The 226,212-nt window shown below is 64.7% G+C and carries 211 protein-coding genes and 2 tRNA genes (2 of these 213 cut by a window edge); 81 read left to right on the top strand and 132 right to left on the bottom strand.

Annotated features, from left to right (window positions below; genetic code table 11):
* From gltX to BUB39_RS15555, 3 genes are all read left to right on the top strand, one after another.
* Nucleotides 1-1,187, top strand: the 3' portion of a protein-coding gene (gltX, locus tag BUB39_RS15545; protein ID WP_073055019.1) for a glutamate--tRNA ligase. 232 nt of this gene lie to the left of the window's left edge; 1,187 of the gene's 1,419 nt are visible here — the last part of the coding sequence; its start codon lies off the left edge, out of view; the stop codon is at nt 1,185-1,187.
* A 249-nt stretch (nt 1,188-1,436) separates the two neighbouring features.
* On the top strand, nt 1,437-2,729 hold the full coding sequence (gene gltA / locus BUB39_RS15550) for a citrate synthase (RefSeq protein WP_073055021.1): 1,293 nt from the start codon (nt 1,437-1,439) through the stop codon (nt 2,727-2,729).
* A 211-nt stretch (nt 2,730-2,940) separates the two neighbouring features.
* A complete protein-coding gene (locus BUB39_RS15555; protein WP_073055023.1) occupies nt 2,941-3,708 on the top strand; it encodes a hypothetical protein in 768 nt (255 codons plus the stop codon).
* Between the two features lie 4 nt (nt 3,709-3,712).
* Here BUB39_RS15555 and BUB39_RS15560 read toward each other — a convergent pair whose 3' ends face one another.
* From BUB39_RS15560 to BUB39_RS15575, 4 genes are all read right to left on the bottom strand, one after another.
* The gene (locus BUB39_RS15560) at nt 3,713-6,541 is read right to left on the bottom strand and encodes a valine--tRNA ligase (RefSeq protein ID WP_073055025.1); all 2,829 of its coding nucleotides are present in this window, start codon (nt 6,539-6,541) and stop codon (nt 3,713-3,715) included.
* 125 nt (nt 6,542-6,666) lie between these two features.
* A complete protein-coding gene (gene popZ / locus BUB39_RS15565) occupies nt 6,667-7,452 on the bottom strand; it encodes a PopZ family protein (protein WP_280174663.1) in 786 nt (261 codons plus the stop codon).
* Nucleotides 7,453-7,542: 90 nt separating this feature from the next.
* Nucleotides 7,543-8,841 carry a TolC family outer membrane protein gene (locus BUB39_RS15570; protein WP_244540266.1) on the bottom strand — a complete coding sequence of 433 codons (1,299 nt, stop codon included), beginning with the start codon at nt 8,839-8,841 and terminating at the stop codon, nt 7,543-7,545.
* Nucleotides 8,842-9,111: 270 nt separating this feature from the next.
* Nucleotides 9,112-9,780, bottom strand: a complete 669-nt coding sequence (locus tag BUB39_RS15575; RefSeq protein WP_073055029.1) for a protein-L-isoaspartate O-methyltransferase family protein — start codon at nt 9,778-9,780, stop codon at nt 9,112-9,114.
* A 173-nt stretch (nt 9,781-9,953) separates the two neighbouring features.
* Between BUB39_RS15575 and BUB39_RS15580 the strand changes: the two genes are divergently transcribed.
* Nucleotides 9,954-10,027: transfer RNA gene (locus BUB39_RS15580), tRNA-Cys, on the top strand.
* 92 nt (nt 10,028-10,119) lie between these two features.
* Here BUB39_RS15580 and BUB39_RS25505 read toward each other — a convergent pair.
* Nucleotides 10,120-10,290, bottom strand: a complete 171-nt coding sequence (locus tag BUB39_RS25505; protein WP_175561882.1) for a hypothetical protein — start codon at nt 10,288-10,290, stop codon at nt 10,120-10,122.
* Nucleotides 10,291-10,820: 530 nt separating this feature from the next.
* Between BUB39_RS25505 and BUB39_RS15585 the strand changes: the two genes are divergently transcribed.
* Nucleotides 10,821-11,084 carry a hypothetical protein gene (locus tag BUB39_RS15585; protein ID WP_073055031.1) on the top strand — a complete coding sequence of 88 codons (264 nt, stop codon included), beginning with the start codon at nt 10,821-10,823 and terminating at the stop codon, nt 11,082-11,084.
* Between the two features lie 172 nt (nt 11,085-11,256).
* Nucleotides 11,257-12,273, top strand: coding sequence for a threonine-phosphate decarboxylase CobD (gene cobD, locus BUB39_RS15590; RefSeq protein WP_073055033.1), 1,017 nt, complete (start codon nt 11,257-11,259; stop codon nt 12,271-12,273).
* Here the strand turns inward: cobD and BUB39_RS15595 are convergent.
* Entirely contained in the window at nt 12,251-12,487 is a 237-nt protein-coding gene (locus BUB39_RS15595) for an Lrp/AsnC ligand binding domain-containing protein (protein WP_073055035.1), read from the bottom strand. The two genes, cobD and BUB39_RS15595, sit on opposite strands and share 23 nt — an antisense overlap.
* A gap of 166 nt (nt 12,488-12,653) precedes the next feature.
* On the opposite strand from BUB39_RS15595, the gene BUB39_RS15600 reads away from it, so the two are divergent.
* Nucleotides 12,654-13,076 (top strand): DUF4864 domain-containing protein, encoded by a 423-nt coding sequence (locus tag BUB39_RS15600; RefSeq protein WP_073055037.1) that lies wholly within the window; start codon nt 12,654-12,656, stop codon nt 13,074-13,076.
* Here the strand turns inward: BUB39_RS15600 and tgt are convergent, their stop codons facing one another.
* From tgt to coaD, 5 genes are all read right to left on the bottom strand, one after another.
* Complete coding sequence (gene tgt / locus BUB39_RS15605; RefSeq protein ID WP_073055039.1) at nt 13,077-14,207, bottom strand: tRNA guanosine(34) transglycosylase Tgt; 1,131 nt, start codon at nt 14,205-14,207, stop codon at nt 13,077-13,079.
* Nucleotides 14,204-15,286, bottom strand: coding sequence for a tRNA preQ1(34) S-adenosylmethionine ribosyltransferase-isomerase QueA (gene queA / locus BUB39_RS15610; protein ID WP_073055042.1), 1,083 nt, complete (start codon nt 15,284-15,286; stop codon nt 14,204-14,206). The genes tgt and queA overlap by 4 nt, the downstream gene beginning before the upstream one ends.
* A 174-nt stretch (nt 15,287-15,460) precedes the next feature.
* Nucleotides 15,461-15,925, bottom strand: coding sequence for a peptidylprolyl isomerase (locus BUB39_RS15615; RefSeq protein WP_073055611.1), 465 nt, complete (start codon nt 15,923-15,925; stop codon nt 15,461-15,463).
* Nucleotides 15,926-16,043: 118 nt separating this feature from the next.
* Entirely contained in the window at nt 16,044-16,526 is a 483-nt protein-coding gene (locus BUB39_RS15620; protein WP_244540279.1) for a peptidylprolyl isomerase, read from the bottom strand.
* A gap of 113 nt (nt 16,527-16,639) precedes the next feature.
* Entirely contained in the window at nt 16,640-17,134 is a 495-nt protein-coding gene (gene coaD / locus BUB39_RS15625) for a pantetheine-phosphate adenylyltransferase (protein WP_073055046.1), read from the bottom strand.
* Between the two features lie 198 nt (nt 17,135-17,332).
* Between coaD and BUB39_RS15630 the strand changes: the two genes are divergently transcribed.
* A complete protein-coding gene (locus BUB39_RS15630; RefSeq protein WP_073055049.1) occupies nt 17,333-17,560 on the top strand; it encodes a hypothetical protein in 228 nt (75 codons plus the stop codon).
* A gap of 127 nt (nt 17,561-17,687) precedes the next feature.
* On the opposite strand, the gene gyrA is transcribed toward BUB39_RS15630, so the two are convergent.
* Nucleotides 17,688-20,357, bottom strand: coding sequence for a DNA gyrase subunit A (gyrA, locus tag BUB39_RS15635; RefSeq protein ID WP_139251519.1), 2,670 nt, complete (start codon nt 20,355-20,357; stop codon nt 17,688-17,690).
* Nucleotides 20,358-20,720: 363 nt separating this feature from the next.
* Between gyrA and BUB39_RS15640 the strand changes: the two genes are divergently transcribed.
* The 3 genes from BUB39_RS15640 to BUB39_RS15650 are packed head-to-tail and all read left to right on the top strand — an operon-like array spanning nt 20,721 to nt 24,350.
* On the top strand, nt 20,721-22,145 hold the full coding sequence (locus tag BUB39_RS15640; RefSeq protein WP_073055053.1) for an MBOAT family O-acyltransferase: 1,425 nt from the start codon (nt 20,721-20,723) through the stop codon (nt 22,143-22,145).
* A complete protein-coding gene (locus BUB39_RS15645) occupies nt 22,120-23,637 on the top strand; it encodes a hypothetical protein (RefSeq protein WP_139251495.1) in 1,518 nt (505 codons plus the stop codon). Before BUB39_RS15640 ends, BUB39_RS15645 begins: the two co-directional genes overlap by 26 nt.
* A gap of 56 nt (nt 23,638-23,693) precedes the next feature.
* The gene (locus BUB39_RS15650; RefSeq protein ID WP_073055057.1) at nt 23,694-24,350 is read left to right on the top strand and encodes a MarC family protein; all 657 of its coding nucleotides are present in this window, start codon (nt 23,694-23,696) and stop codon (nt 24,348-24,350) included.
* On the opposite strand, the gene BUB39_RS15655 is transcribed toward BUB39_RS15650, so the two are convergent.
* Genes BUB39_RS15655 through BUB39_RS15675 form a run of 5 tightly spaced genes read right to left on the bottom strand, consistent with a single transcriptional unit; the run spans nt 24,347 to nt 28,616 of the window.
* Nucleotides 24,347-24,757, bottom strand: coding sequence for a DUF2306 domain-containing protein (locus BUB39_RS15655; protein WP_073055059.1), 411 nt, complete (start codon nt 24,755-24,757; stop codon nt 24,347-24,349). The genes BUB39_RS15650 and BUB39_RS15655 overlap by 4 nt on opposite strands.
* 8 nt (nt 24,758-24,765) lie before the next feature.
* Nucleotides 24,766-25,521, bottom strand: a complete 756-nt coding sequence (locus tag BUB39_RS15660) for an MOSC domain-containing protein (protein ID WP_244540267.1) — start codon at nt 25,519-25,521, stop codon at nt 24,766-24,768.
* A gap of 15 nt (nt 25,522-25,536) precedes the next feature.
* Entirely contained in the window at nt 25,537-27,525 is a 1,989-nt protein-coding gene (locus tag BUB39_RS15665) for a tetratricopeptide repeat protein (protein WP_073055061.1), read from the bottom strand.
* A complete protein-coding gene (locus BUB39_RS15670; protein ID WP_073055063.1) occupies nt 27,522-28,073 on the bottom strand; it encodes a mismatch-specific DNA-glycosylase in 552 nt (183 codons plus the stop codon). The genes BUB39_RS15665 and BUB39_RS15670 overlap by 4 nt, the downstream gene beginning before the upstream one ends.
* 30 nt (nt 28,074-28,103) lie before the next feature.
* A complete protein-coding gene (locus BUB39_RS15675; RefSeq protein ID WP_073055066.1) occupies nt 28,104-28,616 on the bottom strand; it encodes a single-stranded DNA-binding protein in 513 nt (170 codons plus the stop codon).
* 328 nt (nt 28,617-28,944) lie between these two features.
* On the opposite strand from BUB39_RS15675, the gene uvrA reads away from it, so the two are divergent.
* Complete coding sequence (gene uvrA / locus BUB39_RS15680) at nt 28,945-31,872, top strand: excinuclease ABC subunit UvrA (RefSeq protein WP_073055067.1); 2,928 nt, start codon at nt 28,945-28,947, stop codon at nt 31,870-31,872.
* An 18-nt stretch (nt 31,873-31,890) separates the two neighbouring features.
* On the opposite strand, the gene BUB39_RS15685 is transcribed toward uvrA, so the two are convergent.
* The 6 genes from BUB39_RS15685 to BUB39_RS15710 all read right to left on the bottom strand — a co-directional run bounded on the left by BUB39_RS15685 (nt 31,891) and on the right by BUB39_RS15710 (nt 37,526).
* Nucleotides 31,891-32,952: a GGDEF domain-containing protein gene (locus BUB39_RS15685; protein ID WP_073055069.1), complete on the bottom strand. Its 1,062-nt coding sequence runs from the start codon at nt 32,950-32,952 to the stop codon at nt 31,891-31,893.
* A gap of 265 nt (nt 32,953-33,217) precedes the next feature.
* Nucleotides 33,218-33,547: a YajG family lipoprotein gene (locus BUB39_RS15690; RefSeq protein ID WP_073055071.1), complete on the bottom strand. Its 330-nt coding sequence runs from the start codon at nt 33,545-33,547 to the stop codon at nt 33,218-33,220.
* 119 nt (nt 33,548-33,666) lie between these two features.
* A complete protein-coding gene (locus tag BUB39_RS15695; protein WP_073055073.1) occupies nt 33,667-34,440 on the bottom strand; it encodes an ATP-binding cassette domain-containing protein in 774 nt (257 codons plus the stop codon).
* Nucleotides 34,441-34,442: 2 nt separating this feature from the next.
* Entirely contained in the window at nt 34,443-35,429 is a 987-nt protein-coding gene (locus tag BUB39_RS15700) for an ABC transporter permease (RefSeq protein WP_073055075.1), read from the bottom strand.
* Nucleotides 35,430-35,545: 116 nt separating this feature from the next.
* Nucleotides 35,546-36,445 carry a substrate-binding domain-containing protein gene (locus BUB39_RS15705; protein WP_073055615.1) on the bottom strand — a complete coding sequence of 300 codons (900 nt, stop codon included), beginning with the start codon at nt 36,443-36,445 and terminating at the stop codon, nt 35,546-35,548.
* A gap of 289 nt (nt 36,446-36,734) precedes the next feature.
* Complete coding sequence (locus BUB39_RS15710) at nt 36,735-37,526, bottom strand: SHOCT domain-containing protein (protein ID WP_073055077.1); 792 nt, start codon at nt 37,524-37,526, stop codon at nt 36,735-36,737.
* Nucleotides 37,527-37,702: 176 nt separating this feature from the next.
* On the opposite strand from BUB39_RS15710, the gene BUB39_RS15715 reads away from it, so the two are divergent.
* The 3 genes from BUB39_RS15715 (at nt 37,703) to trmFO (ending at nt 40,546) form a co-directional block, all read left to right on the top strand.
* On the top strand, nt 37,703-38,494 hold the full coding sequence (locus BUB39_RS15715; protein ID WP_084527459.1) for a DUF2189 domain-containing protein: 792 nt from the start codon (nt 37,703-37,705) through the stop codon (nt 38,492-38,494).
* A 261-nt stretch (nt 38,495-38,755) separates the two neighbouring features.
* Nucleotides 38,756-38,905, top strand: coding sequence for a DUF1127 domain-containing protein (locus tag BUB39_RS15720; protein ID WP_073055079.1), 150 nt, complete (start codon nt 38,756-38,758; stop codon nt 38,903-38,905).
* A 207-nt stretch (nt 38,906-39,112) separates the two neighbouring features.
* The gene (trmFO, locus tag BUB39_RS15725) at nt 39,113-40,546 is read left to right on the top strand and encodes a methylenetetrahydrofolate--tRNA-(uracil(54)-C(5))-methyltransferase (FADH(2)-oxidizing) TrmFO (protein WP_073055081.1); all 1,434 of its coding nucleotides are present in this window, start codon (nt 39,113-39,115) and stop codon (nt 40,544-40,546) included.
* 125 nt (nt 40,547-40,671) lie between these two features.
* Here trmFO and BUB39_RS15730 read toward each other — a convergent pair whose 3' ends face one another.
* Together BUB39_RS15730 and BUB39_RS15735 are read right to left on the bottom strand one after the other, a co-directional pair.
* On the bottom strand, nt 40,672-41,022 hold the full coding sequence (locus tag BUB39_RS15730; protein ID WP_073055083.1) for a YciI family protein: 351 nt from the start codon (nt 41,020-41,022) through the stop codon (nt 40,672-40,674).
* A 75-nt stretch (nt 41,023-41,097) separates the two neighbouring features.
* Entirely contained in the window at nt 41,098-41,982 is an 885-nt protein-coding gene (locus tag BUB39_RS15735; RefSeq protein ID WP_073055086.1) for an ATP-binding protein, read from the bottom strand.
* 210 nt (nt 41,983-42,192) lie between these two features.
* Between BUB39_RS15735 and yajC the strand changes: the two genes are divergently transcribed.
* From yajC to BUB39_RS15760, 5 genes are read left to right on the top strand one after another with little or no spacing between them, the layout of a single operon-like run.
* Nucleotides 42,193-42,534 carry a preprotein translocase subunit YajC gene (yajC, locus tag BUB39_RS15740; RefSeq protein ID WP_073055088.1) on the top strand — a complete coding sequence of 114 codons (342 nt, stop codon included), beginning with the start codon at nt 42,193-42,195 and terminating at the stop codon, nt 42,532-42,534.
* A 57-nt stretch (nt 42,535-42,591) separates the two neighbouring features.
* Nucleotides 42,592-44,199, top strand: a complete 1,608-nt coding sequence (secD, locus tag BUB39_RS25245; protein ID WP_073055090.1) for a protein translocase subunit SecD — start codon at nt 42,592-42,594, stop codon at nt 44,197-44,199.
* A 20-nt stretch (nt 44,200-44,219) separates the two neighbouring features.
* Nucleotides 44,220-45,164: a protein translocase subunit SecF gene (secF, locus tag BUB39_RS25250; protein WP_073055092.1), complete on the top strand. Its 945-nt coding sequence runs from the start codon at nt 44,220-44,222 to the stop codon at nt 45,162-45,164.
* A 6-nt stretch (nt 45,165-45,170) separates the two neighbouring features.
* Nucleotides 45,171-45,575 carry an Mth938-like domain-containing protein gene (locus tag BUB39_RS15755; protein WP_073055094.1) on the top strand — a complete coding sequence of 135 codons (405 nt, stop codon included), beginning with the start codon at nt 45,171-45,173 and terminating at the stop codon, nt 45,573-45,575.
* A gap of 9 nt (nt 45,576-45,584) precedes the next feature.
* Nucleotides 45,585-46,427: a phytoene/squalene synthase family protein gene (locus BUB39_RS15760; RefSeq protein ID WP_073055097.1), complete on the top strand. Its 843-nt coding sequence runs from the start codon at nt 45,585-45,587 to the stop codon at nt 46,425-46,427.
* 54 nt (nt 46,428-46,481) lie between these two features.
* Here the strand turns inward: BUB39_RS15760 and BUB39_RS15765 are convergent, their stop codons facing one another.
* The 14 genes from BUB39_RS15765 to BUB39_RS15830 form a co-directional block, all read right to left on the bottom strand.
* Nucleotides 46,482-47,888 (bottom strand): peptidoglycan DD-metalloendopeptidase family protein, encoded by a 1,407-nt coding sequence (locus BUB39_RS15765; RefSeq protein WP_073055099.1) that lies wholly within the window; start codon nt 47,886-47,888, stop codon nt 46,482-46,484.
* 209 nt (nt 47,889-48,097) lie between these two features.
* A complete protein-coding gene (locus BUB39_RS15770; RefSeq protein ID WP_084527463.1) occupies nt 48,098-48,787 on the bottom strand; it encodes a protein-L-isoaspartate(D-aspartate) O-methyltransferase in 690 nt (229 codons plus the stop codon).
* A gap of 70 nt (nt 48,788-48,857) precedes the next feature.
* Nucleotides 48,858-49,622, bottom strand: coding sequence for a 5'/3'-nucleotidase SurE (gene surE, locus BUB39_RS15775; protein ID WP_073055630.1), 765 nt, complete (start codon nt 49,620-49,622; stop codon nt 48,858-48,860).
* A 30-nt stretch (nt 49,623-49,652) separates the two neighbouring features.
* Nucleotides 49,653-50,933 (bottom strand): serine--tRNA ligase, encoded by a 1,281-nt coding sequence (gene serS, locus BUB39_RS15780; protein ID WP_073055101.1) that lies wholly within the window; start codon nt 50,931-50,933, stop codon nt 49,653-49,655.
* A 355-nt stretch (nt 50,934-51,288) separates the two neighbouring features.
* A complete protein-coding gene (gene tatC / locus BUB39_RS15785; RefSeq protein ID WP_073055103.1) occupies nt 51,289-52,107 on the bottom strand; it encodes a twin-arginine translocase subunit TatC in 819 nt (272 codons plus the stop codon).
* A complete protein-coding gene (gene tatB, locus BUB39_RS15790) occupies nt 52,107-52,847 on the bottom strand; it encodes a Sec-independent protein translocase protein TatB (RefSeq protein ID WP_073055105.1) in 741 nt (246 codons plus the stop codon). The genes tatC and tatB overlap by 1 nt, the downstream gene beginning before the upstream one ends.
* Nucleotides 52,848-52,925: 78 nt before the next feature.
* Nucleotides 52,926-53,156 (bottom strand): twin-arginine translocase TatA/TatE family subunit, encoded by a 231-nt coding sequence (locus BUB39_RS15795; RefSeq protein WP_073055107.1) that lies wholly within the window; start codon nt 53,154-53,156, stop codon nt 52,926-52,928.
* A 99-nt stretch (nt 53,157-53,255) separates the two neighbouring features.
* Nucleotides 53,256-54,395, bottom strand: coding sequence for an ABC transporter ATP-binding protein (locus tag BUB39_RS15800; RefSeq protein ID WP_084527465.1), 1,140 nt, complete (start codon nt 54,393-54,395; stop codon nt 53,256-53,258).
* A gap of 49 nt (nt 54,396-54,444) precedes the next feature.
* Entirely contained in the window at nt 54,445-55,116 is a 672-nt protein-coding gene (scpB, locus tag BUB39_RS15805; RefSeq protein ID WP_244540268.1) for an SMC-Scp complex subunit ScpB, read from the bottom strand.
* A complete protein-coding gene (locus tag BUB39_RS15810) occupies nt 55,109-55,927 on the bottom strand; it encodes a segregation and condensation protein A (RefSeq protein ID WP_073055119.1) in 819 nt (272 codons plus the stop codon). Before BUB39_RS15810 ends, scpB begins: the two co-directional genes overlap by 8 nt.
* Before the next feature lie 7 nt (nt 55,928-55,934).
* Nucleotides 55,935-56,969: a beta-N-acetylhexosaminidase gene (nagZ, locus tag BUB39_RS15815; RefSeq protein ID WP_073055121.1), complete on the bottom strand. Its 1,035-nt coding sequence runs from the start codon at nt 56,967-56,969 to the stop codon at nt 55,935-55,937.
* 145 nt (nt 56,970-57,114) lie between these two features.
* Nucleotides 57,115-58,800: an SPOR domain-containing protein gene (locus BUB39_RS15820; protein ID WP_073055123.1), complete on the bottom strand. Its 1,686-nt coding sequence runs from the start codon at nt 58,798-58,800 to the stop codon at nt 57,115-57,117.
* A gap of 63 nt (nt 58,801-58,863) precedes the next feature.
* Entirely contained in the window at nt 58,864-60,618 is a 1,755-nt protein-coding gene (gene argS, locus BUB39_RS15825) for an arginine--tRNA ligase (protein ID WP_073055125.1), read from the bottom strand.
* Nucleotides 60,619-60,663: 45 nt separating this feature from the next.
* Nucleotides 60,664-61,875, bottom strand: coding sequence for a deoxyguanosinetriphosphate triphosphohydrolase (locus BUB39_RS15830; protein WP_073055127.1), 1,212 nt, complete (start codon nt 61,873-61,875; stop codon nt 60,664-60,666).
* Between the two features lie 99 nt (nt 61,876-61,974).
* On the opposite strand from BUB39_RS15830, the gene erpA reads away from it, so the two are divergent.
* The gene (erpA, locus tag BUB39_RS15835; protein ID WP_073055129.1) at nt 61,975-62,313 is read left to right on the top strand and encodes an iron-sulfur cluster insertion protein ErpA; all 339 of its coding nucleotides are present in this window, start codon (nt 61,975-61,977) and stop codon (nt 62,311-62,313) included.
* A gap of 12 nt (nt 62,314-62,325) precedes the next feature.
* Here erpA and BUB39_RS15840 read toward each other — a convergent pair whose 3' ends face one another.
* A complete protein-coding gene (locus tag BUB39_RS15840; RefSeq protein ID WP_244540269.1) occupies nt 62,326-63,099 on the bottom strand; it encodes a DeoR/GlpR family DNA-binding transcription regulator in 774 nt (257 codons plus the stop codon).
* 101 nt (nt 63,100-63,200) lie between these two features.
* Here BUB39_RS15840 and BUB39_RS15845 point away from each other — a divergent pair, with 101 nt between their 5' ends.
* Nucleotides 63,201-64,415: an MFS transporter gene (locus BUB39_RS15845; RefSeq protein WP_073055131.1), complete on the top strand. Its 1,215-nt coding sequence runs from the start codon at nt 63,201-63,203 to the stop codon at nt 64,413-64,415.
* A gap of 56 nt (nt 64,416-64,471) precedes the next feature.
* On the opposite strand, the gene BUB39_RS15850 is transcribed toward BUB39_RS15845, so the two are convergent.
* The 4 genes from BUB39_RS15850 to BUB39_RS15865 form a co-directional block, all read right to left on the bottom strand.
* A complete protein-coding gene (locus BUB39_RS15850; protein WP_073055133.1) occupies nt 64,472-64,882 on the bottom strand; it encodes a hypothetical protein in 411 nt (136 codons plus the stop codon).
* Between the two features lie 11 nt (nt 64,883-64,893).
* Nucleotides 64,894-66,396, bottom strand: coding sequence for an AMP nucleosidase (locus tag BUB39_RS15855; RefSeq protein ID WP_139251497.1), 1,503 nt, complete (start codon nt 66,394-66,396; stop codon nt 64,894-64,896).
* 78 nt (nt 66,397-66,474) lie between these two features.
* Nucleotides 66,475-66,900: an OsmC family protein gene (locus tag BUB39_RS15860; protein WP_073055135.1), complete on the bottom strand. Its 426-nt coding sequence runs from the start codon at nt 66,898-66,900 to the stop codon at nt 66,475-66,477.
* 135 nt (nt 66,901-67,035) lie between these two features.
* Nucleotides 67,036-68,508, bottom strand: a complete 1,473-nt coding sequence (locus BUB39_RS15865) for an MFS transporter (RefSeq protein WP_210187087.1) — start codon at nt 68,506-68,508, stop codon at nt 67,036-67,038.
* 210 nt (nt 68,509-68,718) lie between these two features.
* On the opposite strand from BUB39_RS15865, the gene xth reads away from it, so the two are divergent.
* From xth to BUB39_RS15880, 3 genes are all read left to right on the top strand, one after another.
* Nucleotides 68,719-69,501 (top strand): exodeoxyribonuclease III, encoded by a 783-nt coding sequence (gene xth, locus BUB39_RS15870; protein ID WP_073055138.1) that lies wholly within the window; start codon nt 68,719-68,721, stop codon nt 69,499-69,501.
* Nucleotides 69,498-69,905: a GFA family protein gene (locus BUB39_RS15875; protein WP_073055140.1), complete on the top strand. Its 408-nt coding sequence runs from the start codon at nt 69,498-69,500 to the stop codon at nt 69,903-69,905. The genes xth and BUB39_RS15875 overlap by 4 nt, the downstream gene beginning before the upstream one ends.
* A 561-nt stretch (nt 69,906-70,466) precedes the next feature.
* Entirely contained in the window at nt 70,467-71,363 is an 897-nt protein-coding gene (locus BUB39_RS15880) for a hypothetical protein (RefSeq protein WP_139251498.1), read from the top strand.
* A gap of 19 nt (nt 71,364-71,382) precedes the next feature.
* Here the strand turns inward: BUB39_RS15880 and era are convergent, their stop codons facing one another.
* The 9 genes from era to rpoZ all read right to left on the bottom strand — a co-directional run bounded on the left by era (nt 71,383) and on the right by rpoZ (nt 79,007).
* A complete protein-coding gene (gene era, locus BUB39_RS15885; protein ID WP_073055642.1) occupies nt 71,383-72,306 on the bottom strand; it encodes a GTPase Era in 924 nt (307 codons plus the stop codon).
* A 16-nt stretch (nt 72,307-72,322) separates the two neighbouring features.
* Nucleotides 72,323-73,036: a ribonuclease III gene (rnc, locus tag BUB39_RS15890; RefSeq protein ID WP_073055145.1), complete on the bottom strand. Its 714-nt coding sequence runs from the start codon at nt 73,034-73,036 to the stop codon at nt 72,323-72,325.
* Nucleotides 73,036-73,791: a signal peptidase I gene (lepB, locus tag BUB39_RS15895; protein WP_073055147.1), complete on the bottom strand. Its 756-nt coding sequence runs from the start codon at nt 73,789-73,791 to the stop codon at nt 73,036-73,038. The genes rnc and lepB overlap by 1 nt, the downstream gene beginning before the upstream one ends.
* Nucleotides 73,792-73,885: 94 nt before the next feature.
* Nucleotides 73,886-74,290, bottom strand: coding sequence for a holo-ACP synthase (acpS, locus tag BUB39_RS15900; RefSeq protein ID WP_073055149.1), 405 nt, complete (start codon nt 74,288-74,290; stop codon nt 73,886-73,888).
* Nucleotides 74,287-75,057, bottom strand: a complete 771-nt coding sequence (locus tag BUB39_RS15905) for a pyridoxine 5'-phosphate synthase (protein WP_073055151.1) — start codon at nt 75,055-75,057, stop codon at nt 74,287-74,289. Before BUB39_RS15905 ends, acpS begins: the two co-directional genes overlap by 4 nt.
* A gap of 29 nt (nt 75,058-75,086) precedes the next feature.
* Nucleotides 75,087-75,659, bottom strand: coding sequence for a DUF2062 domain-containing protein (locus tag BUB39_RS15910; protein WP_073055153.1), 573 nt, complete (start codon nt 75,657-75,659; stop codon nt 75,087-75,089).
* Between the two features lie 24 nt (nt 75,660-75,683).
* Complete coding sequence (pyrE, locus tag BUB39_RS15915; protein ID WP_073055155.1) at nt 75,684-76,262, bottom strand: orotate phosphoribosyltransferase; 579 nt, start codon at nt 76,260-76,262, stop codon at nt 75,684-75,686.
* 26 nt (nt 76,263-76,288) lie between these two features.
* Nucleotides 76,289-78,496: a RelA/SpoT family protein gene (locus tag BUB39_RS15920; protein ID WP_073055157.1), complete on the bottom strand. Its 2,208-nt coding sequence runs from the start codon at nt 78,494-78,496 to the stop codon at nt 76,289-76,291.
* Nucleotides 78,497-78,626: 130 nt separating this feature from the next.
* Nucleotides 78,627-79,007, bottom strand: coding sequence for a DNA-directed RNA polymerase subunit omega (rpoZ, locus tag BUB39_RS15925; RefSeq protein WP_073055159.1), 381 nt, complete (start codon nt 79,005-79,007; stop codon nt 78,627-78,629).
* 274 nt (nt 79,008-79,281) lie between these two features.
* Between rpoZ and BUB39_RS15930 the strand changes: the two genes are divergently transcribed.
* The 3 genes from BUB39_RS15930 (at nt 79,282) to BUB39_RS15940 (ending at nt 82,031) form a co-directional block, all read left to right on the top strand.
* Nucleotides 79,282-79,884, top strand: a complete 603-nt coding sequence (locus BUB39_RS15930; RefSeq protein ID WP_073055161.1) for a LabA-like NYN domain-containing protein — start codon at nt 79,282-79,284, stop codon at nt 79,882-79,884.
* A 14-nt stretch (nt 79,885-79,898) separates the two neighbouring features.
* A complete protein-coding gene (locus BUB39_RS15935; protein WP_084527469.1) occupies nt 79,899-80,540 on the top strand; it encodes a uracil-DNA glycosylase in 642 nt (213 codons plus the stop codon).
* Nucleotides 80,541-80,777: 237 nt separating this feature from the next.
* Nucleotides 80,778-82,031 carry a porin gene (locus tag BUB39_RS15940; protein ID WP_073055165.1) on the top strand — a complete coding sequence of 418 codons (1,254 nt, stop codon included), beginning with the start codon at nt 80,778-80,780 and terminating at the stop codon, nt 82,029-82,031.
* A 153-nt stretch (nt 82,032-82,184) separates the two neighbouring features.
* Here the strand turns inward: BUB39_RS15940 and smpB are convergent, their stop codons facing one another.
* Complete coding sequence (gene smpB / locus BUB39_RS15945) at nt 82,185-82,661, bottom strand: SsrA-binding protein SmpB (RefSeq protein ID WP_073055168.1); 477 nt, start codon at nt 82,659-82,661, stop codon at nt 82,185-82,187.
* A 10-nt stretch (nt 82,662-82,671) separates the two neighbouring features.
* Nucleotides 82,672-83,547 (bottom strand): 4-hydroxy-tetrahydrodipicolinate synthase, encoded by an 876-nt coding sequence (gene dapA / locus BUB39_RS15950; protein WP_073055170.1) that lies wholly within the window; start codon nt 83,545-83,547, stop codon nt 82,672-82,674.
* A 264-nt stretch (nt 83,548-83,811) separates the two neighbouring features.
* Between dapA and BUB39_RS15955 the strand changes: the two genes are divergently transcribed.
* Both BUB39_RS15955 and BUB39_RS15960 read left to right on the top strand, forming a co-directional pair.
* A complete protein-coding gene (locus tag BUB39_RS15955; RefSeq protein ID WP_073055172.1) occupies nt 83,812-85,962 on the top strand; it encodes a lytic transglycosylase domain-containing protein in 2,151 nt (716 codons plus the stop codon).
* A gap of 9 nt (nt 85,963-85,971) precedes the next feature.
* The gene (locus tag BUB39_RS15960) at nt 85,972-86,826 is read left to right on the top strand and encodes an alpha/beta fold hydrolase (protein WP_073055174.1); all 855 of its coding nucleotides are present in this window, start codon (nt 85,972-85,974) and stop codon (nt 86,824-86,826) included.
* A gap of 7 nt (nt 86,827-86,833) precedes the next feature.
* Here BUB39_RS15960 and BUB39_RS15965 read toward each other — a convergent pair whose 3' ends face one another.
* The 4 genes from BUB39_RS15965 to BUB39_RS15975 all read right to left on the bottom strand — a co-directional run bounded on the left by BUB39_RS15965 (nt 86,834) and on the right by BUB39_RS15975 (nt 90,796).
* Nucleotides 86,834-87,430, bottom strand: coding sequence for a hypothetical protein (locus tag BUB39_RS15965; RefSeq protein ID WP_073055176.1), 597 nt, complete (start codon nt 87,428-87,430; stop codon nt 86,834-86,836).
* Entirely contained in the window at nt 87,427-87,576 is a 150-nt protein-coding gene (locus BUB39_RS25510) for a hypothetical protein (protein WP_175561883.1), read from the bottom strand. The genes BUB39_RS15965 and BUB39_RS25510 overlap by 4 nt, the downstream gene beginning before the upstream one ends.
* A gap of 10 nt (nt 87,577-87,586) precedes the next feature.
* Nucleotides 87,587-89,722 carry an OmpA family protein gene (locus BUB39_RS15970; protein WP_073055179.1) on the bottom strand — a complete coding sequence of 712 codons (2,136 nt, stop codon included), beginning with the start codon at nt 89,720-89,722 and terminating at the stop codon, nt 87,587-87,589.
* Nucleotides 89,723-89,980: 258 nt separating this feature from the next.
* Nucleotides 89,981-90,796: a tetratricopeptide repeat protein gene (locus tag BUB39_RS15975; RefSeq protein WP_073055181.1), complete on the bottom strand. Its 816-nt coding sequence runs from the start codon at nt 90,794-90,796 to the stop codon at nt 89,981-89,983.
* A gap of 540 nt (nt 90,797-91,336) precedes the next feature.
* On the opposite strand from BUB39_RS15975, the gene parE reads away from it, so the two are divergent.
* Nucleotides 91,337-93,388 (top strand): DNA topoisomerase IV subunit B, encoded by a 2,052-nt coding sequence (parE, locus tag BUB39_RS15980; protein ID WP_073055183.1) that lies wholly within the window; start codon nt 91,337-91,339, stop codon nt 93,386-93,388.
* A 55-nt stretch (nt 93,389-93,443) separates the two neighbouring features.
* Here the strand turns inward: parE and BUB39_RS15985 are convergent, their stop codons facing one another.
* On the bottom strand, nt 93,444-94,718 hold the full coding sequence (locus tag BUB39_RS15985) for a DUF2254 domain-containing protein (RefSeq protein ID WP_073055185.1): 1,275 nt from the start codon (nt 94,716-94,718) through the stop codon (nt 93,444-93,446).
* An 86-nt stretch (nt 94,719-94,804) separates the two neighbouring features.
* Between BUB39_RS15985 and BUB39_RS15990 the strand changes: the two genes are divergently transcribed.
* The 4 genes from BUB39_RS15990 to BUB39_RS16005 all read left to right on the top strand — a co-directional run bounded on the left by BUB39_RS15990 (nt 94,805) and on the right by BUB39_RS16005 (nt 98,657).
* A complete protein-coding gene (locus BUB39_RS15990) occupies nt 94,805-95,245 on the top strand; it encodes a YqaA family protein (protein ID WP_073055187.1) in 441 nt (146 codons plus the stop codon).
* 80 nt (nt 95,246-95,325) lie between these two features.
* Nucleotides 95,326-95,799 carry a hypothetical protein gene (locus BUB39_RS15995; protein WP_139251499.1) on the top strand — a complete coding sequence of 158 codons (474 nt, stop codon included), beginning with the start codon at nt 95,326-95,328 and terminating at the stop codon, nt 95,797-95,799.
* Nucleotides 95,800-95,943: 144 nt separating this feature from the next.
* Entirely contained in the window at nt 95,944-97,428 is a 1,485-nt protein-coding gene (locus BUB39_RS16000; protein WP_073055192.1) for a DEAD/DEAH box helicase, read from the top strand.
* A gap of 191 nt (nt 97,429-97,619) precedes the next feature.
* Nucleotides 97,620-98,657 carry a GGDEF domain-containing protein gene (locus BUB39_RS16005; RefSeq protein WP_073055194.1) on the top strand — a complete coding sequence of 346 codons (1,038 nt, stop codon included), beginning with the start codon at nt 97,620-97,622 and terminating at the stop codon, nt 98,655-98,657.
* Between the two features lie 8 nt (nt 98,658-98,665).
* Here BUB39_RS16005 and BUB39_RS16010 read toward each other — a convergent pair whose 3' ends face one another.
* Genes BUB39_RS16010 through BUB39_RS16025 form a run of 4 tightly spaced genes read right to left on the bottom strand, consistent with a single transcriptional unit; the run spans nt 98,666 to nt 102,638 of the window.
* Nucleotides 98,666-99,280, bottom strand: a complete 615-nt coding sequence (locus tag BUB39_RS16010) for an ABC-type transport auxiliary lipoprotein family protein (RefSeq protein ID WP_073055195.1) — start codon at nt 99,278-99,280, stop codon at nt 98,666-98,668.
* 41 nt (nt 99,281-99,321) lie between these two features.
* A complete protein-coding gene (locus BUB39_RS16015; RefSeq protein WP_073055197.1) occupies nt 99,322-100,692 on the bottom strand; it encodes an MCE family protein in 1,371 nt (456 codons plus the stop codon).
* A 9-nt stretch (nt 100,693-100,701) separates the two neighbouring features.
* Entirely contained in the window at nt 100,702-101,490 is a 789-nt protein-coding gene (locus BUB39_RS16020; protein ID WP_073055200.1) for an ABC transporter ATP-binding protein, read from the bottom strand.
* Nucleotides 101,491-101,492: 2 nt separating this feature from the next.
* Entirely contained in the window at nt 101,493-102,638 is a 1,146-nt protein-coding gene (locus tag BUB39_RS16025) for an MlaE family lipid ABC transporter permease subunit (protein WP_073055203.1), read from the bottom strand.
* Between the two features lie 143 nt (nt 102,639-102,781).
* On the opposite strand from BUB39_RS16025, the gene dgcN reads away from it, so the two are divergent.
* Both dgcN and dgcA read left to right on the top strand, forming a co-directional pair.
* Complete coding sequence (gene dgcN, locus BUB39_RS16030; protein WP_073055205.1) at nt 102,782-103,807, top strand: N-acetyltransferase DgcN; 1,026 nt, start codon at nt 102,782-102,784, stop codon at nt 103,805-103,807.
* Between the two features lie 2 nt (nt 103,808-103,809).
* Nucleotides 103,810-104,790: an N-acetyl-D-Glu racemase DgcA gene (gene dgcA, locus BUB39_RS16035; protein ID WP_073055644.1), complete on the top strand. Its 981-nt coding sequence runs from the start codon at nt 103,810-103,812 to the stop codon at nt 104,788-104,790.
* Here the strand turns inward: dgcA and BUB39_RS16040 are convergent.
* Together BUB39_RS16040 and BUB39_RS16045 are read right to left on the bottom strand one after the other, a co-directional pair.
* The gene (locus BUB39_RS16040) at nt 104,742-105,941 is read right to left on the bottom strand and encodes an MFS transporter (protein ID WP_073055207.1); all 1,200 of its coding nucleotides are present in this window, start codon (nt 105,939-105,941) and stop codon (nt 104,742-104,744) included. The two genes, dgcA and BUB39_RS16040, sit on opposite strands and share 49 nt — an antisense overlap.
* 127 nt (nt 105,942-106,068) lie before the next feature.
* Nucleotides 106,069-107,043: a threonine ammonia-lyase gene (locus BUB39_RS16045; RefSeq protein ID WP_073055209.1), complete on the bottom strand. Its 975-nt coding sequence runs from the start codon at nt 107,041-107,043 to the stop codon at nt 106,069-106,071.
* Nucleotides 107,044-107,139: 96 nt separating this feature from the next.
* On the opposite strand from BUB39_RS16045, the gene BUB39_RS16050 reads away from it, so the two are divergent.
* Entirely contained in the window at nt 107,140-107,988 is an 849-nt protein-coding gene (locus tag BUB39_RS16050) for an AraC family transcriptional regulator (RefSeq protein ID WP_342169249.1), read from the top strand.
* Nucleotides 107,989-107,996: 8 nt separating this feature from the next.
* Here the strand turns inward: BUB39_RS16050 and BUB39_RS16055 are convergent, their stop codons facing one another.
* From BUB39_RS16055 to BUB39_RS16065, 3 genes are all read right to left on the bottom strand, one after another.
* Nucleotides 107,997-109,028, bottom strand: coding sequence for a glycosyltransferase family 4 protein (locus BUB39_RS16055; protein ID WP_073055211.1), 1,032 nt, complete (start codon nt 109,026-109,028; stop codon nt 107,997-107,999).
* A complete protein-coding gene (locus BUB39_RS16060) occupies nt 109,025-109,834 on the bottom strand; it encodes a UDP-2,3-diacylglucosamine diphosphatase (protein ID WP_073055213.1) in 810 nt (269 codons plus the stop codon). The genes BUB39_RS16055 and BUB39_RS16060 overlap by 4 nt, the downstream gene beginning before the upstream one ends.
* Nucleotides 109,835-109,926: 92 nt before the next feature.
* Complete coding sequence (locus tag BUB39_RS16065) at nt 109,927-110,520, bottom strand: LysE family translocator (RefSeq protein ID WP_073055215.1); 594 nt, start codon at nt 110,518-110,520, stop codon at nt 109,927-109,929.
* A gap of 195 nt (nt 110,521-110,715) precedes the next feature.
* On the opposite strand from BUB39_RS16065, the gene BUB39_RS16075 reads away from it, so the two are divergent.
* Nucleotides 110,716-111,564, top strand: coding sequence for a fumarylacetoacetate hydrolase family protein (locus BUB39_RS16075; RefSeq protein ID WP_073055220.1), 849 nt, complete (start codon nt 110,716-110,718; stop codon nt 111,562-111,564).
* Between the two features lie 84 nt (nt 111,565-111,648).
* Here the strand turns inward: BUB39_RS16075 and thiD are convergent, their stop codons facing one another.
* Complete coding sequence (thiD, locus tag BUB39_RS16080; RefSeq protein ID WP_073055222.1) at nt 111,649-112,446, bottom strand: bifunctional hydroxymethylpyrimidine kinase/phosphomethylpyrimidine kinase; 798 nt, start codon at nt 112,444-112,446, stop codon at nt 111,649-111,651.
* A 16-nt stretch (nt 112,447-112,462) separates the two neighbouring features.
* Nucleotides 112,463-113,401: a DMT family transporter gene (locus BUB39_RS16085; protein ID WP_073055224.1), complete on the bottom strand. Its 939-nt coding sequence runs from the start codon at nt 113,399-113,401 to the stop codon at nt 112,463-112,465.
* Between the two features lie 299 nt (nt 113,402-113,700).
* Here BUB39_RS16085 and BUB39_RS16090 point away from each other — a divergent pair, with 299 nt between their 5' ends.
* Nucleotides 113,701-114,123 (top strand): DUF2155 domain-containing protein, encoded by a 423-nt coding sequence (locus BUB39_RS16090; protein WP_073055226.1) that lies wholly within the window; start codon nt 113,701-113,703, stop codon nt 114,121-114,123.
* Here the strand turns inward: BUB39_RS16090 and aat are convergent.
* The 6 genes from aat to BUB39_RS16120 form a co-directional block, all read right to left on the bottom strand.
* Complete coding sequence (aat, locus tag BUB39_RS16095) at nt 114,060-114,737, bottom strand: leucyl/phenylalanyl-tRNA--protein transferase (RefSeq protein WP_073055228.1); 678 nt, start codon at nt 114,735-114,737, stop codon at nt 114,060-114,062. The two genes, BUB39_RS16090 and aat, sit on opposite strands and share 64 nt — an antisense overlap.
* A gap of 193 nt (nt 114,738-114,930) precedes the next feature.
* Complete coding sequence (accC, locus tag BUB39_RS16100; RefSeq protein ID WP_073055647.1) at nt 114,931-116,274, bottom strand: acetyl-CoA carboxylase biotin carboxylase subunit; 1,344 nt, start codon at nt 116,272-116,274, stop codon at nt 114,931-114,933.
* Nucleotides 116,275-116,288: 14 nt separating this feature from the next.
* On the bottom strand, nt 116,289-116,750 hold the full coding sequence (accB, locus tag BUB39_RS16105; protein ID WP_073055229.1) for an acetyl-CoA carboxylase biotin carboxyl carrier protein: 462 nt from the start codon (nt 116,748-116,750) through the stop codon (nt 116,289-116,291).
* Between the two features lie 40 nt (nt 116,751-116,790).
* Nucleotides 116,791-117,228 (bottom strand): type II 3-dehydroquinate dehydratase, encoded by a 438-nt coding sequence (gene aroQ / locus BUB39_RS16110; RefSeq protein ID WP_073055231.1) that lies wholly within the window; start codon nt 117,226-117,228, stop codon nt 116,791-116,793.
* Nucleotides 117,229-117,377: 149 nt separating this feature from the next.
* The gene (locus BUB39_RS16115) at nt 117,378-118,205 is read right to left on the bottom strand and encodes a DsbA family protein (protein WP_084527473.1); all 828 of its coding nucleotides are present in this window, start codon (nt 118,203-118,205) and stop codon (nt 117,378-117,380) included.
* 68 nt (nt 118,206-118,273) lie between these two features.
* Entirely contained in the window at nt 118,274-119,644 is a 1,371-nt protein-coding gene (locus BUB39_RS16120) for a M48 family metalloprotease (protein WP_244540270.1), read from the bottom strand.
* A 161-nt stretch (nt 119,645-119,805) separates the two neighbouring features.
* Between BUB39_RS16120 and BUB39_RS16125 the strand changes: the two genes are divergently transcribed.
* Nucleotides 119,806-120,996 (top strand): pyridoxal phosphate-dependent aminotransferase, encoded by a 1,191-nt coding sequence (locus tag BUB39_RS16125; RefSeq protein ID WP_073055235.1) that lies wholly within the window; start codon nt 119,806-119,808, stop codon nt 120,994-120,996.
* 10 nt (nt 120,997-121,006) lie between these two features.
* Here the strand turns inward: BUB39_RS16125 and BUB39_RS16130 are convergent, their stop codons facing one another.
* Nucleotides 121,007-122,290: an ROK family protein gene (locus BUB39_RS16130; RefSeq protein ID WP_073055237.1), complete on the bottom strand. Its 1,284-nt coding sequence runs from the start codon at nt 122,288-122,290 to the stop codon at nt 121,007-121,009.
* Nucleotides 122,291-122,458: 168 nt separating this feature from the next.
* Between BUB39_RS16130 and pgi the strand changes: the two genes are divergently transcribed.
* Nucleotides 122,459-124,111 carry a glucose-6-phosphate isomerase gene (gene pgi / locus BUB39_RS16135; RefSeq protein WP_073055240.1) on the top strand — a complete coding sequence of 551 codons (1,653 nt, stop codon included), beginning with the start codon at nt 122,459-122,461 and terminating at the stop codon, nt 124,109-124,111.
* Nucleotides 124,112-124,220: 109 nt separating this feature from the next.
* Here the strand turns inward: pgi and BUB39_RS16140 are convergent, their stop codons facing one another.
* Complete coding sequence (locus BUB39_RS16140) at nt 124,221-124,898, bottom strand: Crp/Fnr family transcriptional regulator (protein WP_073055242.1); 678 nt, start codon at nt 124,896-124,898, stop codon at nt 124,221-124,223.
* Nucleotides 124,899-124,945: 47 nt separating this feature from the next.
* Complete coding sequence (locus BUB39_RS16145; RefSeq protein ID WP_073055245.1) at nt 124,946-125,524, bottom strand: TetR/AcrR family transcriptional regulator; 579 nt, start codon at nt 125,522-125,524, stop codon at nt 124,946-124,948.
* Between the two features lie 194 nt (nt 125,525-125,718).
* Between BUB39_RS16145 and BUB39_RS16150 the strand changes: the two genes are divergently transcribed.
* Nucleotides 125,719-129,210 (top strand): acyl-[ACP]--phospholipid O-acyltransferase, encoded by a 3,492-nt coding sequence (locus BUB39_RS16150; RefSeq protein ID WP_073055248.1) that lies wholly within the window; start codon nt 125,719-125,721, stop codon nt 129,208-129,210.
* 319 nt (nt 129,211-129,529) lie between these two features.
* Here the strand turns inward: BUB39_RS16150 and BUB39_RS16155 are convergent, their stop codons facing one another.
* The 11 genes from BUB39_RS16155 to BUB39_RS16205 form a co-directional block, all read right to left on the bottom strand.
* On the bottom strand, nt 129,530-130,393 hold the full coding sequence (locus tag BUB39_RS16155) for a DUF3313 domain-containing protein (RefSeq protein ID WP_244540271.1): 864 nt from the start codon (nt 130,391-130,393) through the stop codon (nt 129,530-129,532).
* Between the two features lie 70 nt (nt 130,394-130,463).
* Nucleotides 130,464-130,811, bottom strand: a complete 348-nt coding sequence (locus tag BUB39_RS16160; protein ID WP_244540272.1) for a TfoX/Sxy family protein — start codon at nt 130,809-130,811, stop codon at nt 130,464-130,466.
* A 38-nt stretch (nt 130,812-130,849) separates the two neighbouring features.
* A complete protein-coding gene (locus tag BUB39_RS16165) occupies nt 130,850-131,521 on the bottom strand; it encodes a TenA family protein (protein ID WP_073055263.1) in 672 nt (223 codons plus the stop codon).
* 10 nt (nt 131,522-131,531) lie between these two features.
* Nucleotides 131,532-131,915, bottom strand: coding sequence for a Fe-S cluster assembly scaffold SufA (gene sufA / locus BUB39_RS16170; protein ID WP_073055266.1), 384 nt, complete (start codon nt 131,913-131,915; stop codon nt 131,532-131,534).
* 102 nt (nt 131,916-132,017) lie between these two features.
* Nucleotides 132,018-132,467 carry a VOC family protein gene (locus BUB39_RS16175; RefSeq protein ID WP_073055268.1) on the bottom strand — a complete coding sequence of 150 codons (450 nt, stop codon included), beginning with the start codon at nt 132,465-132,467 and terminating at the stop codon, nt 132,018-132,020.
* 2 nt (nt 132,468-132,469) lie between these two features.
* On the bottom strand, nt 132,470-132,880 hold the full coding sequence (locus BUB39_RS16180) for an SUF system Fe-S cluster assembly protein (RefSeq protein WP_073055271.1): 411 nt from the start codon (nt 132,878-132,880) through the stop codon (nt 132,470-132,472).
* A 9-nt stretch (nt 132,881-132,889) separates the two neighbouring features.
* Entirely contained in the window at nt 132,890-134,134 is a 1,245-nt protein-coding gene (locus BUB39_RS16185) for a cysteine desulfurase (protein ID WP_073055273.1), read from the bottom strand.
* On the bottom strand, nt 134,131-135,438 hold the full coding sequence (gene sufD, locus BUB39_RS16190) for a Fe-S cluster assembly protein SufD (protein ID WP_073055275.1): 1,308 nt from the start codon (nt 135,436-135,438) through the stop codon (nt 134,131-134,133). Before sufD ends, BUB39_RS16185 begins: the two co-directional genes overlap by 4 nt.
* An 8-nt stretch (nt 135,439-135,446) precedes the next feature.
* Nucleotides 135,447-136,199, bottom strand: a complete 753-nt coding sequence (sufC, locus tag BUB39_RS16195) for a Fe-S cluster assembly ATPase SufC (RefSeq protein WP_073055652.1) — start codon at nt 136,197-136,199, stop codon at nt 135,447-135,449.
* Between the two features lie 141 nt (nt 136,200-136,340).
* Nucleotides 136,341-137,819: a Fe-S cluster assembly protein SufB gene (gene sufB / locus BUB39_RS16200; RefSeq protein ID WP_073055277.1), complete on the bottom strand. Its 1,479-nt coding sequence runs from the start codon at nt 137,817-137,819 to the stop codon at nt 136,341-136,343.
* Nucleotides 137,820-137,868: 49 nt separating this feature from the next.
* A complete protein-coding gene (locus BUB39_RS16205) occupies nt 137,869-139,023 on the bottom strand; it encodes a cysteine desulfurase family protein (protein WP_073055279.1) in 1,155 nt (384 codons plus the stop codon).
* A 252-nt stretch (nt 139,024-139,275) separates the two neighbouring features.
* Here BUB39_RS16205 and BUB39_RS16210 point away from each other — a divergent pair, with 252 nt between their 5' ends.
* Together BUB39_RS16210 and BUB39_RS16215 are read left to right on the top strand one after the other, a co-directional pair.
* Nucleotides 139,276-139,932 (top strand): alpha/beta hydrolase, encoded by a 657-nt coding sequence (locus BUB39_RS16210; protein ID WP_073055282.1) that lies wholly within the window; start codon nt 139,276-139,278, stop codon nt 139,930-139,932.
* Nucleotides 139,933-140,002: 70 nt separating this feature from the next.
* The gene (locus BUB39_RS16215) at nt 140,003-140,638 is read left to right on the top strand and encodes a hypothetical protein (RefSeq protein WP_139251500.1); all 636 of its coding nucleotides are present in this window, start codon (nt 140,003-140,005) and stop codon (nt 140,636-140,638) included.
* On the opposite strand, the gene BUB39_RS16220 is transcribed toward BUB39_RS16215, so the two are convergent.
* Both BUB39_RS16220 and BUB39_RS16225 read right to left on the bottom strand, forming a co-directional pair.
* Nucleotides 140,601-142,460: a potassium/proton antiporter gene (locus BUB39_RS16220; protein WP_175561884.1), complete on the bottom strand. Its 1,860-nt coding sequence runs from the start codon at nt 142,458-142,460 to the stop codon at nt 140,601-140,603. The genes BUB39_RS16215 and BUB39_RS16220 overlap by 38 nt on opposite strands.
* Nucleotides 142,461-142,623: 163 nt before the next feature.
* Complete coding sequence (locus BUB39_RS16225; protein WP_073055286.1) at nt 142,624-143,724, bottom strand: anhydro-N-acetylmuramic acid kinase; 1,101 nt, start codon at nt 143,722-143,724, stop codon at nt 142,624-142,626.
* Between the two features lie 279 nt (nt 143,725-144,003).
* Here BUB39_RS16225 and BUB39_RS16230 point away from each other — a divergent pair, with 279 nt between their 5' ends.
* Both BUB39_RS16230 and tyrS read left to right on the top strand, forming a co-directional pair.
* Nucleotides 144,004-145,092 (top strand): 3-deoxy-7-phosphoheptulonate synthase, encoded by a 1,089-nt coding sequence (locus BUB39_RS16230; protein ID WP_073055288.1) that lies wholly within the window; start codon nt 144,004-144,006, stop codon nt 145,090-145,092.
* Nucleotides 145,093-145,199: 107 nt separating this feature from the next.
* Nucleotides 145,200-146,453, top strand: coding sequence for a tyrosine--tRNA ligase (tyrS, locus tag BUB39_RS16235; RefSeq protein ID WP_073055290.1), 1,254 nt, complete (start codon nt 145,200-145,202; stop codon nt 146,451-146,453).
* A gap of 12 nt (nt 146,454-146,465) precedes the next feature.
* Here tyrS and BUB39_RS16240 read toward each other — a convergent pair whose 3' ends face one another.
* Both BUB39_RS16240 and BUB39_RS16245 read right to left on the bottom strand, forming a co-directional pair.
* Nucleotides 146,466-147,278 (bottom strand): class I SAM-dependent methyltransferase, encoded by an 813-nt coding sequence (locus BUB39_RS16240; protein ID WP_073055292.1) that lies wholly within the window; start codon nt 147,276-147,278, stop codon nt 146,466-146,468.
* Between the two features lie 79 nt (nt 147,279-147,357).
* Complete coding sequence (locus BUB39_RS16245; protein WP_073055294.1) at nt 147,358-150,801, bottom strand: YhdP family protein; 3,444 nt, start codon at nt 150,799-150,801, stop codon at nt 147,358-147,360.
* A gap of 193 nt (nt 150,802-150,994) precedes the next feature.
* Between BUB39_RS16245 and BUB39_RS16250 the strand changes: the two genes are divergently transcribed.
* The 5 genes from BUB39_RS16250 to BUB39_RS16270 all read left to right on the top strand — a co-directional run bounded on the left by BUB39_RS16250 (nt 150,995) and on the right by BUB39_RS16270 (nt 156,077).
* Entirely contained in the window at nt 150,995-151,462 is a 468-nt protein-coding gene (locus BUB39_RS16250) for a peroxiredoxin (protein WP_073055296.1), read from the top strand.
* 5 nt (nt 151,463-151,467) lie between these two features.
* Complete coding sequence (locus BUB39_RS16255; RefSeq protein ID WP_073055656.1) at nt 151,468-152,289, top strand: ferritin-like domain-containing protein; 822 nt, start codon at nt 151,468-151,470, stop codon at nt 152,287-152,289.
* Nucleotides 152,290-152,398: 109 nt separating this feature from the next.
* On the top strand, nt 152,399-153,697 hold the full coding sequence (locus BUB39_RS16260) for a M23 family metallopeptidase (RefSeq protein ID WP_084527478.1): 1,299 nt from the start codon (nt 152,399-152,401) through the stop codon (nt 153,695-153,697).
* Between the two features lie 253 nt (nt 153,698-153,950).
* Entirely contained in the window at nt 153,951-155,324 is a 1,374-nt protein-coding gene (locus tag BUB39_RS16265) for a M23 family metallopeptidase (protein ID WP_084527480.1), read from the top strand.
* Between the two features lie 51 nt (nt 155,325-155,375).
* The gene (locus BUB39_RS16270) at nt 155,376-156,077 is read left to right on the top strand and encodes an alpha/beta fold hydrolase (RefSeq protein WP_084527482.1); all 702 of its coding nucleotides are present in this window, start codon (nt 155,376-155,378) and stop codon (nt 156,075-156,077) included.
* A 58-nt stretch (nt 156,078-156,135) separates the two neighbouring features.
* On the opposite strand, the gene prfB is transcribed toward BUB39_RS16270, so the two are convergent.
* Nucleotides 156,136-157,264 (bottom strand): peptide chain release factor 2 gene (gene prfB, locus BUB39_RS16275; protein ID WP_139251501.1). Its coding sequence is split into 2 segments (ribosomal slippage): nt 156,136-157,194 and nt 157,196-157,264, totalling 1,128 coding nucleotides; the frame shifts between segments, so codons are not numbered across the junction.
* 102 nt (nt 157,265-157,366) lie between these two features.
* Between prfB and BUB39_RS16285 the strand changes: the two genes are divergently transcribed.
* Nucleotides 157,367-157,987, top strand: coding sequence for a DUF4893 domain-containing protein (locus BUB39_RS16285; RefSeq protein ID WP_084527484.1), 621 nt, complete (start codon nt 157,367-157,369; stop codon nt 157,985-157,987).
* A 3-nt stretch (nt 157,988-157,990) separates the two neighbouring features.
* Here the strand turns inward: BUB39_RS16285 and BUB39_RS16290 are convergent, their stop codons facing one another.
* From BUB39_RS16290 to BUB39_RS16310, 5 genes are all read right to left on the bottom strand, one after another.
* Nucleotides 157,991-158,737, bottom strand: a complete 747-nt coding sequence (locus tag BUB39_RS16290) for a nucleotidyltransferase domain-containing protein (RefSeq protein WP_073055307.1) — start codon at nt 158,735-158,737, stop codon at nt 157,991-157,993.
* Between the two features lie 40 nt (nt 158,738-158,777).
* A complete protein-coding gene (gene mgtE / locus BUB39_RS16295; RefSeq protein ID WP_073055309.1) occupies nt 158,778-160,145 on the bottom strand; it encodes a magnesium transporter in 1,368 nt (455 codons plus the stop codon).
* A gap of 230 nt (nt 160,146-160,375) precedes the next feature.
* On the bottom strand, nt 160,376-160,810 hold the full coding sequence (locus tag BUB39_RS16300; RefSeq protein ID WP_073055311.1) for an EamA family transporter: 435 nt from the start codon (nt 160,808-160,810) through the stop codon (nt 160,376-160,378).
* Between the two features lie 34 nt (nt 160,811-160,844).
* The gene (locus BUB39_RS16305; protein WP_073055313.1) at nt 160,845-163,268 is read right to left on the bottom strand and encodes a penicillin-binding protein 1A; all 2,424 of its coding nucleotides are present in this window, start codon (nt 163,266-163,268) and stop codon (nt 160,845-160,847) included.
* Nucleotides 163,269-163,579: 311 nt separating this feature from the next.
* Entirely contained in the window at nt 163,580-164,872 is a 1,293-nt protein-coding gene (locus BUB39_RS16310) for an N-acetylmuramoyl-L-alanine amidase (RefSeq protein ID WP_073055315.1), read from the bottom strand.
* A 717-nt stretch (nt 164,873-165,589) separates the two neighbouring features.
* Between BUB39_RS16310 and BUB39_RS16315 the strand changes: the two genes are divergently transcribed.
* Nucleotides 165,590-168,430, top strand: coding sequence for an Rne/Rng family ribonuclease (locus BUB39_RS16315; protein WP_073055323.1), 2,841 nt, complete (start codon nt 165,590-165,592; stop codon nt 168,428-168,430).
* A gap of 65 nt (nt 168,431-168,495) precedes the next feature.
* Here BUB39_RS16315 and BUB39_RS16320 read toward each other — a convergent pair whose 3' ends face one another.
* Nucleotides 168,496-168,927: an organic hydroperoxide resistance protein gene (locus tag BUB39_RS16320; protein WP_073055325.1), complete on the bottom strand. Its 432-nt coding sequence runs from the start codon at nt 168,925-168,927 to the stop codon at nt 168,496-168,498.
* 231 nt (nt 168,928-169,158) lie between these two features.
* On the opposite strand from BUB39_RS16320, the gene BUB39_RS16325 reads away from it, so the two are divergent.
* The 3 genes from BUB39_RS16325 to BUB39_RS16340 all read left to right on the top strand — a co-directional run bounded on the left by BUB39_RS16325 (nt 169,159) and on the right by BUB39_RS16340 (nt 174,625).
* The gene (locus tag BUB39_RS16325; protein WP_073055662.1) at nt 169,159-169,563 is read left to right on the top strand and encodes an NADH:ubiquinone oxidoreductase subunit NDUFA12; all 405 of its coding nucleotides are present in this window, start codon (nt 169,159-169,161) and stop codon (nt 169,561-169,563) included.
* A 189-nt stretch (nt 169,564-169,752) separates the two neighbouring features.
* Nucleotides 169,753-170,193 (top strand): VOC family protein, encoded by a 441-nt coding sequence (locus BUB39_RS16330; RefSeq protein WP_073055327.1) that lies wholly within the window; start codon nt 169,753-169,755, stop codon nt 170,191-170,193.
* Between the two features lie 718 nt (nt 170,194-170,911).
* Nucleotides 170,912-174,625 (top strand): vitamin B12-dependent ribonucleotide reductase, encoded by a 3,714-nt coding sequence (locus BUB39_RS16340; RefSeq protein ID WP_073055331.1) that lies wholly within the window; start codon nt 170,912-170,914, stop codon nt 174,623-174,625.
* A 218-nt stretch (nt 174,626-174,843) separates the two neighbouring features.
* Here the strand turns inward: BUB39_RS16340 and BUB39_RS16345 are convergent, their stop codons facing one another.
* Nucleotides 174,844-175,347 carry a GNAT family N-acetyltransferase gene (locus BUB39_RS16345; protein ID WP_073055334.1) on the bottom strand — a complete coding sequence of 168 codons (504 nt, stop codon included), beginning with the start codon at nt 175,345-175,347 and terminating at the stop codon, nt 174,844-174,846.
* A 133-nt stretch (nt 175,348-175,480) separates the two neighbouring features.
* On the opposite strand from BUB39_RS16345, the gene BUB39_RS25515 reads away from it, so the two are divergent.
* Nucleotides 175,481-175,657 (top strand): hypothetical protein, encoded by a 177-nt coding sequence (locus BUB39_RS25515; RefSeq protein WP_175561885.1) that lies wholly within the window; start codon nt 175,481-175,483, stop codon nt 175,655-175,657.
* Between the two features lie 88 nt (nt 175,658-175,745).
* On the top strand, nt 175,746-175,925 hold the full coding sequence (locus BUB39_RS16350) for a hypothetical protein (RefSeq protein WP_073055337.1): 180 nt from the start codon (nt 175,746-175,748) through the stop codon (nt 175,923-175,925).
* Nucleotides 175,926-175,985: 60 nt separating this feature from the next.
* On the opposite strand, the gene BUB39_RS16355 is transcribed toward BUB39_RS16350, so the two are convergent.
* On the bottom strand, nt 175,986-176,318 hold the full coding sequence (locus BUB39_RS16355) for a phasin family protein (RefSeq protein WP_073055340.1): 333 nt from the start codon (nt 176,316-176,318) through the stop codon (nt 175,986-175,988).
* A gap of 403 nt (nt 176,319-176,721) precedes the next feature.
* Here BUB39_RS16355 and BUB39_RS16360 point away from each other — a divergent pair, with 403 nt between their 5' ends.
* The gene (locus tag BUB39_RS16360; RefSeq protein ID WP_073055664.1) at nt 176,722-178,317 is read left to right on the top strand and encodes a D-alanyl-D-alanine carboxypeptidase; all 1,596 of its coding nucleotides are present in this window, start codon (nt 176,722-176,724) and stop codon (nt 178,315-178,317) included.
* Nucleotides 178,318-178,371: 54 nt separating this feature from the next.
* Here BUB39_RS16360 and BUB39_RS16365 read toward each other — a convergent pair whose 3' ends face one another.
* Complete coding sequence (locus tag BUB39_RS16365) at nt 178,372-179,001, bottom strand: DnaJ domain-containing protein (protein ID WP_084527486.1); 630 nt, start codon at nt 178,999-179,001, stop codon at nt 178,372-178,374.
* 165 nt (nt 179,002-179,166) lie between these two features.
* Between BUB39_RS16365 and panC the strand changes: the two genes are divergently transcribed.
* Nucleotides 179,167-180,015: a pantoate--beta-alanine ligase gene (gene panC / locus BUB39_RS16370; protein WP_073055344.1), complete on the top strand. Its 849-nt coding sequence runs from the start codon at nt 179,167-179,169 to the stop codon at nt 180,013-180,015.
* On the opposite strand, the gene BUB39_RS16375 is transcribed toward panC, so the two are convergent.
* Nucleotides 180,016-180,456: a DUF1489 family protein gene (locus tag BUB39_RS16375; RefSeq protein ID WP_073055666.1), complete on the bottom strand. Its 441-nt coding sequence runs from the start codon at nt 180,454-180,456 to the stop codon at nt 180,016-180,018.
* A 101-nt stretch (nt 180,457-180,557) separates the two neighbouring features.
* Between BUB39_RS16375 and BUB39_RS16380 the strand changes: the two genes are divergently transcribed.
* Genes BUB39_RS16380 through BUB39_RS16395 form a run of 4 tightly spaced genes read left to right on the top strand, consistent with a single transcriptional unit; the run spans nt 180,558 to nt 182,200 of the window.
* Complete coding sequence (locus BUB39_RS16380; protein WP_073055346.1) at nt 180,558-180,773, top strand: hypothetical protein; 216 nt, start codon at nt 180,558-180,560, stop codon at nt 180,771-180,773.
* A gap of 37 nt (nt 180,774-180,810) precedes the next feature.
* Nucleotides 180,811-181,515: a DUF599 domain-containing protein gene (locus tag BUB39_RS16385; RefSeq protein WP_073055348.1), complete on the top strand. Its 705-nt coding sequence runs from the start codon at nt 180,811-180,813 to the stop codon at nt 181,513-181,515.
* Nucleotides 181,512-181,781 (top strand): DUF3253 domain-containing protein, encoded by a 270-nt coding sequence (locus BUB39_RS16390; RefSeq protein WP_073055351.1) that lies wholly within the window; start codon nt 181,512-181,514, stop codon nt 181,779-181,781. The genes BUB39_RS16385 and BUB39_RS16390 overlap by 4 nt, the downstream gene beginning before the upstream one ends.
* Nucleotides 181,778-182,200, top strand: coding sequence for a GFA family protein (locus tag BUB39_RS16395; RefSeq protein ID WP_073055353.1), 423 nt, complete (start codon nt 181,778-181,780; stop codon nt 182,198-182,200). The genes BUB39_RS16390 and BUB39_RS16395 overlap by 4 nt, the downstream gene beginning before the upstream one ends.
* 9 nt (nt 182,201-182,209) lie before the next feature.
* Here the strand turns inward: BUB39_RS16395 and BUB39_RS16400 are convergent, their stop codons facing one another.
* The 7 genes from BUB39_RS16400 to BUB39_RS16430 all read right to left on the bottom strand — a co-directional run bounded on the left by BUB39_RS16400 (nt 182,210) and on the right by BUB39_RS16430 (nt 189,192).
* A complete protein-coding gene (locus BUB39_RS16400) occupies nt 182,210-183,001 on the bottom strand; it encodes a YdcF family protein (RefSeq protein WP_073055355.1) in 792 nt (263 codons plus the stop codon).
* Nucleotides 183,002-183,026: 25 nt separating this feature from the next.
* Nucleotides 183,027-183,866, bottom strand: a complete 840-nt coding sequence (locus BUB39_RS16405) for an aldo/keto reductase (RefSeq protein WP_244540273.1) — start codon at nt 183,864-183,866, stop codon at nt 183,027-183,029.
* 83 nt (nt 183,867-183,949) lie between these two features.
* Nucleotides 183,950-185,101 carry a GGDEF domain-containing protein gene (locus tag BUB39_RS16410; protein ID WP_073055357.1) on the bottom strand — a complete coding sequence of 384 codons (1,152 nt, stop codon included), beginning with the start codon at nt 185,099-185,101 and terminating at the stop codon, nt 183,950-183,952.
* A 75-nt stretch (nt 185,102-185,176) separates the two neighbouring features.
* A complete protein-coding gene (locus BUB39_RS16415; RefSeq protein ID WP_084527487.1) occupies nt 185,177-186,337 on the bottom strand; it encodes a DegT/DnrJ/EryC1/StrS family aminotransferase in 1,161 nt (386 codons plus the stop codon).
* The gene (locus BUB39_RS16420; protein WP_175561886.1) at nt 186,337-187,293 is read right to left on the bottom strand and encodes a Gfo/Idh/MocA family protein; all 957 of its coding nucleotides are present in this window, start codon (nt 187,291-187,293) and stop codon (nt 186,337-186,339) included. Before BUB39_RS16420 ends, BUB39_RS16415 begins: the two co-directional genes overlap by 1 nt.
* Before the next feature lie 153 nt (nt 187,294-187,446).
* Nucleotides 187,447-188,880, bottom strand: a complete 1,434-nt coding sequence (gene mgtE / locus BUB39_RS16425) for a magnesium transporter (RefSeq protein ID WP_073055362.1) — start codon at nt 188,878-188,880, stop codon at nt 187,447-187,449.
* 227 nt (nt 188,881-189,107) lie between these two features.
* Nucleotides 189,108-189,192, bottom strand: a tRNA-Leu gene (locus BUB39_RS16430).
* 159 nt (nt 189,193-189,351) lie between these two features.
* Between BUB39_RS16430 and lipB the strand changes: the two genes are divergently transcribed.
* The gene (lipB, locus tag BUB39_RS16435; RefSeq protein WP_073055365.1) at nt 189,352-190,077 is read left to right on the top strand and encodes a lipoyl(octanoyl) transferase LipB; all 726 of its coding nucleotides are present in this window, start codon (nt 189,352-189,354) and stop codon (nt 190,075-190,077) included.
* 210 nt (nt 190,078-190,287) lie between these two features.
* Nucleotides 190,288-191,325 carry a glycosyltransferase family 2 protein gene (locus BUB39_RS16440; protein ID WP_073055367.1) on the top strand — a complete coding sequence of 346 codons (1,038 nt, stop codon included), beginning with the start codon at nt 190,288-190,290 and terminating at the stop codon, nt 191,323-191,325.
* 98 nt (nt 191,326-191,423) lie between these two features.
* On the opposite strand, the gene BUB39_RS16445 is transcribed toward BUB39_RS16440, so the two are convergent.
* The gene (locus tag BUB39_RS16445; RefSeq protein ID WP_073055369.1) at nt 191,424-191,705 is read right to left on the bottom strand and encodes an acylphosphatase; all 282 of its coding nucleotides are present in this window, start codon (nt 191,703-191,705) and stop codon (nt 191,424-191,426) included.
* Between the two features lie 2 nt (nt 191,706-191,707).
* A complete protein-coding gene (locus BUB39_RS16450) occupies nt 191,708-192,373 on the bottom strand; it encodes an HAD family hydrolase (RefSeq protein ID WP_073055372.1) in 666 nt (221 codons plus the stop codon).
* Between the two features lie 253 nt (nt 192,374-192,626).
* On the opposite strand from BUB39_RS16450, the gene BUB39_RS16455 reads away from it, so the two are divergent.
* Nucleotides 192,627-193,781 carry a ceramide glucosyltransferase gene (locus tag BUB39_RS16455; RefSeq protein WP_073055672.1) on the top strand — a complete coding sequence of 385 codons (1,155 nt, stop codon included), beginning with the start codon at nt 192,627-192,629 and terminating at the stop codon, nt 193,779-193,781.
* Between the two features lie 31 nt (nt 193,782-193,812).
* Here BUB39_RS16455 and BUB39_RS16460 read toward each other — a convergent pair whose 3' ends face one another.
* Entirely contained in the window at nt 193,813-195,816 is a 2,004-nt protein-coding gene (locus BUB39_RS16460; protein ID WP_073055674.1) for an acetyl-CoA carboxylase biotin carboxylase subunit, read from the bottom strand.
* A gap of 227 nt (nt 195,817-196,043) precedes the next feature.
* On the opposite strand from BUB39_RS16460, the gene BUB39_RS16465 reads away from it, so the two are divergent.
* The 5 genes from BUB39_RS16465 to folK are packed head-to-tail and all read left to right on the top strand — an operon-like array spanning nt 196,044 to nt 199,299.
* Nucleotides 196,044-196,982 (top strand): alpha/beta fold hydrolase, encoded by a 939-nt coding sequence (locus BUB39_RS16465; RefSeq protein WP_073055374.1) that lies wholly within the window; start codon nt 196,044-196,046, stop codon nt 196,980-196,982.
* Nucleotides 196,979-197,575 (top strand): short chain dehydrogenase, encoded by a 597-nt coding sequence (locus tag BUB39_RS16470; protein ID WP_073055376.1) that lies wholly within the window; start codon nt 196,979-196,981, stop codon nt 197,573-197,575. Before BUB39_RS16465 ends, BUB39_RS16470 begins: the two co-directional genes overlap by 4 nt.
* Before the next feature lie 8 nt (nt 197,576-197,583).
* Nucleotides 197,584-198,456, top strand: coding sequence for a dihydropteroate synthase (folP, locus tag BUB39_RS16475; protein WP_073055379.1), 873 nt, complete (start codon nt 197,584-197,586; stop codon nt 198,454-198,456).
* Nucleotides 198,438-198,809 (top strand): dihydroneopterin aldolase, encoded by a 372-nt coding sequence (folB, locus tag BUB39_RS16480; RefSeq protein WP_073055381.1) that lies wholly within the window; start codon nt 198,438-198,440, stop codon nt 198,807-198,809. Before folP ends, folB begins: the two co-directional genes overlap by 19 nt.
* Nucleotides 198,802-199,299 (top strand): 2-amino-4-hydroxy-6-hydroxymethyldihydropteridine diphosphokinase, encoded by a 498-nt coding sequence (gene folK, locus BUB39_RS16485; protein WP_073055383.1) that lies wholly within the window; start codon nt 198,802-198,804, stop codon nt 199,297-199,299. The genes folB and folK overlap by 8 nt, the downstream gene beginning before the upstream one ends.
* Nucleotides 199,300-199,341: 42 nt before the next feature.
* On the opposite strand, the gene BUB39_RS16490 is transcribed toward folK, so the two are convergent.
* Nucleotides 199,342-200,874: an acyl-CoA carboxylase subunit beta gene (locus BUB39_RS16490; RefSeq protein WP_073055676.1), complete on the bottom strand. Its 1,533-nt coding sequence runs from the start codon at nt 200,872-200,874 to the stop codon at nt 199,342-199,344.
* A 178-nt stretch (nt 200,875-201,052) separates the two neighbouring features.
* Here BUB39_RS16490 and BUB39_RS16495 point away from each other — a divergent pair, with 178 nt between their 5' ends.
* Nucleotides 201,053-201,460, top strand: a complete 408-nt coding sequence (locus tag BUB39_RS16495; RefSeq protein WP_139251503.1) for a hypothetical protein — start codon at nt 201,053-201,055, stop codon at nt 201,458-201,460.
* Nucleotides 201,461-201,487: 27 nt separating this feature from the next.
* Here the strand turns inward: BUB39_RS16495 and BUB39_RS16500 are convergent, their stop codons facing one another.
* The 3 genes from BUB39_RS16500 to crcB are packed head-to-tail and all read right to left on the bottom strand — an operon-like array spanning nt 201,488 to nt 203,681.
* Entirely contained in the window at nt 201,488-202,261 is a 774-nt protein-coding gene (locus BUB39_RS16500) for an ATP12 family chaperone protein (protein ID WP_073055387.1), read from the bottom strand.
* Complete coding sequence (locus tag BUB39_RS16505) at nt 202,258-203,259, bottom strand: RluA family pseudouridine synthase (protein WP_073055390.1); 1,002 nt, start codon at nt 203,257-203,259, stop codon at nt 202,258-202,260. The genes BUB39_RS16500 and BUB39_RS16505 overlap by 4 nt, the downstream gene beginning before the upstream one ends.
* Before the next feature lie 35 nt (nt 203,260-203,294).
* Complete coding sequence (crcB, locus tag BUB39_RS16510; RefSeq protein WP_073055392.1) at nt 203,295-203,681, bottom strand: fluoride efflux transporter CrcB; 387 nt, start codon at nt 203,679-203,681, stop codon at nt 203,295-203,297.
* A gap of 221 nt (nt 203,682-203,902) precedes the next feature.
* On the opposite strand from crcB, the gene BUB39_RS16515 reads away from it, so the two are divergent.
* Nucleotides 203,903-205,057 (top strand): hypothetical protein, encoded by a 1,155-nt coding sequence (locus BUB39_RS16515; RefSeq protein WP_073055395.1) that lies wholly within the window; start codon nt 203,903-203,905, stop codon nt 205,055-205,057.
* A 71-nt stretch (nt 205,058-205,128) separates the two neighbouring features.
* Nucleotides 205,129-207,096 (top strand): hypothetical protein, encoded by a 1,968-nt coding sequence (locus BUB39_RS16520; protein WP_073055397.1) that lies wholly within the window; start codon nt 205,129-205,131, stop codon nt 207,094-207,096.
* A gap of 27 nt (nt 207,097-207,123) precedes the next feature.
* Here BUB39_RS16520 and BUB39_RS16525 read toward each other — a convergent pair whose 3' ends face one another.
* On the bottom strand, nt 207,124-207,759 hold the full coding sequence (locus tag BUB39_RS16525) for an FMN-dependent NADH-azoreductase (RefSeq protein WP_073055399.1): 636 nt from the start codon (nt 207,757-207,759) through the stop codon (nt 207,124-207,126).
* Nucleotides 207,760-207,866: 107 nt separating this feature from the next.
* On the opposite strand from BUB39_RS16525, the gene BUB39_RS16530 reads away from it, so the two are divergent.
* Nucleotides 207,867-208,496 carry a TetR/AcrR family transcriptional regulator gene (locus BUB39_RS16530; RefSeq protein WP_084527489.1) on the top strand — a complete coding sequence of 210 codons (630 nt, stop codon included), beginning with the start codon at nt 207,867-207,869 and terminating at the stop codon, nt 208,494-208,496.
* A 3-nt stretch (nt 208,497-208,499) separates the two neighbouring features.
* On the opposite strand, the gene cydC is transcribed toward BUB39_RS16530, so the two are convergent.
* Entirely contained in the window at nt 208,500-210,158 is a 1,659-nt protein-coding gene (gene cydC, locus BUB39_RS16535; RefSeq protein ID WP_073055401.1) for a thiol reductant ABC exporter subunit CydC, read from the bottom strand.
* Nucleotides 210,155-211,930, bottom strand: coding sequence for a thiol reductant ABC exporter subunit CydD (gene cydD, locus BUB39_RS16540; RefSeq protein WP_073055403.1), 1,776 nt, complete (start codon nt 211,928-211,930; stop codon nt 210,155-210,157). The genes cydC and cydD overlap by 4 nt, the downstream gene beginning before the upstream one ends.
* A gap of 228 nt (nt 211,931-212,158) precedes the next feature.
* On the opposite strand from cydD, the gene BUB39_RS16545 reads away from it, so the two are divergent.
* Entirely contained in the window at nt 212,159-213,493 is a 1,335-nt protein-coding gene (locus BUB39_RS16545; RefSeq protein WP_073055680.1) for a DUF1576 domain-containing protein, read from the top strand.
* Here the strand turns inward: BUB39_RS16545 and BUB39_RS16550 are convergent.
* Nucleotides 213,450-214,424, bottom strand: coding sequence for an urea transporter (locus BUB39_RS16550; RefSeq protein ID WP_084527540.1), 975 nt, complete (start codon nt 214,422-214,424; stop codon nt 213,450-213,452). The two genes, BUB39_RS16545 and BUB39_RS16550, sit on opposite strands and share 44 nt — an antisense overlap.
* Nucleotides 214,425-214,643: 219 nt before the next feature.
* On the opposite strand from BUB39_RS16550, the gene BUB39_RS16555 reads away from it, so the two are divergent.
* From BUB39_RS16555 to cydX, 3 genes are read left to right on the top strand one after another with little or no spacing between them, the layout of a single operon-like run.
* Complete coding sequence (locus BUB39_RS16555; protein WP_073055408.1) at nt 214,644-216,230, top strand: cytochrome ubiquinol oxidase subunit I; 1,587 nt, start codon at nt 214,644-214,646, stop codon at nt 216,228-216,230.
* Between the two features lie 13 nt (nt 216,231-216,243).
* Nucleotides 216,244-217,395: a cytochrome d ubiquinol oxidase subunit II gene (cydB, locus tag BUB39_RS16560; protein ID WP_210187088.1), complete on the top strand. Its 1,152-nt coding sequence runs from the start codon at nt 216,244-216,246 to the stop codon at nt 217,393-217,395.
* An 18-nt stretch (nt 217,396-217,413) separates the two neighbouring features.
* Nucleotides 217,414-217,551 carry a cytochrome bd-I oxidase subunit CydX gene (cydX, locus tag BUB39_RS16565; protein WP_073055410.1) on the top strand — a complete coding sequence of 46 codons (138 nt, stop codon included), beginning with the start codon at nt 217,414-217,416 and terminating at the stop codon, nt 217,549-217,551.
* Nucleotides 217,552-217,650: 99 nt separating this feature from the next.
* Here the strand turns inward: cydX and BUB39_RS16570 are convergent, their stop codons facing one another.
* The 8 genes from BUB39_RS16570 to rseP form a co-directional block, all read right to left on the bottom strand.
* Nucleotides 217,651-218,670 carry a CorA family divalent cation transporter gene (locus BUB39_RS16570; RefSeq protein WP_073055413.1) on the bottom strand — a complete coding sequence of 340 codons (1,020 nt, stop codon included), beginning with the start codon at nt 218,668-218,670 and terminating at the stop codon, nt 217,651-217,653.
* A 141-nt stretch (nt 218,671-218,811) separates the two neighbouring features.
* The gene (gene lpxB, locus BUB39_RS16575; protein WP_073055415.1) at nt 218,812-219,996 is read right to left on the bottom strand and encodes a lipid-A-disaccharide synthase; all 1,185 of its coding nucleotides are present in this window, start codon (nt 219,994-219,996) and stop codon (nt 218,812-218,814) included.
* Nucleotides 219,993-220,865 (bottom strand): LpxI family protein, encoded by an 873-nt coding sequence (locus BUB39_RS16580; RefSeq protein ID WP_073055417.1) that lies wholly within the window; start codon nt 220,863-220,865, stop codon nt 219,993-219,995. The genes lpxB and BUB39_RS16580 overlap by 4 nt, the downstream gene beginning before the upstream one ends.
* A gap of 10 nt (nt 220,866-220,875) precedes the next feature.
* Nucleotides 220,876-221,688 (bottom strand): acyl-ACP--UDP-N-acetylglucosamine O-acyltransferase, encoded by an 813-nt coding sequence (gene lpxA / locus BUB39_RS16585; RefSeq protein ID WP_073055419.1) that lies wholly within the window; start codon nt 221,686-221,688, stop codon nt 220,876-220,878.
* 9 nt (nt 221,689-221,697) lie between these two features.
* Nucleotides 221,698-222,153 carry a 3-hydroxyacyl-ACP dehydratase FabZ gene (fabZ, locus tag BUB39_RS16590; protein ID WP_073055421.1) on the bottom strand — a complete coding sequence of 152 codons (456 nt, stop codon included), beginning with the start codon at nt 222,151-222,153 and terminating at the stop codon, nt 221,698-221,700.
* On the bottom strand, nt 222,153-223,220 hold the full coding sequence (gene lpxD / locus BUB39_RS16595; RefSeq protein ID WP_073055423.1) for a UDP-3-O-(3-hydroxymyristoyl)glucosamine N-acyltransferase: 1,068 nt from the start codon (nt 223,218-223,220) through the stop codon (nt 222,153-222,155). Before lpxD ends, fabZ begins: the two co-directional genes overlap by 1 nt.
* Nucleotides 223,221-223,303: 83 nt before the next feature.
* On the bottom strand, nt 223,304-225,649 hold the full coding sequence (gene bamA / locus BUB39_RS16600) for an outer membrane protein assembly factor BamA (protein ID WP_073055425.1): 2,346 nt from the start codon (nt 225,647-225,649) through the stop codon (nt 223,304-223,306).
* A 204-nt stretch (nt 225,650-225,853) separates the two neighbouring features.
* On the bottom strand, nt 225,854-226,212 hold the 3' end of the coding sequence (rseP, locus tag BUB39_RS16605; RefSeq protein WP_073055428.1) for an RIP metalloprotease RseP. It continues 787 nt past the right edge of the window; only the last 359 of its 1,146 coding nucleotides appear in the window; its start codon lies off the right edge, out of view; the stop codon is at nt 225,854-225,856.

The raw sequence follows: 226,212 nt of genomic DNA on the forward strand, positions 1-226,212 counted from the left end.
TCGCCCGCGCCCCGCGCCATCGCGAGGTGGTCGAGGAAATGCTGGCGGCCGGCAAAGCCTATCGCTGCTACTGCACGCCGGCCGAGCTCGACGCCATGCGCGAGAAGGCGCGGGCCGAGGGTCGCTCGCCCCGCTATGACGGCACGTGGCGCGACCGCGACCCGTCCGAGGCGCCTCCCGGCGTCAAGCCGGCGATCCGCATCAAAGCTCCGCTCGAGGGCGAGACCGTAATCGAGGATCAGGTCCAGGGCCGCGTCGTCATCCCCAACAAGGATCTCGACGATCTCGTGCTGCTGCGCTCCGACGGCAACCCGACCTATATGCTGTCGGTGGTCGTCGACGATCACGACATGGGCGTCACCCACATCATACGCGGCGATGATCACCTGACCAACGCCGCCCGTCAGATGATCATCTATGCGGCGATGGGCTGGGACGTGCCCATCATGGCGCATATTCCGCTGATCCACGGCCCTGATGGCGCCAAGCTCTCGAAGCGTCATGGCGCGCTCGGCGTCGATGCCTACCGTGCCATGGGCTATCTGCCGGAAGCGATGCGCAACTATCTCGTCCGCCTCGGCTGGGGCCATGGCGACGAGGAGATCATGTCGACGGAGCAGATGGTCGAATGGTTCGACATCATTGATGTCGGCCGCTCCGCCTCGCGCTTCGATTTCGCGAAGCTCGAGAGCCTGAACGGCCACTATATCCGGACCATGGACGACGCGCGGCTGCTGGCACTCTTCATCGAGACGCTGCCGCATCTTCCGGGTGGCTCTGTGATGGCCGAGCTGCTCGACCAGGCCAAGATCGCCCAGCTCGCCATGGCGCTTCCCGGCCTCAAGGAGCGCGCCAAGACTCTGGTCGAGCTCAAGGACGGCGCCGCATTCATCTTCGCCATTCGCCCGCTCGTCCCCGACGAGAAGGCCGCGGCCATTCTCGATGCCGACGCCCGCGCGCTGCTCGGGCGGCTGCATGAATTGCTGTCGGAAACCGCGTGGACCATCGAGGCGACGGAGGCAGCGGTGAAGGCGTTTGCAGAAGCGGAGGGGCTGAAGCTCGGCAAGGTGGCACAGCCGCTGCGCGCCGCGCTCACGGGTCGCTCGACCTCGCCCGGCATCTTCGACGTGTTGATGACGCTCGGCCGCGAGGAGAGCCTCGGACGCATCGCCGACCAGGCCGTTTAAGACGTCAGAGGCCCCGGCGGGCGGGCGTCCACCGGGGCTTCTGATGGCCCTGCATCTGCGTATGGCGGCCTTAGCTTTTGTCCACTCGCCAGCGCTGTTTTGTCTACCGGAGGGCTGCCTTGCCGCGCTGCGGTAAATGGGCTACGCAATTGCACACTCGTTTCCCTGCGGCACCGTGCCGGCCTTGCTGACCGTCGACGCCCCGGGTTCCCGCCAGAAGAATTTCGCTTTCTCCAAGGGGTTGGCTGCATGACCGAAACCAAAGCGACACTTACGATCGGCGATCAGTCCTGGGACTTCGGCGTCAAGGAGGGGACGATCGGCCCCGACGTGATCGACATCGGGTCGCTCTACGCCAAGACCGGGCGTTTTACCTATGATCCCGGCTTCACCTCGACCGGCGCCTGCGACTCGAAGATCACCTTCATCGACGGCGACGAAGGCGTCCTGCTCTATCGCGGATATCCGATCGACCAGCTCGCCGAGCATGGCGATTTTCTCGAAACCTGCTACCTGCTGCTCTATGGCGAACTGCCGACCGCAGCGCAGAAGGCCGACTTCGACCAGCGCGTCACCTATCACACGATGGTGCACGAGCAGATGTCGCGCTTCTACACCGGCTTCCGCCGCGACGCCCATCCAATGGCGATCATGGTCGGCGTCGTCGGCGCGCTCTCGGCCTTCTACCACGACTCGACCGACATCTCCGACCCGCACCAGCGCATGGTCGCCAGCCTTCGCTTGATCGCCAAGATGCCGACGATCGCTGCGATGGCCTTCAAGTACCATGTCGGCCAGCCCTTCGTTTATCCGCTGAATTCGCTCGATTATGCGTCGAACTTCCTGCGCATGTGCTTCGCGGTGCCGGCCGAGGAATACAAGGTCAACCCGATCCTCGCCCGCGCGATGGACCGCATCTTCATTCTGCACGCCGACCACGAGCAGAACGCCTCGACCTCGACGGTACGTCTCGCCGGATCGTCGGGCGCCAATCCCTTCGCCTGCATCGCGGCTGGCATAGCCTGCCTCTGGGGACCCGCTCATGGCGGCGCCAACGAGGCGGCGCTCAACATGCTGCAGGAGATCGGCTCGGTCGACCGGATCCCGGAATATATCGCCCGAGCCAAGGACAAGAACGATCCGTTCCGCCTGATGGGCTTCGGCCACCGGGTCTACAAGAACTACGACCCGCGCGCCAAAATCATGCAGCGCACCTGCCATGAGGTGCTCGGTGAGCTCGGGATCACTGACGACCCGGTGCTCGAAGTGGCGCTGGAACTGGAGCGCATCGCGCTTAGCGACGACTATTTCATCGAGAAGAAGCTCTATCCGAATATCGACTTCTATTCGGGCATCACGCTGAAGGCGCTCGGCTTCCCGACTACGATGTTCACGGTGCTGTTCGCGGTCGCCCGCACGGTCGGCTGGATCGCGCAGTGGAAGGAAATGGTCGAGGATCCGGGCCAGCGCATCGGCCGCCCACGCCAGCTCTACACGGGCGCCGACCGCCGCGACTACGTCCCGGTTTCGAAGCGGCGCTGAGCGTCTCGACAATTACGAATGAAAGGGCGCCTTCGGGCGCCCTTTTTGTTCGACGCGAAGGTCTATGGGCGAAGTGCGGCCGTGCCGCAACAACCGCCGGAACTTCTTGACTTCGCAAACACAACTATTGCGATACTTTTTCCCATGGAGCAACCATAGAGAGACGTGCGATCACGTGATCGGCACGCATCCTTTGGGGAAGGGAAAGCGCATGCACAGGATTGCCGCGATATCGCTCGTTGCCGGGTTGCTCGCCGGTTGCCAAACTCCACCGCTCTACACGGCCGATATGAGCTTCGCGAAGGCGACAGGCCTTGGCTACTGGAACACAGGGCTGCTGCCCGTCGGACGCCTCTATCTGTGGGACACGAAGAACAACCGGCTGACGCTGATCGCAGACGACATCCCATTGGCAAAGCGACCGACGGCCGAGCCAAAGACTGAGCTGAGCTCGACGAATGTGCAGGGGATCGCCGTAGAGGGATCATTCGGCAGCGACGCGATCAAGACCGCCGTCACCGCAGAGGTCGGACGGCAAGTGGCATTCACGGCCAAAGGCGCCGTGCGCGAACAATACGCCTCGATCTATACCGGGCTGGCGAGGGCCTATAGCGATGCGGTGGCGGCGGGTGAGGATGTCGACACGCATTGGTCGGTGACCGACGCTACGCGCCCGAACTCAGGCCTCTACTATCTGATCATCAGCGGGGTCGTTCGGGCCGACCAGACATCGTTGACGCAGAAGGGGCTGAAGGACGAGAATATTGCCAACATCTCCGTTTCCGTGCCGGGGCTCGGCAAGCCAGTCGCTCTCAAGGTCGTCAACGGCAACGCGGTCGGCTGCAACGGCCCCTCGGCGGCCTGCTTCTTCGAAGCAACCGTGCTCAAGCCCTACATCAACGCCAATCGCCGTCTCGACTTCGCTCCAGCCCGCGACGTCGACGTGAAGCTGCTTCCCGGCGCGTTCAGGGGCGTGTAAGGACCTACCCCTTCAGTCGCTCAAGCGCCGCATCGACCTTGGCGACGAGCGCCTCGGCTTCGGCCAGGCGCTCGCGCTGTTCTTCGATCACCTCTTCAGGTGCGCGGCTCACGAACTGCTCGTTGCCGAGCTTCGCCTGGATCTTGCCGATCTCCTTCGAAGCCTTGTCGCGCTCCTTGCCGAGGCGGGCGCGCTCGGCATCGAGATCGATGACGCCGGCGAGCGGCAGCGCGATCGTCGCTTCGCCCACCACGGTCTGCACAGCGCCCTTCGGCGCAGCGTCGGCGATCGTCACTTCCGCGGCGCGCGCGAGGCGCCGGATCAGCGCGTCATGCGTGCCGAGCCGTGCCTTCGTCGCAGCGCTGGCGCCGACAATGATCAGCGGCACCATGGCGCCCGGCGGAACATTGATCTCCGAACGCACGGAGCGGACCTGCGAAATCAGATCGACGAGCCAGTTGATTTCGTCCGCAGCGGCCGCGTCCTCGAAGGTGAGCGCCGGCCAAGCTGTGAGGATCAGCTGCCGATCACGCGCCTGGCCCTCGGGCGCCGTGCGGCCCCAGAGTTCCTCGGTGATGAACGGCATGAACGGGTGCAGCAGCGTAACGATCCGGTCGAGCGTCCAGCCGATCGCCGCGCGCGTTTCTGCCTTGGCCGCCTCGTCGGCATCCTCGTTCATCAGGACCGGCTTCACCAGTTCCAGATACCAGTCGCAGAACGTGTTCCAGACGAAGCGATACAGAGCGTTGGCCGCATCGTTGAACCGATAGGCTTCCAGCGCCTCGGTCACAGCGCGCGCGGTGCGCGTCGTCTCGGTGACGATCCAGCGGTTAAGCTTTCCGGTCGCCGCGTCTGGATCGAACGCCGCACCATGCACGGCACCGTTCATCTCGGCAAAGCGAGCGGCATTCCAGAGCTTCGTCGCGAAATTGCGATAGCCCTCGACGCGATTGGTCGCCAGCTTGATGTCGCGCCCCTGCGCCGCCATCGCCGTCAGCGTAAAGCGGAGCGCGTCGGCGCCGTACTGATCGATCAGGCTAAGCGGATCGATGACGTTGCCCTTCGACTTCGACATCTTGGCGCCCTTCTCGTCACGGACGAGGGCATGCATGTAGATGTCGCGGAAGGGCTCGGTCTTCATGAAATGGAGGCCCATCATCATCATCCTGGCCACCCAGAAGAAGATGATGTCGAAGCCGGTCACCAACGTATTGGTCGGGAAATAGCGGTCGAGCTCCGCCGTCTCATCAGGCCACCCGAGCGTCGAGAACGGCCACAGCGCCGACGAGAACCAGGTGTCGAGCACGTCTTCGTCGCGTTGAAGGCTGATTTCCAGCACATGGTTCGCATCATCGAGCGCGTCAGCTTCGAACGCGCCGATCACGACCCGTTCAAGGTTGGGCGCGATCGGGGCGCCGCCCTCGGGACCGAACTTGTAATGCCGGTAAGCCTTGTCCCGCGCCTCTTCCTCGCTCGCCGCAACGAAGAAGGCACCGTCAGGACCATACCAGGCCGGAATCTGATGGCCCCACCAGAGCTGGCGCGAGATGCACCAGGGCTGGATGTTCTCCATCCATTCGTAATAGGTCTTTTCCCACGACTTCGGATAGAAGACGCTCCGCCCCTCGCGCACCGAAGCGATGGCCGGCTGGGCCAGCGTATGTGCATCGACATACCACTGGTCGGTCAGATAGGGCTCGATTGGCACGCCGCCGCGATCCCCATGCGGCACGACATGGGCGTGGTCCTCGATGCCTGCGAGATAGCCGCCCTCCTCCATCATCGCGACGATCGACGCCCGCGCCGTGAAACGGTCCAAGCCCTCCAGCGCGTCGACGAGCGCGAGCAGCGCCTCGCCCTTCGGCAGGCCGGCGAGAAATTCGAGATTGCCGGCCAGCGTGACGTTCGCCTCGCGGTCGAGCACCGAGATCATCGGCAGGTTGTGCCGCTTGCCGACTTCGAAATCGTTGAAATCGTGCGCCGGCGTGATCTTGACGGCGCCGGAACCCTTTTCGGGATCGGAATACTCGTCGGCGATGATCGGAATCCGGCGTCCGACCAGCGGCAGGATGGCGAACTTGCCGACCAGATGCTGCCAGCGCTCGTCATCCGGATGAACAGCGACCGCCGTGTCGCCCAGCATCGTTTCCGGCCGCGTGGTGGCGACAGTGATGAACGTTGACGGATCCTCGGGATCGAAGCGGCGGCTTTCGATCGGATAGCGCAGGTGCCAGAGATGACCCTTTGTCTCGACCTGGACGACCTCGAGATCGGAGATCGCCGTAATCAGCGCCGGATCCCAGTTGACGAGACGCTTGTCCTTGTAGATCAGACCTTGTTCGTAGAGCGCGACGAAAACTTTGACGACGGCGCGCGAGAGGCCGTCGTCCATAGTGAAGCGCTCGCGCGACCAATCGGCGGAAGCGCCGAGGCGCTTCAATTGCCCAATGATTGTCCCGCCCGACTCCGCCTTCCAGTTCCAGATCTTCTCGACAAACTTGTCGCGGCCGATCGCGCGGCGGCCCGGCTCCTGCCGTTCCATCATCTGCCGCTCGACGACCATTTGCGTCGCAATGCCGGCATGATCGAGACCGACCTGCCAGAGCACATCGCGGCCGCGCATGCGCTCGAAACGGACCAGGATGTCCTGCAGCGTGTTGTTAAGCGCGTGCCCCATATGGAGCGAGCCGGTGACGTTGGGCGGCGGGATCACTATCGAGAACGGCTTCGCCCCCGGCGCGGCGCCGGCACCGGCCTTGAAGGCGCCAGCCTTGTCCCACGCGTCATAGATGCGCGGCTCGACCGCGGCCGCGTCGTAATTCTTGTCAAGCATGACCGTTTCCGGTTGATCGTCGTTGAGGTGCTGTAAACCGGATGGACGGAGCCAAGTCAACAAAAGGCTCGGTCACACGGCCGGTCGGAAGCCGAAGTTCAATCTCGCAGCGAAGGATGGCGCGCTCAGCGCCCGCGCGACACTCGCTCGATCTCGTCGCGTACGAGCCGCTCGACGAGTGGCGGCAGGTTGGTATCAAGCCAGGCCTTCAGCATCGGCCGCAGCATGTCCTTGACCAGATCCTCGATCGTGCGCGCATTGCCAGAAAGCAATGTCGTGGCGAGATCGCCAAAGGACGCGGTCACGGCGGCATCGGCCGCCGGTGAGAGCAACTGACGGCCGGTGTTGACCTCCTCTACGGGAAGTGCGGCGGCGGCCGGTCGTTTGACCTCGGGGGTCGGACGCAACGGTGCCGGCTCGGGCTTGGCAGTTGTAGCCGGCGTAAACAGCGGCGGACGCTGGAAGACAGGCTCGACGCGCGGCTGCTCGGCCCGCGGCCGCGGCTCCGCCTGCAAGCGGGGCTCGGGCGCCGGCCGAGGCTCAGCCTTGCGCACCGGCTCGGCGGCGATGGGTGTCGGTGCGTCCTGCCGCAAGAATGATGGGACAGGCTGGACTTCCTCGCCCGTCGTCCGGGCACCGAACAAGGCATCGATGGCTTCGGTCGAGATCGAAGAGGCGCCCGTGGCAGCGGTCGGCGCATCCTCACCATCGTCGGAGATGATCCGCCGGATGGAGGCCAGGATTTCCTCCATGGACGGTTCCTGCGCCTGACTGACCTTGGCCATCATCACCCCGTGCCCTGAACCGCCAATGCTACGAATCGCTTGATTCTCATGCGGTTCCGGGTCGAACGCTAGCGAAATCACCGAAGCCGCGAAACTGCGCCCCGGCGTGGTGGCGGCGTTGTGCACGCCTCAATCGGGCATCGGGGCCATGGCAGCCACAAATGAAAGACGCCGGCACGATGGCCGGCGTCGAAGTCTTCTAAAGGATATCGCCAACTAGCGTCCGTCGGGCGTCCTCAGACCGAACCACTTGTCGCGAACGGCGTTGTAATGCTGTTGCGGCTTGTAGGTCGCGACCTTGAGGCCCAGACGATCAGCCGAAAGCGCACCGATCGACGACAGCACCGAATAGCCCGCGACAATGGCGCTTCGCTGGGCGATGACCAGCGTCTCACGGGCCTGGATCAGCGTCTGCTGCTGGTTGAGCACGTCGAGCGTCGTGCGCTGTCCGACCTTCTGTTCCTCGATGACGCCGGCAAGGGCCAGCTCGGAGGCCTTGACCTGCGCATTCGCCGAAACGATCGCCGCGCGCGCCGCGGCAAGCTGGCCCCAGGTCGTATCGACCGAGGCGCGAACCTGATCGCGGGCGCTGTCGAGAAGGATGCGGCGCTGCCCGAGCGTTTCCTTAGCCTGGCGGGCCTGCGAATAGACCACGCCGCCCTCATAGAGCGGAACCGTCAGATTCGCGGTGAGTGAAGCCGAATTGCTCCAGGCACCGACGGAAGACTGCTCGTCCAAATGGGAAACAGAACCCTGCAGCGAGACGGTCGGCAGCAACTGGCCTTCGATCGACTTCACGTTGAAGGCGGCCGTGTCGACATTGAACGAGGCAGTCAGGATCGCCGGGTGGTTCTTGAGGCCGGTCGCAATCGCCGAATCGAGCGATTTCGGCAGCAAGCGATCATTGAAGACCGGGATGACAAGCGACTTCGGCTGCATGCCGATGACCTGCAGATAGGTCGCCTTGGCCGCATTCAGGTTCGAGACCGCGACGTCGTAGTCGGTCTGGCCCTGGCTGAGGCTGGCCTCAGTCTGGGCCAGATCGGTGCGCGTACCCTCGCCAACCTTCAGCCGATCCGTAGCGGCGCGGACCTGCTCCTGCAGGAAGACGATATTCTGCTCGCGCAGCGTCAGGATCGCCTGGGTCTGCAGAACATTGGTGTAGGCGCTCACCGCATCGAGAAACACGTCCTGTTCGGTAGACCGAAGGGACTCGCGTCCGGCAAGCACGGACGATTCGGCCTGTTTGACGTTGTTCTGCGTTTGGAAGCCGCGAAACAGCGGCTGCTCGATGGTGATCCCAGCCGAACGCGGCGTCAGCGTTGCGCTGCCGGCGGAGGAATTCCCGGTCGTGCGCCCGATCGATGCCGTTCCGGTCACGACCGGACGGTAGCCGGACAGCGCCTGCGGAACGCCTTCATCAGTGGCGCGCAGTCCCGCGCGCTGAGCATTCAGCGTCGGATTCGTATTGTAGGTGGAAGCAAGAGCGGCAGCCAGCGTATCCGCGTGCGCCAAAGGAGCAGTCGCCAAAAGCGCGACCAAAGCCACGGACGTCAAAGAGACCCGGGAAAACGACACTATCGAACCTCGGCGTTGCGAGGCGACGTCCCCCTACCGGACGTCCACCAGCGGACAAGACGCCGCTAAGATACGCCGGGGCCGATGACGGTCAAATGGCGTGACCGATGCAACCGTTGATAAAGTGTGTGCTGCGGCGCGAAAGCCACAGCTGACGATCGGTAAAATTTGATGCGTTCGTTACCAAACCGTTGATTTCAGGCCATTTCAGAATACGAACGCCTTCGGGCGCTGGAATTCCGGCAACAGCTTAACATGCGTATTAAACACCGGCCGACCGCTGATCGTTCCGCCCGTCCGCGTGAAAATTGTCGCTTTCGCCGCCAGACCGTTCACGCCGACCACGGCAACGATTCGCCCGTTCTCGGCGAGTTGCTTCTCAAGCGCTTCTGGAACGAACTCGATCGCACCCTCGATGATGATCACGTCATAGGGTGCCTCCGCCGCATGGCCCTCGACAAGCGCACCTGAAACGACGGAGACATTGGCGATGCCGAGACGCGCGAGATTGGCGCGTGTCGCTTCGGCAAGGGCAGGATTCGGTTCGACCGCTACGACCCGGGCAGCGATGCGCGCCAGGATCGCTGACGAGTAGCCGCCGGCCGGACCAAGATCGAGCACGATGTCAGTCGGCTTGATTTCCGCGAGCTGAACGAGGCGTGCAAGCGGCCCCGCCTCCATCACATAACGTGCCGGCTCGCCCGGTGCCGAGACCAGGAGGTCATCGTCGAGATAGGCGAGCGGCTTCAGCGCGTCGGGCAGAAACTCCTCGCGCGGCACGGCGGAGAAAGCATCGAGCACGTCGTAGTCCGTCACATCGACGGTCCGGACCTGGCAATCCACCATCGTCACGCGTGCCTTGGTGAAATCGACCATGATTCCGGGATCCCATATCGATGTTGTGAGTGTTCATTGTTCAATACCGAGCCGCGGCAGGGGTGACAAGCCGCCGCGCCGCGCCGCGGCGCCGCAGGGGGGCCAAGACAGGGGATGACGGCGAGAAAGTGCTTGCCTACCAGCGCACCTTGCCTCTACATCCGCAACCCGAGGGCCTCGTGGCGGAATGGTTACGCAGAGGACTGCAAATCCTTGCATCCCGGTTCGATTCCGGGCGAGGCCTCCATCGCTCTAACCAAGCGAAGTCAAGCATCTGGCAGCGACTTCTCCTGCCGATTGCTTGCACCCGGTGCGTTGAGCCTACGCCGCGCATCCACTCTATTGCTTCAATTGTCGCGCCAGCCAGCCCATAGCAGCGAGCGACACACCGCCACCGATCAACCCCGCGACCCCGCCCCAGATGGCGCCCGAGCTGCCGTCGAGCCAGTTGCCGACCAGCACGCCGATGACGCCGAGGATGATCGGCGAAATGCATCCGATTGCAATCAATTCAGCCTCACCCTTCTGCCCTATCCTATCCAATCCGACGTGTCCCTGACCCAGCATTTTCGCTGCGATGGTCGCCCTCGATCAAAGGGACAGCGCGGAATGAAGGGAGATCATGATCCGTGGAAGCACGATACAGCCATACTCTATTCGCTTGGGAAGACGCCTCCTCTTCCCGCGCTTCTGAGATCGAGGAATGCGGAAGGGGCTGCAAGCTGATCTCAAGGGCGCAGACACTCATTCGCATCGCTTCGGAGGCGCTGTCTCCATCGAAACGTCAAACGTGACCTGGACCCGCTCGTATGTGCCAAAAGATACACAGTTTTGATGGTCGGTTCGCCACTATTTCCCCATTGACTCGCGAGGCCGTGATGCGCGTCTCGCAATGATGGAGCAAGCCATACCGCTTTCGGTTATTTATTGGCCTCCCAACTCTTCTTTAGAATTATGACAGTTACCTATTTTGACTGGCCTCACCTCCTTTGTCGTGCTTTTCTGTTGCGTCTCACACGATCATCTGAGGAGGAATTGAAATGTCAGAAACCAAATCGCGGCGTGAACTTGCAAATCTGGCGCTTGGCGGCGTCGCGGCGATGGGTTTGGTCGCCGCGTCGACTGCGACCGCCGAGGCCTATCAGGGGAATATGGAGCGCGCGCTGTCGTCACTCTATGACGCGCTCGGCTCGCTGCGCGAGGCAACGAGCAACAAAGGCGGTCATCGTGTCCAGGCCATGAACCTGATCCAGCAGGCCATCTCCGAGGTCCAGCAAGGCATCGAGTTCGCCGACGATCATTAATCCGCCGAACCTGCATGGGGGAGCGGCCGCTGGAGATCGCCGACCATCTCTACCGCTGCGCTGGATACGCGGCGGTGGAGGTCAGCATGGCGACCTTGCCGGCATGGATCCTTGCGCGGCGTGTTGAATCCGGGCAAAGGCGTTCCGTCCGAAAAGCGCACAGGCTCGCCCCATGCAGAGGAATGACGACGCGCCGCGCCACGGCGGCGGCCTCGCGGCCGCTTCGGCGCGTTACGGCATTGCCGTCGCGGACTGGCTCGACCTCTCGACCGGCATCAACCCCCTGCCCTATCCTGCTGCACCGCTTGAACTTTCCGCCGACACACGGCTGCCCGATCCGGCTGCGCTCGCGAAACTGATCGAGACGGCGCGAACCGCCTATGATGTCAGCGCGGCCGCCAGCATCGTGCCGGTGCCGGGCAGCGACCTTGGACTTCGCCTGCTGCCGCTGCTTGTTCCGGCCGCCCGCGTCTCGATCCTCGCACCCACCTATTCCGGGCATGGCGAAGCCTGGTCGGCAGCCGGCCACCACGTGACCGCGATCGACCGCCTCGAGGCAGCGGCCGGGGCCGACGTCGTCGTGCTCGCCAACCCGAACAATCCCGACGGCAGGCGCCATGCGCCGGCCACCATTGGTGCCGCCGCAGCGGCGCTACCCCCGCATGGGCTCATGGTAGTCGACGAAGCCTTCTGCGATCTTGAGCCGGCGCTCAGCGTTGCGCGCGTTCTCGACGACCCGCGGATCGTCGTGCTCCGCTCATTCGGCAAATTCTATGGGTTGGCCGGCCTCAGGCTCGGCTTCGTGCTCGGCAGGGGCGCAGCGGTGCAGCGCCTCCGGGGACTCGTGGGTGACTGGCCGCTCTCCGGGGCGGCGATCACGATCGGCACGGCCGCGCTGGCGGATCTTGGCTGGCAGGAGAGGACGCGCCGTCGCCTCGCCGCGAGCCGAGCGCAACTCGACGACCTCCTTGCCCAGCACGGGCTGTCGGTTGCGGGCGGCACGGACCTGTTCCGCCTGGTGCGCGTCGGCGACAATCAGGGCCTTCACCGGCACCTGGCCGAGATGGGCATCTGGACTCGCGTTTTCGCCGATATCCCCGGCGCGATCCGCTTCGGCCTGCCGCCCGGCGACGGATTTGGCCGTCTCGACGCGGCGCTCGGCAGGATCAGAACGCGCGGAAGGTCATGATGGTGCGGGTATCGCGGATGCCCTCAAAGCGCTGGATCGATTCGGTGACGAAATGGCCGGGATCAACAGCGTCGTCGAGATAGCACTTTACCAGAAGGTCGAAATCACCCGCGGTCGAGTAGATTTCCGAGGCGATCTCGGCATCGGCGATGGCGGCCGCCACCTCATAGGCCCGGCCGAGCTCGCATTTGATCTGGACGAATACCGCTTTCATCAAACCCTCCACGACGGCCGGCCTCCGGGATAGCAGGCGTCGCGCCGGCCCCGCAATGGCCCGCGGCGAAAACGGCCGTATTCGCGGAGCACGGCCTTGTCCAAGCGGCCGCCCCAGCTATCTCCCCAGATGACGCCGTCGTCGTCGCTGAGCGAGGAAACCAGCCATGAAGCCTGCCGCATTGCTCGTCGCCCTTTTGATCGCAGCCACGCCCGCGATGGGGTGGGCCGAACCCTCCAACGCCGACAAGGACGCCTTCAAGGCGCTGGTTCAGGGCCAGTTACAGGCCTTTCGCCAGGATGACGCCATGGCTGCCTATGGGCGCGCCGCGCCGGGAATCCAGCGGATGTTTCCCAGTCCGGACGTGTTCATGAACATGGTGCGGCAGGCTTATCCACCCGTCTACCGATCCGGCAGCGTCGCCTTCGGCGAGGTGGTTGAGGGGCCGGCGGGTCCGATGGAGAAGGTTTATCTCACTGCCGCCGACGGCTCGAACTGGATCGCGCTCTACAGCTTTGAGAAACAGGCTGATGGAAGCTGGAAAATCTCCGGCTGCCAGTTGCTCAAGGATACCGCGCCGACGATCTGATCAGAGCGCCGCGATATCGCCGCGCGCCCAGCCTTCCTTGGTCGAAATGCGGAACGCTTCGAAGCGCGCTTCGTCGATCGCCGCACGGATGCCTGCCATCAGGCTTTGATAATAAGCGAGATTGTTCCAGGTCAGCAGCATCGCGCCCAGCGTCTCGTTGGCCTTGAAGAGATGGTGCAGATAGGCGCGCGAATAATCGCGGCTGGCGGGGCAATCCGATGCTTCGTCCAATGGCCGGTGATCCTCGGCGTGGCGGGCGTTCTTGATGTTAACCTTGCCGAAGCGCGTGAAGGCGAGGCCATGGCGGCCGGCTCTCGTGGGCATCACGCAATCGAACATGTCGACGCCGCGCGCAACCGATTCAAGAATGTCGTCCGGCGTGCCGACACCCATCAGATAGCGCGGCTTCTCGGTCGGCAGGATCGGCGTGGTCATCGCGAGGATGCGAAGCATCACGTCCTGTGGCTCGCCGACGGCAAGCCCGCCGATCGAATAGCCCTTGAAGTCCATCTCTCGCAGCGCCGTAGCCGATTGGGCGCGCAGCCGCTCATTGTCGCCACCCTGCACGATACCGAAGATCGCCTTGCCCGGCTGGTCGCCGAAGGCCGCCTTGGAGCGCTCTGCCCAGCGCAGCGAGAGCTGCATAGCGCGCTCGATCTCGCTTTCCGAAGCCGGGAGCGCGACGCATTCGTCGAGCTGCATCTGGATGTCGCTGTCGAGCAGGCCCTGGATCTCCACTGAGCGCTCGGGTGTCAGCTCGTAACGGCGGCCGTCGATATGGCTCTGGAAGGTCACACCGCGCTCGTCCATCTTGCGCAGCTGCGACAGCGACATGACCTGGAAGCCGCCTGAATCAGTGAGGATCGGATGCGGCCAGTTGGCGAATGTGTGCAGGCCGCCGAGCTTCGCGACCCGCTCGGCGCCGGGCCGCAGCATCAGGTGATAGGTGTTGCCGAGGATGATGTCGGCGCCAAGCTCGCGCACCTGGCCCGGATACATCGCCTTGACCGTGCCCGCCGTGCCGACCGGCATGAAGGCGGGCGTGCGGATGGTGCCGCGCGGCATGGTGATCTCGCCGCGCCGCGCCATGCCGTCGGACTTCAGAAGCGTGAAGGTGAAGCGCTCGCTCATGCGATCTCCGCGGGGAAAAGCAGCGACGCATCGCCATAGGAATAGAAGCGATAGCCGGTGGCGATCGCGTGCTCATAGGCCGCGCGCATGGTCTCGAGGCCGGAAAAGGCCGAGACGAGCATGAACAGCGTCGAGCGCGGCAGGTGGAAATTCGTCATCAGGAGGTCGACGGCGCGGAAGCGATAGCCGGGCGTGATGAAGATGCTGGTCGGCGCGTTGAACGGGCGGATGATTCGATCCTCGCCGGCGGCGCTTTCGAGCAGGCGCAGCGAGGTGGTGCCGACCGCGACGACGCGTCCGCCCCGCGCACGGACTTCATTCAGCGCATTCGCGGTCTCGGCCGACACCTCGCCGCGCTCGGCATGCATCCGGTGATCGGAGGTATCATCAGCCTTCACAGGCAGGAATGTGCCAGCGCCGACATGCAGCGTCACGAAGTGGCGGGCTATGCCGCGCGCGTCCAGCCGCTCGAACAATTCGGGCGTGAAATGCAGACCGGCCGTTGGAGCCGCGACGGCACCCTCCTCGCGGGCATAGATCGTCTGGTAATCCGTGCGGTCGCGTTCGTCCTCGCCGCGCTTCGAAGCGATATAGGGCGGCAGCGGGATATGGCCGACGCGCGCGATCGCCTCGTCGAGGGCAGGACCCGCGAGATCGAAAGCGAGCACGACCTCGCCCGCCTCGCCCTTCTCGGCAACCGTCGCTGCCAGGCCGGCGATCAGGCACGCGCGATCGGCCGTCTCTCCGAACAGGATGCGGTCGCCGGCCAGAATCTTCTTTGCGGGCCGCACGAAGGCGCGCCAGCGATCCCCCGCCTCGCGCATATGCAGCGTCACGCCGATGCCTGCGGCGACGCCGTCGCGCACGCGCTCGCCGAAAAGCTGGGCGGGAATGACGCGCGTGTCGTTGAAGACCAGCGCGTCGCCGGGCTGGAGCAGATCAGGCAGTTCGCGCGCGATCCGGTCTTCCAATGCCGCGCCCGGCCGCACAACCAGCATGCGCGCTGCATCGCGCGGCTGCGCGGGGCGCAGCGCGATCCGTTCATCCGGCAGTTCGAAATCGAAAAGGTCGACGCGCATGGGATCCAAAGCAAAAGGCGCCTCGCGGCGCCCGGGGTTCTAGTCGGATGAATAGGCCGTCGCAACCGGCCCTGCCCGTTGCGACTTCGAAGGAACTCCTGGGATGCCCGCAATCGCCAGCAGGAGAACGCCCGGGCATCGCCTTTTGGGCGGCCCGGGCGGAATGTCAGAATCTTAGGCGACGTCGGCAGCGACGCGCAGGGTGACGATCTTGTCGGGATCCTTGACCGGCTCGCCGCGCTTGATCTTGTCGATGTTTTCCATGCCCTCGATGACCTTACCCCAGACGGTGTACTGGCCGTTCAGGAAGCTGGCATCGCCGAAGCAGATGAAGAACTGGCTATCGCCAGAATCCGGGCTCTGGGCACGGGCCATCGACAGCGTCCCGCGCAGATGCGGCTCGCGGTTGAATTCAGCCTTCAGCTTCTTGCCCGATCCACCCATGCCGGTGCCGGTAGGATCGCCGGTCTGCGCCATGAAGCCTTCGATGACGCGATGGAACACCACGCCGTCATAGAACTTCTCGCGCGCCAGTTCCTTGATGCGGGCGACGTGGTTCGGGGCGAGGTCGGGGCGCAGCGCGATGACCGCCGTGCCCTTGGTCGTCTCGAGGATGAGCGTGTTTTCCGGGTCCTTGATCTCGGCCACCTGGTCTCTCCATTGCGTGTTGTGCGGCGTCGGGAAGGCTTCTGCCATCATTTGGCGCCCGCCTCCACCGATTTGGCGTCTGCCGCGACGTTATCTAGGGCGGACGACCTTATTTGGCGTCGGCCGCAACCTGCATCTTGATGATCTTGTCGGGATTTGCCGGCGGCTCGCCCTTCTTGATCTTGTCGACAAATTCCATGCCGCTCACGACTTCGCCGAACACCGTATACTGGCCATCGAGGAAGCCGCCATCGGCGAACATGATGAAGAACTGCGAATTGGCGCTATCAGGATCCTGCGCGCGGGCCATGCCGAGCGTGCCCCGCTTGAAATGCTCCTTAGAAAACTCGGCCTTGAGGTCGGGCTCGTTGGAGCCGCCGGTGCCGGTTCCCGTCGGATCGCCGGTCTGGGCCATGAAGCCATCGATGACGCGGTGGAAGACGATGCCGTTGTAGAAGCCTTCGCGGGTGAGCTTCTTGATCTGAGCCACATGCGCCGGCGCAAGGTCGGGACGCAGTTGGATGACGACGCGGCCGTCCTTGAGGTCGAGATAGATCGTGTTCTCGGGATCGAGCTTCTCGCCTGCGGCCATGGCCGGGGCGACGAAAAGGAAGGCCGCGACAAGCGCCGCAATCATGCCAAGGGTACGGTTCAAGGATCTCTCCGATTGTTGGATCTTCTGCGGCGCCCGAAAGGCGGGCGCGCTCAGGAAGCGAATTTTTGTGTCAGCTTTCGGGCGACGAAGGGCGGGACGAAGGCAGAAACATCGCCGCCGAGCTTCGCGATCTGGCGGACCAGCGTCGCCGTGATCGGCCGCGTCTCCGGCGAGGCAGGCAGGAAGATGGTTCGGATCGCCGGGTGCATCATGCCGTTCATGCCGGCGAGCTGCATTTCATAGTCGAAGTCGGTGGCGTCCCGAAGGCCGCGCAAGATCACCGTTGCGCCAGCAGCACCAGCAGCGGTTACCGTCAGTCCATCGAACGCCGTGACCTCGACCCGCCCCGCCGCGTCCGCCAGCGTCGATGCCAGTTCCCCGATCATCGCGACGCGCTCGTCGAAGGAGAACAATGGCGCCTTGCCGGGATGGGTACCGATCCCAACCACGACCCGATCGACCAGTGCCAGGGCACCGGCCAGGATATCGGCGTGGCCATTGGTGATCGGATCGAAAGAGCCTGGGAAGAAACCGATGCGGATCACGCGGCGAAAACTCCGGGTTTGACGGACACGATCGCGAAGCTGTGACCATGCTGCCTTGGAAACTCCAAGGAACCGCCTCGAAATTGCGACGTTGAATGTCCAAATGAAGGGCAGACGAACGGCTTTCAGTGAAGCGGTTCATAGCTCTGATGGCGTGATGTGTCCAAGATCAAATCGGCCGCGACACGGAGAAGAGACATGACCACGTGGTTCCACATGATGATCCTGGCAACCTGTGCGGTTGCGACGATCGCAGTCGGCATGGCCGGCGCCGCAGTGCTGAGCGACACGCGCGTCCATATCGCGAAGAAGCAGGATCGCCTCATGACCGTGGCCGATGCCAGCGCACGCCCCGAAATTACGATCGAGCAGCGGACGGACGGAATGTCGATCCTGACCCGCGTCCCTGCCCCGGTCGCAAACTGAGCTTCTATCGGTTAGCCCCCACCCCATAAGGTTACCCGACCTCCAGAAGAGAAGACCTCCCCCAAAACTGAAACGCCGGCCGCAAGGCTGGCGTTTTTTCTTGTGTGGCTGGCGACCAGGAGCGTTGTTACGCCTCCTTGGAGACTTCACCCTCGATCTCGGCCTCGCTTTCCGAGAGACGATCGACCGAAACGACCTTCTCGCCGGCAGCGGTGTCGAAGACGATCACGCCCTGCGAGCCGCGCGAAACGATGCGGATCGGCTTGTCGCCGCCGACCGGCATGCGGATCGTCTGGCCGCCATCGGTGACCAGCATGATCTGGTCGCTGTCCTCGACGGGGAAGGACGCCACGAGCTTGCCGTTGCGCTCGTTCACGGCCATGGCGACGATACCTTTGCCGCCGCGCCCGGTGATGCGGTATTCGAAGGACGAGGTCCGCTTGCCATATCCGTTTTCGGAAATGGTCAGCACCAGTTGCTCGGCCGCGCTCATCGCGATGTAGCGATCCTGCGGCAGTTCGCCATTGGCGCCCGCTTCAGCATCCACATCGACGACGACTTCCTCGCTCTCGGCCTCCCCGCGCACTGCACGGCTCATCTTGAGATAGGCCGAGCGCTCGTCGCCCGTCGCGTCGAAATGATGGAGGATCGCCATCGAGATGACGCTGTCGCCATCGGCAAGCGCGATGCCGCGCACGCCCGTCGAATCGCGGCCCTTGAAGACGCGCACATCGGTGGTGGCGAAGCGGATGCACTGGCCGGCGGCCGTGGTCAGCAGGACGTCGTCGTGCTCGGAACAGAGCTGAACGTCGACAATCGCGTCGCCGTCCTCGTCGAACTTCATAGCGATCTTGCCGTTGCGGTTGACCTGGACGAAGTCCGACAGCTTGTTGCGGCGGACAGTGCCGCGCGTCGTCGCGAACATGACGTCGAGCGTTTCCCAGCTCGCCTCGTCCTCCGGCAGCAGAAGGATCGAGGTGATGCGCTCGCCATCCTGCAGCGGCAGCAGGTTATTGAGGAATTTGCCGCGCGCCTGCGGCGCCGCCAGCGGCAGCCGCCAGACCTTCATCTTGTAGGCGATGCCGCGCGACGAGAAGAAGACGACAGGCGTGTGCGTGTTGGTCACGAACAGGCGCGTAACGAAATCCTCGTCCTTGGTCGCCATGCCGGAGCGGCCCTTGCCGCCACGGTTCTGGGCCCGATAGGTCGCGAGCGGCACACGCTTGATGTAGCCCTCGTGGCTGACCGTGACGACCATGTCCTCGCGCTGGATCAGGTCCTCGTCGTCGAAATCGGCGCCGCCATCGAGGATCTCGGTGCGGCGCGGCGTCGCGAACTCGTCGCGGACCGCGACAAGCTCCTCGCGGATGATTGCGACGATGCGGGCGCGAGAGCGAAGGATCTCGAGGTAGTCAGCGATTTCGAGACCGAGCTTGTTCAGTTCCTCGTCGATCTCGTCCCGGCCGAGCGCGGTGAGGCGCTGCAGGCGAAGGTCGAGGATCGCGCGGGCCTGCGTATCCGACAGCCGGTAGGTGTCATCGTCGGCGAGGCGATGGCGCGGATCGGCGATCAGCGCAATCAGCGGGGCGATATCGACCGCAGGCCAATGACGTTCCATCAACCTCTCGCGCGCCGTCGCCGGATCGGGCGCCGTGCGGATCAGATGGATCACCTCGTCGATATTGGCGACCGCGATCGCCAGGCCGACCAACACATGCGCGCGGTCGCGCGCCTTGTTGAGCAGGAAGCGCGTGCGACGCGCCACGACCTCTTCGCGGAAATTGACGAAGGCCTGGATCAGGTCCTTCAAATTCATCAGCTGCGGCCGCCCGCCGGTCAGCGCCACCATGTTGACGCCGAACGACGTCTGCAGCGGCGAGAAGCGGTAGACCTGGTTCAGCACGACATCCGCCACGGCGTCGCGCTTCAGTTCGATCACGACGCGCATGCCCTGGCGGTCGCTCTCGTCGCGGATGTCGGAAATTCCTTCGACGCGCTTGTCGCGCACCAGTTCGGCGATCTTCTCGATCATCGTGGCCTTGTTCACCTGATACGGGATCTCGGTGATGACAAGCGCCTCACGCTCCTTGCGGATCGTCTCGACGGTGACGCGGCCGCGCATCAGGATCGAGCCGCGACCCTCCTGATAGGCGGCGCGGATGCCGCCACGGCCAATGATGATGCCGGCTGTCGGGAAGTCCGGGCCGGGGACGATGTCGATGAGATCCTCGATCGAGATCGCCGGATCGTTCAGATAAGCGATGCAGGCGTCGACGACCTCGCCGAGATTATGCGGCGGGATATTGGTCGCCATGCCGACGGCGATGCCGCCGGCGCCATTGACGAGCAGGTTCGGAAAGCGTGCCGGCAGGACAACCGGTTCGCGCTCCGAACCGTCATAGTTGTCCTGGTAGTCGACCGTGTCCTTGTCGATATCCTCGAGCAGCGAATGGGCGGGCTTGGCGAGGCGGACTTCGGTGTATCGCATGGCCGCCGGGCTATCACCGTCGACCGAGCCGAAATTGCCCTGGCCGTCGACCAGCATGACGCGCATGGAGAATTCCTGCGCCATGCGGACAAGCGCGAAATAGACCGACTGGTCGCCATGCGGATGGTATTTACCGATCACGTCGCCGACGACGCGCGCCGATTTCCTGTAGGCCTTGTTCCAGTCGTAGCCCTGCTCGTTCATCGAATGCAGGATACGGCGATGAACCGGCTTGAGGCCGTCACGGGCGTCGGGAAGCGCGCGGCTCACGATCACGCTCATGGCGTAATCGAGATAGCTGCGCTTCATCTCGTCGGAGATCGAGATGGTTTCGAATTCTGAGGGGCGGCCGTCACCCGGCTCTTCGGAGCGAGGCGGCTCGTTTGTATCGGACAAGGGGGGTTCCGGAATCAGTTTCGTTGCGCGCGATCATAGAGACCCCATTGTGGCGGTTCAAGGAAACCCGCAAAAATCGCTGTTTTTCAACGGATTTGCCGGTGCTCGCGGACGTGCCGAAAACTTTTGCCGTCTGTCTTTCCAGGAGCCTTAGCCGAGCTGCTTGCGCATTGCCGTCGTTGCATGCGAGATAGCGCCCCTCGGTGGGGGGCCGGCGTCTTCGATCGTCATGCCTTCGAATGAAACAGTGTTTCGTCTTTCTGCGGCACGGCGTCGATGCTCTTCTCCACACCCGAGTTCATCTTCCTTTTTCTGCCGGTCGTCGCCCTTCTCACCTTCGCCATCGGTCGCTACTCCGACCTCTATGCCAAGCTCTTCCTGATCCTCGCTTCCGTGTATTTCTACACGGTCTCCGGCGTTCTCGACGTCGTGGTACTCGGCCTCTCGCTCTTCGCCAATTTCGCGCTGGCCCGCGCGATCGAGCGGGGCCGCTTTGCCGCTGCATTTCTCGCCTTTGGAATCACGCTCGACGTCGTGATCCTCGGCTATTTCAAATATTTCAACTTCCTGACCGACACGGTGAACAGCGCCTTCGGGTATCAGGTCGCGCATGGCGAGTTTCGCCATCTGCCGCTGGCGATCAGCTTCTTCACGTTCCAGCAGATCGCGTTTCTGATCGACGTTCACCGCGGCAATATCCGGCGGCCGAACCTTCTCAACTACATCTTCTTCCTGTTCTTTTTCCCGCACCTCATCGCCGGCCCGATCACCAGCTATCTGCCGATCAGCCGGCAGGTCGACCTGAAGCGCGTGTTTACGCCACGCGTGCGCAATATCTGCTTCGGGCTCGCCCTCTTCGCGGTCGGCCTTGCCAAGAAGGTGCTCATCGCCGATCCGCTCGCCGGCTATATCCGACCGTTCTTCGACAATCAGGATGCGCTCGGCTTCGGCACGGCGTGGCTCGCGGCGCTCGGCTATTCGTTCCAGATCTATTTCGATTTCTCCGGCTACAGCGACATGGCCATTGGCCTCGGCATGCTGTTCAACATTCGCCTGCCGCTCAATTTCGCCTCGCCCTACAAATCGCGCTCGATCCAGGAATTCTGGCGCCGCTGGCACATCACGCTGTCCAACTGGCTGCGCGACTATGTCTACATCTCGCTCGGCGGCAACCGCCGCGGGCAAATCCGGACCTACACCAATCTGATCGCAACCATGCTCATCGGCGGCATCTGGCATGGCGCCGGCTGGGGCTTCGTTCTCTGGGGTCTCGCACATGGCCTCGCGCTGGCGGCCAACCGCTGGTACACGCGATCCGGCCTGCCGCGGCTGCCGGCCTTCGCCGGTTGGCTGCTGACCTTCGTGTTCGTGACCTTTGCCTGGATCCTGTTCCGCTCGGCGACGCTGGCCGGGGCCGGCGTGCATCTCCTTGCCATGATCGACATCTCGGCGATCGCATCCGATAACTGGCGTCCGTTCCTTTCGGTGGCGGAACTCAACCGGATGATCGCGCTCGTCGCCTTCGCCGCGGCCATCGCCTTCTTCGCGCCACCCGCGATCCAGATCGCCGGCACGACCATCCTGCCCGATCGGCGCCTCGCGCTCCGCGTCGCCTGCTTCTGCGGCCTCCTGTTCGGCCTTGCCATGATCACGTTCACCGGACACAGCTCGACGAATGAGTTCATCTATTTCCGCTTCTGAGGAAAAGGCGCGCATTCGCTTCGGCCTCACATCGGGGGCTCGGCGTTCGATCATCGCGATGTCCGTGGCCGCCGTTATGGCACCCCTCGTCTATGCGCTGCTGGTCCTGTTCCAACTTGGCAGCTGGAATGGCGCGCAGTGGTGGCTGAACGACATCCTGACGCTTCGACGGGCTTTCTACGCCGAGCTGCTGCACAATCTACCGGCCGAACAACGCAAGACGATCATCGTAGGCGGATCTGCGACGCTGTTCGGCGTCGATAGTGGCGCGATCGAGCGGACAACCGGGGAGCCGACGCTGAATTTCGGGCTGCACGCGGGGCTGGATATCGACTTACTGCTGGCGCAGGCCAGCGATTTCATCGATGCGAACGACCGAGTGGTCCTGCCGCTCGAATTTGATCACTATAGCCGGCCTTCGGTCACGGATCTTTCCGCCGAGAGCTTCCTCGCCTTTCTCTATCCTTTCGCCGGCGCCATTCCCGTTTCTCGGCTGGTGCCGATCGCACTGGCAACACAGCCGGCCAGCGCCATGCAGGGCGTCGCGGATCACCTCGGCGCACTCGTAACCGGTCATCCGGCGGGCAAATGGCGCTCCGCAGCCGCACTCCTCGAAGATTGGCGACAGATCCAGGCCGCAGGCGGGGCGGCAGGCCCGGAGCACAATCCCTACGACTATTCAACGATGAACGCCCATGGCGACAAGGCGCTGATCCTGGAGACCCCGGCCTCTGACCAGCATTCCGTCGGCACGCTGATCACGCCTTCGTCGGCGGCACTTACGCCTTATGCAGCCGAAGCGCTGACAAGCTGGAAGCAGACTTTGGCCAACCGAGGCGCCGGGATGCTGCTGACCTGGCCGGTCATCATAGAGGACGACTCCGGCACGATCTTCCAGGCGGGTTACTGGGCGAGCCTGATCGCTCTGGCGCGCGCGGCTGATGCCATCGGCATGCCGCTCCACTGCGATCCGATCAACGCCATCGTCCCGGTGCAGTATCGCTATGACACCGTCTACCACACCAATGCCAAGGGCCAAGCGATCTACTCAGCCGGTCTCGCAGCCTGTCTGCCGGGGATCGAGACCAACGTCTTCGATTGGAAGAACGCCAATCCGAACGAGATGGCCGCCCGAGCAAAGGCACGGATCGCCGCGTTGAAGCAGCCGCCGGACCCGCTGGTCTTCGGCTATGAACGCAATATTCGCCAGTTGGGGGCGTTGCACGACGCGATCGAAGCGGAGCATGCGATATCGGGTCGCTATCCGGCAGCGCTGCCGCCATTCGATCCGGACGTCAGTGTTGTCGAAGTCGACACCGCGCCGTTCCAACCCGTCTATCGCTCGGATGGCCAGAACTACAAGCTGGTGTCGCCGGGATCGGACGAGTGCTTCGCGGTCTCCGAGGGCTGGCCGGAGCTGATCGACCCGATACAGACAAAGGGCGAAGCCTGCGCCTACGGTTATTGGACCGCTGGCGCCGCCAACTGGTAGCCGCCGCCGCGTGGCCATGCGAAGCTCTGCGGTGAGGGCGGATGCGGGGATGAGGCGTGGGCGACTATCTCTTGAACGCTTTGGTGACGCTGGCCGTCACGATCGACCCGATTGGCCTCGCGCCGATCTTCGTCGCGCTGACCCGCGGCATGACCGACTTGCAGCGCCGGCAGACCGCGATCCGCGCCACGCTGACCGCGACGCTGATACTCTTCGCCTTCGCGCTTGGCGGCGAGAAGCTGATCACGTTTCTCGGGATTTCGATCCCCGCCTTCCGGATCGCCGGCGGATTGCTGCTGTTCTGGATCGCCTTCGAAATGGTGTTCGAGCGGCGCGACAAGCGCAAGCAAGTCAGCGCTGACCGCGCGCTCGAAGAGAGCGCCTTCGACGCCGAGGATGTCCGCCATCTCGCGATCTTCCCGCTCGCGATCCCTCTCATTTCCGGGCCGGGTGCAATCTCGGCGACGATCCTGATCGCCTCCGGCGCGCCCGACACCCTCGGCCTCATCGGCCTGCTTGTGATCGTCGCGCTGCTGGTTCTTTCTTGCCTGCTCGTCTTCATGCTGGCTGGCCCGCTCGATCGCGTGCTCGGCGATACCGGCCGCATCGTGTTGACGCGGTTGCTCGGCGTGCTGCTCTCGGCGCTCTCGGTTCAATTCGTCGCCGACGGTATCGTGGCGATCGTCAGGGCATCGGGCTTGCCGGCTGCCTAGCGACTGTCGGTTTGCCCGAACACAACCTCATGCATGATCCGGCCCGGCAGGAACGTGAAGAGACCGGCGATCACCAGTGCGCCAATGAACAGCTTCTTCATGCCACGCGCATGTTGCGAGACCTGATGACGGTGCGCGGCGAGAACCGTGCCGGGCAAGACCACCAACACCAGGATCGACAGGAGGTGGATCACGCTGAAATCGCCAAATGTCCTGATGGTGTGGATCCAGAACGACGACACGGCAACCATCGTCATCAGGACCACCCATAGCCACCCGGTGACCCGATGCGGCAACGTTCCCTTGGGTGCCGCGAATTGGACGAGCCCGAGCGCAAAGGCGGCCATTGCCGAGAAAGCATGGACCTGGATGACCGGTGAAGCAGCAAGGAGGGGCGCGAGCGACATTGGCAGACCTACAAAAGCTTCAGCTGGTCGCCGGGTGCGACGCGGCCACCCACCGTAACCTCGGCATAGACGCCGCAATCCATGTGATCGAATTCCTGCTGCAGCGTCGCCGGAATGGCCATGTCGCGCTCCGCGGTCGCCGGATCAACATTGGTCGCGACGCATCGGCGCGTGCGCTTGACGATCGTGACCCTCGCCTCTCCGAGTTGCGCTTCTCGTCCGACCAGGTCCAACTCGGCGAAGGGTGGCCATCCCGTGAGATTGACATTGGCACGGAAGCGCAGCGGATCGACCGTCCTGCCAATGATCAGGGAAAGCGCCGCGACTGAGGCCAGGTTGATCAGCGATATGAAGGGCTTGCCGACATCGGAGAAACTATGCCCGGGCGCCGAGAGCACCCTTAGCGGCCCGCGCAGCTCATCGTCCATGAAATCCGAGAGCCAAGCCTCGGCGGCTGCCCGCCCCTCGGGTGCGGCAAGGCCGGCTGTCATGCCGCCAACAGCGCTTTCGATGCGCCATTCATGCGTTTCGGGGTCGAGCGTCGTCGAGAGCCGCGCAAGACGCGCATTCTTCATCAGGCAGAGGAACTTCATTTTCGGCTGAAAGGCCGGTGCCGTGGGATCAAAGCCCGAGGGGCCGTTTTCGACGGCATAGATGCGGTCGCCGGCCACGGGTCGACCCGGCTCCAGCACGACATGATCGAGCCTTTCGGGCGAGAAGCCCTTCACCGGAAAGCGATAGAGCGTCTCGACCGTCGGCATCATCCTGCCCTCGCCTCTTCAACGCCCAGCGGCGTTCTTGAAAGCCGCGACCGCGCTGGCGATCCGCTCAAACAATTCCTGCCAATCCCCCCGTCGCGACTGCCTGAACAGCCGCGCCGATGGATACCAGTCCGACATCTCGCCGTCCGGACCCCAGCGCCACTCGGGCACCTGCTTCAAAGCGACGAAGAGCGGCCGCCCCAGCGCGCCGGCAAGGTGGGAGACGGCCGAATCGATCGAGACTATAAGATCGAGATTGGCCATGACGGCCGCCGTATCCATGAAGCTGTCGGGTCCCGTCGCGAAATCATCCGGCAGCACGGTGACCTCCATGCCGTCCGGCAGCCGGTCCAACTGGTCGAGACCGTCGCCCTTTTGAAGGCTGACGAGTTCGATACCGGGCACCGCCGCGAGCGGCGCGAACGCGTCAAGGGGAACCGAGCGCAGGCGATCGACGGCGGCGCGCGGATTGCCCTGCCAGGCGATGCCGATCCGGAACGGTCCTTCCGGCAGCCGCGCCCGCCAGGATTGCACCCGCGTGGCATCAGGCGTGAAATAAGGCACCTGGCCTCGGCCAAGCCGATCCCCGACACCAAGCAGGAAGGGCAGGCTCATCAGCGAAGCGTGCACATCGTGCATTGGCGGTGGCTCGGCCTGCGCGCGCACGTCGATGCCCGGCATGGTGCCGACGAGTGCGCGCAGGCTCTGTGGCACCTCGACGATGATCTTGGCGCCATCCGCCGCGACATCAGCCGCGAAGCGAACGAACTGGATCGTATCGCCGAGGCCCTGTTCGGCATGCAGCAGCAATGTCCGTCCTGCCAGCGGGCCGCCATCCCATTCGGGCGTGCCGGCGCCGCGCGCTCGCCAGACCGCAGTGATGCGCCGATGCTCGAAGCCGGGCCAGCCCTCGGCATGGCGGCCAAGAAACAGCAGCAGCGTGCCGCGGCCGTAAAGTGCCGGCCGGTGCTGGGGCTCCATCGCCAGCGCGCGATCATAGCTTGCCAAAGCCTCATCGAAGCGGCCGCATTCGCGCAGGGCGTTGCCGCGATCGGTCCAAAGGCCGGCATGGTCGTCATGAGCCGCGAGCGTGCGCCCGCAGGTCGCGGCCGCGTCCTCATAGCGTTGCAGTTCGAAGAGCGCCGCTGCTTCGATCACGGCGAATTCGGGTTTGGTCCTCAGCGCGGCCTGCGCCGCTTCCAGCGTCGCGAGCGCGTCGCCGGCGCGGCCAAGATCCAGCAAGGCTTTGGCTTTGTTGAGGCGGAGTGCGCCGTCGGCCGGCGCGAAGGCGAGGCCGCGGTCAAAGCTTGCCAACGCCTGATCGGCGCGGCCGGCGGCGAGCAGAGTGAGACCACGGCTGTTGAAAAGGTCAGCGCGTCCCGGCGCGGCAGCGATCGCCCGATCGAGGCTCATCAGCGCCTCATCAAAGCGTCCGAGATCCCGCAGCAGCCGGCCGCGATTGTGCAGCATCGGCACATGATCAGACCGCACCGCGAGGCCGCGATCATAGTCCGCCAGCGCCGCGTCCAGCCGCCCACCTGCCTGCAACAGCACACCGCGATTGTTGAGCGCCTCGACGAAATCCGGCCGCGCCGTGATCGCGGCGTCGTAGCCGGCAATGGCCGCATCCGTGCGGCCGAGCGATTCCAGCGCCGTCGCACGATTATAGGCGAGTTCTGCATTGACGGGCGCCGCCGCGAGCGCCGCGTCATAGCAGGCGACAGCTTCGGCCGGCTTGTTCAGCGCCTGCAGCGAGGCCGCCTTCGCCGCCAAGACGTCCGGCACTTTCGGACGCAGCGCCAGCGCGCGATCGAAGCTCTCGACCGCCTGCTTGTGGGCGCTGAGGCCGGCCTGAACAAGGCCCATCAGGAATCGGGCGTCGAAGAGCTTCGGAAGCGCGGCGATGACAAGACGGCACTGCTGCTCGGCCTCGCGCAACCGCCCTGCCTGGTAGGCCGCGACCGCCTTGCCGAATGTCAGCTGGAGCTGCGGTTGCGCCTTGTTCATGCTGTCCCCGATGCGCGGTCCGCGAGAGGCTTAGCGAGGGCAGCCGGCGAGATCAACCGGCGCGCCAACGCCAGCTCGCGCCAAGGCTCGATCGACCAATAGGAACCCGCGGCACCGGATGGCGAGGTCATCACATGCACAGCCGTGGCGCCGATCCGATCCGGCAGCAGGCCATAGGCAATCCGGCCAGTCGGTCGGCCGAGCGCGAGGCTCGCCGCGCGCTTGCTGGTGAATGCGATGCGCCGCGGCGCAAAGCGGAGGATCTTCTTGTGCAGGGCTGCCGCATCGACAAGCGCGAGGTCGATCGCATCGTCCTGGCCGACATGCTCCTTGGCGACATCGGTCAATCCGATGCCAAAGCCCAGCACATCAGGATATTCGGCCGGACGCAGCAAGCGCGGCGTCAAGCCGACCGCATGAAGGGTCGGCCAGAACTTGTTGCCGGGCTTGCCATAATAGGCGCCGACCCGCGCCGACCAGGCTCCCGCGCCCGTGCCGCAGAACACGATGTCGAGGCCGTCAGCCAGCACATCGGGAAGGACGGGCATAGGGCGGTCGGCCCCGAGCTACGCTTCGTGCTAGAACGGGATGTCGTCGTCGAGATCGGCCGCGTAGGACGAGCTTGCCGCAGCCGGCTGGCGCGCTCCGCCGGCGCCAGCACGCGGGCTCTGCATCGGGCTCGAGCGACCGAAATCGCTGCTGCCGCCGCTGTCATAGTCGCCGCCCTCGGAACTGCCGGCCCGGCCGCCGAGCAGCGTCAGCTCGCCGCGGAAACGTTGCAGCACGACCTCGGTGGTGAATTTCTCCTGGCCGGACTGGTCCTGCCATTTGCGCGTCTGGAGCTGGCCCTCGATGTACACCGTCGAGCCCTTCTTCAGATATTGCTCGGCGATCTTAGCGAGGTTCTCGTTGAAGATCACCACGCGGTGCCACTCGGTGCGCTCCTTGCGCTCGCCGCTGGCCTTGTCGCGCCAGCTTTCCGAAGTCGCGATGTTCAGATTGACGATCGGATCGCCCGACTGCGAGCGGCGCACCTCGGGGTCGCGTCCGAGATTACCGACCAGGATCACCTTGTTGACGCTACCGGCCATGCTGCTTTTCCTTCTGTCCGCTGTCGCCAAACCAGACGTCTCGGCGCCAAAGCGCCGTCAGACTAGCCCCAAACGCCGACGCATGCGCCCGGCATCGCGGCTTGTCCACAAAGCTTCGCCTGCCATCGGCCCTGGACGGCTGCTTGTTCTCTTTTCGTTCTAGACAATCGCGGCAAGGCTGGCAAGATCATGGGGACGATTCGACGGGAGTTTCGGCAAAAGGCGGCGGGGCGGACCGAGTTGCTCGGCTGCGCCTTGTCTCGCGGCTGCGAAAGCTTAGATTTGCGGTTGGCTCCGGCCGCTCCCCACCCGATGGACCAGAAGACCCATGGCTCATGATATCGAGACCCGTTTGTCGGGCGCGACGACCGGCAAGTTCATCTCGGTGCGCGGTGCGCGCGAGCATAATCTGAAGAATGTCGATGTCGACATCCCGCGCGACAAGCTCGTGGTGCTGACGGGGCTTTCCGGCTCCGGCAAGTCGTCGCTCGCCTTCGACACCATCTATGCCGAGGGCCAGCGGCGTTATGTCGAGAGCCTCTCGGCCTATGCGCGCCAGTTCCTCGAGATGATGCAGAAGCCCGATGTCGACCAGATCGACGGGCTTTCGCCGGCGATTTCTATCGAGCAGAAGACGACCTCTAAGAATCCGCGCTCGACGGTCGGCACCGTCACCGAGATCTACGATTACATGCGGCTCCTTTTTGCACGCGTCGGCATTCCCTATTCGCCGACGACCGGACTGCCGATCGAGAGCCAGACGGTCAGCCAGATGGTCGACCGCGTCATGGCGCTGCCTGAGGGCACGCGGCTCTATCTGCTGGCGCCGATGATCCGCGGCCGTAAGGGCGAGTATCGGAAGGAGCTGGCGGAGCTGCAGAAGAAGGGCTTCCAGCGCATCAAGCTGGACGGCGTGTTCTTCGAGATTTCCGAAGCACCGGTGCTCGACAAGAAGCTGAAGCACGATATCGATGTAGTGGTCGATCGCATCGTCGTCCGCCAAGATATCGCCGCGCGGCTGGCCGACAGCTTCCAGACGGCGCTTGAGCTTGCCGATGGCATCGCGCTGGCAGAGTTCGCCGACGAGACGGATGACCGCGACGATCCGCGGCGGATCACCTTCTCGGAGAAGTTTGCCTGCCCGGTGTCGGGCTTCACCATCGCCGAGATCGAGCCACGCCTGTTTTCGTTCAACAATCCGTTCGGTGCCTGCCCCGAATGTGACGGCCTCGGCTCCGAAAAGAAGATCGATCCCGACCTTGTGGTGCCCGACGGCTCGGTGTCGCTGAAGCAGGGGGCGATCGCGCCCTGGGCAAAGTCGTCGTCGCCCTATTATGCGCAGACGCTGGAGGCGATCGCCCGCCATTACGGCTTCGAGATGACCGACCCGTGGGACGACATCCCGGAGGTCGCGAAGAATGCGATCCTGCACGGCACCGGCAAGACCGAGATCGAGTTCGTTTATAACGACGGCGCCCGCGCCTATCGCACGAAGAAGAGCTTCGAAGGCGTCGTCACCAATCTCGAACGGCGCTGGCGCGAGACGGAATCGAATTGGGCGCGCGAGGAGATCGAGCGCTACCAAGGCGCGACGCCGTGCAAGGCTTGCGGTGGCGCCCGGCTGAGGCCGGAGGCGCTGGCGGTCAAGATCGCGGGCAAGCACATCGCCGACGTCTCGGCGCTGTCGATCCGCAACGCCCATGCCTGGTTCGAGGCCCTGCCCGCCTCGCTTAATGACAAGCAGAACGAGATCGCCGTCCGAATCCTTAAGGAGATCCGCGAGCGGCTCTCCTTCCTGGTCGATGTCGGGCTCGATTATCTGATGATGTCGCGCAATTCCGGGACATTGTCGGGCGGCGAGAGCCAGCGCATCCGCCTCGCGTCGCAGATCGGCTCGGGCCTCACGGGCGTGCTCTACGTGCTCGATGAACCATCGATCGGCCTGCATCAGCGCGACAATGAGCGGCTGCTCGAGACGCTCCGTCATTTGCGCGATATCGGCAACACGGTGCTCGTCGTCGAACACGACGAAGACGCGATCATGACGGCTGATCACGTCATCGATGTCGGACCGGCCGCTGGCGTTCATGGCGGCAAGATCATCGCCGAAGGTACGCCGGCCGAGATCATGGCAAATCCGGATTCGCTGACGGGGCGCTATCTGACCGGCGAACTCACGGTCGAGATTCCGGAAAAGCGCCGGGCGATCAGCAAGAACCGGCGCATCCGCGTTGTGGGCGCGCGCGGCAACAATCTGAAGAACGTCTCGGCCGATATCCCGCTCGGCACGTTCACTTGCGTCACCGGCGTCTCGGGGGGCGGCAAGTCGACCTTCCTGATCGATACGCTCTATGCCGCCGTGGCGCGACATCTCAACGGCGCGCATCTCCATCCGGCCGAGCACGACCGGATCGAGGGGCTCGAATTTATCGACAAGATCATCGATATCGACCAGTCGCCGATCGGACGGACGCCACGGTCCAATCCAGCGACCTATACCGGGGCCTTCACGCCAATCCGCGAATGGTTTTCGGGCCTGCCGGAGGCAAAGGCGCGTGGCTATGGGCCAGGCCGCTTCTCGTTCAATGTCAAGGGCGGGCGCTGCGAGGCCTGCCAGGGCGACGGTGTCATCAAGATCGAGATGCACTTCCTGCCGGACGTCTATGTCACCTGCGAAGTATGCAAGGGCAAGCGCTACAGCCGCGAGACGCTCGACGTGAAGTTCAAGGGCAAGTCGATCGCCGACGTGCTCGACATGACCGTCGAGGAGGCCAAGGACTTCTTCCAGGCGGTGCCCGGCATCCGCGACAAGATGGTGACGCTCGATGAAGTCGGACTTGGCTATGTGAAGGTCGGCCAGCAGGCGACGACCCTTTCAGGCGGCGAGGCCCAGCGCGTCAAGCTCGCCAAGGAGCTGTCGCGCCGCGCCACCGGCAAGACGCTCTATATCCTGGACGAACCGACCACGGGCCTGCATTTCCACGACGTCGCCAAACTGATGGAAGTGCTGCACAGCCTCGTCGACCAAGGCAACACGGTCGTTGTCATCGAGCACAATCTCGAGGTTATCAAGACGGCCGACTGGATCATCGATCTTGGTCCCGAAGGCGGCGATGGCGGCGGCGAGATCGTCGCGGTCGGTACGCCGGAGGACGTCGCGAAGGAGCCGCGCTCCTATACCGGCCGCTTCCTGAAGCCTGTGCTGGAAAAGGCCAGGACGGCGCGGAGACGGCGCAAGGCCGAGGCCGCCGAATAGTCCTGCACCCGCCTGAGCCTAGGCGCAGACGACGCGGTTGCGCCCGCCGCTTTTGGCAGCGTAAAGCGCCGAGTCGGCTGCACGAAAAATCGCCGCGATGGACTGAGCCGGCTCGCACACCGCGAGACCGGCGCTCAGCGTGACGGACCCCGCGACGGGATGAGCCGCGACTCTGACGAGCCGGCGGACGCGATCGGCGAGCCGGGTGGCGACGGCTGCATCGGCATTGTCGATAATGACGAGGAACTCCTCGCCGCCCCAGCGCCCGACCAGATCATGCGCCCGCATCTGGCTGCGGATCAGCTGGGCGGTCGAGACGAGAACCTCGTCGCCGATCAGGTGTCCGTGTCGGTCGTTGATCGCCTTGAAGTGATCGATATCGAACAAGACCAGCGCGACGCGATGATCGCTCGGCTGGGCGTCGCGACGCTGCATCCATTCTTCCAGCGCACGCCGATTGGCGATGCCGGTCAGCGTATCGGTGTTCGCCGCATCCTCCATGTTCCGCGCATGGGACGCGATCCGGTCGAACTCATCGCGGAGGAACAACACCAGCGACAAAAGCAGCAGCACGAGGAAATGCGAGACGAGCGCATTGACCAGCAGGCCGGAAAGAGCCGCCTCCCCGCGCCCGGCCGTGAAGATGGTGCCGCCGACAAGTGCAACAGCGGAAAGCGCGAAGGTGACGCCTACTGCGACCATGGCGCGGCTGCGCGAGAAGAACATAAACGCGCCGACATAGAGGACCGGCATCCATAACAGTGCCACCGCGATACTGTAGATGCTCTTTTCCGGCGGCCCGAGCGTCAGATACGCGATCTGACTGAGCAGATAGAATGCAACCGCCAGAAAGCACGCGACCTCGGCCGCGGCTTGAAACCGGGGCAGCATCGCGACGGTCAGCAGATTGATGCAGAGGAAGGCGATGATGATGGGGTAAGCCCATCGGTCGCTGTCCAGGATGATCCCTGCACTGCTTTCGAAGATCCAGAGGCCGACGAAGACCAGAGTTCCTGCGGCAATGAAGGAGACGACGATCTGCTGACGGCGCCTGATCCACCGCGCGCGCAAATTCAGCATTTCATGCCCGTATCTCGACGACCCGTATGGTCTCAAAAGAACGCCGCGCGCACCGCGCGCCCGATTCGATGGTCAGGATCTGCTCCAGCGCCAACTCACCCTGCCCATCATGCAAGAAAATTCGCGCATAGCAACCTATGCGCGAACACTTCGGTCGTCAAAAGCCGGCCCTTCGGCCGGCTTACCCAACATGGGGGATGATGTCGCTGAGCCCGGGTGGCCCGAAAGGAGCCGCACGCTCCAAAGCGTTCCGGGCGCGGCCCCGCTAGTAGCGAGCCTGGCGGCGGAACTGCTCAGCCGTCGCGGCGGCCTGCGATGCGGGAACGAGTACATAGCCACGTCCTGACATGCAGCTTTCAGCGGCACGCAGGGCCGCGTTGTCTCCGGGCGGTGCAACGCAGGCGGCACGGTCGGTGGCGAACTGATCGGCAAGCGCCGGATTGGCGCGGCCGCTCTGGCCGTCCTTCCGCACCCAGGCGAGCGGCTCATTGGACGGCGCAGCCATCATGGGCGCGGACACCTGCATCGGCTGGCTCTGGCAGCCAGCAAGGCCGGCTGCGGCGATGAGAACGAGGGCGGCGTAGGCGTGCTTCATGGGGGACGCTTCTCTTGGTCGGCGTTGCATTCGACCGTCAATGCGCGAGATGACGAGTCGGCTCCAATAAAATGATAACAGATCGAGACTGGTGACGCGACCGGGGCCGCGTCTCCGCCTCAATGCACCGGCGCCCCGCCGGTGAGTTCCGGCATGCCTGTGATGACCGCCTCGACCGCCGCGACGCTCGTCGTCTTCGGGTCGATGTCATCCGCCACCACCTTGCCGCGCCGCATGACGACGATGCGGTCCACCACCTGGAAGACGTGGTGGATGTTATGCGCGATGAAGATACAGGAATGGCCGGAGTCGCGCGCGTTTCGCACGAAGGACAGCACGCCCTGCGTTTCCGCGACGCCGAGATTGTTGGTCGGCTCGTCGAGAATGATCAGGTCGCTGTCGAAATGCATCGCGCGAGCGATCGCCACGGCCTGGCGCTCGCCGCCCGAAAGCGAACCGATCGGCGTCGTCGGCGGGATGTTCTTGGAGATGCCGACCTGTTTCAGCAGCGCATCGGCCACCCGGTTCATTTCTTCCTGATCCATTCGGTTCAGGAAGCGCGGCCCCTTGATCGGCTCGCGGCCGAGAAAGAGGTTGCGCGCGATCGAGAGTTGGGTGACGAGCGCCGAGTCCTGATAGATCGTCTCGATGCCGGCCGCGATGGCGTCGCTCGTCGTGCGGAACTGCACCCTGCGGCCGCGCACGAAGATATCGCCGCTGGTGAGCGGCACGGCGCCCGAAAGCACCTTGATCAGCGTCGACTTGCCGGCGCCGTTGTCGCCGAGCAGGCCAACGATCTCGCTTTCGTTGACGTGGAAGTTCACGCCTTCCAGCGCCTGCACGCGGCCGTAGGATTTGCGGATGTTCTCCATCCGGATCAGAGGTTCGGCCATTGTCACGTCCCCGCCTGATGCCGGCGTTCCAGCCAGGAATGCAGCGCCATCATGCCCAGGATGATCGCGCCGATGAAGATGTTGTAGGCAAGCCCCGGTACACCGATCAGCACGATGCCGTTGCGCATGATGCGCAGGATCAGGATGCCGATCACCGTGCCGATGATCGTGCCGCGGCCGCCGGTGAGCGCCGTGCCGCCGATGACCACCATGGCGATGACTTCCAGCTCATAGCCGGTGCCGCTGTTGGGATTGGCGGCAGACGTGCGGATCGAGGAGATGATGCCGGCGAGCGCCGCCATGACCGAGGACAGCATGAACAGGCCGATCTTGACGCGGTCGACCGCGACGCCGCGGGCGCGCGCGGCGCCAGGATTGCCACCCGCCGCCTGGATCCAGTTGCCGGTGCGCGACTTCGTCAGGACGTAGCCGAGGATGATCGCTGCGGCGATGAACCAGAACAGAGAGGCATAGATGCGGAACGGGCCGACATAGAAGTCGCCGACGAGGATCTCGGCCAGCCAGCTGCCGCCTGCACTCCAGGTGCGCTGCGGGAAGCCGTCCGTCACGAACAGGGCCGTGCCGCGCACGACGAGCAGCATGCCGAGCGTGACGAGGAATGACGGGATCTTCAGCTTGGTGACGAACCAGCCGTTGACGAGACCGATGATCGCCGCGACGACCAGTGCCGTGACGAAACCCGCTTCCAGCGGCATGACGCCGGCATTGAACAGCGTCCACATCAGAACCGGTGAGAAGCCGAACAGCGAGCCGACCGAAAGGTCGAATTCACCGGACGTCATCAGCAGCGTCATGGCGAGCGCGATGAGGCCGAGTTCGACCGTGAAGGCGAGCGTGTTGGAGATGTTGAGCGGCGAGAGGAAGTCGTGATTGATCGACCAGAACACGACGACTTCGACCACCAGCAGGACCAGCGGGCCGAATTCGGGCTTGGCGATCAGGCGCTGGAGAAGGGATCGGTTTTCCACGATAAACCCGCACGATGTTGGAAGGGCCGGCGCGCCCTCGCTCCGCGCAAGCGGCGGAGGGTCAGCCGGACGAGGGGGCGCGACGGCCAGGGCCGCCGCGCCGATCGATCTGCGGATTACTGCTTCTTGCCGGACAGGATGTCGTCGTAGACCTGCGCGGTGTCCTTTTCATAGAGCGCGCCGGTGATGACGTTGAAGCCCGGAGGAATGCCGCTGGCGGCCATGTTGGCGAGCGAGAGCGCCACATAGCTGGTCGCCTGCGGGTCCTGCCACTGGCCGGCATTGACATAGCCGGTCAGCACTTCCTGCGTGGTATCGAGCGAATTGCCCCAGCCGACGACCGGGATTTCGCCCGGCTTGACACCGACCTGGTCGAAGACGCGCTTGATCGAGCCGGTCACCAGATCGCCAAGGCCGATAATCGCGTTGATCTTGCCCTTGTTGGTGGTGAGGTAGTCGACCATGCGGTTGATCACCTCGGCCTGGTCGAGCGTCGCCTCGGTCACTTCATAGGTGATGCCAAGCGGCTCGAGCACGCTCTTGATGCCCTCTTCTTCCTGCACGCCATAAGTGGCGCCAGGGATCTCGACCGGCATCCAGACATGATCGCCCTTCTTGATCAGGCCCTTGTCGACCAGATACTGCGCCCAGTGCTTGCCGAAGGTGACGTTGTCACCACCGACATAGGCATTGAAGCTCGCCTTCGGATCGGGCGTGTTGAAGTTGATGATCGGAATCTTCGCGGCGTTCGCTTCCTTGGCGATCTCGACCAGGCTGCCCGGATCGGGGCTCGTCGTCACGATGCCGTCAGCCTTGGCGGCGATGGCGGCGCGCACGGCTTCCTGCTGCGAGGCGACGTCACCATTGTGGAACGAGGTGTTAACCGTATTGCCTGTGTCGGATGCCCACTGCTTGGCTCCCGCGAGGAAATAGGTCCAGACCGGGTCGGCCGGGCCGCCATGCGAGACCCAATAGAATGTCTTGGCTTCGGCGGCGAGCGGCATGGCGACAGCCATGACCAGGCCCGCCACGGCGAGTGTCAGTTTCTTGAACACGGTTGTCCTCCCGAACAAACTCTTTGTCTTTATGAGCCGGCAGCATGAGAACGGGCGCGGCCTCCGGCTGGCCACGCATTCGTCAGTCGCGGATCCGGGTACCTCCCCTCATCCTCGCGGAGACTGGCGTCTCAGCAATAGACTGACACACTGCGGTCGGCACCTCAATCGCCGCGGAGGCTCTCACAGAACGAATTTCAATCGATTGAGATGACCGGTGAGCACCGCGGCAGCGGCACGTGCCATCTGCCTATAGCCGGGCGAGCAGTTCTGCCTTCTTGGCGGCAAATTCCTCGTCCGAAAGGATCCCGCGATCCCTCAGCGTCGCGAGGCGCTCGATCAGCCCGACAACATCGCCTTCTTCGGGACGAGACGGCGAGCCCGTTGCGGTGGCGGGCGTCTCTCTTGGCGACGACGGCTCGGCAGCCAATGGCTGCGGTGGCTGGTCGTCTCCGCCGGCGACGCGTCGCAGCGTGTCGAGCCGAACCGTGCCGTATTGGCTGGTGAAGGTGAGGCTCTGGTCGCCGGACTGCTGCTGGGACACGCCGCCAATCGCGTGATCGGCGGTATCGTAAAGCGTGATGTGACCGCCCTTGCGGATCGCGAGCCGCCGGCTGTCCGGGAAATAAGCATAGTGCAAGTCGTTCTGGGCGCCGCTCGTCGAGGGCGTTCCAAGCTCGTCCGGCCAACTCGAGGCGGCAAAGCCACCGCCCGGCGCAAAGAGACCGGCCCCTTCCCTGCCATCGCGGCGACCCTCTGCGGCCGGTTCGAACAAATCGCCGCCCCGGAGCGCTGTCGCGAGTTCGCTCAGGAAGCCGTCGACCCGGTGCTTGAGGTCGTTGTTGAACATGTCGCCGACCATGATCATGCCGCCGGCCGACCATTGCCCCATGCCACCGAGATCCGGATGAGAGAATTGCGCTTGGCTGCCGCCGCCTGCAACAAGCGCCGCGATGAGCACTTCGGCTGCGTCTTGGCTGATGCCATAGCGTTCGGAAATCCCGTCGAGAATGCGTCGACCGGTGCTGGAAAGCTGCTGCATTGAAGATCCTTTTCTTTGGCGAGCCATCCACAACAACGCGGACGCGGGATTGTGATCAGTCGAAAGGGCGAAGCTGCGCTATCCTGTCGCAGCTTCGGGAACGGCGCCAGTGCTCACCGCCCGGGATGTCCGCCCCGCTCGACAGCCGTGCAACACGGCAGAGGGAGGATCGGCTTATGGCTCTTTCGAATGTAATGACAGGTTCGGTCGCGGACCGCGAGATACCCGTCATCCGCCGGATCGGCTTTCAAGACATCGCGGCGGCGCTCCGCGAAGGTCTCGACGACTTCCTAGCAATGCCATCGCATGCGTTCTTCCTGGTCATCATCTATCCCGTTCTCGGCCTCGTCCTCGGGCGGGTCGTCTATGGAACGGCGGTGCTGCCGTTGCTCTTTCCGCTGATGGCCGGTTTCGCGCTGCTCGGCCCGATCGCGGCACTCGGGCTCTATGAATTGTCGCGGCGGCGCGAGCAGAAGCTCGATACGGCCGCGCACCATGTGCTCGACATTCGCCACGCGCCGTCGTTTGGCGCCATTATCGCGCTCGGCCTCCTGTTGATGGTGATCTTCCTCTGCTGGCTGGCAACCGCGCAGGCCATCTATGTCGGCACGTTCGGCTATGCGGCCGCGGCGGCAATGCCCGATTTCCTCAACCGGGTGTTCACGACGCCGGAAGGCTGGACGTTGATCATCATGGGCAATCTGGTCGGCTTCCTGTTCGCGCTCCTGGTGCTGGCGATCAGCGCCGTCTCCTTCCCGCTGCTCCTCGATCGCGACGTCGGGGCTGCCACGGCCATGCTGACGTCGTTCAAGGCGGTTGTCGCCAATCCGGGCCCGATGGCCCTCTGGGGTCTCATCGTCGCCGTACTGCTGGTGCTCGGAACGCTGCCATTCTTCCTTGGCCTCGCCGTCGTGCTGCCAGTGCTTGGCCACGCCACCTGGCATCTCTATCGCCGCGTCGTCGTGTAGATCGGCGTGAAAGCGCGGGTCCGAGCGTCTGGCCATCTCTCCGTAACAGAGCCGGTCAGGCGCCACGGTTTCGCCTCAGCCATTAATGTTGCACTGCACACGCTGATGGATTGTTAATGCTGCCTTGCATCATCCGCATTCCAGCCATGCGTTTTTTCCGGCTGCTCAGCGCGGCGGCTCACTCCTACATTCGGATCAACAAAGGGCGAGGCAAGAACCTAACGGTTGCCGCCCCAGAGATCAGATTGAAGGATGACCACGATGAACCTCATCAACAGCTACAAGAATTGGCGCAAGTATCGCGAAACCTACAACGAGCTGGCGCGTTTGACTCGCCGTGAGCTCGACGATCTCGGCATCAACCGTGCCGACATCACCAAGGTCGCCCGCAGCGCGGTCGCCGGTTACTAAGAATTCAGTTTCGCAGGGACGAACCTCCTCCCTCGTCCCAGCGATCAGGCGGCTAGCGAACCTCCTCCCTCGCGACGTCGCCACCTCTGAGAAGCGCCCGCCGATCTCCTCCCCGGCGGGCGCTTTTCGTTTGTCTGAGCCTCCGTCCCCCGCTTCGAGCGCGGCAGATGGTTGTTTGGAGCGCGCCGTCGCCATAGTGTCCGCGCCATGACCTCCATCGATCCGACATCCAAGAGCGCGGCAACGCGTCCAATCCACATCATCGGCGGCGGCCTCGCCGGCTCCGAGGCCGCGTGGCAGATCGTCCGACGCGGCGTGCCCGTCGTGCTGCACGAGATGCGGCCGGTCCGAAAGACCGACGCCCATCAGACCGACGGCCTCGCCGAACTGGTCTGCTCGAACTCCTTCCGTTCCGACGATGCCGAAGCCAACGCGGTCGGCCTGCTGCATGCGGAAATGCGCATGGCCGATTCCCTCATCATGGCGATGGGTGACAAGCACCAGGTTCCGGCCGGCGGCGCTCTGGCCGTCGATCGCGAAGGTTTTTCGGCCGCGGTGACGGCCGTGCTGGCCAGCCATCCGCTCGTCACGATCGAACGGGGCGAAGTGGCAGGGTTGCCGCCCGAGGGCTGGGACAATGTGATCGTCGCGACGGGGCCGCTGACCTCGGCGGCGCTCGCCGAAGCGGTCCGCGGCCTGACGGGCGAGGATTCGCTCGCCTTCTTCGATGCGATCGCGCCGATCGTGCATTTCGACTCGATCGACCGCGACATCGCATGGTTTCAATCACGCTACGACAAGGCCGGCCCTGGCGGCACGGGCGCTGACTATCTGAACTGCCCGATGACAGAGGTCGAATATAACGCGTTCGTCGATGCGCTGATCGCCGGCGAGAAGACCGAATTCAAGGAGTGGGAAAAGACACCCTATTTCGATGGCTGCCTGCCGATCGAAGTCATGGCCGAGCGCGGCCGCGAGACGCTGCGCTTCGGGCCGATGAAGCCGGTGGGCCTGACCAATCCGAACAATCCGACGGTCAAGCCCTATGCGATCGTGCAGCTTCGCCAGGACAATGCCCTTGGCACGCTGTTCAACATGGTCGGCTTCCAGACCAAGCTGAAATATGGCGCGCAGACCGCGATCCTCCGCATGATTCCGGGGCTTCAGAACGCCGAATTTGCCCGCCTCGGCGGCCTGCATCGCAACACCTTCCTGAATTCGCCCAAGCTGCTCGACGAGACGCTCCGCCTCAAGGCGATGCCGCGCCTGCGCTTCGCAGGACAGATCACCGGCTGTGAAGGCTATGTCGAGTCGGCGTCGATCGGCCTGCTGACCGGCCGCTTCGCGGCCGCCGAGCGCCTCGGCGAAGCGCCGTCGCTACCGCCGCCGACGACGGCCATGGGCGCGCTGGTGCGGCATATTACCGGTGGGCATATCGTCGCCGACGAAGGCAGCACGCGGTCGTTCCAGCCGATGAACGTCAATTTCGGCCTGTTCCCGCCGATCGAGGTCCCGAAGGAGCCCGGCAAGCGGCTGCGCGGCGCCGAGAAGACACTGGCCAAAAAGCATGCCCTGACGGCCCGCGCCCGCGCCGATGCCGCAGCGTGGCTCGCCGCGGACGTCCGTGTGGCGGCGGAATAGGACTGGCTGGAGCATCGACCGACTCTCGAGTCATCCGATGCGGAAGGTCTGTCATTGCCGGGCTTGACCCGGCAATGACAGTGGATGGAACGGCAGGCGGGACGGATTCGTGACCGTCGAATGTCCTAGCGGAGGCTGCGCACCGCGCGGACCTCGATCCGGCCATAGCGCGCCATCGGAATCGCGGCGGCAATGGACAGAGCCTCTGCCTGGTCAGCCGCCTCGATCAGGATGAAGCCGCCGATATGCTCCTTGAGCTCGGCGAAGGGACCATCGGTATAGAAGGTTTCGCGGTCGCGCACGTGGATGGTCGTCGCGGTCGGCGGCTCATCGAGCGCGTGAGCCGCCACCAGGATGCCGCGCGCCGCCAGCTCGTCGTCATAGGCGAGCGACTCGGCGGTGATCGCACGATGATCTTCGGCGGTCAGGCCCTCGAACCGGGCAGGGTCAACAATCACGAGGCAGAGATAGCGCATAGGGTGTCGTTCCCTCGACAATGACATCTCGAGGACGAACGGCACCGGGCGCTGCCGACACCCGGCCCCCGTCCTTTATTCCGTGACAGGCACGCCGAGACGTCCGGCCAGATCGAGCGTGAATTGCCAGGCGACGCGGCCCGACCTTGCGCCGCGTGTCGTCGCCCATTCGAGCGCCTGCCAATCGAGATCGGCTTCCGGCAGCTCCAGCCCGAAATGCGCGGCATAGCCATGCACCATCGCGAGATAATCCTCCTGGCTGCATTTGTGGAAGCCGAGCCAAAGGCCGAAGCGATCGGAGAGTGACACCTTTTCCTCGACCGCCTCGCTCGGGTTGATGGCGGTCGACCGCTCGTTTTCCATCATGTCGCGCGGCAGCAGGTGGCGGCGATTCGACGTCGCATAGAACACGACGTTCTCGGGCCGGCCTTCGACCCCGCCATCGAGCGCGGCCTTCAGCGACTTGTACGACGTATCGTCGTTGTCGAAAGAGAGGTCGTCGCAGAACAGGATGACACGGCGGCCGGAGCTCCTCAGGATCGCCATCAGCTCGGGCAGGCTGTCGATATCCTCGCGGTGGATCTCGATCAGCTTCAGCGCATGGCCGCCGGGCTGTGAGCCGGACGCACGGTTGGCTTCGGCATGCGCGGCCTTGACCAGCGAGCTCTTGCCCATGCCGCGCGCGCCCCAGAGCAGGACATTGTTGGCCGGCAGGCCGCGTGCGAAGCGCTCGGTGTTTTCGACGAGAATGTCGCGGACGCGGTCGACGCCCTTGAGCAAGCTCATGTCGACGCGGTTGACCTTCGGCACAGGCTGAAGGCTCGCCGAGGCAGCCTGCCAGACAAAGGCATCGGCTGCACCGAGGTCGATCAGGGGCCGCGCCGGGGGCACCGCGCGCTCGATGAGAGCGAGCAGCCGGTCGAGCCGCTCGGCGATCGGGGTCAGGTCAAGCTCGCCCATGCCGCGAACGCTCCTTGATTTATCGGGGTCGACAGTGGATGAAGACGGCCTGCGGTATCACGCCGGCGGCTGCATTTGCAAAGGCCGGCCTCGCCGCTATAGTCCGCGCCGTTTTGCAAGCCGCTGTCTCTCCCTATGTGAAGGCCGGCGCAAGCGACGCGCTTTTTTTGATGCGTTCCCTCCGGATCGCAGAAGCATAGGGAATCGTCGATGTTCATCAGCCAAGCCTTTGCCCAGGCAGCCGGTGCAGGGCCCGCCGGCAGCATGGAAATGCTGATCCAGTTCGTCCCCTTCATCTTCGTCTTCGCGATCATGTGGTTCCTGATGATCCGGCCGCAGCGTCAGCGCGCCAAGCAGCATCAGGAGATGATCAAGAATGTCCGCCGCGGTGACACGATCGTGATGACCGGCGGCCTCATCGGCAAGATCTCCAAGGTCGTCGACGACAGCGAGCTGCTGCTCGAAGTCGGCGAGAACGTGCGCGTCCGTGTTTCGCGCTCCGCCATCGCCGACGTGCGCGCCAAGGGCGAGCCGGTCAAGGAAGGCGAATAGTCCTTTCCCCGATAACGGCCGATCACACGGCTGAAGCCATCTGGAACGCAAACTCCCATGCTCCACTTCACTCGCTGGAAGATGATCGGGATCCTGGCCATCGTATTGGTCGGGATCCTGGCGGCCGTGCCGAATCTGTTTTCGAAGGAAACGGTTGATTCCTGGCCGAGCTGGGTGCCGAAACGCCAGATGGTCCTCGGCCTTGATCTGCAGGGCGGCGCCTACCTGCTTTATGAAGTGGACAAGCAGGACTATGTGCAGCGCCGGCTGCGCACGCTGGTCAGCGAAATCCGCAAGGCGATGCTGCAGGAGCCGCGCATCGGCTATTCCGGCCTTGGTGTCCAGGGCCAGGGCGTCCAGCTGCGCATCCGCGACACCTCGCAGCTCGACCTCGTGCAGAAGCGTCTCCAGCCACTGCAAAATCCGCTTGGCAATTCGCTGCTCGGCGGCACGGCCATCAATGAGTTCGACTTGACCGTCGGCAGCGACGGCCTCGTCCAGATGTCCTATTCGGAGGCTGGGCTCACCCAGCGCATCCGCCAGATCGTCGATCAGTCGATCGAGGTCATCGCCCGCCGTATCGACCAGCTCGGCACCGTCGAGCCGTCGATCCAGCGCCAGGGCCAGGACCGCATCCTCGTCGAGGCACCCGGCCTCGGCGACCCCGAGCGCCTGAAGTCGCTGGTCGGCCAGACCGCGCAGCTCACCTTCCATCTCGTCGACTCGTCGTTCCAAACGGGACAGGCGGAGCCGCAGCGCAAGCCCGGCACGATCGTCCTGCCCGGACAGGACAATCCCAACGTCCAGTATGTGCTGGAAGAAACCCCGCTGATCACCGGCGAGGATCTCACAGACGCGCAGGCGACCTTCGACCAGCGTTCCAACGAGCCGGTCGTGTCGTTCCGCCTGACGACGGGCGGCGCGCAGACCTTCGGCGACGTCACCCAGAAGAACGTCAACCGCGCCTTCGCCATCGTTCTCGACGACAAGGTGATCTCGGCACCGGTGATCCGCGAGCCGATCCTTGGCGGCTCCGGGCAGATCAGCGGCTCGTTCTCGGTCCAGTCTGCCAATGATCTCGCGATCCTGCTGCGCGCCGGCTCGCTGCCGGCCAAGCTGACGATCGTCGAGGAGCGCAATGTCGGACCGGGCCTCGGCGCCGATTCGATCCGCGCCGGCAAGATCGCCGCGATCATCGGCACGGCAGCGGTCTGCGCCTTCATGATCGCGACCTATGGCGTGCTTGGCTGGATCGCCAACATCGCCGTGGTGGTCAACGTGATCATGATCTTCGGCATCGTGACGCTTCTCGGCGCGACCTTGTCGCTGCCCGGTATCGCCGGCGTCATCATCACGGTCGGCACGGCAGTCGATTCGAACGTGCTGATCTATGAGCGCATCCGCGAGGAATACCGATCCGGACGCTCGGCCATCGCCTCGATCGACGCCGGCTTCCACCGCGCGCTCGGAACCATTCTCGATGCGAATGTCACCACGCTGATCGCGGCCCTGGTGCTGTTCTATCTCGGCTCCGGCCCGATCCGCGGCTTTGCCGTCACACATGCCATCGGCGTCGCGACGACGATGTTCACCGCCTTCACCTTCACGCGCCTTCTGGTCGCGCTGTGGGTGCGCTGGCGCCGTCCGACCAAAATCACGCTCTGAGCGAACGAAGGACAGTCATCATGCGCCATCTTCGCCTCGTCCCGGACAACACCAAGATCCCGTTCATGCGCATGCGGCGCTGGACGTTCCCGATCGCGGCCTTCCTGTCGATCATGTCGGTCGTGCTGTTCTTCGCCGTCGGCCCGAACTACGGCATCGACTTTCTCGGCGGCACCGTCATCGAAATCCAGACCAAGGATCCGAAGCCGGACCTCGGCAAGCTGCGCGGCTCGCTGAACGACCTCGGCATCGGCGACGTGCAGGTTCAGACGATCGGCGAGGAGAACTCGATCCTCATCCGCATCGGTCAGCAGGCAGGCGGCGAGACGGCGCAGCAGGAGGCGATCGGCAAGGTTCGCACGGCAATCGGCGACAGCGCCGAGTTCCGGCGCATCGAGATCGTCGGCCCGCGCGTTTCGGGCGAACTCGCCTTCAACGGCGCGCTCGCCATGATCGTCACCTTCGCGGCGATCGCTGTCTATGTCTGGTTCCGCTTCGAATGGCAGTTCGCGGTCGGCAGTATCATTTCGGCGGCGAATGTCGTGGTCATGACCTTCGGCTTCTATGTCGTCACGCAGCACGAGTTCAACCTGACCTCGCTCGCCGCCATCCTGACGACGGTCGGCTATTCGCTGAACGACACCGTCGTCGTCTATGACCGAATCCGCGAAACGCTTCGAAAATACAAGAAGATCTCGCTTGGCGACCTGATCGACCGCGCGATCAACGACATGCTCGGCCGAACCGTCATTACGACGATGACGACCCTGATCGCCCTGTTCTCGCTCTATATCTTCGGCGGCGAGGTCATCCGCGCCTTCACGCTCGCCATGATCTTCGGCGTGATCGCGGCCATCTTCTCGTCGATCTGCGTCGCGGCGCCGGTGCTGATCTATTTCGGCCTGCGCTCCGACGCCATGAACGACAAGAAGAAGGACGAGGGCGCGGCGCCGCAGAAGGCCTGATCGGCCATGGCGCTGTTCAAACGTCCGCCGGCGATCGTTCCGCGCCAGCAGCATCTGCCTCAGCAGGTGCCGATCGATGCCTATGGTGGCGAAGCGGGGTTTCGCTTCGCCGAGATGGCGCATCCGGGCTCGATCCTGGCGCTGCCGAGCGGCATCTATGGCTGGGCGCCGAAAAGCGCCACGGAGATCGACGCCGAGACACTGGCGCCGGTCATCGATGAAGCCGCTTCGATTGCCGTGCTGGTCATCGGGACGGGCAGCGACATCGCGGCCATCCCCGCCCCGCTACGCCAGGCGCTGCGCGAGGCGTCGATCGGCGTCGAGATCATGGCGACCGGGTCGGCAGTGCGCACCTATAATATCCTGCTCGCCGAGGGCCGCTCGGTCGCGGCGGCGCTGATCGCGCCCTAGGCGGATCCCATGGACGCGTTCGCCTTCGCCGCCACCGAGGTCCGCCAGCACGATCCCGAGCGCTTCTTCGCCGATCTCTTCGCGCCGGAAACCGAACGGCGCTATCTCTTCGCCCTGCATGCCTTCAATCTGGAGATCGCCCGCGTGCGCGAGCGCGTCAGCGAGGCGCTGCCCGGCGAAATTCGCCTGCAATGGTGGCGCGACCTGCTCGAAGGCTCGGCGCATGGCGAGGTGGCCGGCAACCCGATCGCCGCGGCCCTGATCGAGACGATCGGCCTCAACAACCTGCCGCGTGCGGCGCTCATCAACCTGATCGAGGCGCGCGTCTTCGACCTCTACAACGACCCCATGCCGAGCCTTTCGGACCTCGAAGGCCATGCCGGGGAGACGGCGGCGGCGCTGATCCAGTGCGGCGCGCTCATCCTCGCCAAGGGCCGCGATCCCGGCAGCGCCGATGCCAGCGGCCATGCCGGCGTTGCGCAGGCGATCGCGGGGCTGCTGCGCGCCCTGCCCTGGCATGCGCGCCGACAGCAGCTCTATCTGCCGGCCGATCTCATGGGGAAACATGGCGCCAAGGCCGACGACATCTTCGCCGGCCGCACGACGCCAGCGCTGATGGCCCTCCTCGCGGAAATGCGGGCGATCGCCCGCGACCATCTGCACAAGGCGCGTGCCGCGATCGGACAGCTCGATCCGTCCCTGCTGCCCGCGTTCCTGCCGGTCGCTCTCGTTGAGCCGACGCTGCTGAAGATGGAGAAGCGCGGCTACGACCCATTCCAGACGGCCGTCGCGCTGCCGCAGTGGCAGGTCCAATGGCGGCTCTGGCGGGCGGCGCGGCGCGGAAATATCTGAGGCCGGCGCGGGGTTTGCCCGGCCGGCCTCGAAACTCACGTCATCCGTGGTGGATCAGCCCTGGAGATAATCCATCGGGTTGACCGGCTTGGAACCCTTGCGGAGCTCGAAGTGGAGCTGCGGTGCGTTGACCGAACCGGAGGTGCCGGCGCGGGAGACGATCTGGCCGCGACGCACGGTATCGCCACGCTTCACCAGGATCTGGCTGTTGTGGGCATAGGCCGAGACCCAGCCGTCGGCATGGCGGATCAGCACCAGATTGCCGTATCCCTCGAGCTCGTTGCCGGCATAGATGACGGTGCCAGCCTCGACGGCCTTGATCGATGTTCCTTCCGGCACGGCGAGATTGATGCCGTCATTACGCTCTCCGGTCGCGGCGGTGCCGAACGAGCCGATGATGCGGCCGCGCACCGGCCAGCGGAACGAGGTGCCGTTCGCCGAGGGCGCATCCGCGACAGGCGCCGATGCGGTCTGATCGGCCGGCGGCGTCTTGGCGGCGGCTGCAGCCATTTCCTTGGCCGCGTCGCCGGCAGCCGTATTGGTCGGGACCGGTGCGATCGATGCCGTCGTCTCGGGAACGTCGACCTGCGGCTTCGCGGTGGCGACGGGCGTTCCTTCCGGCTCCTCGCCCTGCGCCAGTTCCGGCTTGCGGGCCGGATCGGGCCGCAAGGCGGCCGTGCTGGACGGGGAGTGGCCCGGGATCTTGATTTTCTGGCCGCTCTTCAGCGTATCGGCGGCGTTCAGATGATTGGCCGCGGCGATTTCCTTGGGGCTCACATTATAGAGCCGCGCGACCTGATCGAGCGTCTGGCCGGGTGTCACCGTATGCAGGCCGCCAAGCGACGTCGTGGTGTCGGCGACGCTGGCAAGCTTCTTGTCTTCCACCGCTGCCGCGACGGGCTTTGCAGCCGCGCCTGCCACGCCATAGGTCGGGATCGTGATGCGCGCGCCGACGCCGACGGCCGACGGATCCGTGATGTTGTTGGCGCGGGCGAGTTCCTTGACGGGAACGCCATAGCGACGGGAGATCGAGGACAGCGTCTCGCCGGCGCCGAGCGTCACGACCGTGCCGCCCGTCGTATCCCAGCCGCCCTTGCCGGAATTGGTGGCCACGGCGGCGGCAGGTGCCGGGCGGGCCAGAGGCTGCGGCTCGGCGGCGGTCGCGACGGCGCCTGCGCTCGGCGCGACGCCGGGCAGGAGCGCGTCCTGCTGGGCGGATGTCGGCGGAAGACTGCTTCGCTGAACCTGCGAGGGTGGCGTGTAGGGGCTCGGCTGAACCGGGGCCGGCATCGGCTGGTCGCCGCCGATGATCGCCTTCTGGTTCGCCGTGCTGCCGGTGAAGGCGGGAATTCCAAACCGCGATGCATCGCCGCTGCATGCAGCCGTCAGCCCTGCGAGCAGGGAGATAACCGCAACCTGGCTCAGAACGCGGGACCGGACAGACAGAACGCTTTTACGCATCGGTGAATACTCTCGACGCCACAAAATTTCGATGTCGCGAGTAGACAGCGGTAACGTTGACAAAGGCTTAAGCGACTCGGATTCGTCTTCGAAAAGCCCAAGCGGCGCCTTGAGATGGTGGCAACGCTGCGGCATTTGCGCCACGGGCGACTGTCAACCAATTCACCCCTTACAGGGACGGCTGGCGGCGCTTTCAATGTCCGGACAGATTAGAGCCGAACGGCCTTGCCGGGGATCATCGGGACGAAGCGCACCGGGGAGATCGGCTCGGATTCGATGACCCGGTCGACGCGCTTGAAGCGCGTGAGCATTTGCAGGCCATCGGCGGGCCCGACGGGCATGATCATGATGCCGTGCGGGGCGAGCTGGTCGATGAGATATTTCGGCGGCTGCGGCGCCGACGCCATTGTCACGATGCGATCGAATGGCGCCTTCTCGGACCAGCCATGGATCCCGTCGCCGAAGACGGCCGTGATGCTGTCACTGCGGATGGCGGCAAAGCGCGCGTCGGCGGCGCCGGCCAACGTGCGGAAGCGCTCCATCGTGTAGACATGGCGCGCCGTCATGGAAAGCACGGCCGCGAGATAGCCGGTGCCGGTGCCGACATCGAGCACGCGCTCGCGCCCGCTCAAGGCAAGCGCCTTCAGCACGTGGGCGACGATGATCGGCGGGGTATTCTGCTGGCCGCAGGCGATGGGTTGCGGCCGTTCGGCGAAGAGCGGGCCATGCCGCGCGTCGCCATCGAGGAACAGGCTGCGCGGAACTGCCTCGAGCGCGGCGAGGATCTGGCGGTCGACGATGCCGATCTGACGCAGCCGCAGCAGGAACTCGGCGATCGGAATTCGCGAGCCGTCGTCGAAGTCATCCGCCGGATAGAATTGAACCGCCCCGAGTGCCATACGCTACGCGCCCTCGCCTTCTTGTGACGAGTGATGCACCGGCACTGGTAAACGGGTTGTTAGTGCAACCTTAGGAATCGCCAAACAGCGTCTTGAGTCCCGCCAGTTCGTCATAGGCAGTCATGTCGAGGCGCAGCGGCGTGATGGCGATCGACTGATGCGTGATGGCGTGCATATCCGTTCCAGCGTCGTGCTCTTGCGCTGCGCGCTGGTACTTCAGCCAGAAATAGGGATTGCCGCGACCATCCGTGCGTTCCTCGATAGCGAGGCCATGGCTGACGACACCCTGCACGGCCACGCGGACGCCGACCACCGCCTCGGCCGGGCAGCCGGGGAAGTTGACGTTGTAGAGCACGCCGCGCGGCGCGCCATGCGCCACGAGCTTCTCGATGATATCAGGCGCATGACGCTCTGCCGTCTCGAATGGAATGGTCCGCTTGCCGTCGACGGTCAGCGAGGCCTGGCTGAGCGCGATCGAGGGAATGCCGAGCAGCGTCCCCTCGATGGCGCCGGCCACCGTTCCCGAATAGGTCACGTCGTCAGCGGCGTTCTGGCCGGCATTGACGCCGGAGAGAACGAGATCCGGCTTGCCGCCGAGCACCTGGTGCACGGCCATGATCACGCAGTCGGTCGGCGTGCCGCGCAGCGCAAAGGTCTTCTCCGAAACTTGCCGCAGTCGAAGCGGATCGCTCAGCGTCAGCGAATGCGCCAGCCCCGACTGATCGGTCTCCGGCGCGACGACCCAGACATCGTCCGAAAGCGTGCGCGCGATGCGCTCCAGCGCCGCGAGCCCCGGCGCGTGGATGCCGTCGTCATTGGTCAGCAGGATGCGCATCGTCATTCTTTCAAGCGGAAAGCTTTGCCTTCAGGCGGAGATCTTGTCGATGCCACCCATATAGGGCCGCAGCGCCGCGGGGATCGTCACACTGCCATCGCCGTTCTGGAACGTCTCCATCACCGCGATCAGGCAGCGGCCGACCGCCGTGCCCGAGCCGTTCAGCGTGTGCACGAAGCGCGTGCCCTTGGCGTCGCCCGCCGGGCGATAGCGTGCATTCATGCGCCGCGCCTGGAAGTCGCCGCAGACCGAGACGGAAGAAATCTCGCGATAGGCCTTCTGGCCCGGCAGCCAGACCTCGATGTCATAGGTCTTCTGGGCGCCGAAGCCCATGTCGCCCGTGCAAAGCGTCACGACGCGGTAATGCAACTCCAGCGCCTGGAGCACCGCCTCAGCGCAGGAAAGCATGCGCTCATGCTCGCCGAGCGAGGTTTCCGGCGTCGTGATCGAGACCAGTTCGACCTTGTTGAACTGATGCTGGCGCAGCATGCCGCGCGTATCGCGCCCGGCAGAACCCGCCTCCGACCGGAAGCACGGCGTCAGCGCGGTGAAGCGCAGCGGCAGTTCCTTCTCATCGAGAATGGATTCGCGGACAATATTCGTCAGCGGAACTTCGGCGGTCGGGATCAGCCAATGCTGCTCGCCCGCCTTGAAAAGGTCCTCGGCGAACTTCGGCAACTGTCCGGTGCCAAACAACGCGTCGTCGCGCACCAGCAGCGGCGGCTGAACCTCGGTATAGCCGTGCTCGGTCGTGTGCAGGTCGAGCATGAACTGGCCGAGGGCGCGCTCGAGCCGGGCGAGTCCGCCCTTCAGCACGACAAAGCGGCTGCCGGAAAGTTTTGCTGCCGTCTCGAAGTCCATCAGCTTCGTTGCGACGCCGATCTCGAAATGCTCAACCGGTTCGAAGTCGTAGAGCCGCTTCTGGCCGGACATCGACTTCTCGACATTGTCATGCTCGTCCTTGCCATTGGGCACATCGTCGAGCGGGATATTGGGCAGCGTCGCCAGCAGGCGGCTCAGCGCCGTGTCGAGTTCGCGCTCCTTCTCCTCGGCATGCGCGAGGAATTCCTTGATCTCGCCGACCTCGGCCATCAGCGCGGCGGCGGTCGCCTCGTCCTTGGCGGCCTTGGCCTTGCCGATTTCCTTAGAAGCCGAATTCCGCAGCTCCTGCGCCGACTGCACCTTCTGGACATGCGAACGCCGCTCCTCGTCGAGACCGAGTATGGCCTCTGCGGCCGGCGGTGCGCCACGACGCGACAGCGCGCGATCAAAGGCGGCAGGGTTTTCGCGGATCCACTTGATATCGAGCATGGCAGGAGTCTCGGCTTGATGCCGGCCACAGGTGCGCGGCCGCGCCTGAGGGATAGAGGGAGACGCGGAAGGGATCAACCCGCTGGATCAATCTCGGGCGGCAAACCAAGCTATCGTGGGTTCGACGCCGACGGTGGCGTTTCCTCCGATGAAGCGCCGATGTCCTCGCTTCCAAAGGTGCCGTCGTCCCACTCCCACTATCGAGCCGTCATTGCCGGACGTGTTGCGGCCATCCACGACTTGCTGAGCCGTCCGCGACCATGAGCCGATGCCCGAGACGTGGATGCCCGGGACAAGCCCGGGCATGACGGTGGAGGTTTATTCGGAGAAAGGGAACGGGACGAAATCGCCCGCTCTATTCGTCCTTCGCGTCGGCAGCTGCCTTTGCCGCCTCGGCTGCCTTCCGCTGGCGCTCGATCATGCGCACCGAGATGATCGAGAGCTCGTAGAGCAGGATGGCAGGCACCGCGAGCGAGATCTGGCTGATCATGTCCGGCGGCGTCAGCACCGCGGCGATGATGAACGCGACGACGATCGCATAGCGCCGCTTCGACTTCAGCATCTCGCTCGAAACGATGCCGGCGCGGCCGAGCAAGGTCAGGATCACCGGCAGCTGGAACACGGTGCCGAAGGCCAGGATCAGCGTCATGATCAGGCCGAGATACTCATTGACCTTGAACAGCGCCTCGATGGAAGCCTTGCCGTTGCCGCCCGTCTGCTGGAACGACAGGAAGAAATGCAGCGCCAGCGGCAGGATCAGGAAATAGACCAGCGCGGCGCCGAGACAGAACAGGATCGGCGTCGCAATGAGATAGGGGATGAAGGCGTTGCGCTCGTGCTTGTAGAGCCCGGGCGCGGCAAACTTGTAGATCTGCGAGGCGATGACCGGAAATGCGATGAACACGGCGCCGAACAGCGCGAGCTTCATCTGCGTCAGGAAATATTCCTGTGGCGCCGTGTAGATCAGCTTGACGTCCTGCGCCGGGCCGACGGCCCATTCATAGGGAATGACGAGGATGTTGTAGATCGTGCCGGCGAAATAGAAACAGATCAGGAAGGCGACCAGAATGGCGCCGATCGCCCACATCAGCCGCTGCCTGAGTTCGATCAGATGATCGAGCAGCGGCATGCGGCTGGCTTCGATCTCGTCTTCATGCGTCGGCTGGTCGGTCATCAACTGCGCTCTTCAGTCGGCGGCGCGGGCGTCGGCGCGGCGGCGATCTCATTGGCCGGGGCGGCCGGAACCGTCGGCGCCAGCGGCGCATGCACCGGCAGACTGAGCGACGAGGCCATATCGAGTTGCACCGGCTCTGCCGGCGGCGGCGTTGTCGCGACGTCCTGCGGGGCCGGCTTTGCGCGCGGCGCGCGTGGCTTCTTCACGACAGCGACGACTTCGCCTTCTGCAACCACCGCAGCCGCCTTCGGCTTGGCGGCTCGCTTCGGCGAAGCAGGCTGAACCTCGCCCTCGGCGATTTCGGCCTTCGGCTTCCGCTTGCGAGCCCGCTTCTTCTCCGCCGCGGCCGCCTGATCAACCGGAAGCGGATCGGCCGCCGGAACAAGATCTGCGTCGGTCATCGGCTGGGCGAGCTGGTTCATCGGCGGCGGCACCGGCGCGGGTGCCGGCTTCGCCACCGGCTCCGGCTTGGCGAGCGCCGCCTGAATCGGATCGAGTTGCTTGCGGATCTCATTCATCGGATTGAGACCGCGAAGCTCGTTCAGCGAATCCTTGACGCCGTCGAGTTCGGCTTCACGCAGCGCTTCGTTGAACTGGCTCTGGAATTCGCCGGCCGTCTTGCGCAGCTTCGAAACCATGCGACCCGCAGCACGCAACATCGGCGGCAGGTCTTTCGGCCCGACCACCACGATCGCGACGATCGCGATCAGCAGGATTTCGCTCCAGCCTATATCAAACATCGATCAACGCCCGCCGACATGCAAAAAACGCCCCGTCGACGACGCGGCGGTTCCCCATGGCCGGCGGCTCCTCGAATGCTAGCTGGTGCGCGTCTTTTCGTCGGTCGTCGGGGTGACGATGTCGGCGGGCTTGTGGTCGATGTTGCCGGTCGGGCGGACCACGGTCTCGTCTTCATCCGCGAGCCCCTTCTTGAAGCTCTTCACGCCCTTTGCGACGTCGCCCATCATGTCCGAGATCTTGCCCTTGCCGAACAGCAAAAGCACGATCACCAGCACGATCAGCCAATGCCAAATGCTAAGCGAACCCATGAACCCTCTCCAAAGCGCCTTCTGCGGCGCAGCCGGGACGAACTATTGCAGACCCGTCCGGCTGCCGCAACCTGACCTAACCCTATGCGGCATGTAGGGCTATTGTGAGACTTTATCAAACACGAGGACATCGCGTGCCTCGAGCGCGATCGAAACGGTGTCCCCAACGCCATAAGGCAAGGGTCCGCGCGTCCGTACCTTGACCGGAACATCGCTGCCATCGACCGCGACGTCGTAGAGATCGACCTCGCCGAGAAAACGATGGCCGACGACCCGGCCGGGGACACCCTCCCCGCCGAGGCGAACGCCCTGAGGCCGAATGCCGACAGTGACGGCGCTTCCCTCGGACCGCGTGCCGGCATCGACGATTCCCGCCGGCGTTTCGACCCCGCCATGGCTAACAACGCCGTTGAATTCGTTCATTTCCGAGAAGAACCGGGCTGCGTAGAGATCGATAGGACGCTCATAGAGATCGCGCGCCGTGCCGATCTGCAGCAGGCGCCCGGACCGCATCAGCGCGATCCGATCGCTCATCCGCATTGCCTCTTCAGGATCATGCGTGACGATGATGCAGGTCGCCCGAGTCTCCCGAATGATGGCCAGCGTCTCGTCGCGGACATGGTCGCGGAGGCGTTTGTCGAGGCCCGAGAACGGCTCGTCCATCAGCAGGACGCTCGGACGCGGCGCGATGGCGCGGGCGAGCGCGACGCGCTGCTGCTCGCCACCCGATAATTCATGGGGATAGGCGGAGGCGAATCCTTCGAGACCGACACGCGCTAGCGCCCGATGGCCCTGCCGCTCGGCTTCGGCGCGCGGCGTCGACGCCAGCCCGTAGATGACGTTCTTGAGAATCGTCATGTGTGGAAAAAGCGCATAGTCCTGAAACATCAAGCCGATGCCGCGCTTTTCGGGCGGGACATGCGTCTTCGGACCGGCGATTTCGCGGCCATTGATGGTCACGCGGCCGCCCGACGGCATTTCGAGACCTGCCGTCACCCGGAGCAGCGTGGTCTTGCCGCAGCCCGAGCGGCCGAGCAGCGAAACGACCTCGCCAGGCTCGACCAAAAGATCGATGCCGCGCAGTGAAACCTCGCTGCCATAGTGATGCGTGACACCCTCGAAACCGAGCCGCGCGGCGATCGTGACGCCGGCAGTTCCCCGGAGGCCCCATGCGGTGCGTTCGAGCGAAGGGGCGCTCTCCGGCGATTTGGCGACTGTCGATTGGATATTGGCGGTCATGGCTGCGGTTTAGCCCGAAGGCAGCTGGAGGTCGACAGAATTGAAGCGTTCAGTCCTCGCGGAGGCCTGAGGGCAGAAGATCCTCCGGGTCGAGCGGGTCTTCATCCGCGGTCAGGTCGGGCGCGTCGCGGGGCTCGGGCACAGAGAACCCGGGCGGGATGCGGCCGTCCAGCAGACCCGCGCCGCGCAACTCCTCAAGACCCGGCAAATCACCCACGCTTTCGAGACCGAAATGCACGAGGAAGTCTTCGGTCGTTCCATAAGTGATCGGCCGGCCGGGCGTCTTGCGTCGGCCGCGCATGCGCAGCCAGCCGGTTTCCAGCAACACGTCAAGCGTTCCTTTCGAGGTTGAAACGCCGCGGATTTCCTCGATTTCGGCCCGTGTTACCGGCTGGTGATAGGCGATGATCGCCAGCGTCTCCAGCGCCGCGCGCGAGAGCTTCTTCGGCTCCTCCTGCTCGCGCTGCAGCAGGAAGGCGAGATCGCCCGCCGTCCGGAACATCCACTTGCCCGCGACCTGCACGAGATTGACGCCGCGGCCGGAATAGGCGTGCTGCAATTCGCGGATCAGGCTCGCAACATCGCTGCCTTCCGGCAGCCGCGCGGCGATCTCGGAGGCGGAAAGCGGGGCCGCACTGGCGAAGAGAATGGCCTCGACCATGCGGAGCGCCATGCGCTGCGCCTCAGGCGCCAGCGAGGTGATCGCGGCCGGCTCAGGCATCGTCATCCCTCGCCGCGGCATCCCGCAGCATGATCGGCGCGAAGGCCCCGTCCTGGCGCAGCGCGAGCCTGCCTTCGCGCACCAGTTCGAGACTGGCTCCGAACGCACTCGCCCGCACGCTCGGCCGGATTTCGGGCGAAACGAGATAGGGCGACAGGAACACCTCCATCGGCGTCCATTCGGCAATCGAACCGATCATCCGCTCCAGCAATTCGCGCCCTTCGGCAAGCGACCAGACCTGCCGGCGCCGCACATGGACAATCGAAACCATCTGCCGCTGCCGCTGCGCCGCATAGGCCGAGAGCAGATCGAAAAGCGAAGCGGAGTAACGGCTTCGACGCAGCAGTTCGACCGGCTCGGGCGCGCCGCGCGGAAAGACGTCGCGGCCATTGCGGTCGCGGTTGACGAGCCGCGCCGCCGCTTCGCGCATCGCTTCAAGGCGCTGCAGGCGAAAGGCAAGCGCTGCGGCGAGTTCCTGCCCGCTTGGCTCGTCCCCGGCTTGCGGCTCCGGCAAAAGGAGCTTCGATTTCAGGAATGCCAGCCATGCCGCCATCACCAGATAATCGGCGGCAAGCTCCAGCCGCAGCTTCCTGAGCTCCTCGATATAAGCGAGATACTGGTCGGCGAGCGCGAGGATGGAGATGCGCGCGAGATCGACCTTCTGGTTGCGAGCAAGCGCCAGCAAGAGGTCGAGCGGCCCTTCAAAGCCGTCGACATCGACGACGAGCGGCGCATCCGCATCCGCCTTTGGCCGGTCCTGCCGCTCCCAGGCTTCGGACCCGGCCCCCTCGCCGCGCGCCGCCTCCGCCATCGGGCGCTCAGCTCGCGGCCGGCGGCCAGCCGGAACGCTCGGCAAGGATCATGAATTCCGCCTCAGCCGCTTCCCGATCCAACGGATGGGCCGCGGCTCGGTGAGATAGAGCGGCGGCCGCGCGTTCAGCGGAGCGGCCTTGGAGTGTCGGCACAGCGGCGGCCACGGCGCGCATTTCGGTCATGTCGCCATTGCAGTGGAGGACGAGATCGCATCCGGCGTCGATGACCCGCGCCGTGCGCTCGCTGACGTCGCCCCCGAGCGCCTTCATCGAGAGGTCATCGCTCATCAACAGGCCGTCAAAGCCGATCTGACCACGGATGACGCTGTCCACCACCGTGCGCGATGTCGTCGCCGGCTGGTCAGGATCGATCGCCTTGAAAACGATATGCGCCGTCATCGCCATCGGCAGCGCCGCCAGAGCGCGGAACGGCGCAAAATCGGTCTTCTGCAAGGTCGAGAGGCTGGCGGAAACTTCCGGCAGCGCGTGATGGCTGTCGATCACCGCGCGACCATGACCGGGCATATGCTTCATGACCGGAAGGACCCCGCCTGCCATCAGCCCTTCGGCGGCCGCAGCACCCAGGATTGCGACCATGTCGGGATCGTGACCATAGGAACGGTCGCCGATCGCCGGGTGGGTCTCCGCCGTCGCGACATCGAGCACGGGCAAGCAGTCGACCGTGATGCCGAGATCGGCAAGATCCGCCGCGATCAGCCGTCCCTGCAGCCAGGCCATGCGTCGACCTGCGGCTTCGTCGCTCTCATAGAGCGTCCCCGCGAACTGTGCGGCGGGGCGGCTCTTCCAAAGTGGCGGGGCTATGCGCTGAACGCGGCCGCCTTCCTGGTCGATGAGCACCGGCCGATCCGGATCGCCGAGAACGTCACGGAAGGTGGCGACGAGATCGCAGACGTCTTCGGGCGTTCCGATGTTGCGCTTGAAGAGGATGAGGCCCCAGGGCCTCGCCTCGCGGAAGAACGCGATCTCGTCAGCAGTGAGCGCAATGCCGGCACAGCCGGAGATGAAGGCCTTGGCTGTCATTCTGGCGATGCTCGCTCACGCGTTCGACGGACGGCGACTCGTCCGGCCGTCCGATTTCCACTAGCGTTCCGCGCTTCGGCGGCTGAAAGCAAGTCCGGCCGCCCGCTGACCAGAAGCATCAGCACGGGCGGCCGGCCAAGAGATATCAGTTCTTCTGGACGATACAGGTTCCGCCGGCAGCGCGCAGCTGTTCGCAGAAATTGACCGCTTCGTCGCGCGTCGCCATCGGTCCGACGCGGACGCGATAATAGACGCCCTTCGCACCGAGATCGGCCTTGGCGATATCCGGCTCGCGATCGCCCATGAGGCTCGGGAACTTGCGCTGCAGGCTCTTATAGGCCGTCTGGGCGGCACCCTCAGAGCGTTGCGACGAGACCTGAACCACAAACCCTCCGCTCGAAGGCGTCGCGGCAGGCGCCGCAGGCTCGGGCGTAGCCGGAACGGGCGTCGGCGCAGCGGCAACCTCAGGTGCTGCCGCAGCCGGAGCCGAGAGTTGCGAAGCGTCCTTCGCAGGGGCCGCCATGGCGGGAGCCGTGTCATCCGCGGCCGTCGACGGCGCCGTGTCAGCGCCATCTGCGGCAGGCGTCTGCAGCGCGGTCGGCGACGTGGCGCTGGCAGCATCGGTCGATGCCGGCGCATTCGTATTGGCTGCCGGCGTCGCACCACGCGGCGCGGCCTCGCTGGAGACGATCGTGCCATCCGGCTTCACGACGACCGTGCGGACCTTCCGCGGACCTGAATCATCACCGGTATTGGGCACCGTGTTGTCCACGCCGCCCGGAACTGCCGGGCTCGATGACTGGTCGCCAGGGCCGCCTGGAAGGATGATCCGCGAAATCTCGCGGCTCGCCTGGCTCTCGTTCGACTGTGCGGTGGCGTCGGCGGTGCCGTTGTCCGGAATCTGGAGCTGGTCCGGCGATGCTGTGTCGGGATCGGCGCGGTCGTAGATCAGCTTGTTCTGCTGTGTGTCCTGGTTCTGCGTCGGCTGAACCTCCGGCTCGACCTTGGTCGGGCTCTGGTCCGCTGCGATTACTTGCGGTGTGCCGCCGCCGCTGACCGACGATCGACCCTTCAGCGCCAATGCACCAAGCCCGCCTGCAACCAGCACGGCGAGAACAACACCGACGGTGATGAGCGCCTTGCGGGAACGGCGCGGCGGCTCGCCCTCGAAATCGGGCTCATCGAGATAGCCGTTGTCACCGTCCTCATAGTCGGCGCGCAGATCCTCATCATCGATGTAGTCATCGCCGTAGTCGTCGTCATCGCGAAGCGGGGGAGCCGGCTGCGCCGCCGGGCGCCGCTGCATCGTCTCAGAGACGCGGCCGCGGCCGAAATCCGGGGCGGCGACATAGGCTTCGGGCGCGGGGGCTGCCGGAATGGCAGCGCGCGGCGGCGCGATCGGCGCTCCGGGACGCACGGCCATATGGTCGAAATCGTCGGCGCGGGGCGCCGGGTCGGCAGCACGCGACGGCGCCCGGACTGGCTCCGGTGCACGCGGCTGGGACAGCCTTGGGTCCGGCGCACGCGGCTCGGGCGCACGCGGCACCGGCCGTGCGGCTGGATCGAATGAGGAGTGAAGGTCGTTCAATAGCTCCGCCTCGAGGTCGAACGACGTGTCGCGCGGCGGCTGTGCCGAACGCGGCGACGCCTGGCGGGGCGGGTCCTGGGGCTGATAGCGGGAGCCGAGGATCTGGTCGAAACTTTCATTGCCCGAAACAATGCGAGCAAGTTCCACCAGCGGATCGTCCTCGGGAAGATCGGCCGCGTCATCGCGGCGCGGAACCTCACCTGAAGGGCGACGCGCAAAAGACTTGTCGAAGCGATCTGCCATCGCGTTACACTCTCCGCCTGCCCGCTCTCAAGCGGGCCGAAATAACGCTCGTGATAAAGACGCTCAACGCATCTCTTCAGGTGCGCTCACGCCAAGCACATCGAGCCCGGATGACAGCACCTGCTTTATGGCATGAACAAGGGCAAGCCGAGCCATGGTCGATGCTGGCTCATCAGCGTTAATAAAGCGTAATTGCGGCAGATCCTTGCCGCGGTTCCATTGCTGATGGAACTCGGCCGCGAGCTCATAAAGGAAAAAGGCGATGCGGTGCGGCTCATGCGATTCAGCCGCGCCCTCGATGAGGCGCGGATATTCCGCGAGCCGCCGCTGCAGGCTGATTTCACCCTGGTCCTGAAGGACCGAAAGGTCTGTCTCCGCAAGGCTTTGCGCCGAAAGATCGATGCCCGGAAGCTCGATCGCTGCGTTGCGGAGAATCGAGGCCGCGCGGGCGTGGCCATACTGGACGTAGAAGACCGGGTTGTCCTTCGACTGCTCGGTGACCTTCTGGAAATCGAAATCGAGGGGCGCGTCGCTCTTGCGATACAGCATCATGAAGCGGACTGCGTCGCGGCCAACCTCTTCGACCACATCCCGCAGCGTGACGAAATCGCCCGACCGCTTGGACATACGCACCGGCTCACCGGCCCGGAAGAGCTTCACGAGCTGGCAAAGCAGCACTTCGACGCTTACGGTGCCGTTTGAAAGAGCGCGGCCAAGCGCCTGAAGACGCTTCACATAGCCGCCATGGTCGGCGCCGAGGACATAGATCAGGCGCTTGAAGCCGCGGTCGACCTTGTCCTTCATGTAGGCGACGTCGCCGGCAAAATAGGTGTAGCTGCCGTCGGACTTGACCAATGGCCGGTCGATATCGTCGCCGACATCGGTGGCGCGGAACAGCAATTGCTCGCGATCCTCCCAGTCCTCAGGGAGTTGGCCCTTCGGCGGTGGCAGCGTGCCGCGATAGACGAAGCCGCGCTCGGTCAGATCATCGATAGTCGACTTGATCTTGCCGCCATTGTCGCCGCCGAGCGAGGCTTCGGAGAAGAAGACATCGTGGTGGACATTGAGCAGCGCGAGATCATCACGGATCATCGCCATCATCATGTCGATCGCGGTCTGGCGAACCGCTGGAAGCCATTCGGCCTCCGTCTCCGCCAGCAGCGTATCGCCGAAGCGCTCGACGAGCGCGGCACCGACCGGCTTCAGATAGTCGCCCGGATAGAGTCCCTCCGGAATGGCGATCGTCTCGCCCAGCGCCTCGCGGTAGCGCAGGAACGCCGAACGGGCGAGCACGTCGACCTGGCCGCCGGCGTCATTGATGTAGTATTCCTTGGTTACGCCGTAGCCGGCGACGGCAAGCAGGTTGGCGAGCGCATCGCCGACGACAGCCCCACGGCAATGACCGACATGCATCGGGCCGGTGGGGTTGGCCGAGACATATTCGACATTGACGCTGGTGCCGCTGCCGATCGTGCTGCGGCCATAGTCTGGGCCAGCCAGGATGGCGGCCTTCAGCCCGCGGGCGCGGTAGCCTTCCGACAGCGTGATATTGATGAAGCCGGGACCGGCGACCTCCGCCGAGGCGACGTCCTCGTCATCGCGCAGGCGGCCGGCGACGGCCTCGGCGAGATCGCGCGGCTTCAGGCCGAGTGGCTTGGCCAGCACCATGGCGGCATTGGTGGCAAGATCACCATGCGCGGCGTCGCGCGGCGGCTCGACGACGATACGCGAAAGATCCGTGCCCTCATGGCCGCCGGCCGCGAGAATGATCTCGACGGCCGATGTGACGCGCGCGGTGAAGTCGCGGAAGATGTTCATGATCAGACGGATGCCTTCGGCGAAGCTCTAAAGGGATGCTGGCGCCTAGCCCAAATCGGGCCATGCGTCAAACAGGCGCTTGTGCTCCCGCAGCGCATAACGGTCGGTCATGCCCGCCAGGAAGTCGGCAATGCGGCGCGCGCGGCGCGCAGGATCCGCGTCGTCGGGCGACGGCCGCCACTCGTCCGGAAGCGCAGCAGCGTCGCTGAAATAGCGCTCGAACAGTCGCTCAAGGACTGCCTCGGCCGACCGCATGACTGCCATCACGCGATCATGACGATAGACGTTCTGCTTCAAATAGGCTTTCACAGCCCGGTCTGCCGCGGCCATTTCCTCGGAGAAGCCGATCAGTGGACGGCCGAGACAGCGCACGCCGGAGATCGAGCGCGGGTCAGCGGCCACGATGCGCCGAAGTGACTCGCCGATCACGTCCTCGATCATCCGGGTGATGACGCGGCGGACGATCTCATTGATGAGGCGCGGTCCGGTGACGCCCGGATGCGCGCGCTCGATCGCTGCCATGATCTCCGCCAGAAACGGTACTTCGCGCAGCCCATCGACGCTGAGAAGCCCCGCCCGCAGTCCGTCGTCGATGTCGTGCGCGTCATAGGCGATGTCGTCGGCGATCGCCGCTGCCTGCGCCTCGGCGGAGGCGAAGGTCGCAAGTTCGAGGTCCTGCTCGGCTGAATAGGCCCGGATCGCAGCGGGAAGCGTCGCCGCATCCGCCCCTGGCGCCAGCAGCGGGCCATTATGTTTGACGAGGCCCTCCAGCGTCTCGAACGCAAGGTTGAGCCCGTCGAAATCCGGATAGCGGCGCTCGAGTTTAGTGACGACCCGCAGGCTCTGCGCGTTGTGATCGAAACCGCCATAGGGGCTCATGACGCGATCGAGCGCGCGCTCGCCGGCATGGCCGAAGGGCGTATGGCCAAGGTCATGCGACAGCGCCACGGCCTCCGCGAGATCCTCGTCGAGGCGCAGAGCCCGAGCGAGCGCACGAGCGATCTGCGCCACCTCGATCGTGTGGGTCAGCCGGGTGCGGAAATGGTCGCCCTCGTCGTAGAGGAAGACCTGGGTCTTGTTGTTGAGGCGGCGGAAGGCGGTTGAATGGATGATGCGGTCGCGGTCACGCTGGAACGGCGTCCGCGTGGGGCTCGCCGGCTCGGGGTGTAGGCGGCCACGGCTCGCTGTCGGATCGGCGGCGAAAGGCGCCCGCGCCGCGCCGCCAAAGCCGATCAATCCATCGAATTCGTGCTGCACGCTGCCGCCATCCGTCCATTCGGCGCATTGACACTGCCGATCGCGTTCTTAACTATCGCGAAGGGCCTGCCAACGGTAGGCCGGCAACGGAACATCCTCATGACGACTGCAACGCTCGACATCACGCTTTCCGACCGGGCCGCAAAGCGCATTGCCCGCATCCTTTCCAAGGAAGCGGATGGTACGGCGCTGCGCATCAGCGTTTCGGGCGGTGGCTGTTCCGGCTTCCAGTATGGCTTCGATCTCGATACCGCACGAAATCCCGACGATCTCGTCCTTGAAAAGAACGGCGCCACGGTTTTGATTGATTCGGTCTCGATCCCGTTCATGGAGGGATCGGAAATCGATTTCGCCGACGATCTGATCGGGCAGTCGTTCCAGATCAAGAACCCGCTCGCCAGCTCCTCCTGCGGCTGCGGCACCAGCTTCGCTATCTGATTGGCGCTGCGCTCAGGCGCGGTGCACGGCGCAGCCCAGCGCCTCGATTGCCGCTGTCATCTCTTCTGGCACTGATAATTCTGTGACCAGATGGCTGACTGCCGTCATCGGTGCGACCCGGTAGGGCGCAGCGGTCGCCAGCTTGTCGGCGATGGCCGCGACCGCGATCAGGCGGCTGTTGCCGACCATGGCCCGCTTGGCTTCGGCATCATCAGGATCGAACGCCGTCACGCCGGCTGACGCATCGAGCGCGCAAGCGCCGAGAAACATGAGGTCCGCGCCGAGCCTGTCGATCGCCCGAACGGTCTCCGCACCGAGGCAGGCGCCTGTCGACGCATCGAACGCACCGCCCAGCACGATCAGCTTTACGTCCGGATTTTCGGAGAGCACGCTGGCGACGCCCAGCGCGTTGGTGGCGACCGTCAGCGCCATGCCGGCCGGCAGCGCGCGCGCTATGGCGATATTTGTCGAACCCGCATCGATGAAGACGAGTTGGCCCGGCACGAGCAGCTTGACCGCCTCGGCGGCAAGTCGTGCCTTAACCTCAGGCGCGATGGCGGCGCGGACACCGACGGGACCACGATTGGGTGCGGCGGTCACGGCGCCGCCATAGACACGGCGGCAGGCGCCGAGACGCGCCAGCTCGCGCAGATCGCGACGCACGGTATCCTCGGAAACGCCGAAGCGCGCCACGAGATCGGTCGCCAGAACCTGGCCGTGCACCGTCAGCAGGTCACGGATGACCCGGTACCGCTCCTCGGCGAGGATATGTATGTTCACACCCATTCATGCACGTTCTTGCATGGTTGGGCGGGGCATGCAATATCTCGTCTCCCCTCAGGTGCTGCTTCGGCCCGCCTCCCGTCCTCCTTCGATCGAGAATAGCGATGCGCTTCGGCCTGCCGCTCGGACCCCAGCACCGCATTTATGCGGCCTTCGCCGTCTATGCGTTCAGCATGGGCAACATTTTCCCGCGCCTGCCTGACATCAAAGCGGCCATGGGCGTGCAGGAAGGCGCGCTCGGGCTCAGCCTGATCGGGACGCCGCTCGGCACGCTTGTCTCGCTGACTGTGGCGGCGCCCTTCCTGGAGCGCATCGGTTTCCGCCGCGCGCTTCTGCCTCTCATTCCGCTGGTCGCACTTGGCTATGCTCTTGCGAGCCATGCGCCGTCGCCCATCGCTTTCTTCCTGCTGCTGTTCCCGGTCGGCGTGCTGCTCGGCTGCGTCGAGATCATCCTGAATGTCGAGGCCGACCGAACCGAGTTCCTGATCGGGCGGCGCATCATGAACCGCGCGCATTCCTTCTGGAGCATCGGCTTCTTCAGCGCCGGTCTCTTCGGCGGCGTCATTGCCCATCTGGGCATCTCTGTGCAGGTGCATCTCGCGCTGGTCGTGCTGATCTCCATACTCGGGGTCAGCCTCTTCCTTGGCGGATACCAGCCCTCGCCTAAGCGCGAGACGAGCGAGACGGCCACGCCGAAATTCGCGCGGCCGACCGGCGCCATCCTCGTGCTCGTCGCTGTGACGCTATCGGCGATGTTGATGGAGGGCGCCAGCCTCGACTGGTCGGCCATCTATATGCGCAACGTCTTCGAAGCGGGGCCCTTCCTCGCCGCGTTCGCAGTGGCAGTGTTCGCTTTCTGCCAGGCAACGACGCGCTTCTTCGCCGACAGCTTCGTCGATCGACATTCGCCGGCGGCGGTCGCGCGCACGCTGATCGTCGTCATGGCCGTTGGCATAGCACTCGTGTTCTTCTCACCGATGCCAGCGGTGTCGCTTCTTGGGTTTGCGATGCTTGGCGTCGGTTCCGGGACACTGTTCCCGCTCGCCGTATCGGCGGCGGCGCAGCGGACCGATCGACCCGCGGCGATCAATGTCGCCGCGCTAACGCAGATCGCTTTCGTCGTGTTCCTGCTCGGACCACCATTGCTCGGCTTTGTTGCGGAGCATTGGGGCATCCGCTCGGCCTTCGGCCTCGGCCTGCCGCTGGTGGTCGTGAGCTTCCTGACCGCCGGCTCGCTGGGGCGCAAGCCGGCCAAGGCCAGCCTTCCGGGCGAAGGCGACGCCGTCGCCAAGGCCTCGGCTCATCAGGACGCGTTCTGATCGAGCACACCCAATCGGGCGACGTGTCGCGCCAGTAGGCCGCAGGTCGCTCGATCTCAGAAGAAGCGGTCAAGGGCCGCTGTCGCCGCTTCGGATAGACCGACGATTTTGTCGGTTGCCTGGCGATAGAACTTAAACTGCAGTTCAGCCAGCCCTGCGTCGGTGTCTGAGCTCGCGAAGGGTTTCAACTCGGCGCGACCCAAAGGCTTTGTCGCCAGCGATTCGCGGCGAACCCTGACACTGACACGCGGCGTCTGCCGACCTGGCCCTGGCACTCGCGGCAGAGGTTCGACGCCGATCACCCTGCCCCTGGCGAACAGGCCACGGCCACCGTGGTTCTCGCTCGCGAAGATAAAGACCACGTCACCGGCCGCGATCGCCTTGCCGCCATACATCGTCTTTTGCGCCGGAAACTCGAACGTCTCGGCGGCGGCGTCGAGGATTGCGGCCTTGATCGCGAATGCCAAAGGCCGGCGTCCTATTGAAATGACGGCTCGGTAAAGCTGCGCAGCTTGCGCGAATGCAGCCGCTCCGGCGCCATCTCGCGCAGCTTTTCGAGCGCGCGGATGCCGATCTCGAGATGTTGGCCGACCTGCGTCCGGTAGAATTCCGAAGCCATGCCCGGCAGCTTCAGTTCGCCATGCAACGGCTTGTCGGAAACGCAGAGCAGCGTTCCATAAGGAACGCGGAAGCGGAAGCCGTTCGCAGCGATCGTCGCCGATTCCATGTCCAGCGCCACCGCACGCGACTGCGAGAAGCGTTGCACGGGCTCGCGATGGTCGCGCAGTTCCCAGTTCCTGTTGTCGATCGTTGCGACTGTGCCGGTGCGCATGATCCGCTTCAGATCATAGCCCGCCAGTCCCGTCACTTCCTCGACGGCCTCCTCCAGCGCCACCTGCACCTCGGCGAGCGGCGGGATGGGAATCCAGCTTGGGAGATCGGCGTCAAGGACGTGATCCTCGCGGACATAGCCGTGCGCCAGGACATAGTCACCCAGCGCCTGGCTGTTCCTGAGGCCCGCGCAATGGCCGAGCATCAACCAGGCATGCGGCCGCAGCACCGCGACATGATCGGTGATCGTCTTGGCGTTGGACGGGCCAACGCCGATATTGATCATGGTGATGCCGGAGGACGCGCCAAACTTCAGATGATAGGCCGGCATCTGCGGCAGGCGCGGCGGTGCGCGGCCGGAAACCGGCTCCTGATGACCCGCGGGCGTCAGCAGGTTGCCGGGCTCGACAAATGCCGAATAGCCACCGCCGCCCTCGGCCATCAGCTTGCGGGCGCGGACGCAGAATTCGTCGATATAGAACTGGTAGTTCGTGAAGAGGACGAAATTCTGGAAATGCTCGGCGCCTGTCGCCGTGTAGTGCGCCAGGCGGAACAGCGAATAGTCGATGCGCGGCGCGGTGAAAGGCGCAAGCGGCAACGGCGTGCCGGGCACAGGCTCATAGGTGCCATTGACGATCGCATCATCTGTGACGGCGAGATCCGGCACGTCGAAGATGTCGCGCAGCGGCCGCTCGATGCGCTCGGCGAGTTCGCCTTCGACATGGACGCCGTTCGGGAACGCGAAATGCAGCGGTATCGGCAGGTTCGACGGCCCGATCATGACGGGAACGCCGTGATTGCGCAGCAGCAGTCGGATCTGCTCGGTCAAATAGGTACGAAAGAGTTCGGGCTGCGTCACCGTCGTCGCATAATCGCCTGGACCGGAAACATGGCCATAGGCAAGACGGGTATCGACCTTGGCGAAACTCGATGTGCTGATGGCGATCTGCGGGTATGTGGCGCGGACGCGGCCGGGCGGAACATCACCCTTCAGCATGGCGAAGAATCGATCGCGCAGATGCTTCGTGTGGGCGTCGTAGATTTCGATCAGTCGTGCGACGGCCCTGCTGGCGTCGGTGAAAGCTTCGGTTGGAAACGGAGGCGGCAGGTCGAACGGGATCGTCTCGCGCGGATAGTCTCGTGTCATCATGCACCCCTCGATGGGGCGAGACTGTCCGCCAGCCGGCCGGCCCGGTCAAGGCATGCCGGCTGGGACAATTGCGCTCTCTCAGACGAGCTTGGCGTCGAGCGAGATCGGCACGGCTTTCAGTGCCTTGGAGACCGGACAGCCTTCCTTGGTCGCCGCGGCGATCTCGTCGAAAGCTCCCTTGTCGATCCCCGGCACCTTCGCCTCGGTAACGAGCTGGATCGAGGTGATCTCAAAACCGCCGGATACCGGATCGACCTTGACCTTGGCCGTCGTGTGGACGCTGTCGACCGTGTGGCCGGCGCCGCTGAGGCCGGCAGCGAGCGCCATCGAGAAGCAGGCCGCATGCGCCGCGGCGATCAGTTCCTCGGGATTGGTGCCAACGCCGCTCTCGAAGCGGGACGAGAAATTGTACTGGCCCTCAAAGGCGCCGCTTCCGAGCTTCACCGAGCCTTTGCCGGCCTTGAGATCGCCCTTCCATTCGGCGTCCGAAATACGTGTCGGCATTCGTTTCTCCCTTGAACGCGCCGCCGGCAAACCGGCAGATTGCAGATGGAGCCGTTGCGGCTCCGCGCTTCAAGTTAGGGTCGGCAGATCACCGCGCCAAGACGGGGCGCGTCGCTAACGGTAAAAAGGCTGCCCTCAATGGGCGCCGAAAACGTCGTCCCGAGGCCTGGCATACCGAGGCAGGAAGAAGGTCAGGAAGCCGACGATCACCATGGCGGCGGCACCGAAGCCGGTCGACCAGACAAAGGCGCTGACGAAATCCTGCGCGGTGACCGCAAGGCGCCCGAAGAATACGACGCCGGTCAGCGCGATGCCCATCGCGGTGCCGACCTGGCCAACGGCGCTGACGACGCCCGAAGCCGAACCGGCATGACGCACTGGTACGTCGACGAGCACGAAATTGAAAACCGGCGAGACAATCAGCCCCATGCCGATGCCGCCGATGATCAATGTCGGGATCATGTCGATCGGCGTCACGTCATGCCCGAGCCAGTCGGCCGTCAGACCGAGGCCGGCGATGGCGGCGGCGAGCACAAAGCAGCCAACGGTCAGCACTAGGCGCCCGAAGCGTGGCACGAGCAGCGGCCCCGATGCGCCGGCCGCCACTGCCACACCGAGCGAGAACGGAATGCCGGTCAAGCCGGCCTCCAAGACGGAGAAGCCAAGCCCAAGCTGCATGTAAAGCGTCTGGGTCAGGAAGAAACCGCCGACGACGCCGAAGAAACTGCCAGCGATGAGGATACCGACCACGAAGGAGCGGTAGCGGAAGAGATCCGGCACCACCAGCGGCGAGCCATCGATGCGATCCCGTCGACGCTGGCTCCAGGCGAACAGCACGAAGGCGGGAAAGGAGGCCGTGATCATGGCGAAGCCCCAGAGCGGCCAGCCCTGCTCGCGGCCCTGGATGAGCGGAAAGGTCAGGAGGCTCATCGCGAGCAGCGCCAGCACCGTTCCGGTCAGGTCCAGCTTCAGCGGATGCGGCGACTTCGCATTCGGCAGCGCGAACCAGGCCGCAATGAGCGCAAAGATACCGACCGGGACGTTCACCAGAAAGATCATGCGCCAGCCGAGTCCGAACAGGCTACTCGCAACGAGCAGTGCGCCGAGGATCGGTCCAAGCACGCTGGCAAGGCCGGCGATGGCGCCGTAATAGGCCGAGATGTGCTGCCGTTCCTTGGGATCGACATAGAGGATCTGGATCATCGACATGATCTGCGGGACCATGATCGCCGCAGTCGCGCCCTGGAACAGGCGGGCCGCAACTAGTCCATGGCCGGTCGTCGAGAAGCCGCAGACGGCGGAGGCGACCGTGAAGCCCGCCATGCCGATCAGGAACATCGTCTTGTAGCCGTAGATGTCGCCGAGGCGGCCGCCGGGGATCAGGAACAGCGCAAAGGTGAGCGCATAGCCCGCGACGATCCACTGGATGGCGGCGTAATCGGCGCCAATGCCGTTCTGGATCGAGGGTATCGCCACATTGACGATCGTGCCGTCGAGGATATCCATGAAGAACGCGAGGAGGACCACCAGGATCGCAATGCGTCGCGCCATGCCCTTGAGAGGCGGTTCAACGGCGGCATCCGCCACGGCGCTCGTCTGTGCATCCAATGCGTCGTCTCCCCTTCGGCAAACCGGGCCCTCAGCCCCTTGGCCACCGTCGCGCTCCAACAGGTCGCGTCGGTATATACGAATTCTCTGCCGACGCAGGTCCTCTTCATTGCTGCGACCGAATGAACCGGAAGGACATTTCCCGGCGGCCGCACGGATCGGGATGCCGGCATCTATGCACCGCCCTGCTCTCGCACTAGTCTGCCGCGCATGAAAATAGCCACCTGGAACATCAACGGAATCAGGGCTCGCATCGAGACGGCCGTCGCCTGGGTGCGCGAGGCGCAGCCGGACATCGTCTGCCTGCAGGAGATCAAGACGGTCGACGAAGGCTTTCCTGCCGTCGCCTTCGAAGACCTTGGCTACAATGTCGCGACGCATGGCCAGAAGGGCTTCAACGGCGTCGCCCTGCTCTCCAAGCTTCCCTTCGACGAAGTCAATCGCGGCCTGCCGGGCGATGACGGCGACGAGCAGTCGCGCTTCATTGAGGGCGTGTTCTCGGTGCCCTCAGGCGCCCTCCGCGTGGTCTCGCTCTATCTGCCGAACGGCAATCCGATCGGCACGGAGAAGTTTGCCTATAAGCTCGCCTGGATGGAGCGGCTCCGGACCTGGGCTGCGGCGCGGCTTCTAATCGAAGAGCCGCTGGTGCTCGGCGGCGATTACAACGTCATCCTCGAGCCGCGAGATGCGAAGGATCCGTCTCTCTGGACGGGCGATGCGCTGTTCCAGCCCGAGAGCCGGCAGGCCTTGCGCGCGATCGAGGCGCTCGGATTTACCGATGCGTTGCGCGCGACGACGGATGCAGGAGGCCTCTACACCTTCTGGGACTATCAGGCCGGCGCCTGGCAGAAGGACAACGGCATCCGCATCGACCATGTGCTGCTGTCGCCCCGCGCTACCGACCATCTGGTATCGGTCGGAATCGACAAGCATGTCCGGGCCTGGGAAAAGCCGTCGGACCATGTGCCTGTTTTCGTCGAGCTTTCGCTGTGACCGAGGCGATCACCGGCGGTTGCCTGTGCGGCCGGATCCATTACCGGATCGACAAGCCGCCGCGCCTCGTCTGTCACTGCCATTGCCGGCTCTGCCAACTTGCGGGCGGCGCGCTCTTCCTGACCTGGGCGACGTTTGACTCGTCGGCTTTCCACCTGACGGCTGGCGCGCCCGCGATCCATGAATCATCGTCGCTCGGCCGGCGGCATTTCTGCGCCGATTGCGGCACGCCGCTGATGATGACCATGACCGACGACGACATCCGCATCGATGTCACCCTCGCCTCGCTCGACGAGCCGGACCGCTTTCCGGTTCAGCACAATATCTGGGTCGGTAGCCGCCGCAGCGCCGCCAAGGGCTTCGACAGTGCCCTGCCTTCGCACTTCGACGAGCCCGAAGGCTAAGTCCGCGCTCCCGACATTCCGGAATAACCTTCCGATTGCTGACGCATATCTCTGATCAGCTCGCCTTGCCGCGTGCCGGGCCAGCTCGTATGCGCCGTCAAGAGGGTTGATACTGGCTCCGGCTGATGATGATCGCCAGCTTGTACGGGATCCAGATAGGCAGGCTCCGATAGGGATGACCCTTGGGCAGCTTCAACCGATGGCGCCGGGCGTTCCTCGCTTCAAACCGCGCGCGACGTGCACTCATAGGTAGAGGATAGATGCTTACCGCCGGATCCACTGGACTCACCGAAGTCATGCAAGCTCCTGCCGATAGCTAAATCAGGACAAACAAAATCGCCGCGCCACATGACTGCGGCACGCTCTCATCATTCGGCGATATACACTTGAAAACGCTGTACTTTTCGCCATCCCAATCAGAATATATCGGCTTGTCCGATCGCTTCAAATGGCAGAAAATGGATATGTTCGGAATTTGAAGCGAAGTCCTCAGGTCGGCATCGGGTCTCCCGACGAGCTCTGACTCTGAGAAAACGACAGGTTGTGGTGATGGACTACGGAATGCCCGTCGCGGACCCGTGGCTTGGGGTCGACAGCGAAGCAATCACGGCGGAGGTGATGGCATTACGGGCCCTGCCGAAGTTCAACAGCGCAGTTATCGATCTGCTTGATGAGCTGTTGCAAAACTATGCGCATCGGCCTGCTTTGCATGTCGTCATGAACGATCGAGGTCGCTTCCTGGTGATGCTTGCGGCACATCTTCTGCACCACGTGCCCGATGAACGAGGGCACCGGCTGTCAAAAGCTCGTCTCGCTGCCTATTGCCACGAGTGGAAGATCTGCAGTCGCGGTCGCGCGCGTGCCATCGGGTCAGGCCTGCGCTGGGCTGGTTTTCTTGAGGCCGGGCCTGCCCTCAAGGATGGCCGCACACGTCCGATCGTTCCGACCCCCGAACTCGATCGCCTGCTGACCAGCCTATGGAGCCGGCTCCACGAGATGATCGCGCAGCTGATGCCGGAGCATGGTCGGTCTCTGGCTTCGCTAGATGAACACACTTTCGCGCGCCGGGCCGAATGGGCGCTCATATCACTGAACTTTTCCGGCTTTCGCCTTCTTGATCATGCACCAAGGTTGCGCGCGCTCGCCGATAGCAATGCCGGGCTTGCCATCGCCGTCTTCGCCGCGATCAGCGTCGCGCGTGGTGATCCGCCGCCGTCGATTGCCTCACTGGCCCGCCAATTCAGCGTGTCGCGCGCCCATGCCCGCCAGATACTACAGACTGCCGAGATCGAAGGACTGTTGGCCTGCGATGCCAAGCCCATCGCGCCCCTCGAACAGTGGCTGCTCTTCGATGAATTCGCCAGTCTGGCGGCGTGGCTGCTCGTGATCCTGATCAGGGTCGGTTCAGAGGCCGACTTGGTCTCCGGACGACCGCGCGCGGTCGCCGCCGCGTCATGACGCGGCGGCTGTCCAATGGCTATCTCGGGAATTCGATGCCCATCTCGCGGTAGCGCTCCGGGTCGTCACCCCAGTTTTCACGCACCTTGACGAAGAGGAAGAGGTGGACCGGCTTTTCGGCCATCTCCTGAATGTCGGCGCGTGCCGCCATCGAGATCGCCTTGATGGTCTCGCCCTTATGGCCGATCACGATCCGTTTCTGGCTCTCGCGCTCGACATAGATCGTCTGCTCGATCCGTGCCGAACCGTCGGCCTGGTCCTTCCACTGCTCGGTCTCGACCGTCGAGGCGTAGGGCAATTCGTCATGCAGACGCAGGAACAGCTTCTCGCGCGTGATCTCGGCTGCCAGCGCCCGGAGCGGCAGATCGGAGACCTGATCGTCGGGATAGAGCCATGGCCCTGGCGGAACGGCACCGGCGAGATAACTGAGAAAATCGCCGCAACCATCGCCGGAAAGAGCCGAAATCATGAAGGTCTGTTCGAAGCGCACCCGATCATTGGCCTTCATGGCCATTTCGAGCAGCACTTCGCGCCTAACCTGGTCGATCTTGTTGAGGATCAGGATCTTGGGCTGGCGCACATCCGCCAGCTTGCCAAGAATCCCGTTCACGTCGTCGCCAAGGCCGCGTTCGGCGTCGACCAGCAGCGCGACGAGATCGGCATCCTTGGCGCCACCCCAGGCCGTATCGACCATGGCGCGGTCGAGCCGGCGCTTCGGGCGGAAGATGCCCGGCGTATCGACGAAGATGATCTGCGAAGCGCCTTCAAGCGCGATGCCGCGCATGATCGCGCGCGTCGTCTGAACCTTATGGGTGACAATCGAGATCTTGGTGCCGACGAGGCGGTTCAAGAGCGTCGACTTGCCGGCATTCGGCGCGCCGATCAGGGCGACGAAACCGCAGCGGGTATCGTGCTGCGATGAGGATGCGGCTTCCGGTGTCATGTCCGAGTGCGCGTCATCAATGGGTGTCATGGGTTTCGGGCCTCCAGACCCCCTGTGCGACCAGAACGGCGGTCGCGGCCTTCTGCTCGGCCTCGCGCTTGGACCGGCCGGCGCCGACCACCGTCGGCATGCCGTCGATCGTGACGGCGACACGGAAGCTCGGCGCATGATCGGGGCCGCTGCGCTCGACGATCTCGTAGGTCGGCGCCGCAAGGCCACGGCCCTGCACCCATTCCTGCAGTGTCGTCTTGGCGTCGCGCAGCGGACCGCTCCAGTTGAGCATCCGCGCCTGCCAATGCGCTGCAATGAAATCACGCGCCGCAGAAAGGCCGCCGTCGAGATAGAGCGCACCGATGACCGCCTCACAGACATCGCCGAGAATCGCGGCCTTCTTGCGGCCGCCTGACTGGATTTCACCACCGCCGAGGCGGATCCAGTTGCCAAGCCCGATTTCCAGCGCCACCTCGGCGCAGCTTTCGTTGCGCACGAGAGCGGTCAGCCGGCGGGCGAGTTCGCCCTCCTCCGCGTCGGGAAAGGCAGCAATGAGCATGTCCGCGATGACGAGTGCCAGCACCCGGTCGCCAAGAAATTCCAAGCGCTGGTAGCTGGCAGCATGGCCTAGATGGGCCTCGGCGACGGCGCTCGCGTGCGTCAGCGCGCGTTCGAGCAGGTCGATCACCGCGAAGCGATGGCCGAGGCGTAGTTCAAGAGGGGCGAGACCGCTAGACATCAGATCAACTTGAAGATGCGGTCGAAGCGAACGGTCCAGGGCCAGCGCCAGAACTGCCAGGCTGGTTCGCCTTCCTTGACCGAGAAGAAAATGAGGCCGGCGCGGCCGACGAAATTCTCAAACGGAACATAACCGACCGCGCCGAGCACGCGGCTGTCGGTGGAGTTGTCGCGGTTGTCGCCCATCATGAAGTAATGATCAGGCGGGACCTCGAAGACCTGGGTGTTGTCTGAAAAACTGTGCGGGTCGAGATCGAGCACCGTATAGCTGACGCCGTTCGGCAGCGTTTCCTTGTACCGTGCTACCCGCGTCTCCGCGCCGAACTCATCCGTGGTGGTGTAGTCGTCGATCTTTTCCTTGGGCACCGGCGTGCCATTGATCTGGAGAACACCGTCGATCATCTGGATCTTGTCGCCCGGAAGCCCGATCACCCGCTTGATATAGTCCACCGAGGGATCACGCGGCAGCTTGAAGACTGCGACATCACCACGCTCGGGCGGCGTCGCCCAGATGCGGCCCGAGAAGATGTCCGGCGCAAACGGCAGTGAATAGCGGCTGTAGCCATAGGCATATTTGGACACGAACAGGTAGTCGCCGACCAGAAGCGTGTCCTTCATCGAGCCAGACGGAATATTGAAGGGCTGGAACAGGAAGGTGCGGACGATCAAAGCCAGCACAAGCGCCTGGACGATGATCTTGACGGTCTCGCCGAAGCCGCCGCGCTCTGACTTGTATTTGTCGCCGGCCACGCTCATGAGCCTTCCCGATCCGTCACTATAAGGGCCCTCGCGGGCGCATGGTTCTTATCGGCTTCTCCGGCAGCGTGCAACGCGCCGCCGCATCCTGCGCTCAGGGCGGGGACGGCAGCGCCTCGATGATCACGAAGGCCTGGGCGAGTGGATACTCGTCGGTGATCGTCAGGTGGATGACAGCCTCATGGCCGGCCGGGAGCAAAGCCGCGAGACGGACGGCCGCGCCGCCGGTGAGCTTCATGGTCGGCTTGCCGCTTGGAAGGTTCACGACGCCCATGTCCCGCCAGAAGACGCCCTGGCTGAGACCCGTCCCGAGCGCCTTCGAACAGGCCTCCTTGGCCGCGAAACGCTTGGCATAAGACGCAGCGCGCTCCTTGCGCCGGTTGGAGCGCGCCTTCTCGATTTCGGTGAAGATGCGGTCGATGAAGCGGTCACCGAAGCGCGCGAGCGATTTCTCGACGCGGCGGATGTCTATCAAGTCGCTGCCGAGGCCGATGATCACAGAACCGCCTCCTTCGCCGCGGCCATGCGTGCCTCATCCATCGCCGCACGCATCAGGCGGATGGAGGCTTCCAGTCCGATGAAAACCGCCTCGCCGATGAGGAAATGGCCGATATTGAGTTCGCGCACAGCCGAAATCGCCGCCACCGGCCCTACGGTGTCGTAGGAAAGGCCATGGCCCGCATGGATCTCAAGCCCGAGAGAGGCTCCGTGGCGGGCCGCTTCGACGAGGCGCCGTGTCTCCGCGGCGAACGCATCCGCGCCCTGTTCGTGAGCCTCGCAATAGGTGCCGGTATGGAGTTCGACAACGGGCGCCTGAAGATCGGCAGCGGCATCCAGCTGGCGAAGATCCGGCGCAATGAACAGCGACACGCGAATGCCGGCCGCGCCAAGCTCGGCGATCATCGGCCGAAGATTCGCCATCTGTCCGGCAGCATCGAGGCCGCCTTCGGTCGTGCGCTCCTCGCGCCGTTCCGGCACGATACAGGCGGCATGGGGGCGATGACGGAGCGCGATAGCGACCATCTCACGCGTTGCCGCCATTTCGAAATTGAGCGGCAGAGTGATTTCGGCTTTCAGCCGTTCGATATCGGCATCGCGGATGTGACGGCGATCTTCGCGAAGATGCGCCGTGATGCCATCGGCCCCGGCGGCAGCGGCAAGCTCAGCCGCCCGTAGCGGATCAGGATGCGCGCCGCCGCGGGCATTTCGGATCGTTGCGACGTGATCGATGTTGACGCCGAGGCGGAGCGGTTCGAAACGGGACATCGGGCGGGCGCTCCCTTCAGGATGCACGATCAAAAACGACTGCCATGCAGTTCGCGCCGGCGGATGGCGAACCGTTCGCGGCGCGAGGTCTGGAAGGCCTCGGCAGCGAAGAAGACGGCGATGTAGGAGATGCCGCCGGCCACGATCGCGAGCGGGATCGAGCCGATCAGCATCGGCTCGATGACGGGCCAAATCGTGTGAAACGAGCTCGTCAACAGACGGTGCGACAGCTCTTCCGCTGTCTTCGCGTGACTGGCGAGACCGAACCAGCCGAGAACCATATTGCCGGTCTCATAGGTAGCGAACCAGATGAATGGGAAAGTCAGCGGATTGCCGATCGTCGTGCCGAGCACAGCGGCCAGCACATTGCCGCGGACCAGGAAGGCGGCGACGAAGCAGAGCAGGTAGTGAAAGCCGATGAACGGCGTCATTGCGAGCGCGACGCCCACGGCAAAGCCGGCCGCGATCGAATGCGGCGTTCCGGAAAGGCGAAGCAGGCGCTTGCCATAATAGCGCAGCGCTCGTCCCCAGCCGCGTTTCGGCCAAAGGAAATGATTGAGCTTCTGGTGGAGACGCAGAGGGTGGCGACGACGGAACAACATGACGGCGAACTATAGCCGATCCATTCAGGAGAGATTGCGGCTGCCCGGCTTCACGGCGGGAATCGACTGGAGTTCCGGCGGCAGATCATCGGCGGGATAGGCCGGAACCTTGTAGTCCGCCAGAGCGACGAGCGGAACGCCGACATCGGCCTCTCCAGCCGAACGATCGATCAGGCAGGCGACCGCGACGACCGTGCCGCCCAGCGCCTTGATGGCTTCGATCGTCTCGCGGCTCGAAAGCCCCGTCGAGATGATGTCCTCGACGACCAGGACGCGGGCGTTCTCGGGCAGGTCAAACCGACGGAGACGGAAGACGCCGCCTTCCCGCTCGACCCAGAGCGCCGGAACGCCGAGATGGCGCGCCGTCTCGTAACCGGGAATGAGACCGCCGAGGGCCGGCGAGATGACGACGTCGAACTCCAGCCCACTGGCGCGGATCTTTTCGGCGAGTGCCTTGCAGAGCAGCTCGGTGCGGTCCGGATACATGAAGACGCGCGCCTTCTGCAGGAAGACCGGGCTGTGCAGGCCGGAGGACAGGATGAAGTGTCCTTCGAGCAGCGCGCCGGACTGGCGGAACACGTCGATGACCTCGTGCTGTTGCATGGCGATTCCCAGACTGATGACGCCGATCAGGCGTTGACTCGATTGGCCGAACTGACGACGTGGCGCTCGCGCAGGTCGCTCAGCAGGCGGTTCAGATGCTTGACGTCCCAGACTTCCAGATCGATCTCGATTTCGGAAAAGTCTGGGGCGCTCCTGATGATTTTGAGGTTGGATATATTGCCGTCATTGTCGGCGATCACCTGCGCCACCTGCGCCAGGGTCCCGGGCTCGTTGATGGCAACGACCTCGATGCGAGCCGGGAAACGCTCGCGATTGGCGGCGTCGATATCCCAGCGCACATCCAGCCAGCGGTCCGGCTCGTCGTCGTAATCCTTGAGGCTCGGCGACTGGATCGGATAGATCGTGATCCCCTCGCCCGGCGTCATGATGCCGACGATACGATCGCCCGGCACGGCGCCGCCTTCGGGGGCGAAGCGCACGGGCATGTCGCCATGCAGTCCGCGGATCGGGATCGCATGCTCGGCATCGGCGGGATCGCCGCTCGGCACGCGGAAGATCATGCCGCTCGCCTTCTTCAGGCCGAACCAGCCAGCCTCGCCGCCCGTCCCGGCCCCCCCCTTCGGCAGGGAAGCCCGCTCGTCCTTGTGATCGGGATAGACGGCCTTCAAGACATTAACGGAGGGGATTTCGCCTCGCCCGACCGAGGCCAGCATGTCCTCGATATTCTGCTGCGCAAGGCGCGGCAGCGCCGCCTTGAGGCGGTCCTCGGAATAATCGCGGCCGGCACGCTCGAAGGCCCGCTCGACGATCTTGCGACCAAGACCGGCATATTGCTTGCGGATCGCGGCGCGGGCGGCACGGCGGATCGAGGCGCGCGCCTTGCCGGTAACCGCAATGGATTCCCAGGCTGGCGGCGGGATCTGCCCCTTTGAGCAGATGATCTCGACCTCGTCGCCATTCTTCAGTTCGGTCGTGAGCGGCATCATGCGGCCGTTCAACTTGCAGCCGACGCAGGTGTCGCCGATGTCGGTGTGAACAGCATAGGCGAAGTCGATCGGCGTCGCGCCGCGCGGCAAGGCGATGAGGCGGCCCTTGGGGGTGAAACAGAAAACCTGATCGTGGAAGAGCTCGAGCTTGGTGTTCTCGAGAAACTCCTCCGGCGTGTCGCCTTCGGCCAACATCTCGACAGTGCGGCGGAGCCAGGTATAGGCGCGGCTTTCGTCCGAGAGCTTGCCGCCGACCTTGTCCTTGTAGAGCGCATGAGCCGCGATGCCGTATTCGGCGACCTCGTTCATGTCCCAGGTGCGGATCTGCAGCTCGACGCGCTGACGGCCGGGACCGACCACCGTCGTGTGGATCGAGCGATAGTCGTTCTGCTTCGGCGTCGAGATGTAGTCCTTGAAACGTCCTGGCACCGTTGGCCACGACATGTGGACGATGCCGAGCGCGGCGTAGCAGGCGGCATGGCTGTCGACGATGACGCGAAAGCCAAGGATATCGGACAGCTGCTCGAACGAGATCGCCTTCCGCTCCATCTTGCGGAAGATCGAATAAGGCCGCTTCTCGCGGCCATAGACCTGCGCCTTGATGCCGTTCTTCTCGAACTTCTCCTTGAGGTCCTTCTCGATCTCGACGATGAGCCCCTGATTGCGCACGCGGATTTCGGCGAGGCGGTCCGTCACCGCCTTGTGCGCTTCGGGATTGACGACCGCGAAGGCCAGTTCCTCAAGCTCCTCGCGCATGTCGTGCATGCCCATGCGCCCCGCGAGCGGCGCATAGATCTCAAGCGTTTCCTCGGCGATGCGGCCGCGCTTCTCCACCGGCATGAAGTGGAGCGTGCGCATATTGTGCAAGCGGTCGGCCAGCTTCACCAGGAGGACGCGGACGTCCTCGGAAATGGCGAGCAGAAGCTTGCGGAAGTTCTCGGCCTGCGCCGCCTTCTTGGAAACAAGGTCGAGGCGCTTGATCTTGGTGAGGCCCTCGACCAGCCGGCCGATATCCTCGCCGAAGGTCGCGTCGATCTCCGAGCGCGTCGCGTCCGTGTCTTCGATCGTATCGTGAAGCAGCGCGACGGCGATGGTCGAATCGTCCAGCTTCAGGTCCGTGAGGATGCCGGCGACTTCGAGGGGATGCGAAAAATAGGGGTCGCCATTGGCGCGCCGCTGGCTGCCATGCTTCTGCATGGCATAGACATACGCCTTGTTCAAAAGCCCCTCGTCGGCCTGCGGATTGTACCGCTGGACACGTTCGAGGAGTTCATACTGGCGCATCATGGCGCGGCAATCCGATGACAGACTTCTGGACCGGGATCAGGCCCGGTCCCTTGCTATGTCATATAGGATCGCGGCCCGCGCCGAACGACAAGCAGTTTGACGCGCGCCAAGCAGCCGCGCTTGCAGTCGATCAGAAATCGTCCTGCTTGTCCGGCGGCACCATGCTCTCAAGACCGCGCAGCAGCTCTTCCTCGGACATCCGATCGAAGGCGATCGCATTGTCCTCAGCGACGTCTTCGTCGCCGCCGGCGAGCAGCGGAATATCCTGCTCGGGCTCGTCGACTTCGACATATTTCTGCAGCGAGTGGATGAGGTCCTCCTTGAGGTCCTCCGGCGCGACAGTCTCGTCGGCGATCTCCCTGAGAGCCACGACGGGATTCTTATCATTGTCGCGCGGCACGGTCAGAGCAGAGCCGCTGGCAATCATGCGGGCGCGATGTCCGGCCAGCAGCACGAGCTCAAAGCGGTTCTCGACCTTGTCGACGCAATCTTCCACGGTCACGCGCGCCATGGCAGGTCTCCTGGAAACATGTTCGGGTTCAAGCGGGATGAATAGGTGTCGGGGCCGTAGAATGCAAGCCCCGCGCCGAAATCCGGTTTGAGTGAGCCGGCGTTCGCCTGAGAGGATGTCGCCCGGCTCGTGGATTCACCATCTCCACAACTTCGGCCGGCAAACCGTTTGCGAGCCGCAAGCCGACGTCCTATTTGATTCAAATCACTTGCGGAGGACGACCATATTGCCGTCCCGACGCGAAACGCCATTTTCAGAATCTGGATATCGCACCATGTTTGATTCACGCGAAAAGATAGCTCTCTTCATCGATGGCGCAAATCTCTATGCCACCGCCAAGGCCCTCGCATTTGATATCGACTACAAGAAGTTGCTCAACGAATTCAGCGGCAAAGGCAATCTGATCCGCGCCTATTATTATACGGCGCTGTCGGAAGATCAGGAATATTCGTCGATCCGGCCACTGATCGACTGGCTCGATTACAATGGCTACTCGGTGGTGACCAAGCCGACCAAGGAATTCTACGACGCGACCGGCCGCCGCAAGATCAAGGGCAATATGGATATCGAGCTCGCCGTCGATGTCATGGAGCTCGCGGACCATATCGACCACATCATCCTCTTCTCGGGCGACGGTGATTTTCGTTCGCTGGTCGAGGCCGTGCAGCGCAAGGGCCGCAAGGTCAGCGTCATCTCGACGCTCGCCACTCAGCCGCCGATGATCGCGGACGAACTCCGACGCCAGGCCGATCACTTCGTCGATATCACGACGCTGCAGTCGCGGATCGGCCGCGATCCGGGTGAACGGGCCGTGCGCGCCGCGGAACGGGCGCAGGCGCAAGAGGCCTTCGACGACGGTTTCGACGAGGGCGTCTGATCGCGGAGGCGCCTGTGAGCCTCGCCGACAGCGACGCCCCGCGCGACTGCCCGTTCTGCCCAAGACTCGTGGCGTTTCGCGAGGCCTGGCGGGTCCGTGAGCCGCTTTGGCATAATGCCCCGGTCCCGTCCTTCGGCACTGCCGAAGGACGCCTCCTGATCGCGGGCCTCGCGCCTGGGCTCCGTGGCGCCAACCGCACCGGGCGCCCATTCACGGGCGACTATGCCGGTGACCTCCTCTATGACACGCTGATCCGGTTCGGCTTTGCCGAGGGAATTTTCGAGGCGCGGCCCGACGACAGCCTCTCACTTGTCGACACGGCCATCGCCAATGCAGTGCGCTGCGTTCCGCCGGAAAACAAGCCGACCACCGAGGAAATCCGCACCTGCAGGCCTTTCCTGACCGCGACAATCGCCGCCATGCCGCGCCTCGAAATCGTCGTGGCGCTCGGCAAGATCGCGCATGATTCCCTCGTTGTCGCGATGGGCGAGAAAATGGCTCGCTATCCGTTCGGCCATGGTCGGCAGCACCGGATCGGGAGATTGATGATCTTCGATAGCTACCATTGCTCCCGCTACAACACGAATACCGGCGTGCTGACCCCCGAGATGTTCCGGGCGGTTTTTGCCAATGTCAGGGCGTTCCTTACCCCCTGATCGGCCATCGTGCTAAAAAAGCCACGATTGCCGGCTGATGCACCCAGCTTCAGACATTCGCACTGCGCAATTGATATGTTTGCATTACCATAAGCATGTCTAGTTGGTTCGATGGCGTGGCAAAAGTTTCGGCTTCTCGCCTGTAATCATTTAGAAATTTTCTAAGGGCGCCTTATGCCCGTCCGCAAAGGCTGCCGTCTGCTGTTGACGGCGCGGCCCTCGAACGGAGATTTTCCAATGCGATTGAAGACGTTCATCCTCTGCTCCGCCGCGAGCCTCGCCACGATCGGTGGCGCCCAAGCCGCCGATCTGACGGTCGCCGAGCCCGTCGACTATGTGAAAGTCTGCGACGCATTCGGTGAGGGCTTCTTCTATTCGCCGGGCACCGACACCTGCATCAAGGTCGGCGGCTATGTGAAGTTCGGCACGGCGTTCGGCGACACCGACTTCGGCTATTACAACGAGAGCTATCCGACGAGCCGATGGAGCAATTTCTACACGGAAGCCTCGATCCAGCTCACGGCCTCGTCGGTGACTGAGTTTGGTAATCTGACCGGCTTCATCGATATGCGGGCGCAGTCGGGCAACGAGGGCAATTTCAGCGAGTCGCTGACGCAGGCCGTCAACAGCGCGACGAACTCGGCCTATATCGACAGCGCCTACCTGCAGCTCGGCCCCGTCCAGGCTGGCTATTTCACGTCACTGTTCGACTTCGGCCGCGGCTATACGGATACCGAGGGCTTCGGCTCGGACGAAACCACAGACCACATCCAGTTCACCTATGCGTCCAACGGGTTTGCCTTTGCGGCTTCGATCGAAGACCAGCGCGATCGCGGCGCGGCAGGCAGCACGGACGGCCTGACCGATGTGGACGGCGTCTACACGATCGGTGGGCAGGACAACATTCCAGACCTGATCGCGGCGATTTCCTATTCGTCGGGGATCGTCAGCGGCAAGCTGGCAGCCGCGTATGTTAACCAGGCCGTCGATGTGACGGGCTCCGGCACGGCCAGCGATCCCTATGTGGGCACCGGCAAGGACGGCTGGGCCGTCGGCGGCGGGCTAGAATTCTCGCTCGACAGCTTCTCGAAGGGCGACGGGTTCTTCATGTCCGCCGCGTATGGCAAGAATGCCAATAGCTTCACGGGCATCGCGGGCGGCACTTCGGTCGCGGATCTCGGCGGCTTCGAGGATGACGAGCTCGCGACCATCGCGACGGGCACCAGCTGGAGTGCGCTCGCCTCATACAAGCATCAGTGGAACGAGGCCGTCTATTCGGCGGTCACCGGCGGCTATGCCCAGTTTGATGGCGACGGTGCGCTGTTCACGGATTACAGCCTCAAGGCTTGGCGCGGCGTCTTCTCGACGAGCTGGACGCCCGTCACCAATCTCGAGCTGATGCTGGACGGCAGCTATTCGCGCGTCGAACAGACGGACGACACCACTGGCGACGCCTGGGCGGTCAATCTCTGGATGCAGCGTTCCTGGTAAGCGTCGTTACGATCGCGGGGCGAGGGTCCGGCCCTCGTCCCGCCCCATTCTACCCAGTTAGGGCCATCGGGCTGACAGTGCTTGGCGCGTGATCGTCGCGAGCCACATGGATAAACGAATCAACGGATTAGAAGCGTCGGCCGAGATATTGAATCAACCTCGGTCGCGCAGCACGCGGCTCTTCTCGCGATTCCAGTCCCGCTCTTTCTCGGTCGCGCGCTTGTCGTGCAGCTTCTTGCCCCGCGCCAGCGCGATCTCGACCTTGGCCCTGCCCTTGTCGTTGAAGAAGATCTTGAGCGGCACGATGGTCATACCCTCGCGCTGAACTGCGACGGCAAGCCGGCCGATTTCCTTCTTGTGCAGGAGAAGCTTCCGCGGACGGCGGGTCTCGTGGTTGAACTGGTTCGCCTGGAGATATTCCGGGATATAGGCGTTGTAGAGCCAGACCTCGCCACCCTTTTCGGCCGCGTAGGAATCGCTGATCGTCGATCGGCCGCCACGCAGAGACTTGATCTCGGTGCCGGTCAGCATGATACCCGCCTCGAAGACCTGGCCGATCTCGAAATCATACCGAGCGCGGCGATTATCGGCCGCGAGCTTGTAACGGGGATCGCCCGTTCCGCCGGACATCAGCGCATCCTCAATTGGTCAGGCCGGCATGCACCAGCGCAGCCCGGATCGCCGTCTTGGTCGGCTCGGTGATGCCGACCAGCGGCAGGCGCACGTCGTCTTCCATCCGGCTCAACACCGAAAGGGCGTACTTCGCTCCCGTCGGGTTGGGCTCGATGAACAGCGCCTGGTGCAGCGGCATCAGCCGGTCCTGATAGGCAAGCGCCTTGGCGAAGTCGCCCGCGATGCAGGCCGCCTGGAATTCCGCGCAGAGCTTCGGTGCGACATTCGACGTCACCGAGATACAGCCGCGTCCGCCATGCGCCATGAAGGCAAGAGCTGTCGCGTCCTCGCCAGAGAGCTGGATGAAATCGTGTCCAATGGCATGGCGGGTCTGGCTGACGCGTTCGAGCTTCGCCGTGGCGTCCTTGACGCCGACGATATTCGGCAGCTCGGCCAGGCGCGCCATGGTCTCGACGCTCATGTCGACCACGGAACGCGGCGGAATATTGTAGATGATGATCGGCAGGCCGACGGCGTCGTTGATCGCCTTGTAGTGCTGGTAGAGCCCCTCCTGATTGGGCTTGTTGTAGTAGGGCGTCACCACCAGCACGGCATCGGCGCCCGCCTTCTCGGCATGGCGGGCGAGGTCGATTGCCTCTCGGGTGTTGTTCGAGCCGGCACCGGCGATGACGGGCACGCGGCCGGCCGCCACCTCAATGCACAATTCGACGACGCGCTTATGCTCTGCATGGGACAAAGTGGGGCTTTCACCGGTCGTGCCGACGGGAACGAGCCCGTTGGTTCCCTCGGTGATTTGCCAGTCCACAAAGCTGCGGAACGCCTCTTCGTCGACGGAGCCGTTCCGCATCGGCGTGACGAGTGCCGTGATCGAACCCTTGAACATCGCGCGATTCCGCCTTTTGCCGTCAATCAGCCCAAATCCGCCCGGATAGAGTTCGGTTGCGGAACGGGATATGCTGCGGCGATCGTTGCTCTTTCCTCGAGGCCGGGACCATAGATGGTGCCTTGCGGCAGGGCAAGAACCGCCGTCGAACACGAGGCGTCAAGCCTTTGTTCACCACGTGGTCCTAACATTGGATGATCGGTCCGGCGTGGCATTGAACTCGTGGCCGTCCGGACTTGTGGTGTGCGTGAAGGAAGAGCGGGCATGATCGAGAATTCTCGGGGCGGGAGGCGGCAAAGGGCGCAGTTGATGGCGCGGGTCGCGCTCGCCGCGCTGTTGGCCGCGACCATGGCTTCGGAAACGCTCGCCCAGGCCCTGCCGAAGCCCCGCTCCCATCCGGCCCGGTCGGCCGATGCGACCGACGACCTGACGACATCCGCGATCACGCCGGTTGCCAAGCCGACGACGAGCAAGGCCTCCGCGGCCTCGCTCGCCAATGACATTTCCACGTCCTTCTCGCCGAGCCAGCTCGGTCTCGAGGCGGCATTGAAGCTGGTCGATGCCGGTCAGATCGGTAAGGCGATGGCGATCGCCCAGCTGATGCCGGACCAGACCAACCGCCACATCATCCAGTGGCTGGTCGCCCAGAGCGGCAGCCCGGATGTCTCGGTGACGCAGATCACGCAGACCGCGCAGGAACTGTCGGATTGGCCCGGACAGGCGCTGATGCGCCGCCGCGCCGAACAGGCGCTGCAGCGGATGAATGCTGATCCGGAGACCATCGTCTCCGCCTTTGCCAACACCAAGCCGGGTTCCGACGAAGGTCTCATCCTGCTCACCGGCGCGCTCGTCGCGACGGGCCGGACCAAGGATGCGGCTGCGCTGTTGCGTCCTCGCTGGCGCAAGGATTCCTTCTCGTCCAGCAACGAGGCGGCGATCCTGAAGCAGTTCAGCGGCCTCCTGACTCCCGCCGATCACAAGGCGCGGATGGACATGTTCCTCTACAATGACGACGCGGCCGAGGGCCTCGCCGTCTCCAAGATGCTCGACCGAAACATGCAGGCGCTGGCCGCTGCCCGTGCCGCGGTCATTACCAAGTCGGCCAATGCCGGCGCTCTGCTCGCCAAGGTGCCCGGATCGCTGCGCAAGGACCCCGGCTATATCTACTCGGCGACCCAGTATCTGCGCCGTTCCGAGCGGTACAAGGAAGCGGCGGCGATGATGCTGACCGCGCCGCGCAATGCCGAGCAGCTGGTCGATCCCGATGCATGGTGGGTCGAGCGGCGCGTGCTTTCGCGCGAGATGCTCGACATGGGCGACCCGCGTACCGCCTACAAGCTCGCCTCCGAGCATGCCGCCGAATCGAGCGCCAACCAGGCCGATGCGGAGTTCCATGCAGGCTGGTATGCTCTGCGCTTCCTCAATGATCCGGCCACCGCGCGCAGGCATTTTGCTGCGATCCAGGCGGCCTCCTCGATGCCGCTCAGCCAGTCGCGCGCCGAATACTGGCTTGGTCGCGCCGCCGAAGCGATGGGCGACCGCAACGAGGCGATCGCGCAATACCGCCTCGCCGCCGCCTATCCGACGACCTTCTACGGCCAGATCGCCTCGGCCAAGCTGGGCATGAAACAGTTGAGCCTGTCGGGACCTGGCAGTGCCGACAACGCAACCCGGAAGCGTTTCGCCAACCGGGAGATGGTTCAGGCCCTGCAGCGCCTGTCGGCGGCTGGCTATGATGATCGCGCCCGCGCCTTCTACATGCAGTTGGCAGATACGCTGACGAGCCCGACGGAAGTCGGCCTGCTCGCGCAGATGGCCGAGAAGGAAGGCCAGCATCAGGTGGCGCTGCAGATCGGCAAGAAAGCCTATGTGCGCGGCCTTCCGGTCGACACGCTCGCCTTCCCGATTGCGGCGATCCCGCGCGCGGTCAAGACCACCGCTGTCGAAAAATCGGTTGTCTATGCCGTCGCTCGCCAGGAAAGCGCCTTCAATCCGGCTGCCGTCAGCCATGCCGGCGCCCGCGGCCTGCTGCAGCTGATGCCGGGCACGGCCAAGATGGTCGCCAAGGCTGCCGGCGTTCCCTATTCGCTGCAGCGTCTCACCAGCGATCCGGGCTATAATGCGACGCTCGGTGCCGCCCATCTCGGCGACCTCGTTGGCGACTTCAACGGCTCCTACATCATGGCCTTCGCCGCCTATAACGCCGGCAAGAGCCGCGTGGTGCAGTGGGTCCAGCAATATGGCGATCCACGCGATCCGAATGTCGATGCGATCGACTGGATCGAGCGCATTCCCTACACCGAGACGCGCAACTATGTGATGCGCTGCACGGAGAACTTGCAGGTGTATCGCGCACGGCTTGGCGAGCCGGCGCTCGTGATCAACCGGGACCTGCATCGCGGCGGCCCGACCTGAGCCGCTGCCATGGTCGAAGACTTCAGCTATCTCGGCCGTGACGGACTGACGCTTGCCGGGCGCGACTACGGTTCTGGCGATTCGCCGTTGTTGCCGGTCGTCTGCCTGCCCGGGCTGACGCGCACGACCCGCGATTTCGAACTCCTGGCCGCTCCGCTCGCCGCCCGAAACCGCCGTGTTCTCGTCTTCGACTATCGCGGGCGTGGACGATCCGGCCGCGATCCAACCGGCCTGTCCTACACGGTACCGACCGAAATTGACGATATCCTGCTCGGCATGGCGTCGCGCGGTGTCAGCCGCTCGGTCTTCGTCGGCACTTCACGCGGCGGCATCATCGCCATGAGCCTTGCGGCGGCGCGGCCCGATCTCGTCGCGGGCGCCGTGCTCAACGATATCGGCAGCGTTGTCGAGGCTACGGGCCTGCTGCGCATCAAGTCCTATGTCGGCAAGGGAGCGGCGCCGGGCGACTGGGGCGAGGCGGCCGGCATGTTGCGGGCGCTGCATGGCGCGTTCTTCCCCGCCTTTTCGGATCTCGACTGGCAGACGCAGGCGCGGCTTACCTTCGCCGAGCAGGATGGAAAGCCCGTCATGGACTATGACCCGCTGCTGGCGCGCGGGCTCGACGCGCTGAACGACGCGACGCCTTCCGCCGACCTTTCGGCGGTTTTTCAGGCGCTTGTGGCGGTACCAGTGATGCTGATCCGCGGTGGTACATCGGATCTCATCACGCGCGAAACCGCAGAGACGATGGCCCGTCAGCATCCGGGGCTCGTCACGATCGAGGTGCCAGGCGAAGGTCATCCGCCGATGCTGCGCGGGAACCTCGTCACCGCCATTGCAGATTTCATCGACGGTATTCGCTAACCTCCTGTCAGGACCGTGGACGGCGCCCCGGTCCATCCGATGCCGCGAGCCGTGCCGCCTGCCCGACCCAGTCCTCGCCATCGATCGTCTCGCCGAGATTGAGGTAGCCCGAGACCCAGGCGATCTCCTGCGGGGTCCAGGCGGCGATCTGGCTGAAATGATAGACGCCAATCGCGTAGAGGCGGTCCGCATGGCGGCGCGTCAGGCCGGGGATGCGTTGCAGTTGATCCGCCCTGCCCTGACGCGGCCCTGGAAGCGCCGGCGGACGCATGCGCGGCGGCAGCTTAGGTGTCCGCGGACGCGAAGCCAAATCCGCCGCTGGTGCTGATGGAGCCGATGCAGTGGGTTGTGGCGGAGCCGGCGCGTTGACGGGCCGCGCCTCGATCGTGAAGGTCGGCTCCTCCCGGCGAGTTGCTGAGGACTGGAGCGAGACTGGCTGCGGCAAGGGCACCAGCGTCGCGAGTACCTCTTCGTCTGTCTCTTCCGGACCCGCGCGGCGGATGAAGAGCGGCCAGATCAGCCGGGCAAGCACCCAACCGACGAGCGCGCCGATCACGAAGCAGCAGGCAAGGATCGCCCAGAGTTCGGCTGCAAAGAGAATCATCGCAGTCCCCTGCCCGGCGCTCGGGGCTCGGCGGCACGGCGGGCGGCGGCGCGGGCCGACAGCACCGCGCCGATGGCGCCAGAGACCAGCCCAAGCACAGTGGCTGCCGCCATGAATGGCCAGATATGGAGCAGCAGGTAGTCCATGCGTGACTCCCTATCGGCTCTCGACCGTGAAGACGATGCGATTGTTCCGGTCGCGGCCATCGGCCGTCGCGTTGGAAGCGACGGGCTTTGATTCCCCATAGCCAACCGCGGTCAGCCGCTCGCGCCTTACCCCGTCCGCCACGAGCCGTTCCAGGACGTTTTCGGCTTCGTCGGCGCTGAGCGCCTTGTTGCGCCTGGCGGAACCGGCGGAATCGGTGTGGCCGCTGATCTCGACGCGCGCAGCTGGGCAACGCTGTACGATGGCGGCGAGACGGTCGACAAGGCCGAAGCTCTGCGGCTGGATCGATGCGTCGTCCTCGTCGAAAACGATCTGCTGGCGCGAGAGCTCAACGTCGAGCGCCTGCTGGCATTCGGGCGCCGATAGAGGATCCCCGCCCACCGCGACGATGATCGCCGAGCTGAGGACATATCCTTCAGGAAGCGCAGCGGTCAGATCGGCCTCGATTGCCTGCCGGGCACCATCCGAAACGGCGGCACCAGAGAGATCGAGCTGGCGATCAGTCAGCACGGCATGCCCGGCGGCAAGGCGGCTGACGGCCTGGAGTGCGGCCAGCACGCCCTCCTGCAGACCATCAGGTGCACCGCTCGCGCGGTCCAGCCCAAGCTCGATCTCCCCGTCAGGAAAGAGAGGTTTCGCTGCAGCCAGAATCGCAGCCGTCATCTCATCGGTCGGCACATAGCCCGAAAGCGTCAAGCCGCGATCAGTCCGGAGAATACCGAAGACGAACGGCGAGACGGCAGCCGGTGCCACGGCGTTGCGCCCCAGCGTCATGCTCGCCGGCAAGGTGCGTTTCAGTTGCTCCGTCAGTGTCTTGAAATCGGCAACAGACGCGGCCTCTCCTTCGATGCCGTAATTGCGGCCCGTGAGCGATACGGCCCCCTGGCCGAGCAGTGCGAGCTGGCCGAGGCTGAAGCGCAAGGCGCCAATCCAATCCATTTTTGGATCGCCGGCAGCGATGGCCAGCCGGTCCTCGATCCTGAGCGACGGGAACTGGCGCGTCGCCTCGGCCGCGATCTGCTTTTCCGCCCCTTCCGTCGGCACGTAGCCGGACAGGATCACACGATCGGCCTCGCGCGTCGCACGCCAGACATAAGGATCGACGAAGGGCGGCTCGACATCGACGCTGCCGATCGTCACGCCCTCCTCGGTCTTGTCTCGGCGGGCGCCGAGATCGGCCAACATCGCCTGATGATCATCGACCGACTTGGCCTTGCCGGATAGCGTCAGGACCGCGCCCTCGATCAGGGCGAATCCTTCCGAGAGATGGGGCAACTGTGTGGCGGCAAAGGCTGCCGCCGAACCGAAGCCTTCCGGCGCGCCCGAGGCGAGCCGCGTCTGATCGTCGATGGTGATCCCTGGCCCGGCCGCTGCCAATGCGCTGCGAATGGCGCCACGCGCGAGTTCGGAAGGAACGAAGCCCGTGATGACCGCCGTGTGGCCGTCATAGTTGACGCGCCAGGTGAACGTCGCGGCGCGCGGCGGCAGGATACGCACGGTTCGCAATTCGATGCTTGGCGGTAGCCCATGCGTCAGCGCATCCGCTGCCGAGGCGAAGCTTGCCTCGTCTTTCGCGGTGCCATCGATCGAGAGCGAGGGGCCGGCGAGCGTCGCCGTACCCTCCGAAAGTTCGGCAACGCGCGCGACGGCGAATTGCGCGAGGCCAATGAAGTCAACAGGCTGGCCGCGCGCCAATGTCGTGTTGTCCGTAACCGGGACGCCCGAAAGCCGCGTGGCCATATCGGTCTTGAGTGCAAGCCGGACGTCGCCAGAGGGCAGATAGCCCGTCAGCGTCAGCCCATCGGCGGATCGGGCAAGCGTGAAGACATAGCTCGCCTGCAGCGGCAGGATCGCGCTTGCATCAACGACTCGCCGGATGCCCCAGACGCCGCTGGCGGCTGCAATGGCCAGCCGCTGGGCTTCGAGAGTTGGTGCGGTGCCCGACAGGATGGCCGTTTGGCCGTCGACAGCCACGCTCGCCCAGGACTGCCCGGCATCGACGAGCTGCTGGTCGACGCGGGCGGCGAGGTCGCTCGCCATCGGCCCGGCCGCGAGAACGAACACCGCAGCGGTCAACAGCGAGACGAGGAGAAGCCCGGCAGCGAGAACAAAGCGGAGCCCGGCCATCAGCGCCACGCTCTCAGGAGACGGCTCACGCCGAAGCGATTTACCGCGAAGAGGAGACACGGCACGGCTTCGCCAGGCGCCGCCGGCACCCGATTTCCTGCTCCAAGCGGGTCAATGCCGGCCGTCATTCTACCTCTCCGGCCACGCCCGCCCGCTACGAACGCCGGCCGGCGCCGCCGCGAAACGGGGAGAGGAATGGTTGCCGAATTCGGAGGGCCGCCGCAAGCCGCCATCGCGAGACGGCGGTGGATGAATGGTTCAGCGCGAGGCGGTGGCGGCGTTCTTGCTGAGCCAGTCGTCGGCCAGCGCCAGCGCTGTGCGGCGCTCGGTTTCCGTCGCGACCGAGAAGGCCTGTTCCTGCAGCCTCTGGATCCAGGGATCGAGCGGCTTGGCGCGGTCACGCGCGACGGTCAGGAACATGAGGCCGAGCACCGGCTCGCGATTGACGCCTTCCCCCTCGAACAGCATATGGCCGAGCAGCGCCTGTGCGCCGACATTGCCCTTGTTCGCGGCAAGCTTCGCCCAGCGGACGGCTTGGCGCGGATCGCGTTCCCCACCCTCGCCGTCATAATACATCCGGGCCAGATTAAGCTGCGCGTCCGGATCGCCAAAATAGGAGGCTGCATAGGCAAACATCTGCCGCGCACGGCCGAAATCTGGCTGGATCGAGCTGTTCGGTATGCCTTGGCGATAATAGGAGCCGAGCTCGACAAAGGCATTGGCGACGAAGCGGGCAGAGCTGCCTTCCGGATTGTCGTCGGCATGGCCGTCGGCGATCTCGCTGAACATCTCGAACGCTTTGATGTCATCCTTGGCGAGGCCATCGCCCTCGGCATACATCCGGCCGAGCTTCCACTGCGCCCCGGCATGGCCCTTCTCGGCGGCATAGGTCAGCGCCTCGACGGCAGCTGTCTTGTCGCCCTGCTTATAGGCGTTGTAGCCGAAACGGAACGCTTCCATTGGCGTCGCGTTTTTGTCGAGCGTGCGCGCATCAAGGGCATAGGCTCCCGCGAGGCCGCTGAGAAGACCGATGCCAAAAAGGGCGGCGCCGCCGAACGCGTTACAAAACCGCATAGCTTGCCACTTCGTTATGGACAGCCGACCAGGTTGCGGCCAAAGACGGCCGCACGAGATCAAGGCAGGTCGCGTTTCCACGACCATTGTTGGATTGCTGGAAAGAGTGCACCCGGTTTCCGGCGAAACCTAGGCCGTCCCGCCATAGGCCGGTCGAATGACTCATCCCTGCCGTCGATGCGAAAGCAAAACAGGTATTTCCCACAATACGCCGCAAGGTCTGTCCTATCCGCCCCCGGATCGCTGGCGAAGCTCGTGTCGCTTTATGGCTGAAAGGCGGCAGATGATGTCTGGCGAAGGTCTTACGACGACAATGAAATCCGGTGTTGCGGGACCGCCACAGAGTGACATCGGCGCCACCGCAACCGCAATCGGTTGCTAGCCCGGACTAAATCGACCGGTTTCCAGCCGGAACTCCTGGCGGCACGGTCGAACAAACAGGAAACACCCTCGCCGTGAAGCCGGCAGCATGGCAAGATTCGTGCTTGATTCGGATGGCCCGCCCGGCCATGTCAGCGGCCGGACCCAAACGGAAGACCCATGGACGACACCAGCGATCTCTTCGGATCGGCAGCGGCCGAGATTGTGACCGAGAACAGCGCGCCGTCAGCGGCCGCCAACAAGGCTGCAGCCGCACGCCGATCGAGCCAGGCCGCAGCCGAGGCCGATTATTCGGCCGCCGACATTGAGGTGCTCGAGGGACTCGAGCCGGTGCGCCGGCGTCCTGGCATGTATATCGGCGGCACCGATGAAAAGGCGCTGCATCATCTCTTCGCCGAGGTGATCGACAATTCGATGGACGAGGCCGTCGCCGGTCACGCCAATTTCATCGAGGTCGAAGTCTCTGTGGATGGCTTCGTGACGGTCACCGACAATGGGCGCGGCATCCCGGTCGACCCGCATCCGAAGTTCAAGGACAAGTCGGCGCTCGAAGTCATCATGACGACGCTGCATTCGGGCGGAAAGTTCGATTCGAAGGTCTACGAGACGTCCGGCGGCCTGCATGGCGTCGGCGTTTCCGTAGTGAACGCGCTGTCGGAGGTGCTCGAGGTCGAAGTCGCGCGCGGCCGAAAGCTCTATCGCCAGACTTTTGCACGCGGGGTTCCAACCTCGGGGCTCGTGCTTGTCGGCGACGTTCAGAACCGCCGCGGCACCCGTACCCGCTTCAAGCCCGATGCGCAGATCTTCGGTGCCGCAGCACAGTTCAAGCCGGCGCGTCTCTTCGCGATGGCCCGGTCCAAGGCCTATCTCTATGGCGGCGTCGAAATCCGCTGGAGCTGCGCGCCGGAACTTCTTGGGCCGGACGCAGCGACACCTTCGACGGCGGTGTTCCATTTTCCCGGCGGGCTCAAAGATTTCCTCGCGGCGGACCTAACCGGCGAGAAGACCGTCACCGGCCAGATCTTCGCCGGTCGCACTGATAAGACCTCGGGCCATGGCGCGGCGGAATGGGCGGTCGCCTGGTTCCCCGGGGACGGCTATGTCCGTTCCTATTGCAACACCGTGCCGACACCCGAGGGCGGCACGCATGAGCAGGGGCTGCGCTCGGCGCTGCTCCGCGGGCTCAAGTCCTATGCTGAGCTAACCGGCAACAAGCGCGCGTCGGTGATCACTGCCGACGACGTGATGACGTCCTGCGCCGCGATGCTTTCGGTATTCGTGCGGGAGCCTGAATTCGTCGGCCAGACCAAGGATCGCCTCGCTTCGGGCGAGGCGACGCGCATCGTCGAGAAGGCGCTCGGCGATCCGTTTGACCATTGGCTCGCGGCCTCGCCGCAGGACGCGACACGCCTGCTCGACTGGGTGATCGAGCGCGCCGAGGAGCGGCTTCGCCGGCGGCAGGAAAAAGAGGTCAACCGCAAGAGCGCGGTCCGCAAGTTGCGCCTGCCGGGCAAGCTGGCCGATTGCAGCCAGACCGCGGCCCAGGGCAGCGAGATCTTCATCGTCGAGGGCGACAGCGCCGGCGGCTCGGCCAAGCAGGCCCGCGACCGCGCGAGCCAAGCGATCCTGCCGCTGCGCGGCAAGATCCTCAACGTCGCCAACGCCGGCCGCGAAAAGCTCGGTGCCAACCAGCAGCTCGCCGACCTGATGCAGGCGCTGGGCGTCGGCCCGCGCAACCAGTATCGCGACGAAGATCTGCGCTACGACAAGGTCATCATCATGACCGACGCCGATGTCGACGGCGCCCATATTGCCTCGCTGCTCATCACCTTCTTTTATCGCGAGATGCCGGAGCTGATCGCCACCGGCCATCTCTATCTCGCTGTTCCGCCGCTCTACCGCATCACGCAGGGCGGCAAGACGCTTTATGCCCGCGACGACGGCCACAAGGACGAATTGCTGGCGACGGAATTCACCGGCAAGGGCAAGGTCGACATCGGTCGCTTCAAAGGCCTCGGCGAGATGATGCCGGCGCAGCTCAAGGAAACGACGATGGACCCCAGGAAGCGCACGCTGCTACGCGTCGGGATCGTCGACGGCGAGATCGAGCTGACGCGCGACACGGTCGAGCAATTGATGGGCAACAAGCCGGAGGAGCGCTTCCGCTTCATCCAGGACAACGCCGCCTTCGCAACCGAGATCGATATCTAGGGATCGATCGGCCGATAGCAGAAGGACGACGCGGCAGCGAGTTCGCCGCGGCGGTTCATGCGTCGGCCTGCCAGGCCGTCTGCATGTCACGCAACCGCTGTCTATCGGCATCGAGGGTCAGAGCGGCCTCGGCGCGTGAGAAGGCCATTTCCGCCTGCCGACGCGCTGCGGCGCGGAATGCGGCGTCGCCCAGGGCGCCCAGCGCGTAGAGAGCCTTCTGGATGCGCAGTTGCACCTCGACGAGCGCCGCTCCATCGCGGGCCATCAGCATGAAGGCGTCTTCGAGCAGATCGTCGGATTCGAGCGCTGGCACATGCAGGCGCTTGTGGCGCATCGCGTCGGGCGCCGGCTCGGGCCGTTCGGCCCAGATGCTCAGCAGGCGTGTCATGCGGCCGATGACATCGATCGCCGTTCCCGAATCGTTGAATGCGGCCGAGAGTGCGCGCGAGCCGATCTCGCTCATGACCGCGAGCCCGAAGCGCGGATCCTGATCGAAATTCCGTTCCGCGGCGATCGAATAGGCGCGCCTGATCGTCTCTGTGATGTCGTTCGCCGCCTCGTCCTCGGGTGGCTGCTCCAGAAATGCGAGCGGCGAATTTGGAAAGATAAAAGCACCGGGAATCGCCGCCAGGACGATATCGGACCCGATCTCGTCGGCGAGGCCCGCCAGCGCTCCCATGTCGATATGCTGCACATAGCCGATGCTATCGGCGGTGACCGCCCAGCCTTTGGCGGCGCGCGCCCGCATCGCCTCTTCGAGGCGCAGTCCTCCAAGATAAGGCTCCTCGATCCGCGACTCGAGAGCTGCCAGCGCCGCCGCCTCGACACGGTTGGTTGTCTCGCCGACACGGCCAAGCCGGGTCAGATGATCGATCCAGCGCAGCAGCGTCACCACGATGAGGATGATCACGCCAATCGTGACCAGGAACAGGATGACGCGACCACGATCGCCATATGCGCCGATCTTCAGAACCACGATGCCGACGATACCGAACAGGAATGAGCCGATAAAGGTCGAGAGCACGTTCTGGGTGACCCGATCTTCCATCAGCAGCTTCGTGGCGCGCGGGGTGACATTGCTGGTCGCCGAGCCATAGGCGGATGTCATGACGCTCAATGAGAAGGTCGTCACCGCCAGCATGCTCGACGCGATGATGTCGAGGATGCCTTCAACGGCGTCGGCGCCGATCTTGCCGGGCAACTGCCAGGGGATGTAACGCTCGATCACGGCCGCTAATACCGCGGCGACGACACCAAGCGCGCCGATGAGGCTGGCTCGAAACCAGAGGCGCCGCGTGAACTGCCTCCAGAGCCATTGCCAGCGCGACATGCTTTCCCCCTATCGTGGCGCACCAAGCGACGCCGATTCCATCCAACCTATGTAATGCGGTCTTCGCCGCCGACATCTGCCACGGAATGACAGGGGTGATGGAACTCACAGGGCTGTTTGCAGCCTCCTTCCTGGCGGCGACGCTGTTGCCAACGCAATCCGAGGCGGTGCTGGTCGCGTTGCTGATCAAGGGCGACGTCGCGCCGTGGTTGCTGGTCGCAACGGCCAGTCTCGGCAATGTGCTCGGCGCCATCGTCAACTGGCTGCTCGGCCGTTTCCTGGAGCATTTCCGGCAGCGGCGCTGGTTTCCGGTGAGCGGCGCGGCGCTGGGCCGGGCGCAGCGTTGGTATCGACGCGCCGGGCGCTGGAGCCTTCTATTCTCGTGGCTGCCGATCGTCGGCGATCCGCTCACCGTCGTCGCAGGCGCCTTGCGAGAGCCGCTGTGGAGCTTTGTCCTGCTCGTCGCTATCGGCAAGGTCGGCCGCTATGTCGTTCTTACGCTCGCAACGCTGGGTCTCGCTGGCTGATGGCGCGGCTTGCCAGAGGCGCGCGATGACGCGATAGATTTTCGCAACGCTGCCAATCCGTCTCGATCCGGAACGACATCATGCGGAAAAACTTGCTTGGTCCTGCAATGAGGGCGGCGGCCACCCTGGCGCTTTTCGCCGGACTGCTCGCCCCCATGGTGAACACAGCCCGGGCCGACAGCGTCTCCAATACGGTCCAGGCGCTCGATGCGTCGGTGCAAGACCTGCGCATCGCCGGCAATTGGGAAAAGGACGGCCGCAAGGGTGTCTACCGGATTCTCGTCGCTCGCACGGCAGCGCCGAAGCCGACGGCGCGGCTCTTCGTGCAGTGGATCGCGACGGGCGTCGACGGCTCACTCCGGGTCGAGCGCTCGATCGAAATTGCCGAGCTTGCCGAACTCAAGCTCGATATCTCCGACTTCGTCGCCGAATCGGATCCAGACGGGCTGAGCGTTTTCGTCGAAGTCGTTGACCCCTCGCAGGACACCGACCAGAGCTACGAACTGTTTGTCGATGACGACGGGACATACCGGTTTGGGCCCGCCAGTAACTAAGTTCGACGCGAATCGCCGCCGAAAGCGCCGAATTCCTTCAAAAGATTTGACAAATCGTCACCGATGCGGGTATTTGCCAGCGTCACTCATCGATGGTGATGGCGTTCTCTCGCTGTCCCACGCAGCCTTCGGGCCTTTTTCTTCTTGACCACATCCTTCTCTACGCTCGGGCTTAGTCCCAAAGTGCTGGCCGCCGTTGAATCGAGCGGCTACACCACGCCGACGCCGATTCAGGCCGAAGCCATCCCGCATGTCCTCAATCGCCGTGACGTTCTGGGCATCGCCCAGACGGGAACCGGCAAGACGGCTGGCTTCGTGCTGCCCATGATCACCCTGCTCGAGCAGGGTCGGGCTCGCGCCCGCATGCCGCGCACGCTGATCCTCGAACCGACGCGCGAACTCGCTGCGCAGGTCGAGGAGAACTTCAACAAATACGGCCAGAACCACAAGTTGAACGTCGCCCTGCTCATCGGCGGTGTCTCGTTCAACGAGCAGGAAAAGAAGCTCGATCGTGGCGTCGACGTTCTCATCGCGACGCCCGGCCGCCTGCTCGATCACTGCGAGCGCGGCAAGCTTCTGATGACCGGCGTCGAGATCCTCGTGATCGACGAAGCCGACCGCATGCTCGACATGGGCTTCATTCCGGATATCGAGCGCATCAGCAAGCTGCTGCCGTTTGGCCGCCAGACGCTGTTCTTCTCTGCGACGATGCCGCCAGAGATCGAACACCTTGCCGATACGTTCCTGTCCAACCCGGCCCGGATCGAAGTCGCGAAGCCTGCGACGACGGCTAAGACGGTAACGCAGGTCTTCGTGGCTGTCGGGCGCGAGTCGGCCGAGAAGCGCGAAACGCTGCGCGAACTCATCCGCAACGCAGTCGATCTCAAGAACGCGATCATCTTCTGCAATCGCAAGCGCGAAGTCGCTGTTCTCGCCCGCTCTCTGGAGAAGCATGGCTTCTCCGTCGGCGCATTGCACGGCGACATGGACCAGCGCGCCCGCATGGCTACGCTGGACGGCTTCAAGCATAACAAGATCACGCTGCTCGTCGCGAGCGACGTGGCGGCGCGCGGGCTCGATATCCCCGATGTCAGCCATGTCTTCAACTTCGACATCCCGACGCATGCCGACGACTACGTCCACCGGATCGGCCGCACTGGCCGCGCCGGCCGGTCGGGTACAGCGATGACGTTGGTCGCTCCCGCTGACCAGAAATACCTTTCGGCGATCGACAAGCTGACCGGCGACGGCGTGAAATGGCTCGGCGATCCCGTCGGAGCCGCGCCAAGCCGCGAGCGGTCCGAGCGTCCGGAGCGTGCTGAACGCCCCGAACGTGCGCCCCGCGCTGAACGCGCGCCTCGCGCACCGCGTGCAGCAGATACGGCCAAGTCCAGCGAGCCGCGCGAAAGCGTTGTCGAGGCGAAGCCCGCCACGACCGCACCGCGCATCGCCGAAGAGCCCGTCCGTCCGAGCGCCGAGGGCCGCCGCGAGGCAACTCGCCGGCAGCAGACGGCACGCCCGGAGCGGCCCCAGCGTCGCGACCGCGACGACGGTGGCGAGCGGGTTATCGGCCTTGGCGATCACGTGCCGCAATTCCTGCTACGCCCGGTTCGCCTCCCGTCCTCCTAGGATCGGGACAAAGACCATGCTGACGGCTGCCGCCGACGGCCCGTCGGTGTTAAGCGGCCGTTAGGCACGATTATCGACCGCGGATGCAGCGCAGCGGCGCGACCGATTGTATTAGCTCCTCGTTAGAAATTCGCGTCCAGATTGCAGCCGACGAAGATTGATATTCGTTCGATGCGATTGGATGGGGGGCCATGGTCGCACGCAGCTTCGAGGATACGGCGCTGCTCGCGCAACGCGCGCTTGCGCTGCTGAAGGCTTATGACCTTCCGGCCGAGCCGCGCTACTATGCGCTTTGGTATGCCTATGTGGCTGAGCGCGAACCGCTGCTCAACGAAGCCATCGACGGCATCATCCGCGAGCGCGGGCGTCTCTCGCTTGAGGAGGTGTCGACCCTCCAGCGCGCCTTTCTCGACGGCAGGACAGAGTCCGAGGCTGCCAGATGTCAGCCTGGCGAACCTGATCCGATCCTCGCCGCCATCGCGACCGCAGCACTCGACGGAGCTTCGGATGCGGCGCTTCGGCTCGCCGTGGCTCGTGACGCGATCAAGGACCAGGACACGCGGCACTCGACGGAAGATCTCGTCAACCGCCTCGTGACCGCCTCCCGCATCATCGACCAGCGCAAGCGGCGTATCGAAGCCGAACTGGCAGAAGCCCGCTCGGAGCTCGATATGCTGCAGACCAGCCTCGACCATGTCCGACACGAGTCGATGCGCGACCAGCTGACGACGCTCGCCAGCCGCAAACATTTCGACGACGCATTGGCGGCCGCAATCGGAGAAGCGACCACGACCGCGACGCCGCTGTCTCTCTTGTTCACGGACATCGACAACTTCAAGTCGTTCAATGACCGGTATGGACACCAGACGGGCGACCACGTCCTGCGGCTTGTTGCGCTGGCCGCAAAGCAGAATATCCGCGGCCAGGACACGGCGTGCCGCTATGGCGGCGAGGAGTTCGCGATCATTCTGCCGCGGACACCGATCGCCCAGGCGACAATTATCGGCGAGGCCATCCGGGAAGCGGTAATGAACCGCGAGATCCGGCAGAGGTCGACCGGCGAGCGGCTCAGCCGCGTCACGATCTCGATCGGCATTGCCAGCTTCCGTCCCGGCGACACCACACAGACAATGATTGAACGCGCCGACAGCTGCCTCTATGGCGCGAAGAGCGGTGGCCGCAACCTCGTTGTCGTCGAGGTCGACCCGCTACGGCGAAACTCCGCCTGAGAGGCGGGCTAGAGCTTCACCAGCACCCAGCGGGCGAGATCCACCAGCACGACGTCGAGCGCCGCATTGAGGCCCGCGATCGCCTCAGGTGCCGTATCGGCTGCAACCGGTGCGCTCGCCTTGAAGACCTTGGAATCGACGATGCGGCCGTTCCGGTCGTTCAGAATCCGCGCGGAGATTTCGACCTCGGCGGTCATTCCCGCCGGGCCGACCACGACGTTGAAACTGCGGATATCGGTCAGCAGCTGATAATCGATGGACAGGCCTTCGCCAGGGCGTCCGACGGCGTGAGCCTGCTTCGAACGCTCGAAAGTTTCGATGACGCGGGCCTGGAGGACGTTTGGCAGCGTGTCCGGATATTGAGCGTTCGGATAATAGGCCATGAGTGAGCCGCGCGAGACGACGATGCGCTGGCTGGCAAGGATCTGCAGCGCCGATGGTGCCGGCACCAGGATCTGCGCGCTGCCTGTGCTGCCAACCTTCGGCAGGTCGGTCGGTCCGGTGAGGTCATAGGTATTGGGTGGCGGCGTCGTCACCAGCTTGCTGACGCAGCCGGCGAGCAGCATGGCCATGAAAACCGCCATGACGGCGCCATATGGCAGGGATCGCTTCATCTCAGCCATCGACGTCTGCCTCGCTCTGCCGGGAGTCGGGATCAGGGAGCTCATTTCCGGTTATAATCCTTGACCGTCGGATTGCCGAAGACGAAGCCCTGCGGGTTGTTCTGCACGGAATTCAGCGTGCGATTGAACTGGTTCGTGGCGCGCTGCAACTGAAGCACGAGTTGATCGACATTGCGAAGGCCCTGCCCCGTGAAGTCGGCGAGGTTCTTCGATATATCGTCGGCGCGGCCCGAGAAGGCGTCGGCAACCTTGCGGATCGAGGTTGCCGCGGCGGCGGCTTCGCGGAAGAAGTTCTTGCCGTTTGGATCCTTCACAAGATCTTCGGCACCTCCGAGGATCGTGTCGAGGCGCGCGGAGGCCTGGTTGAGACGGCCCATCAGCTGATCCGTATTGGCAACGATCTGGTCGACCTGAGGCTGCTGCTTCTTGACGAAACCAACGAAATCGCGCGCATCGCTGACAGCCGCGCCGGCATCCGACACGATCTTGTTGATGTCGACCGTAGCAGTCTGAACGCGCCGCGCCACCGTAGCGATGTCCTGGATCGTGCTCTTCACCGCCTCAACCTGCACCGCCTCGACGATCTGGCGCGCTGAATCGAGCGTTCCGGAAAGCTGTTCCGAGACCTTCTTTATGTTGTCGACGATCTGGGGGAACGAATCCGCCGCCGTCGAGAGCTTCGTCACGACGGTATCGATCTGGTTGATCGCATTGGCGACCTTGCTGGGGTCGACGGCCGCAAGGATGTTGTCGGCCTTGCCAACGAGGCCCTGGAGATTGCCGGAGAGATCGCCGATCTTCTTGGAGAGATCCGAGACATTGGCGAGGAAATCGTTGACGCCCTCGGAGTTGTCGGCCAGCGCGCTGGTGAACTTCTGGACGTTCGACAAAGTCACCTTGACCGAAGGCTCCGCCGTCTCGAGCACGGAATTGACCCGGTCGACCGTGACGTTCGCCTTCTTCAGCAGTTCCTGGGCGCTTTCGAGAATCTCGCTGAGGCCCGAGCCCTGCGCGATCAGCGTCGGGATCTCCTGCTCATCGAAAATGCTCGGCAGGTTGGCCGAGCCGCCGCGGAACTCGATCGATGCGATGCCGGTCAGGCCCTGGACGCCGACCGAGGCCTTGGTGTCGGACTTGATCGGCTGGTTCGGATCGACAGAGACCATCGCCTCAACCTGATTGGGATCCTGCGGGTTAATCCGAAGGCTGGTGACGTCGCCGATCCGGATGCCGTTGAAGAGCACCTGGCTGCCGGTGGCGAGGCCCGTCACGGAGCCCGGAATGAGCACGCGCATCGGCTTTCGAGCGCCGTTCTCGTCGTAACGCGCGAGCCAGTAGACGAAGGCGAAACAGGCGACGAGCACCGCGAGGGTGAAAATGCCGATCGTCGCGTAATTGGCGCGGGTTTCCATGCCTGTCGCCTATGCCTCCAGGCGGCGCGCACGCGTGCCGCGAAAATATTTCTGAACCCAGGGATTATCGAATTCGAGCATGTCCGCCATCGTTCCTTCTACCAGAACGTGACGGTCGCCAAGTACCGCGATTCGATCACAGACGGTGTGCAAACTGTCGAGGTCGTGCGTGACCATAAAGACCGTCAGGCCGAGAGTCGCCCGCAGCGTCGCGATCAACTCGTCGAATTCGGCGGCGCCGATCGGGTCGAGACCTGAGGTGGGCTCGTCCAGGAAAACGATATCGGGATCCAACGCGAGCGCGCGGGCAAGACTGGCGCGCTTGATCATGCCGCCGGACAGCTCCGATGGCATGCGGTCCGCGGCCTCGGGCGCAAGGCCGACCAGCTCGATCTTCAGTCGTGCCAGCTCTTCCATCAAACGCGGCGACAGCCCCAGATGCTCGCGCATCGGGAACTCGACATTCTGCAAGACCGTCAGCGAGGAGAACAACGCGCCTTGCTGGAAAAGGACGCCCAGTCGCTGGTCAATCTGGGCCCGGATGGCCGGCTCAGCATCGTCGTAAGGCTGGCCGAGGATCTCGACCGAGCCGGCCACCTTGGCCTGCAGGCCGAGAATGGTCCTCAGCAGAACGGACTTGCCCGTGCCGGAGGCGCCGACGATGCCGAGGATTTCGCCGCGATAGACGTCGATATCGAGATTTTCGAGGATCTTGCGTTCGCCGAAGCCAACCGTGATGCCGCGCCCCTTGATGACGATCTCGCTCTTGACCGGGACGGCGTTCTTGCGGACTGCCATGGTCAGTAGCTCACGGCGCTGAAATAGATGGCGAACATGCCGTCGACGACGATCACCATGAAGATCGCCTTCACGACCGACGACGTGGTGCGGGCGCCGAGCGATTCGGCGCTTCCCTCGACGCGGAAGCCCTCGGTCGCCGCGATAATGCCGATGATCAGGGCCATGAACGGCGCCTTGATGAGGCCAACCATAAGCGTATTGACCGCCACCGCATCGCGCAGCCGCAAGATGAAGGCAGAGGGCGGCAGGCCGACATAAATCCAGCTGACGAGGCCGCCGCCGACGAGCGCCGCGAAATCCGAAATAATGGTCAGCAGCGGCAGCGCGATGATCAGCGCCAGGATGCGCGGCAGGACCAGCACCTCGTTGACGTCGAGGCCGATGACGTCGAGCGCGTCGATCTCCTCGCGCATCTTCATCGAGCCGATCTCGGCCGTGAATGCGCTGCCCGAGCGACCGGCGATCATGATGGCGGTCAGCAGCACGCCGAGTTCGCGCAGGACCAGCACGCCGACGAGATCGACCGCATAGACCTCGGCACCGAAGCTGCGCAACTGGAAAGCGCTCTGTTGCGCGATGATGGCACCGATCAGCAGCGACATCAGCGCGATGATCGGCACCGCGCGGAGGCCGGCGCGATCGATGTGATAGACGACCGAGGTAATGCGGAAGCGCGAAGGATGGCGAACCGCATTGAGAAGACCGACGGTGACGCCGCCAAGGATGTTGAGGCCGGCTTCGAGGTCGGAAACCGCGCCATACATCGCGCGGCCGATGCCCTCGAGAAGCTCCATCCCGACGCCGATCTGCTTCCGGCGTGGCGGTAGCTCGCGCTCGACGGATTCGAGCGCGGAGAGCAGGCGCATCACATTATCGGAGCCGCCTTCGACGTCGACTGATCCGCCTTTCGCCTTGATCTCCCGTTCGAGCCGGGTGATCAACCAGCCACCGGCCGTGTCGATATGGTCGACGTCGGAAAGATCAATCCGAGTTGCCTTGCCGGAGGCGGCGGCAACGGCCTTGTCGACCTCGCCCTCCAGATGGTCGGCGTTGCTTAGCGTCCACGGACCATGCGGAACGAGCCGAAGCCCGCCATCCGAATCGTTCGCTTCAAGATGCGCCGCTGCTTCTGCCGCCACAACCATACCGTTGATGAGCCCTCTTCGGACACGGTGCCCGAGGGCAGCCCTTGTGACGCCTTCAGGTCGCCCATAAGCTCCCGTCCGAAGCATCCTAGTGACACGATGATGGGAAGCCCGGCAAGCTCCCACTGAAAGGAAGCCGTTCGATGCAGATCGTGACACCCTATCTGTTGTTTTTGGGTGACGTTCCCGATGCCCTTGCGGCCAAAACCGCCCTCGGCATCGTCGACTGGCGGCCGGAATGGTGCGTCGGGCAATTGCGGCTTCCCGGCTGCAAGGCCGATGCGGGCGTGCCGGACATGACGATCGCCGAGGCGAAGGCCGCAGGCGTCGCAACCATGATCGTCGGGGCGGTCAATGCCGGCGGCGTTCTACCCGCGCATTGGGTCGCGACGATCGTCGCCGCGCTCGACGCAGGCCTCGACGTCGCCAGCGGCCTGCATTCCCGCCTCGCCGACAGTCCGGCCATCCGTGAAGCGGCGGAGCGGAGCGGCCATGCGCTGCACGATGTTCGCCATTCGAGCGAGCGCTTCGCCACCGGCAAGGGAGCCAAGCGGACCGGCATGCGGCTGCTCACCGTCGGAACCGATTGCTCCGTCGGCAAGAAATACACGGCGTTGGCGCTTGAGAGTGGCATGCGCAGGGCCGGCCTCGACGCGGATTTCCGCGCAACAGGCCAGAGTGGCGTCTTCATTTCCGGCCGTGGCGTCGCGATCGACGCCGTCGTCGCCGATTTCATCTCGGGAGCTGTCGAATGGATCGCCCCGGCGGCGGCACCCGATCACTGGGATCTCGTTGAGGGTCAGGGTTCGCTGTTCCACCCCTCTTTCGCCGGTGTATCGCTCGGCCTGCTGCATGGCGCGCAGCCCGATGCGTTCGTCGTCTGCCATGAACCGACACGCAGCCACATGCGCGGCGTCGCTCATCCCCTGCCCTCGATCGAAGAGGTGATCGCGCTGACGATCACGTGCGGCCGGCTGACCAACCCGGCGATCCGCTGCGTCGGCGTCGCGATCAATACCGCGGCCCTTTCGGACAGCGAAGCCGCGAGCCTGCTGCGCGAGACCGGCGCGAGGCTGGGGCTTCCGGCCGTCGATCCGATCCGGACCGGCGTCGAGCCGATCGTCGCGGAGATCGTCCGCCTCTATGGCGGAAGCGACAAGCCATCATGACCCTGCGCAAGCTGTCGGTCGCCATCGAACGCTGGCCGATCGCCGGTTCGTTCGTCATTTCCCGCGGCGCGCGCACCGAGGCGACCGTGGTCGTCGCGACGATCGAAGATGGCGATGATGTCGGGCGTGGGGAATGCGTTCCCTATGCCCGCTACGGCGAGACGGTCGAGGGCGTCGTCGAAACCATCCGCACACAAAGCTTCGCCATCGCCGGCGGAATTGACCGCGTCGGCATGCAGGCCGCGCTTCCTCCCGGCGCCGCGCGTAACGCGCTTGATTGCGCGCTGTGGGATCTCGAGGCCAAGAAAAGCGGAATCAGCGTCACGGAACGGCTCGGGATGGCCGCGCCGAAGCCCCTCACAACCGCCTATACGTTGAGCCTCGGGACGCCCGACAGCATGGAGGCGGCAGCGCGCGCCGCAGCCGACCGGCCCCTGCTCAAGGTGAAGCTCGGCGGTGCAGGCGACGATGCGCGGATCGCCGCCGTCAGGCGTGGAGCCCCTACGGCCCGGCTCATCGTCGATGCCAACGAGGCGTGGGCGCCCGAGGAGTTCGTCTCCCTCATGCGGGCCTGCGCGAATGCCAGGGTGGAACTGATCGAACAGCCCCTGCCCGTCGGCGCTGACGACCTTCTGCGTGACACCGAGCGCCTCGTTCCTGTCTGCGCCGATGAAAGCCTGCACAGCGCGGAAGACTGCGTCGCGCTCGCAGACCGCTATGACGCCGTGAACATCAAGCTCGACAAGACCGGCGGCCTCAGCGAAGCGCTCGGGGTGCTCGCGGCGGCCCGGGCCAACGGCCTCGCCGTCATGGTTGGCTGCATGGTCGGAACGTCGCTCGCCATGGCGCCAGCCGTGCTTCTGGCGCAGCAGGCTGACTTCGTCGATCTCGACGGGCCGCTCCTGCTCGCGCGCGACCGTGAACCCGGGCTCGATTATCGCGGAAGCTTGGTCAGTCCACCAACGCCCGCCCTTTGGGGCTGAGCACGCAGACGCGCGACAACGATGATGATGACGGCAAGCGCGGCGAAGGCGCTCATGACCCAGTACGCATGCACGCCGAGCCGCTCATAGAGCGTACCCGCCATCAGTGTCGTCAGCGCCATCAGCCCGCCGGCGGACATCATGCAGAGCCCCTGCGCCGAGGCTGTCATCTCTTCCGGGACCGTACGGGCAATCGCGAGCTGCATTCCGACGAATGTGGCGCCGAACGTGAAGGCGTGCAGCGACTGCAACAAGAAGGTCATGGCAAAGCTGGTGATGAGCGGCAGCAACGCCCATCGTATGACCGCGGCGAGCGCGCCCGCGAGGATCAGCGTCTCCGCTCTCAGCCGCAAAAACCGGCTGGAGATCGCGAACATCACGATCTCGGCGACGACCCCGGTTGCCCAAAGCACGCCGATTTCGCTGCCTGAAAAGCCGAGCGCCTGCCATTCGATCGTGCCGAAGGAATAGAAGATGCCGTGGCTGGCCTGGATCAGCCCGGTCGTGGAGGCGATGACCAGAAAGGATGGGCTGAGCAGGATCGTGCGAGCGGATTTGCGAGGCTGGCGGCTGGCATCGTCGGCAAGTCGCTCGGCCTTCGGCGTCACCGGCAGCAGAAACGCCACCGCAAGACAGGTGGCAAAGCCGGCGATGATCAGGGGTGCCAGGATTGGGGCGCCAAAAGCGCCAAAGATTACGCCCGCGCCGAGGCTGGCACAGACGAAGCTGATCGAGCCCCAGACGCGCATCCGGCCATAGTCGAGCCCGAACCGGCGCACGCCGGTGAGCGACAATGCATCGACCGCCGGCTGGATCAGTGACCAGGCGGTCACCGCGAGACCAGTCAGGACGAGGATCAGCAGATTGCCCTGGGCAAGCGTGGCCGGCACGAAGAACAGCAATCCGAGCAGGGCGAACAGGACGATCGCCATGCGGCGGTTCGGCGCGCGATCGGCCAGCCAGCTCCCCGCCGGCGTCGCGATCAGACGGGCGGCCAGCGGAAAGGCGAGGCAGGCGGCGATCTCCTGCGGCCCGAAGCCACGCTCCATCAGCCAGACGGGCAGGAACGGCACGGTGATGCCGCTCACCAGGAAGGACGCGGCATAGAAAAACGAAAGACGAGCGCTGAAAAGCGATGGCGCGGCGTTCATGAGGGCAATCGATTTGGAGAAGGGAACGGCGCGGCGGGGGACCGCGCCTCAAGATCCGGCATCAGGTGTCAGAGGGTATCAACCGCCGCCTGCCAAGGCCATGGCCGACTGACGACCTTGTAGCCTCTCAATCGGCCGCGAGCGCACGCGCCAGCATGGCCGCGTCGATATTGCCGCCCGAGAGCACGATGACCACGGTGCGACCGGCGACATTGAGACGACCCGACAGGAGAGCGGCGAGCGCGACCGCCCCGCCCGGCTCAACGACGAGTTTCAGGATGTGGAAGGCGAAGGCGACGGCTGCCAGGGCCTCGGCGTCGGAAACGGCGAGCGCGCCGGCGGCGAGGCGCTTGTTGATTCCGAACCCGATGGCGCCGGGCGCCGCAGCTTGCAGCGCGTCACAGACAGAGCCGGAGGCGGCGGCGTTGCGTTCGATACGGCCAGACGCCAGCGAACGTCCATAGTCGTCAAACGCCTGCGGCTCGACGAGATGAACCGCCGCTTCGGGAACGCGGTGATGCATCGCTAGGGCGACGCCGGATGAAAGGCCGCCGCCGCCGCAGGGTACCAGCACGGCATCGGCACTCATTTCCCGCAGCGCGAGATCCTCGGCAATCTCCAGTCCGATCGTGCCCTGGCCGGCGATAACCAGAGGCTCGTTATACGGATGGATCAGCCGGGCGCCCGTTCGCGCCGTGATCTCCGCGGCGATTGCCTCGCGATCGGCGCCGCCGGCGCGGTGATAGGTGACCACGGTGGCGCCGAGCCGCCGTGTACCCTCGAGCTTCGCCTTCGGCGCATCGTCCGGCATGATGATGGTGGCGGAGACCCCAAAAAGCGCCGCAGCAGCCGCGACACCCTGCGCGTGATTGCCGGATGAGACGGCAACGACGCCGGCGGATCGCTCCGCTGCATGCAGTGCGGCAACAGCATTATAAGCGCCGCGAAACTTGAATGAGCCCGTCCGCTGGAGCGTTTCCGGCTTGATCAGGATACGCCCGCCGAGGCGCGCGTCGAGCGCGGCGCTGGTGAGGAGTGGCGTTCGAACGGCCTCGCCGGCAATACGGCGGGCGGCGGCTTCGATGTCGTCGATGGTGACCATGAAAGCTCGCTAGCAAGCGCGCGCCGCCGCCGCAAGGCCGATCAAGCGGCGCTCCTCGCGGCGGCTACGTTGTCCGGGACAGGGAGGCAATTGGCAATGGCGATGGACACGGTCCGCAAGACGCTCTGGTACATCGAGAGCCATCTCGAACAACCAGTGACGCTGGACGAACTCGCGGCCATCGCTGGCATCTCGCGCTTCCATCTGTCGCGCAGCTTCGCGCAAGCGATCGGCCGTTCGGTCACCGCGCATCTGCGCGGACGACGCCTCAGCGAAGCCGCACGACAACTGGTGGACGGGGCGCCCGACATCCTCTCTGTCGCGCTCGACGCGGGCTACGGCTCGCACGAGGCCTTCTCGCGGGCGTTTCGCGACCAGTTCGGCCGAACGCCGGACGATGTTCGCGCTGGCGCCGACCTGACATCCCTCAAGCTTGTGGAACCTATCCTGATGCCCGACACACCCATCACCGCCATCGAGACGCCCGAAATCCGCGCCGTCGACGGCCTGCTGCTCGCCGGATTGCGCCGATTCTTCACCTATGAGGATCGCGCCGGCATTCCGCTGCTCTGGCAGCGCTTCGGCCCGCATATCGACAACATTCCCGGCCAGATCAAAGGCGATGCCTATGGTGTCTGCCTGAAGGCCGATGGCGATCCGACCGACGGGTTCGACTACCTGGCGGCGGTGCCAATGCGCTCGCTGAACGATCTTCCGGACAGTTTGGTCGGCGTTCGCATTCCCCCGCTCACATTCGCCGTCTTCCAGCATCAGGGCCATGTTTCGAATATCGGCGCGACTTGTGCGGCAGCGGGCGAATGGCTCGCATCCGAACGACGGATGAAACCCGGGGTCGCGGTCATGATGGTCGAATATTACCCGCCGCAGTTCGATCCGCGCACCGGTCTGGGCGGTTGCGAGGTCTGGGTGCCCGTCAGCGACTGACGGTGCGCTCAGGCAAAGGCGTGACTGGCGAAGGTGCGATGGACACCGGTCACGTTGTCGAGGAACTGCCGTGTCGCGGACTGCCATGAGTTCTGCAGCGCCACTTGTCGGCAGCGCTCGCGCGAGATCGCGAGTGCTGCCAGCGCCGCGGCCTGGAGATCGTCGTCGAGAATACCGGCGCCGGAATTGCCGACGACATCGCGAGGTCCTGCGACGGGAAAGGCGGCGACTGGAAGGCCCGAAGCCATCGCTTCCAGCATCACGACGCCGAAGGTGTCGGTGCGGCTTGGAAACACAAAGCAGTCCGAGGCAGCGTAGATGTCGGCGAGATCCGTGCCCACCCGCGTGCCGAGAAACGAGACTTCGGGATGCGCGCGGCGCAGCCCGTCGAGAGCCGGTCCGTCGCCAACCACAACCTTACTGCCCGGCAGCTTCAGGTCGAGAAAGGCGCCGATATTCTTCTCGACCGCGACGCGACCGACATAGAGATAGATCGGCCGCGGCAGATCGAGCACCGCGCGGTTGCGTCCGGGGTGGAATAACTCGGCATCGACGCCGCGCGACCAGCGCATCAAGTTGCGGAAGCCGCGCCCCCGCAGCTCCTGCTCGATCGAGCGGGTCGAGACCATGCAACCGGCGCCGGCATTGTGGAAATGGCGCAAGACGCCATAGCTCCAGTCGACCGGGACCGGCAGGCGGGCCGCCAGATATTCCGGAAAGCGGGTGTGATAGCTGGTCGTGAACAGCCGGCGCCGCTGGATGCACCAGCGCCTCACGGCAAAGCCGAGCGGCCCCTCGGTTGCGATATGGACGTGGTCCGGATCAACCGCGTCGAGCTTGCGCGCGATCGAGCCGGGCGGCGCCACCGTCAGGCGGATTTCTGGATAGGTCGGGCAAGGCACCGTGTTGAAGCCGTCGGGTGTCAACATGATCGCCTCGGCCCCGAGTTCAGGAAGGTGGCGCGCGAGGCGTTCGAGCGTCCGCACCACCCCGTTGATCTGGGGGTGCCAGGCGTCGCTCGCGATGAGGATCCGGCTCATGCCGCGACCTGATCGACCTTCGTGTCGGGATCGACGACAAACGCCTCGTCCTTGGCGATGGCCGACCATCGCAGGATTTCGAGCCGGCCGTCATGATGCTCGGCGATCGCCGTGCAGCTTTCGACCCAGTCGCCTGTATTGATGTAGCGGATGCCGAAATCATCGTGCAGCGCCGCGTGATGGATGTGGCCGCAGACGACGCCATCGGCGCCAACCCGCTTGGCCTCGGTGACGAGCGCGTTCTCGAAGGTTCCGATGAAATTGACGGCGTTCTTGACCTTGAGCTTCGCCCAGGCCGACAGCGACCAGTAGTCGAAGCCGAGACGGCGGCGGATCTTGTTGAGGACGGTGTTGAGGCCGAGCGCCAGCGTGTAGGCGCCGTCACCGAGGAAGGCGAGCCACTTGGCGTGGCGCACGACCACGTCGAACTGGTCGCCATGGATCACCAACAGCCGTTTGCCGTCGGCGGTCTCATGCACGATGCTGTCGACAAGTTCGACGCCGCCGAGCTGGGTGCCAAGATAATCGCGCAGGAATTCGTCGTGATTGCCGGGCAGGTAGACGAGCCGGGCGCCCTTGCGACCTTTCCGCAAGAGCTTCTGGACCACGTCGTTGTGCGACTGCGGCCAATACCAGCTCTTCTTCAGGCGCCAACCATCGACGATGTCCCCCACAAGGAAGATCGTCTCGGCGTCATGCCATTTCAGGAAGTCCAACAGAAGATCGACCTGGCTGCCACGCGTGCCAAGGTGAATATCCGAGAGGAACAACGTTCGAAGATGGCGGGGAGCAACCGCGATCGACATGATCCTGATTCGTCCTCGGCTTATGGAAAATTAAAGACCGCTTAGCCCAAGCGAACAACAGATTTGTGACGCCACCGCCGCACGCTCCGTCGTCATAGCAGGGTCGGCACCATGCTCACGACCAAAAGTACCGCCATTGTCCCGTTGAAAATGGCAATCCGGCGGTCACTGTCGAGATAGTGCGAAATCGCCTTGCCGAACAGGCACCAGACGACCGTCGACGGAAACGCGGCGAGCGCGAAGGCCAGCGCAACGCGGGACGATGATGTAAGCGCTGCCTCATTGGGCGGGACATAGAGGGCGAGCGCGCTAACCGCCATGATCCAGGCCTTTGGGTTCACCCACTGGAACAGGGCCGCGGCGACGAAACTCATCGGCTTGCCGACCCGGATGCCCTCGCCATCGACGCGGCCCGCGAAAGCGAGCTTCCAGGCGAGGTAGACGAGATAGGCGAACGCGACATAAGCAAGGATGCGATGGACGAGAGGATAGGCCTCAAGCACGCCGCCAAGCCCCAGCCCGACCGCCAGCACCATGACGGGGAAACCGATGCTGACGCCGAGCATATGTGGCACGCTGCGGGCGAAGCCGAAATTGGCCCCCGAGATCATCAGCATTGCGTTATTGGGCCCCGGCGTAAACGCGGTCACGAACGCGAAGCCGAGCAAGGCGAGCCATTGCTGCATGATGTTCTCCCCGCTGCTCCCCGGTTGTTCTCACGGGGGCGCCGACGGGTCAATCATCCTGACTTTCTCGCGGCCGAAAGGGCGCGGGCACCTGTTCCGCCGCGGCAACAATGCATTGCTCAATGATCGCCTCGCGACGCTTGCATCGCTACGGTCGGTCGACCATGATCGCCGCCGCCAACACGGAGAATAATGATGAAAATCCTACGCTTCGGCGCCGCTGGCGCGGAGAAGCCGGGCCTGCTCGACAAGGACGGCACGATCCGCGATCTCTCGGGCGTCGTCTCCGACATCACCCCGGAAACGCTCAAGAATGGTGCGATCGCCAAGATCGCCGCTGTCGACCCCTCAACGCTTCCCGCCGTCGATCCCGGCGTCCGGCTCGGCCCGATCGTCGAGGGCGTCAGGAACTTCATCGCCGTCGGCCTCAACTATGTCGACCATGCGCATGAGACCGGCGCGGCGATTCCGTCGGAGCCGATTCTGTTCAACAAGGCGCCGAACTGCATCGTCGGTCCGAACGACACGGTGACCATTCCGAAGAATTCGCAGAAGACCGACTGGGAAGTCGAGCTCGCGATCGTCATCGGCAAGACGGCCAGCTATATCGATGAGGCCGATGCGCTCTCCTATGTGGCGGGCTTTGCCGTCTGCCACGACGTCTCCGAGCGCGCCTTCCAGACCGAGCGCGGCGGCCAGTGGATGAAGGGCAAGGGCTCGCCCACCTTCGGACCGCTCGGGCCGTGGCTGGTGACGCCTGACGAAGTTGCCGACGTGCAGAACCTCGACATGTTCCTGGATCTGAACGGCACCCGTGCCCAGACCGGCAACACCAAGACCATGATCTTCGGCGTCGCCCATCTCGTGGCCTATATCAGCCAGTTCCTGCAGCTCGACCCCGGCGACGTCATCACGACCGGCACACCGCCCGGCGTCGGCATGGGCATGAAGCCGCCGCGGTTCCTGAAGGACGGCGACAGCGTGCGTCTCGGCATCACCGGCCTCGGCGAGCAGCAGCAGACGTTCCGCGCCTACAAGGCCTGACGTACCTCGCCCGTCGCGCTCGTCGCGGTGGGCTGCTTAACCGATCCTATGAAGGCGCGCGGCTTGAAGCTTGCGCGCCTTCGACTACCACCAGGCATGGAAATGATGCACGGGGCCATGGCCCTTGCCGATCGTCAGGCGATCGGCCGCCGCGATGGCCTCGGTCACATAGCGCTTGCCGGTCGCGACGGCTGTCTCGAGATCCTCGCCCCGCGCCAGAGCGGCAGCGATCGCTGAGGAAAGCGTACATCCCGTGCCATGGGTGTTGCGGGTCGCAATGCGCGGCGCGCGATACCAGCGGCTCCCCGTGGGGGTCAGCAGGAGGTCGGCGCTTTCATCACCCTCTCCATGCCCCCCTTTCAGCAGGACGGCCCTGGCGCCCAGTGCCAGGATTTCCGCGGCCTGCGCCTCCATCTCGGCTTCGCTCGAGGCGACCTCGCCGCCGACGAGCCGCGCCGCCTCGCGCATATTGGGCGTCAGCAGAGCAGCACGTGGGAGCAATTCGCGGATCAGCACCGAGACGGCCTCCTCGCGCAACAGCATGTCGCCGCTGGTCGCAACCATGACCGGGTCGAAAACGACCTTGGCCTGCTGCCACCGGTCAAGCCCCGACGCGACCGCCGTGATGACTGCGGGCTGCGACAGCATGCCGATCTTTACGGCATCGACCGACAGGTCGGAAAAGACGGCATCGATCTCGGCCGTGACGAACTCCGGCGGCACGTCGTGGATGGCGGTGACACCGAGCGTATTCTGCGCCGTCAGCGCGGTGATCACCGACGCGCCATAGACGCCGAGTGCGGAAAACGTCTTGAGGTCCGCCTGGATGCCAGCGCCGCCGCCCGAATCCGAGCCCGCGATGGTCACTGCGATCGCCGTCATGGGCTCTCCTCTTCTGTCAGGTTTCAGGATCGAAGGATGTCGCCGCGGCGGTTTCACGGGCGCGGCGCCGCCCCAGCTGCTGCTCGCGATAGATAACGAACATTCCCGATCCAATCACGATCGCCGACCCGGTCAGCATGGTGAGGCCGGGCAGCGTATCGAACAGGACATAGCCGACGAGGATGGCCCAGACCATGGATACATATTCGAAGGGCGCGATCAGCGAGGCCTCGCCATAGCGATAGCTCTGCGTCAACAGGACCTGCCCTATCCCGCCTGCAATGCCGCAGCCGACGAGAAGGACCCATTCACCTGCTGCTGGCATGACCCAGCCGAAGGGCGACGTCACCAGCATGAACAGCGCCGTGAAGATCGAGAAATAGACGACGATCGTCGCGGGAGACTCCGACCAGGTCAGTCGGCGAGTCTGTGTCGCGGCAAGCGCCCCGAAGGTCGCACCCGCCAACGCGAACATCGCGCCGATCGCGCTTCGGTCGGGGCCTTGCGGCTCGACATAGCCCGAGAGAATCACCACGACCCCGATCAGCCCGACGACGACCGCCGTCCAGCGATAGATGCGGATCACCTCGCCGAGCAGGACGACGGCAAAGATCACGGTCAGCAGCGGCGCGGCATAACCGATGGCAGTCGCATCGGAAAGCGGCAGGAGGCCGAGCGCCGTGAAGCCGCAGAACATCGAGGATGCGCCCGCGATCGACCGCAGCAGATGACCCGAGATTCGCGGGGTGACGAACACGGTCGGAAGCTGTCCCCGCGAGCCGACCCAGATCAGCACCGGGATGAGCGCGAATGCGGAGCGGAAAAACGCCACCTCGCCCGCGGGAATGCGATCCGCCAACAGCTTGATCTGCGTGGCCATCGCCGTGAACGCGATGGTCGAAATCACTTTCAGCAGCACCCCGAACAGCGGATGCCTGTGATGGGCGGTTTCCATGTCATTTCGGGGCCTCTGACGGGCCCGTTTCCAAATGGGGCGACCACCGGCCGCATCTTCAAATGTCGATTGCCCGCCCCAAATCGAGACTGACGCCACCTTCGCGACGAAAGCGGAAGCGTCCCGAACGCTCTCGAAACCGCGGAGAAAGGTTCGAACGGGACAGGAAACAGCATAGGTCGGGATCGTGGCGCGGCGCAACCGCCGACAGCACGTTCCAGCCTATGCCTTTTCCCCGCCGGAATCGCATGTTAGAGCCATCGTCATCACCGCGGCGATGTGGATTCTCCGGCCTTCCCATGACATTCAGCTTCGTGCGCCGTTGCGGCGCGATCGGCCTCGTTGCCGCAGGAACTCTGCTCGCGCTCGCGTTGCCGGCCTCGGCCGAGCGGATCACCAACCCGGTTGCCGAATTTGCCGGTCTCGACAAGATCACCGGCCGCATCATCACCTTCGACGTCTATATGAACGAGACGGTGCAGTTCGGCGCGCTACAGGTGACGCCGCGCGTCTGCTATTCGCGCCCGCCGACCGAACCGCCCCAGACGGACGCCTTCGTCGAGGTCGACGAGATCACCCTCGCCCGCAAGGTGCGCCGCATCTTCACGGGTTGGATGTTCGCGGACAGCCCGGGCCTTCATGCCGTCGACCACGCCGTCTATGACGTCTGGCTCGCCAACTGCAAGACTTCGTCGACCGTCGCGCCACCGGCCAAGCCGTAGAAATTGCCGTCGATCGTCAGCGCTGCTTCAAGCTTTTCGTGATAGACGTCGCGATCGATCTCGATCGCGCCGAAGCGCTGGAGATGCTCGGTGGTGAACTGAGCGTCGAGCAGGCTGAAACCGCCGGCCTTCAGCCGCGCCACAAGATAGACCAGCGCGATCTTCGATGCGTCGGTCGCATGGCTGAACATGCTTTCACCGAAAAAGGCGCCGCGCAGCCGCACGCCATAGAGCCCGCCCACCAGCTTGCCATCCTGCCAAGCTTCGATGGTGTGGCAGAAGCCGAGCTCGAACAATTCGCCATAGAGACGCCGAATGCGGCTGTTGATCCAGGTCTTGTCGCGATAGGTCGAGCGCGGGCCGCCGGCACAGCCCTCGATCACGCCCTCGAAATCGGTATCCACGCGGATTTCATACGGTTCGGCGCGCATCGTGCGCGCGAGGCGCCGTGGCACATGGAACCGCTCAAGCGGAAAGATGCCGCGGCTCTCGGGTTCGATCCAGTAGAGACCGGGATCGTCCGCCGAATCCGACATCGGAAAGATACCGCAGGCATAAGCCTTCAGCAGCACCTGCGGGGTGATCTGGAGCGTGGAATTCGACTGTCTGGCCATGCTTCGTCCGCGTGGGCACGGTCCGGAGACGAGCTCTCCTGCCGCATTGATGCCTGACGCGCCCGCCCCGGCGACGAATCGCAGCATGCCACGCGAAGCGCCGGGACAGAAGGGGCGACGCGCCGTCACCACCGGGCGGCGCACATACCTCACAGGAAGCGGTAGTGAGGCAGGGGGACCCGCCCTCGCCTCTTTACTGGTCGACCGCCAGCTTCTTCTCGAGCCAGTGGATGTCGTAGCGGCCGTCGGCGATGTCCTGGTCGTCGACAAGGTCGCGGAACAACGGAATCGTCGTCTTGATCCCGTCGACCACGAACTCATCGAGCGCCCGGCGGAGCCGCATCATGCATTCGACGCGATTGCGACCATGCACGATGAGCTTGCCGATCAGGCTGTCGTAGTAAGGCGGGATCTTGTAGCCCTGATAGACGCCTGAATCGACTCGGACGCCAAGGCCGCCCGGCGGGTGGAAATAGGTGATGAGACCCGGCGACGGGGTGAACGTGCGCGGATCCTCCGCATTGATACGGCACTCGATCGCGTGGCCCTGGAACTTGACCTCTTCCTGGCGGAACGAAAGACCACTTCCGGCGGCAACGCGGATCTGCTCGTTGACGAGATCGATGCCCGTCACCGCCTCCGTCACCGGATGCTCCACCTGCAGGCGGGTGTTCATCTCAATGAAGTAGAATTCGCCGTTTTCGTAGAGGAATTCGATCGTGCCAGCACCGGAATAGCCGAGATCGCCGATCGCCTTGGCGCAGACGGCGCCGATGCGGTCGCGTTCCTCGGCGTTGAGAGCCGGTGAGCCGGCCTCTTCCCAGACCTTCTGGTGGCGGCGCTGCAGCGAGCAGTCGCGTTCGCCGAGGTGAACGGCATAGCCCTTGCCGTCGCCGAGAACCTGAATCTCGATATGCCGGGGCTTCTCGAGATACTTCTCCATATAGACGGCGTCGTCGCCGAAGGCGGCCTTCGATTCCGAGCGGGCCGTCGCATAGGCGATCGGCAGTTCAGCCGCCGAGCGGGCGACCTTCATGCCACGACCGCCGCCGCCGGCCGAAGCCTTGATCAGCACGGGATAGCCGATTTCGGCGGCGATCTTCAGCGCGTCGGCCTCGTCCTTCAACGCACCGGCGGAACCCGGAACGACCGGAATGCCAAGGCGCTGCGCCGTACGCTTCGCCTCGATCTTGTCGCCCATGATGCGGATGTGATTGGAGCTCGGCCCGATAAAGGTGAGGTTGTGTGCCTCGAGGATCTCGGCGAACCGCGCATTCTCGGACAGGAAGCCGTAGCCCGGATGCACAGCATCGGCGCCCGTGATCTCGCAGGCAGCGAGGATCGAGGCGACGTTGAGATAGCTGTCGCGTGCCGGCGGCGGGCCGATGCAGACGCTTTCGTCGGCGAGACGCACATGCATCGCATCGGCATCGGCGGTCGAATGAACGGCCACAGTCTCGATACCGAGTTCCTTGCAGGCGCGAAGCACCCGGAGGGCGATCTCGCCGCGATTCGCTATGAGGATCTTGTTGAACATCGGCTGATTGGTGCTCACTCGATGATCAACAGCGGTTCGCCGTATTCGACCGGCTGCCCGTCCGTGACCATGATCGCCTTCACGGTACCTGCCCGCGGCGCAGGAATCTGGTTCATCGTCTTCATCGCTTCGACGATCAGCAGCGTCTGCCCCTCGCGGACCGTATCGCCGATTTCGACGAAGGTCTTGGCGCCGGGCTCAGGCGAACGATAGGCGGTGCCGACCATCGGCGAAGGCACGACGCCCGGATGGCCGACGAGGCTCGTCTCGGCAGGAACGACGACAGCAGCGACGGGTGCCGCCTGCGGCGCCTGGGGAGCCATCTGATAGGCGACGGGCGCCGCCTGCAGATTGCGCGCGACGCGGATGCGCAGATCGCCATGTTCGACCTCGATCTCGCTGAGATCCGTCTCCGTCAGCAATGTCGCCAGCTGGCGGATCAGTTCCTGATCGATGGTCGATGTCTTGTTCGTCATGAGCTTCGCACTTTCATGGAGCGACCTTGCCTTGTCCGTGTCAGACGACGTGCGGCTGAAGCGCCGTCAGCGCCAGCTGGTAGCCGAGCGGGCCGAACCCGCAGATGACGCCGAGGGCGGCCGGAGAAATATAGGAGTGGTGGCGGAACGTCTCCCGGGCGAAGACATTCGACAGATGCACTTCGATCGTCGGCAGGGCAACCGCACGAATGGCGTCATGCAACGCGATCGATGTGTGGGTGTAGGCGCCGGGATTGATGACGATGCCACGGCAGCGCCCGAGCGCTTCATGGATCCAGTCGACCAGCATGCCTTCATGATTGGACTGGCGGAAGTCGACACTGATGCCGAGGCCGGCGCCGAAAGCCGTCGTCTCCGTCTCGATCTCCGCAAGTGTCCGTGCGCCGTAGACGCCGGGTTCCCGCTTGCCGAGCATGTTGAGATTGGGGCCGTTGAGGACCAGGACCGAAATCGTCATCGAATGGCTTCTGCCGCAACCGTTGACCGCGACCAGCCACGCAAAGGCGCGTGGGCCGGAGCGCGCCGGTTATAGGGGGTCGGCCGGCAAAGGAAAAGCCCCGCCCTTGGAAGGCGAAGCTTTGTGGATTTCAGGGCGTCGACAAACAATCAGCAGGTCGCCTGGCCGCAGTCGCGGACCGACTTGATCTTCTGCTTCAGCGTGTCGTAGCCGACCGCGCCAACGACGACATCGCCCTGCAGGACATAGGTCGGCGTCCCGTTGATGCCGAGCGCCTGCGCAAGGCCATATGATTCGTTGATCGTCGCAGCGACCTCCGGCTCCTTCAGCCGCGCCTTGACGGCGTCGGGGTCGAGGCCGATATCGGCCGCAACCGCCAGCGCGCGGGCGCCGTTGACCTCGCCTTTGCTCATAAGCAGTTCATCGAAGAAGCCCTGGTACTTGTCGGGCGCCATCTCGTGAACGACGACCGCGACTTGCGCGGCCTCCTCGGAGCCAGGCCCGAGAACCGGGAATTCCTTCAGCACGACGCGGAGACCCTTGTCCTCCTCCATCAGCTGCTTCAGGTCGGCATGGGCGCGCTTGCAGTATCCGCAGTTGTAGTCGAAGAACTCGACAAGCGTGACATCGCCATTGGGATTGCCGAGCACGACCTGGCGCTTCGAATTGAAGAGGAGGTCGGAATATTTGGCGACATTCGCCTTCTTGGCGTCCGATTCGGCCACCTGCTGGCGACGATCGAGCTCCTGCATCGCATCGCGGATGACCTCCGGATGCTGCATCAGATAGTCCTTGACGATCGCGCCGATGGCCTCCTGCTGCGTCTTGTCGAAAGCGGTCTGGTCGGCATTGGCGACTGAAGGTCCGGCGGCCAGGCCGGCAATGACGATCGCCGCGGCGAAGCCGGCGCCGCTCGCCCTGCGCAACGCGCGGCGCGCTGCCGCCCGGTAGGGGCTTATCGGGGAAATCTCGAACATGAAGAGCGGACCCTTGCTGGAAATGAAGGCGACGGCGGCCGGATAAGATCGTACCGCGAGGATTGGGCTCAGCCCGGTTTTGCTGGAGTATAGGACACGATGTCATCGGCACGAAGCCAGGCAGGCGAGCCACGCTTCAGCGCGGCCTGCGCGCGTGTGGCATGCCGCTTGGCGTCGGCATAATTGCCAGCAGCGAACTCGCCCTGCGCGGTAGCGAGATCCGCCATGGCAATATCACCGCGGATCGCATAGGCGCGGGCCAGGCTGCGATAGCCGATGGGCACTTCGGGATCGTCGCGAAGTCCGATGGTAAGGTTCTTCACGGCCTCGTCGACCGTCTTCGGATCGCCCGTTTCGACAAGCGCCTGACCGAGCATGATCTTGAGCAGGCCAGAGCGCGGCGCGAACGCAACCGCCTTGCGAAGGCCCGGCACGGCAAGGCCGGCACGGCCGTTCTCGAGCTCGATCTGGCCCTGCAACTCCCAGAAATAGGGATTTTTCGGCTGCGCTCGCAAAAGGCCGTCAAGCATTGTGAGGGCGCCCTGCGCATTGCCGTTGCGATAGGCGGCGATCGTGCGGGCATATTGCGCCGGTAGCGACGTGTCGCTCGGCGGATAACGGCGCATGATTGTGTCCAGGTCGCCGGTAAAGCCGACAAGCTTGGCGCGCACCATGTCGTGTCGCGCCTGAAGCGCCGCTGGGTCCTTGGTGTTGTAATAGGGGCTGGCCTTCGCCTCGCGCTCGATCAAGTCGATGCGCTCGCGCGGCATCGGATGGCTCTGCAGATAAGGATTGACGCCCCGGGCAGAGAACAGCGTGTTGTCGGCGAAGCGGTTGAACGTCGTCAGCATGCCCTTGGCCGACTGGCCGCTCTTTTTGAGATAGGTGAGCGCCGATTGATCGGCGGCCATCTCCTCCGAGCGCTGGTACCCAAGCAGCGAGCGGCGCGCGGCCTCGCTCGATCCGGCGACGATGCCGCCGCCCGCGCGCGCTGCATCGGGCGAACCCGAAGCGGAGCCGGCAATGGCGGCACCGATGCCGGCGATCGCGCCGATCGTGGCGAGCGTGTTGGCACGGTCGACCTGCTCGCGCAGCTTGGTCTGATGATCCCCGGCGAGGTGACCGGTCTCATGCGCCAGCACCCCGATCAGTTCATTCGGCGTCTTCGAGTCGATAATCGCGCCGGTGTTCACAACGAGCTTCTGGCCGGTGGCGACGAAGGCGTTGAATGACGGATCCTCGACCAGGAACAGCTCGACGGCACTGGAACGGACACCGGCCGCCTTGAAGATCGGGCGGATATAGTCCTGGATCAGCGCCTCGGTCTCGGCATCGCGGATGAAATTCCGCTTATCGGCACTCTGGGCCCATGCGGGCGACAGACACATCGTCGAGACCAATGACAGCCCGGCCGCAGATACGACCAGACCGCGCGCCATCCCTCGTAGCCTTCGCCCCGCCGCCGTCAGCATGCCTTCAAAGCCCGTTCTTCCTCTCGAAGGCCCGGCACTGTAAAAGCGCGGCCATCGCGTAGTCAGCCTATCGATGGCCAGATCAATTGGGCAATAGCAAGACTTGGCCCGCAAGGACAACAAGCGGCATGAATAGAGACGAACAAGTTCCGTTGATCGAACGGTCCGATGGCCCATCGCGACGCAGCGCCGTCGCGCCCTTCATCGCCATGGACGTCAAATCTGCGGCCAATGCCCTTGAGGCAGCCGGCCAGCGTGTCCTGCACATGGAGATCGGCGAACCAGGTGCATCGACGCCGCGATTGGTCCGTGAGGCCGCGCGCGCGGCGCTCGATGGCGGCCGGCTCGGCTATACCGAGGCGCTCGGCTGGCGGCCCCTGCGCGAGCGGATCGCTCGCCACTATGAAGAGCTGTATGGCGTTACGGTCCCCACCTCGCGCATCGCTGTGACAACCGGCTCATCCGCGGGCTTCAACCTCGCCTTCCTCGCCGCATTCGATCATGGCGATCGTGTCGCGATCGCGGCGCCCGGCTATCCGGCCTATCGCAATATCCTCGCAGCGCTCGGCCTGCATGTTGTCGAACTGCCGACTTCCGCGCGGGACCGCCATGCCGTGACGCCGGAAATGCTGGAGCGGGCCCATGCCAGCGGGCCGCTCGCCGGCGTGCTGATAGCGAGCCCCGCCAACCCGACCGGCACGATGATGACGCCCGCGGCGCTCGCCGCGCTGATCGCCACCGCCGACCGGCTCGGCATCCGCTTCATCTCGGACGAGATCTATCATCGCCTCGTCTATGAAGGCACGGAAACAACCGCGCTCGCCTTCTCGGACGAGGCGATCGTCATCAATTCGTTCTCGAAATATTACTGCATGACCGGTTGGCGCATCGGCTGGATGGTCTTGCCGGAAACGCTGGTCAGGCCAGTCGAGCGCATCGGCCAGAGCCTCTACATCTCGGCGCCCGATCTCTCGCAGCGGGCAGCACTTGCGGCCTTCGAGGCGACGGAGGAATTGGAGGAAATCAAGGCCGGCTACGCCGCCAATCGCCGCCTGCTGCTCGAGCGTCTTCCCGAGATCGGCTTCGACGATTTCTTTCCCGTCGACGGCGCGTTCTACGTCTATGCCTCGACACGGCGCTTCACTAACGATTCCGCCGCCTTTGCCAAGGCCATGCTGGCCGAAGCCGGCGTCGCGGCAACGCCCGGGCTCGACTTCGACCGCGCACGCGGCGACGGCTATATCCGCTTTTCTTTCGCCGGCGCCGAAGCTGAAATCGCGGAAGCCGTCGATCGAATCGCAGGCTGGCTGAAGCGCTGAAGGATGCCGTTCAGGCTTTGGCCGCCATTCCGACAGCTGGGAGCGCCGGGCGGCGGCGCGGCGGGACCGGCTCGTGGTCCGAGCTTGCGAATACCTCGCGATCAAGCCGCTGCAGGGCACCGGCGAGGATGCCGACATCGACGAGATCGTCTTCGGGTGAGAGCACCTCGATCTCGGTCATGTCGGCGATCTCGGTCACCAAACCCTCCTGGATGCCTGTCCTGAAGCCTTGCTGCATAAGATCGAAGGCAGCGATGCCGCGCCCGGTGAGCACGACGCGCCCCGGATTGATGAGCCCCATCAGACGGGACAGTCCGTAGCCGAGCGCAAGGCCCGCCTGGTGATAGGCCGTGCGAGCGCGGTCGTCGCCCGCCCGCGCGCGCGCCTCGAGCTTCGCCATGGTTTCAGCGTCGGGATCAATGTCGGCCGGCGGCTCGTCGGGCGGCAGCCGCTCGATGGAGCGATAAATGGCGTAGTCGGCGACATAGGCTTCGACACAGCCGCGCCGTCCGCAACGACAGAGAGGCCCGCCCGGTACGTGATTGGTATGCCCGAACTCGGCGCCGGAGCCGAACGCGCCCGAGAACAGGCGGCCATTGACGTAAAGGCCCATACCGATGCCATAGGCAATGAAGATGATCGCGAACGTGCCGCCGTAATGCACCGGGTCGCGCGAGTTCAGCGCCTGCGCCATCATGTCGACGTCATTGGTCATCGACACGGGAACGCCGAGCGACTCGCTGAGCGGACCCGGCACAGCGCCTACATCGACGGAGACGGTAGGGCTCCAGACGAGACGGCCGGTGGTCCGGTCGACGACACCCGGGATCGCGATGGGGATTTCGGGGACCTGGCCGAGCGGAACGTCACGCTGGCGAAGATAGTTCCGGATCGCGGCAGCGAGCCTCGGCACAAATTGCGGCGCATCGGCACCCATTGTCGGGATCGGCAGACGGGTTCGGTCGACGAGATGGCCCGAATAATCCGACAGGATCAGCGTGACCGAATTCAACGAAATCTTGACGCCAAGCACATAGCCGGCCTCGGGATTGAGTGACAGTGCGACGCGCGGACGACCCCGCCCAAGCGGTTTCTCGGCCTTGTCGTCGATCGCGGCCGTCACGATGAGATTTTCGGCGAGGAGATCGCCGGTGATGGCCGAAATCGTCGCCGGGCTCAGACCAGTCGCCCGGCCGAGTTCGACCCGCGCCATCATGCCGACCCGCCGCAGCGCCTCGAGCACTAAGCCGCGGTTCTGACGGCGAACCAGTTCGGTGTCGGCTTTGCTTTGCAAGACTTCACTCTGACAGACTCGTAATCCAACGCGGGCGAGAATGGGCGATCGGGCTTAGCTTTCCAAGGACTTTCGAGCCGAGCCTCCAGCGTGCGGCCAGCCTTGCCTGGGAGCGACCGGCGTCGTATGTCGTCATGGCCCCGCCCCGATGCGAAGGATGCACGCCATATGACCGCCGTCAGAACAGCCGCTGCGGCGGCCGAAGTTGCCAACGCCTTCTCGGCCCTTCGTGGTCACAAGGACCGCGTGGAAGCGCAGTCGATGCGCCAGATGTTCGCGGCCGATCCGCAGCGCTTCCAGAAGCTTTCGCTGACGGTCGACGGATTGCTGCTCGATTATTCGAAGAACCGGCTCGATACGGCCGCCGTGGTAGCGCTTCTCGATCTCGCGCGCGCTGCCGGGGTCGAGGCGCGCCGGGCGCAGATGTTCGCTGGCGAGAAGATCAACGTCACCGAAAACCGCGCCGTGCTGCATATCGCCCTGCGCGCACAGCCGGGCGAATCCTATGTGGTCGACGGCAAGAACGTCGTCGAAGAGGTCCATTCGGTGCTGGACGCCATGGCAGCCTTTGCCAACGGCGTCCGCAGCGGCGCGATCGCCGGCAAGGGTGGCAAGATCACCGACGTCGTCAATATCGGCATCGGCGGCTCGGATCTGGGTCCAGCCATGGTGACGCTGGCGCTGAGCCCCTATCACGACGGCCCGCGCTCGCATTTTGTTTCCAATGTCGACGGCGCCCATATCCATGACACGCTCGCCGGCCTCGATCCGGCGACGACGCTGTTCCTCGTCGCCTCCAAGACCTTCACCACTATCGAGACCATGACCAATGCCGGCACGGCGCGGAAATGGATCGTCGATGCGCTCGGCGAAGAGGCCGTCGGCGATCATTTCGCCGCGATGTCGACGGCGCTCGACAAGGTCAACGCCTTCGGCATCGCCAGCGACCGCACCTTCGGGTTCTGGGACTGGGTCGGCGGCCGCTATTCGGTCTGGTCGGCGATCGGCCTGCCAGTGATGCTCGCCATCGGACCGGACAATTTCGGCGACTTCCTTGCCGGCGCCCATGCGATGGACCATCACTTCCTCGACGCGCCGCTTGACCGCAACCTGCCGGTGCTGCTGGCGCTGGTCGGCATCTGGAACCGCAACGTGCTCGGCTTTCCGGCCAAGGCGGTGCTGGCCTATGACCAGCGCATGCTCCGCTTTGCCGCCTATCTCCAGCAGCTCGACATGGAATCGAACGGCAAGCGCGTGACGCTCGACGGCAGCTCGGTCTCGCATTCGACCGGACCGCTCGTCTGGGGCGAGCCCGGGGCCAACGGCCAGCACGCCTTCTACCAGCTGCTGCATCAGGGCACCGATCCGATCCCGGGCGACTTCCTCGTCGCAGCACGGGCGCATGAGCCCGACGACATCCATCATCGACTGCTGCTCGCCAACTGCCTGGCACAGACCGAAGCGCTGATGAAGGGCCGCACGACGGACGAAGCGCGCGCCGAGCTACTCGCCGAAGGCAAGGTGCCGACCGAGGCCGACCGTCTCGCTCCGCACAAGACTTTCCCGGGCAACCGGCCGACCAACACCATCCTCTACACGCTGCTAGATCCCTTCACGCTCGGCCGCCTGATCGCACTCTATGAGCATCAGGTGTTCGTGCAGGGCACGATCTGGGGCATCGATTCGTTCGACCAGTGGGGCGTGGAACTGGGCAAGCAGCTCGCCAAGGAACTGCTGCCGATGATCGAAGGCACGGAAAGCGCGGACAAGCGCGACGCTTCGACCGCCGGCCTCGTCGCCGCGATCGCCGCCCTGCGGTAACGGCCGCAGAGCCAGGGGTCTGCGAGGAAAGTCTGGATTGTCGGTTCAAGGCCGGCAATCCAGCTCTTCCCGGTCGCGCGATGCGGCGAAGCCTGACGGCGCCGTCCGCTTAGCCTTCCTTGACCGAGCGATGGACGATGATGTGATGGCCGTCGATCGAAAGGCGGCCCTCCTTGATCAGGGCTCGGATCTGCTTGTTCACGGCTTCACGGCTCGCGCCGAGCATCTGCGCCAGCGTCCCCTGCGTGAGGTCGAGCTCGACAACCGCCTGGTCACGGTCGATGCGACCATGGATCAGTGCGAGCTGGCGCAGAAGCACCAGCAGGCGGTGACGAAGATCATGAAAGACGGCCCGGTTGACCTGGTCGTTGGTCTGGCGCAACCGCTCGCAGAGGCTGAGAATGATCTGTCGCTGCAGCCGCGGCGATGAATCGAGCAGCGACATGAAGGGCTGACGCGGGACGAAGATCATCTGCGTCGGCGTCAAGGTTGCCGCACCGGCGCTGCGCGGCAGGCCATCGATCAGCGCGATCTCGCCGATCATCTCGCCTTCCTCGAAAAGCTGGATGGTGAGTTCGCGGCCGTCTTCGGCCGTCAGAAAGATGCGGACGATCCCGGTAGCAACGGCATAGAGCCCATCGGATTCATCGCCCTGCGCGAAAAGAACGGCCTCGGCGGGATGCGTCGTGACGCGGGCAATCTGCGCGAGGCGGACGAGATCATCACGTTCGAGGCCATTGAAGAAGCTCGTTCGCCCGAGCCTCGTGACGATGTCCGCAATCTGCACTGCCGCCTCTCCCCGAAAACCTTCAATCCCCGAAGCTGATTACCATTTCACGACTCCCCGGACGAGAGGTCAACCATGGGCCCCGCCGCAATCATGCGCTCGACGATGAGGTGGCCGAGCCGGCGCGGCGGGTTGGTGGAGATGAGGCCGAGCTTGCCGGAGACGGCGAGCGTCGAGATGCCATGCAGCGCTCCCCACATCGCGACAACAGCCTCGCGCCGCGACGGCTCGGGCCAGGCTTTCATCACCGGTGCGAGCGCGGCAACAGCGCCGTCCACAAGCCCGGCAAGGCCATCGCGGTACCAATCGGGCAGTGACGTGCCTTCCGGCAGCCGGTGCTCGAACAGGACGGACCAGAGCTGGGGTTCGCTCTCGACGAAGTCGAAATAGGCATCGACCAGCGCAGACGGCCGCGCCGCGTCATCGTCCGTCGCGGCCGCCATCGCGAGCGCGGCCCGCAGCCGTTCCAACGTCTCGCCGTTCATTGTGACGATGAGCGCGTCCAGATTGTCGAACAGGTTGTAGAGCGTGCCTGGCGCATAACCGATGCGCTCGGCGACACGGCGCACCGTTAGACCGCGCAGACCCTCTGCAGCACCGATTGCGCGCGCAGCGTCCAGCGCCATGCGGCGCAGATCGTCCGGCGAGTGATCGTTGCGACGTGCCAGGATCCCCTCCCACCGATTAGGCTCGGCGCAACGCCGAACCGCAGGGCATCAATAGCACATATTGAACGTCGTTCAAAATACTGCTAGATAATTGAACACCGTTCAGAACAATCGTGCTTGCCACGTCGATCAAAGAGACAGACGCTCACACCATGAACGCCACCCCGCATAGCCACGACGCCACGCCCTCGCTCATCGGCACGCGAGGCTTTCTCCCGCTCTTCATCGTGCAATGGTTCGGCGCCTTCGCCGACAATGCCCTCAAGAGCGCCTTCGGCTTCATGGTGGCCTATGGTGGCGCTGACCTCTTCGGCCTCTCGCCCCAAGTCGCGGTGACGCTGGGCGGCGCGGTGTTCATGCTGCCCTTCTTCCTGTTTTCGGGCCTTTCGGGACGTCTCTCCGACAGCATCGACAAGCAGATCGTCGTGCGCTGGACGCGCCTCGCCGAAGTCATCCTCGCCATTATCTCGTCGATCGCGATCATGATCCATTCGGCGCCGCTCGCCCTCACCGGCATGTTTCTCTATGCGGTGCAGTCGACGATCTTCGGGCCGGCGAAATACGCGATCCTGCCGCAGATGGTGGAGCGGAACAGGCTGGTCGCCGCCAATGCGCTGTTCGAAGGCTCAACCTTCGTCGCGATCCTGCTCGGCACGCTGTTTGGCGGCCTGACGATCGGCCTCGGCGGCACATGGATTGCGGTCGCCGGGCTCGTCGGCGCGGCACTCATCGGCGCCGTAGCGGCGTTCTTCGTGCCTTCGGCGCCGCCCTCTCCAGACGCGGCACCATTCCGCTTCTCGATCATCGAGGCCAATCGCGGCGCCTTCGTCGCCATCCGCCGGCGGAAGTCGGTCTTCCTTGCGGTGCTTGGCATCTCCTGGTTCTGGATGATCGGCCTCATCGTGATGTCGCTCTTCCCGGAATTCGCGAAGTCGACGCTGAAGGTCGACGAGATCGTCGCCAACCTGCTCGTCGCCGCCTTCGTCGTCGGCATCGCGCTCGGCTCAGCCGCGACCAGCAAGCTGCTAGCCGGACAGATATCGGCCCGCCACACGCCGATCGGCGGCCTCATCATGGCCTTCTTCCTGATCGACCTCTCCTTCTCGGCCGTTCATCTCGGCGGGATGCCGGGCGCGGACATGCTGGATGTGTTCGCCTTTGCTTCGTCGGCGGCGGGGCTTCGCGTGCTGCTCGATCTCGTCGGCATCGCGTTTGGCGGCGGTCTCTTCACGGTACCGCTCTATGCGATGCTGCAATCGCGCGCCGCCGACAATGAGCGCTCGGCAGCGATCGCCGGCAACAACATCATGAATGCCGCGCTGATGGTCGCCGGCACCATCGCTGCGGCTGGTCTCCTCGCCGTCGGCGTGACGACGCTGCAGCTCCTGTTCTGGCTCGGCATCGCCAATATCGGCGCCGCCTTCGTCTGCCTGAAGCTGATGCCCGACGAGATCGTGAAGGCATTCGGGCATCGGCTGCTGCAACTGCTTTTCGGCGCGCGCGTCGAGGGCGCCGACAACTATGGTGACGGCGAGGATGCCGCCGTCGTGGTGGTCAACCACACCTCGTTTCTCGATGCGGTGCTGATCGGCTGCCTGCTGCCGGGCAAGCCCGTCTTTGCCATCAATTCCTTCATTGCCGACCGCTGGTGGGTCAAGCCGGCCTTCCGCTTCTTCGAACTCGTGCCCGTTGATCCGACCAGCCCGTTCTCGGTGCGCCGCATGGTGAAGCTGGTGAAGGAGGGACGCCGGCTGGTGATTTTCCCGGAGGGGCGGATCACGGTCACCGGCGCGCTGATGAAGGTCTATGGTGGGCCGGCGATGATCGCGGCGCTGGCGGACGTGCCGATCATCCCCGTGCGCATCGTCGGCGCCCAGTATTCGATCTTCTCGCGGCTGAAAGGCAAGGTTCGACGTCGTCTTCTGCCGCGCATGCACCTGACGGTCCTGCCACCGCGGCGCATGGCCCTCACCGAGGGAGTGGTCGGCCGTCGCCGCCGCGCCGAAGCCGGTGCGCATCTGCAGGACATCATGACGGAGATGGTCTTCTCGACCAGCGAGCCGGCCCGCACGCTGTTCGAAAGCCTCGTCCATGCCCGTCATCTCAATGGCAGCCGGCCGGTGCTCGAAGACGTCACGCGTGCGCCGGTCGGTTATCGTGAGATCATCCGCGGCGCCTTTGCGCTCGGACGCCCCATCGCGGCGATGACGGCGCCGGCCGAGCGGGTGGGCTTGCTGTTGCCCAACACCATCGCGGCGGTCGTGACGTTCTTTGCGCTTCAGGCGACCGGCCGCGTCCCGGCGATGTTGAACTTCTCGGCCGGACCAGCAGCGATCGACGCGGCGCGACGCTCGGCCGAGATCAAGGTCGTGCTGACCTCGCGCCAATTTGTCGAGAAGGGCCGACTGCAACCGCTCGTCAGTGCGCTCGCCCCGCATTGCCGCATCGTCTATCTCGAGGACCTTCGCGGAGAGGTCGGCATTGTCGCAAAGCTCCTGGCGCTCCTTGGCGGCATCGCACCGTTAGCCATGAGCCGTCTCGCATTCCGCCGGGCCGCAACGGCACAAGATGAAGCCGTCGTGCTGTTCACCTCGGGCTCGGAAGGCCTGCCGAAGGGCGTTTCGCTCAGCCATGCCGCCATCGAATCGAACCGGATGCAGATTTCGAGCGTCATCGACTTCTCGCGCGAGGATATTGTGCTCAACGCATTGCCGATCTTCCACGCCTTCGGGCTGACGGCGGGGTGCCTCCTGCCGCTCTATTCCGGCGTGCGGCAGATGCTCTATCCCTCGCCTCTGCATTACCGGATCGTGCCGGAGATCGCTTATGACGTGAACGCGACCATCCTGTTCGGGACCGATACGTTTCTTGCCGGCTATGCCCGCATGGCCCACCCTTATGACTTCTACAGCCTGCGCTATGTTTTTGCCGGCGCCGAGGCGGTGAAGCCGGAAACACGGCGGGTCTATGCCGAGAAATTCGGGCTGCGCATTCTGGAGGGCTACGGCGCGACGGAGACCGCACCCGTCATCGCCATCAACACGCCGATGGCGAACAAGCCGGGCTCGGTCGGCAAGGCGCTGCCGGGCATCGAGACCCGGCTCGAACCGATCGCCGGCATGACTGAGGGCGGCCGCCTGCTGGTGCGCGGTCCCAATGTCATGCGCGGCTATTTGCGCGCCGATGCGCCGGGCCAGCTCGAACCTGTGGCCGACGGCTGGTATGACACGGGCGACATCGTCACGATGGACGAACGCGGCTTCATCACCATTGCTGGACGCGTCAAGCGCTTCGCCAAAGTTGGCGGTGAGATGGTCTCGCTGGCCGCCATCGAGGTGCTCGCCAACGAGTTCTGGCCGGAGCATGCGAGCGGCGCTGCCGCGATCCCGAATGAGCGGAAGGGCGAGGAAATCGTCCTGATAACCGAGCGGCCGGCGCCCGACCTTGGCGAACTGCAGCGCTTCGGCCGCGCGCGGGGGTTATCGGAGATCCAGCTTCCCAAGGCCGTGCTGACGGTGGCGGAACTGCCATTGCTCGGCTCGGGCAAGCTTGACCTTGCCGCACTCAAGACCATTGCGCTGACGGCGCGGACTGGCAGCGGCTCGGCGACTGCTGCGGCCGAGGTTGCCGCCATCAATCCTTAACCCGGCCGGCCGATAGTCCATGAACTGGGTCGCCGCCGATCCGCTCGACAGCCAGGCGCATGGCGGCTAGGTTCAGACCATTCCTGTGGGGGTTGCCATGCGTATTGCCATTGCTTTGATCGTTACCGTTTTCGCGCTCGCCGGTTGCCAGACGGCCCAGCAGGCCGGTTCGCCGGGTTCCTGCAACCAAGCCGGTTCGACGATGGATGCGCCGGTCATGTGCCCCGGCATGTGAGGCGTCTCTGGCCAAGCTGAGGCTGGATCGTATCTTTTCGCGAGGCGCTCGGCGCCTCGCGATGTTCCTGATCGACCGCCGCCGCTAATAGGTTGCGGCGGTCCTGGGCGTGGGGCTTACGCCGCCCTTGTCGGTCCATTCCGGCGGGGCGCCGACGGCGCCGCTGATCAGTCCAGCGACACCCGGCGCGCGGCCATAGATGTCGCAGCCGGAGTCGGTTGGTTTTCCATCGGCGAGGTATCTGATCTTGCGCATCGACGGCGGTGCCAAGCCGCCCTTGAACGGTGTCTTTCCGGTGACGACCATCTTGCTGAAATCATCGCCGAACGCGCTGGCCAGTTCATAGGCGTCGCCCGAGGTCGAGACCCTGGCCGAACCGGACAGGAAGTTGGCGCCGCGTCCCCACACCATGGCGGCAACCGGGTCGCCGGACGGGTTCGTGGCCTGCGCCTCCATCGACAAGCTACCCATGCCAATCGGCAGCCTTGGAACCGGCACCGGAATGCCGGGCAGCAGGACCGACTTTGCAACAGACGCCACTTTCGATACGCCCACTGCCTTCTCGTCCGTCGGGATCATATGCGTGACAACGGCATGAACCGTCAGGTCCGCTTCGGCCGAAGTCACCACGCGATAGTGATCGCTTAGTCCGAAACAGAGCGATCGATCGACCGAATTGGTTATCAGCTTCCGTTGCGCCTCCGAGATCGGCACCTTCTTCGCTTCGTCGGAAAAGACCGTTGGCACCAGCCGAACCGTCTTTGCGGACAGCACGGTCGGTGCATCGACGTAGAGCCGGGACTTGGTGAGCACGCCGTCCGATTCGGCGAGATTGTCATAAGAGGACAGCGATCCAGCGTGATCGAGGGGGGCGTTGGCACAGCCGGCGATCCAAAGCGGCATGGCGATCAGCAAAGCCGTGCCGCCCAATCGTCTCCGGCCTGTCATGTATGGGATCTCCAAGGAGCAGCGAGTGGCTTCCGCAACGCACCATGACATAAACGCGCCGAGATGCGGACTATGTCGCGTCCGCGGCGGTCAGGTTTTTCCTGCGCGGCTTGGCCGGCTTGTTCATCTGCGCACGCGTCGATACGTCAATGGCGGCAAGCGCCCAGTCGCGCAGCTCGTCGGGTTCGTCGAGCAGCCGTTCGGGGATCGTCCAGTAGCTTATGCTCATGACCTTGCCATCCCGACGGGCATAGGTGAACGGCCCGCACCCCTCGGCCTCGAAACCTGCTTGGTTGCCGGCGTCGACCTTCAGGTGGATGGTGCCGTTGATAACGATCGCGAACATCAATCCGTCGCGAAATACCCCACTGCCGCCGAACATGCGGCGGAAAGTGACGCGGCCAACCGGTTCGAACAATTCGGCGAGAAATTCGTGATCGGTAGCCATTGGTACCCTCAAGCGGCGAGTGACAGCCCCATTTGCCAGAAATCCGCTTCCAACCTGACCGCCTCGTCAAATGTCGCGAGCAGGCGTGGATAACGCGCCTCGGTCAGAAACAGCGCTGCAAGGCGATCGATCTGCGCGAGGCTATCGGCGGCCAGCGCCTGATAACCCTCGCCCGCATATTCACGGATCCACGGCGCATAGGCATTGCTGCCGTCATTGAGACCGCTGCCACTTGCCGCCAGCGCACTGCCGATTTCGGCGTAGCCGACGACGCAGGGCGACAGCGCCACGACGAGATCAAGCATGTCTCCGCGAAGGCCGGCTTCCTGTACGAAGCGGGTATAGGCGACGGTCGCGCGCGCCTGCCGCGTGGAAGCCACGGCATCGGGCGAAAGTCCCCATTCGGCGCAAAGGCGCAGATGCAGGCTGGTCTCGCCGAGGATCGCGGCGATGCCGTCCGAAGCCTTCCTCATCTCGGCAAGATCAGGCGCCTTGTAAACGCCGATCGCATAGGCGCGGGCGAACTCGATCAGGAAGAGATAGTCCTGGACCAGATAGTGCTGGAAACTCGCGCGCGGCAACGAGCCGTCGCCGAGACCGCGCACGAAAACATGGTCGACATAGCTCGACCATGCAGGCGCGGCATCGCGCTTCAGCCGCTCGAAAAGCACTGACGACATTCGTGAAGGCTTAGCTGGCGGCGGAGGCGCCGGGCATCTCGGCCGGCTTCAGCATCACCGATTCGCCGCAGCCGCAGGCCGAAACCTCGTTCGGATTGCGAAACACGAAGCCGGAGCGAAGCTTGGTCGTCTCGAAGTCCATGACCGTGCCGAGCAGGAACAGCACCGCCGACGGATCGACGAAGACGCTGACGCCCTTCTCCTCGATGCGCTCGTCCTTGGCCTCGGGCGCCGCGACCTTCTGCATGGTGTATTCCATGCCAGCGCAGCCGCCCTTCTTGATGCCGATCCTGAGGCCGGCAACGGGTTCGTCCGCGTCCTCGACGATCTCGCGGATGCGCCCGGCAGCGGCCTCGGTCAGCGACATGACGGCAAAGCGTGAGCGAACGCCCATGGCTCTTCTCCTCGCAGCGCGCAATCCAGGCGCCGCATGCATATGATCAGTTAGCCCTAAGATCGGTGATCCCGGGGCCATCGGCAAGGGCTGCCGCGCGTCTCAGTCCGATTCCGGGTCGTTGGCCCAGATGCCCGGCGTCGCGAGTTCGACGGCGTGGCCATCGGGATCGCTGAAATAGAGGCTGCGGCCGCCCTGCGGCCACTTCATTTCGCCCGTAAGCGCCACGCCATTCGCCGCAAGATGGCTGCGCCAGGCCTCGAACGTGCTAGCCGGAATGCGGAGCGCGAAATGCAGGGGGCCATGGCCGTCATGGGCGGGAATTGTTCCGCCGGGCAGCGCGATATCGGCAAGCGTGCCACCGCGGCGAAAGACGAGCAGCACGCTCGACGGGCCGGCATCGAGCGCAGCGAAACGCAGATCGCCCTCCCCGGCCATCAGTTTGAGCCCGAGGACATCGCGATAGAAGGCAACCGCACGCGCGACGTCGTCGACATAGAGGGCGGTTTCGAGCACGCCGGTGATCGGCGGCGCGGATGCAACCTCCACCATTCTCAGTACCAGTCGAGCGCGACCCGCGCCTCGTCCGACATGCGATCCTGCGACCAGGGCGGATCGAAGGTCATGGTCACGTCGACCCGTCCGACCCCCGGAATTGCGCCGACCGCATTTTCCACCCAGCCGGGCATTTCGCCTGCAACCGGACAGCCGGGCGCGGTCAGCGTCATGTCGATGGCGATGTTGCGATCGTCGTCGACATCGATCTTGTAGATGAGACCTAGCTCATAGATATCGGCCGGGATTTCGGGGTCATAGACCGTCTTGAGAGCAGCGATGATATCGGCCGTGAGCTGTTCGAGCTCAGCGGCTGGGATCGAGCTCGGCGCGGCAAGTGGCAGCGCGCTGTCTTCTGCTGCGTCTGCTGCTTGGTCGACGATCCCGGTCATGGCGACGTCCTCGGACATGTCAAATCCTCAACTGAAGAAGCGCTGCGCCTTGAGCAGCGCTTCGGCGAGGCGATCCACCTCAGCCATGGTGTTGTAGAGGCCGAACGAGGCCCGGCAAGTCGAGGTGACGCCGAAGCGACGCAGCAAAGGCTGGGCGCAATGCGTGCCGGCCCGCACCGCTACGCCCTCGCGATCGATGATGGTCGAGATGTCGTGAGCATGCGCCCCGGCCATTTCGAACGAGATGATCGCGCCCTTGTCCGGCGTCGTGCCGAAGATCCTGAGGCTGTTGATCGCCGACAGGCGCTCCTGCGCATAGACGGCCAGGCTATGCTCATGCGCAGCGATGTTGACGCGCCCGAGCCGCTCCATATAGTCGAGCGACGCGCCGAGCCCGATCGCCTGAACGATCGGCGGCGTCCCGGCCTCGAAACGGTGCGGTGGCTCGGCATAGGTGACGGCCGTGCCCGTGACGTCACGGATCATCTCGCCGCCGCCCATATAAGGCGGCATCGCCTCAAGCAGCGCTTTCTTGGCATAGAGAACGCCGATGCCCGTCGGACCATAGACCTTGTGCCCGGTGAAGGCATAGAAATCGGCATCGAGGTCGCGCACATCGACCGGCAGGTGTACCGCGGCCTGGCTGCCGTCGATCAGCACCTTGACGCCATGCGCGTGGGCAATGCGGATGACCTCCTTCACTGGCACGATCGTGCCGGTGACATTGGACATATGCGTGATCGCCACGATCTTGGTCCGCGGCGTGATCAGCTTCTCGAAGACGTCGAGCCGGAACGCGCCGTCCTCGTCGACCGGCGCCCACTTGATCACCGCGCCCTTGCGTTCGCGATGGAAATGCCAGGGCACGATGTTCGAATGGTGCTCGAGGATCGAGAGAATGATCTCGTCGCCCTCGCCGATCGCCATGCGGCCGAAGGAGTCCGCGACGAGGTTGATCGCCTCGGTCGAGGACCGGGTGAAGATGATCTCGTCGGTCGAGCCGGCATTCAGGAAGCGGCGCACGGTTTCACGTGCGTTTTCATAAGCTTCCGTGGCAGCGTTCGAGAGATAGTGCAGGCCGCGATGGACGTTGGCATAGTCCTCGGTATAGGCCCTCATCACCGCATCGAGCATGGCCTGCGGCTTCTGGGCCGAGGCGCCGTTGTCGAGATAGACGAGCGGCTTGCCATAGACCTGCTTCGACAGGATCGGGAAGTCCCGCCTGACCGCCTCGACGTCATAGGGCGCCGCCTCGGCTTCGATAATGGTCATGCCAGCGTCTTCCGTCCGGCCAGCCAATCGCGGGCGATCTGTTCGAACGCCTCGCCGATCGCCTCGTCACCAAGGCCCTCGATCGCCTCGGCGAGGAACGCGGTGACCAGTAACGTCTCTGCCTCGGCCCGCGGCAGGCCGCGCGAAAGCAGATAGAACAGCATGTCCTCGTCGATCTCGCCCGAGGTCGCGCCATGCGCGCACTGGACGTCGTCGGCGAAGATCTCCAGCTCCGGCTTGACCGAGAAGGACGCATCCTCCGAGAGGAGCAGCCCTTGCGTCATCATCTTGCCGTCGACCTTCTGGGCGCCGGGACGCACGACGATGCGGCCCTGGAAGATGCCCTCGGCCTTGCCGTCCATCACCGCCTTGAACAGTTCGCGGCTGGCGCCGTTCGGCACCGCATGGTCGACGCCGAGCATGATGTCGGCATGCTGCTTGCCGCCGATCATGGTGGCGCCGAAGAGTCCGGCGCGTGCGAATTCGCCGCCATAGGTGACGAAGCTCTGCGAGCGCGAAATTGCGGCGCCGGTCATCAGTGTCAGATGATCGAACTGGCTCTCGCCGCCGATGGAGACAGCCGTCGTGCCGAGATGCACCGCCGCGTCCCCCTCAGCCTGCAGCTTGGCCCAAGTCACCTTGGCGCGATCACCGATGACTGCCTCGGTGACGATATTGGCAACGGAGGCAGCGGCATTCGGGCCCGTGAAAGTCTCCACGACACGCAGAGACGCTCCAGCGCCAACGGTCACGACATTGCGTGCAAACACCGAATAGGCGCCGCTCGTGACATGCGCGATCTCGACGGCGCGGGTGACGTCGAGCCCGGCCGGAACGCGAACCGCGACCCCGCCAGCCATCATCGCCGTGTTGAGGGTCACCATCGCATCGTCGAGCCGGCCGGCCAGCGCCCCGACGCGCTCGTCGCCCTGGTCCAACAGCGTGTCGAGACCCGTCACCTCGACACCGGCGAGGCCCGAGAGATCGGAGAGGTCGGGCCGATAGATGCCGTCGAGGATCACCAGCCGCGCCCTGTCGAGCCCCGGCAGGAGGTCCGCGATCGCGATGGAAGCAGGCTCGGCTGGCGGCGCCGGCGGCACGCTGCGCAGCAGCGCGCGCAGGTCCGTATAGCGCCAGGCCTCGGTGCGCCGATGCGGCAGTCCCTTTTTCTGGAACGCATCGAAGGCAACGACGCGCGCGGCGGCGACGCCGGCATCGCCCGGCAGATCGCCGCGCGCGGCCGAGAAGGCGTCGGCCAACGTGACCTCCGCCGGCGTGTGCAGGATGCGGGGTTCAGCGTTCATGACGGCACTCACGCCGCAGCCGCGCCGACATAGTCGGCATAGCCATTGGCCTCGAGTTCAAGCGCCAGTTCCGGACCGCCCGAGCGGACGATGCGACCGGCTGCCATGACATGCACGACATCGGGCACGATATGGTCGAGCAGGCGCTGGTAGTGGGTGATGACCAGCATCGAACGATCCGGTGCACGCAGCGCGTTGACGCCATCGGAAACCGTCTTGAGCGCATCGATATCGAGGCCCGAATCCGTCTCGTCGAGGATGGCGAGCTTCGGCTCGAGCAGCGCCATCTGCAGGATCTCGTTGCGCTTCTTCTCGCCACCGGAGAAGCCGACATTGAGCGGCCGGCGCAGCATTTCCTGAGTCACGTTAAGCTTTTCGGCGGCGACCTTCACCCGGCGCATGAAGTCCGGCGTCGTCAATTCCGCCTCGCCGCGCGCCTTGCGCTGCGCGTTCATCGCCGCCTTCAGGAAGGTCATGGTGGCGACGCCCGGGATTTCGAGCGGATACTGGAAGGCGAGGAAGATGCCCTTGGCCGCGCGCTCCTCGGCGGGCGTCTCGACGATCTCCTCGCCGCCGAACAGGATCGAGCCGTCGGTGATGTCGTAGCCGTCGCGGCCGGCCAGCACATAGGACAGCGTGGACTTGCCGGAGCCGTTCGGCCCCATGATGGCGTGGACCTCGCCGGTGGGCACCTCAAGGTTGACACCGCGGAGGATTTCGCGATCGCCGACCGAGGCGTGAAGGTTTTTGATGGAGAGCATCTTGATTTGTCCGTTCATTCCGGCGGCCACACTTCGCACCGCCGTCATGGCCAGGATAGTCCCGGCCATCAACGTCTGATCATCCACCGCCGAAGTCGTGATGCCCGGGCAAGCCGGACATGACGGTGGAAAAGCGAATGACTACCCGACCGACCCTTCGAGGCTGATCGAGATCAGCTTCTGCGCCTCGACGGCGAACTCCATCGGCAATTGCTGGATCACGTCCTTGACGAAGCCGTTGACGATCAGCGCCACGGCTTCCTCGGAGGTGAGCCCGCGCTGCAGGCAATAGAAGAGCTGGTCGTCGGCGATCTTCGAAGTCGTCGCCTCGTGCTCGAACACCGCGCTCGCATTCTTCGATTCGATGTAGGGCACGGTATGTGCGCCGCACTGGTCGCCGATCAAGAGGCTGTCGCAATTGGTGAAATTGCGCGCGCCGCTGGCTTTTCGGTGCGCCGAGACGAGACCGCGATAGGTGTTGTCAGAGCGGCCCGCGGCGATGCCCTTCGAAATGATCCGGCTTCTCGTATTCTTGCCGAGATGGATCATCTTCGTGCCGCTGTCGACCTGCTGATAGCCGTTCGAAACCGCGATCGAATAGAACTCGCCCTGGCTTTCGTCGCCGCGCAGGATGCAGGACGGATATTTCCAGGTGATCGCCGAGCCGGTCTCGACCTGCGTCCACGAGATCTTCGAGCGGTCGCCGCGGCAATCGCCGCGCTTCGTGACGAAGTTGTAGATGCCGCCCTTGCCGTCCTTGTCCCCGGGATACCAGTTCTGGACGGTCGAGTATTTGATCTCGGCATCATCGAGCGCGACGAGCTCGACGACGGCGGCATGAAGCTGGTTCTCGTCACGCATCGGCGCGGTGCAGCCCTCGAGATAGGACACATAGGCGCCCTTCTCGGCAATGATCAGCGTGCGCTCGAACTGGCCCGTATTCCGCTCGTTGATGCGGAAATAGGTCGACAGTTCCATCGGGCAGCGGACGCCCTCGGGCACATAGACGAACGATCCGTCCGAGAAGACCGCCGAGTTCAGTGTCGCGTAGAAATTGTCCGTCGTCGGAACCACCGTGCCCAGATATTTGCGCACGAGGTCCGGATATTCGCGGATCGCCTCGGAGATCGCGCAGAAGATGACGCCGGCCTTCTTCAGTTCTTCCTTGAAGGTCGTGACCACGGAGACGCTGTCGAACACGGCATCGACGGCGACGCGGCGGTCGCTCGCGCCCTCGACGCCGGCCAGGATCTCGCGCTCGCGGAGCGGAATGCCGAGTTTCTCATAGGTGGCGAGCAGCTCGGGGTCGACCTCGTCGAGCGACTTCGGACCCTTGGTGCTCTTCGGCGCCGAATAGTAATAGAGATCGTCGAAATCGATCTTCGGATAATGGACGCGCGCCCAAGTCGGCTCCGTCATGGTCAGCCAGCGCCGATAGGCCTCAAGCCGCCATTCGAGCATCCATTCCGGCTCGTTCTTCTTCGCCGAGATATAGCGGACGATGTCCTCGGACAGGCCCTTGGGCGCCCGGTCGGACTCGATGTCCGTGACGAAACCATATTTATACTGATCGACGTCGATCCTGCGAACCTGATCGACTGTCTCCTGAACTGCGGGCATTTCCAACTCCGTCGCCGCGGTTTCAAGGACCGCGGGTTGAGCAGTGCTTTCAGGCGGCGCGCGTCATGCCCGGCCTCAGCCGCGACATGACCCGTCCCCAGACTTCACCAAACCTAGATATGTCGTCTTCCGTCGTTTCCCAGCCGAAGCTGAGCCTTACTACCGACCCTGCGCGCGTATCAGCAAGGCGCATCGCCTTCATGACATGCGAGACCTGAACCTTGCCGGACGAACAGGCGGAGCCTGCCGATATGGCGATGCCTTCGAGATCGAAGGCAATCACCAGCGTCTCCGCGCGGAGACCATCCACGGCAAGCGCCGCCGTCTGCGGCAGCCTTTCGGCACCGCCGCCGACGAGAATGGCTTCCGGCAGCGCCGCGAGGCGATCACGCCAGGCGTGCCATTCATCGGCGCGCCCGAGATCATCGGCGGATGCAGCAGCGGCGGCACCGAAGCCAGCGATCGCAGCCACATTCTCCGTGCCGGCACGGGCATATTTTTCCTGCCCGCCACCGGTCACAAGCGGCAGCGGCGCGGCGAGATCGCCGCCGAGAATGATGGCGCCAATGCCCTGCGGGCCGCCGATCTTGTGCGCCGAAAGGGTCAGGAAGTCGACGCCCAAGGCTGCGATGTCGATCGGGATGCGTCCTGCCGCCTGGATCGCATCGGCATGAACCAGAGCGCCGAAACGCCCCGCGAGGCGCGCAACCTCTGCAACGGGCTGGATCGTGCCGGTCTCGTTGTTGGCGAGCATGACCGAAATGAGCGCGCGCTGGTCCCTTGGCAGTGCGGTCAGAGCCTCTTCGAGACGATCCAGACGAATGACGCCCTCGTCGTCAACTTCGACGCGATCGATCTGATCGGCAGCGAAGCGTCCGCCGGCCAAGACCGAAGGATGTTCCGTGGCGCCCATAACGAGACGATCGAGCCGGATTTCTCCCGCGCCGACACGCTGGCGTGGCGACAGGACCGTGACATTCGCCTCGGTGCCCCCGCTCGTGAAGATGACGCGATCCGCAGAGCCGCCGACCAGTGCTGCCACCTGCCGCCGGGCGGTCTCGACGCGGCCGCGTGCCGCCCTGCCCTCAGAATGAACGGATGATGGATTTCCGACGGACTGCAACGCCTCGATCATGGCCACGCGGGCCTGCGGGCGCAGCGGGGCACCTGCATTGTAATCGAGATAGATTCGCGCCCGCGTCAAAGCCGCCTCCAGGCACCCAGCCTGAGGCCGGGTCCAGACCCGCCGCCAATGGCAGGGTCCATGTCGCATTATGCTTGAAATCCGCACCCTGCATCATGCTACAAGGCCGGCTTCCCGGCCGGGCTGCGTCCGACCGTTCCATTCGAACTGTTCTAAGGTGTTCTAGAAACCCTGAGGATCAGAGTCAAGTTCCGGAGCCGCTCCCATAGCAGGGTTTTGGCCGCAGGAACACGCCAGAGGTACGCGCCGTCCATGCCCGAAATCATCTTCACCGGCCCTGCCGGCCGTATCGAAGGACGCTATCAGCCGTCCAAGACGAAGAACGGCCCGATCGCCATCATCCTGCATCCGCATCCGCAATTCGGCGGCACGATGAACAATGCGATCACCTATCAGCTGTTTTACATGTTCGCGAAGCGCGGCTTCGCGGTTCTGCGCTTCAATTTCCGCGGCGTCGGCCGCAGCCAGGGCGAATTCGACCATGGCGAAGGTGAGCTTTCGGATGCCGCTTCGGCGCTCGACTGGGCGCAGACGGTCCATCCTGACGCACGCGCCTGCTGGGTCGCCGGTTTCTCGTTCGGCTCGTGGATCGGCATGCAGCTCCTGATGCGGCGGCCGGAGATCGAGGGCTTCATCTCGATTGCTCCCCAGGCCAATCTCTACGACTTCTCGTTCCTCGCGCCCTGCCCGTCCTCCGGCCTGATCGTCCATGGCGACCAGGACAAGGTCGCGCCGCCCAAGGACGTCCAGACGCTCGTCGACAAGCTGAAGACCCAGAAGGGTATTATCGTCGAGCAGACGATCATGCCGGGTGCCAACCACTTCTTCGAAGGCCAGGTCGAGCCGCTGATCGACATTTGCGGCGCCTATGTCGACAAGCGCCTGAAGGCGATCACCGAAGCCGCATAACCCGCGCAGGTTGCGCAAGATCAAGGCGATCTCTCCTCTGTCCGTCATTCTTGATGGCGGAGGCATGGAGATGGACGTTTTGCGCTTCGGTTTCTGGTCGGCGATCGCCGCTTTCGTCTTCAGCATCGGCTACGGCATCCCGCAGATCCTGCAGGTTGCCGGAGTCCTTCGCTTTCCCGTTGACGAGATCCTGATCTTCGCGCCGTCGCTGGCGCTGGCGCCGAGCTTCGTTCTCGCGATGGCGGGCCTGCATGCGACGCAGCCGGCGCCGCTGCGGGTCTGGAGCCTTGCCGGCCTCTCGCTGGCTGTGATGTATGCGACGCTGGTCAGCATCGTCTACGTGATCCAGCTTTCGGCCGTCATTCCGGCAAAGCTTGCCGGTGGCAATGCGATTTCGACGCTTTTTGGCTGCTGCGCGCTCGGCAACCCGCTGACAGGCGTCGACCTACTCGGCTACACCCTGATGAGCCTCGCCACCTTGGTCGCGGCGCCCAGCTTACCGGCAGGCTCTGCTCTCCGTCGCTGCTTCATCGCCAACGGCCTGCTCGCTCCATTCCTGATCCTGCAGACGGTCTGGCCGGGGCTGATCTGGATTGGCGCCCTGTGGCTCATCAGCTTTCCGCTGGCGATGGCGCTGCTGGCGCGCGACTTCAAGCGGACCGCAGCCACTAGTGCGGCTGTTCCTCGTCGAGGGGCATTGTGGTGACGGCTGCGGCGAGCGCCGCCGCACGCGCCGCCGTCTTGCGGATCCGGCGCTCCTTCAGATAGGCGACGATTTCGCGCCGGTTCTGGAACAACGGCAATTTGCGGCGCGGCGCGCGACGCTCCAGGGCGAGCCCAACCTCGGCGATCTCGTCGTGATCGTCCAGCCGGCGGACGATGAGATCCACGGGCCCGGCCGCGACGCGGTCGCCCTCTTCGATATCCCCCGCAAGCGAGCGGCGCATGAAGCCCGCGACGGTTTCGCTTGCCTCCTCCGCGGTCAGCTCGAAGCCATAGGCCTCGGCGAGGTCGCCGAGCTTGACGTCGGGCTCTATGGCGAAATCCCCGAACAGCGCCGAAGCGTCAGCGCTATCGGCAGGCCTCGCAAACAACTGGTCGAGCAGGCGGACATGCTCGGTGGCCGCAATAATATAGACCTGATCCCCCGCTACGAGCGGGCCCGCCGCCTCGAAGCGCAGCGAGCGGCCATCGCGCAGGATCAGCGCCGGACGGGCCCAGCGCGGAATCCGCCGCCCCCGACCAACGGCGCTTTCGGGCATCACGCGATAGGTGACGATCTCATGATCGCCGCGGCCGGGGAGCTCGATATCGACGCGCTCGACCGGGCCATAGCGCGCCGGCACCACGAGGCCGAGCCAGCGGGCGACCGGCGCGATCGTCCAGCCCTGCAGCACCAGCGAGCAGAGGACGACGATGAAGGCGACGTTGAACATCATCTGCCCGTGTGAGACGCCGCCAACCATCGGCAGGATCGCCAGCAGGATAGAAACCGCGCCGCGCAGCCCGACCCAGGCGACGAAGGCGGTTTCATTACGCGAGAAGCCGAACGGCACCAGGCAAAGCCAGACGGCGACCGGCCGCGCGATGAAGATCAGCACCGCGGCGATCCCGAGCGCCGGCAGCAGCACGCTCCCGAACTCGCTCGGCGTCGCCAGGAGGCCGAGTGTCAGGAACATCGCGATCTGCGCCAGCCAGCTCATGCCCTGCAGCACGCGCCGGAGCGCCAGGATCTGGCGCATGCGGACATTGCCGCAGATCAGGCCAGCAACATAGACGGCCAGGAATCCGCTGGCCCCGCCAATGCCTGTGGCGGCGAACAGTACAAGCACGAGCGCCATCACCAGGATCGGATAAAGCGCCGACTCCAGTTCCACCCTGTTGACGATGCGCACGATGACGAAACCGCCGATGAGACCGGTGATCGAGCCGACGCCGATCTGCAGGAAGAAGGATCGCAGCAGGCTGAGAAAGGCTTCGCCCTCGCCGGCAGCGGCTGTGGCGATCCCGACCAGCGCCACCGTGAGGAAGATCGCCATCGGATCGTTGGAACCGGATTCGACTTCAAGTGAGGACCGCACACGCTCGCGCAGCGAGATGCCGCCGACGCGGAGCAGGAAGAACACCGCCGCCGCATCGGTCGATGCCACGATCGTGCCGAGCAGCATGGCCGAGATCCAGTCCCAGCCGAAGACGAAGCGCGCCGCGAGGCCAACGATCCCTGCCGTGACCAGCACGCCGATCGTCGCGAGCGTCAGCGCCGGCAGCGCGGCCGCGCGAAAGGCCGAGGACTTGGTCTCGAAGCCGCTTTCGAACAGGATGATGGCGAGCGCGATCGAGCCGATGAAATAAGCGACGCGGCCATCGCTGAAATGAATGCCGAGTCCATCCTCGCCGGCCAGAAGACCGAGCAGGAGAAACACGAGCAGCAGCGGTGCGCCGAACCTCGTCGAGAAGATCGAGGTAAACACCGCCACGCCGACAAGCAGCGAACCGATCAGGATGGCGACATACATGCTCTCGATCATGGGGCGTAGAAGCTCGCTTCTCCTTCGGCGTGGACCAGATGAGCCCGCGCGCTGTCGAACGATTCGCAAGATAGCGGCGGGGCGCGGCGCCAGCGTGGCGGCCGTGGAACAAGATGGCAGCCGTTGGCCCAAGACAATAAGGCAGCGCCCGGAGAGGCCCCTGTCAAGGGAGCGACAGCACGCCGCCGGACATCGGCTCGGGACAGCCGGTGGTTTCGGGAAAGCTGATCGGCAGGCCGGCGCGGTTTCTTGCCGCAAGATAGGCGAAGGCCTGCGCCTCGATGAAGTCGACCGACCAGCCATGCGCGTCGGCGGTGGTGACATCCGCCCGGCTCATCGCGGCCAGCTGGCGAAGAATCGCGGGATTATGCGCGCCGCCACCGCAGACGACGATCCGGTCGGCGCCGCCGGCAAGCGCGATGCCGCGCGCGATCGATTCGGCTGTGAAGGCGGCGAGCGTCGCAGCCGCATCGGCCGTCGACAGCCGCGCCACCGGCGCGCGCGAGAACGCGTCGCGATCGAGCGATTTCGGCGGCTTCAAGTCGAACCAGGGATCGGCGATCAGCTCGGCCAGCGTCTGCGCCTGCACCTGCCCCGAGAGCGACATGAGTCCGTCGCGATCCATGGCGGCGCCCGTACGCTCACGCATCAGATCGTCGATCAGTGCATTGCCTGGGCCTGTGTCGAAAGCAATCAGCGATCCATCGGCGGCGACTCGGGTGACATTCGCGACACCGCCGATATTCACCACGGCGACATCGCCCGAAAGCCCTGCAGCCCGGACGAGCGCGCGATGAAAGATCGGCACCAGGGGCGCGCCCTGCCCGCCCGCGGCAACATCTGCGGCCCTGAAATCATGAACGACTGGGATGCCGAGCCTTTTTGCCAGCGCCGCGCCATCGCCGATCTGCACCGTCAGCCGCCGCGCTGGCGCATGGAAGACGGTCTGGCCGTGGAAGCCGACCAGCGAAACCCTGACGGCGTCAACATCTTCGCGCGCCAGCAAGTGCTCGACCGTTTCGGCATGCGCGTCGGTGACGATGCGCTCCGCCTCTGCAAGGACGCCGGGCCGCGCCGTCCGGTCGGTCAGCGTGGTGGCCGCGGCGAGCGCTGCGCGCAGCACGGCCCGCTCATCTTCGGAATACGGACGAAAGGCCGTCGGGCCGAACGCTTCGACATCCTCGCCATCGGTGGCGATCAAGGCCGCGTCGATGCCATCCATCGACGTGCCGCTCATCAAGCCCACCGCAACAATCCTGCGCATGATTCGGATCCCGTCTCCTGCCCGCGGGCCTTGTTTCGCCAGCTGCAGCGCCTCCGTCAATGAAGGAGGTGACAAACGCCTGCGGCTCGGCTATAGCCTCGCCCATGAGCCTCTCTGCCCGCACCTTCTTCTTTGGCTGGTACTTTAGCTATCCGTTGCCGGCGGCGGAGGCAGGAGCGCGCTCGAAGTAGAAGATCGAAGCATCCCCCACCAAGCCGCCAAACCGAGTTGGCGGCTTTTTTGTTGGCCGCTGCCGGGAAACTCCAAGGAGCCCGAACCGTGCCCGACACCACAGACGATCTGCGCATCAGCGCATTGAAGGAACTCTCGCCACCCGCAGCCGTGATGGCCGAGTTCCCCCGCACCGATGCTGCGAGCCTGACGGTCGCGACGAGCCGCCGCGCGCTGCATGACATTCTGCATGGCCGCGACGATCGCCTCGCCGTCGTGATCGGCCCCTGCTCGATCCACGATCCAGAGGCAGCCATCGACTACGCCCACCGCCTCGTCGAAGAGCGCAAGCGTCTTGGCTCCGAGCTTGAGATTGTCATGCGCGTCTATTTCGAGAAGCCGCGCACAACGGTCGGGTGGAAGGGCCTTATCAACGATCCCGACCTCGATGGAAGCTTCCATATCGACAAGGGCCTGCGCCGCGCGCGCAGCCTGCTGCTCGAGATCAACAAGCTCGGTCTGCCGGCCGGCTCCGAATTCCTCGACATGACGACGCCGCAATATTTCGCCGATCTCGTCGGCTGGGGCGCCATCGGCGCGCGGACGACCGAGAGCCAGGTGCATCGCGAGCTGGCTTCCGGCCTCTCCTGCCCGGTCGGCTTCAAGAACGGCACTGACGGCAATGTGAAGATCGCGGTCGACGCGGTTCTCTCCGCCTCGCAGCCGCATCATTTCCTGGCGGTGACCAAGGAGGGACGCTCGGCGATCGCCGCCACGACCGGCAATGACGACTGCCACATCATCCTGCGTGGCGGCAAGGCGCCGAACTATGACGCGGCAAGCGTCGATGCGGCTGCCGCTGAACTCGCCAAGGCCGGGCTGCCACCCTTCCTGATGATCGATGCCAGCCACGCCAACAGCCTGAAGAAGCCCGAAAACCAGCCGCGCGTCTGCGATGAGATCGGCGCACAGATTGCCGCCGGCGATGACCGCATCATGGGCGTGATGATCGAAAGCAATCTCGTTGCCGGCCGGCAGGATCTCGTGCCGGGACGTCCGCTGGTCTATGGCCAGAGCATCACCGATGGCTGCATCGACTGGCAGACCTCGGTCGGCGTGCTCGAACGGCTTGCCGAAGCGGTCGCGCACCGGCGCGAACGCAGCCGGCCGGAAGCACGGCTCGCCGCCGCAGTCTGACCGGGTCGCAGGAAACCCGGGTTACAGCAAACCTGGCCGTCGCTGATGATCTTTTCGGCGGCGGCTGCTAAAGCCTGCCGCGCCACCCACTCTGTCGAGATGATGCCATGACCGCGTTCAAGTCCGATTTCCTGCAGGTGCTCAGCGAGCGCGGGCTCATCCATCAGATTTCAGACCCTGAGGGACTCGACGCACAGTGCATCAAGGGGCCGATCACGGCCTATGTCGGTTATGACGCGACGGCGACCAGCCTCCATATCGGCAATCTGATTTCCGCGACTATGCTGCACTGGTTGCAGGAGACCGGACATCGGCCGATCGCCTTGATGGGCGGCGGCACGTCGATGGTCGGCGACCCCTCGTTCCGCGACGACCAGCGCAAGCTGCTGACCATCGAGGAAATCGACCGCAACATTGCCGGCATCAAGCAGATCTTCTCGCGCATCCTGCGCTTCGGCGAAGGGCCGGGCGACGCGATCATGGTCAACAATGCCGACTGGCTGCTGAAGCTCAACTATGTGGAGTTCCTGCGCGATGTCGGCCGGCACTTCTCGGTCAATCGCATGCTTTCCTTCGATTCGGTGAAGCTGCGGCTCGATCGCGAGCAGTCGCTCTCCTTCCTCGAATTCAACTACATGATCATGCAGGGCTACGACTTCGTCGAGCTCAACCGCCGCTATGACTGCGTGCTGCAGATGGGCGGCTCCGACCAGTGGGGCAACATCATCAATGGCGTCGACCTGGCCCACCGGATGGACCGACCGCAGCTCTATGCGCTGACGACGCCGCTGCTCACCACCTCATCGGGCGCCAAGATGGGCAAGACGGCGAAGGGCGCCGTCTGGCTCAATGGCGACCTCTTCAGCCCCTATGATTTCTGGCAGTATTTCCGCAACACCGAGGATGCCGATGTCGGCCGCTTCCTGAAGATCTTCACGCGCCTGCCGCTGTCCGAGATCGCGCGGCTCGAGGCGCTTGGCGGTGCCGAGATCAACGACGCGAAGAAGATCCTGGCCACCGAGGCGACCGCGGTCGTGCATGGCCGCGGAGCCGCCGAAGCCGCCGCTGAGACGGCGCGCCAGACCTTCGAGGAAGGCGCGCTCGCCGAGTCGCTGCCGACCATCGAAGTTCCTGCAGCCGAATTCGAGGCAGGGATTGGCGCGCTCGGTCTTTTCGTCCGCGCCGGCCTCGTCGCCTCGAACGGCGAGGCACGGCGCCAGATCAAGGGCGGCGGCCTCAGGGTGAACGATGCCGCCCTTTCCGACGAGAAGGCGATGATCGGCCCCGGCCTGCTGACGCCTGAAGGCGTCGTCAAGCTTTCGCTCGGCCGCAAGAAGCACGTCCTGATCCGCCCGGCCTGACCGGAAACGGCCTCAGGGCATCGCCTCGACCACGATGGCCCGGATGGCACCTTCGATCGGTCCCGATCCGAACCGCCGCTCGAGCGCCTCGGCAGCCTTATCCGTCGCCTCCATGAGCCCGCCCGGTCGTCGTGTCTCGATCTCGGCGCGCATCGGCGTGCCCTGGCAGTAGGTCATGGCGACCTCTCTTGCCGAGCCGCCATGGCTGATGCGCGCGACGGTCTGCATGTCGATGGACCCGAAACCCGCCGCGGTGAGGTCGGCGCGGATGCGGGCCTGATCGAAATGGCCGTGCGGCGTGCGCGCCATGAAGAGCGGCGGATCCTCGGGAAACATCGCTCCAAGCGCCATCGTCACGGTCTCGGCGAACACATTGGCGGGCAGCGCATCCCAGACATTGAAGACATAGCGCCCGCCCGGACGGAGCAGCCGCAGGGCCTCGCGATAAGCCTTCACCTTGTCGGGGAAGAACATCACGCCGAACTGGCAGGCGACCACGTCGAAGCCACCATCTTCGAACGGCAAGGCCATGGCGTCGGCGATCTGGAAGGTGATGCGCTTGTCGTCGGCTTGCTGCGCGATCGCTCGGTCGAGCATCGGCTGATTAAGATCAGTGGCGATGATGGTTGCATCGGCAGGAAGCCGCGCAGCGAGCGCGCGCGTCAGGGCGCCCGTTCCCGCTGCGATTTCCAGCAGGCGTTTGGGACGTGCCGCGGCGATTCGCTCGGCGAGATCGTCGGCATAGGTCTGGAAGATCAGCGGGACCAGGAAACGATCATAGAGATCAGGAATAGCACCCGCGAAGACAGCGTCGTTGGTGTTCATGATTTCTCTCCGAGGCGCGCCGAAATTCGGGCGCCCCGCCATGAATACACCCGACGAGGTCCCGAAACGAGACGGGGCGTCAGTTGACCGGGAACTCGAAGATCTTCCGGAAGATGCCGGGCGTGATCATCGACAACGGATTGACCGTGAGGCTCGGGCCGGAAATCGGTCCTTCAACCTTGAACGTCACGCCAAACAACCCGCCTTGGCTGCCGCCGCCCAGCGCGAGGCCGATCAGCGGCAGGCGGCCGAACAGGTTGTTGACCGCATAGGCAGGCAGATAGGTTCCGGCGACGGAGATCACCTGCTTGGCGAGGTCGATCGTGCCGTTGAGCGTCGCGCCGACCGTTGCGCCGCGCAGCACGGCGTCCTCGATAACGATGAGCGAGCCGCGCTTAGTATAATCGAGCCGCATCCGGTCGAAGGGAACGTGATCGGGATCGAGACCACTCGGCTGGGCGGCCTCACCGGTGCCTGTCGAGGCCGAAACCAGCTTTCGCATCGAGGCTTCGTCGACGATTGCGAAACTCGCTACGTCGAACACGCCGGAGAATGGTCCCTTGGCGCCGCTTCGCTCGCCCGACAGGCGGAGCTTGCCGCCGCTGATCCGCCGATAGAGATCGACAAAGCTGAACAGATTGCCGGCATCGGCGGATTGGAGGTCGAGGCTTGCACCCGAAGATCCGCTGTCCTTGTAGACCATCGCGACGCCGCCGCCAGGCAGCGAACCCTTGAGGCTCGCCTTGCCAACGGCGCCGTTGTTCGTGGAAACCAGAATGGCGCTATTCGAGAGCGTGACCTGGCCGAAGCCGGTGATGCTGTCGATCTTCGCATCGACCGACAGCGAAGCCGCGCTGTCATCCGGCGATGGCGTGTTGGACTTCAACTGCGCGATCAGCCCGCGCGCGTCGAAGGAAGCGCCACGCGCCGTGATCTGGTAGCCGTCGCCCTTGCGGACCAGCGCCACCGAGATCTGGTCGCCCTTGCGCAGCGCAAAGCGATCGATATCGGCCGAAACGAGCCCATATTTGGCATCGAGGACAGCTTTGCCACGGAAACCGAAGCCGTCGCCGGTCGCCACCATATTGTCGACGAGGAAGCCCCCATCCGGGCGCGGCACCATGTCGAACACGAGCTTGGCGGGCACGCCGATGCCCTTGGTCCAGCCGAGGGCCTGCAGCATGAGCCGTGCCTGCTTCAGGTCGAATTCATAGTGCTGGCCCTTACGGCCATCGCCAAGATCGGTGATCGAGGCGCCGACCGTGCCGCCGAGCATGTTGTCGAGGCCGATGCCGAGACGCTTGCGGGCATCGGCATCGAGGACGAGCTGAACGCTGCGCCGTGCCGCCTCGCTGTCGCCATCTCCCGTCCGCAGGGGCTGCGTCAGGTCGATCGTGGCCGGCACGCCGTTGATCGTCGCCTTGCCGTTGATCGAGAAGGCGTCGGCGCTCGCCGTCATGGCGAAAGCGCCGCCCTTGATGATGCGGTCTTCGATCGGCGCTGTGCTCGCGAAATTGGTCGTGTCGAGCGTTGCACTCCATTTGATGTCGCTCGGCAGCAGTCCCGGCTTCAGCGGCATGGTGATCGACAGGCTGCCGCGTCCGTCGCCAGAGAGATTGGCTGGATTGATGCCATTTCGCGACATCGCACGCATCGGCTCGGAATTCGCGATCTCGGCGATGGCGCCAACATCGCCCTCGAACTGTGTCTCGATCCGGCTTTCGGCATTGGCCACCGCCGTATTGGGCACGGCGAAGATGCCGGCCGTGATGTCGACCGACTTGCCCGAGGGCGCGGTGATCGTGCCCTTGTCGATATCGATGCCGAAGGTCGAGCCGGCGACCACGGCATTGCCGCTGACATTGGTGATGGCCGGGATCGTGCCAACCGTCGTGAAGCTGACATCCTCGAGGCGAGCGTCGAGGCGCATGTAGTTTTCCGGCATGGTGACGCGCTCGCCGGTCCACAAGACGCCGCCCGGAACCGCCGCCTCGAAATGGCCCGAGGCGATGCGGCCGCCGATCACATGCTCCAGAACCCATTTGCGCGCCGGGCCGGCCAGTGTCGGGGGCCAGATTTGCTTCAGGGCCGAAATCGACATCGGCGTGAATGAGGCCGAGAGTGCCATCGAGGGCGTCGCCCCTTCCAGCCCGAGCGTTCCAGCGGCGGCAACCGAGGCGACGGGCGTGGTGATGTCAAAATCGGTGATGTCGATGCGCTTACCGGGAAAATCCGCCGTCCCGACCAGAGCGATGCGGTCGGCGACGATGGGTGGCGAGTTGCTGTCGCTCGCCAGCATGGCGCCGCGGGATTCGAACTCGAAGCTGTAACGGCCATCGGATCGGTCCTCGAGCGGCTTGATCGCGCCGGTCAGAACGGCCGACGTCGGACCGAACTGGAAATTCGAGGGTTCCAGAATGAGGCTGCGCCGGGCGATGTCCCAATGGACGCGGATCGTCGCCTCGTCCAGCAACACGGTATCCTTGCCGAAGCCGGACACAAACTTGCCGGCGCCGAGATCGAAACGGAGCTGCGCATCCTTGACGTCGCCATCCGCGCCGAGCACGACCGTCGCGCGGCCGAACAGCGGAATGTCGGAGACGATCAGGCTCTCGGGACGGCCGAAATTCGGCTCGATGTCGGCGAGGGTCAGCTGGGAAAAGGAGAGCGTCAGATTGCGGTCGCCGGTCTTCGGATCAAGCGAGCGCTCGCCCACGATCCCCCACCGGCCGGCATAGCCCGATGTGGCGAAAGTCGCCTTGATCGTTCCGCCGGGATCGAGGTTGAGCGAGAGATCGGTATGCGGGAAGACGCGCTGCTGCAGCTTCTTGGCGTCCCAGATGTGGATCGTCGCGGCGTCCACATTGAGGCGCTGGAAGTTGCGCGCGATCGCCGCGTCGATGGCCGGCTCCAGACCGCCATTCATGATATGGAGCGCCGTGAACAGGTCGGGGAAGCCGCCATCGATCGCGTCGAGGGCCGGGGGCGGCGTGGACCGGTCTGCCGCTGCCGGTTTCACGGCGGCCGAGGCAGGAACAACGTGATCCGCCGTGCCGAGATAGATGCGTCCGTCGCCGCCGCGCACCAGCGAGACGTCCGGATCACTCACCTCGACCTGTGTGATATCGAGGCGAAGACGCAGCAGAGACAGCGGATCGATGCCGAGGCGCAAGGTCGGGATATGCGCCACCGAACCATGACCGCGATCGTCGACCCTGATTTCGTCGAAACGGGCCATCAGGCCCATCACGGGATCGACGTCGATCATGGCCGCGCCGACCGTGACATCATATCCGGGGCCGAGCTGGCGGCTGATCGTCTCGGCGACGCGCTCGCGCAGCACGCCGAGCTCTACGGGTCCGGACGCAAGAATGAAGGCGAGAGCGACGAAAAGCACGATCAGCATCAGGGCGAGCGTGCTCGCAATGCGCAGCATGATGCCCAGCCGCCCGCGCCGGCGCATCGGTACCTTGGCCGCGAGCGGTCGGTGGGCCCGCGCCGAGGGAAACTGGTCGAGCCGCATTGTCAGGCGTCAAAACCCTCTGTCGCTGCAAAAGCAGGTATGACTGCGGTCTTGCTGACCACAGATCCGGCGGCATCAACGCCATAGGCGGCCAAGCCGCGCAATTCGCGGGGCGTCCGTCTCTTCATACCTTGTAACCTATTCCCGTTTTTTGTTTCTGAGGCCAGACAAACCCGACAAAAGGAAGGCAAGAATGGGCCAGCTCGCCCCAGGAGACAACGCCCCTTCGTTTGAACTCCCCACCGATGACGGGGGTTCCGCGTCGCTCGCGGCCTTTCGCGGCCGGAAGCTCGTGATCTTCTTCTATCCGGGCGACGACACCCCGACCTGCACCACCGAAGCGCTGGATTTTACCACGGCCATGGCCGATTTCGAGGCGGCTGGAACGACGGTTCTCGGCATCTCGCCTGATTCGGTAAAATCGCATGCGCGGTTCAGGCAGAAGCGCGGACTTGGCGTCTTGCTCGCGTCAGACGAGACGAAGGACGTCGTCGAAGCCTATGGCGTCTGGCAAGAGAAGCAGATGTATGGCCGGACCTATATGGGCGTCGTACGCACCACATTCCTGATCGATGCCGAAGGCCGCATCGCCCGCATCTGGCCGAAGCTCAAAGTGAAGGGCCATGTCGCCGAAGTGCTGGCTGCAGCAAGGGCGCTGTGACGATCATGACCACCGCTTTCGCCAGCCTCGCCGATGCCTCGGCCAAGATCGTCGCTACCGCCGATCTCGACGAGAAGGTCGACATCGCGTTTGCGGCCGCCAAGGCCTGGTTTGGACGGCGGCTGTCGCTGCGCGGCGCCGAGGACCGACCGATGCCGGACCGGCCCGGCCGCCCGGAACGGCCGCTGCTCGTACCGCCGCGGGCCCTCCCGAAGCGCTCGGTCGCCTCCCCTCAGGGCCGGACTGCGCTGATCCATTCACTCGCCCATATCGAGTTGAATGCGGTCGACCTGACCTGGGACCTTGTCGGCCGCTTCGCCCGCGTGCCGATGCCGCGCTCGTTTTTCGACAACTGGGTGCAGGTGGGGCTCGAGGAAGCGAAGCACTTCTCGCTGCTCGCCGACCATCTTCGCGCGATCGGCTCCGCCTATGGCGACCTGCCCGCGCATGACGGGCTCTGGCAGGCGACACAGGAAACCGGGCACGACCTCATGGCGCGCCTCGCCGTCCTGCCTCTGGTGCTTGAAGCGCGCGGGCTCGACGTCACCCCGCCTCTGATCGGCAAGCTGGCGGAACAGGGCGACGAGCCCGGCGCCGGTATCCTTGAGATCATCTACCGCGACGAGCGGCGCCACGTCGCCTTCGGCTGCAAGTGGTTCCGCTTCCTGTGCGACCGTCATGGGCTCGCGCCCGAGCCGACCTTCCGGAAGCTCGTGATCAAGCATTTCCGCGGACCGCTGAAGCCCCCCTTCAACGACGCCGCACGCGCCGAGGCCGGCATGACTCCCGGTTTCTACCGGCCGCTCGTCCGCGCGCTCGACGTGTAGCCATGGCGCGAGGGTAACCAAGGTTTAACCTTAACGCTTTCTAATCAGCGATGAACCGGCTGCCCCTGAAAGCGCCGGCTGCGGTCATCATCGCCAGGTTGAAGCGCCCATGCTGCCGAATGCCAGAGCTGCTCCAAACCGGCCGGCTTCCTCTCCCGACGCCCGGCAGGCCGCCAACCAGAACCGCGTCGCCAAACCGCCGAAAGTCGAGACTCGCGTCATCATCGCGCGCGGCGACCGCCTGCAGGCTGTCCATTTCAGCCCAAGGCTGATGGCTGTCGCGGGCGCCTGCTTCGTGCTCTTTTCAGTCTTCTATTTCGCGTCGACCGCCTATCTCGTCTTCCGTGACGACTGGCTGCGGCAGGACAGCGGCGCCGAGGCAGTGCTGCGCGAGACCTATGAGGACCGCATCTCGGCGCTACGCAACGAGATCGAGCGCATCACCTCGCGCCGCATGGTCGATCACGCCACCGTCGAGCAGAAGGTCGAGCAGCTTCTCGATCGCCAGGACGAGCTCGGCCAGCGACAGGACATGCTGGCACGGCTGACCGAGGCCGCGCGGAAGGCCGGTTTCGACGTCGCACCGCCCCCGCCACCGCGCAAGGATGGCAAGCAGGCGAGTGCCGACGACGCCATCGCCGTGCCCAGCCTCACCCTTGCCAGCGCAGCAGGCGGCACGCAGCGCGATCCGCTCGCCCCCCTGCCCGGCACGGACCGTATCGCCTCGATCGAAAGCGACATTGCCGCCATGGAGACGGCGCAGGACGCAACGGTCACGAAGCTCGCCAGCGGCGTGACGACCCGCGCCGACCGGATCGCGGCACTTTTGAAACGCGTCGGACGCAAGGTTCCGCGGCCTCTGGCCGAGGACGATGTCGGCGGCCCCTTCGTTCCCCTGCCGATGGCAACCGAGCCCGACCGTTTCGCGAGCGGCGTCGCGGTGCTGTCGGCCGAGCTCGACCGGCTCGCCACCGTCCGCAAAGTTGCGCTCTCGCTGCCCTGGAGCCAGCCGATCGCCAATGCGCCGATCTCCAGCGGATTCGGGCCGCGTCTCGATCCCTTCCTCGGCCGGCCGGCGATGCATACCGGCATCGATTTCCGCGCGCCGCGCGACTATCCCGCGCGCGCCGTCGCCGCCGGGCGCGTGATCGCGGCGGAATGGAACGGCGGCTATGGCAACATGGTCGACGTCGATCACGGCAACGGTGTGGTGACCCGCTACGGCCATCTCGCTTCGATCTCGGTCCGGGTCGGCGATAACGTGGCGGCCGGAGGCAAGATCGGCCGGGTCGGCTCGACCGGGCGCTCGACCGGACCGCATCTCCATTACGAGATCCGCGTCGATGGCGAGGCGATCGATCCGATGCGCTTCCTGATCGCCGGCAAGGAAATGACGCAGCTGCTGTAGCCGCTCGTGCGCGTCGCCGCTCGCGGCCCCCTAATCTTATGCACAGGACGCCGACAGCGGACGCCGGCTACAGCGGCCTATTCCCGCCGTTTTGCAGTCGGCGCGCGCCAACGTCGACCCCGCTCTCCTCAATTCTTCGGCTTTTGATGCATGCCCGTAACAGAGGGTTAACCCTGCCGAGTCTGTAGTGAGATGTCGGCCGCTCCTCTTCGGACGGCCCCCGCCATATTCCGCGCCAGGTTGAACCGACGCCATGCAGACTGCTCACCGCCAGCCCTCGCACGCCCCTGCGCAGCCCTCGGGGCGCCCAGCAGCGAAGCGGAGACCGGCGCCCCGTCAGAAGCCAGCCAGAGCGGGAACGCGCGTCATCGTCGCCCATGGCGACATTTTCCATGCCGTGCATGTCAGCCGCCGCCTGGTCGCGCTGATCGGACTCGGCCTGCTTCTGCTGGTTGGCCTCTCTGCCGGCGGCGTCGCGCTCTACCTCGGCGGAGAGAAGGCTCCGATCTTCACCGAGGCCGACGAAGCCGTCTTGCGCCAGGCGATGGAGACCGTCATCCGCCAGCGTCGCGAGGCTGAGCTGAAGGCCAAGCTTTCGCACGACTATGAGAACAGACTGGCCGATCTCCGGGGCGAAATGGACCGCCTCACAGAGCGGCAGCAAATCGACAAATCCACCGTCGAACAGGCCGTCGGACGTGTTCTCGACCGCCAGGAACAGCTCGCCAAACGGCAGGACCTTCTGGCGCGGATCACCGACGCGGCCAAGCGGGCAGGGTTCGACGTGAAGGTGCCGGTCGCGACGCCGCGGCCCAAGAAGGGCAGCAAGAACAGCAGCCCGAGTGCCAGCGCCGCGCCTGTCGCCAGGCCCAGCGTTCAACTCGCCAGCGTCGTCGGCGGCGCTGGCCATTTGAAGCCTGCGGACGTGGCGCGCATCGCAAAGATCGAGACCGACGTCGATGCCATGGAGCGGGCGCAGGAAGCGACGGTGGCCGGGCTTACCCGCTCGGTCGCATCGCGCGCCGACCGCATCGCCGCCGTGCTTCAGAAGGTCGGGCGCAAGGCACCGGGCGGCCGCAGCAACGACGACGCCGTTGGCGGGCCCTTCGTCCCGCTGCCGGACGATCCCAGCCCAGCACGCTTCGCTCTCGGCGTGAAGACGCTGAGCGCCGAGCTCGACCGCCTTGCCGCCACGCGCCGCATCGCCCTGTCGCTCCCCTGGGACGCGCCGCTCGGCAACGCGCCGATCTCCAGCGGCTTCGGCGCACGCACCGACCCCTTCCTCGGCCGCCCGGCCATGCATACCGGCGTCGATTTCCGTGCGCCGATGGGTTATTCGGCGCCGGCCGCGCTCGGCGGTACGGTCGTCTCGGCGGGCTGGGAGGGCGGCTATGGCAACATGGTCGATATCGATCACGGCAATGGCATCGTGACACGCTACGGTCATCTGTCGGCGATCAAGGTCAAGGTCGGGCAGAAGGTTGCCGAAGGCCAGGAGATCGGCAAGGTCGGTTCGACCGGCCGTTCGACCGGAACGCATCTCCACTATGAGATCCGCATCAACGGCAAGCCGATCGATCCGATGACCTATATTGTTCCAGGTCGGGAAATGTCACGGCTGCTCTAGGCGGAGCGCCGGCATGACAATGATCCTGCCGGACACCTCTGGAGTATCGACATGACGCCAATCCTGCTTGTCCCCGGCCTGCTCTGCACGTCCGAGGTGTTCACCCCTCAGATCCCGGCGCTTTGGCCCTACGGTCCCGTCACCATAGCCTCGACATCGATTGGCACTACGATGGCGGAAATGGCTGCGGCGATCCTCGCCGACGCTCCGCCCCGTTTCGCACTCGGCGGCATCTCGATGGGCGGCTATCTCGCTTTCGAGATCATGCGGCAGGCGCCCGGGCGCGTCACACGACTCGCCCTCATCAGCACCTCGGCGCGGCCTGATACGCCCGACCAGACCGCAGCACGAAGAGCCATGGTTGCTGCGGCCCGGCGGGATGACTTCGCGGCACTGATTGCGGCCTCCACCACAGCCATCATGCATCCAGATCAGCGCGGCGACGCCAGCCTTGTCGCCACGAATGTCCGTATGGGCCTGGTCATTGGCATCGAAGGGTTCGCGCGCCAGCAAGAGGCCGTTATCGGCCGGCCCGATTCGCTGCCGGACCTGGCTGCCATCACCGTGCCGACGACCGTCATTGTCGGCGACAGCGATCCGCTGGCGCCGCCGGAGCGGGCCGCGGAAATCGCAGCCGGCGTCGCGGGTGCAAGGCTTGTGACCATTCCACGATGCGGCCATTGCTCAGCGCTCGAACAGCCTGAAGCCGTGAATCAAGCGCTTGTCGATTGGATCAACGCCGCAGCCGGCTGAATCGTCAGGCGGCGCTCACGCATGAGCGGACGCGCGGGCGAAACCCGCGCGCACGTTGTCAATCGATGTCAGAGACCTCGACATCATTGCCACCGAGGCGCTGCGCCAGCGCGGCCTCCATGAAGTCATTGAGGTCGCCATTGAGGACCGTCTGCGGGTCCGTGCTTTCCACCCCCGTGCGCAGATCCTTCACAAGCTGATAGGGCTGCAGCACATAGGACCGGATCTGGTGGCCCCAGCCAATGTCCTTCTTGGTGGACTCGGTCGCCATCGCTGCCGCCTCGCGGCGCTCCAGCTCGGCCTCGTAGAGACGGGCGCGCAGCATATCCCAGGCGGCGGCCCGGTTCTTGTGCTGCGAGCGCTCGTTCTGGCACTGCACGACGATACCTGACGGCATGTGCGTGATGCGGACCGCCGAGTCGGTCGTGTTGATATGCTGGCCGCCAGCGCCTTGCGCGCGATATGTATCGATGCGGCAGTCGCTCTCGTTGATCTCGATATCGATCGAATCGTCGACGACCGGATAGACCCAGATGCTGGCGAACGAGGTATGCCGGCGCGCGCTGCTGTCATAGGGCGAAATGCGAACGAGGCGATGGACGCCCGATTCGGTCTTCAGCCAACCATAGGACTGCTCGCCCTTGACCAGGATCGTCGCCGACTTGATGCCGGCTTCTTCGCCGTCATGCACTTCGAGCAGTTCCACCTTCTTGCCGGTGTGCTCCGCCCAGCGGGTATACATGCGCAGCAGCATGTTGGCCCAATCCTGGCTCTCGGTGCCGCCCGCGCCGGCATGGACCTCGACATAGGTGTCGTTGCCATCGGCTTCGCCCGACAGCATCGAGTTGATCTGCCGGCGGCGCACCTCGTCCTTCAACGCGAAGATTGCCGCCTCAGCCTCGGCGACGATCGAGGGATCGCCCTCTGCGTCGCCGAGCTCGATCAGTTCCAGATTATCGGCGAGATCGCGCTCGGTGACCTCGACAGCCTTGATGCCGTCTTCGAGATTCTGACGCTCGCGCATCAGCTTCTGCGCCTTCTGCGGATCGTCCCAGAAGGTCGGCGTCTCGGAAAGCGCGTTCAGTTCAAGAAGGCGACGCTTGGCACGATCCCAGTCAAAGATGCCTCCTCAGCAGGGTTATGCCCTGCTTGATTTCGTCGACGATCGTCTCGATCTCGGCTCGCATATGCTAGGAATCCAGCTCGTGATGGCGTTGGGCGGGGGTTCGCCCCGCAGCGTGGCGCGACCATAGTGGCGCCCTTCCCGCCTGTAAACCTGAGAGGCGCGCATGACCGATCACCAGACCAAAGCTCATCCGGCAAATCATCGTCTGGCCGGAGCGCTCGCCGCAATGCTCCTGTTTGCCGCTGTCCCAGCCGCCTTTGCCGACGGCACGATGGCCGATCGCATACTGACACCGGCCGACAAGGCGCGACTCGCATCGTTCGAAACGGCCAGGCGTGACGCCATCGCGGAGGCTAGGGCCGGCGGCAGCAAGGCCGACCTCGCCACGCTCGACGAAGTGCTCGCAGGCGGGCCGGAGCCGATCCTCGGCGTTGATATCCGCGGCGATTATCGCTGCCGCACGATCAAGCTGGGCGGAAATCTGCCGCTCTCCGTCTATGGCTGGTTCAAATGCCGGATCGACGAGGACGATATCGGCTACCGCCTCGTCAAGACGAGCGGCTCGCAACGCCTCTCCGGCCACTTCATCGACGACAGCGAAAAGCGCCTCATCTTCTACGGCGCCGGGCACTATGCCGACGAGAAGCCCCGCGCCTACAAATCCGACGCGGCGCGCGACATGATCGGCATTTTCGTCAAAGCGGGCGCCAAGCGCTACCGCCTCGAACTGCCGCTGCCAAAGGTCGAGTCGACGTTCGACATTATCGAACTGGTGAAGAAGTAGTCGTCAAACGCGACGCGCGGTTGCCGGAGCCACGCGCCGATAACCATCGAACAGCGGCCCACCGTGACGAGCAAGTTCGCTCGCCACCAGCCTCATCAGCGGCTCGACATTGCCATTTGAGCCTGCGTGGAATGCGTTCTCGAAAGATTGGGCCAGCGCCGTATCCAACCTCGCGATGAGCCGGGGCGCCCATTTCCCGCTGCCGGTCCAGCGACCGCGCCCCCGCAGGATCAGGTCCGCCAAGGGTTGGTAGAGAGACGCGGCAATGGCGCGCCGCTCGTTGACCGGCCTCTGCCCGCCCAGATCATCGCAAAGATCCGTGACGGCGTAGCGCAAGTCGTCCAGCCGCTCCCGATCGAGCGGCGGCGGACCGAGGGCGAGAAGCGACGCGGCGCGCTCCTGCGCTTCCTTGGCGCCTTCAAGATCTCGACCGAGGGCCACCCCTTCGGCAACCATCTGGACAATCGCCGGCCGCCCCTTGGCGATGTCCTCATCGCTGAACCAGTTCAGCGTGTCGATGTCATGCACGAACGCTTCGACGGGAAATCCGTGGGCGATGAACGACTCGCGCCAGGCGGCGTCGAGCCTTTCGAAAACCACGACGAGATCGATATCCGATCCCGAGACGCCCTCGCCCCGAATGATCGATCCCGCGGCGAGCCCGAAGCGCGCCGCAGGATATCGCTCCTCGAGGACGGCTTCGGCGGCCGCGATAGCGGCCGCCCGGAGATCGCTCTGCCTGTCATTCATCGTCTTTCGCCACGATTGTCGGAATGCTGCCCGTGCGCTTCTAGAGCAGCGTCCCGTGCAGGATCACCGATGCGATCGAGAAGTAGATTACGAGGCCGGTGACATCGACCAGCGTCGCGACGAAGGGCGCCGAGGCGCTGGCCGGATCGAAGCCGAGGCGCTTCAGCACGAACGGGAGCATCGACCCCGTCATCGAGCCGAAGGTGACAATGCCGACGAGACCGGCGCCAACCGTGAGTGCGACCAGGAACCAGAACTGCCCGTAGTCGTGCAGGCCGAGCATTTGCCAGGCGGTAATGCGTGCAAAGCCGAGCGTGCCGAGGACCAGGCCGAGCGAAAGGCCGCTCGGTAGCTCCCGCAGCGCCACACGCCACCAGTCGCGCAGCCGGATCTCGCCGAGTGCCAGCGCCCGGATGATCAGCGACGTCGCCTGCGAGCCCGAATTGCCGCCCGAGCTCATGATCAGCGGGATGAACAGCGTCAGCACGATCGCCTTTTCGAGCTCGGTCTCGAAATGCTGCATCGCTGTCGCCGTCAGCATCTCGCCGATGAACAGCGCCGACAGCCAGCCGGCGCGCTTCTTCATCATGCGGAGGAAGCTGATCTCCATGTAGGGCTCGTCCAGCGCCTCCATGCCGCCGAACTTCTGCACATCCTCGGTGGTCTCCTGGAAGATGGCGTCGATGATGTCGTCGACCGTGACGATGCCCACGACATGGTGGCGCTCGTCGACCACCGGGACGGCCAAAAGGTCGTATTTCGAGAAGAGACGCGCCGTCTCCTCCTGGTCGGTCGTCGGGGTGACCGTGATCGGCCGGCTGTGGCGCGCGGCCGTCAGCACCGGCGCTGCCGGATCGGTCGTGATCAACCGGCGCAGCGTTGCGGTCTGCAGCAGCGCTCCGGTCTCGGGATGCAGCAGGCAGATCGTGTAGATCGTCTCCCGGCTCTTCTCGACCTGGCGGATATAGTCGAGCGTCGCAGCCACCGTCCAATTGGCGGGGACGCTCACCACTTCGGTCGTCATGATCGCGCCGGCGCTCCCCTCGGGATAGCGGGCAAGACGCGAGACGGCAGACCGTGTTTCATGGTCGAGACGGGCGATCAGGCGGGAGCGCTGCGGCTCATCGATCTCGCTGAGAAGATCGGTGGCGCGGTCGGCCGACATGCCGGACAGCAACTTGGCTGCCCGATCGATCGGCATGCTGGAGACGACATCGGCCGCATCGTCGAATTCAGGCTGATCAAGCAGTTCGACCGCCCGATCATAGGGCAGGCCCGCCAGGACATCAGCGGCTTGATCAGGTTCCTGTTCGTTCAGATGCTCGACGACATCTGCAACATGGCCGTGCTGCAAATCGAGCACGACTTCGGGCGCATCCGCGCCGCGGAGGGCGTTGATTTCTTCCATGACTCACCTCATTGCGGCCGGCCGCCGGGCCGGTCACGGTGAGCCGATCGGACGAGCGATCAGGCCGTGAGGGCCACGGGCGGCAGACTCAATCGACTTCGACTGTCGCTTGGCATTTCGTCCTGCGGGTTCAGTTGAACGGCCTTGAAACAGGGGCCGTACAGCCAAGCTGGGTGCGCCAAAGAGGCTGTTAGGTCAAGTGAATTTCCGTTAGGCCGCCTGCGGCATCCTTACCGGAGCGCGACGAGGACAGAGCCGGTCGCGATGAGGAGAATGCCCAGCCAGTTGCGCGGCGAAAGCCGCTCGCCGAGCAGCACGACGCCAGCGATTGCGACCAGCACGACGCTAAGCTTGTCGACCGGCGCGACGCGGGCGGCATCGCCAAGTTTCAGGGCGCGGAAATAGCAGAGCCAGGAGGCGCCCGTGGCGAATCCTGAGAGCACGAGAAACGCGTAGCTCCTGGAGGAGACCGTTCCGAAGGGCTGCCACTGGCCGGTCACGGTCAGGATGAAGGCAACAGTCATCAGGATGACGATCGTGCGGATGAAGGTCGCGAAGTCAGATCCGACATTCTCCACGCCGATCTTCGCGAAGATTGCCGTCATCGCCGCGAAGAGCGCCGACAAGAATGCCCAGAAGGGCCATGAGACCAGAACCGCCTTCATGGACACCTTCCGCGCTGAAGCTGTGCCTCACGCTCTAGTAGAGGCCGCCCGTTCCCGACATAATCGCGCGGTCGGACTCGCTCGACACCGTGCCGCCATCCGAGGAACCGATGACCGAATAGGTGTCGGCAGGACCCGTGCCCGGCTTGAAGGCTTCCATGATGGTGCCCGGCGCATCCGGCGGGGCACGCATGCCGGTCCGGCGGTCAATCGAAACCAGCGTCAGGCCTTCCGGCATGCGGAACGGAATTGCCGGCTTGTCGGCGAGCGCGAGTTTGAAGAACTCGGTCGCGATCGGCGCCGCGACCTCGCCGCCCGTCATGCCCTTGCCCATCGGGCGCGGATTATCGTAGCCGATGAAGACGCCAACGACGAGATCCGGCGAATAACCGATGAACCAGGCGTCCTTATAGTCGTTAGAGGTGCCGGTCTTGCCGGCGATCGGCTTGCCGACCTGCTTGACCACGGTGGCCGTGCCGCGCTGGACCACGCCTTCCAGCATCGACGTGATCTGGTAAGCGGTCATCGGATCGAGAACCTGCTCGCGGTTGTCGGTGACGACGGGTTCGTCCTGATTGTGCCAGCCGTCGGCGTCGCAGCCTTCGCAGACTCGCTCTTCATGCTTGAAGATCGTCTTGCCGAAACGATCCTGGATGCGATCGATCAGCGTCGGTTTGACCTGCCGGCCGCCATTGGCGAACACCGAATAGCCGGCGACCATCCGCATCACCGTGGTCTCGGTGGCGCCGAGCGCGTTGGGAAGGAACGGCCCGAGATTGTCGTAGACGCCGAAGCGCTTGGCATATTCGGCGACCAGCGGCATCCCCATATCCTGCGCGAGCCGGACGGTCATGACGTTTCGCGACTGCTCAATGCCGGTGCGAAGCGTCGAAGGACCGTAAAACTTCTGCGCATAGTTCTCCGGCCGCCACATCGGCTGACCGAAGCCCGGATCGATCTCAATCGGCGCGTCGAGCACCACCGAGGACGGTGTGTAGCCGTTGTCGAGCGCAGCGGCATAGACGAAGGGCTTGAACGAGGAACCCGGCTGGCGCTGCGCCTGCGTCGCACGATTGAACTCGCTCTCCGCATAGGAGAACCCGCCGTCCATCGCCAGCACGCGGCCGGTATGGGGGTCCATGACAACCATGGCGCCCTCGATCTCCGGCACCTGGTGCAGGCGATAGGCCCCGGGCTTGCCATCGGCAGGCTCGACATAGATGACGTCGCCGACCTTCAGAACATTGTCGACCGACCGCTTACTGCCGAGCGCCCATTTCATCTCGGACGCGGGAATGACGCCGGTCTCGCGCTCGGCGAGCAGCTTGCCCGTGTCGCCACGTCCCGGCTGCAACCCGATCTCCGCCTCGGTCTTGTTGACCGCGGTTACGATGGCAAGGCGCCATTCATAGACGTCGGAAAGTGGCGTGACGGTGCCGACGGCCGCGCCCCAGTCGTCGCCGAGCGGCAGGTTCTTGACCGGACCACGCCAGCCGCGATCCTCATCGAAGGCGATGAGGCCGTTCATCAGCGACTGCCGCGCCATGACCTGCATGGCCGGATCGAGCGACGTACGAACCGAGAGGCCGCCGTCATAGAGCGCCTTCTCGCCATAGATCTGCAGCAGCTGGCGGCGCACTTCCTCGACGTAATAATCGGCGGCGAAGATATGCGGGCTGGCGATGCGCGTCTTGACGCCAAGCGGCTGCGCCTTGGCAGCGGCACCCTCATCGGCCGTCGCGTAGCCGTTCTCGACCATACGGTCGATCACCCAGTTACGGCGCTCGATGGCACGCTCGGGATAGCGGAATGGATTGTAGTTGTTCGGGCCCTTGGGCAGCGCCGCGAGATAGGCGGCTTCGGACAGCGTCAGCTCGTGCACCGACTTGTCGAAATAGCTGAGCGAGGCCGCGGCGACGCCATAGGATCCGAGGCCGAGAAAGATCTCGTTCAGGTACAGCTCGAGAATCTTGTCCTTGGAATTGGCCTGCTCGATGCGCAGCGACAGGATCGCTTCCTTGATCTTGCGATCGATGGTGCGCTCGTTGGTCAAAAGGAAATTCTTGGCAACCTGCTGCGTGATGGTCGAGGCGCCAATCATGCGGCCGTTCGACGACAAGGCGGCGACGTTCTGCAGGCCAGCGCGCATGATCCCGACATAATCGAGACCTGAATGCTGGTAGAAATTCTTGTCTTCTGCCGAGATGAAGGCAGCCTTCACCCGATCCGGAATCGCCTGGATCGGCAGATAGAGCCGCCGCTCATGCGCATATTCCTGCACGAGCTGCCCATCCGCAGCGTGGATACGCGTCATCACGGGCGGCTCGTATTTCGCGAGCACTTCCACGGATGGAAGTCCGCCCGTCAGACCCGAAACATACCAGGCCACACCTGCTGCAACCACCAAGAAGAACACGGCGCCTATCCCGAATAAATAGCCGATCAGTCGCAGAAACATGTCGTTTGCGATCTCCGTTGGCCCGCCATCATCGGCATTTCTGCTGAGCCGATGGGCGTGCCCCGGTCAGAAACCCATTCTGTCGCCCGGAAGCCGCCGCTCCGCGAACTGTCGCTTCGTCACAAAGCCCGCCGGCCTGGATCTCGCGGCATCGACATCTCTGCCCTGCCCCGCATTCTCATACATAGTATCGAACGCGGTTTCGATAGACCCTCGCAAAGCGTTCTTCCAGTTGATTTGTGGAGATTGTGGGGCGCTGGCCGGGTAACGACACGCGCCGGCGGCCGGCGTTGTGTCCGCGCAACAGCCGCTCACTGCTCGACCGTCGCTGGATCGATCGATCCGGTCGTGGTCTGGGCAACGCGCAGGCGGAAATAGTTATCGACCGCGCGCGTCATCGCATCGGCCGTCTTGTCGCGCCAGGCATCCGAGGTCAGGAGCTTCTCATCGTCCTGGTTGGAGAGATAGCCAAGCTCGACGAGCGCCGAGGGAACGTCAGGCGCCTTCAGGACCATGAAGCCGGCCTGCTGGTGCGCATGCTTGAAGAGCCGCACGTTAGGCTTCAGTTCCTTGATCATGTTGCGGGCAAAGACGACCGCGAAATTCTTCGTCTCGCGCCGCGCGAGATCGATCAGGATGTCCGAGACCTCGCTGGTGTCTTCGGTGACGGCGACGCCGGCCAGGATATCGGACTTGTTTTCCGATTCGGCGATTTGGGCCGCCATCTTGTCCGAGGCGCGATCGGAGAGCGTGTAGATCGTCGCCCCCCTGACATCCTCGCCCCAGAATGAATCGGCGTGAATGGAGACGAAAAGGTCCGCGTGGTGGCTGCGGGCGAAGGCGACGCGTCCGCCGAGCGAGATGAAGCTGTCGTCGGACCGTGTCATCAGGACCTCGTAGCGTCCGCTCGCCTCCAGCTTCTTGGCGACGGTCTTCGCAAATGCGAGGACGACATTCTTTTCAAGCGTGCCGGACTTCGCGATGGCACCCGAATCGATGCCGCCATGGCCAGGATCGATGACGACGCGAAGCCGCCCGTCGGAGGGCGGAGGTACGGGGGGAGCGCTGGCGGCGACGGCTTCCTGCTCCTTGTCGCGATAGAGCCGGACAGCTGAGGCGAAGCTCTCGCGGCTCGTCGGCACGAGATCCACAACCAACTTCGCCGACTGCCCGTCGGCAGGCGGCAATACGAAGGACTTGTCGATGGCGACGGGCGCATTGACGTCGAGCACGATGCGCGACTTGCCGGCCGAGATCTGTCCGAAGCGGAAGGCCGAAACGAGGCCCTTGCCGTCATGCCCCGTTCCTTCCGGCAAGGCGAAGCCGACACCGGGCAGATCAATGACGACGCGATCCGGCTCATCGAGCGGAAACACTGCGAATGTCGTTGTATCAGTAAGATCCATGACGAAACGCGTGCGCGCGCCGTCGCCGACGACCCTGGCATCATGTGCGACCAGCGTAGTGGCAGGCACCGACAGCCCCCCCTCGTCGGCAGCCGCGGCCGGACCGGGAAAAGCGCCGACCAGCAGCGCCAGCAGCGCCGTCACGCGGAGAAGCGGCGCAATGCACCGGCTCTGATAGGTTGTCAGTTTCAGCAGCATGCCATTCGTTCGATCGTCACCTGCCCGCCCCGTCTTTACGGTCTGTAGACGATTAGGCTGGATTGGTTAACTGCGCATTAAGTCTTTGATGCCGCACCCGCCAGCGTCTTTCGTCTCGGGAAAAGGAAGGGATGCTTTCCCCTCTTGCCCACAGATTATGCACTGCGGAGGCTGCTGCCGCGATGCGGTCAAGAGTCTTGCACAGACTCGCCGTCTTCCATACAAGGGGACTACGGAATTCATCCTCCGCCCGGACGGTCGCCTAGCGCGACACTCCGGCATGATGCGATGGGACGATCGAGGCGAACCGGCACAATCAGCCAGGTAGCCGGCTGAGCGTTCCGCGATCAGTTCGGTGCTCGGTCGTTGGATGGGACAGGCATCCTCGCCGCGCATGGTCGAACCCGTGACCTTTAGCGCCAGAGTGGCCTGCAACTTGCGGCTTCAGGACGATCCGTGCCTGAGGCCGACCCTTGGCGGCTCGGCCTCCGCGCCGCCTGAATGAACAGGCTCGAAGCGCGTACCCATGTCTTTGCCGCATCTTCCTCGTTCCGCTGCCTTTGACCCGGCCATCGCCGGCGCGGCAGCGTCAACGGGTGCGGCGTCGGGCGGCGCAATCATTTTCATCCCCAATGATGGCTCTCGCGCAGCACGCGCGGCATCGGCGCAATGCGCCGGCCGCAGCGTGGAGCGCCGGAGTCATGGAGACATTCCGCCATGGCCAACAAGATGCTCATCGATGCCACCCACCCGGAGGAGACCCGGGTCGTGGTGGTCCGCGGCAGCCGGGTCGAGGAATTCGACTTCGAATCCGCGTCGCGCAAGCAGCTGCGCGGCAATATCTATCTCGCCAAGGTAACGCGGGTCGAACCCTCGCTTCAGGCGGCCTTCGTCGAATATGGCGGCAACCGCCACGGCTTCCTCGCCTTCTCGGAAATCCATCCGGACTACTATCAGATCCCGGTTGCCGACCGGCAGGCGTTGATCGAGGCCGAAGAGCAGGAAGAGCGCGAGGCCGACGAGCGCGCCGCCCGCCAGCAGGCGCGGCGCCAGCAGCGCGGCCGTCCGGCCAGCGCCAAGAGCGAGAGCGTTTCGGCTGAACCCACAGAGGGCGCCGAACACCATGACGGCGAGCACGCCGCGACCGAGGGTTCGTCCCCGGACGAACACGAGACCATTTCCGCCGCCGAAGACGTGAGCGAGGCGCCGCGGGCCCCCGCTGAAGCGTCATCCGACGAGCATGAGGCGCCGGCGTCCGAGGACAATGGCGGCGACAGCTTCGCGCATCTCGAGGCGCCGGCCTCCGACCACAGCGTCGAGGAAATCGGCCACGACGAGGAAGAAGAGAATCCCGAGGACGCCGTCGAGTCGGTCGGCGCCGAGGACGCGCTCGAGGAATTGCCCGAGCGTCGCCGCGCCCGCGCCCGGCAGTACAAGATCCAGGAAGTCATCAAGCGCCGCCAGGTCTTGCTCGTTCAGGTCGTCAAGGAAGAGCGTGGCAACAAGGGCGCCGCGCTCACCACCTATCTGTCGCTCGCCGGCCGCTATTCGGTTCTGATGCCGAACACCGCGCGTGGCGGCGGCATCTCGCGCAAGATCACCAACACGGCCGACCGCAAGCGCCTCAAGGAAGTCGCCCAGGATCTCGACGTGCCGGAAGGCATGGGCGTCATCCTGCGCACGGCCGGCGCCTCGCGCACCAAGGCCGAGGTCAAGCGCGACTTCGAATATCTGCTGCGCCTTTGGGAGAATGTGCGCGAGCTGACGCTGCGCTCGGCGGCGCCGACCCTCGTCTATGAGGAAGGCAGCCTGATCAAGCGCTCCATCCGCGACCTCTACAACAAGGACATCGACGAGGTTCTCGTCGCCGGCGACGACGGCTATCGCGAGGCCAAAGACTTCATGCGCATGCTCATGCCGAGCCATGCCAAGAATGTTCAGCCCTATCGCGAGACGCAGCCGATCTTCGCGCGCTATGGCATCGAGACACAACTCGACGCGATGTTCTCGCCGCAGGTGACACTGAAGTCCGGCGGCTATCTTGTCATCAACCAGACCGAGGCGCTGGTCGCCATCGACGTCAATTCAGGACGGTCGACGCGCGAGCACAATATCGAAGACACCGCCTACCAGACCAATCTGGAGGCGGCCGAAGAGGTCGCCCGCCAGTTGCGCCTGCGCGATCTCGCCGGCCTCATCGTGATCGATTTCATCGACATGGAGGAGAAGCGGAACAACCGCGCCGTCGAGAACAAGCTGAAGACGGCCCTCAAGAATGATCGCGCGCGCATCCAGGTCGGCCGGATCTCGCATTTCGGCCTGATGGAGATGTCGCGCCAGCGCATCCGCACCGGCGTTGTCGAGAGCTCGATGGAGGTGTGCCCGCACTGCCATGGCACCGGCCATGTCCGCGCGCCGGCTTCCGTCGCCCTCCATGTGCTGCGCTCGGTCGAAGACACGCTCCTCAAGGGCGCCACGCACGATCTCATCATCCGCACCCGCACGGCGGTGGCGCTCTATATTCTCAACCAGAAGCGCGGCCATCTCGCCGAGATTGAAGAGCGCTTCGGCATCGCGATCACCGTGCTGGCCGACGACGCCGTGACGGCCGCGACGCACTACACTGTCGAGCGCGGCGAGCCCGTCGTTCCCCGCGAGATGCCGGTGCGTGACGCTCGCGCGATCGTGCAGCCCGATTCGATCGAGCCGGATGACGAGGTCGAGATCGACGAGCCGGTCGAGAGCGAGGAAGCCGAGAGCGAGGCCGAGAGCGAAAAGCCGGCTGGCGCCCAGGACGATGCCGGCGGTCGGCGCAAGCGCCGTCGCCGTCGCCGTCGGCGGAGCGGTGATGCGCCGCGCGATGGCCAGTCTGAAGGCCAGCATGAGGGCGAGGATGATCACGAGGACGGCGAAGAAGGCGAGGACGCTGTTGCGGCTCCCGCTACTGAGTCGGCCGAAGGCGATGACGAGGCCGAAGCCGGCGAGAGCGGCGAAGGCGAAGGCACCGATGCCGAAAATGAGGCCAAGCGTCGCCGTCGTCGCGGCCGTCGCGGCGGTCGTCGTGGTCGGCGCGAGAATGGCGAAGGCGTTGCCGCCGAGGGCGAGGTCGAGACCACGTCCGACGCTGCCCAGCCGGGCTTCGACGCGGATCAGCCGCGGCTCGAACTTGATGAGACGGGCGAACTCCAGTCGACGATCTATGTCGAGGACGAGCCCGAGGGCATCCGCGACATCGATCCGGAGGATGCCGGCGAGCGTCTGATTGCCCGCGATGTCCCGGTTGCCGACATTGCCGAGTATGAGGCGCCGTTGTTCGACGATATCGACGACGAGCCGGCGCTGGACATGCCGGAAGTCGGCGACGACGAGGATGACGAGCCCGAAGACGAGACGTCGGATCTCCGTGTGATCGACGAAGACTCGATCGAGGAAGCCGAAGGCCCGCAGGAGCCTGACGAATCGGTCGTGCCGCCGGATGCGCCGAGCGACCCGGTCTCCGACACGGTCGAAGAAGACACGCGGCCGAAGCGCGTTGGATGGTGGCGCCGCCGCAGCTGAGCGGTTCGCAACAGCGCCTAGAAAATGAATGAAGGGCCCGGCAATGCCGGGCCCTTCTCTTTTCGTCAGCCGGCCCGGACGGTCAGGCCGACATCGAGATTGCCGCGCGTCGCTTCCGAATAGGGGCAGACGATATGGGCTTTTGCCACGAGGTCCTCGGCAAGCGTCTGTTCGACGCCCGGGATCGACACTTCGAGCGCAACATCGAGGCTGAAGCCGGTGCCATCGTCGCGCGGGCCGATGCCAACCTTGGCGCTGACCGAGGTTTCAGCCGGCAGCTTGACCTTCTGCTGACCGGCCACAAACTGCAGCGCGCCAAGGAAGCAGGCGGAATAGCCGGCAGCAAACAGCTTCTCGGGATTGGCGCCGGGGCCGCCCGGCCCACCGAGCTCCTTCGGCACGACGAGCTGGAAGTCAAGCTCGCCATCGGCCGAGCGGGTCCGACCAGCGCGCCCGCCACCCGTTGCCGTCGCGGCCGTTTCGTAAAGAACCTTCATCACCTGCACTCCGCATGATCATCAAGAGCGGCTGCCCGCTCATGACCTTCTATCGCACACGATATAATCGTTGGCGATCTTTATTTTCGCATGATGGCCATGCAGGCGGCGCCCGGCGCGACGGATGAGCGCAATTCGCGGCCGAAGGCTGGATCGCGTGCCCGAGGCTTTGACTTGGCGGCCGCAGGGCGGCATAAGTCATCGAAATCCTTGCGAGAAGAAGGCGCCGACATGGGCTGGTTTCTGACCGAACTGTTCACCTGGTGGAACGGCCAGACCATGGGCACCAGATTCTATACCTGGCGTAAGGGCGAGCGCGTCGGCACCGACGAATTCGGCAATATCTATTATCGCACGCCGGATAAGGACCGCACCGCCGGCGGTTCGCCCGAGCGGCGGTGGGTGATCTATAACGGCTATTCCGAAGCATCGACGATCCCGACCGGCTGGCATGGCTGGATGCATCACCGCACGGACACGCCGCCGCCCTCCGTCGATTACAAGCCGCGCGAGTGGCAGAAGCCGCATATCCCGAACCTGACCGGGACACCCTATGCCTACCGGCCGAAGGGCTCGATCGTCGGCGCCGACCATCGACCGCGCGTTACCGGCGACTACGACGCCTGGACGCCGTAGCAGCCGCCATCGTCATCGACGGGGTCCCTGTCCCGTTTCTGCGATGCTACGCGGCTTGCTGCCACTGCCGGTTTGATCCGGCGAGGGCGATTCCGTCAGCCTGATCGGACGGCTTTGCGCTTCACGAACTGAGATCGGCAGCCGGCGGCAAGGCGGCGCCCATCTGCCCGTCACGGCATGAGTTCCGATATGGCTGAACGGCCGCCACAGACTGGCTGGGCACCCATGGTGCCCGAACTCCTGGTTGAAGACTTCGAACAAAGCCTCGTCTTCTGGCGCGATGCGCTCGGCTTTCGGGTCGCCTATGCGCGGCCGGAGCAGCATTTCGCCTATCCGGAGCGGCCCGAGGGCGCGCAGGTCATGCTGTGCCAGCGCGCCGGCAACTGGGAGACCGGTCCGCTCGAACGGCCTTTCGGTCGCGGTGTCATGTTCCAGGTCTATGTCGCCGATCTCGCATCGATCGAGGCGCGGCTGGCCGACCAGGGAACGCCGCTGCACCACGGTCCGCGCGAAGTCTGGCGCCGCACCGGCGACCGCGAGAGCGGCCAGCGCGAGATCTTCGTCCTCGATCCCGACGGCTATCTGATCATGATGGCTCAGCGAATCGGCGAGCGACCGCTGTCCGATTGACGGCGAAGCGCAACAGGCCGGGCAATATCAGCGTCGCCTACAACTCGCTTCCGGTCGGCTTCGAATTGGCCAGGCACCGCGTTGCCGTGCGCGAAATGAGCCGTCTCGACGATCGGCTGACGGACGTGTGGCGATCGGGCCGCACTTTGCCGAAACTGTGGACATCGATCCGACACGTGACGCCACGATGACGGAGTTCTTCACCGCTCGTCCACAGACCGCTCTGTGTCGACACTCCCGGCAAGCCCTTGTCCTGTCTCGGCTTCGTCGAATGTCCCCGCTGATGATCCCCAGAATGCACCGAGCCTTGCTGCTGCCCAGCGATGCAATACGATATGTAGCCGCCCAAGCTTCGGGCACCACTATTCCTTGACGCTTCGGCGGGACTCGGCATAGCTTCCGAAGCGTTAAGGGCGCTGCGCCCACATGGACGGCGCGTTCGGAGTTCCCCCCAATCTTGTGATCGTATTGGAAGCGCGGAGCAGGCGTATGCTCTGCGCGGGGCGGAGCATTTGTGGGCGTTGAAACAGGCGATTTTGCGTGTAAAAGACGGCTCTCAACACTATATTTAGAGTCTTGCGGTAGGGTACACACAAGATGAAGGAAATGGGCGGAACACCTGCCCTTCTCCGTCATTGATCAGGTTGGCAGCCGGTCGAGCTTGGACCGGTGGGCGTGCGCTGGGCAGCGGCGCGCTCGCACAAGAGGATGGACGACGATGCGGATCGAACGGCGCTTCACCACCAGCGGTCAGTCGGCTTATGCCGGGATCGAGTTCCGGACCACGAAGAGCGAGATCCGCAATCCGGATGGCTCGGTCGTGTTCCGCCTGGAGGGGATCGCGGTTCCCTCGACCTGGAGCCAGGTCGCGAGCGACATCATCGCGCAGAAATATTTCCGCAAGGCCGGCGTGCCGGCGCGGCTGAAGCGCGTCGAGGAAAACGACGTTCCCTCCTTCCTGTGGCGCTCGGTCGCCGACGAGAAGGCGCTGGCCGATCTGCCCGAGGCCGAGCGCACTGTCGGTGAAGTCGATTCGCGCCAGGTGTTCGATCGTCTCGCCGGCACCTGGACCTATTGGGGCTGGAAGGGCGGCTATTTCGACAGCGAGGCCGACGCGCAGGCCTTCTTCGACGAGCATCGCTACATGCTGGCGACGCAGCGCGTCGCGCCGAACTCGCCGCAGTGGTTCAATACGGGCCTGCATTGGGCCTATGGCATCGACGGGCCGAGCCAGGGCCATTTCTATGTCGACTACAAGACCGGCAAGCTGACCCGCTCGAAAAACTCCTACGAGCATCCGCAGCCGCATGCCTGCTTCATCCAGTCGGTGTCGGACGACCTCGTCAACGAGGGCGGCATCATGGACCTCTGGGTCCGCGAGGCACGGCTGTTCAAGTATGGTTCGGGCACCGGCTCCAATTTCTCGGCGCTGCGCGGCGAGGGCGAGAAGCTCTCGGGCGGCGGCAAGTCGTCGGGCCTGATGAGCTTCCTGAAGATCGGCGACCGCGCCGCCGGCGCCATCAAGTCGGGCGGCACGACGCGCCGCGCCGCGAAGATGGTCGTCGTCAACGCCGACCATCCGGATATCGAGAAGTACATCAACTGGAAGGTGCATGAGGAGCAGAAGGTCGCCGCGCTGGTGACCGGCTCCAAGATCAATGCGCAGCACCTCAAGGCCATCATGAAGGCCTGCGTCAACTGCGAGGGCTCGGGCGAGGATTGCTTCGATCCGGCCAAGAACCCCGCGCTGAAGCGTGAGATCCGCGCTGCCAAGAAGGCGCTGGTGCCGCAGAACTACATCCTGCGCGTCATCCAGTTTGCCAAGCAGGGCTATACCGACATCGAATTCCCGGTTTACGATACCGATTGGGACTCGGAGGCCTATCTGACGGTCTCGGGCCAGAACTCCAACAACTCGGTCTCGATCTCGGACGAGTTCCTGCGCGCAGTCGAGACCGACGGCGACTGGAAGCTGATGCGCCGCACCGACGGCAAGGTCTCGAAGACGCTGAAGGCGCGCGACCTCTGGGAACAGATCGGCCACGCCGCCTGGGCCTCGGCTGACCCGGGCCTCCATTTCAACACGACGATGAACGAGTGGCACACCAGCCCGGCTTCGGGGCGCATCAACGCCTCCAATCCGTGCTCGGAATACATGTTCCTCGACGACACGGCCTGCAATCTCGCCTCGCTCAACCTGCTGCAGTTCCGCGGCGCTGACGGCGCCTTCGATGTCGAGCGCTATATCCATGCCTGCCGGCTGTGGACGGTGGTGCTCGAGATCTCCGTCCTGATGGCGCAGTTCCCGTCGAAGGAGATCGCCGAGCTTTCCTACCAGTTCCGCACGCTCGGCCTCGGCTATGCCAATATCGGCGGCCTCTTGATGACCTCGGGCATTCCCTATGACTCGACCGAGGGCCGCGCCATCTGCGGCGCGCTGACCGCGATCATGACCGGAACCGCCTATGCGACCTCGGCCGAGATGGCCAAGGAACTCGGGCCGTTCCCCGGCTTCGCGAAGAACCGCGAGCCGATGCTGCGCGTCATCCGCAATCATCGCCGCGCCGCCCATGCGGTGACGCAGGGCTATGAGGGCCTCTCCACCCTCCCCGTCCCGCTCGACCATGACTCGATCAAGGACCAGCGCCTCTCCGACGCCGCCCGTTCGGCCTGGGATGCAGCGCTGTCGCTCGGCGAGCAGCATGGCTATCGCAACGCGCAGGCGACGGTCATCGCGCCGACCGGCACGATCGGCCTCGTGATGGATTGCGACACCACGGGCATCGAGCCGGACTTCGCGCTGGTGAAGTTCAAGAAGCTGGCCGGCGGCGGCTATTTCAAGATCATCAACCGCGCCGTGCCCGAGGCGCTGCGCACACTCGGTTATGCCGAGCACCAGATCGCCGAGATCGAGGCCTATGCGGTCGGCCATGCCTCGCTGCGCCAGTCGCCCGGCATCAACCACACCAGCCTCAAGGCCAAGGGCTTCACAGACGAGATCCTGGAGAAGCTCGAGGGCACGCTCGCCTCGGCCTTCGACATCAAGTTCGTCTTCAACAAGTGGTCGCTTGGCGAGGCGTTCTGCAAGGAAGGTCTCGGCTTCACCGAGGCGCAGCTGAACGACCCGGCCTTTGAGATGCTGCCGGCGCTCGGCTTCTCGAAGAAGGACATCGAGGCCGCGAATATCCATGTCTGCGGGGCGATGACGCTGGAAGGCGCGCCGCATCTGAAGCTCGAGCATTATGCGGTGTTCGATTGCGCCAACCCCTGCGGCAAGCTCGGCAAGCGCTATCTCTCGGTCGAGAGCCATATCCGCATGATGGCTGCGGCGCAGCCCTTCATCTCGGGCGCCATCTCCAAGACCATCAACATGCCGAACGATGCGACGGTCGAGGACGCCAAGAGCGCCTATATGCTGTCGTGGAAGCTGGCGCTGAAGGCCAACGCGCTCTATCGCGACGGTTCGAAGCTGTCGCAGCCGCTGAATTCGCAGATCCTCGCCGATGACGATGAGGACGCAGACGAGGCGATTGAAGCGCTGGTGGCAAAGCCCGCCGCAGCGCGCGCCGAGCAGATCGCCGAGCGCATCGTGGAGCGGATCATCGAGCGTGAGGTTCGCCGGCGCGAGAAGATGCCGGATCGCCGCACGGGCTACACCCAGAAGGCGAATGTCGGCGGCCACAAGGTCTATCTGCATACCGGCGAATATCGCGACGGCCGCCTCGGCGAGATCTTTATCGACATGCACAAGGAAGGCGCCGCCTTCCGCGCGATGATGAACAATTTCGCCATCGCCATCTCGCTCGGCCTGCAATATGGCGTGCCGCTCGAGGAATATGTCGAGGCCTTCGTGTTCACCCGCTTCGAGCCGGCCGGCATGGTCACCGGCAACGAGGCGATCAAGAACGCGACGTCGATCCTCGATTATGTCTTCCGCGAGCTCGCCGTGTCCTATCTCGGACGCAACGACCTCGCCCATGTCGTCCCTGAGGACAACAATGCGACGACGCTCGGCGGCGGCGACCAGCCGACCTCGCGTCCCGCGCCGGTCAGCCACGGCCTCGTCCGCGGCAAGACCGAGCGCTTCAAGCTGATCGAGCGGCCCGGCGATTCGAAGGGCGCCGCGACGGCTCCGGTAACGGCGGCCTCCGTCGTGACGGCCCTGCGCACGACCGGCCTCAGCGGCAGCGCCGCTGTCGCCTTCAAGCGCGATGTTGTCACAGAGACAGAGACGACCATCGAGACGACGGTCGGCATCGTCGAGTCGACGCCGTCCCAGCAGCCGAAATCCTCCGTCGCCGAACAGGCCGCGATTGCGCGCATGAAAGGCTATGAGGGCGAAAGCTGCACCGAATGCGCCAATTTCACGATGGTGCGCAACGGCACCTGCCTGAAGTGCGATACCTGCGGCAACACGAGCGGTTGCAGCTAAGACTTCATCCTGGTTTTCCGGTCCAGGGCTTCCTCCTTGAAGCCCTTGGGCCGGAGCCCGGGTGACGGCCGTCATTGTGATGGAATTCGGTTTAAGCTGGCAGGCAATCCCCGCCGCTTTCATTGCCGGTCAAACCCGGCGATGACAGCTCGATAAGGGTTCGACACGGGAACGTCTGATGCGCAAAACGGCGCCCGATTTCTGCTAAGCCGAACGCGTCAGGCTCCAAAAGCCGCGTGAAACCGTGCCTCGCCCTCGGCCTTCACCTCTCCGAACCCCAGCACCATGAAGTACTCCGGCGGCGGGCCTTCCAGGGTGACGGATCGATCGTTCTCGAAGCCGAAGCGACGGTAATAGCCGGGGTCGCCGAGGACGACGCAGCCTTTGGCGCCGCCGGCGCGGAGGCGGTCGAGGCCGGATGTGATCAGCGCAGTGCCAATACCGCCGCGTTGGCGCGACGGATCGACGGAGACCGGGCCAAGGCCAAACCAGCCATCGCTGGCCTCGCCGATCGTAACCGGCGAGAAAGCGACATGCCCGACGATCCTGCCATCCGCATCGATCGCTATCAGCGAAATCGTCAGGGCGCCGGCCATGCGCAAGGTGTCGACGATCGCCGCTTCGGTCCCTGCGCTGTAGGGACGGCCCGCAAAGGCGGCGGTGGTCAATGCCGAAATCGCGCTGCCATCCGCCGGTTGTTCGTCGCGCAGCGTCCAGTCCATCATTGTCCCTCCCTCGGCCCGGCTGCTTCTTCGGATCAGCGCAGCTCCGCCTGCCCTTCACGCAAGCGTGGCTGGCCGAACCGAACGACGTGACCTATCTCCGTGTCGTACAACGACTTCAGGGATAAGCGCCATGCGCACGCTGCTCATCGTTCTCGCTCTCGCATCGGCGGGAGCCGGGCTTTCGGCCTGTTCGTCCGACGGGACCATGTCGGCGCAGAACGCCGCGGCGATCCGGGCCTTCGAGCCGGTGAATTCCTGTGGTCCGGGCGGAACGCAGGACATCAACCAGTGCAGCAGCAATCGCTGACGGACGGTGTCTGCGTGATGGGCACCGATTTGCCCGGTGAGGCGGATCGGGCTATCTCAGGCAGGAACAATCCGCAGGAGGAAGTCCGTTGCGAACTCTGATCCTGACTCTTTTTCTCGGTGCGGTCGCCGTCGGCGCTGCCGGTTGCGCGGGGACCAGCGACCCCTATGACCCGGCGATCCGGGCCATGGAGCCGGTCAATGCCTGCGGCACCTTCGGCAGCGACAATATCAACCAGTGCCGCGGCCATCCTCAATCGAACAACTGACCAACAGCAAAAGGCCCGGCTGATGGCCGGGCCTGATCATGCAATGGAAGCCGGAGCGCGCTATTTCGGGATCTTGCCGAAAACGCTCTCGAACGGCCGATACGCATCCTTGGCGAAGTCGGTCATCATCGAGCCGATCTTGGTCAGTTCGCTGATATAGCCTTCATAGGTCGCCTTCAGATATTCGTTCTGAATCTCGACGGCCTTCTCGACGCTCTTGGCGGCAACGATCTTCTCGATCGCCGCGGCGCCGGTCTCATAGCTCTTCTTCTGATAATCGGCCGTCTCGACGGCGAGCGCCTGGATGCCCTTGCTCATGGCCTCCACGCTCTTCATCGCCTGCTCGATATTATCCTTCGAAGCCTTTTGAATGTCGTCGAAGCCCTTGATCATACTGAAATTCCCCGCCCACGCCCCCAGACTGGCGCAATAGGGAATATTCTTCCGAAATCGACGTGCCCTTGTCAAGCGAAATGCTGCAGTGCACAAAGGGTGGATGCCGCAATGCGGCGGCCGCGCCGGCGTAAGACTTCGATCTCTTTGGTAAATTTTTACGGATTCGTAACGGCGACTCCCTAGCCTCCAGGCAGATCAACGGGCAGGACGCAAAGGGCGGCTCAAACCTGACACCGTGGACGCAAGGCGGCTCAAAAACGCGGCCGACAAGGCCACTGATCTTCCTTTGTGACCATTCCTTTCGCCGGTGCCTCAAAAAAGTTCCGGTGCTCGTTGAAATTCGGTTAGGCGATGCCGGCCCCTCTGGCTGGCGCCGCGAGATTACGGAGTTTTGTTCGACATGCTGTGGGGTTCCAGCGCCTTCGGCCGGTTTCAGGCCCGGTCCGCCCGAGGCGCAGTCGCCGCCTTGATGGTTGCGGGTGCGATGGTCGCGACAACGGCGGCCGACGCCGTCGCCGCTCCGAAATCGGCGATTGTCGTCGACGGCAAGACCGGCAAAGTGCTCTACCAGAGCGACCCAGATGGCCTGCGCCACCCCGCCTCGCTCACCAAGATGATGACGCTGTACATGCTGTTCGGCGCGCTTGAGAGCGGCAAGATCAATCTGAATTCGCGGCTGACGGTTTCCGCATACGCTTCGCGCCAGGCGCCGACCAAGCTCGGCCTCAAGCCCGGATCGACGATCGCGGTTCGCGATGCGATGCTCGGCCTCATCACCCGCTCCGCCAATGATGCCGCCGTCGTCATCGCCGAAAATCTTGCCGGATCGGAAAGCGCCTTCGCCAGCCGCATGACGGCCACCGCCCGTTCGCTCGGCATGACGCGAACGACGTTTCGCAATGCCAACGGCCTGCCCAATCCGGACCAGTGGACGACGGCACGCGACATGGTCACGCTCGGCCGCGCGCTGCAGGAGCGCTATCCCAGCTATTATCGCTATTTCTCGACACGCAGCTTCGTCTACAACGGCAAGACGATCGGCAACCACAATCGGCTGCTCGGCAAGGTTGAGGGCGTGGACGGAATCAAGACGGGCTACACCAACGCGTCAGGATTCAACATCGTTTCATCCGTGAAGCGCGACAACCGCTTCATCGTCGCCGCTGTGATGGGCGGCGGCTCCGCCGCGTCCCGCGACAAGCAAATGGTCGGCATGATCGATCGCTATATGCCGACCGCCTATGCCGGACCTGCCAAGGGCGACTCGATGATTGCCCGCATGTTCAAGGGCAAGAGCGCCGGCCCTGTCGAGGATGTTCCGCCGCCGGTCGCCATCGCGAAGCCGGTGCTCGTGGCCGCTACCGAAGACGCGCCCGTGCAGACCGCGGCGCTCGCGCCGTCGCCCCGTATCCGCCCCGATGCCGAAGAAGCCGCGCCTGAGCCGGTTGCTCCGGTCGCCGCTGCGAAACCCCGCGCGACCCCGTCGGTCGTCGAAGCGTCGGCTGCGCAGATGCCGTCCGTCGCGCCCGAGCCGCTGGCGCTCGCTTCCGAAGAAGAGCCCGCCGATGGTCCGCGCATGGTCTTCGTGCAGGGCCCGAGCGGCAAGCCGGTTTCTCGCCCGGTCGTCGTCACCGCCTCGGTGACCGGCCCCGTCCCGACAGCCGATGACGAAAGCGCCTCGAATGACACCGGCGCCGTCGGCGAAGGTGACGCCGAGGATGCTGCCCCGGTTCGATCGGGCTCCGGCATTTCGGGCTGGAAGGTCCAGATTGCCGCCGCTCCGAGCGAAGATGGCGCCCAGTCGCTGCTCGACGCCGCCAAGGCCAAGGGTGGCAAGGCGCTCGCTGCCGCCATGCCGAGCATCGAAGCGGTCAAGAAGGGCGACTCCACGTTCTATCGCGCCCGCTTCGCTGGCTTCGAGAGCAAGGCCAAGGCGCGTGCCGCCTGCGACGCTCTCAAGAAGCGTGATGTCAGCTGCCTTGCCATTCCAGACTAAAGGTTTGGCCGTTCACCGCCTTAATCTTCTCCCTCTTTGTACTGCGTATGGGAGTTAGCGATGTCTGCCGAGGAGTCTTTCCTTCGCCTCGTTGATCTGGGCGGCCAGGAACGTCGAGCCGCCCTGATCGGGATGGACGCGCTTCATCAATCGCCGATAGGCCGCGCTGACTTCAGCCTCGGTGGCGCCGGGCGCAAGGCCAAGGATCTGGTAGGCCTGCTCATCTGTCATGGTGCCCGCGCCCGTCGGGCGGCGCGGCCCGCCTGCCGCGTCACGATCGACGTTTTCACGCCAGCCGGGCATCCGGCGATCGAGATAAGCTTCGAGGACTAGGCGGTCGCCTGGTCGGGCCGCAAGCTCGGCATGCAGCATCGCGAGTTCGCGTGGCGCCAGCTCATCGAGCCGGCGTCCGGAGAATCGCCCTGACGTCACCCGCCCGTCGATGATCCGGCCCCCGCGCTCCAGGAAGCGCGGCCGCCACAGAGACAGCGCGAAAACAATCAGCGGTACGCCGACGAAGAGCTTCCCCGTCGCGATCATCACGGCCGCCAGCGCCAGCAGCGTCCCGGCGGCGCCCTTGCGGATGGCGAGTTGCAGAGCCCCCTTCCCCTTGTTGCCGCCGAAAGTCCAGGCGAGCCAGATCCCGAGCGCGAGGACGGCGGCGAGCGGCAGAACGAGACCCATCACATCTCCCAACAGGCTACACGACGCAGCCGCGTTCAACACATGCGGCGTCCGGGCGGGCGCTGCAATGGGCACAAGGGACGCACGAAGCCGGCGACGGTTCCAGCCCCTTTCCATCGTTCGGGAATCGCGCGACAGAAGCAGGCAATCCCGCGAGGTATCGCCATGATCCATCCCCCCATTCTTCTCCGCACGATTTCCGATCTCCGCGCCAATACGGCGAGCTGGCATTCAGAGGGCCTGACGGTCGGCATGATCCCGACCATGGGCGCGCTGCATGACGGCCATCTGGCGCTGGTGACCGAGGCGCGTCGCCGGGTCGACCGCATCGTCGCGACCATTTTCGTCAATCCGGCGCAGTTTGCGCCCACCGAGGATTTCGGCGCTTATCCGCGCACCGAGGCGAGCGATGTCGAGATGCTCGCCGCGCTGGGGGTCGAGGCCGTGTTCGCGCCGGCGGCACGCGAAATGTATCCAGAAGGTCATGCGACGACGATTTCGGTCGCTGGGCCTGCGCTCGGTCTCGAAACCGACTTCCGGCCGCACTTCTTCACCGGTGTCGCGACGGTGGTCGGCAAGCTGCTCATCGGCGGTTTCCCCGACATCGCGATGTTCGGGGAAAAGGATTATCAGCAATTGCTGGTCGTCCGGCAGATGGTGGCCGACCTGCATCTGCCGACCGAGATCGTCGGGCTGCCGACTGTGCGCGAGGCTGACGGCCTCGCCCTCTCCTCGCGCAACGCCTATCTTTCGGCCGAGGAACGGCGCACCGCCGCTCGGCTTCCGGCGGTGCTGCAGCAGACGGCAACCGCTATCCGATCCGGCACCGACGCCGCGGAAGCCTGCGCGACGGGCCGCGCGGCCCTCGAGGCTGCCGGCTTCCGGCCCGATTATCTCGAACTGCGCAATTCCGAGACGCTGGCTGCGCCCATCCCCTGCAGCTCCGAGCCGCTGCGCCTTCTGGTCGCCGCCTGGCTCGGGAAGACGCGGCTCATCGACAATATCGCGGTCTAGCTAGAGCAGACCAAGCTCGGCGAGTTCGGCCTTCAGGGCAGCGGGCATTTCGTCGCCCGCTCCGCCGCCGAGGGAAGCGAGATCGCGGGGCGCGTCCTTGTCGAGCAGGTAGCGCCAGCCCTGGAACGGACGCTTCGGCTGCCATTCGGTGAGGATGACCGCCGGATCGAACACGATCTCGCAGCGTTCGATGCCATCGGCACCCGTCACGGCCCGGAGGTCGGTGATGCGCTGTCGGCACTGGACCTGGCCCTTGACCACCCAATAAAGCGATCCGCCGTCAAGGATCTCGTCGATGCGGCGCGGCGTCATCCGCGTCACATGCGTATCCTCGGCCGGGATGCCGAGCGCGCGCTTGCGGGCAAGGTCCTGCTCGATCCAGTCGACGATCTCATCGACTGTCTCGACCCCGACGCAGAGCTTGATCATGTGGAGCGGCATGTCCAGACCCTCGGCTTCCGCAGCCACGCGGTCAAACGGAGGCTGCCATTTTTCCACAGAGGCGACTATGACGAAGGGACATCGCCACGAAGATGAGAGTCATGACCAACCTACCACCCGCCAACCTGCCGCCCTCCGACCTTCACCTCATGGCCAGCCGCGTGGCGACGATCGGCATCGTGGCCGGCCTCGTGCTGACGGCAGTTGGGATGATGCTGCGCTCGCCGGTCGCGGGCGGCGCGGGGTTGGTTATACTGGCTGTGCTGGTGATCTTCCGTGTTCAGATCGCCCGCCTGCTCATGCGGAGCCGTTCGTGACGCGCCGCCGCGACAGGCCCAGCGAGGGAGCGTGTCGATGCTGAACACGGCCTCGGCCATCGACGTCGTCGCGGTCGCCTGGTTCGTCGGCGCGTGGCTCGTCTATTCCCTGATCATCTGGCGGTTCTCGATAACGGGCCGATCGCTTTCCTCGGCCATGGACCATCAGCGTCGCCAATGGATGCACACCATGGCGCGCCGCGACCTCAGGATGATCGATACCGGGATTATGAGCGGGTTGCAGAATGGCACCGCCTTCTTCGCCTCGACCTCGCTGATCGCCATCGGCGGCGGCTTCGCGCTGCTGAACTCCACCGATCAGGTCTACGGCGTGCTGCGCGACCTCTCGATGTCGGAAGCAGCGCCGCGGGGCCTTTTCGAGGTCAAGGCGATCGGCCTCATCCTCATCTTCGGCTTCGCCTTCTTCGAATTCGGCTGGTCTTATCGGCTGTTCAATTATGCCTCGATCCTGGTCGGCGCGACTCCTTCGGCCGCGCATGCCGGCGAGACCGAGGCGATCGCCGCCGCCGACCGCGCTGCGACCTTCACTATTGCCGCCGGCCGGCATTTCAACCATGGCCTTCGCGCGTTCTTCTTCGCCGTCGGCTATCTTGGATGGTTCATCAATGGCTGGGTCTTGATCGCCACCACCAGCCTCATCCTGATCATGCAGCTCTATCGGCAATTCATGTCCCCCGCCGCGCGCACCGTGATCGAAGCCGCACAAAGGAACCGCACATGACAAGCGCCGCCGAAATCGAGGCGCAGATGCGCCAGCGCCTCCTTGGCCTCGACGAGGGCCGCAGCATCGACCCGACGGAACTCGCCCGCGCGCTGGCCGGACCCGACGAGAAGGTCTGGCGGCGTCTGATGGGCCCCATCCGTGGCACCGCGATCCGTCTCGCGCTCGCGGGCGATGCGACGATCCTGCGCAAGGGCAAGCAGGCCGATCCGAATGACTTCAAGGGCGTCTACCGGATCGGGCGGCCTTCGGAGGCAGTCGAATGACTGAAACGGGCGACACCGCGCCGCGGCGCCTCGCTGGCGGCTGCCTTTGCGGCGCGGTGCGCTACGGCGTCGACGACGCGTTTCTCTATGCCGTGAACTGCCATTGCTCGAATTGCCGCCGCACGACAGGCTCCGCCTTCAAGCCTTTCGCGGGCATCGGCAGCGAGCGGCTCGAACTCACTACCGGGGCAGACAACATCCTGCGCTATGGGGGGCATGAAGCGCATGACGTCCACTGCCGGACATGTGGTTCCCTGCTCTATTCTCTGCTCAATCACGGCGCGCGCATCCATCTGGCAATGGGCACGCTTTCCGACGCACCGTCGATCCGGCCGAGCGCCCATATCTTCGTGGGCTCGAAAGCACCCTGGTACGACATCACCGACGACCTGCCGCAGTTTGAAGGCCATGCCAGCTGACGGCGGAGCTCAGGGCGCCGGAAAGAGCGCATCGGTGCGCCCGAACAGACGATAGGCGAGAAGCCCGACCCACTCCTTGGCCGCGACATCGACCATGGTCAGGCCGTAGGACGCGCGGGGCATCAAGATCGAAAGATCCTGCGGTCCGGCGGTGCGATAATCAGTCGGCCAGGCGATGACCGGCCAGCCGGCGGCCCTGAACGTGCCGACGGAGCGCGGCATGTGCCAGGCGGATGTGACCAGCAACCAGCGCTCGCCGGGCTTCGGATCGATCAGCGCTTTGGAAAAGCGCGCGTTTTCGGCCGTATCGCGACTTTGATCCTCGACGACCAGCCTTTCCGGCGGGATGCCCATCTCGGAGAAGAAGCGGCGCGCCGCATCAGCCTCGGTCGGCCCGTCGGGCGTCAGGCTCGCGATGCCACCCGTGAAGACGAGCTTCGCGTCGGGATGGCGCCGTGCGAGGGCGACGCCTTCGGTCAGTCGCTCGCCGGCTTCGGTCAATGTGGTGACGCCGCGGGCAGCGCCAATCGACTGGTCGATGCCGCCTCCCAGAACGATGATGCCCGCCACAGGACCATCTGGCTCCGTGCGCGGAAAACGGTCCTCCAGCGGCAGCATCATCAAGATGCCGAGCGGCAGCAGGCCAGCCACGAACAGCCCGACGGTTGCCAGCATCATGGCGAGCGCTCCGCCACGGGTGCGGCCAAAGCCGATCGCCACGACGCCCGCGAGAAGGATGAGGATCAGCGCCGTCGATGGTTGCACGACGAACCAGATGACCTTGGCGGCGATGAAGAACATCAGATCGACCCCCGGTCTGCCTCTTCTATCGGTCCCATTCGGGCGCGAAGGGCGGATCGCAGATGCGACGCCCCTCGACGCCAAGGCCGTCGAGCGCCGCCATGTCGCTATCATCGAGACTGAAGCCGAAGATATCGAGGTTCTGGCGCATCCGGACCGGACGAGAACTCTTCGGTATCGTGACGCAGCCCTTCTGGAACTGCCAGCGCAGGATGACCTGCGCGGGCGCGCGACCGATGCGAGTGGCGATGTCCTGCACCAGCGGCTCGTCGAGCGCTTCGGCATGGCCAAGCGGGCAATAGGAAACGAAGGCGATGCCATGGCGGGCCATCGCCGCGCGCAACGTCGTCTGGTCGAGATAGGGGTGATGCTCGCACTGATTGGCGACGATCGGTTCGTCGCTGGCTGCCACCGCCTCGTCGAGCAGGCTGACAGTGTAGTTCGAGACGCCGATGTGACGCGTGAGGCCGCGCCGCTTGGCAGCGCCGAGCGCGCGGATGGTCTCGGCGGCGCTCAACGAGCGGCTCGGCCAATGGATCAGAAGGAGATCGACGCGATCAAGCCTCAGCCGCGACAGGCTGCCCTCGACGGCGCGCAGCAAGGCACTCTCCTCGAGTTCGTCAGAGGGAATCTTTGTGGTGACGAAGATATCGTCGCGGGCGACGCCCGCTTTGCGGATGCCCTCGCCGACCTCGACCTCATTGCCATAGGAGATCGCCGTATCGATATGGCGGTATCCCGCCTCGATCGCCGCGGCCACGGCACCGGCGCCCGCTTCGCCGGTCAGGCCGTAGGTGCCGAGGCCGACAGCTGGGATCAATGCGCCCTGGCTCGCGATCGAGGGTGCGGCGACAGGGGACATCATCGGCTTCTCCAGCTTGCTTCGGAACGGGCCGGCACTGTCCTTGGCCGATGCGCTGCCGTCAAGCTGTGGCGCTAGCCGCGATTCTATTCGGCGGCCTGCCAGACAAGGTCGCGCCCGCCGCGCTTCGCCGCATAAAGCGCCTCGTCAGCACGGATCATCATGGTCTCAAGCGGTGCCCGCGCGCCCCGCGACGCAGAAATCCCTGCACAGGCCGTCGCCGCCACCTTGATGCCATCGAGCAAAGCGGTCCGCCGGGCGAATTCGGCACGCACCTGCTCCGCCAGAAGAGCCGCCCCCTCCCGGTCAGCGCCGACGATCAGCGCCGCGAATTCCTCTCCGCCGAGACGTCCCACAGGATCGCTCGGGCGCAGCACATGGCGGGCCGCGTCCGCAAAGGCGACCAGGGTTCGGTCACCAACGGCATGGCCGAATGTGTCGTTGATATCCTTGAAGAAATCGATATCGAAGGTCAAAAGCGCAATATTGTTGCCAGCGAGGCGGGCGGCTTCGACCATCGCCTCGGCCTCTTCCAGAAAGGCGCCGCGGTTGAGGAGACCCGTCAACGCATCGAGCGCGGCCTTTCGGGTCAGAACCAGCTCCCGGCGTTCCTGGGTCAGGCCGAGGCCACAGATCAGGATACCGAACAGCACCACCAGCGGCTCCAGCAGACCCACCCCGACGAAGAGCCGGTCGAGCGAGAGCGCGCCATGGATGCCAATCCACAAGGCGAAAAGAGCTCTGACCAGCGTGAACCCGGCGTGCAGGAAGCAGAGCACCGCCATCGGTTTTCGGGCGGAAAGCTGATCCGAACCCCGGCGCCAGACCTCGCGGCCGAGCAGCGCGCTGAGCCCGCCCGAGAGCATCGAGGCCACGGCGACGCGATAGGGCTCGGACTGCAGGACGGCCGGGACCAGACAAGCGAGCAGCCAGATGGCGGGTGCAATGACAATGGCAAGGCGCCACGGTGGATGTCCCGTGAAAACGCGAACCCCGCTCAGCGCAAGACCAAGCGCCGCGAGGATCAGCGCATTGGCGATCTGGATCGAAAGGAAGTTGGGGATCAAGCCGCGGAAGGCGAGCCCGACGACCCCTGCGCCACCTAGGACGCAGGCAACGCCCCAGTAGAGGACATGTCCTTCGTGTCGCGAGCGAAGCCAACGCGTGCCGAGCGCTGCCCCTGAAATGAGGGAAACGCCTGCCAGCACGAACAACAGCGTGGTCGGATCCAGCGACATGCGGGCAGTCTATAGCACTGCCTTTGCCGGAATTGTCTCATGAATTCTGCGCGCCAGCGCCGAATTTGAATGCATTCAGCCCTGGCGGACGTGCCGCGTCACGGCGTCGATGACCCGGTCGACTTCCTCGTCGGTCAGATCGGGATTCATCGGGATGCTCAGCACCGTTTCCGCGAGTCGTTCGGAAACCGGCAGCGGCCGCTTGGCAACCTCGGCGAAGGCCGGATGATGATGCAGTGCCACACGGTAGAACAGCGCGTTACCGATGCCCTCGGCGTCCAGTGCCGCCTTGAGAGCGTCGCGTCCATCCAGCGTCACCGTGTAGAGTGCATTGGCCGACAGCGAGCCCGCCGGCCGTGCCTGCACACCGACCAGACCCGACAGCGCAGCATCATAACGGCGCGCGATCGCGTCGCGGCGGTTCAGCTCGTCCTCGAAAATCTCGAACTTCGCCAGCAGTATGGCGGCCTGGATCGTGTCGAGCCGGCCGGTGAGTCCGTTGCGAACCGCGACATCGCCGGTGCCCTGCCGACCATGCGAGCGCAGGGTGCGCACGGCATCGGCGATCGTATCGTCATCGGTCAGGATCGCGCCGCCATCGCCATAGCAGCCGAGCGGCTTGGTCGGATAGAAGCTCGTGGCGGAGATGGGCGCCATGCCGCCGACGCGGCGGTTGCCGGATCGACCACCGAAGCTCTGGGCGGCGTCTGAGAACACCGTCATGCCATGCCCGGCAGCGATCTTGCCGATCGCCTCATAGTCGGCCGGCAGGCCGTAGAGATCCACGGGGATGACAGCGCGCGGCTTAAGACGGCCTTCCGCCTCGACTTCGGCGATGGCGCGCTCGAGATCGGCCGGGTCGATGTTGAAGGTCGAGGGATCGACGTCGACGAAGACGGGGGTCGCATTGACCGAACAGACGGCGCCAGCGGTTGCAGCGAAGGTGAAGGCCGGCACGAAGACCGCATCGCCCGGACCAACGCCCAGCGCCATCAGCCCGATCATCAGCGCGTCGCGGCCGCTCGAAACGCCGATGGCATGCGGAACGCCGGCAAAGGCGGCGAGCTGGTTTTCGAGCTGCTCGACTTCCGGACCGAGAATGAACTGGCCGTGGCTCAGCACGGCATCAACGCGGGCCCGCACCTCGTCATGGATCCGGCGCTGCTGCCGCTGCAGATCGAAGAAGGCGACGCGACCGGACGCGACCGTCACGGCAGGGCGGGACTGGGAGACCATCAGGACGACACTCCGTTCATCGAATATTCAAGGGCCGGCGAAGGCCCCTTGATCGCGCGCGTGATGCGCTCGGCGACGTCCAGCGCGCGCAGGCCCGCCTCGCCGTCAACGACGGGAGCGTGCCGCCGCGCGACGGCGTCAAGGAAGGAATCGATCTCAAGCGCGAGATTGTCGCTCGGAGGAACGGCAATCTCATGGCGGTCATCCGAGCCATTCGCCGTCCAGGAAACGGTGCGCGCAGCGAGGTCGGCGACGAGCACGCGGCCGGGGTCAACAACGCGGATGGTCCGTTCCTGCCGGTCCGCGATGCGGCTCGCATGGAGATGCGCCACCGCGCCGTTCTCGAAGCGCAGCAAAGCATGCGCGAAATCGTTGGTTGGCGCGCGAACGGCCGCACCGATCGCCTCGACCGACAAAACGGGTGAGCCGACGAGCGCCAGGACCAGGTCAATGTCGTGGATCATCAGATCGAGAACGACATCGACGTCGACCGCCCTGCCCTTCCACGGACCGATACGCGTCAACTCGACGACCCGCGGATCGCGCGCTGCACGGGAGAGTTCCCCGAAAACAGGCGAGAAGCGCTCGATATGGCCGACCTGAAGCACGACGCCGGCCGCTGCCGCCCGGCTGATCAGATCGCGCGCGGCTTCCGGCGAATCGGCGATCGGCTTCTCGATCAGCACATGGATGCCGGCATCCAGAAGATCGCCGGCGACGGCGTGATGGAGCGAGGTCGGCACAGTGATCGAGACGGCGTCGACCCGGCCGATGAGATCACGATGATCAAAAAGCGGCTCGGCGCCATGGTCCGCGGCGACCGAGTCCGCCCGGCTGTGATCGGCATCCACGACGGCAACGAGACGCGCCTTCGAATTGGCGGCGTGCTGGCGCGCATGGAACGAACCGAAATAGCCGAGGCCGACGACGCCCGTCCTGATCTCGCCCTGATTCAATCCGCGCCAATCCCTCGATCTGGAGGCGCAATGGAGTCCGCGCCGCATTCCGGCTCTCGTCTAGCGCTTTTTGCGGCGTTGTCGACGCTCTCGGTCAAAAGTCGGGTCACATTTTGCCGAGCAGGGAAACAATGCGCGAAGGCTGGCGGAGCTCTAGCCGCTCGAGAAACCGAACCAGAGCGCCGCGAAGCCGAGGAACGAGAAGAACCCAACAAGGTCGGTGACCGTCGTGACGAAGGCACCGGAGGCAATGGCGGGATCGAATTTCAGCTTGTTGATGGCAAGCGGGATCAAGATGCCACCCAAGGCAGCTGCCACGAGATTGACCACCATCGCGGCGGCAATGACGACGCCGAGATCGACGATCCCGAAACGGAAGATGGCGACCGCCGCCACGATCGAGGCGAAGAAGACGCCGTTGAGGAGGCCGACGATCAGTTCACGTCCGACGACGCGGCTCATATTGTGAGGCCCGAGCTCACGCGTCGCGAGCGCACGCACGGCGACGGTCATGGTCTGCGTGCCGGCATTGCCGCCCTGGCTTGCGACGATCGGCATGAGAACGGCGAGCGCCACCATCTTCTGCAGCTCCTGCTCGAAGAGACCGATGACGCTGGAGGCAAGGATGGCGGTGCCGAGATTGATGCAGAGCCATGGCAGGCGGCTGCGCGCAATCGACCAGACGCGGTCCGACACCTCTTCGTCACCGACGCCGCCGAGACGCTTGATGTCCTCGTCGGCCTCTTCCTCGATGACGTCGACGGCGTCGTCGATGGTCATGATGCCGACGAGCCGATCGGCCTCGTCGACGACGGCGGCAGAGATCAGGTTGTAGCGCTGGAATTGGCGGGCGACCGAGGACAGATCGTCGGTGGCATGCACCACCGTCGCGTCCTCATCGACGATTTCCGACATCTTGACCGGCCGGCGGCTGCGCAGCAGACGGTCGAGCGGCACGCGGCCGAGCAGCCGGAAGGCCGGATCGACGACGAAGACCTCGTGGAAGGTCTCGGGAAGTTCCTCGGCGTCGCGCATGTAGTCGATCGTCTGGCCGACGGTCCAGAACGGCGCGACCGCGATGAACTCGGTCTGCATACGCCGGCCGGCGCTGTCCTCTGGAAAATCGAGGCTTCGCTTCAGGGCCAGCCGTTCGACAGACGGAATCTGCGCGAGAATCTCGTCGCGGTCTTCTTTGTCGAGATCCTCGAGAATATAGACCGCGTCGTCGGAATCGAGCTCGCTGATGCCTTCGGCCACCGTCTCGGATGGCAGATCCTCGAGAATCTCGACGCGGGTTGCCTCGTCGAGTTCGGTCAGGGCTGTGAAGTCGAAGGAATCGCCGAGGAGCTGGATCAGCGCCGGGCGCTGATCCGGGTCGAGCTGTTCAAGGATGGCGCCAACATCGGCCTCGTGCAGGTCCTCCGTCAGGCTGCGTGCCGCAGCGGCGTCGCCGCCATCGATTGCCGCGACGAGCGCATCCAGGAAGTCCGACGAGAGATTGTCGTTCTCGTCACGAAGCGGCGGCAGGACAAAGCCCGGCGTCTCGTCTCGCTCGATGGTCGTCGGCTCGGTCGCCGGATCGGTCATGGAACCTCCGCTTGGGAAGGACGAGATGGATTTTCGAGGGAGGTCTCGCGTCGAGACTTAGCGGGCACGGCGGGCTGCGGCAAAGGAAAAACCGGGCGCTATGCCGCAATGCAAACGCTTCATCACAGCCTGTCGTTCCATTGCCCCGGTCAAGGTACACGGCGCGACGCCAGAAACGAAAACGGCGACCCGAGGGTCGCCGTTTTCGCGAGGATTTCTTCGGGTTCTGGTGCGGTCGAGAAGACTCGAACTTCCACGCCTTGCGGCACAGCGACCTCAACGCTGCGCGTCTACCAATTCCGCCACGACCGCGGAACCCGAGCCGGCGAACCGGCGCGGCGTCGATGTAGCAAAACCCCCGGGTGGTTACAAGCACGCATTCATCGACGCTCGACAGCCATGTGGATAGTGTCGCAATGCGACAGCGCGATCGATGCGGAAATCCGCTGTGCGCTCGACTATATGTAGGCGATGGACGCCCCCGCCAAGCCGAACCCGATCTCTCGCGATGCCCTCGACGCCTCGATGCTGCCGAAGTCCGGCAGCCCGCCAGTCGAATGGGTGATCGCCGATGCGCCTGTCGCCTATCCGGATGCGATCGCCGAGATGGAAGCGTGCGTCGCGCTGATCGCGGCGGGCGAGGCACCGGAACGGGTCTGGCTCGTCGAGCATCCCCCGCTTTATACGGCCGGCACAAGCGCCAAGGCCGAGGATCTCGTGGCGCCCGGGCGGTTTCCCGTCTTCGAAACGGGGCGCGGCGGCCAGTTTACCTATCACGGCCCCGGCCAGCGCGTTGCCTATGTCATGCTTGACTTGACGCGGCGACGGCAGGATCTGCGCCTGTTCGTCGCCAGCCTCGAAAACTGGATCATTGCCACGCTGGCGGATTTCAACGTCACGGGCGAGCGTCGCGACGACCGGGTCGGCGTCTGGGTGCGCCAGCCGGAACGCGGCATCGGCGCGGAGGCGAAGATCGCCGCCATCGGCATCCGCGTCCGTCGCTGGGTGACGTTTCACGGCATCTCGCTGAATGTCGATCCCGAGCTTTCGCATTTCGACGGAATAGTGCCCTGCGGCGTGCGTGAGCACGGCGTCACCAGCCTTGCCGATCTCGGACGCATCATCTCGATGACGGAGACCGATTCGGCCCTCCGGGCGGAATTCGAGACGCTGTTCGGGCCGACGGTGGCGGCCTGATAACTTCTGATCCATAGGCGGACAGATTCGAGAGCGAGGGCTGCGAAGAGAATTCGGGCCAGCTTGTCGTATCGCCTCGCGATGCATCGGAAGTATTTGAGATCCCAGAAGAAGCAGTCGATGAGGTTGCGCTCACAGACTCGGCGCGATTTTATACCCTGCACTCCGGGCTATGCCGCCCGAGGCGGGGCCGGCAGGCGGGAGAGATGAATGGCCGAGACCGGCGACGAGGCGGCTGCGCTCGTCTCCCAATCCGGGCGGTTCGACGCGGGATGGTACGGACGCCTGCGCCCTCATCTCAATGGCGATACCGAGGCGCTCGCCGATTATCTCCGCCATGGCTGGCTCGCGGGTCTGTCGCCCTCCGCGCGCTTCGATCCCGCGGCCTATCGTGCAGCGAACCCGGATGTGGGCGAGGTCGATCCGCTGCTGCATTATGCGCGGGAGGGCCTGCAACAGGGACGACGCCTGAAGCCGGACACCGGCGACGCGGGCGCGCGTGACGGCATCTCGATGTCCATCATCCTGCCGACTCGGGACCGCGGATGGATCGTCGAAGAAGCCATTCATTCGGTTCTGGTGCAGACGCATCGCCGATTCGAGCTGATCGTCGTCGACGACGGTTCGAATGACGGCACCGCGGCACAGTTGCACGAGCGCCATGCGGACGACCTTGCCGAGGGGCGGATAGTGCTGATCGAGCTGCCGGAGCCGCGCGGCGTGTGCTATGCGCGGAATGTCGGGCTGGCTGCGGCGCGCTATCCCTGGATCGCCTATGTCGATTCCGACAATCTGGTCGAGCCGCATTTCCTAGAGACTTTCGCCGACGGCATTCTCGCCCATCCCGAAGCGCAGTGCTTCTACGCGGAGTTCTATCATCAGGGCAACCGACATCATCTCGGCCAGCCCTTCGACCGGGCATTGCTGCGGGCGAGCAACTACATCGATCTCGGCGCATTCGTCCACCATCGCGACTGCGTGGGCCGCTATGCCGGCTTCGACGAGGCGCTGCGGCGGCTGGTGGACTGGGACCTGATCCTCTCCTACACGCGCGATGTCTCGCCGGTTTTTCTTGACGAGCAGGTGATGCTCTATCGAGAGATCGGCGGAGAGGGGAGGATTACGTGGGCCGAACCGCTGGAAATTGCCCTGGCGTACGTGCGAGCCAAGCATGACATCAGGCCCGAGGAATATGCGTCGCCGGCGAAGCTGGAGGCCGACCCCGGCCCGCCTCACCCGAGCCTCTAGGCGCCGAGCCCTATTCGCACGATGTGAATTCCGGTTCGCGTGAAGAAAATGCGTAGAAGCTGAGCCTTTCCGGCGAATCGGAACTCACCGGAAAGGCGCTAGAGACTTGGCGCGACCAGGAACGGGCCTTCGGTCGCAGGCGGCTCGGCAACGATCTGCACGGCCTCAACGGCAGCAAAGGGAGGGCCTCGGCGGCAGGCGTCCAGCATTTCGGTGACGACGGTCTCTTCGCCTGAGAAAAGAGCCTCGACGCTGCCGTCGCGGCGATTGCGAACCCAGCCGGAAAGACCGAGCGTCACCGCTTGCTGCTCGACGAAGGCGCGGTAGCCGACGCCCTGGACACGCCCCGTGACGGAGACCTGCACCGTCCGCCGCGCCATTGTCAGAGCCCCAGTTCGGCCGACACGGCAGGGACGAGCGCCGGCACGTCGTGGACGATCAGGTCAGGCGGCGTCTCCTCGAATTCCTCGGCCGAGCCGTAGCCCCAGCCCACGGCGATCACCTTGATGCCGTTTTTCCGCGCGCCGTCGATGTCATGGCGTCGGTCGCCGATCATGACGCAGCGGCTCCGGTCGATGGCCTCGCTTTCGAGCACATGCGTGATCAGATCGGCCTTGTTGGAGCGCGTGCCATCCATTTCGGAGCCATGAACGCGGACGAAGAAGGAGCCGAGCCCGAAATGCTCGATGATCCGCTCGCAGAAAAGGCGGGGCTTGGAACTGGCGACGAAGAGCTGGACCCCGACATTCTTCAGATTCGCCAGCATCTCGGGAATGCCGTCGAAGACTTTGTTCTCGTAAAGCCCGATCGGCGCATAGCGGTCGCGGTAATGCGCCAGCGCCTCCTTTGCGAGCAGCGGATCGCCACCGAGCATCGCCGCGAAGCTGGCTTCGAGCGGTGGACCGATCGCGGCGCGCAGCGTGATCTCGTCGACAGGCGGGCGCCCCAGCTTGTCGATCGCGTAGAGAATCGATCCGCTGATTCCGGGATAGGGATCGGTCAGCGTGCCGTCGAGATCGAACAATGCGGTGGGCGCGAAGGGGGTCATCGGTTCCTTTCCCGCCGAAACGGCGGATTTCCGTGCCGGAGAAATGGCGGTTTCGTCCGGTTTCGCGGGTGGGTCTTGCACGTGGAGCAACCCTCCGTCTAGTTATTCGTTGTCGTCATCAGGGCGTAACTTAGGTCAGTCACCTCCTTTCAGCCGAAGGGCCTCTGCCCGAACGGCGGCAGTGTCGGGAAGTCAGCCAGAAAATGAAGCGCGCCTCGCATACCGTCCGTTGTCCTTGGTTCCGGTCAGCGCCATGACCGACGACATCATCACTGGGCTCGTCTGGCTCGCGGCCGCCTTTGCCGTCATCACGGCTGGTGTTCATTTCATCAGCATTCTCGTCGTGACATTGCGTGGCCGGATCGCCGTCACGCGCATCCCCGCCAAGCTGCCGGCGCATCCGCCCGTCTCGATCCTGCGACCGGTCTGCGGCCTTGAGAACTCCATTGAGGAAACGCTGCGCTCCGGCTTCACGGTCGACTATCCCGACTTCGAGATGATCTTCTGCGTCGCCAAGGATGACGATCCCGTCATCCCGCTGGTCCGCCGCGTCATGGCGGAAAATCCGCAGGTCCCGACGCGCATCCTGATCGGTGACGACCGCATCAGCATCAATCCGAAGCTGAACAACCTCGTCAAAGGCTGGAAAGCGGCTCGGCACGACTGGATCGTGATGGCGGACAGCAATGTCCTCATGCCGCCGGATTATCTCGCCCGCATGCTCGACCGCTGGGTGCCCGGCACCGGGCTTGTCTGCTCGCCGCCGCTCGGCAGCGCGCCGGACGGCGCCTTCGGCGAGATCGAATGCGCTTTCCTCAACACCTTCCAGGCGCGCTGGCAGCTCTTCTCGGACGCGATCGGCAACGGTTTCGCGCAGGGCAAGTCGATGCTCTGGCGGCGGGAGAATCTGGATCGCCACGGATCGATCGAGGCGCTCGCGGCCGATCCGGCGGAAGACGCCGCTTCGACCAAAGTCATTCGGCGCGCCGGGCTCGACGTCCATCTCGTCCATCTGCCCTTCCCCCAGCCGATCGGCCGGCGCTCGCTGAAGGCCGTCTGGAGCCGCCAGCTTCGCTGGGCGCGTCTTCGCCGGGTGACGTTCCCGCTCTTTTTCTGCGCGGAACTGGTGGTTGGTGGCCTTTTTCCGATCCTTGCGATGGTGTTTCTCGCAGCCATAGGTGCCGTGGCGGGCTGGATGGTCGCGGCGTTCGCGGTTGCCTGGTATGGCGCCGAAGTGCTGATGGCGATCGGCCTCGGCTGGCGCTTCGGGGTGCGTCCGACCCTTGCCCTGATCGTCCGCGATCTGATGCTGCCCGCACTCTGGTTCGCGGCAGTGTCCGGCAGCGGTTTCGAGTGGCGCGGCAATCAGATGAACGTCAAGAAAGACAGCCTGCTCGCCGCCGAATAGCTGTTTCGGTCGGCACCGCCTGAGAGGCGCTTCAGACAAAGCGCATGATCTCGGCATCGACCGCAAGACTGTCGCCCGGCTTGACCTTGATGGTCTCGACGACGAGATCGCGCTCGGCACGAAGCACGTTTTCCATCTTCATCGCCTCGACGATCGCTAGCGTCTCGCCAGCCTTGACCGCCTGACCCTCGGCAACGGTGATCGCCATCACGAGCCCCGGCATCGGACAGAGCAGCGTCTTCGATGTGTCGGCGAGGCGCTTTTCCGGCATCAGGGCGTCGAGCGCGGCCACGCGGGGGCTCATGGCGCGTGCGACGACGTCTACCCCGCGATGTACCAGCCGCCAGCCGCCGCCGTTGCGCGCCACCTGAAGGGTCGCCGGCCGGCCGTTCACGCATCCGGACCAAAGTCGATCCCCCGGCGTCCAGGAAGCGGACAGGAAAACGTCTCGGCCGGTCTCCGTGGTGAAGGTCCAGTTGGAGCCGTCCTTGTCGCCCAGCGTCAACGCGATATCGGCACCGCCGATGCGGACGATCCAGTCACGACGGGGCTTGACGGCGCCTGGGCGAAGCCGACCCGGGAGAGTGGCGAGGCGCGCAGAGGCGGCGGCTTCCATCGATGCAGCGATGGCGGCGAGGCGCTCCAGCGTTTCGAGGTTTGGCACGACGCCCGTGAAGCCGCCCGGAAATTCATCGGCAATGAAGGCAGTCGACAACGCGCCTGATTGCCAGCGGGGATGCGTCATCAGGGCCGAGAGAAACGGCACATTGTGGCGAATGCCTTCGAGCTGAAAGGCGTCGAGCGCATCGGCCATGGCGTCGATTGCCGCCTGCCGTGTCGGAGCATGAGTGACGAGCTTCGCAATCATCGGATCGTAGTGGATCGAGATTTCCGAGCCCTCGACGACGCCGGTGTCATTGCGGATGGTGACGCCGTCGCGCGTGCCCTCGGAGGGGGGCCGGTAGCGCGTCAGCCGGCCGATCGACGGCATGAATTCGCGATAGGGATCCTCAGCATAGATACGGCTTTCGATCGCCCAGCCATCCAGCCGTACCTCATCCTGTGTGATGCGCAGCTTCTCGCCGGAGGCGACGCGGATCATCTCCTCGACAAGATCGAGCCCGGTGACCAGCTCCGTCACGGGATGCTCGACCTGCAGACGTGTGTTCATCTCAAGGAAGAAGAAGCTGCGATCCTGCCCGGCAACGAATTCGACCGTCCCGACCGAATCATAGCCGACCGCGCGGGCGAGCGCCGCAGCCTGCTCGCCCATTGCGCGCCGCGTCGCGGCATCGAGCAGCGGCGACGGCGCTTCCTCGATGACCTTCTGATTGCGGCGCTGGATCGAGCATTCGCGCTCGCCGAGATAGACGACATTGCCGTGCCTGTCGGCGAGAAGCTGGATCTCGACATGGCGCGGATCGGTGATGAACTTCTCAATGAAGACGCGGTCGTCTCCGAAGGAGGAACGCGCCTCCGAGGTCGCGGCACGAAAACCCTCGCGCACGGAGGCCTCGTCGCGAGCGATGCGCATGCCTTTGCCACCGCCGCCGGCCGAGGCCTTGATCATAACGGGAAAACCGATGTCGCGCGCAATGCGGGCCGCCTCCTCGTCGTCGGCGATGACGCCGAGATGACCGGGAACGGTTGAAACGCCCGCGGCCGCCGCGACGCGCTTTGATTCGATCTTGTCGCCCATGGCCGCCATCGCACGCGCGTTGGGACCGATGAAGGCGATGCCCGCAGCTTCCAGAGCCTCGGGAAAGGCCGGGCGCTCGGACAGGAAGCCATAGCCCGGATGCACCGCCTCGGCCCCGGACCGGCGCGCGGCGTCGACGATGCGGTCGATGACCAGATAAGACTGGCTAGCGGCGGCCGGCCCGATGGCGACGGCCTCGTCGGCCATCTCGACATGCAGCGCGTCGCGATCGGCTTCAGAATAGACCGCCACAGTCCGGATGCCGAGGCGGCGCGCAGTGCGGATCACACGGCAGGCAATCTCGCCACGGTTGGCGATCAGGATCTTGCCGAACATTCCACACCCCGCATTGCCGAAGCCGTTGTCTTCCAGCTCTTCCTTCACATCTTCTAGGGCGGGCCAGCCATTGCCGCAATCCGGCGCGCCGATAGGCGCTGCCATTTCAGGGCCGTGATTGTTCTGATAAGTTGAAGCTTGGGCGCGACGGCTGGGCTGGCGTTGCGCTCCGGGCGCGCCTTGGACATTGGATGTCGGGGCGCGATTGATTTTGGAGTGTGCCGCAAATGGCCCCGGTCAGCCGCATCCTGGTCGCAGCGTTCGCCATGGCGATCCTCGCTTTGCCGATGGCCGAACTTGGCTATGTTGGGGCGATGCCGATCCATCACCCTTTGCTGCCGAAGCCGGATCATGCGGGCTTCGCCTCGGTCAACGGCCTGAAGATCTGGTACGGGATCTATAATCCCAAGGGACCAGATCCGGTCATCCTGCTGCATGGTGGACTTGGCAGCTCGGTCGATTGGCGCAACCAGATTCCCGCGCTTGTCGGCAAGCACAAGGTGATCGTCGCGGACAGCCGCGGCCAAGGCCGCAGCACGCGTGCCGGGCAGCCCATCAGCTATGATCTGATGATGGGCGACGTGCTGGCATTGATGGATCATCTCAAGATCAAGAAGGCTGCCTTCGCCGGCTGGAGCGACGGCGGCATCATCGCGCTCGACATCGCGATCCATCATCCCGACCGTATCAGCAAGCTCTTCACCTATGGCGCCAATTTCAGCCCCGAGGGGCTTATTCCCGATCCGAGCGCGACGGCCATGTCCACACTGCGGATCGAGATGGCGAGCCTTGTCGACGAGCATGCCGAAACGGTCCGCGACGTGACCGAGATGTGGAACGAGGAGCCGGACTTCACGCCGGAGCAGCTTGGCAGCATCCATATCCCGACCATGATCGCAGACGGCGCGCACGAAGAGGCGATCAAGCCGGAACACACGCGCGAACTGGCCGAGATGATTCCCGGCGCCGAACTTGCGATCCTGCCGAATGTCGGCCATTCCGGGCTTCTCGAAGATCCGGCCGATTTCAACAAGCTGCTGGTCGGCTTTCTCGACGGCACGTCCCGCGCGCCGGCGGAGAACGCCGACCTCTCGAGCGCGCAGGCAGCGCCGACGCCATCCGTTTCCACTCGCGCAACCGAAACCACGACGGAACTTGCACCATGAAGATCCTTCTCGTCGGCGCGTCCGGCGTCCTCGGCTCGGCCATCGCGCAGGAGCTCGGCCCGCGCCATGAAATCATCCGCGCAGGCCGCAGCGGGGCGGATATCGCCGTAGACATCACCGATGCCAACGCCATTCGCGCGGCCTTCGAGAAGGTCGGTACCGTCGACGCCATCGTCTCCGCGGCCGGCAAGGTGAAATTCGCGCCGCTCGCGCAGATGTCGTCCGAGGATTATGGCGCTGGCATCGCCGACAAGCTCATGGGCCAGGTCAACCTAGTCCTGATCGGCCAGCGCTACCTGTCCGAGCGCGGCTCCTTCACCCTGACGAGCGGCGTGCTCTCGCATGACCCGATCGTCGCGGGATCGTCGGCCTCGATGGTGAATGGCGCCATCGACAGCTTCGTCCGCGCCGCCGCGATCGAATTGATGCCCCAGCGCATCAACGCGGTCAGTCCCGGCGTACTGACCGAATCGATGGCAGGATACGGCCCGTTCTTCCGCGGCCATGAGCCCGTGCCGGCGGCCCGCGCCGCCCTTGCCTTCTCCAAGAGCGTCGAAGGCGCGCTCACCGGCCAGGTCTTCTCGGTTCTCTGACAATCACGATGGCTGGACAATCTGCGGTCTGCCTCGATCGCCTCGATCGGCGGGCGAGCGGCCGAACGCTGATCATGGGCGTCGTCAACGTGACGCCGGACAGCTTCTCCGACGGAGGCGACCACTTCGCGCTCGCGGCCGCCATCGCCGGCGGTAGACGACTCGCCTCGGAAGGCGCCGACATCCTCGACATCGGCGGCGAATCGACTCGCCCCGGGGCGACGCCCGTCGACGAGGCGACCGAACGCGCGCGCGTGCTTCCCGTGATCGAGGCGCTCGCTGGCAATGGCCCCTTGCTATCGATCGACACCTACAAGGCGAGCGTTGCGGACGCCGCCGTGCTCGCTGGCGTTCGGATCGTCAATGACGTTACCGGCCTCCGCCGCGATCCTGCTATCGCCAATGTCGCGGCAGCGCATGACGCCGCACTCGTCATCGGGCATTGGGAGCCGGACACGCGCCATGAGGCCTCTGCCCTGCTCGACGCGATATTGCGCTTCTTCGATGCATCGATCCGGATGGCGCGGGCCGCCGGTGTCGCCGACAGGCGGATGATTCTCGATCCGGGCATCGGCTTCGGGAAGAATACGACCGAGGAAAACGTCGCCGTTCTCGCCGGGCTGGACCGGCTGGTGGCGCTCGGCTATCCCGTGCTGGCCGGTGCGTCGCGCAAGCGCTTCATCGGCGCCTTGACGGGGCGCCAGCCCAAGGAACGGCTGGCGGGGTCGCTCGCCGCTCATATCCTCGCGGCAACGCGCGGCGCCTCGATCATTCGCGCGCATGACGTCGCGGCGCATCGCGAGGGGCTGGCGGTTGCCGACGCAATCCTCGCGGCGGACACCCCGAAGACGACCGGAGAACCATGGCCGACCGCATCCTGATCAGCGACCTGCGCTATTTCGCCTTCCACGGACTGCTGCCCGAGGAGACGACTCTCGGCCAGCGCTTTCGCATCGACCTAGCTTGCGAGCTCGATCTTTCTGAAGCGGGCACGACCGACGACATGACGAAGTCGGTGCATTACGGGCACCTGATCGCGACCGTCGAGCGGGTCGCCACCACGCGCCGCTTCAAGCTGATCGAGGCGCTGGCCGAGGCGATCGCGACCGAGCTCTTCGCCGATTTTGCACGGATCGAGGCGGTTTCTGTCACCGTCACCAAGCCGGAAGCCCCGGTCCCCTCGGCGACCGGCGTCGTCGCTGTGTCGATCGAGCGGAGGCGGTCCCGTGCCTGAGGCGTTTCTTGGGCTCGGCAGTAATCTCGGCGACCGGCATGCGCTTCTGCAAGCCGCAGTCGACGCGCTGGCGGCAGCAGACGGCGTCATCGTCCGTGCCGCCTCGCCGATCTACGAGACGCCGCCCTGGGGTCCGGTGCCGCAGGGGCCTTATCTCAACGCCTGTGTCGCGGTGGAAACCAGCCTGCCGGCGCGTGCGCTGCTCGATCTCGGCCTTTCCATCGAGCGCGAACATGGTCGCGAACGCGCCGTCAGGTGGGGGCCGCGCACGCTCGATATCGATCTTCTCGCCTATGGCGCGGCAGCGATCGACGAGCCGGGACTGGTGGTGCCACATCCGCGAATGACTGAGCGAGCCTTCGTTCTGGTACCGCTCGCCGATATTGCGCCCGAGCTTGCCTTCGCGGGCAAACCCATCGGCGCCTGGCTCGGCCTGCTCGACACAAGCACAATCGTCCCCCGCCACGATCTGCCGCCGTTGGTTGCGTGACGCTGCGACACGCTCCCGAAAAATGCCTGTTAAATCAATTAACTACAACGGAATGTTGTCGTGCTTCTTCCAGGGGTTCTCGAGGCTTTTGCCGCGCAGCAGGCGGAGCGCCGCCGCGATGCGGCGGCGGGTCGAGTGCGGCATGATCACCTCATCGATATAGCCACGCTCGGCCGCGACGAAGGGTGACAGGAAGCGATCCTCGTATTCCCTGGTCCGAGCAGCCAGCGCATCGGCATCGCCGTTCGTCGCGCGGAAGATGATCTCGACGGCGCCCTTCGCGCCCATCACCGCAATCTGCGCCGACGGCCACGCGTAATTGATGTCGCCGCGCAGGTGTTTCGAGGCCATGACGTCATAGGCTCCGCCATAGGCCTTGCGCGTGATGACCGTGATCTTCGGGACGGTCGCCTCGCCATAGGCGAAGAGCAGCTTGGCGCCATGCTTGATCAGGCCGCCATATTCCTGAGCCGTACCCGGCAGGAAGCCCGGCACGTCGACGAAGGTGACGAGGGGGATTGAGAAAGCGTCGCAGAAGCGTACGAAGCGTGCGGCCTTGCGCGACGCATCGCTATCGAGAACGCCGGCCAGGACCATCGGCTGGTTGGCGACGAAGCCCACCGTGCGCCCCTCGATACGGCCGAGCCCGGTCACGATATTCTTCGCGAACGCCGCCTGAATCTCGAAGAAGTCGGCCTCGTCGACGACCTTCAGAATCAATTCCTTGATGTCGTAGGGCTTGTTCGCGTTGTCGGGCACGAGCGTGTCGAGCGACATCTCGATGCGGTCGGCCGGATCGTCGGTCTCGATCTCGGGAAGCGGCGCCCGGTTGTTCATCGGCAGGAGATCGACGAGCCGGCGCATCGCGACAAGCGCTTCGACATCGTTGTCATAGGCGCCGTCGGCGATCGAGGAGCGCGTCGTATGCACGCTCGCCCCGCCGAGTTCCTCGGCCGTTACGGTCTCGTTGGTGACCGTCTTCACCACGTCGGGGCCGGTGACGAACATGTAGCTCGAATGGCGGACCATGAAGATGAAGTCGGTCATCGCCGGCGAATAGACGTCGCCGCCGGCGCAGGGGCCCATGATGACCGAGATCTGCGGGATGACGCCGGAAGCCAGCACGTTGCGCTGGAACACCTCGCCATAGCCGCCGAGCGCCGCGACTCCCTCCTGGATGCGCGCCCCGCCGGCATCGAACAGCCCGATGATCGGCGCGCCGTTCTTCAGCGCCATGTCCTGAAGCTTGGTGATCTTTTCGGCATGCGCCTCCGACAGCGAACCGCCGAAGACCGTGAAATCCTTGGCGAACACGAAGATCGGGCGACCGTTGACCGTTCCCCAGCCGGTGACGACGCCGTCGCCGGCGATCTTGGTCTTTTCCATGCCGAAATCGATCGCCCGGTGCTGGACGAACATGCCGAATTCCTCGAAGGAGCCTTCGTCGAGCAGGATTTCGATGCGCTCGCGTGCCGTCAGCTTCGACTTCGCATGCTGCGCGGCAATCCGCTTCTCGCCGCCGCCAAGCCGGGCGCCCGCCCGCCGTGCCTCCAGCTCTTCCAGGATATGCTTCACCGCATCCTCCACACTACTCGCGCTTCGAGACTTATCGCGCCGAACGCCGATGCGGAAGCCGGATCACGAAGGGGAAAACCCAGGCGGGAAACACGGAGGTCGGCTGCATCCTCCGCGATACGCCGCTATCCTCGCGAAAGGCGGCGATCCTGCCGCCTGTCACATGGGCAGGAAGTTCATGAAACCCTGGTTGATTTCGCGCGGCGCCATCGCGCTGATGGCACTCGTCGGCGGCGCGGGCCTTGCTTCGGCTGACCCGCTCGCCGGCATCTGGAATGGCCAATTCCAGCAGGTCGGCGAGGCCGGAACCTATCGCGTAACGCTCGATGCGTCCGGCGACGGCATCAAGGTCGACTATGCCGACCAATCCTGCGGTGGCACGCTCGAACCGGTCGGCGAGAAGGGCAATAGCAGCTTCTATATCGAGACGATCACCCGTGGCGGCATCGATCCTGCCACCGGCCATGGCTGCATCGGCGGCAATGTCACGCTGATCAAGGTTGGCGACACTTTCGTCTGGGGCTGGGTTGGCGAGCACAAGGGCAAGCCACTGGTGGCCTCGGCAACCCTTGAAAAGGCGAAATAGAGCCCGGCCCCTTATCCGCCTCCGATCTCAATCCCGTCCGAGCACCAGGGCGGCGGCCTGAAACTCGCGCCAGCGTGCCTCTCGACGCGCTGTCGCCTCGTCGTCCTCGCCCCACAGGCTGATCTCATAGTCCTCGTCGACATGGGCCGCTGCCCAGGCCTCGGCCGCGGTCAGGCGGCCGTGCAGCACGGCAAGCGTCAGGATGGCCGAACCAGTCAGCGTGTTGATGGTGCTGAGCGCGGCAAGCTCCAGGGCGTCGGGCGCGCCCAGCGCCTTGTCGACAGCCTCGATGGTCTCCGGAAACTGCGCGACATGGACGATGCCCTCGGCGAGCAGGAAGCGCGCGCCGAAGCGCTCATGCATCCAGTCGATCAACGGGTTCCAGGCGTCGTCCTGGAGCGCGACCAGCCGCTCTGGCGTGCCGGCGCGATAACAGAGAAGATCGGTGCCGGCGTAGTTCAGGATTTCCGCCCGGACCGCATCGGCATTCTGCGCGACGCCGTCGATCGCGGAGTTGGCCAGTCGCGTCACCGGCATGGTGGCGGGATCGATGACCGTGCCCTGAGCTGCCCATTCGGCGACGATCGCGGCGGCCACGCGTTGCTCGGCGACGGCCAACACCGCCTTGGCAGGCGTCTTCACCGGCCGCCCGTCGAGCTGGATCAGATAGGCACCATCAGCGCCACGCTCGTGTGCAGCGGCCTTATAGAACCGCTTAGGCAGCGCGCGGCCGCTCTCCGCTGATCGCATCGGGTCGCGCGGCTCGTGGCCCTCCGGGCCGATATCGAACGGATTGCTCATTCTTCGTCCGGCTCCGCCTCCCCGCCGAGATCGGTATCGAACCCAAGCAGGTTCCAGCTCTGCACCATATGCGGCGGCAAGGGCGCGGTGACATCGAGCGTGCCGCCCGCCGGATGCGGGATCACGATGCGGCGCGCATGCAGATGCAGCTTGTTCTGCAGGCCGCCCGGGAACGACCAGTTGGTGTCAGCCTCGAAATATTTGGGGTCGCCGATGATGGGATGGCCGATATGGGCAGCGTGCGCACGAAGCTGATGCGTGCGGCCGGTGACCGGGCGCATCGTCAGCCAAGCCAGCGCCGGGCCGGCATTGTCGACCACCGAATAGAGCGAGACGGCGTGGCTGGCGTCGTCGTCGCCATGGCGTGCCACCTTCATCTTCTCGCCGGTCGGTCCGCCATCCTTGGCGAGCCATGTCGAGACACGCCCCTGCGGCGGGCGCGGCACGCCCTTCACCAGCGCCCAGTAGATCTTGCGCGTCGCGCGCGCCCGGAAGCTGCCGGCAAGCTTCGAGGCGGCGAGACGGGTACGGGCAACGACCAAGACGCCGGTCGTCTCGCGGTCGAGGCGGTGGACGAGGCGCGGCTTCTGGCCCTTGGTATCGCGCAAAGCCTCGAGCATCGCGTCGACATGGGTCGAGAGGCCGGAACCGCCCTGCACGGCGAGACCTTGCGGCTTGTTGAAGACGAAGACGTGATCGTCTTCATAGAGGCACATGGCCATGAGTTCGTCGGCGGCGCTGCCGCGCGCGCCGGCAGGCCGGGCGACATGCGGGCTGCCGCCGGCGTCATCGACGCCCAGCGGCGGGATGCGGATGGTCTGGCCGGGATGGACGCGGTCATTGGTCTTGGCGCGGCCGCCATCGACGCGCACCTGGCCGGAGCGCAGCAGCTTCTGCAGATGGCCGAATGAAAGGCCGGGATAGTGATCCTTGAACCAGCGATCGAGGCGCATGTCGGCCTCGTCTGGTGCCACTGTCTTGGTGACGACGGTCGCCATGATCGGGGATGTCCTTCTTCTGAAGGCGCCTCATATCATCCGGCAAGCCCTCTGACGAGCGCAAGCCCGCCGGCAAGACCGGCAAGGCCGAGCACGAGCGAACCGCCGACATAGAGGACTGCCGCCATCGGGGCGCCACGCTCCCATAGATAGATGGCGTCGAGGGAGAAAGTGGAAAAGGTGGTGAAGCCGCCGAGCACGCCGGTCGTCAGGAAAATCCGCAGTTCCTGCGTGCCGGCCGGCCCCGGCCTCAGGACAAACCAGGCCGCGATGACGCCCATCAGGAACGAGCCGAGGATATTGATGGCCATGGTCGCCCACGGAAAATCGAAACTGAACAAGCGGGTCGCCTGAACACCGATCGCATAGCGAATGACGCCGCCGATACCGGCGCCGATAAAGACAAGGGCTGCGAGAAGCATGCGAGATTTCCGGGAGCAACAGGAAGGCTGGCGTCCATCATAGGATGGAAGCCGCGTTCTGAAAGGGCTGCGGGACGTGACATGATGAACAGAGCCTGCACCACGCCTTGAGGAGTTGTGGGCGCTGTTCTTGCTCTCGCCATGAACTTGTTTACAAAATGCCGGCCGGACGTGCATCGGCGGCGTTGCCGGCGCCAAGAAACCGTTCCCTGGAGGACATAATGAGAGTCTCGAATTCAGGCCGAGCCGCCGCACGCGGCCTGGTGCTCGTCTCAGCCCTTCTGATGGCGACCACGGCTTTCGCCGCTTCGGATGCCAAGAAGGTTGCCGACGACATCGTCGCAGCCGCGCAGGCCAAGGGCGGCGCCAAGGCGAGCTACGGCTCGGCTACCGCAAGCGGCGAGATCATCACCATCACGGATTTCAAGGTCACTTCGCCGAAGGATGGCGAGGTCACCATTCCTTCGCTCGTCGTTACCTCGCCCACCGACCGTCAGCCCGGCGGCTTCTCGGCGACGTCGATCGCTTTTGACGGCGGCCAGTTCATCAAGGGCGACAACACCGCAAAATGGACGACGGGCATCGTCAACGACGCGATCGTGCCGGCACCGTCCGAGATCGATTCGAAAGCCAAGATCACGCCCTTCACGCATTTCGGCATCGGCGCGATCTCGGCGACGAACAAGAAAGACCAGCCCGAGCCGGTCACGATCGACAATGTCTCGATGGACCTCGCCAATGTCGTCGACGGCACGGCGAACGACGTCAAGCTGCAGATCAGCGGCATCGCGATTCCGCAGGCCGTGATCGCTACCGAAGCGCAGGCCAAGGCGACACTCGACCAGCTCGGCTATACGAGCCTCCTGCTCAACGTGAATATCGAGGGCGGCTACGATCAGGCCAAGGAAACGGCGACGATCCGCGAGATCGAGATCGACGGCAAGGACATGGGCAAGCTGACGATCACCGGCAGCTTCGGCGGGCTGACGCGCGACAAGCTGCAAAGCTCGGACGCCGTCAAGAACGTCGCATCGACCGCGACGCTCGAGAATGCCTCGGTCCGCTTCGAAAATGCCGGCATCGCCGAGAAGATTCTCGATATGCAGGCGAAGTCGATGGGCACTACTCGCGACAGCCTCGCGCTGATGCTCCCCGCCGCGCTGCCGCTCGCCTTCGGCCAGCTCAACATCACGGACGAAGCGTTCCAGAAGCAGACCGTCGATGCGGTGACGGCCTTCCTGAAGGATCCGAAGTCGTTCACGGTCAAGCTGAACCCGCCGACACCTGTGCCGCTCGAGTCGCTCGGCCATCAGGCGATGTCGTCGCCGTCGTCGATCCCGGGCCTTCTGGCGATCGACGTCCAGGCCAACAACTGACCGCATCGCGCCCCGGCCTCGGCCGGGGCGTCCTGCCTCCCCTGCACAACTGAGCGAAAGAGCGCCGACCCATGCCCGGCACGACCCTCCGCAAACGCATTGTAGCCGTCTGCTTCGGCACGGCGCTGCTTGTTTCCGTCTCGCCGGCCTCGGCGGCGGAGCCGGTGGAGACGGCGATCCGAAGCTGGATCTCGGCGCTCGACGCCTCGCCGAACTGGGTCGCCGGCTTCGATACGCTGACCTATGACGACGCATCGCGCACAGCGACGCTGAAGAATCTCTCGATCCGCAGCGAGACGCTGTCGACCAAGATCGAGGTGTCGTTCGGCACCATCGCCATTACGGGTTACGGCGATACCTCCGATGGCGGCTTCACGGTCGTCGCGCTCAAGGCCGACGACAGCCGCGTGGTCGTCGGGACTGTCAGTGACACCAAGCTGAAAACCATCACCGCGGACAGCGTGACGGTGCCGAGCTTTGCGAGCTACGCCTTCGACCCGCAGAAGATGTTCACCTCGATCGTCAAGGCCTACGCCATCGTGGCGCAGACATCGATCAGTTCGTTGAAGATCGACGGCGTCGATTCCAGTCAGATGTTCGAGGGCCAGACCTCGCATGCGACCTATGGCGGGTTCGAGCTGGCCAACATGTCGAAAGGCGTCATCGAGCGGATGACGATGGGCCCGTTCAAACAGGAATCGCCCTCGCCGGACGGCCTGCTGACCATGCGCGCCGACAAGCTCGAAGCGCTGAAGGTCGATCTCAACGCGGTCGTCGACGTGTTCGACGCCGAGCGCTATGTCAGCGGCGTCGGTGACCGGACCTGGCGGACCGCCGTCGCGCTCGAGACCTATACGAATTTCTCGATGGAGATACCCGGCGGGCAGTTCCGCGTGGGATCGATCGAGATGGAGAAGCTCAATCTCCGGCAGCCGCCGCAGAGCTTCTCATCGTTCTTCGACGAACTGCTGGCCAACCCCAACATGGATGAGACGGCGCTCGGCAAGCTGACGGCGGATTATCTGCCCCAGATCTTCTATGCCTTCGGGATTGGCGCCTTCCGCTTCACCGATCTCGACGTGATGGCGCCGGATGTGCAGCGCTTTCATCTCGGTGATTTCCACCTGACGGACTTCTCGAGCGACGGTCTCGGCGAGTTCGGCATCGGCGATCTCGACGTCGCCGCCGACAAGACCTCGATCGGTGCCGAGCGGCTCGCCTTCGGCGGCATGACGTTCCCGTCGATCGACCGCATTTCCGCAGCGATCCGTGCCGGCCAGTCCGGGATCGAAGCCGATCCGCTATCGCTCGCCCCGACCCTCGGCTTCGGCGAGGCGATCAATGTCAGCGTGGTGCAGGATGGCAAGACGATCGGCGCGCTCGATCGCGGCCGGCTCGATCTTTCGAGCTATGTCGGCCCGGTGCCGACAGCGGTCGGGCTCGACATGCGCGGCATCAATCTCGACCTATCGCAGGTGACCGACCCGAAGGCCCGTGAGATGATCGCAGGCCTCGGCTATGATCGGCTGCTGGCTGATTACGGCTTCAAGCTCAACTGGCGCGAGGCCGACGAGAGCCTGTCGCTCAGCGATTTCCGCCTGACGATCAAGGATGTCGGCTCGTTGGTTGCCGATGTCATGCTGACCGGCCTCAAGCGCTCGACCATCGAGGATCCGCGGACGCTCGAAAGCGCACTGCCGAGCCTCCTGTTCTCACGTGGCAAGGTCGTCGTGAAGGACAGTTCGGTGGTCGACCGCGTGGTCGCCATGGAAGCCAAGAAGAAGAACCAGACGCCGGAGAAATTCCGCGAGGATCTCGCGGGCGCCATGCCGTTCACGCTGATGCTGGTGCTGAAGAACCCCGGCTTCCAGGCGAAGCTTGCACCGGCACTGCAGGCCTTTATCCGCACGCCGGGCACTATGACGCTGACGGCCGCGCCGGCAACCCCGGTGCCGCTGCTCGCCATCATCGCCGCCGCACAGGAAGATCCGCGCAAGCTGCCGGATCTCCTGTCGGTGGACGTCAAGACGGGCGAATAAGCCGCCCGTCCCTCTTCGCAACGGGCGTCAGGCCGCGACGCGGCCTGCTATGGCGCGGGCTGCCGCTTCGGCGCGGGTACCGGCTTCGGTCACGCCCTGCGCGGCGCGATCCGGGCCCAGCGCCTGACCTTCGACGTGGATGATCTCGACATCGGTCATGCCGAGGAAGCCGAGCATGAAGCGGATCCAGGGCTGCTGGTAGTCATGGATCTTCATCGGGCCGTCGGAATAGATGCCGCCCTTCGCCTCGACGACCACTACCCGCTTGCCCTTGACCAGGCCCTCGGGACCGTTCTCGCCGTAGCGGAACGTGCGGCCACCGCGGGCGATGAAATCGAACCAGCTCTTCAGCGTCGACGTCACGGTGAAATTGATCATCGCCGAAGCGATGACGATCACATCGGCTGCAAGCACTTCATCGACGAGCTGATCGGAGAGTGCGAGAAGGCGCGCCTGCTCGGGTGTGTGAGTCTCGGCCGGACCGAAGACGGCGCCGAGAAAATTCCCGTCAAGATGCGGCAGCGGATCGGCGGCGAGGTCCCGCTTCGTGACGGTCGCGGTCGGGTCTTCGGCCTGGATGCCGGCGATCAGCAGCTCAGCGACCTTCGAAGATTGCGAAGCGGCGCCGCGCGGGCTGGAAGAAACGAAAAGAATGTTGGTCATGGCGGTTCCCTTCACTATCTTGGGTGCGGATGACCTCATCCGGCCAAGATTGATACTGTTCGGTAACATGATCAAATGTTACCGTTGAGTAACAGGAATTCAACCCCGTGACCGCGCCACATTCTGAACAGTCTGTTCACCGATCCGCCGCCGGCGCGCTGCCGCCGCGGCAGCGCATCCTCGTGGCCGCGCGCGAACTCTTCTATCGGCATGGCGTGCAGGGCGTCGGCGTCGAGGCAATCGCGGAGGCCGCCGGGACCAACAAGATGACGCTCTACCGGCACTTCGAATCGAAGGACCTGCTGGTGGCGGAATATCTGCGCGGTCTCGCCTGCGATACGGTGCGTGTTTGGGACGATCTTGCGGCGCTCCATCCCGACGATGCGCTCGCGCAGATCCGCTCCTGGATCGATCTTGTCGGCGGTCACGGCGATTGCCATGACGCGAGCGGCTGCGCTCTCGTGAACGCTGCCATTCAGATCAGCGATCCCGAGCATCCCGGACGCAAAGTCGTTGAAGGGGCGGTACGGACACATCGCGAAAGGCTGACTGCGCTCTGTTGCGCGTCAGGCCTCAGCAAGCCCGAGCAACTCGCCGACCAGCTGTTCCTGCTGGTCGAGGGAGCGCGGGCTTCCTATCGCAGCGTCGGACCAAACGGACCCGGTGCGGGCCTCTGCACGCTGGCAGCCGCGCTGATCGATTCGCACCGCGTCACCGATCGCGCCGAGGCCGGCTGACCTTCAGCGCCGTTCCGTCTCGACCAGACGGCCATCCTCGAACCGCACGACGCGATCGACGGCTGCGCGCGGCAGCGCTGCATGAGTCGCGACGACGAGCGTTCGCCCCTCGGTCGCCGTCAGCAGATCCCCGAGAAATTCAGCCTCCGTCGCGCCATCGAGCCCAGCTGTCGGCTCGTCGAGGAGAATCAGCCTTGCCGGCGAAAGCAGCGTCCGCGCCAGGCAGAGGCGCCGCGCCTGTCCGGCCGAGAGCGTGGCGCCGGACTCGCCAAGCCAGGTGTCGAGCCCCTGTGGCAGGCCACGGACGAATTCGGCGAGCCGTGCATTGCCAAGGGCTGTATAGAGCGTCGCGTCATCGGCGAAGGGCGAGCCGATCCTAAGGTTGTCGCGCACGGTGCCGATGAAAACCGGCGCGTCCTGTGTGAGCAGCGCGATGTGGTCGTGGAGGTCGGCGAGCGTGGCGTCGCGAATATCGATGCCGCCAAAGCGGATCGCGCCAGCGTTGACGTCGTCGAGCCGCGTGATCAGGCCGAGCAATGTCGACTTGCCTGAGCCGCTGGCGCCGAGAATGGCGATCCGCTCGCCCGGTTGCGCCGTGAACGAGACGTCCGTCAGCACCGGCCGGTCGATGCCATAGCCGTAGCTGACGTGATCGATGACGAGAGGCCCCTCGCCCGGCAGCCGCGCGGGCGCGAGAGGATCGCGGATCAACGGCCGGGTCGTAACGATTTCCGACACGCGGCGGGATGCCGCCAGCGCCGAGCCGATACGCCCGGCGCCACGGAGGATCGGCCCGGTGACCTCGAAAAGCCCGAGAATGGCGAGGAGGACGCCCGTCAGTATTGGACCGCTGATCCTGTCGGACGCCAACGCCTCCAGCCCGAGCCAGAGCGTCGCCGCCATTGTGAGACCGGCGCCGAGCTGAGCGAGCGCCGGACCAAGCGCCACACGCCGCGCCTCCGCGAGCCGGGCGACGCGCAGTTGGGCGGCGGCGGCGTTGAAGCGTTCCATGCCGGCCTCCGTTGCGCCGAGCGCAACGAGGTCGCCATGGCCATCGATGCCATCGAGCGCGGCGACCCGCAGGTCGGAAGACGCCGAGACGGTGGCCGCTCCGATGCGCCGCCCGCCGAGGACGAGCGCCAGCGGAACCGCGAGCGCCGTCAGCGCGAAGCCGGCAACGCCGACCGGAACGGCTTCGGGCAAGGTCAGCCACAGCATCAGGGCAAGGCCAGCTGCCGCGGTACAGGCGGTCAAAAGCGGCAGGACCGCCTGCAGCATCACCATATCGAGTGCTTCGATGTCGGCTGTCAGCCGCGCCACGAAGTCGCCCGTGCGTCCGGCGACACCCTTCATCGGCACAAGCGGGATCAAACGGGCGAACAGCGTGCTGCGCAGTTCGGAAAGCATGGCAAGCGTGACGGCGTGGCCCGTCATGCGCTCGCCGTAGCGCGCGCCGATTCGCAGGAAGGAAAGGCCCCGCACGGCCGAGGATGGCGCGAAAAGCTCGAAGGCCACGGCGGTGCCGGCGAGGGCCGCGCCCGTCAGGAACCAGCCGGAGACGCCGAGCAGGCCCGCGCCGGCGGCCAGCGTCAGAACCGAGAGGGCGAGCGCCAGCAGAAACCCGGGGGCTCGGCGGAGGATGAGCGGCCACAGCAGCTTCACGGCAGATCTCCCCGCTCGCGCCGGGCGGACGCGACGCCCACGGGACGATGCGGCACTGGCAGAAGCCGGCCGCCGGCGATCCTGTAGATCCGGTCCATGCTCCGGGCGACGGCCTCGGAATGGGTGACGACCACGAGTGTGCGACCCTCCGCGAAAGCGAGGATCGCATCGATGATGCGCGCCTCCGTCACGGCATCGAGATGAGCGGTGGGTTCATCCAGCAGGATGAGACCGGGATCACGCAGGAAGATGCGGGCAAGCGCCACACGATGCGCCTCGCCGCCTGAAACGCCCCTGCCCCGCTCGCCCATCGCCGTCTCAAGCCCGTCGGGCGTCCGGTCGGCGAAGTCCCCCACGAGCGCCCGATCGGCGGCAAGGCTCACCTCGCTGTCGGTGGCGTCCCGTCGCGCCAGTCGGATATTGTCGGCAATCGTGCCGTGGAACAGCCTTGGCCGTTGGCCGAGCAGCGCGACCTCGCGGCGCAGCGAACCCTCGTCGATCTCGCCGAGCGGTACGCCGCCGATCGAGATGGAGCCTTCGAAACTGCGCAGCCGCGCCATCGCCTCGATCAGGCTCGACTTGCCGATGCCGCTCGGGCCCAAGATCGCGATGCGGGCGCCGGCCAGGATATCGAGATCGACATCATCGAGAATGACGCCACGACCGGCGGCGTGAAGCGTCAGACGGCGGATCGTGACCGGAAGCGCCCCCGTCGGAAGCGATTTCGTGGGTGCCGCGCTCGCCGCAACGTCCTCAGGAGTATCGATCAGCGCCGCGAAATCCGCGACGGCCGCCTTGGCGGCTGCGCGATCATGATAATGGGCCGCGAGTGTCCGCAGCGGCATATAGACCTCGGGCGCCATCAAGAGGCAGAAGAGACCCGCCTGCAAGCCGAGCGTGGAGCCACGCAGGTCGATGAAGCCGACATAGGTCAGCCCGACATAGAGCGCGACGCCGGCGACGCCGATCGCCGCGAAGAATTCGAGAACCGCCGATGAAAGAAAGGCGATGCGCAGTACCTGGAGCGTCCGCTTCGCAACATCGTCACTCGCCGCCTTGACCCGCGCCACCTCGTCCTCGGCACGCCCGAAGAGCTTCAGCACCAGAATGCCGCGGAGCCGATCGGCAAAAAGACCCGAAAGACGGGTCATCGCGGTCATGTGCCGGCGGCTCGCCGCTTCGGCGCCCCAGCCGACCAGCGCCATGAAGAGCGGGATCAGCGGCGCCGTGACCAGAAAGAGCGCTCCGACCACGATGTCGACCGGCATCAGGCCGATGGCGAAAGCGAGCGGCAGGACAGCCGCGGCGATCATCGCCGGCAGGAAGCGCGCGAAATAGCCATCGAGCGCCTCGACGCCATCGACGAGTTGGCTCGCCAGCACGCCTGAGGATCGCTCGCGCAGCCATTCCGGGCTCCTCGCCATGATCGACGCCTGCAGGCTCTCGCGGATGGCGCGTTTAACGTCCTCCGAGGCCCGGCTGCCGAGGCGCTCGCCGAGTAGAGCGAGGCCGGCGCGGGCGCAGATGATGGCCACGAGCTGCAACACCTGTCCGATCTTGTCGGCAGGCGGAACATTGCCGACCAGCGCCCGGTCGATGATGGTTGCGAGCGTGAAGGCCTGCGCCACGGTGAACAGCCCGGCGACCAGGGGTACGGCGATCGCGACACGCAGCCAAAGCCCGCCCGCCCGCCGTTGCGCCTTCAGCCACGCCATCTCCGCCGCGCCGAGCCGCGTTGCCGCGCTTGCTGGATCGTGTTCGATCGTGCTCATGGCGCACCGGTCTCCATCACCCGCGAGCATGAAGGACCACGCGGGGGTCAGCAACGCGGCCTGAGGTAGCAGCCGGGCGGGCATTGCACTTTGTTGTCTGCACGCGCGCCGCATCCATGACATCCAGGCGGACCCATGCACGGCCGGTTGCGTGACCCGCCGCCGACGTGGATCAATGCGGCGGCGCGCACGAGGCATGGCGGGCAGGACGATACGGGAGACGGCGAGATGAGCGGTACTGGGGTTCGCCCTGCGACGGCGGCTGAAGGTCCGGCAGCGGCCGAGGATGGCCGCGTCCTTTTGGTCGTTGCGGCGATCGCCGCAGCATTCCTCCTGTTCGGCCTCATCGCTGACCGGCCCGGCGTGATCGCCACCGGCCTCTTCAAGATCCTGCTCGCGCGCGACACGCTGATCACGGACTATATTGGCGTCGGCGGCATGGGCGCCGCTTTCGTCAATGCCAGCCTGCTGACCTTGATCGGATGCCTGATCTACCGGATCGCGGGCGCCAAGATGACCGGCGGCGCCGTCGCCGCGCTGCTCTTGACGCTCGGCTTCGGGCTTTTCGGCAAGAACCTCCTGAATGTCTGGCCGATTATCGGCGGCGTCTGGCTCTATTGCCGGGTCAAGGGCGAGCGGTTCGCCGCCCATGCCAATACCGCCTTCTTCGGCTGCGCGCTGGCGCCGATCTTCTCCGAGATCCTGTTCTCGACGACACTGCCCTTCACGGTGACGCTGCCGCTCGGCCTCGCCACCGGGCTCGTCATGGGTTTCGTGCTGGTGCCGGTCGCCGCACAGCTGTTCAAGGCGCATATGGGCTTCAGCCTCTACAATATGGGCTTCGCGGCTGGCGTTCTCGGCACGCTGGTGGTCGCGCTCTATCGGTCCTATGGCTTCGTGCCGGCCCCCGTCTTCATCTGGACGAGCGGCAACAATCTCTGGCTCGGCGTGTTCCTGTTCTTGATTTTCGCCGGGCTGGCGGCGGCAGGTTTCGCGATGGATCGCGGCGCGCTCGGTGGTGTCCGGACGATCCTGGCGATGACGGGCCAGGCGCCGACCGACTTCATCGGCGCCGCGGGCCTTGGCGCGACGCTCGTCAATATGGGCGCGTCGGGCGCGCTCGGCACGGCCTATCTCCTCGTTGTCGGCGGGGATCTCAACGGCCCGACGATCGGCGCCATCATGACCATTGTCGGTTTCGCGGCCGCGGGAAAGCACCCTGGCAATATCTGGCCGGTGATGCTCGGCGTGTTCATCGGAACGCTCGCCAAGCCGTGGAACGCGGATATGCCGTCGCTTCAACTCGCCGCTCTGTTTGGCACGACGCTGGCGCCGATCGCCGGCCGCTTCGGCTGGCCTTGGGGCATCGTCGCCGGCTTCCTGCATTCCTCGGCGGCACTCGCCGTCGGCGACCTGCATGGAGGCCTTGTGCTTTACAACAACGGCTTCGCGGCTGGCCTCGTCGCCTCGGTGCTCGCGCCGATCATCATCGCGTTTCGGCGCGAGAAGCCTGATGCGGCTAATGCTTCTCCGCCGGCCACGCCATCAGGAACAGCCAGGTGATCAGCACGAAAGGCATGGTCAGCGCCGGCAAGGCAACGGGCGCGAGTGCAGCGTTCAGCGCGACTTGGGCAATGACCGTGACGATGGTGGCGAAAGCGGCATAGCTGAGGTTGCGTGGCGCAGGTCTTGCGAACACGCAACCGAGCGCGACCGCAGTCAGCACGGGGCTGAAGCCGAGCAGGCCACCGGTGACGAGTTCGCTTTCGGCGCCGGCCAGATGCGCGACGATCACCGCGATCAAGGCGCCGGCCACCGCAAGCAACGCAGCAGGGATCGACGAGACAGCCAGGCCGGCCAGGAACAGCAGTGCCGCGACGAGGCTGTCCTTGAGGAAAACCTGGCTGATGCTCAGCGCAACTCCGCTGACGAAGTCGACGACGTGCAGCGGATCGGTCGCAACCATGACGGCCGGTGCCGTAACCGCGCCCGCGGGCAGGCCGGCGCCTGACACGCCGGCGAAGCCATGACTCGCGAGCAGGAAAAGCCAGCTGGTTGCGACGAAGGGGAATGTCAGGCCCGGAATGCCGTGCCCCGCCAGCCAACGCTGGGTCGCCAGCGTCGCGATGACGGACATGGCCGCGCCGAGGACCACGAAGACGACCAGCATCGGCCCCGGCGTCAGGAAGGTCGCCAGCGCGAGGCCCGTCAGCACGCCATTGAAGCCATAAAGGCCGGCTCGCCAGGCTGTCCTGTCGACGCCGACGACGAGTGCCGTGCCGGTCGACACGACAAGCGCGAGGACGCCGCAGATCGCAACAAAGGGCTGGCCCGTCGAGACTGCGCCCCAGATGATCGCGAGCAGGAAGAACAGCCCGGTCAGGGGATTGTCCTGAAACATCACCTGGCCAAGCCCGCGTAGCGCGACGTCGACGAACCTGACCAATGGCGAGGCCGCTGCCGCGCGCTCGAACGCCTCGAGAAGGCTCGCCATCTCCGTCATCCCCCCGTTTCCGACGCAGTCTGCAGCTGAACTTGCGGTTCGCCGGCTCCCCTTGCAAGCGCCGCGAGCTGACGACCGGGCTGCGACACGTCGTCCGCGCGCGCGCTATCGGCGCTCTGGCGCTGCGACATCCGCGCCAGGCTTGATTCTGATCAAGATCGCCTGATGAAACGCGTGTCAGCGTCGATCATCACGTTTCGAGGATCGCCCATGTTCGACATCGACGTCGTCACGCTGTCACGGCTGCAATTCGCCGCCACGGCCATGTACCACTTCCTGTTCGTTCCCCTGACGCTCGGGCTGTCGTTCCTGATCGCCATCATGGAGAGCGTCTATGTCATGACGGGGCGCGACATCTGGCGACGGATGACGCTGTTCTGGGGAACGCTGTTCGGCATCAACTTCGCCATGGGCGTCGCCACGGGCGTCGTCATGGAATTCCAGTTCGGCATGAACTGGTCCTACTACAGTCACTATGTCGGCGACATTTTCGGCGCGCCGCTGGCGATCGAGGGCCTCATGGCCTTCTTCCTCGAGGCGACCTTCATCGGCATGTTCTTCTTCGGCTGGGATCGCCTGCCGAAAGTCGGACATCTCGCGGTCACCTGGCTGGTTGCCTTCGGCGCCAACTTCTCAGCGCTCTGGATCCTCATCGCCAATGGCTGGATGCAGAACCCCGTCGGCGGCGTGTTCAATCCGGACACGATGCGGATGGAGATCAGCGACTTCATGGCCGTGATCTTCAATCCGGTCGCGCAAGCGAAGTTCGTCCACACGGTCAGCGCCGGCTACGTCGCAGGCTCGGTCTTCGTGATCGCGGTCAGCGCATGGTTCCTGCTGCGGGGCCGGCATATCGAATTCGCCAAACGCTCCATGGCAGTCGCCGCCAGCTTCGGCCTCGCCGCGTCGCTCTCCGTCGTCGTGCTCGGCGATGAGAGCGGCTATCTCGCGACCGAGAACCAGAAGATGAAGGTCGCGGCGATGGAGGCCATGTGGCACACCGAGCCCGCGCCCGCCGCAATCAACCTCATCGCCTTCCCCGACATGGCGAAGCAAGACAACAGCTTCTCCATCTCAATCCCCTATCTGCTCGGCATCATCGGCACGCGCTCGCTGAGCCAGGAACTGCCGGGCATCGTCAACCTCGTCGACAATGCCAAGGTCAAGATCCGCAACGGCATCACGGCCTATACCGCGCTGCAGAAGATCCGCGCCGACAAGAACGACGCCGTGGCGCGCGCCACCTTCAGCGAGACCTGGAAGGACCTCGGCTATGGCCTGCTTCTCAAGCTGCATCGTCCTGACATCGAGAACGCAACCGAGGCCGACATCACGGCGGCGGCCAACGAAACCATTCCGGACGTGCCCGTGCTGTTCTGGGCCTTCCGCATCATGGTCGGACTCGGCTTCTACCTGATCGGATTCTTCGTCGTCGCTTTCTGGACGGCGTCCAGGCATCGCCTCGGAGACAAGCGCTGGATGCTGTGGGTGGCGCTGCTCAGCCTGCCGCTGCCCTGGGTCGCGATCGAGGTCGGCTGGATCGTCGCCGAGTTCGGCCGCCAGCCCTGGATCATCGAAGGCGTGCTGCCGACCTTCTACGCCGCCTCCGGCCTCACCCTCGTCGACCTCTCGATCAGCCTGGCGATCTTCCTGGTCCTCTACACCAGCCTCGCCATCGTCGAGGTCTACCTGATGGTCCACGCGATCAAGAAGGGACCTTCGTCGGCCGAGCCGGTGGAGCCGCAGGGCGGCACCATCCTTCCCGAAGCGGCATTCGCCGGTCCGCAGCAGCACTAGTGGAGCACAGACGATGATTCCCTTCGTTCCTCTCGATTACGAGACGCTGCGGCTCATCTGGTGGCTGCTGCTTGGCGTGCTGCTGATCGGCTTCGCCATCATGGACGGCTTCGACCTCGGCGTCGGCGCCCTGCTGCCCTTCGTCGCCCGCAATGACGATGAGCGACGCATCGTGATCAACAGCATCGGCCCGGTCTGGGAAGGCAACCAGGTCTGGCTGATCCTCGGCGGCGGCGCCATCTTCGCCGCATGGCCGACGCTCTATGCCATATCCTTCTCGGGCTTCTATCTCGCCATGATGGTGATCCTCATCGCCATCATCCTGCGCCCGGTCGGCTTCAAATACCGCAGCAAGCTCGCCGATCCGCGTTGGCGGGAGACGTGGGATTGGGCGCTGTTCGTCGGCGGCTTCATTCCAGCGCTGATCTTCGGTGTCGCGGTCGGCAATGTCCTGCGCGGCGTTCCCTTCCGCTTCGACGACTCGCTGCGCCCGTTCTATGAGGGCGGCTTCTTTGGCCTCTTGATGCCGTTCGCATTGCTGGCCGGGCTTGTCAGCCTGTCCATGCTGGTTGCTCACGGCGCCTCGATGGTGATGCTGAAGACCAGCGGCGCCATCTTCGAACGGGCCCGCATCTATGGCAGCTATGCGGCGCTCGCGACCATCGTCCTGTTTGCGCTCGGCGGCGTCTGGGTAGCGCTCGGGCTCGAGGGCTATGTCGTTACCAGCCTGCAGGACGTCGCCGGGCCTTCCAATCCGCTCGCCAAGACGGTGGTGCGGCAGTCCGGCGCCTGGATCGCCAACTACGGCGCTCATCCCTGGATGATCATCGCCCCGATGCTCGGCTTCCTCGGCAGCGCCATTGCCCTCCTCGCTTATGCGCGCCGGCTTGCGGGCCTCGCCTTCATCGGCACGGCGGCGGCGATCACCGGCATCATCTCCACTGCCGGCTTGTCGCTGTTCCCCTTCCTGCTTCCGTCCTCGCTCGATCCGAACGCCAGCCTCACCGTCTGGGACGCCTCGTCCTCGCATCTGACGCTGTGGATCATGCTGTTGGCGACCCTGATCTTCCTGCCGATCGTCCTCGTCTATACCGGCTTCGTCTACCGCGTGATGCGCGGCAAGGTGACGACGGAAGGCCTCGGCCGAAACCCCAACGCCTACTGAAAGTGGAGCAACGGCACCATGTGGTACTTCTCCTGGATCCTCGGCATCAGCCTCGCCTGCGCTTTCGCGATCTTGAATGCGATGTGGTACGAGATGCGCGATGACACCCGCGCCGGCCGCCAGCCGGCCCGCGCGCCCGCGCCGAAGCGTCGCTGACGGACACCTTCCGGCGGCCCGCCGCTCGCCGGGAGGTCGACTGGCCCGCCGCATTCTTCGCGGCGGGCTTTTTCATGCCCGTCGACAGAACAAGCCTGCCTATTCGAAGAAGCCGAGCCGGCGCAGCAGATAAAGCACGAAGGCCGATGCGCCCCCGGCGATCGCCACCGCCACCATGGTGCCGTGACCGCCCTGCTCGAGCCAGAGGTCGCTGGTGTTCATGCCGAAAATGCCGGTGACCAGCGTCGCCGGCATCAGCATCGCGGTCAGGATCGACAGCACATAGAGATGGCGATTGGTGTTATTGGCAATCTTCGCTGCGATCTCGTCCTGCAGGAAGCGCGCCCGATCCTGGATTTCCAGCACCTCCTGATCGAGCGCCTCGATGCGACGAAACAGCCGCTCCGCTGCGGCTCGCGAGCCGGCCTGGATCTCGTTGTCCTCGTGCTCCTCGGCGAAATGCCTCAAAATACCGCGAAAGCCGGCGAGTTGCCGCCGGAGGCGGACCGCCGTCCGCCGAAGCGGGGCGAGCCGCCGCGCCTCATCATGCAACCGGTCGTCCAGAACGCGGTCCTCGATCGAATCGGCTGTCAGTCGAAGATCGCGCAGGGTTTCCGAGATGGCGCGCAGGACCTGCGCGATCATCAGCTCGAAGAGCGCCACAGGCCCGCCGACGAGATGGCCGGCATCGATGCGGCCGCGCATCAGAGCAGCGGAACGCACCGGATGACGACGCCCGGAAATCAGGAACCCGTCCCCAAGCACAAAGCGCATCGGCGCCGCGCGCAACGTGTCGTCATCGGGATCCTGGATCGTGTCGATGAATACGCCCCAGACCGCCGCCTCGTCGCATTCGAGCAGCGCCGTCTCATCGGTCGCCAGAAGCACGGCCCGCGCCGCCGCAGGCAAGCCCGACGTCTTGTCGATCCAGTCGCGCACCAGCCGGTCCACCAGATCGAGATGCAGCCAGAGAAAGCCGTCATTCGGGTCGAATAGCTCGAATGGCTCGTCGACAGGCCGCGCATGCGCCCGACCGGTCGGGTCGAAGCGATAGAGCCAGATCACGCCGGTGGGTGGACGTCCGGACGGGGGCGGTTGGTTGGGGTTCGGCACGGTCATGGCGGCATTGTTTGAAAGGCAGGCGCGGGACACGGAAAAACGTGATCCGGCCAGCTTCGCTGGCACAAAAGCACAAAACCGGCGAACAATTCATGACGGGCGATGGCGATGGGCGCGGCGCCGTTCGGCCGCCGCGGAAACCTAGGGAACCCGCGTCTTTTCGGCGATCGCGGCGAGCACGGTATCGGCCGCCACATGTTCCGCCGGAACCCCATGCGTGCTCATCAGCGCATCGAGGCGGGCGAAGCGGGCAAGTTGGTCGGCCCGCGCTGGGCCGTCGGCGAGCAGCGGCAGCAGCGCTTCAGCGAGCGGACCCGGCGCGCAATCCTCCTGCAGGAGTTCCGGCACCGCCACCTCACCGAGGATGATGTTCGGCAGGATCACGGTCGGGGTCGTCAGTACCCGGCGGGCGATGAAGGCCTCCCAGGCGGGAACGCGATAGGCCCCGACGGTCGGCACGCCGGCGAGCGCCAGTTCAAGTGTCACCGTCCCCGACGCCGCCAGCGCCCCGCGCGCCGTGCGGAAGGCGGCCTGCTTGGCTTCTTCGCCGACGACGATGCGCGGCCTCACGGGCCAGTCCGCCGTTGCGGCATGCAGCGCCTCTTCAAGGCGCGGCAATGTCGGAAGCACCACCTCCACGTCCTGACCGGCGGCCACCAGACGGCCGAGCGCTTTGCCGAAAATCGGCGACAGAGCCGCGACCTCGCGCCTGCGACTACCCGGCAAGACCAGCAGCCGAGGCGGCTGGCTGTCACGGCGCAGGATCTCATCGGGGCCTGGACGAAGGCGCCCCAGCTCACCCAGCAAGGGATGGCCGACATAGGTCGTCGGCGGCCCACCGAGCCGCGCCATTACCGCCGGCTCGAACGGGAAGAGCGCAAGCACATGATCGATGACGCCGCGCATCGCCCGCGCCCTGCCCGGTCGCCAAGCCCAGACCGTCGGCGCAACATATTTGACGATCGGCAGGAACGGCAGGCGCCGCCGCACGCGCGCCGCGACGCGATGAGTGAAGTCGGGCGCATCGACAAGCAAGAGGACATCCGGCGGATCGGCGAGGATTGCTCCGACAGTCTCGCGCATCCGGCCAAGCAGCTTTGGCAGCTTGCCGACCACTTCCCCGATGCCGATGGCCGTCAGGTCATCCATCGGGAAGAGGCTCTGCAGTCCGGCCGCCGTCATCCGAGAGCCACCGACGCCTCGAAAGGCGGCACCACCCGGCGCCCGCTCCGCAAGCGCGCCCATCAACGGGCCGCCCAGCGCATCGCCCGATTCCTCGCCTGCAAGGATGAACACACGAAGCGGCCGCGCCGTCGGCAGAATCATGAGTCCAGCCCGACGATGAAGAGACCTATTTCGTCGGCGAGGCGGATCATCTCGGCGGCATCCACAGCCATGACGCCGCCCGCCTCGACGGCGACGCCGGCAAGGCCAGCCGCGGCAGCACCTTCGATTGTCTTGAGACCGACCGAAGGCAGATCGAGCCGCCTGTCCTGGCCAGGTTTCGGCGCCTTGACGAGAACGCCCGTGCGCGCCGGCAAGCGGACGCGGCCGATCGCGCGCAGATGGCCGCAGCGTTCGAGCATCAGATCGGTTCCCTCCGCCGCCTCGACCGCCTGCACGTGGCGCTCCGCCACAACGACGCCCTGCCCCACATCGAACGGACCGAGTGTCCGCACCAGATCAAGACCGATCCGTGCGTCCTCGGCATCCGAAGGGCGCATCGCGACACGGCCGAGCTGGCCGGCAGGCAGCAAGAGATCCGGCGCAATCTCGTGGGCGCCAACAAGTTGAAAGCCCTGCTCCTCGAAGAAGCCGCCAACGCGCGAAAGCAGGTGATCATCGCCGCCGCGCAGCGCCGCAACGAAGCGCGGCAGCACGCGCAGCATCGTCCAGTCGGGCCGGAGGCTCAGCAGGCGCGGCCGGAAGACATAGCCCAGCATGACGACCTGCCGGCAGCCATAGCGGCGGAGCGTCGCAATCGCCGCGCCGACGGCGCCAAGGCTCAGCCATTCGGCCGGCAGCCCGGAGCGCGTTACGGCATCGGGATCGGCATAGCCCCGCAGCGGCAACAGCACGACCTTTCGACCGTCGCGGACGGCCGATTCGGCGACGGCAAAGGGAAAGGCGCCGCCGCCGCATATGATGCCGAGCGGCGCGGCTGCAAGATCGGATCCCGACGCGGCCGACGTCACGGCCCGCGCCTCAGCTTTCGTCGTCGTGATGCTCGGAAGCGCTGCGCGGAACGGTAATGCGTCGCTTGCCGCGCTGCCGGATGAACTCGACGATATGCATGACGTTTTCATCGGCCGCATAACGCTCTGCGACCGTCTCGACGCGGTCGACGAAATAGCCGGGGCCGAAGAACAGGTCGCGATAGGCGGCGCGCAGGCTCTGGATCTGCGGCCGCGAGAACCCGCGTCGCTTCATGCCGATGATGTTGAGTCCGCCCAGCCCTTCAGCGCCCTCGCGGATCGCGCCGAACGGGATGATGTCGCGCCAGACGGGGCAAAGCCCGCCGACGATCGCATGATCGCCGATGCGCACGAACTGATGCAGGGCGCAAAGACCGCCCATGAAGACATTGTTGCCAATGGTGACGTGGCCACCCATCGTCGCGCAATTGGCGAGGATGACGTCGTTGCCGAGGGTGCAGTCATGCGCGACATGAACGCCGGTCATCAGGAAGCAGCGATCGCCGATCTTCGTCTCGCGCGCGCCGACCGAACCGAAGTTGATCGTCACATTCTCGCGGATGACGCAGTCGGCACCGATCGAGATCGTGCCCGGCTCGCCATTGTAATGCACCGATTGCGGCGTACCGCCGATCGAGGCGAAGGGGCTGACGACGGTTTTCGCGCCGATCGTGGTATGGGCTGAAACCGAGACATGGTTGCGAAGCTCGACGCCGTCGCCGAGGACGACATCACGTCCGACAAAGGCGAATGCACCGATGCTCACATCGGCGCCAAGCTTGGCGCCGTCTTCGATCACCGCCGAGGGATGGATGGTGGACATGGAACTCCGTTACTGCCCCACCAGCATTGCGCTGATGTCGGCTTCGGCGACCTTGACGCCCGCGACCTTGGCTTCACTCTGGAAACGCCAGAGATTGCCGCGGTTCCTGATCTTCTTGACGTGGTATTCGAGCACGTCGCCCGGCTCCACGGGCTTGCGGAACTTGCAGTTGTCGATGGTCAGGAAATAGACGAGTTGCGGCTTGCCCGCGCGGGCTGCGAGACAGATCGCGCCGGCGGTCTGGGCCATGCCCTCGATGATCAATACGCCTGGCATCACCGGCTTGCCGGGGAAATGGCCCTGGAAATGCGGCTCGTTGATCGTCACGTTCTTGATGCCGATCGCGCTGTTATCGCCGTCGATCTCAATGATCCGGTCGACAAGCAGGAAGGGATAGCGATGCGGCAGGAGTTCAAGGATCCGCGCAATATCGGCGCTGCCGAGGCTCTTCGTTTCCTCGCTCATCAACCCTCTCTCCCCTCGTCATCCTTGGAAGGCGCGACGGCGCGCTGAGCGAGACGCCGGAGCGCGAGTTCTTCGCGGTACCATTCCTTTATCGGACGGGCCGGTGCGCCGCCATAGCGGCCGCCGGCGGCGAGATCGTCCTTGACGCTCGCCGTCGCCGCGACCTGGGCGCCCGTTCCGATCACGACATGGCCGTTGACGCCGGCCTGCCCGCCAATGACGACGAAGTCGCCGAGCGTCGCGCTGCCGGAGATGCCGACCTGCGCAACGATCACGCAATGGCGGCCGATCTGAACATTGTGGCCGATCTGCACCTGGTTATCGATCTTAGTGCCCTCGCCGATGATCGTGTCGCGATTGGCACCGCGGTCGATCGTCGTGCTTGCACCGATCTCGACATCGTCCTGGATGACCACGCGGCCGATCTGCGGCACCTTGGCGTGGCCCTTGCCGCTCATCAGATAGCCGAAACCATCCTGCCCGATCCGGACGCCCGGATGCAGGATGACGCGGTTGCCTAGAAGCGCGTGGATGACCGTCGTGCCGGCACCAATGTGGCTGTCGCGCCCGATCCGGACGCCAGGGCCGATCACCGCGCCCGGCCCGATCACGCTGCCGCGACCGATTTCCACGCCCGCGCCAACGACGGCGCCAGGCTCGACCGTGACGTCGGCTTCGAGCCGCGCATCCGGATGAACATGGGCCCCCGGCGAAATCCCGGGCGCGAACAGTGCCTGAGGCCGGAGCGCCTCCGGGAACATGAGCCGCAGCACCGCCACATAGGCATCATGCGGGCGCGGGCTTTCGAGCGAGACGACGCCGGAGGGCACAGCGCCGACATGCTTCGGTCCGACGAAACAGGCCGCGGCGCGGGTTTCGGCGAGCAGCGGCAGATAGCGGGGACTATCGATGAAAGTGAGGTCGGACTGAGTCGCGAGATCGAGCGGTGCGACGCCCGATATGCGCCTCTCGCCATCCGCGCCCTCGGCGAGCCGGGCGCCGGTCAGCGCCGCAATCTCGGCAAGAGTCGGCTCTGAGGCCGGCACAAAGAAAACAGGATCGGCCATGACGGCGGGAGTCCGGGAACGGTTTTCAAAACGCGAAGGACCGCCGGTGAGCCCGGCGGTCCCTGTCGTTTCTATAGGCGATCTCAGAACTGGGTGCCAGCGCTGAAGCGGAACACCTGCGTCTGGTCGAACGAGGCCTTGGTGAGCGCCTGGCCGAAATCGCCACGCAGCGGACCGAACGGCGAGTTCCAGATGATCGACACGCCGACGGACGAACGGATCTGCGAGGAGTCCTCGATATCGAGACCCTCGAGCCCATCGTAGCCGAACAGCGTACCGGCATCGGCGAACACCGCGCCGCGCAGGCCGAACTCCTCGGGAAGGACCGGCAGCGGGAATTGCACCTCGAGCGTGGCGTTATAGTAGTTCGTGCCACCGATCGCGTAGGTGTCTTCGAGGCCGACATAGCGCGCACCGTAGCCATACGATGCGAAGCCACGGATCGTCTCGCCGCCGCGGTAGAAGTTGTCCAGAACCTGGACAGGCTCATCGCCGAGGCTGGTGATGTTACCGGCGCCCGCCTTGATCAAGCCGACGATATCGGAGTCGGGCATGATCTCCTTGTAGTAGCGCGCATCGATCGTCGACCGGACGAACTTGCCGTCGCCGCCGACACCGGCGAAGTCCTGGGCGAAGCGAACGAACGCGCCGCTGCGGGGCTCCTGGTAGTTGTCGATCGTCGAATAGGTAAGCGTGTAGCCGACCGAAGAGTTGATCCAGGCGCCCTGCGGGTAGAGTTCGGCGAAGGCCGGCCAGTCGAGGATATAATTCGAGCCCCACGACACGACGTTGCGCTGGTAGAGCTTGTAGTTGAACTGGACGTCGAAGTCGTCGGTGATCGGCAGACCCAGACGGATCGTGCCACCAGCCGTGTTCTGGTTGTACGGCCGATAGTCCGTTTCCTCGGCCTGATTGTAGAGCAGGTCAAAGCCGAGCGACATGCGGCGCCCGAGGAAGAACGGCTCGGTGAAGGCAAGGTTGAACGTGCGATCCGAAGCGCCGCCGCCAACCGAGACCTTCAGATACTGGCCGCGACCGAGGAAGTTCTTCTCGGTCAGAGCGACGGTGGCGATGAAGCCGCCGCCATTGTCGGTCGTGTAGCCACCGCCGACCGAGAACGAACCGGTCGACTGGTCTTCGACATTCACGACGATGATCACGCGGTCTGGCGAGCTGCCCGGCTGGGTCGCCACATTGACCGACTTGAAGTAGCCAAGCGCCTTCAGCCGACGCTCGGCCTGATCGACCAGCACGCGGTTATAGGCATCGCCTTCCGAGAGCTCGAACTCGCGACGGATGACATAGTCACGGGTACGCGTGTTGCCGCGGATGTCGAGGCGTTCGACATAGAGGCGCGGACCCTCGTCGACGAGATAGGTCAGGTTGATGGTGTGGTTTTCGTAGTTGCGATCACCACGCGGGCGGACCTGGGCGAAGGAGCGGCCCTGCTCGAGCAGCGCGACGCTTATCGCCTCGGTCGACTTCTCCACCAGGGTCGAATTGAACACCGCACCCGGCTTCGTCTTCACATACTTCATCAGCGCCGGGCCGTTGATGTCGGGCACCGAGCTGTCAACGGCGACGGCGCCGAAACGGTAGCGTGCGCCTTCGTCGACCGTGATCGTGATCGTGTAGCGGTTCTTGGCGTCGTCGAACTGGGCGTCCGTGCTGACGATGCGGAAATCGGCAAAGCCGTTCCGCATGTAAAAGCGACGGATCAGCTCGGCATCGGACTGAAGCTTGGCATCGTCGAACTGGTCGCGCTTGGAGAACCAGGACGTGATGTTCGTCTTCTTGATCGTCATCACATTGCGAAGGCGACCGGAGGAGAACGTCGTGTTGCCGACGAAGTTGATCGCCGAGATGCCGGTGCGGGTGCCTTCATTGATCTTGAAGGTGACATCCGTGCGGCCATTCTCGCGCGGCTGCGTCGTCACCTCGACCGAGGCTTCAGCGCGGCCGTTGCGCTTGTAGAGCTCCTTCAGCCGCTCGACGTCGCTCTGCAGCTTGGCATCGTTGAGGACGCCGCGCGGCTTCGTCTCGACCACCGAGGTCAGCATGTCGTCCTTGAGCTTCTTGTTGCCCTCGAACCGCACATTCCCGACGATATTGTTTTCGCTGACCGACACCACCAGCTGATTGCCGCGGCGGTTGATCTTGACGTCGGAGAACAACCCGGTCGCATAAAGCGCCTTGACGGAGGCGTTGATATCCTCCGCCGAGAAGTTTTTGCCAGGCTGGATGGTGACGTAGTTTCGAACGGTCTCGGAATCGATGCGGGAACTACCCTGCACAACGATGCTGTTGACGACCTCGGCACGGGCCTCGGTGGCACCGATCAGCGAGACATGCGCGAACAGCACCAGGGCCGCAATCGCCAAAAACGCGGCGCGGGCTGCCCCCCGGGTGAAAGTCCTGAACAAATACATGGGGTTCAAACGCCCTTTTCGATTCCGACTTTCCAGCCTTCTGCCGGGCCTGAAAGCCCTGCAAGACTGAACCACTCTCAAAGTTTGTGGCAGGCTTTGACCCCAATCGCAAGCCGAGGGCCAGAGTGCCACAGGAGAATTTAACCGTCCGTTGCCGTGCTGCCACGCCCTTCGTGGCGGCGCACAACCAGCTTCGGACATTCGTTATAGCGACGTCAGATGAACGATATCATTCCATGTCGTGAAGAGCATGAGCATGACGACGGCCGCAAGGCCGATGCGGAAGCCGATGTCCTGGGCCCGCGGGCTGAGCGGACGCCCGCGGATGGCCTCGATGGCGTAGAAGAGCAGATGGCCGCCGTCGAGCATGGGCACCGGGAACAGATTGAGCAGGCCGATGCTGACCGAGAGGACCGCCGCCAGATTGACGAGGGCGGCGAAGCCGAGGGTGGCTACCTGGCCCGAGACCTGTGCCACCCGGATCGGGCCGCCCAATTCGTCCGTCGATTCGCGTCCCGCAAAGAGCCCGCCGATATAGGCGAAGGTTCGATCGACGACGAACC

Source organism: Kaistia soli DSM 19436 (genome assembly GCF_900129325.1).
GTDB classification, from domain to species: domain Bacteria; phylum Pseudomonadota; class Alphaproteobacteria; order Rhizobiales; family Kaistiaceae; genus Kaistia; species Kaistia soli.

Bases quoted from the DNA above. Each gene is read 5' to 3' on its own strand.
- sufA (WP_073055266.1), bottom strand. From the start codon at position 131,915: ATGGGCGTTCGCTCACGCTTTGCCGTCATGTCGCTGACCGAGGCCGCT.
- BUB39_RS15690 (WP_073055071.1), bottom strand. From the start codon at position 33,547: ATGAAGCACGCCTACGCCGCCCTCGTTCTCATCGCCGCAGCCGGCCTT.
- nagZ (WP_073055121.1), bottom strand. From the start codon at position 56,969: ATGACAGCCAAGGCCTTCATCTCCGGCTGTGCCGGCATTGCGCTCACT.
- BUB39_RS15795 (WP_073055107.1), bottom strand. From the start codon at position 53,156: ATGGGTTCGCTTAGCATTTGGCATTGGCTGATCGTGCTGGTGATCGTG.
- BUB39_RS16240 (WP_073055292.1), bottom strand. From the start codon at position 147,278: ATGAACACCAACGACGCTGTCTTCGCGGGTGCTATTCCTGATCTCTAT.
- BUB39_RS16310 (WP_073055315.1), bottom strand. From the start codon at position 164,872: ATGCTGCTGAAACTGACAACCTATCAGAGCCGGTGCATTGCGCCGCTT.
- lpxD (WP_073055423.1), bottom strand. From the start codon at position 223,220: ATGGCCGATCCTGTTTTCTTTGTGCCGGCCTCAGAGCCGACTCTTGCC.
- rpoZ (WP_073055159.1), bottom strand. From the start codon at position 79,007: ATGGCGCGCGTGACCGTGGAAGATTGCGTCGACAAGGTCGAGAACCGC.
- BUB39_RS16455 (WP_073055672.1), top strand. From the start codon at position 192,627: ATGACCGACGACATCATCACTGGGCTCGTCTGGCTCGCGGCCGCCTTT.
- BUB39_RS16175 (WP_073055268.1), bottom strand. From the start codon at position 132,467: ATGGTGGAGGTTGCATCCGCGCCGCCGATCACCGGCGTGCTCGAAACC.
- BUB39_RS16495 (WP_139251503.1), top strand. From the start codon at position 201,053: ATGAAACCCTGGTTGATTTCGCGCGGCGCCATCGCGCTGATGGCACTC.
- BUB39_RS15975 (WP_073055181.1), bottom strand. From the start codon at position 90,796: ATGCGGTTTTGTAACGCGTTCGGCGGCGCCGCCCTTTTTGGCATCGGT.
- mgtE (WP_073055309.1), bottom strand. From the start codon at position 160,145: ATGGAAGAAATCAACGCCCTCCGCGGCGCGGATGCGCCCGAAGTCGTG.
- tatB (WP_073055105.1), bottom strand. From the start codon at position 52,847: ATGTTTGATATAGGCTGGAGCGAAATCCTGCTGATCGCGATCGTCGCG.
- BUB39_RS16010 (WP_073055195.1), bottom strand. From the start codon at position 99,280: ATGGCTGAGATGAAGCGATCCCTGCCATATGGCGCCGTCATGGCGGTT.
- BUB39_RS15705 (WP_073055615.1), bottom strand. From the start codon at position 36,445: ATGGCTGTCGCCATGCCGCTCGCCGCCGAAGCCAAGACATTCTATTGG.
- BUB39_RS15955 (WP_073055172.1), top strand. From the start codon at position 83,812: ATGATCGAGAATTCTCGGGGCGGGAGGCGGCAAAGGGCGCAGTTGATG.
- BUB39_RS15685 (WP_073055069.1), bottom strand. From the start codon at position 32,952: ATGCTGAATTTGCGCGCGCGGTGGATCAGGCGCCGTCAGCAGATCGTC.
- BUB39_RS16250 (WP_073055296.1), top strand. From the start codon at position 150,995: ATGGGCCAGCTCGCCCCAGGAGACAACGCCCCTTCGTTTGAACTCCCC.
- BUB39_RS15595 (WP_073055035.1), bottom strand. From the start codon at position 12,487: ATGAAAGCGGTATTCGTCCAGATCAAATGCGAGCTCGGCCGGGCCTAT.
- yajC (WP_073055088.1), top strand. From the start codon at position 42,193: ATGTTCATCAGCCAAGCCTTTGCCCAGGCAGCCGGTGCAGGGCCCGCC.
- lepB (WP_073055147.1), bottom strand. From the start codon at position 73,791: ATGAGCGTGGCCGGCGACAAATACAAGTCAGAGCGCGGCGGCTTCGGC.
- BUB39_RS25510 (WP_175561883.1), bottom strand. From the start codon at position 87,576: ATGGACTACCTGCTGCTCCATATCTGGCCATTCATGGCGGCAGCCACT.
- BUB39_RS16390 (WP_073055351.1), top strand. From the start codon at position 181,512: ATGACAAGCGCCGCCGAAATCGAGGCGCAGATGCGCCAGCGCCTCCTT.
- mgtE (WP_073055362.1), bottom strand. From the start codon at position 188,880: ATGACCGATCCGGCGACCGAGCCGACGACCATCGAGCGAGACGAGACG.
- BUB39_RS16090 (WP_073055226.1), top strand. From the start codon at position 113,701: ATGACATTCAGCTTCGTGCGCCGTTGCGGCGCGATCGGCCTCGTTGCC.
- BUB39_RS16340 (WP_073055331.1), top strand. From the start codon at position 170,912: ATGCGGATCGAACGGCGCTTCACCACCAGCGGTCAGTCGGCTTATGCC.
- BUB39_RS16500 (WP_073055387.1), bottom strand. From the start codon at position 202,261: ATGAGCAATCCGTTCGATATCGGCCCGGAGGGCCACGAGCCGCGCGAC.
- BUB39_RS16400 (WP_073055355.1), bottom strand. From the start codon at position 183,001: ATGTTCTTCATCGCCGCCAAGGTCATCTGGTTCGTCGTGCAACCATCG.
- BUB39_RS15655 (WP_073055059.1), bottom strand. From the start codon at position 24,757: ATGTCGCTCGCGCCCCTCCTTGCTGCTTCACCGGTCATCCAGGTCCAT.
- BUB39_RS15905 (WP_073055151.1), bottom strand. From the start codon at position 75,057: ATGTCCCGTTTCGAACCGCTCCGCCTCGGCGTCAACATCGATCACGTC.
- tyrS (WP_073055290.1), top strand. From the start codon at position 145,200: ATGACCGCGTTCAAGTCCGATTTCCTGCAGGTGCTCAGCGAGCGCGGG.
- BUB39_RS25515 (WP_175561885.1), top strand. From the start codon at position 175,481: ATGCGCACGCTGCTCATCGTTCTCGCTCTCGCATCGGCGGGAGCCGGG.
- BUB39_RS16410 (WP_073055357.1), bottom strand. From the start codon at position 185,101: ATGTCGCTGGATCCGACCACGCTGTTGTTCGTGCTGGCAGGCGTTTCC.
- aat (WP_073055228.1), bottom strand. From the start codon at position 114,737: ATGGCCAGACAGTCGAATTCCACGCTCCAGATCACCCCGCAGGTGCTG.
- cobD (WP_073055033.1), top strand. From the start codon at position 11,257: ATGCAGAGGAATGACGACGCGCCGCGCCACGGCGGCGGCCTCGCGGCC.
- BUB39_RS16525 (WP_073055399.1), bottom strand. From the start codon at position 207,759: ATGACCAACATTCTTTTCGTTTCTTCCAGCCCGCGCGGCGCCGCTTCG.
- BUB39_RS15715 (WP_084527459.1), top strand. From the start codon at position 37,703: ATGGCTCTTTCGAATGTAATGACAGGTTCGGTCGCGGACCGCGAGATA.
- BUB39_RS16265 (WP_084527480.1), top strand. From the start codon at position 153,951: ATGCAGACTGCTCACCGCCAGCCCTCGCACGCCCCTGCGCAGCCCTCG.
- sufC (WP_073055652.1), bottom strand. From the start codon at position 136,199: ATGCTCTCCATCAAAAACCTTCACGCCTCGGTCGGCGATCGCGAAATC.
- secD (WP_073055090.1), top strand. From the start codon at position 42,592: ATGCTCCACTTCACTCGCTGGAAGATGATCGGGATCCTGGCCATCGTA.
- gltA (WP_073055021.1), top strand. From the start codon at position 1,437: ATGACCGAAACCAAAGCGACACTTACGATCGGCGATCAGTCCTGGGAC.
- BUB39_RS16555 (WP_073055408.1), top strand. From the start codon at position 214,644: ATGTTCGACATCGACGTCGTCACGCTGTCACGGCTGCAATTCGCCGCC.
- BUB39_RS16300 (WP_073055311.1), bottom strand. From the start codon at position 160,810: ATGAAGGCGGTTCTGGTCTCATGGCCCTTCTGGGCATTCTTGTCGGCG.
- era (WP_073055642.1), bottom strand. From the start codon at position 72,306: ATGACACCGGAAGCCGCATCCTCATCGCAGCACGATACCCGCTGCGGT.
- BUB39_RS15710 (WP_073055077.1), bottom strand. From the start codon at position 37,526: ATGCAGCAGCTTTCCAGCACCGGTCGACGCATTCTCGACGGGATTTCC.
- BUB39_RS16330 (WP_073055327.1), top strand. From the start codon at position 169,753: ATGGCTGAACGGCCGCCACAGACTGGCTGGGCACCCATGGTGCCCGAA.
- BUB39_RS16570 (WP_073055413.1), bottom strand. From the start codon at position 218,670: ATGACCGTGCCGAACCCCAACCAACCGCCCCCGTCCGGACGTCCACCC.
- dgcN (WP_073055205.1), top strand. From the start codon at position 102,782: ATGCAGATCGTGACACCCTATCTGTTGTTTTTGGGTGACGTTCCCGAT.
- BUB39_RS16085 (WP_073055224.1), bottom strand. From the start codon at position 113,401: ATGGAAACCGCCCATCACAGGCATCCGCTGTTCGGGGTGCTGCTGAAA.
- BUB39_RS16305 (WP_073055313.1), bottom strand. From the start codon at position 163,268: ATGTTTCTGCGACTGATCGGCTATTTATTCGGGATAGGCGCCGTGTTC.
- BUB39_RS15620 (WP_244540279.1), bottom strand. From the start codon at position 16,526: ATGGCCGCAGGCGAGAAGCTCGATCCCGAGAACACGATCTATCTCGAC.
- BUB39_RS16075 (WP_073055220.1), top strand. From the start codon at position 110,716: ATGAAAATCCTACGCTTCGGCGCCGCTGGCGCGGAGAAGCCGGGCCTG.
- rnc (WP_073055145.1), bottom strand. From the start codon at position 73,036: ATGTCTAGCGGTCTCGCCCCTCTTGAACTACGCCTCGGCCATCGCTTC.
- BUB39_RS15970 (WP_073055179.1), bottom strand. From the start codon at position 89,722: ATGGCCGGGCTCCGCTTTGTTCTCGCTGCCGGGCTTCTCCTCGTCTCG.
- pyrE (WP_073055155.1), bottom strand. From the start codon at position 76,262: ATGCAACAGCACGAGGTCATCGACGTGTTCCGCCAGTCCGGCGCGCTG.
- BUB39_RS16415 (WP_084527487.1), bottom strand. From the start codon at position 186,337: ATGGTCTCCCAGTCCCGCCCTGCCGTGACGGTCGCGTCCGGTCGCGTC.
- BUB39_RS15555 (WP_073055023.1), top strand. From the start codon at position 2,941: ATGCACAGGATTGCCGCGATATCGCTCGTTGCCGGGTTGCTCGCCGGT.
- BUB39_RS16015 (WP_073055197.1), bottom strand. From the start codon at position 100,692: ATGGAAACCCGCGCCAATTACGCGACGATCGGCATTTTCACCCTCGCG.
- BUB39_RS15855 (WP_139251497.1), bottom strand. From the start codon at position 66,396: ATGATGACACGAGACTATCCGCGCGAGACGATCCCGTTCGACCTGCCG.
- BUB39_RS16055 (WP_073055211.1), bottom strand. From the start codon at position 109,028: ATGAGCCGGATCCTCATCGCGAGCGACGCCTGGCACCCCCAGATCAAC.
- BUB39_RS15985 (WP_073055185.1), bottom strand. From the start codon at position 94,718: ATGTCGCGCTGGCAATGGCTCTGGAGGCAGTTCACGCGGCGCCTCTGG.
- BUB39_RS16245 (WP_073055294.1), bottom strand. From the start codon at position 150,801: ATGCGGCTCGACCAGTTTCCCTCGGCGCGGGCCCACCGACCGCTCGCG.
- parE (WP_073055183.1), top strand. From the start codon at position 91,337: ATGGACGACACCAGCGATCTCTTCGGATCGGCAGCGGCCGAGATTGTG.
- BUB39_RS15665 (WP_073055061.1), bottom strand. From the start codon at position 27,525: ATGAACAAGGCGCAACCGCAGCTCCAGCTGACATTCGGCAAGGCGGTC.
- BUB39_RS16270 (WP_084527482.1), top strand. From the start codon at position 155,376: ATGACGCCAATCCTGCTTGTCCCCGGCCTGCTCTGCACGTCCGAGGTG.
- BUB39_RS16220 (WP_175561884.1), bottom strand. From the start codon at position 142,460: ATGATCGAGAGCATGTATGTCGCCATCCTGATCGGTTCGCTGCTTGTC.
- BUB39_RS16440 (WP_073055367.1), top strand. From the start codon at position 190,288: ATGGCCGAGACCGGCGACGAGGCGGCTGCGCTCGTCTCCCAATCCGGG.
- BUB39_RS16045 (WP_073055209.1), bottom strand. From the start codon at position 107,043: ATGGTCACCATCGACGACATCGAAGCCGCCGCCCGCCGTATTGCCGGC.
- BUB39_RS15670 (WP_073055063.1), bottom strand. From the start codon at position 28,073: ATGCCCGTCCTTCCCGATGTGCTGGCTGACGGCCTCGACATCGTGTTC.
- BUB39_RS15860 (WP_073055135.1), bottom strand. From the start codon at position 66,900: ATGCCGACACGTATTTCGGACGCCGAATGGAAGGGCGATCTCAAGGCC.
- pgi (WP_073055240.1), top strand. From the start codon at position 122,459: ATGACCGCCGTCAGAACAGCCGCTGCGGCGGCCGAAGTTGCCAACGCC.
- BUB39_RS15695 (WP_073055073.1), bottom strand. From the start codon at position 34,440: ATGGCCGAACCTCTGATCCGGATGGAGAACATCCGCAAATCCTACGGC.
- BUB39_RS16460 (WP_073055674.1), bottom strand. From the start codon at position 195,816: ATGTTCGGCAAGATCCTGATCGCCAACCGTGGCGAGATTGCCTGCCGT.
- BUB39_RS15675 (WP_073055066.1), bottom strand. From the start codon at position 28,616: ATGGCCGGTAGCGTCAACAAGGTGATCCTGGTCGGTAATCTCGGACGC.
- BUB39_RS16395 (WP_073055353.1), top strand. From the start codon at position 181,778: ATGACTGAAACGGGCGACACCGCGCCGCGGCGCCTCGCTGGCGGCTGC.
- BUB39_RS16185 (WP_073055273.1), bottom strand. From the start codon at position 134,134: ATGACCATTATCGAAGCCGAGGCGGCGCCCTATGACGTCGAGGCGGTC.
- accC (WP_073055647.1), bottom strand. From the start codon at position 116,274: ATGTTCAACAAGATCCTCATAGCGAATCGCGGCGAGATCGCCCTCCGG.
- crcB (WP_073055392.1), bottom strand. From the start codon at position 203,681: ATGCTTCTCGCAGCCCTTGTCTTTATCGGCGCCGGTATCGGCGGCGTC.
- BUB39_RS15640 (WP_073055053.1), top strand. From the start codon at position 20,721: ATGCTCTTCTCCACACCCGAGTTCATCTTCCTTTTTCTGCCGGTCGTC.
- folB (WP_073055381.1), top strand. From the start codon at position 198,438: ATGGCCGACCGCATCCTGATCAGCGACCTGCGCTATTTCGCCTTCCAC.
- smpB (WP_073055168.1), bottom strand. From the start codon at position 82,661: ATGTCCGGCGGAACGGGCGATCCCCGTTACAAGCTCGCGGCCGATAAT.
- accB (WP_073055229.1), bottom strand. From the start codon at position 116,750: ATGACGAACAAGACATCGACCATCGATCAGGAACTGATCCGCCAGCTG.
- BUB39_RS15930 (WP_073055161.1), top strand. From the start codon at position 79,282: ATGTTTGATTCACGCGAAAAGATAGCTCTCTTCATCGATGGCGCAAAT.
- BUB39_RS16255 (WP_073055656.1), top strand. From the start codon at position 151,468: ATGACCACCGCTTTCGCCAGCCTCGCCGATGCCTCGGCCAAGATCGTC.
- bamA (WP_073055425.1), bottom strand. From the start codon at position 225,649: ATGTATTTGTTCAGGACTTTCACCCGGGGGGCAGCCCGCGCCGCGTTT.
- BUB39_RS15920 (WP_073055157.1), bottom strand. From the start codon at position 78,496: ATGATGCGCCAGTATGAACTCCTCGAACGTGTCCAGCGGTACAATCCG.
- BUB39_RS16365 (WP_084527486.1), bottom strand. From the start codon at position 179,001: ATGGGTCTCGTTCTGCCGCTCGCCGCCGTCCTCGCGCTCGGGATCTGG.
- BUB39_RS16360 (WP_073055664.1), top strand. From the start codon at position 176,722: ATGCTGTGGGGTTCCAGCGCCTTCGGCCGGTTTCAGGCCCGGTCCGCC.
- BUB39_RS15840 (WP_244540269.1), bottom strand. From the start codon at position 63,099: ATGGGTGTGAACATACATATCCTCGCCGAGGAGCGGTACCGGGTCATC.
- BUB39_RS16225 (WP_073055286.1), bottom strand. From the start codon at position 143,724: ATGCGCAGGATTGTTGCGGTGGGCTTGATGAGCGGCACGTCGATGGAT.
- sufD (WP_073055275.1), bottom strand. From the start codon at position 135,438: ATGAACGCTGAACCCCGCATCCTGCACACGCCGGCGGAGGTCACGTTG.
- BUB39_RS16470 (WP_073055376.1), top strand. From the start codon at position 196,979: ATGAAGATCCTTCTCGTCGGCGCGTCCGGCGTCCTCGGCTCGGCCATC.
- BUB39_RS16165 (WP_073055263.1), bottom strand. From the start codon at position 131,521: ATGTCGTCAGTGCTTTTCGAGCGGCTGAAGCGCGATGCCGCGCCTGCA.
- BUB39_RS15730 (WP_073055083.1), bottom strand. From the start codon at position 41,022: ATGCGCTATCTCTGCCTCGTGATTGTTGACCCTGCCCGGTTCGAGGGC.
- BUB39_RS15660 (WP_244540267.1), bottom strand. From the start codon at position 25,521: ATGATGCCGACGGTCGAGACGCTCTATCGCTTTCCGGTGAAGGGCTTC.
- BUB39_RS16125 (WP_073055235.1), top strand. From the start codon at position 119,806: ATGAATAGAGACGAACAAGTTCCGTTGATCGAACGGTCCGATGGCCCA.
- BUB39_RS16355 (WP_073055340.1), bottom strand. From the start codon at position 176,318: ATGATCAAGGGCTTCGACGACATTCAAAAGGCTTCGAAGGATAATATC.
- BUB39_RS15820 (WP_073055123.1), bottom strand. From the start codon at position 58,800: ATGGCAGATCGCTTCGACAAGTCTTTTGCGCGTCGCCCTTCAGGTGAG.
- secF (WP_073055092.1), top strand. From the start codon at position 44,220: ATGCGCCATCTTCGCCTCGTCCCGGACAACACCAAGATCCCGTTCATG.
- argS (WP_073055125.1), bottom strand. From the start codon at position 60,618: ATGAACATCTTCCGCGACTTCACCGCGCGCGTCACATCGGCCGTCGAG.
- BUB39_RS16545 (WP_073055680.1), top strand. From the start codon at position 212,159: ATGAGCGGTACTGGGGTTCGCCCTGCGACGGCGGCTGAAGGTCCGGCA.
- BUB39_RS16520 (WP_073055397.1), top strand. From the start codon at position 205,129: ATGCCCGGCACGACCCTCCGCAAACGCATTGTAGCCGTCTGCTTCGGC.
- BUB39_RS16120 (WP_244540270.1), bottom strand. From the start codon at position 119,644: ATGGCGCGCGGTCTGGTCGTATCTGCGGCCGGGCTGTCATTGGTCTCG.
- BUB39_RS15810 (WP_073055119.1), bottom strand. From the start codon at position 55,927: ATGGCGGAGGCGGCGCGCGGCGAGGGGGCCGGGTCCGAAGCCTGGGAG.
- cydD (WP_073055403.1), bottom strand. From the start codon at position 211,930: ATGAGCACGATCGAACACGATCCAGCAAGCGCGGCAACGCGGCTCGGC.
- BUB39_RS16040 (WP_073055207.1), bottom strand. From the start codon at position 105,941: ATGAACGCCGCGCCATCGCTTTTCAGCGCTCGTCTTTCGTTTTTCTAT.
- BUB39_RS16060 (WP_073055213.1), bottom strand. From the start codon at position 109,834: ATGTCGATCGCGGTTGCTCCCCGCCATCTTCGAACGTTGTTCCTCTCG.
- BUB39_RS16065 (WP_073055215.1), bottom strand. From the start codon at position 110,520: ATGCAGCAATGGCTCGCCTTGCTCGGCTTCGCGTTCGTGACCGCGTTT.
- BUB39_RS15880 (WP_139251498.1), top strand. From the start codon at position 70,467: ATGCCCGTCGCGGACCCGTGGCTTGGGGTCGACAGCGAAGCAATCACG.
- BUB39_RS16260 (WP_084527478.1), top strand. From the start codon at position 152,399: ATGCTGCCGAATGCCAGAGCTGCTCCAAACCGGCCGGCTTCCTCTCCC.
- BUB39_RS15995 (WP_139251499.1), top strand. From the start codon at position 95,326: ATGCGGAAAAACTTGCTTGGTCCTGCAATGAGGGCGGCGGCCACCCTG.
- folP (WP_073055379.1), top strand. From the start codon at position 197,584: ATGGCTGGACAATCTGCGGTCTGCCTCGATCGCCTCGATCGGCGGGCG.
- queA (WP_073055042.1), bottom strand. From the start codon at position 15,286: ATGCGCGTCGACCTTTTCGATTTCGAACTGCCGGATGAACGGATCGCG.
- BUB39_RS16380 (WP_073055346.1), top strand. From the start codon at position 180,558: ATGACCAACCTACCACCCGCCAACCTGCCGCCCTCCGACCTTCACCTC.
- BUB39_RS15910 (WP_073055153.1), bottom strand. From the start codon at position 75,659: ATGTTGTTCCGTCGTCGCCACCCTCTGCGTCTCCACCAGAAGCTCAAT.
- BUB39_RS16050 (WP_342169249.1), top strand. From the start codon at position 107,140: ATGGCGATGGACACGGTCCGCAAGACGCTCTGGTACATCGAGAGCCAT.
- BUB39_RS16450 (WP_073055372.1), bottom strand. From the start codon at position 192,373: ATGACCCCCTTCGCGCCCACCGCATTGTTCGATCTCGACGGCACGCTG.
- BUB39_RS16315 (WP_073055323.1), top strand. From the start codon at position 165,590: ATGGCCAACAAGATGCTCATCGATGCCACCCACCCGGAGGAGACCCGG.
- cydB (WP_210187088.1), top strand. From the start codon at position 216,244: ATGATTCCCTTCGTTCCTCTCGATTACGAGACGCTGCGGCTCATCTGG.
- BUB39_RS16290 (WP_073055307.1), bottom strand. From the start codon at position 158,737: ATGAATGACAGGCAGAGCGATCTCCGGGCGGCCGCTATCGCGGCCGCC.
- BUB39_RS16515 (WP_073055395.1), top strand. From the start codon at position 203,903: ATGAGAGTCTCGAATTCAGGCCGAGCCGCCGCACGCGGCCTGGTGCTC.
- BUB39_RS16145 (WP_073055245.1), bottom strand. From the start codon at position 125,524: ATGGCGCTGGACGCTGCGCGCGCAATCGGTGCTGCAGAGGGTCTGCGC.
- sufB (WP_073055277.1), bottom strand. From the start codon at position 137,819: ATGCCCGCAGTTCAGGAGACAGTCGATCAGGTTCGCAGGATCGACGTC.
- panC (WP_073055344.1), top strand. From the start codon at position 179,167: ATGATCCATCCCCCCATTCTTCTCCGCACGATTTCCGATCTCCGCGCC.
- BUB39_RS16345 (WP_073055334.1), bottom strand. From the start codon at position 175,347: ATGGACTGGACGCTGCGCGACGAACAACCGGCGGATGGCAGCGCGATT.
- BUB39_RS16375 (WP_073055666.1), bottom strand. From the start codon at position 180,456: ATGCCGCTCCACATGATCAAGCTCTGCGTCGGGGTCGAGACAGTCGAT.
- aroQ (WP_073055231.1), bottom strand. From the start codon at position 117,228: ATGACGATTTCGGTCCTGGTCCTCAACGGCCCCAATCTCAACATGCTC.
- BUB39_RS16115 (WP_084527473.1), bottom strand. From the start codon at position 118,205: ATGTTCGAGATTTCCCCGATAAGCCCCTACCGGGCGGCAGCGCGCCGC.
- BUB39_RS15575 (WP_073055029.1), bottom strand. From the start codon at position 9,780: ATGGTCGATTTCACCAAGGCACGCGTGACGATGGTGGATTGCCAGGTC.
- BUB39_RS15600 (WP_073055037.1), top strand. From the start codon at position 12,654: ATGAAGCCTGCCGCATTGCTCGTCGCCCTTTTGATCGCAGCCACGCCC.
- BUB39_RS16155 (WP_244540271.1), bottom strand. From the start codon at position 130,393: ATGACAGGCCGGAGACGATTGGGCGGCACGGCTTTGCTGATCGCCATG.
- BUB39_RS16505 (WP_073055390.1), bottom strand. From the start codon at position 203,259: ATGGCGACCGTCGTCACCAAGACAGTGGCACCAGACGAGGCCGACATG.
- BUB39_RS15630 (WP_073055049.1), top strand. From the start codon at position 17,333: ATGACCACGTGGTTCCACATGATGATCCTGGCAACCTGTGCGGTTGCG.
- BUB39_RS15965 (WP_073055176.1), bottom strand. From the start codon at position 87,430: ATGATTCTCTTTGCAGCCGAACTCTGGGCGATCCTTGCCTGCTGCTTC.
- BUB39_RS15765 (WP_073055099.1), bottom strand. From the start codon at position 47,888: ATGCGTAAAAGCGTTCTGTCTGTCCGGTCCCGCGTTCTGAGCCAGGTT.
- BUB39_RS16445 (WP_073055369.1), bottom strand. From the start codon at position 191,705: ATGGCGCGGCGGACGGTGCAGGTCTCCGTCACGGGGCGTGTCCAGGGC.
- surE (WP_073055630.1), bottom strand. From the start codon at position 49,622: ATGCGCATCCTGCTGACCAATGACGACGGCATCCACGCGCCGGGGCTC.
- trmFO (WP_073055081.1), top strand. From the start codon at position 39,113: ATGACCTCCATCGATCCGACATCCAAGAGCGCGGCAACGCGTCCAATC.
- BUB39_RS15720 (WP_073055079.1), top strand. From the start codon at position 38,756: ATGAACCTCATCAACAGCTACAAGAATTGGCGCAAGTATCGCGAAACC.
- BUB39_RS15845 (WP_073055131.1), top strand. From the start codon at position 63,201: ATGCGCTTCGGCCTGCCGCTCGGACCCCAGCACCGCATTTATGCGGCC.
- BUB39_RS15940 (WP_073055165.1), top strand. From the start codon at position 80,778: ATGCGATTGAAGACGTTCATCCTCTGCTCCGCCGCGAGCCTCGCCACG.
- BUB39_RS16325 (WP_073055662.1), top strand. From the start codon at position 169,159: ATGGGCTGGTTTCTGACCGAACTGTTCACCTGGTGGAACGGCCAGACC.
- uvrA (WP_073055067.1), top strand. From the start codon at position 28,945: ATGGCTCATGATATCGAGACCCGTTTGTCGGGCGCGACGACCGGCAAG.
- BUB39_RS15760 (WP_073055097.1), top strand. From the start codon at position 45,585: ATGGACGCGTTCGCCTTCGCCGCCACCGAGGTCCGCCAGCACGATCCC.
- BUB39_RS16005 (WP_073055194.1), top strand. From the start codon at position 97,620: ATGGTCGCACGCAGCTTCGAGGATACGGCGCTGCTCGCGCAACGCGCG.
- fabZ (WP_073055421.1), bottom strand. From the start codon at position 222,153: ATGAGCGAGGAAACGAAGAGCCTCGGCAGCGCCGATATTGCGCGGATC.
- BUB39_RS16320 (WP_073055325.1), bottom strand. From the start codon at position 168,927: ATGAAGGTTCTTTACGAAACGGCCGCGACGGCAACGGGTGGCGGGCGC.
- BUB39_RS16215 (WP_139251500.1), top strand. From the start codon at position 140,003: ATGGACGTTTTGCGCTTCGGTTTCTGGTCGGCGATCGCCGCTTTCGTC.
- BUB39_RS16285 (WP_084527484.1), top strand. From the start codon at position 157,367: ATGACCGATCACCAGACCAAAGCTCATCCGGCAAATCATCGTCTGGCC.
- BUB39_RS15770 (WP_084527463.1), bottom strand. From the start codon at position 48,787: ATGGCACTCGGGGCGGTTCAATTCTATCCGGCGGATGACTTCGACGAC.
- BUB39_RS16180 (WP_073055271.1), bottom strand. From the start codon at position 132,880: ATGTCCGAGGACGTCGCCATGACCGGGATCGTCGACCAAGCAGCAGAC.
- gyrA (WP_139251519.1), bottom strand. From the start codon at position 20,357: ATGAAGCGCAGCTATCTCGATTACGCCATGAGCGTGATCGTGAGCCGC.
- BUB39_RS15800 (WP_084527465.1), bottom strand. From the start codon at position 54,395: ATGACCGCCAATATCCAATCGACAGTCGCCAAATCGCCGGAGAGCGCC.
- BUB39_RS16150 (WP_073055248.1), top strand. From the start codon at position 125,719: ATGAACGCCACCCCGCATAGCCACGACGCCACGCCCTCGCTCATCGGC.
- BUB39_RS16550 (WP_084527540.1), bottom strand. From the start codon at position 214,424: ATGGCGAGCCTTCTCGAGGCGTTCGAGCGCGCGGCAGCGGCCTCGCCA.
- BUB39_RS16465 (WP_073055374.1), top strand. From the start codon at position 196,044: ATGGCCCCGGTCAGCCGCATCCTGGTCGCAGCGTTCGCCATGGCGATC.
- BUB39_RS15585 (WP_073055031.1), top strand. From the start codon at position 10,821: ATGTCAGAAACCAAATCGCGGCGTGAACTTGCAAATCTGGCGCTTGGC.
- xth (WP_073055138.1), top strand. From the start codon at position 68,719: ATGAAAATAGCCACCTGGAACATCAACGGAATCAGGGCTCGCATCGAG.
- BUB39_RS16020 (WP_073055200.1), bottom strand. From the start codon at position 101,490: ATGGCAGTCCGCAAGAACGCCGTCCCGGTCAAGAGCGAGATCGTCATC.
- thiD (WP_073055222.1), bottom strand. From the start codon at position 112,446: ATGACGGCGATCGCAGTGACCATCGCGGGCTCGGATTCGGGCGGCGGC.
- lipB (WP_073055365.1), top strand. From the start codon at position 189,352: ATGGACGCCCCCGCCAAGCCGAACCCGATCTCTCGCGATGCCCTCGAC.
- lpxB (WP_073055415.1), bottom strand. From the start codon at position 219,996: ATGATTCTGCCGACGGCGCGGCCGCTTCGTGTGTTCATCCTTGCAGGC.
- tatC (WP_073055103.1), bottom strand. From the start codon at position 52,107: ATGACCGACCAGCCGACGCATGAAGACGAGATCGAAGCCAGCCGCATG.
- BUB39_RS15755 (WP_073055094.1), top strand. From the start codon at position 45,171: ATGGCGCTGTTCAAACGTCCGCCGGCGATCGTTCCGCGCCAGCAGCAT.
- cydX (WP_073055410.1), top strand. From the start codon at position 217,414: ATGTGGTACTTCTCCTGGATCCTCGGCATCAGCCTCGCCTGCGCTTTC.
- scpB (WP_244540268.1), bottom strand. From the start codon at position 55,116: ATGCCTGAGCCGGCCGCGATCACCTCGCTGGCGCCTGAGGCGCAGCGC.
- BUB39_RS16025 (WP_073055203.1), bottom strand. From the start codon at position 102,638: ATGGTTGTGGCGGCAGAAGCAGCGGCGCATCTTGAAGCGAACGATTCG.
- serS (WP_073055101.1), bottom strand. From the start codon at position 50,933: ATGCTCGATATCAAGTGGATCCGCGAAAACCCTGCCGCCTTTGATCGC.
- tgt (WP_073055039.1), bottom strand. From the start codon at position 14,207: ATGAGCGAGCGCTTCACCTTCACGCTTCTGAAGTCCGACGGCATGGCG.
- erpA (WP_073055129.1), top strand. From the start codon at position 61,975: ATGACGACTGCAACGCTCGACATCACGCTTTCCGACCGGGCCGCAAAG.
- BUB39_RS15560 (WP_073055025.1), bottom strand. From the start codon at position 6,541: ATGCTTGACAAGAATTACGACGCGGCCGCGGTCGAGCCGCGCATCTAT.
- BUB39_RS16210 (WP_073055282.1), top strand. From the start codon at position 139,276: ATGCCCGAAATCATCTTCACCGGCCCTGCCGGCCGTATCGAAGGACGC.
- BUB39_RS15645 (WP_139251495.1), top strand. From the start codon at position 22,120: ATGAGTTCATCTATTTCCGCTTCTGAGGAAAAGGCGCGCATTCGCTTC.
- BUB39_RS15735 (WP_073055086.1), bottom strand. From the start codon at position 41,982: ATGGGCGAGCTTGACCTGACCCCGATCGCCGAGCGGCTCGACCGGCTG.
- BUB39_RS15990 (WP_073055187.1), top strand. From the start codon at position 94,805: ATGACAGGGGTGATGGAACTCACAGGGCTGTTTGCAGCCTCCTTCCTG.
- dapA (WP_073055170.1), bottom strand. From the start codon at position 83,547: ATGTTCAAGGGTTCGATCACGGCACTCGTCACGCCGATGCGGAACGGC.
- lpxA (WP_073055419.1), bottom strand. From the start codon at position 221,688: ATGTCCACCATCCATCCCTCGGCGGTGATCGAAGACGGCGCCAAGCTT.
- BUB39_RS15960 (WP_073055174.1), top strand. From the start codon at position 85,972: ATGGTCGAAGACTTCAGCTATCTCGGCCGTGACGGACTGACGCTTGCC.
- BUB39_RS16405 (WP_244540273.1), bottom strand. From the start codon at position 183,866: ATGATGTCCCCTGTCGCCGCACCCTCGATCGCGAGCCAGGGCGCATTG.
- BUB39_RS16385 (WP_073055348.1), top strand. From the start codon at position 180,811: ATGCTGAACACGGCCTCGGCCATCGACGTCGTCGCGGTCGCCTGGTTC.